The 180,000-nt window shown below is 68.9% G+C and carries 169 protein-coding genes, 2 tRNA genes, 2 pseudogenes and 1 riboswitch (2 of these 174 only partly in view); of the genes and pseudogenes, 102 read left to right on the top strand and 71 right to left on the bottom strand.

Features of this window, described 5'->3' with window-relative positions:
* Together nth and purC are read left to right on the top strand one after the other, a co-directional pair.
* On the top strand, positions 1-349 hold the 3' portion of the coding sequence (gene nth / locus MSPGM_RS02480) for an endonuclease III (RefSeq protein WP_003605939.1). Its footprint begins 353 nt before the window's first position; only the last 349 of its 702 coding nucleotides appear in the window; its start codon lies off the left edge, out of view; the stop codon is at positions 347-349.
* 193 nt (positions 350-542) lie between these two features.
* Positions 543-1,337 (top strand): phosphoribosylaminoimidazolesuccinocarboxamide synthase, encoded by a 795-nt coding sequence (gene purC, locus MSPGM_RS02485; protein WP_003605938.1) that lies wholly within the window; start codon positions 543-545, stop codon positions 1,335-1,337.
* A gap of 6 nt (positions 1,338-1,343) precedes the next feature.
* Here purC and MSPGM_RS02490 read toward each other — a convergent pair whose 3' ends face one another.
* The 4 genes from MSPGM_RS02490 to MSPGM_RS02505 are packed head-to-tail and all read right to left on the bottom strand — an operon-like array spanning position 1,344 to position 6,330.
* A complete protein-coding gene (locus MSPGM_RS02490) occupies positions 1,344-2,999 on the bottom strand; it encodes a glycosyltransferase (RefSeq protein WP_003605937.1) in 1,656 nt (551 codons plus the stop codon).
* Positions 2,996-5,050 carry a glycosyltransferase family 2 protein gene (locus MSPGM_RS02495; protein WP_043708101.1) on the bottom strand — a complete coding sequence of 685 codons (2,055 nt, stop codon included), beginning with the start codon at positions 5,048-5,050 and terminating at the stop codon, positions 2,996-2,998. The genes MSPGM_RS02490 and MSPGM_RS02495 overlap by 4 nt, the downstream gene beginning before the upstream one ends.
* Positions 5,051-5,095: 45 nt before the next feature.
* A complete protein-coding gene (locus MSPGM_RS02500) occupies positions 5,096-5,728 on the bottom strand; it encodes a hypothetical protein (RefSeq protein WP_209687983.1) in 633 nt (210 codons plus the stop codon).
* 59 nt (positions 5,729-5,787) lie between these two features.
* A complete protein-coding gene (locus tag MSPGM_RS02505) occupies positions 5,788-6,330 on the bottom strand; it encodes an invasion associated locus B family protein (protein ID WP_003604513.1) in 543 nt (180 codons plus the stop codon).
* A 236-nt stretch (positions 6,331-6,566) separates the two neighbouring features.
* Between MSPGM_RS02505 and MSPGM_RS02510 the strand changes: the two genes are divergently transcribed.
* Complete coding sequence (locus MSPGM_RS02510) at positions 6,567-6,986, top strand: hypothetical protein (RefSeq protein ID WP_003604514.1); 420 nt, start codon at positions 6,567-6,569, stop codon at positions 6,984-6,986.
* An 86-nt stretch (positions 6,987-7,072) separates the two neighbouring features.
* Here the strand turns inward: MSPGM_RS02510 and MSPGM_RS02515 are convergent, their stop codons facing one another.
* Positions 7,073-7,798, bottom strand: a complete 726-nt coding sequence (locus tag MSPGM_RS02515) for a M48 family metallopeptidase (RefSeq protein WP_003604516.1) — start codon at positions 7,796-7,798, stop codon at positions 7,073-7,075.
* 95 nt (positions 7,799-7,893) lie between these two features.
* On the bottom strand, positions 7,894-9,138 hold the full coding sequence (locus MSPGM_RS02520; RefSeq protein ID WP_003604518.1) for a polyhydroxyalkanoate depolymerase: 1,245 nt from the start codon (positions 9,136-9,138) through the stop codon (positions 7,894-7,896).
* Positions 9,139-9,283: 145 nt separating this feature from the next.
* Between MSPGM_RS02520 and MSPGM_RS02525 the strand changes: the two genes are divergently transcribed.
* From MSPGM_RS02525 to purQ, 5 genes are all read left to right on the top strand, one after another.
* A complete protein-coding gene (locus MSPGM_RS02525) occupies positions 9,284-10,678 on the top strand; it encodes an ActS/PrrB/RegB family redox-sensitive histidine kinase (protein ID WP_003604520.1) in 1,395 nt (464 codons plus the stop codon).
* 36 nt (positions 10,679-10,714) lie between these two features.
* The gene (locus MSPGM_RS02530; protein ID WP_003604522.1) at positions 10,715-11,317 is read left to right on the top strand and encodes an ActR/PrrA/RegA family redox response regulator transcription factor; all 603 of its coding nucleotides are present in this window, start codon (positions 10,715-10,717) and stop codon (positions 11,315-11,317) included.
* A 182-nt stretch (positions 11,318-11,499) separates the two neighbouring features.
* Complete coding sequence (locus tag MSPGM_RS02535; RefSeq protein WP_003604524.1) at positions 11,500-11,724, top strand: hypothetical protein; 225 nt, start codon at positions 11,500-11,502, stop codon at positions 11,722-11,724.
* Positions 11,725-11,915: 191 nt separating this feature from the next.
* A complete protein-coding gene (gene purS, locus MSPGM_RS02540; protein ID WP_003604525.1) occupies positions 11,916-12,155 on the top strand; it encodes a phosphoribosylformylglycinamidine synthase subunit PurS in 240 nt (79 codons plus the stop codon).
* On the top strand, positions 12,155-12,835 hold the full coding sequence (gene purQ / locus MSPGM_RS02545; RefSeq protein WP_261926146.1) for a phosphoribosylformylglycinamidine synthase subunit PurQ: 681 nt from the start codon (positions 12,155-12,157) through the stop codon (positions 12,833-12,835). The genes purS and purQ overlap by 1 nt, the downstream gene beginning before the upstream one ends.
* A gap of 125 nt (positions 12,836-12,960) precedes the next feature.
* On the opposite strand, the gene MSPGM_RS02550 is transcribed toward purQ, so the two are convergent.
* The 7 genes from MSPGM_RS02550 to MSPGM_RS02580 form a co-directional block, all read right to left on the bottom strand.
* Positions 12,961-13,506, bottom strand: coding sequence for an adenine phosphoribosyltransferase (locus MSPGM_RS02550; RefSeq protein WP_003604529.1), 546 nt, complete (start codon positions 13,504-13,506; stop codon positions 12,961-12,963).
* An 82-nt stretch (positions 13,507-13,588) separates the two neighbouring features.
* Positions 13,589-14,383, bottom strand: coding sequence for an inositol monophosphatase family protein (locus MSPGM_RS02555; RefSeq protein WP_003604530.1), 795 nt, complete (start codon positions 14,381-14,383; stop codon positions 13,589-13,591).
* Positions 14,384-14,666: 283 nt separating this feature from the next.
* Positions 14,667-15,284 (bottom strand): thiamine phosphate synthase, encoded by a 618-nt coding sequence (locus MSPGM_RS02560; RefSeq protein ID WP_003604532.1) that lies wholly within the window; start codon positions 15,282-15,284, stop codon positions 14,667-14,669.
* Positions 15,285-15,290: 6 nt separating this feature from the next.
* Positions 15,291-16,112: a thiazole synthase gene (locus MSPGM_RS02565; RefSeq protein WP_012752102.1), complete on the bottom strand. Its 822-nt coding sequence runs from the start codon at positions 16,110-16,112 to the stop codon at positions 15,291-15,293.
* 2 nt (positions 16,113-16,114) lie between these two features.
* Positions 16,115-16,327, bottom strand: coding sequence for a sulfur carrier protein ThiS (gene thiS, locus MSPGM_RS02570; protein ID WP_003604492.1), 213 nt, complete (start codon positions 16,325-16,327; stop codon positions 16,115-16,117).
* Complete coding sequence (gene thiO / locus MSPGM_RS02575) at positions 16,324-17,559, bottom strand: glycine oxidase ThiO (protein WP_012752103.1); 1,236 nt, start codon at positions 17,557-17,559, stop codon at positions 16,324-16,326. The genes thiS and thiO overlap by 4 nt, the downstream gene beginning before the upstream one ends.
* Positions 17,560-17,637: 78 nt before the next feature.
* Positions 17,638-17,760, bottom strand: a riboswitch (TPP riboswitch).
* Between the two features lie 123 nt (positions 17,761-17,883).
* Complete coding sequence (locus MSPGM_RS02580) at positions 17,884-19,158, bottom strand: adenylate/guanylate cyclase domain-containing protein (protein WP_003604495.1); 1,275 nt, start codon at positions 19,156-19,158, stop codon at positions 17,884-17,886.
* Positions 19,159-19,454: 296 nt separating this feature from the next.
* Between MSPGM_RS02580 and MSPGM_RS02585 the strand changes: the two genes are divergently transcribed.
* The 3 genes from MSPGM_RS02585 to MSPGM_RS02595 all read left to right on the top strand — a co-directional run bounded on the left by MSPGM_RS02585 (position 19,455) and on the right by MSPGM_RS02595 (position 22,468).
* Positions 19,455-19,823, top strand: a complete 369-nt coding sequence (locus tag MSPGM_RS02585) for a hypothetical protein (RefSeq protein ID WP_003604497.1) — start codon at positions 19,455-19,457, stop codon at positions 19,821-19,823.
* A 291-nt stretch (positions 19,824-20,114) separates the two neighbouring features.
* Positions 20,115-21,119 carry a helix-turn-helix domain-containing protein gene (locus MSPGM_RS02590; protein ID WP_003604499.1) on the top strand — a complete coding sequence of 335 codons (1,005 nt, stop codon included), beginning with the start codon at positions 20,115-20,117 and terminating at the stop codon, positions 21,117-21,119.
* 8 nt (positions 21,120-21,127) lie between these two features.
* Positions 21,128-22,468: an MFS transporter gene (locus MSPGM_RS02595; RefSeq protein ID WP_003604501.1), complete on the top strand. Its 1,341-nt coding sequence runs from the start codon at positions 21,128-21,130 to the stop codon at positions 22,466-22,468.
* 44 nt (positions 22,469-22,512) lie between these two features.
* Here MSPGM_RS02595 and rpoD read toward each other — a convergent pair whose 3' ends face one another.
* Together rpoD and dnaG are read right to left on the bottom strand one after the other, a co-directional pair.
* The gene (gene rpoD, locus MSPGM_RS02600; protein WP_003604502.1) at positions 22,513-24,513 is read right to left on the bottom strand and encodes an RNA polymerase sigma factor RpoD; all 2,001 of its coding nucleotides are present in this window, start codon (positions 24,511-24,513) and stop codon (positions 22,513-22,515) included.
* Between the two features lie 201 nt (positions 24,514-24,714).
* Complete coding sequence (gene dnaG / locus MSPGM_RS02605; RefSeq protein WP_012752105.1) at positions 24,715-26,640, bottom strand: DNA primase; 1,926 nt, start codon at positions 26,638-26,640, stop codon at positions 24,715-24,717.
* 134 nt (positions 26,641-26,774) lie between these two features.
* Between dnaG and MSPGM_RS02610 the strand changes: the two genes are divergently transcribed.
* Entirely contained in the window at positions 26,775-27,761 is a 987-nt protein-coding gene (locus tag MSPGM_RS02610) for an SMP-30/gluconolactonase/LRE family protein (protein WP_003602033.1), read from the top strand.
* A complete protein-coding gene (locus tag MSPGM_RS02615; protein WP_003602032.1) occupies positions 27,758-28,924 on the top strand; it encodes an L-dopachrome tautomerase-related protein in 1,167 nt (388 codons plus the stop codon). The genes MSPGM_RS02610 and MSPGM_RS02615 overlap by 4 nt, the downstream gene beginning before the upstream one ends.
* A gap of 188 nt (positions 28,925-29,112) precedes the next feature.
* Here MSPGM_RS02615 and MSPGM_RS02620 read toward each other — a convergent pair whose 3' ends face one another.
* Positions 29,113-29,571: a GatB/YqeY domain-containing protein gene (locus MSPGM_RS02620; protein ID WP_003602030.1), complete on the bottom strand. Its 459-nt coding sequence runs from the start codon at positions 29,569-29,571 to the stop codon at positions 29,113-29,115.
* A 189-nt stretch (positions 29,572-29,760) separates the two neighbouring features.
* Here MSPGM_RS02620 and carA point away from each other — a divergent pair, with 189 nt between their 5' ends.
* Both carA and MSPGM_RS02630 read left to right on the top strand, forming a co-directional pair.
* The gene (carA, locus tag MSPGM_RS02625) at positions 29,761-31,011 is read left to right on the top strand and encodes a glutamine-hydrolyzing carbamoyl-phosphate synthase small subunit (protein WP_003602028.1); all 1,251 of its coding nucleotides are present in this window, start codon (positions 29,761-29,763) and stop codon (positions 31,009-31,011) included.
* 139 nt (positions 31,012-31,150) lie between these two features.
* Positions 31,151-31,525 carry a hypothetical protein gene (locus tag MSPGM_RS02630; RefSeq protein WP_003602026.1) on the top strand — a complete coding sequence of 125 codons (375 nt, stop codon included), beginning with the start codon at positions 31,151-31,153 and terminating at the stop codon, positions 31,523-31,525.
* A 40-nt stretch (positions 31,526-31,565) separates the two neighbouring features.
* On the opposite strand, the gene MSPGM_RS02635 is transcribed toward MSPGM_RS02630, so the two are convergent.
* Positions 31,566-34,241, bottom strand: a complete 2,676-nt coding sequence (locus MSPGM_RS02635) for a heparinase II/III family protein (protein ID WP_003602024.1) — start codon at positions 34,239-34,241, stop codon at positions 31,566-31,568.
* Positions 34,242-34,398: 157 nt separating this feature from the next.
* Here MSPGM_RS02635 and flgB point away from each other — a divergent pair, with 157 nt between their 5' ends.
* From flgB to fliP, 10 genes are all read left to right on the top strand, one after another.
* Positions 34,399-34,788 (top strand): flagellar basal body rod protein FlgB, encoded by a 390-nt coding sequence (gene flgB, locus MSPGM_RS02640; protein ID WP_012252379.1) that lies wholly within the window; start codon positions 34,399-34,401, stop codon positions 34,786-34,788.
* On the top strand, positions 34,788-35,201 hold the full coding sequence (gene flgC / locus MSPGM_RS02645) for a flagellar basal body rod protein FlgC (RefSeq protein ID WP_173390174.1): 414 nt from the start codon (positions 34,788-34,790) through the stop codon (positions 35,199-35,201). The genes flgB and flgC overlap by 1 nt, the downstream gene beginning before the upstream one ends.
* Before the next feature lie 13 nt (positions 35,202-35,214).
* Entirely contained in the window at positions 35,215-35,568 is a 354-nt protein-coding gene (locus MSPGM_RS02650; protein ID WP_003602017.1) for a flagellar hook-basal body complex protein FliE, read from the top strand.
* A 93-nt stretch (positions 35,569-35,661) separates the two neighbouring features.
* The gene (flgG, locus tag MSPGM_RS02655) at positions 35,662-36,450 is read left to right on the top strand and encodes a flagellar basal-body rod protein FlgG (RefSeq protein WP_003602015.1); all 789 of its coding nucleotides are present in this window, start codon (positions 35,662-35,664) and stop codon (positions 36,448-36,450) included.
* A gap of 65 nt (positions 36,451-36,515) precedes the next feature.
* Positions 36,516-37,010, top strand: coding sequence for a flagellar basal body P-ring formation chaperone FlgA (gene flgA, locus MSPGM_RS02660; RefSeq protein ID WP_003602013.1), 495 nt, complete (start codon positions 36,516-36,518; stop codon positions 37,008-37,010).
* Entirely contained in the window at positions 37,007-38,134 is a 1,128-nt protein-coding gene (gene flgI, locus MSPGM_RS02665; protein ID WP_003602012.1) for a flagellar basal body P-ring protein FlgI, read from the top strand. The genes flgA and flgI overlap by 4 nt, the downstream gene beginning before the upstream one ends.
* Complete coding sequence (locus tag MSPGM_RS02670) at positions 38,134-38,718, top strand: MotE family protein (protein ID WP_003602010.1); 585 nt, start codon at positions 38,134-38,136, stop codon at positions 38,716-38,718. The genes flgI and MSPGM_RS02670 overlap by 1 nt, the downstream gene beginning before the upstream one ends.
* A complete protein-coding gene (flgH, locus tag MSPGM_RS02675; protein ID WP_003602007.1) occupies positions 38,718-39,425 on the top strand; it encodes a flagellar basal body L-ring protein FlgH in 708 nt (235 codons plus the stop codon). Before MSPGM_RS02670 ends, flgH begins: the two co-directional genes overlap by 1 nt.
* Before the next feature lie 82 nt (positions 39,426-39,507).
* Entirely contained in the window at positions 39,508-39,990 is a 483-nt protein-coding gene (locus tag MSPGM_RS02680) for a flagellar basal body-associated FliL family protein (RefSeq protein ID WP_003602005.1), read from the top strand.
* The gene (gene fliP, locus MSPGM_RS02685) at positions 39,987-40,769 is read left to right on the top strand and encodes a flagellar type III secretion system pore protein FliP (RefSeq protein ID WP_003602002.1); all 783 of its coding nucleotides are present in this window, start codon (positions 39,987-39,989) and stop codon (positions 40,767-40,769) included. The genes MSPGM_RS02680 and fliP overlap by 4 nt, the downstream gene beginning before the upstream one ends.
* A gap of 168 nt (positions 40,770-40,937) precedes the next feature.
* Here fliP and MSPGM_RS02690 read toward each other — a convergent pair whose 3' ends face one another.
* Positions 40,938-41,168, bottom strand: coding sequence for a hypothetical protein (locus MSPGM_RS02690; protein ID WP_003602000.1), 231 nt, complete (start codon positions 41,166-41,168; stop codon positions 40,938-40,940).
* A 113-nt stretch (positions 41,169-41,281) separates the two neighbouring features.
* On the opposite strand from MSPGM_RS02690, the gene fliF reads away from it, so the two are divergent.
* The 6 genes from fliF (at position 41,282) to MSPGM_RS02720 (ending at position 48,987) form a co-directional block, all read left to right on the top strand.
* Positions 41,282-42,961 (top strand): flagellar basal-body MS-ring/collar protein FliF, encoded by a 1,680-nt coding sequence (gene fliF, locus MSPGM_RS02695; protein WP_012752106.1) that lies wholly within the window; start codon positions 41,282-41,284, stop codon positions 42,959-42,961.
* Complete coding sequence (locus tag MSPGM_RS02700) at positions 42,961-43,602, top strand: hypothetical protein (protein WP_261926147.1); 642 nt, start codon at positions 42,961-42,963, stop codon at positions 43,600-43,602. The genes fliF and MSPGM_RS02700 overlap by 1 nt, the downstream gene beginning before the upstream one ends.
* Positions 43,603-43,686: 84 nt before the next feature.
* Complete coding sequence (locus MSPGM_RS02705; RefSeq protein WP_012752108.1) at positions 43,687-45,093, top strand: MotB family protein; 1,407 nt, start codon at positions 43,687-43,689, stop codon at positions 45,091-45,093.
* Positions 45,090-46,472: a chemotaxis protein gene (locus MSPGM_RS02710; RefSeq protein ID WP_003607095.1), complete on the top strand. Its 1,383-nt coding sequence runs from the start codon at positions 45,090-45,092 to the stop codon at positions 46,470-46,472. The genes MSPGM_RS02705 and MSPGM_RS02710 overlap by 4 nt, the downstream gene beginning before the upstream one ends.
* Positions 46,473-46,511: 39 nt before the next feature.
* Positions 46,512-48,365 (top strand): flagellar hook-length control protein FliK, encoded by a 1,854-nt coding sequence (locus tag MSPGM_RS02715; RefSeq protein ID WP_209687978.1) that lies wholly within the window; start codon positions 46,512-46,514, stop codon positions 48,363-48,365.
* The gene (locus MSPGM_RS02720) at positions 48,319-48,987 is read left to right on the top strand and encodes a transglycosylase SLT domain-containing protein (protein WP_003601575.1); all 669 of its coding nucleotides are present in this window, start codon (positions 48,319-48,321) and stop codon (positions 48,985-48,987) included. The genes MSPGM_RS02715 and MSPGM_RS02720 overlap by 47 nt, the downstream gene beginning before the upstream one ends.
* Positions 48,988-48,994: 7 nt before the next feature.
* On the opposite strand, the gene MSPGM_RS02725 is transcribed toward MSPGM_RS02720, so the two are convergent.
* From MSPGM_RS02725 to fliN, 5 genes are all read right to left on the bottom strand, one after another.
* Entirely contained in the window at positions 48,995-49,696 is a 702-nt protein-coding gene (locus MSPGM_RS02725; RefSeq protein ID WP_003601574.1) for a response regulator transcription factor, read from the bottom strand.
* A gap of 221 nt (positions 49,697-49,917) precedes the next feature.
* Entirely contained in the window at positions 49,918-50,364 is a 447-nt protein-coding gene (locus MSPGM_RS02730) for a hypothetical protein (protein WP_003601573.1), read from the bottom strand.
* Positions 50,361-51,422 (bottom strand): flagellar biosynthesis protein FlhB, encoded by a 1,062-nt coding sequence (gene flhB / locus MSPGM_RS02735; RefSeq protein WP_003601572.1) that lies wholly within the window; start codon positions 51,420-51,422, stop codon positions 50,361-50,363. Before flhB ends, MSPGM_RS02730 begins: the two co-directional genes overlap by 4 nt.
* A gap of 43 nt (positions 51,423-51,465) precedes the next feature.
* Complete coding sequence (locus tag MSPGM_RS02740; RefSeq protein WP_003601571.1) at positions 51,466-52,545, bottom strand: flagellar motor switch protein FliG; 1,080 nt, start codon at positions 52,543-52,545, stop codon at positions 51,466-51,468.
* Between the two features lie 22 nt (positions 52,546-52,567).
* Complete coding sequence (gene fliN, locus MSPGM_RS02745) at positions 52,568-52,894, bottom strand: flagellar motor switch protein FliN (RefSeq protein ID WP_003601570.1); 327 nt, start codon at positions 52,892-52,894, stop codon at positions 52,568-52,570.
* Between the two features lie 200 nt (positions 52,895-53,094).
* Between fliN and MSPGM_RS02750 the strand changes: the two genes are divergently transcribed.
* Positions 53,095-53,367: a PepSY domain-containing protein gene (locus MSPGM_RS02750; protein WP_003601569.1), complete on the top strand. Its 273-nt coding sequence runs from the start codon at positions 53,095-53,097 to the stop codon at positions 53,365-53,367.
* A 13-nt stretch (positions 53,368-53,380) separates the two neighbouring features.
* Here MSPGM_RS02750 and MSPGM_RS02755 read toward each other — a convergent pair whose 3' ends face one another.
* Genes MSPGM_RS02755 through motA form a run of 3 tightly spaced genes read right to left on the bottom strand, consistent with a single transcriptional unit; the run spans position 53,381 to position 55,585 of the window.
* Positions 53,381-53,677 carry a hypothetical protein gene (locus tag MSPGM_RS02755; RefSeq protein WP_003601568.1) on the bottom strand — a complete coding sequence of 99 codons (297 nt, stop codon included), beginning with the start codon at positions 53,675-53,677 and terminating at the stop codon, positions 53,381-53,383.
* Positions 53,661-54,695, bottom strand: a complete 1,035-nt coding sequence (locus MSPGM_RS02760; protein ID WP_003601567.1) for a flagellar motor switch protein FliM — start codon at positions 54,693-54,695, stop codon at positions 53,661-53,663. The genes MSPGM_RS02755 and MSPGM_RS02760 overlap by 17 nt, the downstream gene beginning before the upstream one ends.
* Before the next feature lie 14 nt (positions 54,696-54,709).
* On the bottom strand, positions 54,710-55,585 hold the full coding sequence (gene motA, locus MSPGM_RS02765) for a flagellar motor stator protein MotA (RefSeq protein WP_003601565.1): 876 nt from the start codon (positions 55,583-55,585) through the stop codon (positions 54,710-54,712).
* 197 nt (positions 55,586-55,782) lie between these two features.
* Between motA and hslV the strand changes: the two genes are divergently transcribed.
* The 3 genes from hslV (at position 55,783) to MSPGM_RS02780 (ending at position 58,662) form a co-directional block, all read left to right on the top strand.
* The gene (gene hslV / locus MSPGM_RS02770) at positions 55,783-56,343 is read left to right on the top strand and encodes an ATP-dependent protease subunit HslV (RefSeq protein ID WP_003601563.1); all 561 of its coding nucleotides are present in this window, start codon (positions 55,783-55,785) and stop codon (positions 56,341-56,343) included.
* A gap of 112 nt (positions 56,344-56,455) precedes the next feature.
* Complete coding sequence (gene hslU, locus MSPGM_RS02775; protein ID WP_003601561.1) at positions 56,456-57,769, top strand: ATP-dependent protease ATPase subunit HslU; 1,314 nt, start codon at positions 56,456-56,458, stop codon at positions 57,767-57,769.
* Between the two features lie 2 nt (positions 57,770-57,771).
* On the top strand, positions 57,772-58,662 hold the full coding sequence (locus MSPGM_RS02780; RefSeq protein ID WP_003601560.1) for an EamA family transporter: 891 nt from the start codon (positions 57,772-57,774) through the stop codon (positions 58,660-58,662).
* 33 nt (positions 58,663-58,695) lie between these two features.
* Here the strand turns inward: MSPGM_RS02780 and MSPGM_RS02785 are convergent, their stop codons facing one another.
* The 3 genes from MSPGM_RS02785 to MSPGM_RS02795 form a co-directional block, all read right to left on the bottom strand.
* The gene (locus tag MSPGM_RS02785) at positions 58,696-59,757 is read right to left on the bottom strand and encodes an MBL fold metallo-hydrolase (protein WP_209687976.1); all 1,062 of its coding nucleotides are present in this window, start codon (positions 59,755-59,757) and stop codon (positions 58,696-58,698) included.
* A gap of 49 nt (positions 59,758-59,806) precedes the next feature.
* Entirely contained in the window at positions 59,807-60,892 is a 1,086-nt protein-coding gene (locus MSPGM_RS02790; RefSeq protein WP_003601556.1) for an aromatic ring-hydroxylating oxygenase subunit alpha, read from the bottom strand.
* A 546-nt stretch (positions 60,893-61,438) separates the two neighbouring features.
* Positions 61,439-61,945 (bottom strand): hypothetical protein, encoded by a 507-nt coding sequence (locus tag MSPGM_RS02795; RefSeq protein ID WP_003601555.1) that lies wholly within the window; start codon positions 61,943-61,945, stop codon positions 61,439-61,441.
* A 298-nt stretch (positions 61,946-62,243) separates the two neighbouring features.
* On the opposite strand from MSPGM_RS02795, the gene MSPGM_RS02800 reads away from it, so the two are divergent.
* The 5 genes from MSPGM_RS02800 (at position 62,244) to rimM (ending at position 65,548) form a co-directional block, all read left to right on the top strand.
* Positions 62,244-62,465, top strand: a complete 222-nt coding sequence (locus MSPGM_RS02800) for a hypothetical protein (protein WP_003601553.1) — start codon at positions 62,244-62,246, stop codon at positions 62,463-62,465.
* An 18-nt stretch (positions 62,466-62,483) separates the two neighbouring features.
* On the top strand, positions 62,484-64,046 hold the full coding sequence (gene ffh / locus MSPGM_RS02805; RefSeq protein WP_003601551.1) for a signal recognition particle protein: 1,563 nt from the start codon (positions 62,484-62,486) through the stop codon (positions 64,044-64,046).
* Positions 64,043-64,390, top strand: coding sequence for a chorismate mutase (locus MSPGM_RS02810; RefSeq protein WP_003601548.1), 348 nt, complete (start codon positions 64,043-64,045; stop codon positions 64,388-64,390). Before ffh ends, MSPGM_RS02810 begins: the two co-directional genes overlap by 4 nt.
* On the top strand, positions 64,390-64,752 hold the full coding sequence (gene rpsP / locus MSPGM_RS02815; RefSeq protein WP_003601547.1) for a 30S ribosomal protein S16: 363 nt from the start codon (positions 64,390-64,392) through the stop codon (positions 64,750-64,752). Before MSPGM_RS02810 ends, rpsP begins: the two co-directional genes overlap by 1 nt.
* A 124-nt stretch (positions 64,753-64,876) precedes the next feature.
* The gene (gene rimM / locus MSPGM_RS02820) at positions 64,877-65,548 is read left to right on the top strand and encodes a ribosome maturation factor RimM (RefSeq protein WP_003601545.1); all 672 of its coding nucleotides are present in this window, start codon (positions 64,877-64,879) and stop codon (positions 65,546-65,548) included.
* A 7-nt stretch (positions 65,549-65,555) separates the two neighbouring features.
* Here the strand turns inward: rimM and MSPGM_RS02825 are convergent, their stop codons facing one another.
* A complete protein-coding gene (locus MSPGM_RS02825; protein ID WP_003601543.1) occupies positions 65,556-66,350 on the bottom strand; it encodes a DUF4239 domain-containing protein in 795 nt (264 codons plus the stop codon).
* Between the two features lie 68 nt (positions 66,351-66,418).
* On the bottom strand, positions 66,419-67,150 hold the full coding sequence (locus MSPGM_RS02830; RefSeq protein ID WP_003601542.1) for a class I SAM-dependent methyltransferase: 732 nt from the start codon (positions 67,148-67,150) through the stop codon (positions 66,419-66,421).
* A gap of 109 nt (positions 67,151-67,259) precedes the next feature.
* Between MSPGM_RS02830 and MSPGM_RS02835 the strand changes: the two genes are divergently transcribed.
* The 6 genes from MSPGM_RS02835 to mtnA all read left to right on the top strand — a co-directional run bounded on the left by MSPGM_RS02835 (position 67,260) and on the right by mtnA (position 73,091).
* Entirely contained in the window at positions 67,260-67,577 is a 318-nt protein-coding gene (locus MSPGM_RS02835) for a hypothetical protein (RefSeq protein WP_003601540.1), read from the top strand.
* A 109-nt stretch (positions 67,578-67,686) separates the two neighbouring features.
* Complete coding sequence (gene trmD / locus MSPGM_RS02840) at positions 67,687-68,409, top strand: tRNA (guanosine(37)-N1)-methyltransferase TrmD (protein ID WP_012752111.1); 723 nt, start codon at positions 67,687-67,689, stop codon at positions 68,407-68,409.
* Between the two features lie 173 nt (positions 68,410-68,582).
* A complete protein-coding gene (locus tag MSPGM_RS02845; protein ID WP_003600471.1) occupies positions 68,583-69,758 on the top strand; it encodes a phosphoserine transaminase in 1,176 nt (391 codons plus the stop codon).
* A gap of 157 nt (positions 69,759-69,915) precedes the next feature.
* On the top strand, positions 69,916-71,523 hold the full coding sequence (gene serA / locus MSPGM_RS02850; protein WP_003600475.1) for a phosphoglycerate dehydrogenase: 1,608 nt from the start codon (positions 69,916-69,918) through the stop codon (positions 71,521-71,523).
* Positions 71,524-71,647: 124 nt separating this feature from the next.
* Complete coding sequence (locus tag MSPGM_RS02855; RefSeq protein ID WP_003600476.1) at positions 71,648-71,851, top strand: DUF1902 domain-containing protein; 204 nt, start codon at positions 71,648-71,650, stop codon at positions 71,849-71,851.
* 142 nt (positions 71,852-71,993) lie between these two features.
* Complete coding sequence (mtnA, locus tag MSPGM_RS02860) at positions 71,994-73,091, top strand: S-methyl-5-thioribose-1-phosphate isomerase (protein WP_261926148.1); 1,098 nt, start codon at positions 71,994-71,996, stop codon at positions 73,089-73,091.
* An 11-nt stretch (positions 73,092-73,102) separates the two neighbouring features.
* Here the strand turns inward: mtnA and MSPGM_RS02865 are convergent, their stop codons facing one another.
* The 3 genes from MSPGM_RS02865 to MSPGM_RS02875 form a co-directional block, all read right to left on the bottom strand.
* Positions 73,103-73,450, bottom strand: a complete 348-nt coding sequence (locus MSPGM_RS02865) for a DUF3140 domain-containing protein (protein WP_003600478.1) — start codon at positions 73,448-73,450, stop codon at positions 73,103-73,105.
* Between the two features lie 65 nt (positions 73,451-73,515).
* Positions 73,516-74,934 carry an MATE family efflux transporter gene (locus MSPGM_RS02870; protein ID WP_003600479.1) on the bottom strand — a complete coding sequence of 473 codons (1,419 nt, stop codon included), beginning with the start codon at positions 74,932-74,934 and terminating at the stop codon, positions 73,516-73,518.
* A gap of 24 nt (positions 74,935-74,958) precedes the next feature.
* Positions 74,959-76,815 carry an ABC transporter ATP-binding protein gene (locus tag MSPGM_RS02875; RefSeq protein ID WP_012752114.1) on the bottom strand — a complete coding sequence of 619 codons (1,857 nt, stop codon included), beginning with the start codon at positions 76,813-76,815 and terminating at the stop codon, positions 74,959-74,961.
* 140 nt (positions 76,816-76,955) lie between these two features.
* Between MSPGM_RS02875 and MSPGM_RS02880 the strand changes: the two genes are divergently transcribed.
* The 8 genes from MSPGM_RS02880 to MSPGM_RS02915 all read left to right on the top strand — a co-directional run bounded on the left by MSPGM_RS02880 (position 76,956) and on the right by MSPGM_RS02915 (position 87,655).
* On the top strand, positions 76,956-77,405 hold the full coding sequence (locus MSPGM_RS02880; protein ID WP_003600481.1) for a tRNA (cytidine(34)-2'-O)-methyltransferase: 450 nt from the start codon (positions 76,956-76,958) through the stop codon (positions 77,403-77,405).
* Positions 77,406-77,636: 231 nt separating this feature from the next.
* Positions 77,637-79,334, top strand: coding sequence for a methyl-accepting chemotaxis protein (locus MSPGM_RS02885; RefSeq protein WP_003600482.1), 1,698 nt, complete (start codon positions 77,637-77,639; stop codon positions 79,332-79,334).
* Between the two features lie 262 nt (positions 79,335-79,596).
* Entirely contained in the window at positions 79,597-80,736 is a 1,140-nt protein-coding gene (locus tag MSPGM_RS02890; protein ID WP_012752116.1) for a PspA/IM30 family protein, read from the top strand.
* Positions 80,733-81,401 (top strand): OB-fold-containig protein, encoded by a 669-nt coding sequence (locus MSPGM_RS02895; protein ID WP_003600484.1) that lies wholly within the window; start codon positions 80,733-80,735, stop codon positions 81,399-81,401. Before MSPGM_RS02890 ends, MSPGM_RS02895 begins: the two co-directional genes overlap by 4 nt.
* A 36-nt stretch (positions 81,402-81,437) precedes the next feature.
* Positions 81,438-83,141 carry a flotillin family protein gene (locus MSPGM_RS02900; RefSeq protein WP_003600485.1) on the top strand — a complete coding sequence of 568 codons (1,704 nt, stop codon included), beginning with the start codon at positions 81,438-81,440 and terminating at the stop codon, positions 83,139-83,141.
* A 191-nt stretch (positions 83,142-83,332) separates the two neighbouring features.
* Positions 83,333-85,519, top strand: a complete 2,187-nt coding sequence (locus MSPGM_RS02905; RefSeq protein WP_003600486.1) for a TonB-dependent siderophore receptor — start codon at positions 83,333-83,335, stop codon at positions 85,517-85,519.
* 43 nt (positions 85,520-85,562) lie between these two features.
* Entirely contained in the window at positions 85,563-86,486 is a 924-nt protein-coding gene (gene hemF / locus MSPGM_RS02910) for an oxygen-dependent coproporphyrinogen oxidase (RefSeq protein WP_003600487.1), read from the top strand.
* A gap of 47 nt (positions 86,487-86,533) precedes the next feature.
* Positions 86,534-87,655: an ATP-dependent RecD-like DNA helicase gene (locus MSPGM_RS02915; RefSeq protein WP_003600490.1), complete on the top strand. Its 1,122-nt coding sequence runs from the start codon at positions 86,534-86,536 to the stop codon at positions 87,653-87,655.
* Between the two features lie 150 nt (positions 87,656-87,805).
* On the opposite strand, the gene MSPGM_RS02920 is transcribed toward MSPGM_RS02915, so the two are convergent.
* Entirely contained in the window at positions 87,806-89,083 is a 1,278-nt protein-coding gene (locus tag MSPGM_RS02920) for an aminotransferase class I/II-fold pyridoxal phosphate-dependent enzyme (RefSeq protein ID WP_003600492.1), read from the bottom strand.
* 384 nt (positions 89,084-89,467) lie between these two features.
* Between MSPGM_RS02920 and MSPGM_RS02925 the strand changes: the two genes are divergently transcribed.
* Complete coding sequence (locus MSPGM_RS02925; RefSeq protein WP_003600493.1) at positions 89,468-90,148, top strand: response regulator transcription factor; 681 nt, start codon at positions 89,468-89,470, stop codon at positions 90,146-90,148.
* Positions 90,149-90,267: 119 nt separating this feature from the next.
* Here MSPGM_RS02925 and MSPGM_RS25340 read toward each other — a convergent pair whose 3' ends face one another.
* Both MSPGM_RS25340 and MSPGM_RS02940 read right to left on the bottom strand, forming a co-directional pair.
* On the bottom strand, positions 90,268-91,656 hold the full coding sequence (locus MSPGM_RS25340) for a flagellin (RefSeq protein ID WP_003600494.1): 1,389 nt from the start codon (positions 91,654-91,656) through the stop codon (positions 90,268-90,270).
* Positions 91,657-92,178: 522 nt separating this feature from the next.
* Entirely contained in the window at positions 92,179-92,478 is a 300-nt protein-coding gene (locus tag MSPGM_RS02940) for a PilZ domain-containing protein (RefSeq protein WP_003600495.1), read from the bottom strand.
* A gap of 202 nt (positions 92,479-92,680) precedes the next feature.
* Here MSPGM_RS02940 and MSPGM_RS02945 point away from each other — a divergent pair, with 202 nt between their 5' ends.
* From MSPGM_RS02945 to MSPGM_RS03035, 19 genes are all read left to right on the top strand, one after another.
* Positions 92,681-93,250 carry a hypothetical protein gene (locus MSPGM_RS02945; protein WP_012752120.1) on the top strand — a complete coding sequence of 190 codons (570 nt, stop codon included), beginning with the start codon at positions 92,681-92,683 and terminating at the stop codon, positions 93,248-93,250.
* A 172-nt stretch (positions 93,251-93,422) separates the two neighbouring features.
* Positions 93,423-94,676: a DUF1217 domain-containing protein gene (locus tag MSPGM_RS02950; RefSeq protein WP_003606029.1), complete on the top strand. Its 1,254-nt coding sequence runs from the start codon at positions 93,423-93,425 to the stop codon at positions 94,674-94,676.
* A 5-nt stretch (positions 94,677-94,681) separates the two neighbouring features.
* Complete coding sequence (flgF, locus tag MSPGM_RS02955) at positions 94,682-95,410, top strand: flagellar basal-body rod protein FlgF (protein ID WP_003606031.1); 729 nt, start codon at positions 94,682-94,684, stop codon at positions 95,408-95,410.
* A 4-nt stretch (positions 95,411-95,414) separates the two neighbouring features.
* A complete protein-coding gene (gene fliI, locus MSPGM_RS02960; RefSeq protein WP_261926149.1) occupies positions 95,415-96,743 on the top strand; it encodes a flagellar protein export ATPase FliI in 1,329 nt (442 codons plus the stop codon).
* A gap of 82 nt (positions 96,744-96,825) precedes the next feature.
* Positions 96,826-98,037: a flagellar hook protein FlgE gene (locus MSPGM_RS02965; protein ID WP_003606034.1), complete on the top strand. Its 1,212-nt coding sequence runs from the start codon at positions 96,826-96,828 to the stop codon at positions 98,035-98,037.
* Positions 98,038-98,115: 78 nt separating this feature from the next.
* On the top strand, positions 98,116-99,579 hold the full coding sequence (flgK, locus tag MSPGM_RS02970) for a flagellar hook-associated protein FlgK (RefSeq protein ID WP_012752122.1): 1,464 nt from the start codon (positions 98,116-98,118) through the stop codon (positions 99,577-99,579).
* Between the two features lie 10 nt (positions 99,580-99,589).
* Positions 99,590-100,639, top strand: coding sequence for a flagellar hook-associated family protein (locus MSPGM_RS02975; protein ID WP_261926150.1), 1,050 nt, complete (start codon positions 99,590-99,592; stop codon positions 100,637-100,639).
* Between the two features lie 40 nt (positions 100,640-100,679).
* Positions 100,680-101,030 carry a flagellar biosynthesis regulator FlaF gene (gene flaF, locus MSPGM_RS02980; protein ID WP_003604052.1) on the top strand — a complete coding sequence of 117 codons (351 nt, stop codon included), beginning with the start codon at positions 100,680-100,682 and terminating at the stop codon, positions 101,028-101,030.
* A 46-nt stretch (positions 101,031-101,076) separates the two neighbouring features.
* Positions 101,077-101,562 (top strand): flagellar biosynthesis repressor FlbT, encoded by a 486-nt coding sequence (flbT, locus tag MSPGM_RS02985; RefSeq protein WP_410007710.1) that lies wholly within the window; start codon positions 101,077-101,079, stop codon positions 101,560-101,562.
* Between the two features lie 6 nt (positions 101,563-101,568).
* On the top strand, positions 101,569-101,976 hold the full coding sequence (gene flgD, locus MSPGM_RS02990; RefSeq protein WP_003604056.1) for a flagellar hook assembly protein FlgD: 408 nt from the start codon (positions 101,569-101,571) through the stop codon (positions 101,974-101,976).
* Positions 101,977-102,106: 130 nt separating this feature from the next.
* The gene (locus MSPGM_RS02995) at positions 102,107-102,373 is read left to right on the top strand and encodes a flagellar biosynthetic protein FliQ (protein ID WP_003604057.1); all 267 of its coding nucleotides are present in this window, start codon (positions 102,107-102,109) and stop codon (positions 102,371-102,373) included.
* Between the two features lie 330 nt (positions 102,374-102,703).
* On the top strand, positions 102,704-104,785 hold the full coding sequence (flhA, locus tag MSPGM_RS03000; protein WP_012252434.1) for a flagellar biosynthesis protein FlhA: 2,082 nt from the start codon (positions 102,704-102,706) through the stop codon (positions 104,783-104,785).
* Entirely contained in the window at positions 104,782-105,552 is a 771-nt protein-coding gene (fliR, locus tag MSPGM_RS03005) for a flagellar biosynthesis protein FliR (RefSeq protein ID WP_003604059.1), read from the top strand. Before flhA ends, fliR begins: the two co-directional genes overlap by 4 nt.
* A 5-nt stretch (positions 105,553-105,557) precedes the next feature.
* Positions 105,558-105,968 (top strand): hypothetical protein, encoded by a 411-nt coding sequence (locus MSPGM_RS03010; protein ID WP_003604060.1) that lies wholly within the window; start codon positions 105,558-105,560, stop codon positions 105,966-105,968.
* Positions 105,969-106,043: 75 nt separating this feature from the next.
* On the top strand, positions 106,044-106,514 hold the full coding sequence (locus MSPGM_RS03015) for a rod-binding protein (protein ID WP_003604061.1): 471 nt from the start codon (positions 106,044-106,046) through the stop codon (positions 106,512-106,514).
* Between the two features lie 5 nt (positions 106,515-106,519).
* A complete protein-coding gene (locus tag MSPGM_RS03020; RefSeq protein WP_003604062.1) occupies positions 106,520-106,852 on the top strand; it encodes a hypothetical protein in 333 nt (110 codons plus the stop codon).
* A gap of 3 nt (positions 106,853-106,855) precedes the next feature.
* Positions 106,856-107,302: a hypothetical protein gene (locus MSPGM_RS03025; RefSeq protein ID WP_003604063.1), complete on the top strand. Its 447-nt coding sequence runs from the start codon at positions 106,856-106,858 to the stop codon at positions 107,300-107,302.
* A gap of 95 nt (positions 107,303-107,397) precedes the next feature.
* Entirely contained in the window at positions 107,398-108,291 is an 894-nt protein-coding gene (locus tag MSPGM_RS03030; protein WP_003604064.1) for a dihydrodipicolinate synthase family protein, read from the top strand.
* A 101-nt stretch (positions 108,292-108,392) separates the two neighbouring features.
* Positions 108,393-109,379: a DUF2336 domain-containing protein gene (locus MSPGM_RS03035; RefSeq protein ID WP_003604065.1), complete on the top strand. Its 987-nt coding sequence runs from the start codon at positions 108,393-108,395 to the stop codon at positions 109,377-109,379.
* A gap of 15 nt (positions 109,380-109,394) precedes the next feature.
* Here the strand turns inward: MSPGM_RS03035 and MSPGM_RS03040 are convergent, their stop codons facing one another.
* The 3 genes from MSPGM_RS03040 to MSPGM_RS03050 form a co-directional block, all read right to left on the bottom strand.
* Complete coding sequence (locus MSPGM_RS03040; protein ID WP_043707766.1) at positions 109,395-109,736, bottom strand: DUF1491 family protein; 342 nt, start codon at positions 109,734-109,736, stop codon at positions 109,395-109,397.
* A gap of 95 nt (positions 109,737-109,831) precedes the next feature.
* Positions 109,832-110,584, bottom strand: a complete 753-nt coding sequence (locus MSPGM_RS03045) for a peptidoglycan-binding domain-containing protein (protein ID WP_012752123.1) — start codon at positions 110,582-110,584, stop codon at positions 109,832-109,834.
* A 43-nt stretch (positions 110,585-110,627) separates the two neighbouring features.
* Positions 110,628-112,568 (bottom strand): PAS domain-containing sensor histidine kinase, encoded by a 1,941-nt coding sequence (locus tag MSPGM_RS03050; RefSeq protein ID WP_003606513.1) that lies wholly within the window; start codon positions 112,566-112,568, stop codon positions 110,628-110,630.
* A gap of 378 nt (positions 112,569-112,946) precedes the next feature.
* On the opposite strand from MSPGM_RS03050, the gene MSPGM_RS03055 reads away from it, so the two are divergent.
* Both MSPGM_RS03055 and cydB read left to right on the top strand, forming a co-directional pair.
* Positions 112,947-113,279 (top strand): hypothetical protein, encoded by a 333-nt coding sequence (locus MSPGM_RS03055; RefSeq protein WP_003606514.1) that lies wholly within the window; start codon positions 112,947-112,949, stop codon positions 113,277-113,279.
* 150 nt (positions 113,280-113,429) lie between these two features.
* A complete protein-coding gene (cydB, locus tag MSPGM_RS03060) occupies positions 113,430-114,473 on the top strand; it encodes a cytochrome d ubiquinol oxidase subunit II (protein WP_003606515.1) in 1,044 nt (347 codons plus the stop codon).
* A gap of 108 nt (positions 114,474-114,581) precedes the next feature.
* Here cydB and MSPGM_RS03065 read toward each other — a convergent pair whose 3' ends face one another.
* From MSPGM_RS03065 to MSPGM_RS03075, 3 genes are read right to left on the bottom strand one after another with little or no spacing between them, the layout of a single operon-like run.
* The gene (locus MSPGM_RS03065) at positions 114,582-114,707 is read right to left on the bottom strand and encodes a hypothetical protein (protein ID WP_003606516.1); all 126 of its coding nucleotides are present in this window, start codon (positions 114,705-114,707) and stop codon (positions 114,582-114,584) included.
* Positions 114,704-115,933, bottom strand: a complete 1,230-nt coding sequence (locus MSPGM_RS03070) for an MFS transporter (protein ID WP_012752124.1) — start codon at positions 115,931-115,933, stop codon at positions 114,704-114,706. The genes MSPGM_RS03065 and MSPGM_RS03070 overlap by 4 nt, the downstream gene beginning before the upstream one ends.
* Positions 115,934-115,992: 59 nt before the next feature.
* Positions 115,993-117,210, bottom strand: a complete 1,218-nt coding sequence (locus tag MSPGM_RS03075) for an MFS transporter (protein ID WP_261926152.1) — start codon at positions 117,208-117,210, stop codon at positions 115,993-115,995.
* A 106-nt stretch (positions 117,211-117,316) separates the two neighbouring features.
* Between MSPGM_RS03075 and MSPGM_RS03080 the strand changes: the two genes are divergently transcribed.
* From MSPGM_RS03080 to MSPGM_RS03090, 3 genes are all read left to right on the top strand, one after another.
* Positions 117,317-117,769: a winged helix-turn-helix transcriptional regulator gene (locus MSPGM_RS03080; protein WP_003607136.1), complete on the top strand. Its 453-nt coding sequence runs from the start codon at positions 117,317-117,319 to the stop codon at positions 117,767-117,769.
* A gap of 299 nt (positions 117,770-118,068) precedes the next feature.
* Positions 118,069-120,561 (top strand): PBP1A family penicillin-binding protein, encoded by a 2,493-nt coding sequence (locus MSPGM_RS03085; RefSeq protein ID WP_012752126.1) that lies wholly within the window; start codon positions 118,069-118,071, stop codon positions 120,559-120,561.
* Between the two features lie 206 nt (positions 120,562-120,767).
* Entirely contained in the window at positions 120,768-122,465 is a 1,698-nt protein-coding gene (locus MSPGM_RS03090; RefSeq protein WP_003605236.1) for a methyl-accepting chemotaxis protein, read from the top strand.
* Between the two features lie 77 nt (positions 122,466-122,542).
* Here MSPGM_RS03090 and MSPGM_RS03095 read toward each other — a convergent pair whose 3' ends face one another.
* Entirely contained in the window at positions 122,543-124,030 is a 1,488-nt protein-coding gene (locus tag MSPGM_RS03095) for an AMP nucleosidase (protein ID WP_003605238.1), read from the bottom strand.
* A gap of 164 nt (positions 124,031-124,194) precedes the next feature.
* On the opposite strand from MSPGM_RS03095, the gene tsaA reads away from it, so the two are divergent.
* The gene (gene tsaA / locus MSPGM_RS03100; RefSeq protein WP_003605240.1) at positions 124,195-124,701 is read left to right on the top strand and encodes a tRNA (N6-threonylcarbamoyladenosine(37)-N6)-methyltransferase TrmO; all 507 of its coding nucleotides are present in this window, start codon (positions 124,195-124,197) and stop codon (positions 124,699-124,701) included.
* Positions 124,702-124,720: 19 nt separating this feature from the next.
* Here the strand turns inward: tsaA and MSPGM_RS03105 are convergent, their stop codons facing one another.
* From MSPGM_RS03105 to MSPGM_RS03120, 4 genes are all read right to left on the bottom strand, one after another.
* A complete protein-coding gene (locus MSPGM_RS03105; protein ID WP_003605242.1) occupies positions 124,721-126,031 on the bottom strand; it encodes a GNAT family N-acetyltransferase in 1,311 nt (436 codons plus the stop codon).
* Positions 126,032-126,239: 208 nt separating this feature from the next.
* Positions 126,240-127,310, bottom strand: a complete 1,071-nt coding sequence (locus MSPGM_RS03110; RefSeq protein ID WP_003605243.1) for an ATP-grasp domain-containing protein — start codon at positions 127,308-127,310, stop codon at positions 126,240-126,242.
* Positions 127,311-127,552: 242 nt separating this feature from the next.
* Entirely contained in the window at positions 127,553-127,984 is a 432-nt protein-coding gene (locus MSPGM_RS03115) for a DUF1810 domain-containing protein (protein ID WP_012752128.1), read from the bottom strand.
* Between the two features lie 61 nt (positions 127,985-128,045).
* Entirely contained in the window at positions 128,046-128,939 is an 894-nt protein-coding gene (locus MSPGM_RS03120) for a histone deacetylase (RefSeq protein WP_012752129.1), read from the bottom strand.
* 115 nt (positions 128,940-129,054) lie between these two features.
* Here MSPGM_RS03120 and MSPGM_RS03125 point away from each other — a divergent pair, with 115 nt between their 5' ends.
* The 6 genes from MSPGM_RS03125 (at position 129,055) to MSPGM_RS03150 (ending at position 135,660) form a co-directional block, all read left to right on the top strand.
* Complete coding sequence (locus MSPGM_RS03125; RefSeq protein WP_003602692.1) at positions 129,055-130,239, top strand: ceramide glucosyltransferase; 1,185 nt, start codon at positions 129,055-129,057, stop codon at positions 130,237-130,239.
* Between the two features lie 429 nt (positions 130,240-130,668).
* A complete protein-coding gene (locus tag MSPGM_RS03130; protein WP_261926153.1) occupies positions 130,669-132,288 on the top strand; it encodes a chromosome partitioning protein ParA in 1,620 nt (539 codons plus the stop codon).
* Between the two features lie 56 nt (positions 132,289-132,344).
* On the top strand, positions 132,345-132,836 hold the full coding sequence (locus MSPGM_RS03135; RefSeq protein WP_003602695.1) for a hypothetical protein: 492 nt from the start codon (positions 132,345-132,347) through the stop codon (positions 132,834-132,836).
* A gap of 17 nt (positions 132,837-132,853) precedes the next feature.
* Complete coding sequence (locus MSPGM_RS03140) at positions 132,854-133,342, top strand: hypothetical protein (RefSeq protein ID WP_003602697.1); 489 nt, start codon at positions 132,854-132,856, stop codon at positions 133,340-133,342.
* A gap of 238 nt (positions 133,343-133,580) precedes the next feature.
* Positions 133,581-134,957, top strand: a complete 1,377-nt coding sequence (eat, locus tag MSPGM_RS03145; protein WP_003602699.1) for an ethanolamine permease — start codon at positions 133,581-133,583, stop codon at positions 134,955-134,957.
* A 10-nt stretch (positions 134,958-134,967) separates the two neighbouring features.
* Positions 134,968-135,660 carry a GMP synthase gene (locus MSPGM_RS03150; RefSeq protein WP_003602700.1) on the top strand — a complete coding sequence of 231 codons (693 nt, stop codon included), beginning with the start codon at positions 134,968-134,970 and terminating at the stop codon, positions 135,658-135,660.
* A 1-nt stretch (position 135,661) separates the two neighbouring features.
* Here MSPGM_RS03150 and MSPGM_RS03155 read toward each other — a convergent pair whose 3' ends face one another.
* The gene (locus tag MSPGM_RS03155; RefSeq protein ID WP_003602702.1) at positions 135,662-136,678 is read right to left on the bottom strand and encodes an aldo/keto reductase; all 1,017 of its coding nucleotides are present in this window, start codon (positions 136,676-136,678) and stop codon (positions 135,662-135,664) included.
* 148 nt (positions 136,679-136,826) lie between these two features.
* Between MSPGM_RS03155 and MSPGM_RS03160 the strand changes: the two genes are divergently transcribed.
* Entirely contained in the window at positions 136,827-137,738 is a 912-nt protein-coding gene (locus MSPGM_RS03160; RefSeq protein WP_003602705.1) for an AraC family transcriptional regulator, read from the top strand.
* 20 nt (positions 137,739-137,758) lie between these two features.
* Here the strand turns inward: MSPGM_RS03160 and MSPGM_RS03165 are convergent.
* A tRNA-Leu gene (locus MSPGM_RS03165) sits at positions 137,759-137,843 on the bottom strand.
* A gap of 147 nt (positions 137,844-137,990) precedes the next feature.
* Complete coding sequence (locus MSPGM_RS03170; protein ID WP_003602706.1) at positions 137,991-139,217, bottom strand: FAD-dependent monooxygenase; 1,227 nt, start codon at positions 139,215-139,217, stop codon at positions 137,991-137,993.
* A 210-nt stretch (positions 139,218-139,427) separates the two neighbouring features.
* Between MSPGM_RS03170 and MSPGM_RS03175 the strand changes: the two genes are divergently transcribed.
* Together MSPGM_RS03175 and MSPGM_RS03180 are read left to right on the top strand one after the other, a co-directional pair.
* Positions 139,428-140,009, top strand: a complete 582-nt coding sequence (locus MSPGM_RS03175) for a YqaA family protein (protein ID WP_003602707.1) — start codon at positions 139,428-139,430, stop codon at positions 140,007-140,009.
* Positions 140,006-140,530: a disulfide bond formation protein B gene (locus MSPGM_RS03180; RefSeq protein ID WP_003602708.1), complete on the top strand. Its 525-nt coding sequence runs from the start codon at positions 140,006-140,008 to the stop codon at positions 140,528-140,530. The genes MSPGM_RS03175 and MSPGM_RS03180 overlap by 4 nt, the downstream gene beginning before the upstream one ends.
* Here the strand turns inward: MSPGM_RS03180 and MSPGM_RS03185 are convergent.
* The gene (locus MSPGM_RS03185; protein WP_003602709.1) at positions 140,494-141,111 is read right to left on the bottom strand and encodes a ParB-like protein; all 618 of its coding nucleotides are present in this window, start codon (positions 141,109-141,111) and stop codon (positions 140,494-140,496) included. The two genes, MSPGM_RS03180 and MSPGM_RS03185, sit on opposite strands and share 37 nt — an antisense overlap.
* 382 nt (positions 141,112-141,493) lie before the next feature.
* Here MSPGM_RS03185 and MSPGM_RS03190 point away from each other — a divergent pair, with 382 nt between their 5' ends.
* The gene (locus MSPGM_RS03190) at positions 141,494-142,684 is read left to right on the top strand and encodes an acyltransferase family protein (protein WP_003602710.1); all 1,191 of its coding nucleotides are present in this window, start codon (positions 141,494-141,496) and stop codon (positions 142,682-142,684) included.
* 15 nt (positions 142,685-142,699) lie between these two features.
* Here the strand turns inward: MSPGM_RS03190 and MSPGM_RS03195 are convergent, their stop codons facing one another.
* Together MSPGM_RS03195 and MSPGM_RS03200 are read right to left on the bottom strand one after the other, a co-directional pair.
* Positions 142,700-143,122: an EVE domain-containing protein gene (locus MSPGM_RS03195; RefSeq protein ID WP_003602711.1), complete on the bottom strand. Its 423-nt coding sequence runs from the start codon at positions 143,120-143,122 to the stop codon at positions 142,700-142,702.
* Between the two features lie 101 nt (positions 143,123-143,223).
* A complete protein-coding gene (locus MSPGM_RS03200; RefSeq protein ID WP_012752131.1) occupies positions 143,224-144,249 on the bottom strand; it encodes an NAD(P)H-dependent glycerol-3-phosphate dehydrogenase in 1,026 nt (341 codons plus the stop codon).
* A gap of 545 nt (positions 144,250-144,794) precedes the next feature.
* Here MSPGM_RS03200 and MSPGM_RS03205 point away from each other — a divergent pair.
* Positions 144,795-146,270, top strand: coding sequence for a PAS domain-containing protein (locus MSPGM_RS03205; protein WP_003606904.1), 1,476 nt, complete (start codon positions 144,795-144,797; stop codon positions 146,268-146,270).
* Positions 146,271-146,286: 16 nt separating this feature from the next.
* On the opposite strand, the gene tsaD is transcribed toward MSPGM_RS03205, so the two are convergent.
* On the bottom strand, positions 146,287-147,330 hold the full coding sequence (gene tsaD / locus MSPGM_RS03210) for a tRNA (adenosine(37)-N6)-threonylcarbamoyltransferase complex transferase subunit TsaD (protein WP_012252470.1): 1,044 nt from the start codon (positions 147,328-147,330) through the stop codon (positions 146,287-146,289).
* Positions 147,331-147,507: 177 nt separating this feature from the next.
* Between tsaD and MSPGM_RS03215 the strand changes: the two genes are divergently transcribed.
* The 4 genes from MSPGM_RS03215 (at position 147,508) to MSPGM_RS03230 (ending at position 152,563) form a co-directional block, all read left to right on the top strand.
* Positions 147,508-148,218 (top strand): uroporphyrinogen-III synthase, encoded by a 711-nt coding sequence (locus tag MSPGM_RS03215; RefSeq protein ID WP_012752133.1) that lies wholly within the window; start codon positions 147,508-147,510, stop codon positions 148,216-148,218.
* Between the two features lie 155 nt (positions 148,219-148,373).
* Positions 148,374-150,662: a hypothetical protein gene (locus MSPGM_RS03220; RefSeq protein WP_003606890.1), complete on the top strand. Its 2,289-nt coding sequence runs from the start codon at positions 148,374-148,376 to the stop codon at positions 150,660-150,662.
* Between the two features lie 117 nt (positions 150,663-150,779).
* Positions 150,780-152,315 (top strand): heme biosynthesis protein HemY, encoded by a 1,536-nt coding sequence (locus MSPGM_RS03225; RefSeq protein WP_012752135.1) that lies wholly within the window; start codon positions 150,780-150,782, stop codon positions 152,313-152,315.
* A 158-nt stretch (positions 152,316-152,473) separates the two neighbouring features.
* A tRNA-Ser gene (locus MSPGM_RS03230) sits at positions 152,474-152,563 on the top strand.
* 358 nt (positions 152,564-152,921) lie between these two features.
* Here the strand turns inward: MSPGM_RS03230 and MSPGM_RS03235 are convergent.
* From MSPGM_RS03235 to MSPGM_RS03255, 5 genes are all read right to left on the bottom strand, one after another.
* Positions 152,922-154,781 (bottom strand): recombinase family protein, encoded by a 1,860-nt coding sequence (locus MSPGM_RS03235; protein WP_261926155.1) that lies wholly within the window; start codon positions 154,779-154,781, stop codon positions 152,922-152,924.
* The gene (locus MSPGM_RS03240; protein ID WP_085985460.1) at positions 154,774-155,268 is read right to left on the bottom strand and encodes a DUF2924 domain-containing protein; all 495 of its coding nucleotides are present in this window, start codon (positions 155,266-155,268) and stop codon (positions 154,774-154,776) included. Before MSPGM_RS03240 ends, MSPGM_RS03235 begins: the two co-directional genes overlap by 8 nt.
* Before the next feature lie 53 nt (positions 155,269-155,321).
* A complete protein-coding gene (locus MSPGM_RS03245) occupies positions 155,322-155,867 on the bottom strand; it encodes a DUF3489 domain-containing protein (RefSeq protein ID WP_261926156.1) in 546 nt (181 codons plus the stop codon).
* Between the two features lie 561 nt (positions 155,868-156,428).
* Positions 156,429-157,442: an IS110 family transposase gene (locus MSPGM_RS03250; protein ID WP_261926138.1), complete on the bottom strand. Its 1,014-nt coding sequence runs from the start codon at positions 157,440-157,442 to the stop codon at positions 156,429-156,431.
* A gap of 153 nt (positions 157,443-157,595) precedes the next feature.
* A complete protein-coding gene (locus MSPGM_RS03255; protein ID WP_261926157.1) occupies positions 157,596-158,948 on the bottom strand; it encodes a transposase in 1,353 nt (450 codons plus the stop codon).
* 146 nt (positions 158,949-159,094) lie between these two features.
* On the opposite strand from MSPGM_RS03255, the gene MSPGM_RS03260 reads away from it, so the two are divergent.
* Positions 159,095-160,108, top strand: a complete 1,014-nt coding sequence (locus tag MSPGM_RS03260; RefSeq protein WP_261926138.1) for an IS110 family transposase — start codon at positions 159,095-159,097, stop codon at positions 160,106-160,108.
* 776 nt (positions 160,109-160,884) lie between these two features.
* Here the strand turns inward: MSPGM_RS03260 and MSPGM_RS03265 are convergent.
* The 4 genes and pseudogenes from MSPGM_RS03265 to MSPGM_RS03280 form a co-directional block, all read right to left on the bottom strand.
* A pseudogene (locus MSPGM_RS03265) lies at positions 160,885-161,595 on the bottom strand (IS110 family transposase); the annotation flags it as partial.
* A gap of 423 nt (positions 161,596-162,018) precedes the next feature.
* On the bottom strand, positions 162,019-163,527 hold the full coding sequence (locus MSPGM_RS03270) for a LuxR C-terminal-related transcriptional regulator (RefSeq protein WP_261926158.1): 1,509 nt from the start codon (positions 163,525-163,527) through the stop codon (positions 162,019-162,021).
* A 422-nt stretch (positions 163,528-163,949) separates the two neighbouring features.
* Positions 163,950-165,317 (bottom strand): TadE/TadG family type IV pilus assembly protein, encoded by a 1,368-nt coding sequence (locus MSPGM_RS03275; RefSeq protein WP_261926159.1) that lies wholly within the window; start codon positions 165,315-165,317, stop codon positions 163,950-163,952.
* A gap of 190 nt (positions 165,318-165,507) precedes the next feature.
* On the bottom strand, positions 165,508-165,909 hold the full coding sequence (locus tag MSPGM_RS03280; protein WP_261926160.1) for a response regulator: 402 nt from the start codon (positions 165,907-165,909) through the stop codon (positions 165,508-165,510).
* A gap of 519 nt (positions 165,910-166,428) precedes the next feature.
* Between MSPGM_RS03280 and MSPGM_RS03285 the strand changes: the two genes are divergently transcribed.
* A protein-coding gene (locus MSPGM_RS03285; RefSeq protein ID WP_209688052.1) for an IS3-like element ISMex5 family transposase occupies positions 166,429-167,612 on the top strand; the annotation gives its coding sequence in 2 pieces (ribosomal slippage) (positions 166,429-166,693 and positions 166,693-167,612; 1,185 coding nt in all).
* 36 nt (positions 167,613-167,648) lie between these two features.
* On the opposite strand, the pseudogene MSPGM_RS03290 reads toward MSPGM_RS03285, so the two are convergent.
* The 3 genes and pseudogenes from MSPGM_RS03290 to MSPGM_RS03300 form a co-directional block, all read right to left on the bottom strand.
* Positions 167,649-167,828: pseudogene (locus MSPGM_RS03290) on the bottom strand (transglutaminase N-terminal domain-containing protein); the annotation flags it as partial.
* A gap of 18 nt (positions 167,829-167,846) precedes the next feature.
* Positions 167,847-168,755 (bottom strand): alpha/beta hydrolase family esterase, encoded by a 909-nt coding sequence (locus MSPGM_RS03295; protein ID WP_261926161.1) that lies wholly within the window; start codon positions 168,753-168,755, stop codon positions 167,847-167,849.
* Between the two features lie 45 nt (positions 168,756-168,800).
* Positions 168,801-169,154: a hypothetical protein gene (locus MSPGM_RS03300; RefSeq protein WP_261926162.1), complete on the bottom strand. Its 354-nt coding sequence runs from the start codon at positions 169,152-169,154 to the stop codon at positions 168,801-168,803.
* A 608-nt stretch (positions 169,155-169,762) separates the two neighbouring features.
* Here MSPGM_RS03300 and MSPGM_RS03305 point away from each other — a divergent pair.
* A complete protein-coding gene (locus tag MSPGM_RS03305; RefSeq protein ID WP_261926163.1) occupies positions 169,763-170,122 on the top strand; it encodes a DUF1476 domain-containing protein in 360 nt (119 codons plus the stop codon).
* A gap of 135 nt (positions 170,123-170,257) precedes the next feature.
* Here the strand turns inward: MSPGM_RS03305 and terL are convergent, their stop codons facing one another.
* Genes terL through MSPGM_RS03320 form a run of 3 tightly spaced genes read right to left on the bottom strand, consistent with a single transcriptional unit; the run spans position 170,258 to position 173,740 of the window.
* Positions 170,258-171,715, bottom strand: coding sequence for a phage terminase large subunit (gene terL, locus MSPGM_RS03310; RefSeq protein WP_261926164.1), 1,458 nt, complete (start codon positions 171,713-171,715; stop codon positions 170,258-170,260).
* 11 nt (positions 171,716-171,726) lie between these two features.
* Positions 171,727-172,281 carry a DUF5681 domain-containing protein gene (locus MSPGM_RS03315; RefSeq protein WP_261926165.1) on the bottom strand — a complete coding sequence of 185 codons (555 nt, stop codon included), beginning with the start codon at positions 172,279-172,281 and terminating at the stop codon, positions 171,727-171,729.
* The gene (locus tag MSPGM_RS03320; protein WP_261926166.1) at positions 172,274-173,740 is read right to left on the bottom strand and encodes a site-specific DNA-methyltransferase; all 1,467 of its coding nucleotides are present in this window, start codon (positions 173,738-173,740) and stop codon (positions 172,274-172,276) included. Before MSPGM_RS03320 ends, MSPGM_RS03315 begins: the two co-directional genes overlap by 8 nt.
* 911 nt (positions 173,741-174,651) lie before the next feature.
* Here MSPGM_RS03320 and MSPGM_RS03325 point away from each other — a divergent pair.
* On the top strand, positions 174,652-174,819 hold the full coding sequence (locus MSPGM_RS03325) for a hypothetical protein (RefSeq protein ID WP_261926167.1): 168 nt from the start codon (positions 174,652-174,654) through the stop codon (positions 174,817-174,819).
* 144 nt (positions 174,820-174,963) lie between these two features.
* Here MSPGM_RS03325 and MSPGM_RS03330 read toward each other — a convergent pair whose 3' ends face one another.
* The gene (locus MSPGM_RS03330) at positions 174,964-175,194 is read right to left on the bottom strand and encodes a hypothetical protein (protein WP_003603224.1); all 231 of its coding nucleotides are present in this window, start codon (positions 175,192-175,194) and stop codon (positions 174,964-174,966) included.
* A gap of 473 nt (positions 175,195-175,667) precedes the next feature.
* On the opposite strand from MSPGM_RS03330, the gene MSPGM_RS03335 reads away from it, so the two are divergent.
* The 3 genes from MSPGM_RS03335 to MSPGM_RS03345 form a co-directional block, all read left to right on the top strand.
* On the top strand, positions 175,668-177,821 hold the full coding sequence (locus MSPGM_RS03335) for a methyl-accepting chemotaxis protein (RefSeq protein WP_043707596.1): 2,154 nt from the start codon (positions 175,668-175,670) through the stop codon (positions 177,819-177,821).
* 123 nt (positions 177,822-177,944) lie between these two features.
* A complete protein-coding gene (locus MSPGM_RS03340; RefSeq protein ID WP_261926168.1) occupies positions 177,945-178,595 on the top strand; it encodes a hypothetical protein in 651 nt (216 codons plus the stop codon).
* A gap of 1,073 nt (positions 178,596-179,668) precedes the next feature.
* Positions 179,669-180,000 carry the beginning of a helicase-related protein gene (locus tag MSPGM_RS03345; protein WP_003603229.1) on the top strand. Its footprint extends 1,813 nt past the window's final position, so 332 of the gene's 2,145 nt are visible here — the first part of the coding sequence; its start codon is at positions 179,669-179,671; its stop codon lies off the right edge, out of view.

Consider the following 180,000-nt stretch of genomic DNA (forward strand, 5'->3'; position numbering starts at 1 on the left):
GCCGTGCGAGGCCGAGGCCCTGGAAGTGCTGCCGGGCGTCGGGACGAAGACGGCGAGCGTCGTGCTCAACGTAGCCTTCGGCGTGCCGCGGATCGCGGTCGATACCCACATCTTCCGCGTCTCGAACCGCATTCCCCTGTTTTCCGCAGCGACGACCGACAGGGTGCAGGCGGGGCTGGAGGCGCGGGTGCCGGAGCCGTTCCGGCTCAACGCACATCACTGGCTGATCCTGCACGGGCGCTACATCTGCAAGGCCCGCCGGCCGGAATGTCCGCGTTGCAGCATCGCTGATCTGTGCCGCTACCCCTCGAAGACGACGGCACTTACCCCCATATCGGCCGGGGATTAGGCGGGTCTGCGTCCACGGCGGCAATGCGTTGCCCGGCCAACGCGTTGTGCTGCAAACCTCGTTCCGGTAGATTGATGCTAAGGCGGCCGGACATGTCTCTCTCGGGAAGCATAATCCGGTCGTCTGCCCGCCAGACGGGCCGCCGCGCCGCGGATTTCGCCTCAAGTGCCAGTTCCGAAGGAGCCTCGGCCCCATGGACTTCCTCAAACCACGGTACACGCCTATGAACCGCCGCCGTCGCATTTACGAGGGCAAGGCGAAGGTCCTCTACGAGGGACCGGAGCCGGGGACGCTCATCCAGCACTTCAAGGACGACGCGACCGCCTTTAACGCGAAGAAGCACGAGGTGATCGACGGCAAGGGTGTGCTGAACAACCGGATCTCCGAGTTCGTCTTTCAGCACCTCAACGACATCGGCGTGCCGACGCACTTCATCCGCCGGCTCAACATGCGCGAGCAGCTGATCCGCGAGGTCGAGATCATTCCGCTCGAGGTGGTGGTGCGCAACGTCGCCGCCGGTTCGCTGGCGACGCGGCTCGGGCTCGAGGAAGGCACGCAGTTGCCGCGCTCGATCATCGAGTTCTACTACAAGAACGATCAGCTCAACGACCCGATGGTGTCGGAAGAGCACATCACCGCGTTCGGCTGGGCGACGCCCCAGGAGATCGACGACATCATGGCGCTCGCCATCCGCGTCAACGATTTCCTGTCGGGCCTCTTCCTCGGTGTCGGCATCCGTCTCGTCGACTTCAAGATGGAGACCGGCCGCCTGTGGGAGGGCGACCTGATGCGCATCGTCGTCGCCGACGAGATCTCCCCCGATTCGTGCCGGCTGTGGGACATCAAGTCCTCGGACAAGCTCGACAAGGATCGCTTCCGCAAGGATCTCGGCGGCCTGATCGAGGCCTATACGGAGGTCGCCAAGCGTCTCGGCATCATGTCCGAGAACGAGAAGGTTCAGGCCGGCGGCCCGCGCCTAGTGCAGTAAGCGTCTTCAGCGGGGCTCGGCCGGCTCCAGGCCGGTCCAGCCTCGGCGAAGGCGGAGATGAGTCGAGAGATCCGGGTCGAAGCCCGGATGATAATGGGGGTCCTGCGCAAGCAGCGGCCCCCATCGCTTTTTCAGCGCCTCGACCTCGGCACGGTGTCGGGCGGCCGCCGCCGGCGAAGGCCGGCGGCTCGCCGATTCCCGGTGATGGAGCCGGGCGCCGCCGACATAGAGGGTCCGCAGACCCACGGCGTTCAGCCGTAGGCAGAGATCGACGTCGTTGAAATCGATGGCGAAGGTCAATGAATCGAAGCCACCGACGCGAGAGAACTTGACCGCCTCGATGACGAGGCAGGCGGCGGTCACGGCCGAGACGCTTCGGGTGGCGCGCAGGGCGCCGAGATAGCCCGCTGCATCCCCGGCGAAATGGCGATGGCCATGGGTGACGAGACCGCCGGTGCCGAGCACGATCCCGCCATGCTGGATCCGGCCCTCCCCATCGACCAACCGGGCCCCGACCGCGCCGATCTCCGGGCGCAAGGCTTCGCGGACCATGCGCTCCAGCCAGTCCGGCGCTTCGGCCTCGACGTCGTTGTTGATGAAGGCGAGGAGGCGTCCGCGGGCCTGCGCCGCCACGCGGTTGTTGATCGCGGCGAAGTCGAAAGGTCCCGGACAGGCGACGACCCGCGCCGCGCCTTCCGCCTCGAGGGTGCGAAAATAGGCGAGCGTCTCGGGATCGCGACTGTCATTGTCGCAGATCAGGATCTCCTTGGCCGGCCAGTCGGTGCGGTGACGCAGGCTCTCGATACAGGGCTGGAGCAGGTCGAGCCGGTCGCGGGTCGGGACGATCAAGCTGACGAGGGGGCGCGGCTCCGGCAGGGGCCGGTCGAGGCGGATCACGCCGTCTTGCCCGACCAGGACGGGCGTGCCCCCCTCCCCCGCCCGATCGAGATCGCGCCGGACCGCCTCCCGCCGTGCGGCTCGCCCCTCCCCTCCTTCGTCGAAGCGGCCGAAGGAGAGAACGCGCGGGAGGTGGCACACGGCGCCGGTGCCGAAGCAGTGCGCGATTGCCAGTGTCAGGTCGAGCGCGGCAGCGCCGGGAACGGCGTCGAGGCCGATCACGCTGGCGCGGCGAAGGGCGATGACGGGGCCGAGATAATCGACCGTGCGCAGGTAGTCCCGATCGAAGGCCGGACGCAGCAGGGGAAGCCAGGGGCCGTGGGCGACGTGGCTGAATAACGCGTCGCCGTAAATCGCGTGACGATCCGGATCGGCGAAGGCGGCGGCGATGGCGGCCGCCGCGCCGGCCGCGATGTGCTGGCCGTCGGACGTGAGCAGGACGATCGGAGGCCCGTCCGCGGTGATGCGGATCGCGCCCGTCGCATCCGTCACAACGCGCTCGATCCCGGCTGCCGCGAGGGCGGCATGCGGTTCGCTCGGCGGTGGGATGATACGGGGCCGGTCCAGATGATGATGGGCGCCGACCAGCGCGACGAAAGCCTGCGCTGCCCGCAATCGCCGGCCGGAGAGCCGCGCCGACAGGATCGGCAGAGCCCGCTTCGGATGGCGGAGCGCCCGGGCAAGCCGCGCGAGGCGTCCCAGGACGGGCTCGGCGGCGAAGAGCAGGGCGTCGGGCCATGCGGGGGGCAAGCCGTCGGCGCTCATTCCAGCTCCTCGCCGAAGGTCGTGAGCGAGAGGGCCGGATGGTAGAACGGATCGTGCCGGATCACGTCGCGCCAGCGCTCGGTGAAGGCGGCGGCCTCGCGCTCGAAGCGCGCGCGGGCTGCACCGACCGGCCGGCCGCGGCTCACCGATTCGAGGTGAGACAGCACCGCATGCGGTGTCCACACCGTCTTCCAGCCCCGCGCGCCGAGGCGCAGGCAGAAGTCGATGTCGTTGAAGTCGACGGCAAAGGTCTCTTCGTCGAAACCGCCGACGGCCTGATACTTCTCGCGCGTGACGGCGAGGCAGGCCGCAGTGACGCCCGAGACCTCGTGCGCCACGCTCAAGCGATCGAGATGGCCGGGCGTGTCGGCGGGGCGGCGGCGCAGGATATGGCCGGCCTCGCCGCCGAGTCCGACGACGGCGCCAACGTGCTGAAGGCGCCCATCCTCGTAGAGGAGTTTCGCGCCGACCGCGCCGACCTCCGGCCGGACCGCCTGGGTAACGAGGACGTCGAGCCAGTCGGGTCGCAGCACCGCCACGTCGTTGTTGAGCAGGACGAGGACGTCGCCGCGCGCCACTCGCGCACCGGCATTGACCAGCGCCGAGAAATTGAAGGGGTGCGGATAGGGCTCGATCCGCACCCGTGGATCGAGGCGCAACCGCTCATACAGATCGAGCACGGCCGGCTCCTTCGAGCCGTTGTCCACGATCACCAGTTCGAGGGCGGGATAGGGCGTCTTTTCGAGGACATCCTCGGTGACCCGCGCGATCAGGTCGAGCCGGTCGCGAGAGGGAATGATGATGCTGACGAGCGGTGCCGGGTCCGGCAGCGGCCATTGAAGATCGAGGCGGCCGTCGCGGAGCGCCGCACGCGCCGACGATCCCGTGCTGCGCAGGTGCCGGTCGAGGTGCGGCGCGCGGGCGGCCGGATCGGCCGTGACGGGCTCGCGACGGCACAAGATGCGGGGGATGTGGACGACACGGGTCGCGGACCCGACCGCGAGATCGAGGGTGACAGCCAAAGCGTCGGGCGTGTCCACCGGCTCCGCGGGCAGGCCGGCGAGGAAGTCCCCGGCGATCAGCGCGGGCGCGCCGACATAGCCCGTGGCAAGCGCGAGATCGGGGCTCCAGTCCGGCTTGAGGCGCGGCCTCAGCGTCCGGCCGGCGGTCTCCTCGTCGGCATAAACCATCTCGGCCGCCTCGGCCTCCCGGCTCTTGGCAAGCAGGTGCAATGCCTCAGGCGCCAGGACGTCGCCGGAGCGGAGCAGGCCGAACAGGTCGGCCCCTCCGGCAAGCTCGTGCAGCGTCGCGGCCGGATTCCATGAGGTGGAGAGCACGCGCCCGTCGATAGCCGGGCTCGTCGGCGGGGCGCCGTCCGTCCAGGCGATGTGAAGGGACCAGTCTTGATGGGTCTGGGTGCGCAGGCTCGCGACGCTGCGCGCCACCGCATCGGCCTGCGCGAAGGGAGCGGGAAGAACCAGACGGATCTGCGCGCCGGATCTCGGTTCGGTCGATGCGGCGCGAAACAGCCGCGACGCCTTCCAGGCCGGATAGCGGGCAAGGGGTGACACCGCGCAGGCCCCGCGAAGGCTGTCGCGCCAGCGCCGCTCGTCGCGCGCGAGACCCGCGCGCAGGGCTGCTGCGGCGCGTCCCGGCCGCTTCAGCAGCGCCTCCGCAAAGACGCTCGCGCTGCTCCGCAGGCCGACGCGCTCCAGCACGAAGCCCGGCTCGGCCGCGATTTCGATGCCCTGGCAATCGCCCGGCAGGTAGCCGAGCCAGCGCGCGGCGCCGAGGGCCACACCCGGCAGCACGAAGCTGTCGCGTCGACCGGCGCTGCGGAGCAGGCGCAGCAGCGGCCTCTGCGGCCGCGCTCGTACGGGCAGCGTGTAGGTCAGGACGATCCAACGGTCCTGCCACGGTCTCCGATCAGGGGGCGACAGCAGGAGGCGGCAGTCGAACAGGGGGTCGTCGGTGGATACCAGGGAGAACGACGTCTCCCGACCCCGCCACAGGTCCCGCCCATCGCCCCGCCTTGCATCAGGCTTGGCGATGCCGTCCTCCGGCGCGTTTCCAGCCGTGCTGCGCGGACAATTCCGTCATTGTGCGACCGGGGCCTCACCCTGTTCCGCCGCTGCGGCGGGTGCGGGCTTGCGGCGGCGCACGGCCGGCTTCGGGCGCGCTGAGGCGCCGGCCAGGGTCACTTCGATGTCGTAGCCCATCGCCTTGTCGGCGGGCACGGTGAGATCGTTCTCGATGACCGTCGCCTCGCCCTGCGCGGCGCCTGCTGGAACCGCCACCGCGACACGGTGGCTGCGCATCATCACGGGTTGCTCATTGAACTTCACGCCGATGCTCACCGGCACCTCGAAACGCCCGGATGCACCGGCCGGACCGAGCAGGGCACGCAGCTCCACGCCGACACGCACCGCGACCGAGCCGTCGGGCCGCGCCTTGCACTCGCGGCTGAGCCGGCCGAGCACGATCTGATGGCGCAGGCGCCGGTTGTCGCCCGCGGCGCCGGCGAACGCCTGGACGGCGGCGCCGCCGTCCGGAACGAAGACCGGCGGGCAATAGACGTCGTCGGGGTCCTGCGCCCGCGGCGCGGTGACCGCCGGCGCGTCGCCCTCGCGGCCACCGAACATGTTCTTGAAGAAGCTGCCCGGTTCGGCTCGCGCGGTGCCGGGCACGGCCAGCACCAATCCACCGAGGATGATCAACGCCCTGCGCATCGTCTGACCGTTCCCTGCCCTTTCCCGGCGATCCCTGAACGCTCCGGAGCCGAACGATCCTACTTGAGCGCGTCGAAACCGGGGCCGAAGCCCTTCATCGAGACCGGGATGCCGACGCCCTCCTCCGGCGTCTGGAAGACGATGAAGGTCGATTGCGATCCGTTGCGCATCGATTTGATCAAGCCGTCATCCATCACCACCTCGGCGACGCAGCCCATGGTCAGGCAGCGCACGAAGCTGGCGCGGCCGATGTCGGTCTGATCGATCTTGAGGCCGAGGCCGGAGGTCAGAAGGATGCCGAGCGGGGCCTGCACCCGCAGCAGGTAGCCGCGGTTGTCGGCGATCTTCAGCACGATGACGACGAGGTTGAGGTTCGGCCGGTCTTCCGCCGCCACGTACTGCACGAGGGCGCATTGCTCGGCCTTGGCACCGGCCGGCGTCTCGCAGCGCAACTGCCAATCGTCGAAGGTCTTGCGCACGGTCCCCTGGGCCTGTGCGGCGCCGCCCCCGGCCAGCACCGTCGCAGCGGTCGCGGCCACCAGCGCAAGGCGGCGGCCGGTCCCAGGACGCAAAGCCCGAACCACGCCCGCAAACAGACTCATACGAACTCCGATCGATCGCTTCTCGAGACGGCGGCCGGCTCCGGCGGATGCCCCTCGCGCTGACGCAGTGGAGGCGTTCGGAGGTGCCGCGCGGCCTCGGGCGTTGGGACCATGCAGGTTTCCCGGTGTCAAGCAATCGCGGCGAGGGTGTGTCGGGAATGGGGCAAAGCGGCTACCCCTCGCGGCCCGCCTGCCCTAAGGTAAGGTCAAGCTCTCGATCATCCGAGGAAACCGCCATGCGCCGCCTCGCCTCCCCCCTCGCCCTCGCGACCCTCTTGGTCGCAGTGGGTTCCGGGGGTGCCTCCGCCCTTTCCCTGCCGTTCGAGGAATCGGATTACCTCCCGCCCGAGGCGACGACGACCTATGTCGAGCGCTCCCTCAACCATCAGGCGCCGCTCACCATCGAGCATCCGCCGGTGGAGCGGAATCCGCGCGGGCGCCGTCGTGGCGATGCGGCGGCGATCGCCGGCTTCTGCCGGGATGGTGGCACCGTGATGCGCCGCGATGCGATGGGCCGCCCCACCTACCTGCGCCAGCGCGAGGTTTGCGACAACGTCGCGCCCCGCACCCTGTGGCCGGGCCACGTCAATCCGCGCCCGACTTGGCCTGCCGAGGCCGCGCCGGCCCGCAGCCGAGCGGTCGTGACGAAGTACTGAGCCGGTTCCTCCAGTCGATCAGACCGGAGGCGACGCCTGAGGATCGCCCGAATCCGCCGTCCCGCAGGGATCGGCCGGATTGGGGATCAGCCGTAGCGGTGCAGCTCCGAGCCGTGCCGCTTCAGCCACCGCTCCGCCTCATCCACATGCGGACAAAGTTCGTTGGTGAGCGCCCAGAAGCGGGGGGAATGGTTCATCTCGCGCAGATGCGCCATCTCGTGGGCGACGAGGTAATCGAGCACCACCGGTGGCGCGAGGATCAGCCGCCAGGAGAAATTCAGCTCGCCGCGAGCGGTGCAGGACCCCCAGCGGCTGCGGGTGTCGCGCAACGTCACCCGCGCCGGCCGCTGGCCGAGGCGCGTCGCGTAGACCGCCACCGACTGCGACAGGTCGCGCCGGGCTTCGCGCATCAGGAATTCGCGGACGCGGCGCGGCATGTGCGCCGGATCGCCCGGGACGGCGAGCGTCGCGCTCGCGGGGTCCGCCTCGGCCATGCCGCGGCCCTCACGCGCCACGATCCGGTGCGGCAAACCGCGGAGCGGGATGACCGAGTCTTCCGCGAACGGCACCCGCTCGGGCAGCTTGGCGAGGCGGGTGGCGATCCAGCCGCCGTGGCTCTGCGCGAACTTCTGAGCCGTGGCGAGCGACGACCGGGTCGGCAGCGTGAGCACCACCGTGCCGGTCGCGCTCGAAACCCGCAGGGTCAACCGGCGCGCGGTCGGCCGCCGCAGAATGGCGATGCGGAAGGTCTGCCCGTCATGAGCGATCTCGATGTGATCCGGATCCGGCCGTCGCAGCAGGGCGCGCGTCATGCCCGCGAGCCTAGCCGCAGCCGGCCGCCTCAGCCATCCCAGCAATCCCTCTCTCACCGGAAATCCACCTGATCGGATGCTTGCCCGTCTCGCGGTCAGGCACTTCCCTCCATCTCACGCACGAAGCGGGCGATGCGCGGGGCGATGACGGACCGGAAGCGCGAGCCGTTGAACACGCCGTAATGCCCCACCTTCTCCTGCATGTGGTAGGCCTTGCGGGCATCGGGCAGGTTCGGCGTGAGATCGAGGGCGGCCTTGGTCTGGCCGACGCCGGAAATGTCGTCGTTCTCGCCCTCGACGGCGAGGATGGCGCAGCGGCGGATCGCCGAGAGATCGACCAGCCGTCCGTCATGACGCATCCGCCCGCGCGGCAGGGCGTGATCGACGAAGACGGTCTGTACGGTCTGGAGGTAGAATTCCGCCGTCAGGTCCATCACCGCGAGATACTCGTCGTAGAAGTCGCGGTGCTTCTCCGCCGAATCGCCGTCGCCGGTCACGAGGTGATGGAACATGTCGGTATGGGCGGTGACGTGGCGATCGAGGTTCATCGCCATGAAGCCCGAGAGCTGCAGGAAGCCGGGATAGACCCGGCGCATCGCCCCCGGATAGAGCGGCGGCACCACCGTGATGCAGTTCTTCTCGAACCAGGCCATGCCGCGCTCCTGCGCGAGGCAGTTCACGGCGGTCGGCGAGCGGCGGGTGTCGATCGGCCCGCCCATCAGGGTCATCGAGACCGGCACGTGGGCCGAATCCGCCGCCTCCATCAGCGCAACCGCGGCGAAGACCGGTACGGCGGGCTGGCAGACGGCCATCACGTGCAGGTCCGGCCCGAGGTCACGGAACATCGCCTGCAGGTAATCGATATACGTGCCGAGGTCGAAGCGCCCGTCCAACAACGGGACCATGCGCGCGTCGGACCAATCCGTGATGAAGACCCGGTGGTTGGGCAGCATCGCCTCGACGGTGCCGCGCAGGAGCGTCGCGTAATGGCCCGACATGGGCGCCACGATCAGGAGCTTGGGCTGCGGCTCCGAATGCCCGGCGGGCAGCGCCCGATCGAAGGCGATCACCCGGCCGAACGGCCGTTCCCAGACGACGCGTTCGGAGACCGGGACGACTTGGCCGTCGATCACGGTCGTCGGCAGGCCGAAGGCCGGCTTGCCGTAGCGGCGGGTTACGCGCTCGAACATCTCCAGCGCGGCGGCCGCCGAGCGGGCATAGGGGCCGTAGGCGAACGGATTGCCGGGATTCGCCAGGCTGTGCCGAGCGGCATCCGCCGCGAGCCGGGCCGGCGTCAACATCGCGCGGGCCGTCTCGTACCAGATATATGCCAGGTCCATTTCGGCACTCCCCGGCGCGGCCTCCGAGTCGGCCGTGCTCACATCGATCTTATCGAATGTTGCAGGTGGAGAAATCCTTCAAAGTTACACGGCCGGGTCACGCGTCCGTGGACGTTCCCCCTGCGAGCCCTATCGTAGCCGCACCATGATGGAAGCGGCTCACAAGACCCTGACCCCAACGGGCCGCCACCTGCGGCTCGACACCTTCGTTCGCCTGCGCTGGCTCGCGCTCACTGGCCAGAGTGCGGCCGTCGTCGGCGCGCAGTTCGGGCTCGGGCTCAACCTGCCCTTCGGCTGGTGCTTCCTCGTCATCGCCACCTCGTGCTGGCTGAATCTCGCGCTGCGAATCCGCTTTCCCGCGAGCTACCGGTTGAGCGACGATTCGGCGGCTTTGCTTCTCGCCTTCGACATCGTGCAGCTCGCGGGCCTGCTGTTCCTCACCGGCGGCCTGCAGAATCCGTTCTCGCTCCTGTTCCTCGCCCCCGTCCTGATCTCGGCCACCGCCCTGCCGCCGGAGCGGACCCTGGCGCTCGGTCTGCTGGCGGTCGGGCTCGCCACCCTGCTCGCCCTCGTCCACCGCCCCCTGCCCTGGTTCGCCGATGGGCGGATCGAGCTGCCCTTCCTCTACGTCTCGGGGGTCTGGACCGCGATCCTGCTCGGCACCGCCTTCACCGGCGTCTACGCGTGGCGGGTGGCGGAGGAGACGCGCCAGCTCGCACGGGCTTTGGCCGCGACCGAACTGGTGCTCGCCCGCGAGCAGCACCTGTCGCAGCTCGACGGGCTGGCCGCGGCCGCGGCGCACGAACTCGGGACGCCGCTCGGCACCATTATGCTTGTCGCCAAGGAGCTCGACCGGCAGCTCGGTCCGACCGCCTCGCCCGCCATCGCCGAGGATCTGAGCCTGCTGCGCGATCAGGTGGACCGCTGCCGCGGCATTCTCTCGAAGCTCACTTCCATGGGCGAGGAGAACGAGGAGGGTGAGACCTTCCTCCAGACCGTCACCTTCGGCCATCTCGTGGAGGAACTGGTAGCGCCTCAGCGGGCGCTCGGCGTCGCCGTCGAGGTCGTGCGGCAGGGCGACGGGCCGGAGCCGGTCTGCCGCCGCAATCCCGGGGTGATGTTCGGGCTTGCCAACATCCTCGACAACGCCGTGGACTTCGCCGAATCGCGCGTAGTGCTCGAAGCCGGGTGGGACGCCGAGCGCGTCACGCTGACAGTCCGCGACGACGGCCCCGGTTTCCCCAGCGAAGTGCTGTTGAGGGCTGGGGAGCCCTACGTCACCACCCGGAATCGCGACCGTTCGCAGAATCCCGACGAGGTCGGCGGAGGGCTCGGACTCGGCCTGTTCATCGCCAAGACGTTGATCGAGCGCTCTGGCGCGCAGCTCCTCCTGTCCAACATCACGGAGGTGGGACAGCACGGTGCGCTGGTGCGGGTGACGTGGGCCCGTCACATTTTCGAGAGGGAGGTGATTGTGCCCCATCGCGTTGCGCACAATTCTCTGCGACCCCTAACGGAACGGGATGCCGCACCCATATAATGCAGAGAGATGACACGAACCGACGAGGAGCACCGCATGCTGACGCAGAGCGGGACGACGGTGCCGGGCTCCGACACCGCTTTTCTTTCCGATGCCGATCCCCTTTCCGCCTTCAGCGATCGCAGCCTGCTGATCGTTGACGACGACAAGCCTTTCTCGACCCGCCTCGCCCGCGCGATGGAAGCGCGCGGATATGAGGTCCATGTGGCCGAGAGCGTCAGCGAGGGCGTCGCGGCCGTCGAGACCAAGGCGCCCGCTTTCGCCGTGATCGACATGCGGCTCGGCGACGGCAACGGGCTCGACGTGATCGCCCGCCTCAAGGAGCGCCGCCCCGAGGCAAGGGGCGTGATCCTAACCGGCTACGGCAACATTGCCACGGCGGTGACGGCGGTCAAGCTCGGCGCCTTCGACTATCTTGCCAAGCCGGCTGATGCCGACGAGATCCACGGCACGCTGATGGCGCAGCCGGGCGAGCGGGCCGACCCGCCGGAGAACCCGATGTCGGCCGACCGGGTGCGCTGGGAGCATATCCAGCGCGTCTACGAGCTGTGCAGCCGCAACGTCTCCGAGACGGCACGGCGCCTGAACATGCACCGGCGTACGCTCCAGCGTATCCTCGCCAAGCGCGCGCCGCGCTAAATCTACAAAGGGCCGGCGGATCGAAACCGCCGGCCCTTTTCGTTGCCAAAATACGGCTGCGCACGCGCAGGCCCGACGCATTCATACCCTATCTGTGTCTGCTCGTTCGTTCCGGGCGGTTGCGCCGGGCCCCGGCCTCGGGCTAGTTCGCCGCTTGAAGAGCGGAACAGGCTTACGCGGGTATGCGGAACCTCATCACGATACTCGGCCTCATGGTGCTGGTCGGCACGGAAGTGTTCGCCGCAGCCATTGCCGCCGGCTGGGCGCTGGCCGGATTACTCGATCTCGGCGACCAAGTCGGCCACGTGCTCATGGCGCTGTTCAGCCTCGTCGCCGCCTGGATCATGGTCCAGCTCTGGCGCCGCGCCACTGAAGCCGAGCCGATCGGCTCGACTCTACGCCGCTGATCTTTTTCGTGCGGTGACCCCTTCACAAAACCGCGATAGATTTCTGGGATCCCGCAAGCTGCGCCTCGCCTGCTCCCGGTTCGCCTTGAAAAGTCCGGCTCACTCGCACGCGATCGAGCGCAGCTTCCTCCATCCCCGGCATCGCCGCCCTACGCGGCGCGGCCCGCCGATTTTCTAAACGAGTGCCCGCCATGAAAGCCCGCATCGTCGTCACCTTGAAGACAGGCGTTCTCGATCCGCAGGGGAAGGCGATCGAAGCGGCCCTGAAGTCGTTCGGGATCAATGAGGTCTCCGGCGTACGCCAGGGCAAGGTGTTCGACCTCGAGGTCGCCTCCGAGAACCGCGAACAGGCCGAGGCGACGCTGAAGGCCGCCTGCGAGAAGCTGCTCGCGAACACCGTCGTCGAGAACTACACCGTCGAGATCGCCTGATGCGCGCCGCCGTCGTCGTCTTTCCGGGCTCGAATCGCGACGGCGACGTGGCCCGCGCACTCCGCCGCTCCGGTGCGGAGGTCGTCAGCGTGTGGCACGCCGACACCGAACTGCCGGCCGGCACCGACCTCGCGGTGGTACCCGGCGGCTTCTCCTACGGCGACTATCTGCGCTGCGGCGCGATTGCCGGCCGGGCGGCGGCCATGGATGCGGTGCGCGCGCACGCCGCCCGCGGCGGCCTCGTGCTTGGCATCTGCAACGGCTTCCAGATCCTGTGCGAATCGGGCCTGCTGCCCGGCGTGCTGATGCGCAACGTCAATCGCCGCTTCATCTGCCACCGGCAGTTCCTTCGGGTCGAGCGCGCCGACACGCGGTTCACCTCGGCCTATACCGAGGGTCAGGTGATCGACGTCTGCGTGGCGCATGGCGAGGGCAACTACTTCGCCGATTCGGAGACGATCGGCCGGCTCGAAGGCGAGGGCCGCATCGCCTTCCGCTACTGCGAAGCCGGCGGTGCGCTGACGGAGGATGCGAACCGCAACGGCTCGCTCAACTCCATCGCCGGGATCTATTCCGAGCAGCGCAACGTGCTTGGCATGATGCCCCACCCCGAGAACTTCGTGGATGGGCTCGTCGGCGGCACTGACGGCAAGGGCCTGTTCGACAGCTTGGCGGCCTGAGGGCCGATCGCCCGAATAGGGGACGTCGCGCGGCCGGATCGCTGCGCTGACGCTCGCGATGACGGCCGAGGAGTTGCCTCCCCGTCATCGCGAGGCGAAGCAGAAACCCTGGCGCCGTGAGGGGCTCAGTGCCCCTCGAATTCCATCAGCGTGCGCACGGTAACACCGAGATCCCGCAGGCGCTGGGCGCCGCCGATCTCCGGCAGATCAATCACGAAGCAGGCGGCTACCACCTCGGCACCGAGCTGGCGCAGAAGGTTCACCGCCGCCGTCGCCGTGCCGCCGGTGGCGATGAGGTCGTCGACGAGGATCACCCGATCCCCCGGCTTGATCGCATCGACGTGGATCTCGATCTCGTCGGTGCCGTATTCCAGTGCATAGGCCGTCGAGACGGTCTTGTGGGGCAGCTTGCCCTTCTTGCGGATCGGCACGAAGCCCGAGGAGAGCTGGTGCGCCACGGCGCCGCCGAGGATGAAGCCGCGCGCCTCGATGCCCGCGACCTGATCGATCCGCCCGCCCGCATAGGGGTGCACCAGCGAATCGACCGCCCGGCGGAACGAGCGCGGATCGCTGAGCAGAGTGGTGATGTCGCGAAAAATGATTCCCGGCTTCGGATAGTCGGGAATCGAGCGGACCGAGTCCTTCAGGGCGGAGTGGCGGCGGGCTTCCATGCGGGGTGCTCGGTTGACGGCGATGCGGGACGTTCGATGGGAACGGTGGCGAGGAGCGAGGGGCGCGAGGGAGCCCCGCCCGTTACGCGGCGGCCTTACGCAGCAGGCCGATCAACTCACGGTGCAACACCTCGTTACCGCAGGCCACGGAGCGGGCCGCGAGCGGCTCGGCGCCGCCATCCGCGCTGGAGACGAAGCCGCCGGCCTCGCGCACGAGGATGATGCCGGCCGCGATATCCCAGGTCTGGAGGTCGCGCTCCCAGTACAGGTCGGTCCGGCCGCAGGCGACATAGGCGAGGTCGAGCGCTGCCGAGCCGAGGCGGCGGGTGCCGCCGGAGACCGCCATCACCGCGGCGACCTCCTTGAGCAGCCGGCCATGGCTGCCGCGGCCGAGATAGGGCGTGCCGTAGGCGACCAGCGCGTCGGCGAAATCCTGTCGGCCGGAGACGCGCAGGCGGCGGTTGTTGAGGAAGGCGCCCTTGCCGCGCTCGGCGATGAACAGCTCGTCCTTGGCCGGATCGTAGATCACGCCGGCGACGATCTGGCCGTCGCGCTCGAGCCCGACCGAGATCGCGAAATGCGGGATGCCGTGCAGGAAGTTCGTCGTTCCGTCGAGGGGATCGACGTGCCAGGTGTGGCTCCGGTCGGTGCCCTCGATGGTCCCGCTCTCCTCCATGATGAGGCCGTAACCGGGCCGCGCCTTCATCAGCGCGTCGCGCAGGACCTCCTCCGCCTTCCGGTCGGCGGCCGAGACGAAGTTGCCGGGGCCCTTGCGGGAGACCTGGAGGTTCTCGATCTCGCCGAAGTCGCGCTTGAGACCACGGGCGGCCTTGCGCACGGCATCGACCATGACGGTCATGAGGGGAGAGTTGATCATGCGGTTCGGCTCGCAGCCCTGGCCGGGCGCCTTCGTTGGAAAAGAAATCTGTCAGGGCTTCTATACGCCTTACGCCGCAGCGCCAGGGGTGATCGGCGCAGGGGCGATATCCCACAGGGTCCGGCGCTGGACCCGGAGAGGCACGCAGGGAGCGTGAAAACCTCGCGCAGAGTCGACGGCCGCGCCTGCCGGATTCCGGTTGGAAGTCGAAGGCCGGATCATCGGCTGCTCCGGCGGCACGGGCGATCCGGACACGGTGGTCGGCCAACCGGCATCGCCGCCCTCAGGTAAGCGCGGCGACGAACCGACCGGTAGCGGCGCGCGGATCGGACCCGCGCATCACGCCACCCATCACGGCGACACCCGCCGCCCCGGCCTCGCGGCAGGCGCGGGCGTTGCCCCCGTCGATCCCGCCGAGCGCGAAAACCGGAACGCCATGGGCTGCCGCGGCACGCAAGGAGGCGAGGCCGAGGGCGGGGCCGTAGCCGGGCTTGCTCGCAGTCGGGAAGATCGGGCTGAGGGTGGCGTAGTCGGCGCCTGCCGCCCCAGCCGCCGCGATCTCGGCAACGGAATGAGCGGAGAACCCGATCAGCGCCGCGGCGCCGAGTGCCATCCGCGCCGCGCGGATGCCGTCGATCCCGGCAGAGCTCGACAGGTGCACGCCCTGCGCTCCGATTTCGGCCGCAAGATCCGTGTCACCGCCGACAACGAGCCGCCCGCCGACCGGCTGAAGGAGACCGATCAAGTCGCGGGCGAGATCCCGTCGCGCGTCGCGGTCGAGATCGCGATCGCGCAGCCAGACGAAGCGTGCGCCGCCCGCCACCGCCGCGCGGACGGTTTCAGTCAGCGGCCGTGCCGCGCCGTGGCGGTCGGTGACGACGAGGAGCGGCGGGAGCGTCACCCGCCCTCACGAACCGACGAGGCCGAGTTGCGGGCTCGACGGCTCGGCCCGGCCGCGGCGCGGAATGCGCCCGGCCAGATGGGCGAGCCGGCCCGCCTCGACGGCGTGGCGCATGGCGCCGGCCATCCGCACCGGGTCGTCGGCCTTCGCCACGGCGGTGTTGACGAGGCAGGCTGCGGCGCCCAGCTCCATCGCGATCACCGCGTCCGAGGCGGTGCCGATACCGGCATCGACGATCACCGGCACCTTGGCCCGGCGGCAGATCAGCTCGATATTGGCCGGATTGGCGATGCCCATCCCGGAGCCGATCAGGGAGCCCATCGGCATCACCGCGGCACAGCCGAGATCGGCCAGCCGCTCGCAGATCACGGGGTCGTCGTTGCAGTAGGGTAGCACCGTGAAGCCGTCGTCCACGAGGTGGCGGCAGGCTTCGAGCAGCTCGGTGACATCCGGATAGAGCGTCTCGCGGTCGCCGATCACCTCGACCTTGATCCAGGACGTGCCGAGCGCCTCGCGGGCGAGTTCGGCGGTCATGATCGCGTCGCGGGCCGTTTCGCAGCCGGCGGTGTTGGGCAGGAAGCGCGCGCCCTTGAGCTTCTGGAAGGTGTCCGAGCCGTGCCCCTGGAGCGAGACGCGGCGGATCGAGGCGGTGACGACCTCCGCGCCCGAGGCGCGCACCGACTGCGCCATGATCTCCTGGCTGGGATAGCCGGCCGTGCCGATGAACAGCCGCGAGGCAAGCCGGATGCCGGCGATCTCCAGCGCATCGTCCCCGGTTGCGTCCTCTGCGGCGTTGGTCTGGGCGAGGGTGGTGTCGTGATGGTTCATGGTCAGCCTCCCTGCATGGCGCGGACGATCTCGATCCGGTCGCCCTCGTTGAGTGACGTTTCGGCCCAGGCGCTTTTGCGCACGACGCGGCCGTTGACGGCGATGGCGATGCCTTGGGCACTCTCGATGCCCCGCTCCTCGGCCTCCGTCGCGAACAGGGCGGCGAGGTCGGCCGCCTCGCGCTCGCAGGTCTCTCCGTTGACGGTCAGCCTCATGCCACGGCCCTCCCCCCGGTTTGATACGATGACGCGAAGCGCGCCCGTCCGAAGCCGCGGGCGAAGTCCGGCAGCGCGCCCTCGGTGAGGAGCGTCGCCACGGCGTCGGCGGTGGCGGGGGCGAGCAGGTAGCCGTTGCGGTGATGGCCGGTGGCGAGGACGAGGCCGGGTGCAGCCTCCTCGATGATCGGTGCGTCGTCGTCCGAGGTCGGGCGGAAGCCGCTCCAGACCGCGTCGATCTCCATTTCTTCGATACCGGGCAGAACCCGCCGCGCGCCCTCCAGCAAGGCGAACATTCCACCCGCGGTGACACCGCTGGTGAAGCCGCAATCCTCCACCGTGGCGCCGACGATGAGGTGCCCGTCGCCCTTCGGCGCCATGTGCACCGCGTCGGTCCAGACCATGCGGGAGAGAGTGCCGGTGCGCTTGGTCGTGCGCAGGGCCAGCGACTGCCCCTTGAGCGGCCGGACCGGCACGGACAGGTCGGGCACGTCCAAGTCGCTGGGAAGCAGGCTCGCATCGCCGCTCCAGGCGCCGGCGGCCAGGATCACCGTGTCGGCAGCGAGCGTGCGGCCGGCGGCGTGCAGGCCGGTGACGCGCCCGCCCCGGCGCTCCAGCCCCTCGACCGCGACGCCCTCGCTGATGACGACGCCGGCCGCCTCGCAGGCGCGCAGCAGCGCTTCCATCACGAGCCGCGGATCGACCTGCGCGTCGAGGGGGCAGAGGATGCCGGCGGTGACGTTGGGGCGCAGCAGCGGCTCACGCGCGCGCACCTCCGGGCCGGACAGCCATTCGGCCGCGACGCCCGACCGGCGCTGCAGGTCGTGGCGGAAGCGCAGGCGCTCCACCTCGTCGCGGCCGATGGCGATCACGAGGGTGCCGTCGGTGCGGTAATCGATCTCGCGGCCCGAGGCCGCCTGGAGCGCGTCGCGAAAAGCCGGCCAGCGGCGCAGGGATTCGAGCGCCAGCGGCAACAGCAGATCGGAGCCCGGCTCGTGCTCGGCGGCCGGCGCCAGCATGCCGGTCGCGGCGAGGCTCGCACCGCTTCCGACGTTCCCGCGCTCCACCACGGCCACCGAGCGGCCGGCCTGCGCCAGCTGCCACGCGATCGACAGGCCGATCAGCCCCGCGCCGACCACGGCGACGTCGGCACGCTGCGGCAACTCCGCGGCGCGCGGCCGTATCGTGAGACTGCGGCGCTGGCCGATCGGGGAGGTCAGCAGGTCTGACATCGAAAAACGTGCCTTCCACGGGTCTGCCCGCAGGAACTGGCACCATGTGCTTCGATAGAAGCGGGTCCGCTCGAACGAGCGCCCCATCAGGTCCAATCCCTACGCCGGTATGAGCCGGATCAGGTTCGAAGGATTTCCGCGCTGCCGGCGACGGCGATAGCGGTTTCTCAGCCCCTTGTCGGGGATCTCCCTGGAACAGCTTGGATGTGGGCCCCGGCCGGCGCGCGGTCAATCCCTCCCGGAGCCGGGAAGCAGGCAAATCCGTCTACGCTGTAAACCGGATGGCGGAGTCGCCCGAACGCAGGGGCCGCGTTCGTGGACGATTCATTCCGCTGCGGCGGCCTCCGCGGCCCGCCTCCGGCCTGGGCGGTACACCGCCATCGGCTCGTCGAACCCGTCGAGGACATGGCTTCCCAGCGGATCGGGGTCACCCCACAGGAAGTCCACGAACGGCTTCGACATCAGGAGAGGCTCCTGAAGCGTGCGGTTGAGCCGCGCCAGCCGGCTCGCGAGGTTCACGTCGCGGCCGATCACGGTGAAGTCGAGCCGGGTACCGGAGCCGACATTGCCGTAGGCTGCCTCCCCGTGATGCAGGGCGATGCCGGCATCGACCACCCGCTCGCCCTGGCCGAAGCGCCCGACCGCGTTCGCCTCGGCCAGGGCCGCCAACGCCGCCTCCGCCGCCGTGAGCGCGCTCTTGGCCGCGCCGCCGAGATCGTCGCCCGACTCACGGAAGATCGCGAGAAGCCCGTCGCCGAGATATTTCAGCACCTCGCCGCCCTCCCGCTCGATCGGCGGCACGAGGCAGTCGAAGAACGCGTTCAGGAGATCGACCGCGCCCTCCGGCGTCCGGTTGGCGGAGAGGCGCGTGTAGTCGCGCATATCCGCGAACAGGATCGCCGAGCGGATGCGGCGCACCTGCCCGCGCCGGATGTCGCCCGAGAGGATCGCGCGGTGCGGCTCGTCGCCGACATAGATGCGCAGCACCGTATCGAGCTGCTTGTTGAGGATGCGCATCTCCATCACCGCGGCGAGCGCGGGCATGACGAAGCGCAGGATCGCGATGTCCTCGTCGCGAAAACCGTCTTTCGCGCGGGTGGCGAAGGTGATGCCGTTCTTGTTGCCGTTGGTGAAGATCAGCGGCGCGACGAGGTAGTGCGTGTAGCCGTCGGCCTTCAGCTCGGGGATGATCGCGTAGGCATCCTCAGCGGTCTCCGCGAGGTCGAGGCTCAGCCACTCGCCAGTTTCGTGCACGGTGGAGAACGGGCTCACCTGATAGGCCTTCGCGGAAACCTCGCCGTGAGGGAACAGGCGCACCGTCGAGCCGGCGCCGCGGGTCCAGACCCGGCCGACACCGGAATACTCGGAATGAAGCGTGTCGATGGCCGTGGAGGCCCGGTCGATCGGCACGCCGATCGCGTTGAGGCGCTCGGCCAGCCCTGCGAGCAGGTCGTCGGCCCTGGGCAACCGGGCGCCCTCCCCGAGCAGCCAGTCGCGGATGCCAACGCAGCGTTGCAGCGCCCCGAACGGGACGTCCTCGGCTTCCGATCCGTCGGCGAGCGCCGTCGGCGTTGGTTTCGGGGCGTCGGCGTCGCGCATCGCTGGAAGGTGGGTTCTCGGGTGCTCAAAGCAAGGCTTCGCGCGGGACGCGGCCGGCGCTTTGAGCCCATGGTGGACGACGAACGCCCGGCACGCTCCGGCTTTAACGAACGAGCTTGGCCGCATCGTGACGCTGGATGCCGGGCATGGCGACCAGCATGGCCGCAATTGGGACGCTGGATCAAGCGATCGAAGCAAGCCGGCAATGCGAAGCGCACGCCCCTGCGCTAAGGCGGAAGCGTGGCAGGAGGACGCCTGCCGGACCCGCCGATCGATCGGCGCCAGGACGACCCGACATGTTGAGAACCGCTTTCAGCCTCACCCTTCTGGCCACCGCGGCGCTCGCACCGAGCCTCACCCTGGCTCAGGGCAAGCAGGATTTCACGCTAATCAACCGCACCGGCTACCAGATCGACGAGGTCTATGTCGGGCCCGTCAACCAGTCGCACTGGGGCCAGGACGTGATGGGCAAGGACGCGATCGCCAACGGCGACACGGCCGACATCACGTTCAACGGCGGCTCGAACGCCTGCAAGTGGGACATCAAGGTCGTCTACAACGACGGCGACGAGTCCGAATTTCGCGGTGTGAACCTGTGCAATGTCAGCAAGGTGACTTTGTTCTGGAACCGCAACGCCGGCGAGACGCGCTTCGTCGTCGAGTAGGCCCGACCCGAGGGGCCTTGCAGCGTGAAAAGGGCCGGAGAACACGTCCGTAGAGCCGTCTCCGACCCGTTTGCATCAGGTCGGCGTCTCTCGGACTTCGTTTCAACGCGCTTTCTCGCGCCGAACCGCTAATCACTTCGTCGGAAAGCGCTCTGGCCGCCAATCGATGGATGCCTCTCAACAGATCGCGAGCTTGGTCTTTTCTGCATAATATCGCGCTTGCGATTGTTGGATGCGGTACCGATAACAGCTCGGGCTCACGCTTTCAGAGTCTTACGCGCTCCCTGGCCCGTGTCGAACCAATCCTTCACCTTCACATCCGAGGCGGACGGCTTCGAGGGGTACCATGCGCTCTACTCGGTCGGGACCGACGTCGCGGCGACCGATGGGCCGTTCCGCGCTCGCGTAGAGGCGCATCGGTTCGGCCCGATCAACGTCTTCGAGCGGACTTTGAGCGGCGTCCGGCATTGGCGTGACGGGGCCCGCGTGCGCCGCGACGACTTCGATCACTTCGTGATCCAGTACCTGCGCAGCGGCACCTATTACGGCGGTTCCATCGACGCGGAACGCCGCCTCGCACCCGGCGACGTCATCCTGTTCGACATGAGCCGCCCGCAGCGCTCGCGGGTCGAGACGGCATCGACCGTCACCGTGAGCCTGAGCCGGAAACTGGTCGAGGCGGCGGCACCCGAAGCGAGCCGCTATCACGGGCACATCTTGCCGGAGGCGGTGTCGGGCCTGCTCGGCGACCTGATGGGATCTCTCGCGCGGCGGGCCGCCGCCACCGAGCCGAGCACCGCGGAGAGCACCGCCCGTGCGCTGACCGAGTTGCTGGCCGGCGCTCTCGGGCAGGTCAGGCCCGACGACGAGGCTTCGAGCGCCCTCATTGCCGATCTGCGGCGGCGGCGCGCAGAGGCGTTCATCGAAGCGCGGCTGAACGACCCCTCACTCGACGTATCGATGGTCGCAAGGGGGGCGGGCTTGTCGCGCAGCGCGCTCTATCGCCTGTTCGAGCCGACGGGCGGCGTCGCCTACCACATCCTGACCCGTCGCCTCGAACGGTTGAGCGCGGCGCTCCGCAATCCGGTCGAGGCCCGCTCGATCACCACCCTCACCTTCGATCACGGCTTTGCCAGCGAAAGCCATTGCAGCCGCGCGTTCCGCGGCACGTTCGGCTTGCCACCGGGCCGCTATCGCGCCGAGATGCGCCACCCGCGCGCGGGCACCCTCGGCCAGCCTCTGCCCGGCGAAAGTGCCGCCAACCTGATGTCCGCCTGGTCGCGCGCCCTCGCCTGAACCCACGAATGTCATCCCCTTCCGCGAACCCGCAGCCGGGCACCGCCGTCGCCCGCGCCGGCCTCGCGGGCTGGCCGCTCGTCGCCTTGCTGGCGATGATCCAGTTCGCGGCCTTCAGCGACCGGTTTCTCCTGACGCTGGTCGCGACCCCGCTCAAGCAGGCACTGGCCCTGAGCGATACCCAACTCGGCCTGCTCCAAGGCTCGGCCTTCGCCCTCCCCTACGCGCTCACCCTTCCGCTGCTCGGCATCGTGGCCGATCGCGGTCGCCAGCGCGGCCTTCTCCTGGCGGGGCTCTCGTTATGGAGCGCGGCGACCTTCGCCAGCGGCGTCGCGAGCGGGTTCGTGGCACTTCTCGCGGCGCGCGTCGCGCTGGGCGTGGGGCAGGCAGGGTTCGGCCCGGCCGCCCTCTCGCTGATGACCCGGCATCTGCGCCGGGATCGCCTCGGCCGGGGCATCTCGGCGCTCACCGCCGGAGCCACGCTCGGCCGGAGCTTCGCCCTGCTCGCGGGCGGGGCCGTGCTGGCATGGCTGACGGCACGGGGCGGGCTCACCCTTCCCGGCCTCAAGCCGCTCGCCCCTTGGCAGGCCCTGCTCGTCCTCGCGGCGCTGCCGAACCTTGTCCTCGTGATCCTCGTCCTGCGCATCCGGCCGCCCCCGCGGGCCGCCGCTTCGGCACAGGCGTCGCGCGGGCTGCCCGGAGTGTCGCTTCGCAGCGCCCTGGCCTGGATCGGACGGCGGAAGGCCTACCTGCCGCACGTCGCCGCTGCGACGGCCGCGGTCCTCATGACGCAGACCCTCACCGCCTGGGCGCCGACCTTCTATGTCCGCGCCTTCGGCCTTACGCCGGCGGAGAGCGGCCTGCGCCTCGGCCTCCTCGTGCTGATCGCCGCACCGCTCGGCCATTTCGCGGGCGGGCTGGTGCTGGACCGGCTGCGCGGCGCCGGGCGCGCGGATGCCGCGCCGCTGCTTCTGGCACTGGGGCTGATCCTGGCCGTGCCGATCACGGCGTTCGCGAGTTTGAGCCCCGACCTGTCCCTCTCGCTTCTCGGGTTCGCCGGACTCGTCGCGCTGCTCGGCTTTACCGGTCCACCGGGATTGGCCGGCATCCAGATTCTGACCCCGCAGCGGCTGCGCGGCCGGGTCAACGCCCTGTTCCTCGCAACGGTCAATTTGGCGGGGTTCGGCCTCGGGCCGCTTCTGGTCGGCCTTCTCAGCGACCACCTGTTCGGGGAGGCCGGCCTTGGGCTCGCGCTCCTCGCCGTCTACGCCCCCGTCGGCGCAGTCGGGACCGTGGCCGCTCTGCTCGCCCGCCGTGCGTGGCGCCCGGCGCGTCGACGCCGAGCCTGAAACGAGAACGGCCGCCCCGAAGGGCGGCCGGTTCGAGGTTCGGATCAGTTGTCGAGAAAGCTTCGCAGCTTCCGCGACCGGCTCGGATGCTTGAGCTTGCGCAGCGCCTTCGCCTCGATCTGGCGGATGCGCTCGCGGGTCACCGAGAACTGCTGACCCACCTCTTCGAGGGTGTGGTCGGTGTTCATGCCGATGCCGAAGCGCATGCGCAGCACGCGCTCCTCGCGCGGCGTCAGCGAGGCGAGCACACGGGTCGTGGTCTCGCGCAGGTTCGACTGGATCGCCGCGTCGATCGGCAGAACGACGTTCTTGTCCTCGATGAAGTCGCCGAGATGCGAATCCTCCTCGTCGCCGATCGGCGTTTCGAGGGAGATCGGCTCCTTGGCGATCTTCAGGACCTTGCGCACCTTCTCCAGCGGCATGGCCAATTTCTCGGCCAGCTCCTCCGGAGTCGGCTCGCGGCCGATCTCGTGCAGCATCTGGCGCGACGTGCGAACGATCTTGTTGATCGTCTCGATCATGTGCACCGGAATGCGGATCGTGCGCGCCTGGTCGGCGATCGAGCGGGTGATCGCCTGCCGGATCCACCACGTAGCGTAGGTCGAGAACTTGTAGCCGCGGCGGTACTCGAACTTATCGACCGCCTTCATCAGGCCGATATTGCCCTCCTGGATCAGGTCCAGGAACTGCAGGCCGCGGTTGGTGTACTTCTTGGCGATCGAGATCACGAGGCGCAGGTTGGCCTCGATCATCTCCTTCTTCGCCTGGCGGGCCTCGCGCTCGCCCTTCTGCACCATGGCGACGATCTTGCGGTACTCGCCGATCTGCAGGCCGGTCTCGGAGGCGAGCGTCAGGATCTGCTCGCGCAGGTCCGCGACCTGACGGCCGCCACGCTCCACGAAGTTCTTCCAGCCCTTGCCGCCCAGCGTGGCGACGCGGTCCATCCAGTTCGGGTCGAGCTCGTAGCCCTGGTAGTGGCGCAGGAACTCGTCGCGGGCGACGCCGTGGTGCTCGGCGGCGCGCATCAGGCGGCCCTCATGCGAGATGAGGCGCTTGTTGATGTCGTAGAGCTGCTCGACCAGGGCCTCGATGCGGTTGGCGTTGAGCGAGAGCGACTTCACGTCGGTGACGACGATGTCCTTCAGCTCAGCCTGCTTCTTGGTCTGCGCGGAGGTGACGGTGCCACCGCCCGTCTTCAGCTCCGTCTCCTCGTTCTGGAGCTTGCGCAGCTTGCGGTAGTTCGAGGCGATGTTGTCGAAGGTTTCGAGAACCCGCGGCTTGATCTCGGCCTCCATGGCCGCAAGCGACACGTTGTTCTCCATGTCGTCTTCGTCGTCGGCGCCTTCCGGCGGGACGGCGCCTTCGGCCTCCTCCGACTCTTCACCCTCGGCTTCCGCCTCCTGCGGCGCGCCGCGGGCATCGGGGCCGGCATAGGTGGCTTCGAGATCGATGATGTCGCGCAGCAGCACCTTGCCGTCGACGAGCTCGTCGCGCCAGATAATGATGGCCTGGAAGGTCAGCGGGCTCTCGCAGAGACCCGCGATCATCGCCTCGCGGCCGGCCTCGATGCGCTTGGCGATCGCGATCTCGCCCTCACGCGAGAGCAGCTCCACCGAGCCCATCTCGCGCAGATACATCCGCACGGGATCGTCCGTGCGGTCGGTCGGCTCGCGGGTGGTGGGGGTCGCTACCGCGACGGCGCGGGTGCCGGAGGTCTCGGCGACCTCTCCGCCCTCCGTGCTCTCCTCCTCCTCAGAGGCTTCGCCGTTGGCCTTGGCCTCGGGGGCAGCCTCCTCGGATTCCTCCGCCTCGACCACGCGGATGCCCATGTCGTCGAGCTGCGCGAGCACATCCTCGATCTGGTCGCCGTCGACCTGACCGTCCGGGAGGACCTCGTTGATCTCTTCGTAGGTGACGTAGCCGCGCTTCTTCGCGAGCTTGACCATCCGCTTGACGGCGGCATCCGTCAGGTCAAGGAGCGGGCCGTCCGTCGGTTGATCCTGGGCGGCGTCCGCATCGTCCCGCTCGGTTGCCTTCGTTGCCATGCTCAGCCTATTGTTCTCGTGGCGGCGCCGCAGGCTGAGCCCGCGCTCCGCGAAAGACCCGTCGCAATGTCGTGGAATGGCGCGCTTGTCGAGTGCCCGCGCCGATTCTCGTTGCATCCGCTCTAACTTGCCGTGCGTTGACCGACCGTTAACCAAGTCGGCCCCCCGCCGCCGTCACCCTAGGGTCACGCCGGCGCGAATTCATTCCTCATGAGAGACCTCCGCTTCCGCCTCGGCCGCAGCGATCACTGCCAATTGCTGCTGCACGTCACACAGCCACGCGAAATTGGCCTCGGATCCGTCCTCGGCAAGAGCTCTCTCAGCTTGGTGAAGTTCGCTATGTAGCGCGCCCGTCTGCCGGTGCAAGATCACGGCCTGATGCAGAGTCTGTTCGAGGCGCTGCGGATCGGCGTTCGGATCGAGCGTCCAGCGGTCGCCGGAACTGACCAGGGCGAGCAGCCGGGCATGGGCCTCTTCGAGCCCCGCGCGGCGCAGCCGCGCCTCCATCAATTCAGCCTCCGGGGTGCCGGCCTCCGCCGCCCGGTCGAGCAGGAGGGTGCGCAGCGCGCGGGCATCTGGGTTGACCAATTCGAGAGCCGCCAGCGCCTCCTCCTCGATTCCGAGCAGTTCCGGATGCGCGAGCAGGCTCATGACGATCATCGCCTCGCGCTTGGCCGCCCGCCCGCCCGCCGCCGGCACGGGGGCGGCCGTCTTCAGCAGCGGGTTGAAGCCGGTGGTGATGCGGGGCGATGGCGGCGGATCGCCGGGGCGGGGCCGGCGCTGGAATGGGGCGCCGCGCGGGCTGGCCGGACGTCCGCCGGCGGCGCGCTCGGAGCGTCCGCCGGAAAATGAGGCAGGCCCGCCGGACAGCCCCCGCAACCGCCCCTCGATGTCGTCGCGGTAGAAGCGGCGCACGGTCTCGTCGCGAATGCCGGCCACCGCTTCTCGCAGGGTCCGTGCGAGCCCGGCCCGGCGCTCCGGGGTCTCGAGGGTCGCCGCCTCGGCCTCGCGCGCCCACAGCATCTCGACGAGGGGCCGTGCGGCCGAGAGCACCGCCTCGATCGCCGAGGGACCGCCGGAACGCATCAGGTCGTCCGGATCCTGACCCTGGGGCAGCATCGCGATGCGCAGGGATTTGCCGGGCTCTAGCATCGGCAGGGCTACGTCGAGCGCGCGGAAGGCGGCGCGCTGACCCGCCCCGTCGCCGTCGAAGCAGAGGATCGGCTCGTCGGCGTGGCGCCAGAGCAGGGCGAGCTGATCCTCGGTCAGCGCGGTGCCGAGCGGCGCCACGGTCTCGGGGTATCCGGCCAGCGTCATGGCGATGACGTCGACATAGCCCTCCACCGCGACGATCCGGCTGCGATCGTGCGCGGCCTTGCGGGCAGCGTGGAGGTTGTAGAGCATCCGCCCCTTGTGGAAGAGCGGCGTCTCCGGCGAGTTCATGTACTTCGCCTTGGCCTCCGCCTGCATCGCTCGGCCGCCGAAGGCGACGACCCGGCCGCGGATGTCGAGGATCGGAAACATGATCCGGTCGCGGAACTTGTCGTATGGGACGTTCACCCCCTCAGGCGCCGTGAGCAGCCCGAGTTCCAGCATCAGGTCGCGATCGACCCCTTTGCTCGCGAGGAAATCGCGCAGGGCGTAGCGACCGGGCAGGGAATAGCCGAGCCGGAACGTCTTGCGCGTCGCCTCGCCCAGGGCGCGCCGGTCGAGATAGGCCCGCGCCTCCCCGCCGGCCTGGCCGCGCAACTGCTCCTCGAAGTAGACGGCGGCCAGTTCCATGACTTCGAGCGCGCCCTTGCGCCGCTCCTCGGCCTGCTCGTTCTCGACCGTCATCTTCGGCAGGGTGACGCCGGCCTCGCCGGCCAGCCGCTCGACCGCCTCAGGGAAGCTCAGGCCTTCCGTTTCCATGACGAACTTGAAGATGTCGCCGTGCTTACCGGAGGAGAAGCAGTGGTAGAACTGCTTCTGGTCGTTCACGTAAAACGAGGGCGTCTTCTCCGAATTGAACGGCGACAGGCCGCGCCACTCGCGGCCGGCCTTCTTCAGCCGCACACGCCGGCCGACCACCTCGGAGGTGGGCACGCGGGCGCGGATCTCTTCGAGAATGTGGGGCGGGTAGCGCACGGGGACTCTGCTGGAAGCGGATCGCGTGGACGTTGAGGACCGGCCTTGCGGCAGGCAGTCTAGCGCGGCGGGCCTGCCGGAGTCTTAAAGCCAATCGCGCGGAGCTTTCGCCGGGGCGATGCGTTGCCGGCCCGATGACGGAATTGCCCTCGCCCCCCCGCTGCGGCATCGCCCGCCGCCCGCTCCTCGGCCTTGCCCTGCTCGGCGCGCTCACCCCCAGAGCGCGGGCCGCCGACGATCTCTCGGCGGTGCTCGATCCCTCTTCCAAGGCGGAAACGCTGTATGACGAGGGCGCGTGGTGCGAGGGGCCGGTCTGGGCGCCGTCCCTCGGCGGCCTGATCTTCAGCGACGTGCGCCGCAACCGGATGATGCTGATCCGCGAGGGAGGCCGCGCGGAGGTGTTTCGCGAGCCCTCCAACAATTCGAACGGCAACACCGTCGATACCCAAGGCCGCCTCGTCACCTGCGAGCATCGAACATCGCGCGTGGTGCGGCGGGAGACCGACGGCGCCATCTCCGTGCTGGCCGACCGTTACGATGGCGGGCGGCTCAACGCGCCCAACGACATCGTGGTGGCCCGCGACGGCGCGATCTGGTTCAGCGATCCCACCTACGGCATCGATCAGGCCGAGGAGGGCCTGCCGCGCCCGTCCGAGCAGAAGGGCCGCTTCGTCTTTCGCCTCGCCCCCGACGGATCGCTCGCCGTCGCCACGGATCGGTTCGTGCAGCCCAACGGGCTCGCCTTCTCGCCGGACGAGCGCGTTCTCTACATCTGCGAATCGGGCACCCGCGAAGGAGCGACGGGTGAGATCCGCGCCTTCGACGTCGCGGACGGGCAGCTGTCGAACGAGCGCGTCTTCGCCACGGTCCCGAAGGGTGTGCCGGACGGCGTGAAGGTCGATACCGACGGACGGGTCTATGCCGGCACGGGTGACGGCGTGCGCATCTGGTCGACCGACGGCCGCCCGGTCGGACACATCCCGACCGAGGGCCCCTGCGCCAACCTCGCCTTCGGCGGGCCGGACGGGCGGCGGCTGTTCCTTTGCGCCGGGAAGCGTGTGCTCGCCGTCGAGACCAAGGTGCGCGGCGCCGCGATCGGTTCAGCGGGGAGCCGCCCATGACGATCCGCCTCGCACGTCGCACGCTGCTTGCCGGCACCGCGGCCTTGGCCGCCGCACGGACGATGGCGACGCGGCCAGCCCAGGCTGAAGCGGCCACCGCGCCGGTCGGCGCCCTCGAACGCGTCGCTGCCGTGCAGGCGCCGACGACGCCGACCGGGCTGACGCTGTCCGCCGACGGCCGGATGTTCCTGTTCATGCCCCGCTTCGACGAGACGACGGTGTTCACCGCCGGCGAGGTGTTTCCGGACGGGCGGGTCGTGCCCTATCCCAGCGAGGCGATGAACCGGCCCGATCCGGCGCGTCCGGCCGAGACGCTGTTCCACGTCCCCAACGGCGTATTCGATGCATCGAGCCGCCTCTGGCTGCTCGATGCCGGGCTGATGGCCTCGTCGGGCGAGCCGGTGCCGGGCGCGGCCAAGCTCGTCTGCATCGATCCGGCGACGAACGCGATCCTGCGCACGATCCCGCTGCAATCAGTCGTGACCAAGACCTCCTCGCTCAACGACCTGCGGGTCGATGTGAGGCCGGGGCGCGAGGCGGCCTACATCACCGACCAGGGCCAGACCGGCGCGGGCGCGCTGATCGCCGTCGATCTCGCGAGCGGCCGCGCGGTGCGGCGGCTCGCCGACCATGCCAGTACGCAATCGGTGCCTGGCATCCTCAAGGTCGTCGAGGGCCGGGTGCTGCTAAAGCGCGAGGCCGACGGTACGACGAGCCCGATCAAGGGCGGCGCCAACGGCATCGCGCTGAGCCCGGATGGCGCACGGCTGTACTACACGCCGCTGATGAGCCGGCGCCTCTACGCGGTCGAGACCGCGGCCTTGCTCGATGCGGGAAAGGACGACGCGGCGGTCGCGGAAACGGTGACGGATCTCGGCGAGAAGGGCCTGACCGGCGGGCTCGCCGCCGATTCGCGCGACCGGATTTATCTCAGCCTGCAGGAATTCAACGGCATCGGCCGGCGCGATCCGGACGGGCGGATCGAGGTCATCGCCACCGATCCGCGCCTGATCTGGCCGGACACGTTCTGGATCACGGCGGACGGCTGGCTCTACCTGTCGTCCGCCCAGGCCAACCGCCGCCCCGAACACAACGGCGGCATCGACCGGCAGGAGCCGCCCTACGCGATCTTTCGCATGCGGATCGATGCCGGGCCGGCGTGATGTGTCGGGAGAGACAGGTCTCCCATCCACGACCTCACCCTGAGGTGCTGCGAAGCAGCCTCGAAGGGTCCTCCAGATCCCGCACGCCGTCTGGAAGACCCTTCGAGGCCCGCTGACGCGGTCGCCTCAGGGTGAGGAAGCGCGTGGGATAATACCGCCTTGATGAGCTGCGCTCGTCCGGGAAAAAATTACTTCCCCGCCAGCGCGTCCTTCACCAGCGCGCTCGCGCGGCCGAAATCCATGCGGCCGGTATACTTGCCCTTCAGCGCGCCGATCACCTTGCCCATGTCCTTCGGGCTCTCGGCGCCGGTCTCGGCGATCGCGTCGGCGATGGCCGTGCGCATCTCGGCCTCGTCCAGTTGCTGCGGCAGGAAAGTCTGGATGATCTCGGCTTCGGCGCGCTCGCTCTCAGCGAGTTCGGGCCGGCCACCCTGCTCGTAGACGCCCGCGGCCTCCTGGCGCTGCTTGATCATCTTCTGGAGGAGCGCGAGGATTTCGTCCTCGCCGGTCTCACCCTTGCCCTCGCCGCGCGCGGCGATGTCGCGGTCCTTCAGCGCCGCCTGAATCATGCGCACGGTCGAGAGCTTCTGCTTCTCGCCGGCCTTCATGGCCGCTTTCATTTCGGCGGTGATGCGCTCGCGCAGCATGATGCTATGACTCCCGTCGGGTGTTTCGATGCGGACGTTCGATCCGTCCAGGGCATTGCGCACGGCTGATTCCGCGCCCAGATTGACCCAGGCGCGGCCGGCTCGCTATGAGCCCCGCGAGATATCGCCTTGCCCCGCGGCCCGAATGAGCGGCCGCGCGAGGCGGCGGACATAAGCCGGATCGGACCCATGCTGCAAGACGAACCCGCGACCCTGCGCGCCGATCCCGCGCGCACGAACCCGGAACCCAAGGCACCCGAGCCCTGGAGCGAGCCGCTGGTGACGGCCCTGCTCGTCCTGGCCGACGGCACCGTGCTCGAAGGCTTCGGCATCGGCCAGACCGGCGCCGCCGACGGCGAGGTCTGCTTCAACACGGCGATGACGGGCTATCAGGAGATCCTGACCGACCCGTCCTATGCCGGGCAGATCGTCACCTTCACCTTCCCGCATATCGGCAATGTCGGCACCAACGACGAGGATCTGGAGAGCCTGGACCAGGCGCCGGCTTCCGGCGTGCGCGGCGCGGTGATCGCCTCGGCGGTCACGAAGCCTTCGAACTGGCGCTCGTCCTCGCATCTCGACGGCTGGCTCAAGGCCCGCGGCATCGTCGGCATCACCGGGATCGACACGCGGGCGCTGACCGCGCTGATCCGCGACCGCGGCATGCCCAACGCCGTGATCGCCAACGACCCGGAAGGCAAGTTCGACCGCGAGGCGCTGAAGGCCCGCGCGGCGGCGCTCGCGCCGATGGAAGGTCTCGACCTCGTGCCGCCGGTGACCTCGCGCGAGACCACGGCCTGGACCGAGACCGTCTGGGCGGTGAAGGGCGGCTACGGCTCGCGTGCGCCGGGCCAGGGCCTCAAGGTCGTGGCTATCGATTACGGCGTGAAGCGCAACATCCTGCGCCTGCTTGCGGAAGCCGGCTGCGACGTCACCGTGGTGCCGGCCACGACCACGGCCGAAGACATCATGGCCTTAAAGCCGGACGGCGTGTTCCTCTCCAACGGCCCCGGCGACCCGGCCGCGACCGGCGAATACGCCGTGCCGGTGATCCGCAAGCTGCTCGACGAGCGGGTGCCGACCTTCGGCATCTGCCTCGGCCACCAGCTGATGGGCCTCGCGCTCGGCGGGCGCACGGTGAAGATGGGCCAGGGCCATCACGGCGCGAACCACCCGGTGAAGGACCACACCACCGGCAAGGTCGAGATCGTCTCGATGAACCACGGCTTCGCGGTCGATCCCACGAGCCTGCCCGAGACCGCGGTCGAGACCCACGTCTCTCTGTTCGACGGCTCGAATTGCGGTCTCTCCCTCACCGACCGCCCGGCCTTCTCGGTGCAGCACCACCCGGAAGCCTCTCCGGGCCCGCGTGACAGCCACTATCTGTTCGAGCGTTTCGTGAAGCTGATGCGCGAGAATCGGCCCGAGACGGCCGCCTGAGGCTGAAGAGGCCCCCTGGGACGGCGGCCCAAACGCCGCCGTCCCCGCGTCACAAAAAACTCCACCTTGCCCCCCATCTCCCTGGCCCATGGCCGGATCGCAAAAGAATCAGCGGCCGGATCGTTTGGGGGCTTGCCGCATGACGCTCGACGACGCGCGCGACGACTTCTCGCGCCTGCATCGCCTGTTCACCTTCCACCTCGGCGTGGCGGTCGGGCTGGCCTGGCTGACGACACTCTACGCAGCGGTTTCCGCCCCGTGGGTGCGCAACATCCGCGCGCTGATCGACCCGACCGATCCGATGCGGATCGAGAGCACGCTGTCCTACCTATTCGTGATGCCGGCCGTCCTGACGCTCGCCTGGGCCTCCGCCTATTTCGGCCGCGAGACCATGCGCCGGTTCCAGACCCTGCCGAACCAGACCCTCGAATTCGCCGCCGCGGCGATGGTGGCCTTCGGCGTGTTCTACCTGTCGATCGACCGCGCCGTCGCCGTCATCGGCGCCGGGTTCTGAATCTCAGCGATTCCCGAGTGCCGGCGCATCCAGCCGGCACTTACTCCTCCACCCAAAGCCGCACCGCGCCGTCGGCGAGCAGCCGCACCAGCCGCTGCTCCGCCCCCGCATCCGCGGCGATGACGACACCCCCGCAGACCGTGTCGCGGCCGGTGAAGGCGTAACGCAGCACCGGCGCCGGTCTCAGCCCGCCCGATCCCGTCGCGCAAAATCCCTGCATCGCGTGCGGCCGGTCGCTGCGGCCGATGGCGACCTCCAACCCGGCCGCCTGCCCCTTCAGCGGAATCGCGAAGAATTCGAGCCGCCGTCCCTCCTGCTGGGCGAGCGCCCGGCGGGGGCTGGAGAGCGCGACGAGGGTATCGGGGGGCAGGTGCAGCAGCCCCTCGAACGACAGCGACGGCCCCACCCGCACGAATCGGTCGATCACCGCCATTCCGCTCAGGTCGTCGAGCACCAGGAAGAGGCGCGCATGGGCGTAGTCGGGCCCGTGCACGGTGGTGGAGAGCATCAGGGCCTGGGCACCATCGAGCGTGAGCCGCGCGCTCAGCGTCCCCGAACCGGCGACCGGCTCGCAGCCATCGGGGATGGCGACGTTGTGGGCGCGGGGCGAGAGCAAGTAATGGCGCGCGGGACCGACCTCAACGCCCTCGGCACCGCCCCCCTCCACGATCCAGCGCCGCGAGGCGGTGGCGAAGGTGAAGGAGGTGCAGTCGCGATGCCCGTGCGGTGATTGCGCGGCATGGGTGAGGGCGAAATGACCCCAGCCCTGCTCCATCCCATCGTAGCGGATCGCAAGCATGCCGGCGGTGCGGCCCTCGGCAACGGGCGCCGCGTCGCGCTCCGCGACGAGGTCGTGACCCTGAGAATGGCCCCGCGAGGAGAGCCGGGCGATCCAGGCGGCATGGTCGAGGCCGGCGGGGGCATCGCCGAAGGGCGGGAGCCGTCCGCCGCGATCGATCAGCCCGGCAAGACCCGGCAACGCCGCCTCGACGCGGCGGCGGATCGTCGGGCCGGGCTCGGTTTCACCCAGCGCCTCGGCGATCGCCTGCCCATGGCTCAGGAGATCGAGGCGCCGCACCGGGGCGGCATCGGTGAACGCGCCCGCTTCCGACAACAGCGCATCGAAGCCGTGAGTGAGGCTGTCGCGCGCCAGGGAATCCCAGTACGGGGCGAACGCGAAGCCGGGCAGCGCCCGCGCGACGGCAAGCAGCGCCGCCGCCGCCTGGATGCCGTGCAGAGCCCGCGCCAGGGTGTTCTGCCCGACGATCTCGGCGAGCGCGAAGCCCTGCCGTGCGGCCTCCGCGGCGATTACGGCGCGGGTGGGCTCATCTCGGGTGGGATCGTCGCCGCCTGTAAGCAGGCTCGCCAGCACGTCGCCGCGCGGGGCCAGAGCCGCCGGGTGCAGACTCAGGCCGTCCGCCGGCTGGCTCCACGGATTGGCCCGCGACCACGCCGCGGCGATGGTCCGGGCGCGGGCCGCTCCGTCCGGAAGGGCTGCGAGCGGCAGCAGCCAGGCCAGCGACTGATAGGCGAGGCGCCACGCCACCGAGCGGAACGGATCCTCGCGCCAGTCCGGCGCTTGCGGCAACGTCCAATCGGGCAGGCCGGCCAGAGCCAGGACCACACTCTCCCCCTCGATCCGCGCACTCCGATCCGGCCCGGTGCGCAAGTCGCGGGCCCGCGCGAGGATCGGCGCGGCACCCGTCTCGGACCCCGCCCGCCACGACGCGGGCACGCCTTCGGGCAGGCCGAGCCGGTCGGCGAGGCGGGCGAGGAAGGCCGGCGCATCGAGGACGTCGTCGTCGCAAAGGCTTTCGAGGCGGAAATCGTCTTCGAGCGCGAGTTCGGGCTGGCCGATCAGCTCGCTCTCCGAGGCGATCTGCGCATCCTCCCACGCGCCGAAATCGAGCGCGACCGCGGCGGCACCGGGCGGCGGACGCAGGGTCAGGGTGAAGCGGCGCGCCTGCGGCTGGGCCGAGAGGTTGATGACCGCACCGAGGCCCGGCACGGAGACGGCGTTGGCGTAGGGTGGCGCGATCTCCGCTCCCGCCGCATCACGGTAGACGAGCCGCACCCGCGCGGCGTGCTCGTCGGCCCGCGCGGCGTAGATCTGGCCGCGCAGCACTAGGGCGACGTCCTCGGCCAGCGCGTAGTCGAATCGCAGCCCCTCGCCGGACAGCGGGCGCCGACGCGGCGCCGGCGCCGGATCGGGCGCGCCGAGACGAAGGACAGGGTCGGCCAAGGCGACGTCGCTGGTGTTGCGCCACGAGCGCAGGGTGACGCTGACGCCGCTCGCCTGATCGGGTACGCGGAAGGCGATGCGGAACGGCTCCGCACCGAGGAGCGCCGGCCCTGGAATCCAGGCGACGTGCGGATCGAGCAGGCTGCGGGCCAGCCCTGGCACGTGGTCGAGATCGAGGCTTGAGCCATCCGCCGTTAGAAAGTCGAAGCCGGCCGCGACGGCATCGACGGCCAGAGCCGCCGCCTCGTCCGCGTCGAAGGCGAGACCGAATCGCAGGCAGGCCCAGGTTCCGGGCGTCAGGTCGGAAAAGCTCAAGCCCACCCGCGCGAAGCGGTTGTTGGGTGCGATGCGGTGCAGCCCCTCGCGTCCGCCCGGCCCGGCGCCTCCGGCATAGCGTGAAGCGGCCGGCAGCAGGGGCGCTGCGCCCTCGCCGTCGGAGACGGCCGCAGCGGCCTGCTCATCGATCTGGTCCATGACCCGCAGGCGCTACCTCGGGGATCGGCCGTGTCAAGGCGCGAGCCAGCCTCGTGCAAGATTGCCTACCTAAACCTCCTCCCTGACGCGGGTTTCACCGTCCGGGTGCGCCCGCGTCCCGCGCTTCTTGAGAAGCCCTTGGGATGGGGGCGTTGCCATGACGACGGGCGTCTACCTGTTCGACCTCGCCTCGCAGCACGCGCGTTTTCTCGCGACGCGGCAGGCCACCATCGCCGGAAACGTCGCGAACGCGAACACCCCCGGCTACAAGGCGCGGGACGTGATGCCCTTCGCCCAGGTCCTGGCGCGTACCGGGCTCGACATGGCCTCGACCGCCACGAGCCATCTGGGAACGCAAGGCACTGGCATCCCGGTGCGCGAGGCCAAGCCCACTGAGACCTGGGAAGTGCTCCAATCGTCGAGCGCGGTCAGCCTGGAGCAGGAGATGCTCAAGGCCGGCGACGTCTCCCGCCAGCACAACCTCGATACGGCGGTGGTGAAGTCGTTCCATCGCATGCTGATGGCCGCGGTGAAGGGCGGCGCATGATCGATCCCCTGCTCTCCGCCTCGCGGCTCGCGAGCGCCGGCCTCGAAGCGCAATCGCTGCGCATGCGGGTCGTCTCCGAGAACCTCGCCAACGCGCAATCGACCGGCGCGACCCCGGGGGCCGATCCCTATGCCCGCAAGACGGTGACGTTCCGGGCCGAGCTCGACCGGGCGGCGGGCGTCGCCTCGGTGCGCCTGCGCGAGATCGGCACCGACAACGCCCCGTTCCGCACCGAGCACGACCCCGCCAACGCGGCCGCCGACGCGAACGGCAACGTCAAGCTGCCCAATGTGAACATGCTCGTCGAGATGGCCGACATGCGCGAGGCCAACCGCTCCTACGAGGCGAACCTCCAGGTCATCAAACAGGCCCGGGCCATGGTCGCCAGCGTCATCGATCTCCTGAAGTCCTGAAGAGCCGCCCGCGATGATCGAAGCCCTCAACTCGCTCGCCGCCTTCGACAAGGTCGCCGGCACCTCCTTCGCCGGGGCCGCGCCGACCCAGAAGGCCATGTTCAGCCCGGCCGCCCTCTCGGGCATCGCCGGGACCGCCCCGACCGCGCCCACCGATTTCGGTGAGGTGATGGCCCAGGTCGCGTCCAGCGCCCGCGACGCGCTGCGCACCGGCGAGGCCACGGCGATCTCCGGCATCCAGGGCAAGGCCACCGCGCAGCAGGTGGTCGAGGCGGTGATGTCCGCCGAGCAGAGCCTCCAGACCGTGGTGGCGATCCGCGACAAGGTGGTCGCCGCCTACCTCGAACTCAGCCGCATGCCGATCTGATCGGCCGCGCCGCTTCCGTTTCAACGCGCACTCTTACCGCCGAACCGGCATCCCGTTCGGCGGTAAGAGTGCTAGCCCGAAGGATCCCTCGCCATGCGCGCGCTCGCCATCGCCGCCACGGGCATGTCCGCCCAGCAGCTCAACCTCGAAGTCATCGCCAACAACATCGCCAACCTGAACACCACCGGGTTCAAGGGCGCGCGGGCCGAGTTCACCGATCTGCTCTATCAGGCCGAGCGGCAGCAGGGCGTGCCGAACCAAGCGGGCCAGGAGGCGGTGCCGGAGGGCGCGATGCTCGGCCTCGGCGTCCGCGCCGCCGCGATCCGCAACCTGCACCGGCAGGGCTCGCTGGCCAACACCGGCAATCAGCTCGATCTGGCGGTGAACGGGCGCGGCTACTTCCAGATCACCAGCCCGGCGGGCGAGATCCAGTACACCCGCGCCGGCTCGTTCAACAAGAACAACGCCGGCCAGCTCGTGACCATGGAAGGTTACGCGGTCGATCCTGCGATCCTGATCCCTCAGAACACCACGCAGGTGACGATCAACGAGTCCGGTCAGGTCTTCGCCAAGATCGACGGGCAGGTCGCGTTGCAGAATGTCGGCCAGTTGACGCTCGCCAATTTCGCCAACGATTCCGGCCTCGAACCGCTCGGCAACGGCCTCTATCGCGAGACCCCGGCCTCCGGCGCGCCCGTGGTCGGCAATCCCGGCGACGTGAGCTACGGCAAGCTGCAGCAGGGCTATCTCGAAGGCTCGAACGTCGATCCGGTGAAAGAGATCACCAGCCTCATCACGGCCCAGCGCGCCTTCGAGATGAACTCGAAGGTGATCCAGGCCGCCGACGAGATGGCCGGAACGGTCTCCAAGGGCATCCGCTGACGCGCGCGGCCTCCACGCCCGCATCCATTTACGCGTCTTCCCCTCCTCCTTCGGCGCGAGCCTCCATGCCCCGCAAGACCTTCGTCCGCGGCCTCGTGCTCGCCGCCCTCGCGGCCGGCTCGGCGCAGCCCATCGCCCCGGCGCAGGCCGTCGAGGGCATGGCGAATGCCGAACTCATGCTGCCGGTGCCGACCGTCACGATCTATCCCGGCGACACGATCAAGGAATCGATGCTGCGGATGCAGGCCTATCCCGCGACCTATCGGGCGCGCACGGCGGTCATCGATGCCTCCGCCGCGATCGCCGGCCGGGTCGCCCGGCGGATGCTGCTGCCGGGTGAGCCGGTGCCGGTCAACGCCGTGGACGATCCCCGCCTCGTGAGCCGTGGCGCGCCGACGCAGATGATCTTCGAGGAGAACGGCCTCGTCATCACCGCGGTCGGAGCGCCGCTCCAGAACGGCGGCCTCGGCGAGACGATCCGCGTGCGCAACACCGACACCAACCGCATCATCCTCGGCACGGTGATGGCCGACGGCCGCATCCGGATCGGCGCGCAATGATCCGTCGCCTGCTCCTCGCGGTGCTGCTCGGCCTGCTCACCGGCCTGGGCTTTGCCGTCATGACTGGCCCGGTCTTCGCCGCCGGCACCCGCATCAAGGACATCGCCACGCTCAAGGGCGTGCGCGACAACCAGCTGTTCGGCTACGGCCTCGTCACCGGTCTCCAGGGCACCGGCGACACCCTGCGCAACGCGCAGTTCACCGAGCAGTCGCTGCAATCGCTGCTCGACCGGCTCGGCATCAACGTGCGCGACGCCCGCCTGCGCACCCGCAACATCGCGGCCGTGATGGTGACCGCCGACCTGCCGCCCTATACCGGCACCGGCTCGCGCATCGACGTCACCGTGACCTCCATGGGCGACGCCACGTCGCTGCGCGGCGGCACCCTGCTGATGACCTCGCTCACCGGTGGCGACGGCCTCGTCTACGCGGCGGCGCAGGGGCCGCTCGCGGTCTCCGGCTTCTCGGTGCAGGGGCAGGCCGAGCAGTTGACGCAAGGCGTGCCGACGGCGGGCCGCATCCCGAACGGCGCGATGATCGAGCGCGAGGTGCCCGGCACCTTCCGCGATCTGCCCGAACTCGTGTTCGAGCTGAAGAACCCCGACTTCAAGACCGCGACCCAGATCGCCGACGCGATCAACGCGTGGTCGCTCGGTGCCTTCGGCCGTCGCATCGCCAGCGCGCGGGACCAGCGCGCCGTGGTGGTGATGCGCGGGCGCCAGATGGCCCAGACCCGGCTCGTGGCACAGATCGGCGATCTGACGATCCAGCCCGACACGCCGGCACGCGTCGTCGTGGACCAGCGCACCGGCACCGTCGTGATCGGGCGCAACGTGACGATCTCCACCGTCGCGGTCACCCACGGCAACCTCACGGTGCGGGTCACCGAGGCACCGGAGGTGTCGCAGCCGGAGCCTTTCTCCAACGGCCAGACCGTCGTGGTGCCGCGCACGGAAGTGTCGGCGCGGGAGGAGCGCGGCAAGCTCGCCATTCTCGGCGGCTCCGACCTTCAGACGCTGGTGCGCGGGCTCAATCAGGTCGGGCTCAAGCCCACCGACATCATCGCGATCCTGCAGGCGGTGAAGACCGCCGGTGCCCTCCAGGCGGAGCTTGTGGTGCAGTGATGAACGTGACGCTGCGCATTGCCCTGTGCTGGCTCGCGCTCGGCGGGACCGCGCTCGCGGCCGGCGGCGACCATGCCGACCCGGCCAAGGACGCCGCGATGCGGGCGCTCGCCACCCGCGACGCGCCGAAGGAGATCTCGGCGCAGGATTTCGTCGCCAAGGAGCCGGCCAAGACCGGCTACTGCGCCAACATCGCGGATGCCGCCGCCGATGCCCGCTTCGCGTGGCAAAAGGAGCAGCTCGCGGTGATGGAGCGGCAGGTCGAGGAGCGCATCAAGCTCCTCGAAGAGAAGCGGGCCGAGTACGAGGCCTGGCTCAAGCGCCGCAACGAATTCCTGGCCAAGGCCGACGAGAGCGTGGTCGCGGTCTACGCCAAGATGCGGCCCGATGCGGCGGCGCTCCAGCTCGCCAACATGCCCGACGAGGCGGCCGCCGCCCTGCTGACCAAGCTCAACGCCCGCACCGCGAGCGCCATCCTCTCCGAGATGGAGGCGGCCCGTGCCGCCGGTCTCGCCCGTGCGATGTCGGAGTCGGGCCGCAAGGACGCGACCGCTCCGGCCGTCAAGAAGAACCAGAGGTCGTGATGCGCCCCTCCTCCGCCGCCGTGGCCGTGCTGGCCCTCTCGCTCGGCGCCTGCCAGAGCGATCTCGACCGCCTCGGCCGCCCGCCGCTGCTGACGCCGATCGGCACCGGGCTCAACGCGCCGCGTGAGCCGCTGCCGACCTCCTTCGGCGCCCTCGGCCCGCGCCACAGCTACCACTCGACCTGGAGCCCGGCGAGCGCCGCGCTCTACCAGGATCCGCGCGCCCGCGACGTCGGCGACGTCATCACGGTCAGCATCGCCATCAACGACAAGGCGCAGTTCGACAACGCGAGCGAGCGCGGCCGCAGCCAGAAGAGCAGCCTCGGCTTCGATTTCGGCTACGGCATCTCGGGGCTCAAGGACACGGCCACCGCCGATACCGGCATCCGCTCCGGCACCGAGACCAAGGGCCAGGGCTCGATCGACCGCAAGGAATCGCTCAGCCTCTCGGTCGCGGCGGTGGTCACCGAGGTGCTGCCCAACGGCAACGTGCTGATTTCGGGCTCGCAGGAGGTGCGGGTCAACAACGAGGTCCGCGTGCTCGAAGTCGCCGGCATCGTTCGCCCGCGGGATATCTCGCGCAAGAACACCATCGATTACGACAAGATCGCCGAGGCGCGCATCTCCTACGGCGGGCGCGGCCGCATCACCGATGTGCAGGGCCCAAGCCTGGGCCAGCGGGTCTTCGAGACCGTCGCACCGTTCTGACGCCGCGCCCCGAGCGCGCTTGCGCTGAAGCGGCGAACCGCTCGCACCGCGAAGCGATGTGAGCGAACCCAGGAGAATCGAGATGGCGGACGCCAAGGACTCCAAGAAGAGCGGCAAGGGCTGGATCGGGGCGCTCGCCCTCGTCACGCTGATCGCCGTCGGCACCGGGGGCGGGCTCGGCGTCTATCTGCTCGGCACCGTCGAGAAATCGGTCGACCTCAAGCAGCGCGAGGAGGCCGGCAAGGCGGTCAAGGTGCTCAACTACACCGGCGACCTGTCCCTGCGCAGCGTCGGCTCGGTGGTGGCCAACCTCGCCGAGCCGACCGATTCCTGGGTGCGGATCGAATCCTCCGTCGTCTTCAATACGGGCGCGCTGCCGAACCCCGACGTCACGCTCGCCGAGATCCGCGCCGACGCGCTGGCCTACCTGCGCACGCTCTCCATGGCGCAGATCGAGGGTGCGAACGGCCTCCAGCACCTGCGCGAGGACCTCAACGAGCGCGTCGCGACCCGCACCAAGGGGGCGGTGCGCGAACTCATCGTCGAATCGCTGGTGGTCCAGTGAAGAGAGCGCGCGCGATCCTCGTCCCCGCCGGCCTTGCCCTGGCGGCCGGCCTCACCGCCTCCGCCGCTCTGGCGCAGGGTGCCGCGCCCGGCGGCGTGACCGGCGTGCCCGGTCTCGACGCGCTGCTGCCGCCCGGTAACGGGGCGGCCTCCGGGCGCATCATCCAGCTCGTCGCGCTGCTCACCGTGCTGTCGCTGGCGCCGGGCCTGCTCGTGATGGTGACGAGCTTCACGCGCTTTGCCGTTGCGTTCTCGTTCCTGCGCTCGGGGCTGGGCCTTCAGAGCACGCCGGCCAACCTGTTCCTCGTCTCGCTCGCCCTGTTCATGACCTTCTACGTCATGGCGCCGACCTTCGACCGCGCCTGGAACGAGGGCGTGAAGCCGCTGCAGGAGAACCGCATCAGCGAGGAGGAGGCGTTCGGCAAGATCGTCGATCCGTTCCGCGAGTTCATGACCCAGCACGTGCGCCCGAAGGACCTTCAGACCTTCACGGATCTGGCGAGCCGCACCTTCCCCAAGGCCGAGGCCGGCGAGAAGATCGACCTGCGCATCCTCATCCCGGCCTTCATGATCTCCGAGCTGCGCCGGGGCTTCGAGATCGGCTTCCTGATCGTGCTGCCCTTCCTCGTCATCGACATCATCGTCTCCACCATCGTGATGTCGATGGGCATGATGATGCTGCCGCCGACCGTGATCTCGCTGCCGTTCAAGGTGCTGTTCTTCATCCTGATCGACGGATGGAACCTGCTGGTCAGCGGCTTGGTGCGGTCGTTCTTCTGATCCTGGTTTTTGCGAATATCCCGGCCATCACCCTCATCCTGACGAGCCCGCATCAGCGGGCCTCGAAGGATCGTCCAGATCCAGCGCCATCCCTGGAACACCCTTCGAGGCCTCCGCTCCGCGAAGGCAACTCAGGATGAGGATGAGGGTTGGATCGATACGCGTCGCTCACAATGCCCGGCACTTCGAAAAGACCGCGCTCACCTCGTCATCGCTTGCGAAATCGCCCCGCTCCATCTCGGCTTGGGCCTCGAGCAAATCGTCGGCCGGGGCGATGTCGTTCTCGGGGCCGATGTAGAGGCTCTCGGCGATGCGGAAGGCGGCCTCGCACAGGAACGGGCCGAGCGGCCGGGCCCGCGCCCCCACCCTTCTGGCCTCATCCGAACCATCCGCGATCATCAAGGGCTCCCGGCACCGCACGCGAGACCTGTCGCGTCGCAATCCCCGCGCAAGGGTGAGCCCTCATTCAGTCTGGCGACACGTGTCAGGTCGCCAACGGGATCGGTCCGGGGATGTTCGGTCGCGAGCAAGCCGAAAGATTGTGGAGCAACATCGTCGATCTCGGCGCGAGGCGGCTGATCGCCCTCGGGCTGGTCGGCCTCTTGGTGTTTCTCGGCGTCGGTGTCGGCGCCTACTACCTCAGCCGTCCGGCGCAGGAGATGCTCTATACGGGCCTCTCGCGTGAGGACGTGTCGCGCATCGGCGGCGTGCTCAAGGACAACGGCATCCCCTTCGACGTGTCGTCCGACGGCACGGCGGTGCTCGTTTCCTTCGGGCACACCGCGCAGGCGCGGATGCTGCTGGCCGAGAAGGGCCTGCCGCAGAGCTCCAAGTCCGGCTACGAGCTGTTCAACGATCTCGGCTCGCTCGGCATGACCTCCTTCATGCAGGAGGTGACCCGCGTGCGGGCGCTCGAAGGCGAGATCGCCCGCACGATTCAGGGCATGAAGGGCGTGCGCGCCGCCCGCGTCCACTTGGTGCTTCCCGACCGCGGCTCGTTCCGCCGCGACCAGCAGCCGGCCTCCGCCTCCGTGGTGGTGCGCACCGAGCCGGCCGACGACACGTCCGGCGCGCAGGCGATCCGCCAGCTCGTCGCCTCGGCGATCCCCGGCATGAAGCCCGACCGCGTCACCGTGATCGGCTCGGAGGGCACGGTGCTGCTCGCGGGCGACGACGCCGGCACGGCGCCCACCGGCAAGATGGCGACGCTGGAAAAGTCGGTGAGCCGCGAGATGCAGGACAACATCCGCCGCACGCTCGCGCCCTATCTCGGCGTCGGCAATTTCGAGATCAGCGTCGCGACCCAGCTCAACACCGACAAGACGAGCACGAACGAGACGATCTTCAACCCCGACCAGCGGGTGGAACGCTCGGTGCGCTCGGTGCGCGAGAGCGAGAACGCGCAGAACCGCAACAGCCAGCGCCCGACCAGCGCGCAGGAGAACCTGCCCGACCAGCGCACCCGCTCGGACGGCAACGACCAGTCGAGCAACGAAAGCTCGAAGAAGGAAGACCTCACCAATTACGAGATCTCCCAGAAGACGGTCCAGACGGTGAGCGACGGCTACGCCATCCGCCGCCTCTCGGTCGCGGTGCTGGTCAACCGCTCGCGGCTGACCGCGCTCGCCGGGCCCGACGACAAGGCCAGCCTCGACAAGCAGATTGCCGAGATCGAGGAACTGGTGGGCTCGGCCGCGGGCTTCAGCAAGGAGCGCGGCGATACGATCAAGGTCGCGGCGGTCGGCTTCGTCAACGACGGACAGCCGATGGAGCCGGTGCCGCCGCTCTCGCTCACCGACGTGATGATGAAACAGTCCGGCACGCTCATCAACGCGGCGACGATCCTCGTCGTGGCGGGCCTGCTGATCTGGTTCGGCCTGCGCCCAGCCCTGCGCGCGATCCTGGCGACACCCGAGACCGCCCAGAGCGAGGTCGCGGCACTCGCCGGCCCCGAGGGCGCACCCGCGCTCGCCGCCGACGGCACGATGGCGCTGGCCGCACCGGGTGCAGCACTTCCCGGCTCCGGCGAGGCGGCCAAGCTCCCCTCGCCCGGCGTCGCCGGCCTGCTGGAGGAACTGGAGGACAAGATGGCCCGCTCGCCGCAGAAGCGGCTGGAGCAGCTCATCGACATCGACGAGGAGCAGGTCGCGGCCGTACTCAAGCGCTGGCTCATGCGTGAGGAGGCGGCGTGATGGACCCGGTGCTCGCCCGCTACCTGCCGGACTTCTCCGCCCCTCCCCCGCCGCCTGCGGCGCTCTCGGGCGAGCCGGATTTTTCGGGGGCGTGGTTCCGCGCGCCCGCCGCGGAGCCGACCGCACCGGCTCAGATCGAAATCCAGGCCGAGCTCGAACCCTTCCTGCCCCGCGCCGCCGCGGCCACCCTGCGGCCGGCCGAGGATCGCGAGGCGCTGATCGCCGCCGCCGAAGCGCGCGGGCGCGAACAGGGCCGGGCCGAGGCGATGGAAGAGTGGTCGGCGCAGGCGGCGCTCGAGCGCGCGGCACAGCAGGCCCTGTTCGAGGAAGGCGTGGCGCAGGCCCGCCGCGACTGGACCGAGGCGCAGGGCGAGATCCTGGCGCAAGGCTTCGTCGCAGCCATGCAGGCGCTCGACGCCACGCTCTCGGACCGGGTCGCGCGGCTGATCGCGCCGGTGCTGGGCCAAGCGCTGCAACGGCAGGCGCTGGATGAACTCGGCGCCGCCCTCAAGCGCATCCTGGCCGAGCCGCAGAGGGCGGCGGTGCAGGTGCGCGGGCCTGACGATCTGATCGCGGCGCTCGCCGCAAGGCTCGGCGGCTCGACCGGGATCGCTTTTGAGGCGGCCGAGGGCCGGAGGTAACGGTGCGGGCGGGCGAGACCGTGATCGAGACCGAACTCGCGGCCTGGAGCCGCCTGATCACCGCCGCGATCGCGGAGGCGTAAGATGTCGGACCGCGCCCACGAAATCATTATCATCAAGCGCCACGGCGACCACGAGGAAGGCCATCACGGCGGCGCTTGGAAGATCGCGCTTGCCGACTTCATGACGGCGATGATGGCGCTGTTCCTGGTCATGTGGCTGATCAACTCTACGAGCAAAGAGCAGAAGCAGACCATCGCCGAGTACTTCAACCCGGTGAAGCTCGCCGAGGTCACCCACGACCGCAAGGGCGTCAACGACCCGCAGGACACGCCCAACGATCCCGCCCCGTCCGGCAAGGGCAAAGGCGACGGCGGCAATGCCGAGGGCAAGGGCGACGCGGCGGGCGCGCCGGGCAGCCGCGCCCGCGAATCCGCCCTGTTCCAGGACCCCTACGCGGTGCTCGCCAAACTCGCCGCGGAGGCCGAGGCCGCCGGGCCCGAAGCCGCGAGTGCGGATGCCTCCGCCCTCGAAGCCGGACAGCCGGGCGTGGCCGGCGGCGAGACCGGACGCGACCCGTTCGACCCGCTCTACTGGCAGGTCGCCGCCCTGCCGCGTCGGCGCACGGACAATCCCGGCGCCCTCGACTCCGCCGCCGCCGCGCCGGCCGAGGCCCGCCTCGACGCGCGGGCCCAGACCGCCGGCTCCAAGCCCAGGGAGCCGCAGAAGGAATCGGCCAAGGACATCGCCCGCCAGAGCTTGAGCGATGCCATGCGGCAGGCCGGCGTCAAGCTCGCCTCGGCCGAGCCGATGCCGCTGACGGTTCCGAGCGCCGAGCCCGCCAAGCCCTCGCCCGAGGCGGCACCGCTCGCCTCCCCGGCCGAAGCCAAGCCGGCTCCGCCCGAACCGACGCTTCTGGCGAAAGCCGAGGCACCTCCTGCCAAGGACTTTACTCCTGCGAAGGACTTGGCTCCTGCGAAGGAATTGGCGGCGCCGGCCGATCAGGCTGCGAAGGCGGCCGAGACGGCGGCACTCTCCGCGCTGAAGGCGGAGATCGCGCGGGCCGTGCCGTCGCTGCCCAACGGCGCGCCTGCGCCGCAGGTCGAGGTGCGGCGCACCGGCGAGGGCGTGCTCATCAGCATCACCGACGAGATCAATTACAGCATGTTCGGGATCGGCTCGGCCGAGCCGACGCCGAAGGTGGTCAAGGCGCTGGAGCGCATCGCCAAGATCCTCAACAGCCGCCCCGGCCGCGTCGTGGTGCGCGGCCATACCGACGGTCGCCCGTTCCGCTCGGAGACCTACGACAACTGGCGCCTGTCGTCGGCGCGGGCGCAGATGGCCTCCTACATGCTCGTGCGCGGCGGCCTCGACGAGGCCCGCATCGACCGCATCGAGGGCTATGCCGACCGCCAGCCCCGCATCGCCAACAATCCCAAGGCCGCTGAGAACCGCCGCATCGAAATCCTGCTGCGGGGGCTGCCGGAATGATGCTCCGGACGCTTCCGAGGCGCCCTCTCGCCCGGTTCAGCCGCTCCGCCGTCATCGCGAGCCGGCCGGCGAAGCCATCCCGCTGCGGGGCGGCCATGGAAGGGGTATCCCGCAACGCCCTCACGGCTCTCGCGCTCGCCCTCTGTCTCGTGATCGCTCCGGCGAAGGCCGCCGAGCACGGCGACACCCACGCGCCCCCAGCGGAAGCCCATGCCGCCGACGACCATGGCGGACACGGCGCCCCGGCAAAGCCGATCGAACCGCTGCCGGTGAAGGCGCACGGCCTGCCCGTTGAACTGACGCGCACGCTCCAACTCCTGCAGGACCGCATCGCCCGCGGCTCAACCCAGGCGCATCTCGCACAGCGTCAGCTCCTCGGCCATATCGAGCAGCGGCTGATCGCCCTCGATCCCGAAAGCTGGGCCGAGGCGGAGAACGTGCGCGCCGCCGTCACCTTCGCATTGGCGGGCGGCGGACCAGGGGCCCTGCGGGTGATCCTCAGATCCGGTAAAGTGCCGGAGGCGGAACAGCCCCTGGCGCTCGGGGCGCTGGCCTATCTGGAAGGGCGCGAGCGGGAGGCGCGGGCCAAGCTCGCTGGCATCGACCCGCGCACGATGCCCGCCGGCCTCGCCGGACAGCTCGCGCTGACGCAATCGGCGCTGATGGTGCGCGACGCGCCGGTCAAGTCGCTCGAACTCCTGGACCTTGCACGGCTTCTGGCGCCCGGCACGCTGGTCGAGGAAGGGGCGCTGCGCCGCCAGATCTTCGTCGTGGCGCAGGGCGGCGATGCGCGGCGCTTCGAGGCGCTGGCGATCCAGTACCTGCGCCGGTTCCGCCGCTCGGTCTATGCCGGCAACTTCCGCCAGCGCTTCGCCGGAGCGCTCACCCGCCTCGACTTCGACAGCGACCGCACCCGCATCGCCAGCCTGGAGCGGATGCTCGACGAGATCGAGCCCGAGGGCCGGCGCGACCTTTACCTGCTGGTGGCGCGCGCCGGGCTGGAACAGGGCCGCCGCGAGACCGCGCTGTTTTCCGCCGAGCGGGCGATGGGGCTCGCCGCACCGGATTCCCAGCCGGCCGCGCAGGCGCGGCTCTATCGCGGCGCGGCGCTGATCGTGGCCGACGGGCGCTTCGAGGAGGGCTACGAGGCCCTGCGCGGTCTCGACCGGACCGATTTCATACCGACCGACGCCGAACTGCTCGACGCCGCGCTCTCGACCGCCCGGCAGATCCGCACGCCCTCCGCCGTCGCCGAGGCCGCCGCGACCCCGCCACCCTCTTCAAGCCGGCCGATCCCGGAATCCGGTTCGCTCCTGCGGGCGCAGGAAGCCCTGGCCCGGGCCGAGCGCGCCATGGATGCCCCCACCCGCACCCCTTGAGTCTTCCCCGCACTCCAACCATCGGACGATCGACCCGTGATGCGGTCCCTCGACACCCTCCCCCTTCTGCGGCCGAAGTCCGAGGCCGGTCGTGCGCCCGCGGGCGAGGATGCGCGCGCGGGCGTCCCGCCTGACTTCGAGGCGATGCTCGGCGCCTTCGAGAACGGGGCGGCGGAACGCGGGACGGCCGATATCGGCACGGCACGGACTGGAGAGGCCACGGCGGAACAGGCTGAGGCCGGGACGGACATGTCGCCCCCCCTCCCCGCCGAGGCCTTGCCCGCAACCACTCTCGACGTCGGCGGCTCGGCCTTGCAGGCGCTGATGGCGCTCACCGGTCCCGCGGCGCCGGCCATCGCGGTTCCCCCGGACGCCAGCCTGGAGGCCATGGTGCAGCGGGCCGCCGCACGCGCCGGATCAGGGCCCGGACCGGCCCCGGCGGAGCCGGCCTTGCAGATGTCGATGGTCGGCCTGGAAACGCATTTCGCGCCGGTCCGGCCGCATGGCGTCGCGGCCCCGGCGGAAACGGCCATCGAGCCGGGCCCGATCGAGCCATCCGCGCCGCAGACGCTCGCGACACCCGGAAGCATCGGCGCCGCGCCAATCGCTCCGGTGAGCGCAGGAAAGGCTCCTCTTCCCGGTACCCCGCCGGTCGCGCCGGCGCCCGATGCGACCGTGCCATCGGCATTGCCGGCCGGCCGGACGGACGGACCGCTCCCGGCGGGATCGGCCGCGATGCAGCCCCCGGCAGCCCGCAGCGACGCCAGCGACCCGGCAGTGTCGTCCGATCGTCAGGCACCGGAGGCGCCCGCGAACGGGTTGACGGCACCGGCCGCCACGACATCCGCGCGGCCGGCCTCGCCCGTTCCAGGCCCCGACCGCCCCGCCGAAGCGACCCCGGCGAGCCCTGCACCGGCACCAGGCGAGGCCGTTCGGCAAGCGGCGGGCGCTCCCCCGGCGCAAGCGGCCGGCGCCGAAGCTCCGCGAAGCCCCGCTTCCCGCGGACGCGCGGCGCCCCGGAGCGATCAGGCCGAGCCGGTCGGTGCGGCGGACAATGCCGCGCTCCCCGATCAACCGGAGGGCACGAGCCTGCCTGAGCCGACCACGATCACCCAATCCGGCACGCCGGGGCAGACCCGACGCGACCCGGAATCGCGGCAGGATCGCCCGGCCGCCATCGCACGCCCCGATACGATGCCGGAGCATGCCGCCGTGGCCGTGCCGCGACCGCAGGCCGAAGGTGGCGCGCGCGCCGAAAGTGCCGGAAGCGACGCGGTGACGATCGAAGCGCCGCGCCCGGACATGCCGTTGGCGCCATCCGGTCCGCAGGAGACGGCCGGCCTGCCGACGCCGGCGCCAGCCTCGCCGCTGCGCCAGATCGTCGACGCGGTCGCCGCCCAGTTGCCGGCGGCACCCGCGGCGATGGCGACCCCATCGGCCCGTCCCATTCCGGCTTCGACCGAGGCCGGGCCGCTGAAAATCCTCACCCTCCAGCTCCATCCGGCCGATCTCGGCTCGGTGCTGGTGCGGATGCGCCTGCAGGACGGGCGGCTGGAAATGAGCCTGCGCACCAGCCGCGAGGAGACCGCCGAGCGCCTGCGCAAGGAGGGCGACCTGCTCGCCGGCCTGCTGCGCGAGGCCGGCTACGAGCCCGAGGCCGTGACGATTCAATCGGGCGGCCCCGGCCCGGGCGAATCCGGGCCGCGCGGTCAGGGATTCGCGTCCTTCGCCGGATCGCAGGGCGGCCAGCACGACAGACAGCCGGGCGCAGCGACGCCCGATCAATCGGGCCGGCGCCCGTCCCCGCGCGCGGACGCCGCCGCCACGCCCACCGAGGAGCAGGACCATGAGACGGATTCTCGCGGGCGCGATCGCGGCAGCCTGTATCTCTAGCGCCGCTGGCCCGAATGCGGCGGCCGCGCATTCCACCGCAGCCGAGGGCGCCGCGGAGGCCGCCTCTGCGCAGACGGGCGCGCTGGGCGGCGACACGCGAGGCGGCTCCAAACGTCCCTTGATGGCCGGCGCTTCCCGTGTCTGCGAGCGCCAGATGGCGCAGGCGGCGGCCAAGCACGGCGTGCCGCTCGGCATGCTCTACGCGGTCGGGCTGACGGAGAGCGGCAACCGCGGCTCGCTCCAGCCCTACGCCATGAACATCGGAGGCAAGGCCTATTTCGGCAGCGGCGCCGCCGACGTGATGCAGCGCCTCGCCCAGGCGCAGCAGGAGGGCGTGCGCTTGGTCGATCTCGGCTGCATGCAGATCAACCACCACTATCACCGGGCGAAATTCGCCTCGCTGGAGGCGATGATCGACCCGGCTCAGAACGTCGAATACGCGACGCGCTTCCTGAAGGAGCTGAAGGAGCGCGAGGGGAGCTGGACGCTCGCCGTGGCGCGCTACCATGCCGGGCCGAACAACAACCCGGCGCAGAAGGTCTATGTCTGCCGGGTCATCACCAACATGGTCGCGACCGGCTTCGGCAACTGGACGCCGGGTGCGAAGTCGTTCTGCCAGTAAATCCGGCTCACCCGACGTAGGTGTAGCCCATGTAGCGCTTGGCCTCGATCGGATCGTAGCCGAGCCGCTCGGCGAGCTTCTTGCGCAGCTTGCTCACATGGCCCTCGATCACGCTCTCCTCGACGCCGTTGCTGTAGACGCCGTAGACCACGTTGAAGACCTGGGTCTTGGTGAGCCGGCGCCCGCGGTTGCGCACGAGATATTCGAGAATGTGCCGCTCCCGCCGCGGCAGGGACAGCGGCACGCCGTCGATCTCCGGGTCGCGCCCGTCGTGGAAGACCTTGAGCCGGTCCGGCCCCCGCGCCTCGCCCTCGGTCTCGCCTTCCGCCTCGCTCGGTTGAACGGCCCCGTTGACGCGGCGCCAGATCGCTTCCGAGCGGGCCAGGATCTCGCGGACATGGACGGGCTTGGGCAGCACGTCGTCGATGCCGGCTTCCAGCAGTTCGACGGTCTGCTCGAGCGAGCGCAGATCGGCGAGCGCGATGATCGGTGCGCGGGACTGCTTGCGGATGACGCCCGCGCATTTCGCCCGCTCCGCGAAATCGCCGAGAAGGAAGCCCTGGATCGCTTCGAGGTCGGCGGGAGAGGCTGCCCGGAGCCAACTCAGGAACTCGTCGGGCATGAGCGCGAACGAGGAAATGCCCTCACGCTCGAAGCTGGCCTTGTAACCCGCGTTCACGGTATCGCGCGGATCGACCAGGAAATACATCGACGACCATCCCCCTGATCCCGCCGGATCGCCCTGCCACTGCGCCGCGATCTGGGCAGGTTTCGGGCGCCACCGGAAGACCGTCTCCGCCGCCTTCCGCAACGCATCGAGACGCTGCCGCACCCGATTCATGGAGCGCGGCCGCAAGGGGGTCAATCTACTGATTGTACATTTTCAGACAGTGACGGTGTTCGTGTGATGCGCGTGGCATTCGCGCCGCTTCACGCGTGCCCGACCCGGGCCTGACGGAGGGCGTGGGCGAAGTTTTCCAGGGAGAGCGCTGCCGTCTCCTCCGCAACGATTCGCTGGATCGCGACGCCCGCGAACACCTCGTCGAGCACGAGCTTGAAGAAGACCGTCACCGACTCGGCGGCGAATTCGAGATCGAGGACCACCTGCATGGAGCGGCCCCAATCGAGGCACACATCGGCCGCGTCGGCGTAGGTCAGCACCGATTCCTTGAAGAACAATTCGGCCGAGGAGGAGACGATGTCGGCGATGTTGCCGTGCCGCTCGCCACGGATCCAGCCGATCAGCACGCCACCGTCGAGCAGGCACAGCTCGGCGATGAAGTCGCGCAGCGCCTCGGCGAAGATCTGTTCGGCCGCCGCATGGCTGTGCGGGACGGCCGACGGTCCTGGCGCGAAACGTTGGACCTGAGGGGTCATCGGGCTCTCGCGAAAAGGAAGAAAAGGATCTGCGCCACGGCGCGGTAAAATTCTGCAGGAATCGTCTGATCGACCTGCACAGCATCGTACAGGGATCTTGCGAGAGGCTTGTCCTCGATCACGGCGATGCCTTTTTCCTCGGCGATCGCGCGGATACGCAGCGCGATGAGGTCCTGCCCCTTGGCGATTACGAGGGGGGCCGGGTTTTCGCTGGGCTCGTAGCGCAAGGCCACCGCGAAATGGGTCGGGTTGGCAATCACTACGGTCGCCCGGTCGACATTGGCGAGCATCCGGTTGCGGGCGCGGTCCTGGGCGAGCGAGCGCAGCCGCGCCTTGACCGACGGATCGCCCTCGGTCTGCTTGTGCTCGTCCTTGATATCCTGGTGCGACATCCGCAGCGAGCGCTGCCAGCGCAGCCGCGCCCAGACGAGATCGCCCGCGACGATGACGATGGTGGCGATGGCCACAGCCGAGACCAGACGGATCGCGACCGTCAGGATCAGTTCGGGCAGTTGGCTCGGATCGACGAACATGGCGTTCACGGCTCTTGTCCGCTCCGAGCGCAGGAGCAGAAGGGCAACGACACTGACCGACAGGAATTTAACGAGGGATTTCAGGAACTCGACTTGACCCGAGGTTCCGAAGATTCGCGCGAAACCCGCCATCGGCGACACCCGCGACCATTTCGGCGTGATCCGGTCGAGAACGAAGCGCGGCAGGTTCTGCAGAAGCGAGGCGCTGAGGCTGCAGACCGCCAGGATCAGCAGGATCGGCAGCAGGAAGCGGCCGGCTGCCAGCGCCACGCGGCTGAGGAGCAGCATCGCGTCGCCGCCGGACTCCAGGGAGAAGCCGCGCGGATCGTCGAGGAGCGGCGCGAAGTCGCCCGCGAGCTGCGCCGCCTGCCCCCGCGCGAACAGAGCCAGCGCGATCAGCAGGCCGAGCGTCGAGGCGAAGACCGGCGCCTCGCGCGAGAACGGGATGTCGCCCTTCTCGATCGCGTCGCGCACCCGCCGCTCGGTGGCGGCTTCGGTCTTGCTCTCCTTGTCGTCGTCCGCCACGCATCAGCCCCGCCGATGCCGAAGCTGACGCCGGGGGCGCGGATCAGCGGATGAGCGCTTCATCCTCGCCTCCCGGATTGATCTCGATCTCGCCGCGCCCGGCCATCTCCATCGCCAGATCGGTGATGGTGCGGCGCGCCTCCAGCACGTCGCGCTGTGCCGCCGGCTCGCCGCCGTTCAGCTCGTGCTCGACCATGCGGCGCACCCGCGCCGAGAGGGCGCTGAGCACCGTGGTGCGGAAGTCGGCCTCCGTCCCCTTCAGCGCCAGCACCAGCCGGTCGTTGGGCACGGCGTCGAACAGGGTGGTGCGCGCGCGCGGCGCCAGCTTGACGATGTCGTCGAAGGTGAAGAGCAGACCCTTGAGGATCTCGACCGATTTCGGACGCGACTCGCCGAGGCTGGAGAGCACGTCGTCCATCTGCTGGCGCTCCATCTTGTTGATGATGTCGGCCATCTTGGCGTGCGTGTCGGCGCCGGAATTGCGCGCGCCGTTGATCATGAAGTCCTCGTGCAGGGTCTTCTCGATCGCGTGCAGCACGTCGTCGACGATCGGCTTGAAGCTCAGCATCCGCCGCATCACCGTGTTGCGCACCGGCGCGGGCAGGTGGCCCATCACCTTGGCGGCGGTGGCGGGCTTCACCTTCGACAGGATCAGCGCGGCGGTCTGCGGGTGCTCTTTGACGAGGTAGCTCGCCAGCACGCTCTCCTGCACGGTGCCGAGCCGATCCCACACCGAGCGGGTGGCGCTGCCGCGCACGTCGGCGAGGATGTCGGCGATCTGATCGGCCGGCAGCAGGCCGCTGAGCAGCTTCTCGACCTCGCTGGCGGTGCCGATCAGGCTGTTACCGGCGGAGAACTCGGCGGAGAAATGCTCCACCACCGTGTCGAGCTGCTCGGGGCTGACCGCGCCGAGATTCGAGGCCGAGCGGGTGATGCGCTTGAGCTCATCCGGCTCGAAATACTTGATGAGCCGCCCGGCCGCGGGCTTGCCCATGGCGAGCAGCAGCGCGGCGACCTGATCGACGGGCTCGAGCCGCCGGGTCGCCACCGCACGGGGGGCGACGGCGCCCGAGGAGACGGCGTCCGAAGGGACGGGGCTCGATGCCAGAGGGCTCGAAGACATGGCGGCCCGTTCTCGCCCGGGCTCAGGTGTTCTGGTCGGTGGCGGAGGGGCCGACCACCTCGGTCAGCGACACGCCGAACCGGGAATTGTCCTCCTCGACGATCACGATCTCGCCCCGCGCGATGACCCGGCCGTTGACCATCACGTCCACCGGCTCGCCGACCCGGTGGTCGAGGGGGACGACGGCGCCGCGCCCGAGCTTCATCAGATCCGCCACCGGCATGGTCGCCGAACCGAGCACGACCTGCATCAGCACCGGGATGCGCAGGATCGAATCGAGGTTGCGCCCGTCGCCGACGCGGGGCTCGGTGCCGGCCAGATCGGTATCGGGGAAGGGGCTGCTGCTCATCGCTCGGGCTCTTCGGGTCCGCTTCGTGCGTGAGGACGGTCTAGCCGGCTTGGCTGACGCGAGGCTGTCGCCGCATGTCGTCAGGTTGACGCTTCGCGCGGGCCGCCGCGGCTGACATTTCGCTGACGGCGATCGTCAGGTTCGCGGGGGTATCCGGTGACAGAAGGAGGCATCACGACACCCGACAGGAGCCGAACCCCATGAACACCCTCAAGACCCTCGCCGCCGCCACGCTGGCCACCGGCCTCCTCGCGGCGTCGGCGCATGCCGACACGCCCGGAAAGGATTGGATGCCGATCGACCAAGTGCTGACCAAGCTCGCGGAAGCCGGTTACGGCACGGTGCGCAGCATCGAGGCCGATGACGGGGTGTGGAAGGCCAAGGCGGTCCGGGACGGCCGGAGCGTCAAGGTTCAGCTCGATCCGCAGACCGGAGCGATCGTCGAGAAAACCAAGAAGCAGAGCGACGACTGAGACAGGCTCCGCCTCACGGCTTCTCCGAGCGGGCCGCGACGAGGGCCGCCCGCGACGCCTCCAGCGTGTCGAGCACCGCACGCGCCTCCTCGATCTTGAGGCTCAGCGCGTCCAGAACCTCGCGGCCCTCCTCCTTGAAGGAGCGCACCGCCTCGCCGGCCTGCGTCAGCGCCACGCCGGAGGCAGCCACCGCCGCGCCGTACTCGGCCTGGGTCCGGTCGAGGCGCTTGAGCTTCAGGTACATCGGCAGCACGCAGGCGCTCGTCGCCACGAGCGCGAGGAGCAGCACGCCGTCAACCAAGGAGCCCATGGCCGCCCTCCTTCTCCGGATTGATCGATTCCTCCACCCGCAGGACGTAGCTGCCCTGCGACTGGCCGGCCCGGCACCAGAACAGCGGCCGGTCGTTGCCCTCGAGCTTGATCCGCGTCGCGGGCGTCGCGTCGAGGGTGAGCACCTGCCCGACTTTCAGTCCGGCGATCTCGCCGAGCGTCAGGTGACGCTCCTCAAGGACGGCACGCAGGCGCACGGTCGTCTTCTGCACCTCCGCCGCGATCTGTTCGGCCCAGCGCGGGTCGCGGGCGGCGGATTCGCCGGTCAGCACCTTGCCGAGCGCCGGGCGCAGCGGGTTCAGCACCGTCTGCGGGATGATGAGGAACATCTCACCGCCGCGGTTGAGCGCCTGGAGCAGGAACTTGGCCTGCACCGCCTTGTTGGAGCGCCGGCCGATCACCGCGAACTCCATTCGGGTCTCCATCCGCTCCAGGCGGAAGGCCGTCTGCGAGACGAGGCCGAAGGAGGATTCGAGCGCCTTGCCGACCTGCTCGAACACCATCTGCGCGATGCGCAGCTCGATTGCCGAGAAAGTGCGCTCATCCTCCACCGGCGGCTCGGCGCCGTCGGAGCCGAACAGCACCTCGACCATGGTGTAGAGGAAGTCGCGGTCGAGCCCGACCAGAACGTGGCCGTCCCATTCCGGTGCCTGGAAGATGCCGACCACCGCGTTGGCGTCGTAGGCGTCGAGGAACTCGCCGAAACGCCCACTCTCGACGCCGCTCAGGGAGTAGAAGGTCGTGGAGGCGGCCAGGTGCTTGGCCGCATCGCTGCAGGCGGTGGCGAGGCGGTCGAACACCACGCTGAGCATCGGCAGCCGGTCGAGCGACAGGCCGCCGGCCTCCTGGATGCGGGTGCGGATGTCGGTCGCGGGCTTGGTCGCCGTTACGAACGGGGGCAATTCGGGCTGGCGCTCGGGTGCCACCTCGGGGGCTCCCGCGGGCGCCGCCTCGGGGGCCGCGTCGAGCGCCACGCCGGGGGTTTCGGTCTCGTCCATCTGCGATCGACCCCTTACGCCGCGGCCGGTTCGGCGCGGGCGCCGGGTACGGTGGCGCTCTCGACCTCGTCGATGGTCGGGCGGTCGGCGCCGGCGATGCCCTTGCGGCCGTGCTCGATTGCGACCTGGGGCAGCGCGCCGTTCATGTAGGCGATCAGGCTCTGCTTCACGATGGTGTAGACGCTGCACTGCTTCTCGCGCACGCCTTTGATCTTCACGGCGAGCGGGGCAAGCATCCCGTAGGACGCGAACACGCCGATGAAAGTGCCGACGAGCGCCGCGCCGATCAGGCCGCCGAGGATCTGCGGCGATTGGTCGAGCGCGCCCATCGCCTTCACGATGCCGAGCACCGCCGCGACGATGCCGAGTGCCGGCAGCGCCTCCGCCACGGTGTTGATCGCGGCATAGGGCTTGAGCTTGTACTTCTTGTGCGTGCCGATCTCCTCCTCCATCAGCGCCTCGATCTCGTGCGAGCGGGCGTTACCGATGAGGATCAGGCGGCAATAGTCGCAGATGAACAGCACCAGATCCTGGTCCTTGGTCACCTCGGGATAGTTCTTGAAGATCTCGGAATTCGCCGGATCGTCGAAATGCGTCTCGACCTCGTTGCGCGGCTTCGTCTTCAAGTCGCGCATCAGGGCGTGCAGAAGCCCCAGCAGCGAGAGGAAATCCTGGCGCTTCGGCCCCTTGTTGGTGAAGGCCTCCATCGTCGCCTTGCCGGAATCGACCACCGTCTTCATCGGGTTGGCGATGACGAAGGTGCCCGCCGCCATGCCGAAGATGATGACGAACTCCCAGGGCTGCCAGATCACGATCAGGTGCCCGCCCATGGCGACGAAGCCGCCGAGCATGCAGCCGATCGCGATGACGAGGCCGACGAGGATTCCCATGAGAAGACTCCGGGGGACACCGCTGCGGGACGGGTGCCGACGCGCGGCGGCCCTTTGTCCGAGCCAATAGGCATAGTGGCTTGCGCGGAGCTTTTTCGCGCAGCGGCCGAGCCTGCCGATGCCGGGGCCGACCTTGGAGCCGGGCGTTCGAGCGCCTAACTGAGGCTCGGCCTTTTCCCTCGAACCGGAGCGCTTCCTTGGCCCAAACCGACGATCGCCTGCCGCAGATGCACGCCACCACGATCCTGATGGTCCGCAAGGGCGGCCGGGTGGTGATCGGCGGCGACGGTCAGGTCAGCCTCGGCCAGACCATCGTGAAGGGCAATGCCCGCAAGGTCCGGCGCCTCGCCAAGGGCACCGTGATCGGCGGCTTCGCCGGTGCCACCGCCGACGCCTTCACTCTGTTCGAGCGGCTGGAAGCCAAGCTGGAGCAGTATCCCGGCCAGCTCACCCGCGCCTGCGTCGAACTCACCAAGGATTGGCGCACCGACCGCTATCTGCGCCGGCTGGAGGCGATGATGCTGGTCGCCGACAAGGAGGTCAGCCTGCTGCTGTCCGGCGCCGGCGACGTGCTAGAGCCCGAGACCGGGGTGATGGCGATCGGGTCGGGCGGCAACTACGCCCTCTCCGCCGCCCGGGCGCTGGAGGATGGCGAGCTCGACGCCGAGGCGATCGTGCGCCGGTCGATGAAGATCGCCGCCGAGATCTGCGTCTACACCAACGGCAACCTCGTGATCGAAACCCTCGACGTGGCCTGAGCGCCGCGCTCCCTGGAAAGCCGGGCCTCGCCCGCTTAGATCGTTCGTGGGGAAGGCCCCGCGCCCGACGCGCCGCCCCACACGTCCCAAAAAAAACGGCCGCAGGAGCCCGATGACCACCTTCTCTCCCCGCGAGATCGTCTCCGAGCTCGACCGCTTCATCGTCGGCCAGAAGGACGCTAAGCGCGCGGTCGCGATCGCCTTGCGCAACCGTTGGCGGCGCCAGCAACTGAAAGGCCCGCTGCGGGATGAGGTGGCGCCCAAGAACATCCTGATGATCGGCCCGACGGGCTGCGGCAAGACCGAGATCGCCCGGCGTCTCGCCCGGCTCGCGGGCGCGCCCTTCCTCAAGATCGAGGCCACCAAGTTCACCGAGGTGGGCTATGTCGGCCGCGACGTGGAGCAGATCGTGCGCGACCTCGTCGAGGTCGGCATCGGCCTCACGCGGGAAGAGAAGCGCAAGGCGGTGAAGGCCAAGGCGGAAGCGGCCGCCGAATCCCGCATCCTCGACGCCCTGGTGGGGCCGACCGCGAGCCAGGCGACGCGCGAAAGCTTCCGCAAGAAGCTGCGGGCGAGCGAACTCGACGACAAGGAAGTCGAGATCGAATTGGCCCCGTCCGGCTCGCAGGGTATGCCGATGTTCGAGATCCCCGGCATGCCCGGCGCCTCGATGGGGGCGATCAACATCTCCGACATGCTCGGCAAGGCGCTCGGCGGCCAGCGCGGCAAGCCGCGCCGCATCACGGTGGCGGAGGCCTACGCGCCGCTGATCGCCGAGGAGAGCGACAAGCTCGTGGACGACGACGCGCTGACCCGCGAGGCGATCCGCGAGGTCGAGGACAACGGCATCGTCTTCCTCGACGAGATCGACAAGATCTGCGCCCGCGAGGGCCGCTCGGGTGCCGACGTCTCCCGGGAGGGCGTGCAGCGCGACCTGCTGCCCCTGATCGAGGGCACCACCGTGGCGACCAAGCACGGGCCGGTGAAGACCGACCACATCCTGTTCATCGCGTCCGGCGCCTTCCACGTCTCGAAGCCGTCCGACCTACTGCCCGAGTTGCAGGGCCGCCTACCGATCCGCGTCGAGTTGCAGCCGCTCACCGTCGAGGATTTCAAGCAGATCCTCACCGCCACCGAAGCCAGCCTCATCAAGCAGACGGTGGCGCTGATGGAGACGGAAGGCGTCACCCTCGACTTCACCGAGGACGCCATCGACGCACTCGCCCGCGTCGCCGTCGAGGTGAACGGTTCGGTGGAGAATATCGGCGCCCGCCGCCTGCAGACCGTGCTGGAGCGGGTGATCGACGAGATCTCCTTCACGGCCACTGACCGCTCCGGCGAGACGGTGCCGATCGACGCGGCCTATGTGCGCGACCGGGTCGAGGATCTGGCCGCCAACGCCGATCTGAGCCGCTTCATTCTCTGACCGTGCGCGGACGCAACGCCGCGCCCGACATCGCCCTGCCGATCCTCGCCCTCCTGGCGGGGATGGTCTCGATCCAGAGCGGCGCCGCGCTCGCCAAGGGGCTGTTTCCGGTCGTCGGCGCGGCGGGCGTCACGACACTCCGCGTCGGCTTCTCGGCGCTGATCCTGCTCGCGGTCTGGCGGCCATGGCGGCGCAGTCCGGAGCGGGGCGAGATCGGCGCCATTGCGCTCTACGGCGCGGCGCTCGGGCTCATGAACCTGCTGTTCTACCTGTCGCTCCGCACGATCCCGCTCGGCATCGCGGTGGCCATCGAGTTCACCGGTCCGCTAGCGGTGGCGCTGGTGGGTTCGCGCCGGGCACGCGACTTCGCCTGGATCGGCCTCGCGGTGCTCGGGCTCGGCCTGCTGCTGCCGCTGGGCGAGACCAGCACCCTCGATCCGACGGGCGCGGCGCTGGCGCTGGGCGCGGGCCTGTGCTGGGCCGCCTACATCGTGTTCGGCCAGCGCGCCGGCCGGGCCGGCGGCGGTCGGGCGGTGTCAATCGGCATGGCGATCGCTGCCCTAGTCGTCGCACCGGTGGGCCTGGTGGAGGCCGGCGCCGACCTGTTCACCCCGGCGACGCTCGCGACGGGTCTCGTCATCGCCGTCCTGTCGAGTGCCCTGCCCTACTCGCTCGAAATGTTCGCCCTCACCCGCCTGCCCCGCCCCGCCTTCGGCGTGCTGATGAGCCTGGAACCGGCCGTCGCGTCGGTGGCCGCCCTCGCTTTGCTCGGCGAGCGGCTGGCCCCAGTGCAGGGTGGGGCCATCGCCTGCATCGTGGCGGCCTCGGCGGGGATCACGCTGGCGAACCGTAGGTCCGGCGGCCGACGACAGGAGCCGAGAGACGTCGGGTGAACGGCGTGCTCCCGATCAAACGATCTGCCGCCCCTACCCCTCCCAAACCTGCCCCGGCCGCAGTGCCAGGAAGCGCTCCGGCGGAAGCGCGACCGCCTTCAGCGCTTCGCCCAGGGCCTCGACGGGGCGCTCGATGCCCTCGTCGGTGAGCTTGAACGTGCCCCAATGGTGCCCGAGCGCCTGATCGGCGCCGAGCAGGCCCAGGGCCTCCACCGCGTCGGCGGGGTTCATGTGTTGGGGCTGCATGAACCAGCGCGGTTCGTAGGCGCCGATGGGCAGGGTGGCGAGCCGGGGCGGGCCGAACCGGGCGCGGATCTCGCGGAAGAGCGCGCCGTCGCCGAGGCCGGTATCGCCGACATGGTAGTGCACGCCGCGCGGCGTCGTGAGCACGAAGGCGCACCACAGGGCCATGCGCCGGTCGTTGAAGCCGCGCGCCGACCAGTGGTTGGCCGGCGTCAGATGCACGGTGATGCCGGCGCCGAGATCGACCGACTCGCCCCAGTCGTGGGTCTCGACATGCATAGTCTCGTCGTAGCCGCGCAGGATCGCGTCGTTGCCGAGCGGGGCGACGATCAGCGGCTGGTGGTCCTGCCACAGGCGGGCGATCGTCGGCCCGTCGAGATGGTCGTAGTGGTTGTGCGTGATCAGCACCGCATCGATCGGCGGCAGGTCGGCATAGGCGATGCCCGGCGCGTTGACCCGTTTCGGCCCGGCGAAGCGGACCGGGCTCGCGCGCTTGGCATAGACCGGATCGACCAGGATGTTGCGGCCCGCCACCTGGAACAGGTAGCTCGCATGTCCGATCAGGACGACGCGAAGCCCCTCGAACCGCTCCGGCGGCCTGTCCGCCGGAAACGGGCTCGGGAAGCTCGCGGGCCACGCCTCGGGCTTGCCGGTCCGGCGCCAGCGGGCGAGGTCGGAGAGCGACTTGTCGGGCGGCTGGTTCGGGGCGTGGAAGCGCAGCCCGTCGAAATGCGCGCTCTGGGGGCCGCGGTAATAGGGGTTTTTATTCCGGCGATGCGCGGCGTAGCCGACACCCCCGAGGGTCATCACCGTGGCCGCGCTGGCGACCGTGAGCAGGCCACGCTTCTTCATACGGCCAAGATGGCCTGTCCGGTCCGCGGTTCAAGCGCGGCGCAGGGCCTCACGAGCGCCAGCGCAGCTCCTGGCGGGTCAGGGGGTTGGCGAAGGGGCGGCTCTCGCGCGCCGCCTCCAGGGCCTCGCGCTTGAGGCGGAAATACCATTGCGAGGGCAGATCGCCCTGGCCGAGAAGCACCATGGTCGGCTTGCGGTCGAGGCCCGCCTGCGCGTGCTGGAGCACCTGCTGATCCTGGGTCAGGAACTGGCGCATCAGCGGCCGGGCAATCGGCTTCAGGAGGTTGAGCGCCGGCATGCTCCAAGAGAGCGCGTTGGTCAGCATCGTCCGGTTGGGGCCCATCGGCGTGGCGAAGGTGTAGTTGGCCACGCGCTTCGCGCCCGCCTTGATCCGCTCCAGCCGCACGCCGGGCAGACGGAACTCGATCTCGACCTCCGGCGCCCCGCCGAGCAGGCGGTAGACCGGCGAACTCGTCGTCGTCGCGTGGCTCGTCATGACGAAGCCGTGCGGCACGGGCTGGAAGGTCTTCACCTTCTCCCGCAGCTCCTTCGAGGGCCGGAACCACCACGTGTCGTGGACGAAGGCGACGTGGCCCGGATCGACGAGGCTCAGCGTCGTCAGGTCGAACGAAGCCTCGACCTCCAGTTCGAGAACGAGACAGCCGGCCGGCTCGAAATCGAGGGAGGGCACCGCCGGCACGGCGCCGGGGTCGGAGGGGCCGAGATGCGGGTTGACCCAGAGGAAGCCCGCGCTCTCGACGATGGGGAAGCGCTGGACCGCAATGCGCGAAAAGTCTGAGGCGTCGTGCGCGGAGAGCGTCGGCACGTCGCGGCAGCGCCCGTCGGTCCCGAAGCGCCAGCCGTGGAACGGGCAAATCAGCGTGTCGCCGTCGAACTTGCCCTTGGAAAGCGCCATGCCGCGATGGGGACAGCGATCGCGCAGCGCGAACAGGCTGCCGTCCTTGGCCCGGCCGAGCACGACCTGCTCGCCGTTGAGCGCGACGGCCCGCATCTTTCCGCCCACGACCGCTGAGGCGCGGCCGGCGCAGTACCAGGCGTTCGACAACGGCTCGCGCATGGCGCGCGGATCGAGGGCGTCGTCGGCGGAGATGCGCGGGGCGGTGGCGGAGGACATGGCGTCTGAAGGGCCCGATGCTGACGGGCGCCCTCTTTAGGCTCCTCGCCGCCCTGCGGCCAGCGGCACGAATATGAGACCTTCAAGGCCATCGCTCGAAGCCGCTTGGGCGGCTTCGCCGCGCGAAGCGGGTTTTCAGGATCTTGGTCCTGAAAAATATCGAGAGGAGCGAAAGCCTAAGGTCGCGCAGGCGACCGCCGGCGCTTGAGGCCGGAAGAGAAGCCGGGGGAATCGCTGTCAGCGATTGCCACGGCGGGACCGCATGCTGCACCGCGGCGAGACAACGCACCGGATCGGCCGCCAAGGCTCTTTCGCACGGCGAAAATCACCCCTACCTTGGGCTCATCCGCAACGAACGAAAGGAGGTGATCCAGTGTCTCATTGTCATCAGCCGTCGCCGACGACCAAGACCTGGACTGTTGCCTCCGGCGTGTGCGCCTAACGCACCCGCGGGATCTCAGCAGGTTTCGTCGGACTGACCGGTTCGACAATGGAAGGGCCGCCCCTCGGGGCGGCCCTTCGCATTTCTAGTGTCTTGAGGACAGCTCAGCGGTGCTGAACCTGGAACAGCGGGGCAGCCAGGGCCTCGCAGCGGGCGCGCCAGAGATCGCGCTCGGTCCGCAGGTCGTCCATCTTGCCGACCTCTTCGGCGATGTGGGCGCGCAGCTCACGGATTTCCTGGGCCAGGATGACCTGAAGCTCGTCGCGGCGCTCGGATTCCAGCCGGAGCCGAGCCTTCAGCATCATGTTCTCGGCCATGATCTCGGCGACGTCCTCGTCGGCGGCTTCGGTCGACTTCGCGGCGACGGAGACGAGGCGGGGCGACCAGCCGCTGTTGCGGGCCTCGGCGTCCGGCTCGGCGGGAGCGGGCTCCGCGCTACGCGTCTCGACGGCAGGCGTGTCGGACATGGCGGTGCGCATGGTGGCGAGCCAATCCCGCAGCGGCGCGGTGGCAGCGGGAGACCGGAGACCGGGCTCGGGAGACGGGGCCTGTCGCGCGGGTTCCGACATCGGGAAGTCCTCGGGCACCTCCAGCGGTGCGTTGACGAGCATCAGACCCCAACATGCTTAACGAAGAGTAAAGCTTAACCATCCGCTTACGTCCGTTTCGGGTACAGGCCCGCATCGGTCAGCGGGCAACCCCTCCGTCGGGATCGCCCCGGGAAACGGGCTTGGGATTGACTTGGAGCGGGCCAGGGCCTATCCGCCCGGCTCCATTTCGACGTTCGAACGTCACGATGAGCCGCCGACCGGCCCGAGGGGCCGGAGGTCAACGTCCGACAGCGCGTGTGCGCCCTCGGGCGCCCTTGTCGTTGCCGGGCGTACGCCGAAGCGTCAAACGAGCCCTGCCATGGCGCCCGCGAGCGACACCACCCTTCGCATCGAGGATGCGGTCAACGACCTCTGCCCGTGGTCGGGCAAGCCGATCGTGCCCGAGGCGCTGACCCTCTACAATGGTGCGGTGGTCGGTTTCTGCGATGCGGCGTGCCGGGACAAGTTCGCCCGTGCGGTGGCCTCGTTCGAGGATGCGCTCCGCGCGCGCCGCGTGGCCAATGCCGGCCTTCACCAGTAGCCCAGGCTGACGCGACACATGTTCGAAGGCCTTTCCGACCGCCTTTCCGGTATCCTCTCCGGCCTGACACGCCGCGGCGCCCTGACGGAAGCCGACGTCACCGCCGCCATGCGCGAGGTGCGCCGCGCGCTCCTCGAAGCCGACGTGGCGCTGGAGGTGGTGCGCTCGTTCACCGACAAGGTGCGCGAGAAGGCGGTGGGCGCCGTCGTGCTCAAGTCGGTGACGCCCGGCCAGATGGTCGTGAAGATCGTCAACGACGAGCTCATCGCGATGCTCGGCACCGATGCCAGCGTCGTCGATCTCAACGCACCCGCTCCCGTCGCCATCCTCATGGTCGGCCTCCAGGGCTCGGGTAAGACGACCACCACGGCCAAGATCGCCCGGCGGCTGAATCAGCGTGACAAGCGCCGGGTGCTGCTCGCCTCCCTCGACACGCGGCGTCCCGCGGCGATGGAGCAGTTGGCGGTGCTCGCCAAGCAGGTCGAGGTCGAGAGCCTGCCGATCGTCGCCGGCCAGTCGGCGGTGCAGATCGCCAAGCGGGCCATGGAAGCCGCCCGCCTCGGCGGGTTCGATGTGGTCATGCTCGACACTGCCGGCCGCACCACGGTCGACGAGGGCCTGATGAACGAGGCCGCCGAGGTCAAGGCGGCGACGAAACCCCACGAAGTCCTGCTGGTGGCCGATGCGCTCACCGGCCAGGACGCGGTCAACACCGCGCGCGCCTTCGATGAGCGCCTCGGCGTCACCGGGATCGTGCTGACCCGCATGGACGGCGATTCCCGCGGCGGCGCGGCGCTCTCCATGCGCGCCGTCACCGGCAAGCCGATCAAGCTCGTCGGCGTCGGCGAGAAGGTCGATGCGCTGGAGGAATTCCACCCGCAGCGGGTGGCCAACCGCATCCTCGGCATGGGCGACATCGTCTCGCTCGTCGAGAAGGCGGCCGAGACCATCGACCACGAGCAGGCCCTGCGCACCGCTGAGAAGATGCGGAAGGGCAAGTTCGACCTCGAAGACCTGTCGATGCAGCTCGCCCAGATGGAGAAGATGGGCGGCATCGGCGGCCTGATGGGGATGCTGCCCGGCATGGGGCAGATGAAGAAGCAGGTCGAGGGCGCCAACCTCGATGAGAAGATGTTCAAGCGCCAGCGCGCCATCATCTCCTCGATGACGCCGGGCGAGCGCAAGAACCCCGATCTGCTCAAGAACAGCCGCAAGAAGCGCATCGCGGCGGGTTCCGGCGTCAAGGTCGAGGAGATCAACAAGCTCCTCAAGATGCACCGGACCATGGCCGACATGATGAAGGCGATGGGCTCGGGCAAGCGCGGCGGCATCGGCCAGGCGCTCGGCAACATGTTCGGTCTGGGCGGTGGCATGCCGGGCGGGTTGCCGGGCGGCATGAAGCTGCCGCCGGGCATGCCGGAGCCGACGCCGGAGCAGATCGCCGAGATCGAGAAGCAGTTCGGCGGCAAGCTGCCGCCGATGCCAGCGGGGCTCGGGGGTGGAAAGATGCCGGGCCTGCCGGGTCTAGGCGGACCGAAGATGCCGGGGCTGGGCGGCTTCCTGCCGGGTAAGAAGAAATGACAATCTTGTCCGCGCAAGGAATCGATCCCGAGCTGGCAAGCCTGCGCGAGAGCATCGACAACTTCGATGCCGCGCTCATCCATCTGCTCGCCGAACGCTTCCGCTGCACCCAGCGGGTCGGCGAGTTGAAGGCCCGCAAGGGTCTGCCTCCCTCCGATCCGGATCGGGAGGCCCGTCAGGTCAAGCGCCTGAGAAATCTCGCGGTCGAAGCCAAGCTCGACCCCGATTTCGCCGAGAAATTCCTCGCCTTCGTGGTCAAGGAAGTCATTCGGCACCACCGGACGATCGCCGAAAGCGTCGATCAGAACACTACCGCGAAACCCGACACCGAAAGGAACGACTGATGTCCCTCAAGATCCGTCTCACCCGTGGCGGCGCCAAGAAGCGCCCGTACTACCGCATTGTCATCGCCGACGCCCGCGCCCCGCGCGACGGCCGCTTCATCGACAAGGTCGGCGCCTACGACCCGATGAAGGCCAAGGACGATCCGGCCCGGATCGTGCTCGACAACGAGAAGATCCAGTCCTGGCTCGCTAAGGGCGCGCAGCCGACCGACCGCGTCCTGCGCTTCCTGGACGCCGCCGGCCTCGCCAAGCGCCCGACCCGCAACAACCCGCAGAAGGCCGAGCCGGGCGAGAAGGCCAAGGAGCGCGCCGCCAAGCGTGCCGAGAAGGCTGCCGCCCCGGCCGAAGACGCCGCGGCGTAAGCCAGGCCGTCCCTCCCCACGACGGATCCCGGGCTTGCCCGGGATCCGCTCCGGTCCGCTCAAGCCGGGCGGACCCGGCTTGGTCCGGGGCGGGACATCTGACCGATCGAGACAGGCAGACTGCATGGCCCGCCGCCCCGGATCCTCATCGCGCGGACCTGCGCGGTCCGAACGCCTCCCTACGGAGGCCATCACCTCAGCCCGTAAGCCGCACGCCGCCGCTCCCACCCCGTCCGCCTCCCCCGATCCGGGGCTTGTCCTGCTCGGCGAGTTCGGCCGGCCGCACGGGCTGCACGGCGAAGTCCGGCTGAAATCCCATACCAGCGAGCCCCTGGCGATCGCGGGCTACGGTCCGTTGCACTCTTCCGACGGGCGCACCCTCGAACTCGCCAATGTCCGGCCCGCCGCCGGTAGCTCCCCCGACCTGCTGATCGTGCGGGTGAAGGGCGTGGACGACCGCAGCGGCGCCGAAGCCCTCAACCGCGTCACCCTCGCCATCGCCCGCGAGCGTCTGGGCGAGGTGGAGGACGAGGACGAGTTCTTCCTCACCGACCTGATCGGCCTCACCGTCGAGGACGGCGCCGGGACGGTGATCGGCACCATCGTGGCGGTGCCGAATTTTGGCGGCGGCGATCTGCTCGAGATCCGCCCGGCGGCCGGCGGCCCGACCGCGCTCCTGCCCTTCACCAAGGCGTTCGTGCCGAGCCTCGACATCGCCGGCGGAAAGGTCGTCGCCGACCCGCCCGACGATCTGTTCGCCCCGCCGGGGCCGAAACCCGCCGACGATCCGGGCTGATCACCGATCAGCGTGTGCCCGCCTCCATCGCGACGCGGGCGAGGCGGATCGGTTCGGACGACAGCGCCAGGGGCCCATCAAAGGGCCGCTCGTGCATCGCGATCACGCTGAGCGTCGTCACCATCGCGGCGGAGAACAGCGCAAGTGTCGTCGCTTGCGCGAACGGGCGCTCGCAATGGACGAGGGCGATCGATGTCAGCGTCAGGACGGCGAGTACGAGCAGCGTCAGCCACTTGCTCTCGTCGCTGCGCGCGGCGCTGAGGGCCAGACGCTCGCTGCGGGCCGAGCGGAGTTGCATCACCGCTTCGAGAAGGGCCGCATAGGTCGCCTCGCCCGCCTCCGCAGCCGTGCGCGGGTCGGCCGCCGTCTGGAGCAGGCGGCCGAGCGCTTGGCCGACGGCCGGGGCCGAGGCGCCATCCGCGGCCATGGAGGGCCACTCCTCCTTCACGACGGCATCGAGATAGGCGAACAGCGAGGTGCGCAGGCCGCTCATGTCCGGCGCGGAGGCGATGCTGAGATCGTAGACCGCGAGCGCGTGCGACCGCTCGGCCTGGACCACGCGGCTGGCCTGCCGTTGGCGCTCCCAGGCATCGTTGGCGACGAAGCCCGTCAGCAGCGAGAGCAGCACCGCGATCACGCCGATATAGGGAGGCACGATTCCGGTCGCGAGCAGGCGCATCCCCGACCGCGTCCACGGCAGGTTCGAGAGCAGGCTCAACAGCAGACAGAGCGCGAGGAAGACGCCCGAGAGGAGGGTGAACATCAACCAGACGGGTTGGTCGAGCCAGAGGTCGAGGATCATTGCCGAGCGGATTACGAGGACGGGCCGGCAGCGTGGCCGGCCAACCCCTCCGATTCGGTAAAGACGCCTCAGCGCCTTTCGCGCGTGGCCTCGTCCCGGCAGGGGCGGATCGTCTCCGGTCCCGGCCGCCGATCCGGTGATGGCGCCTCGAAGACGGCGAGATAGCCGACCCCGCCCTTCAGCCGCGTCATCGACAGCTCGCGGTAGCCGACGGAAGCGAGTTCGCAGCGCAGGAGTTTCGGCGGCGTGCCGTGGCGCGAGGGGATCGCGTCGGCATCGACGATCCCGACCCGGCCGCCGGGCTTCATCGCAGCGGCGAGATTCCAGAGCAGGCCGAAGGGATGGGCGATCTCGTGGTACATGTGGACCAGCACCGCCGCATCGACCGAGCCGGGTGGCAGGCGCGGGTCGTACGCCTCGCCGCGCACCACGGTGACGTTGGACAACCCCGATTCCGCGAGCCGGCGCTCCAGATCGGCGAGGTAATCCGGCGTGATGTCCTGCGCGAGGATGCGTCCCTGCGGGCCGACGCGGGGGCTCAGACGGAACACGTAGTAGCCGCTGCCCGCGCCGATATCGGCCACCGTCTCGCCGGGGGCGATCCGCATCAGGCGGGCGACCTGCCCTACCTCATCGGCCTTGTCCCGCTCCCGCTCGTGCGCCCATTGCGGCGCGACGATCTCGGCGACCGGGCGATCCGGCCTCGGGAATCGCTCGGCCGGCGCGCCGGGGGGCGCGAGCGGCTCGGCCGCGAGGGCCGGAAGAGACAGGAGGATGAGGGCGGCAACAAAGCGGATCATGCCGGCTTCCAACGCACAAATGCGCGGAACGCACCGGCCGGGGCGAACCTTCGTGAACCGTCCCCGTTCTGTGGATGCAGGTCCGAACCCAGGCGCGAACGAGAACCCTATGCACAACCCGCTGATTCGCTCTCGCATCCTTCGCCACGCGATCCTCGCGGCCTCCGTCACCCTGGCGCTGACGCTCCTCCCAGCGAACCTCGCCCAGGCCCAGGGCATGCCCGGCGCGACGGTCGGGCTTCCCATGGGTTCGCCCGATCCGTTCGGCCTTTCCACGGTGAACCGGCCGTCCGGATATTCCCCGGAGCCCTACGCCGAGCCCGGCATGGACCCGGCCGAGCGCCGCATCCGCCCGCGCCCGCAACGGCGGCTCAAGAGTCATCGCAATCCCGCACCGAAGCGTCGGGCACCGATGGCCGGGCGCTGACCGTCGCGTCGGTACCGTCGTCTTTTGAACGCCCACGCCCACCGCTCATGACGATGGTTCGGCGGGCGGCCTCCGTTGACCGGCCCGCCCGCCGCCGCCATCAAGCGGCATGAGCGAGACCATCCTCCCCGGCACGGCGGCCCCCTGGCGTGCCACCGTCCTGACTCTCTACCCGGAGATGTTCCCCGGTCCGCTCGGTCATTCGCTGTCGGGGGATGCGCTCGGCCGGGGGACGTGGAGCCTGGAGCCGCGTCAGATCCGCGAGCACGGGCTCGGCCGCCACCGCAACGTGGACGACACGCCGGCCGGCGGCGGGGCCGGGATGGTGCTGCGCTGCGACGTGCTCGGCGCCGCCATCGACGCCGCGGCGCCGGCGGACGATCCCCGCCCCCGCCTCCTCATGTCCCCGCGCGGAAGGCCGCTGACGCAGGACCGCGTGCGGGCGCTGGCCGAGGGTCCCGGCGCCATCATCGTCTGCGGCCGCTTCGAGGGTGTGGACGAGCGGGTGATCGAGGCGCGCGCGTTGGAGGAGGTCTCGATCGGCGACTACGTCCTGTCGGGCGGGGAGATCGCGGCCGTGGTGCTCATCGACGCCTGCGTGCGCCTGCTGCCCGGCGTGATGGGCAAGCATGCCTCGGGCGTCGAGGAGAGCTTCGAGGGCGGGCTGCTCGAATACCCGCACTACACCCGACCGAGGGAGTGGGAGGGCCGGACGATTCCCGATGTGCTGATGGGCGGCAACCACGCCGCCATCGTCCGCTGGCGGGCGGAGCAGAGCCGTGCGCTGACGCGGGCGCGCCGCCCCGACCTGCTGAAGCGGGACGAACCTTAGATGGAACTTCACCACATCTATTCTTCCGGCAACTGAACGATCGTTCTGTCACCGGCAGCACACACGGCACTGAATGCAGGAATGGCCGCTTGCATTGTGGCGCGTGATCCGTCATCTCCAGCGGCGGGACACCTCCCCCCAACGGGAGGCAACCATCTGGAAGGATGGATGACATGACGGCTCAAATGCCCGCCGCGCGTCCGCGCGTGCCTTATTTCTCGTCCGGCCCCACGACCAAGCGTCCCGGCTGGAGCCTCGATGCCCTCTCCGGTGCCGCGCTCGGCCGCTCGCACCGCTCGGCCGTCGGCAAGGCCAAGCTCGCCGAAGCCATCGAGCTGACCCGCAAGGTTCTGCGCATCCCCGCCGATTACCGTATCGGCATCGTCCCCGGCTCCGATACCGGTGCCGTCGAGATGGCGATGTGGTCGATGCTCGGGCCGAAGCCCGTCGAGGTGATGGCCTGGGATTCGTTCGGTGCCGAGTGGGTCACCGACGCGCTCAAGGAACTCCGGATCGACCCGAAGGTGCATGTCGGCGAGCACGGCATCCTGCCCAAGCTCGATGCGATCGATACCAAGAACAACGACGTCGTCTTCACCTGGAACGGCACCACCGCCGGCGTGAAGGTTCCGCACGCCGACTGGATCGCCGACGACCGCGAGGGCGTCACGATCTGCGACGCGACCTCGGCCGCCTTCGCGATGCCGCTGCCGTGGGACAAGCTCGATGTCGTCACCTATTCCTGGCAGAAGGTGATGGGCGGCGAGGCCGCGCACGGCATGCTGATCCTCTCGCCCCGCGCCGTCGCGCGCCTCGAGAGCCACACGCCGGCTTGGCCGATCCCGAAGGTGTTCCGCCTGACCAAGGGCGGCAAGCTGCTCGAGGGCATCTTCAAGGGCGAGACCATCAACACGCCCTCCATGCTCGCGGTCGAGGATTACCTCGACACCCTGAATTGGGCGCAGAGCATCGGCGGCCTCGACGCGCTCCATGCGCGGGCGGACGCCAATGCGCGGGTGATCCACGACTGGGTGGCGCGCACCCCCTGGATCGGCCATCTCGCGGTGGATCCGGCGACCTACTCGAACACCGGCGTCTGCCTCGTGATCACCGACTCGGACGTGCTCGCCAAGGGCGATGCCGCGGTGAAGGCGTTCGCTGCCGCCCTCGTCACGCGGCTGGAAAAAGAAGGCGTCGCCTTCGACTTCGGGGCCTACCGCGACGCGCCGGCCGGCCTGCGCATCTGGTGCGGGGCCACCGTCGAGGCGTCCGACCTCGCGGCGCTCACCCCCTGGCTCGACTGGGCCTTCGCCCAGGAAAAGGCGGCGCTCGCCGCCGCGGCGGCCTGAGGGTCTGAGACGTCATGATGGCCGGTCGCGAGACCGGCCATTTGCTTATTGACGCGCTCCAGCGATCCGCCGGTGATGTCCCGCGCGACGCGGCGACCGGCCATGCCTCCGTGCGAGGCAGCGATCCTGCGCGCCCGCATGATGCGAGGTGCTTCCCGTGCCTAAGCTCACCCAGACCAAGCCCAAGGTCCTCATCACCGACGCCCTGTCCGACGCCGCCGTCCAGATCTTCCGCGATCGCGGCATCGAGGTCGATTTCCAGCCCGGCCTCGGCAAGGACAAGGAGGCGCTAGCCGCCATCATCGGCCAATATGACGGCCTCGCCATCCGCTCCGCCACCAAGGTGACGGACAAGCTGCTGGCGCAAGCCACCCGGCTGAAGGTGATCGGCCGCGCCGGCATCGGCGTCGACACGATTGATGTGCCGGCCGCGACCGCCAGGGGCGTGATCGTGATGAACACGCCGTTCGGCAATTCGATCACCACCGCCGAGCACGCCATCGCCCTGATCTTCGCGCTCGCCCGCCAGATCCCGGCGGCGGACGCCTCCACCCAGGCCGGCAAGTGGGAGAAGAACCGCTTCATGGGCGTCGAGCTGACGGCCAAGACGCTCGGCGTCGTCGGCTGCGGCAATATCGGCGCCGTGGTCGCCGACCGGGCGATCGGGCTCAAGCTGAAGGTGATCGCCTACGACCCCTTCCTGACGCCGGAGCGCGCCTTCGAGATCGGCGTCGAGAAGGTCGAACTCGACGAATTGCTGGCGCGGGCCGACATCATCACCCTGCACGTGCCGCTGACTGACAAGACCCGCAACCTCCTCTCGGAAGAAAACCTCGCCAAGACCAAGCGCGGCGTGCGCATCGTCAACTGCGCCCGCGGCGGCCTCGTGGACGAGATTGCGCTGCGTGCCGCCCTCGATTCCGGCCATGTCGCGGGCGCAGCCCTCGATGTGTTCGTGACCGAGCCGGCGATCGAGAACCCGCTCTTCGGCCACCCGAACGTGATCTGCACGCCGCATCTCGGCGCTGCGACCTCCGAGGCGCAGGAGAACGTGGCGCTCCAGATCGCCGAGCAGATGGCGGACTACCTCCTCAGCGGCGCCATCACCAACGCGATCAACTTCCCCTCGATCTCGGCCGAGGAGGCGCCGCGCCTCAAGCCGTTCGTCGCCCTGTGCGAAAAACTCGGCTCGTTCCTGGGCCAGCTCACGGAAGCGCCGATCAAGGGCATCCGCATCACCTACGAGGGCACGGTGGCCGGAATGAACACCCGGGCGCTGACCTCGGCAGCGGTAACCGGCGCGCTGCGCCCGATCCTGCAAGAGGTGAACATGGTCTCGGCCCCCGTGATCGCGCGGGATCGTGGGATCGTCATCGACGAGATCAAGCGCGAGGGCGGGGCCAGCGACTACGAATCGGTGGTGCGCATCACCGTGGATGCCGAGGACATGCCGCGCGACGCCGCCGGCACCGTGTTCAACGACGGCAAGCCGCGCGTCATCGAGATCCGCGGCATCAACATCGACGCGCCCTTCGCGCCGCTGATGCTCTACGTGCGCAACCACGACAGGCCGGGCTTCGTCGGCAGCTTCGGCACCGTGCTCGGCGAGGCGGGCGTCAACCTCGCGACCTTCGCGATGGGCCGCGAGGCCGAGGGCGGCAACGCCATCGCTTTCGTGGCGGTCGATGCCGAAGTCTCTCCCGAGGTTCTGAAGGCGATCGAAGCGATCCCACAGGTGAAACGTGTCCGCCCCGTACGCTTCTGAGGCCGGCAAGCCCTCGGCTGAGGCCGGCAAGCCCCCGGCGGACGATCCCGACCGCCCCCTCGACCGTGACGGCACGGCGCTTCCCGCGCCGTCCCCCCTTCCCCCTGACCAAGAGGACCGCGCGATGGCCCGCAAATTCACCGTTCGCTGCGCCTGGGACGAGGCGGCTGGCGTCTTCTTCGTGCACGACTCGCCGGTGCCGGGCCTCGCCACCGAGGCGCCGACCATGCCGGCCCTGCTGTGCAAGCTGCCCGGCATGATCCGCGACCTGCTCGGCCTCGACGACGGCGCCTATCTCGACATCTACGTCGAACGGGTGAAGCGCTGAAAACGCCGTCGAAAGACGGCCTCGGACGGCTTGACCGCCCGGGGCCATCCTGGCGACACACTCGCGCGATGAGACATCGTCAGGCATCGCTCCGGACGGCCCTGGCCGCGGCCGAGCCGATGCTCTCACGCGCGAGCACACCATGAAGATCGACGGCCGCCCCTACCGCACCATCTTCCCCGAGGCCGACGGCGATGCCGTCATGGTCATCGACCAGACCCGGCTGCCCTTCGCCTTCGAACTCAAGAGGCTGGCAAGCCTCGACGATGCCGCGGTGGCGATCCGCACCATGGTGGTGCGCGGCGCGCCGTTGATCGGCGTCACCGCCGCCTACGGCATAGCGCTGGCCATGCGGCAGGATGCGAGCGAGGCGGGGATCGAGCGGGCGTCCGCGACGCTCGCCGCAACCCGGCCGACCGCGATCAACCTGCGCTGGGCGCTCGACCGGATGGCCGCCGTGCTGCGCCGCGCCCCGCAATCGGCGCGCGAGGCGCTGGCCTTCACGGAGGCCGCTTCCATCGCCGACGAGGACGTCGCGAGCTGCCGCGCCATCGGCGAGCACGGTGCCAAGATCCTGTCCGAGATCGCCGCGAAGAAGGATGGGCCGGTCAACGTGCTGACCCATTGCAACGCCGGCTGGCTCGCCACGGTTGATTGGGGCACGGCGCTGGCGCCGATCTACGTCGCGCACGATGCCGGCGTGCCGATCCACGTCTTCGTGGACGAGACCCGGCCGCGCAACCAGGGCGCGGCGCTCACCGCCTTCGAGCTCAACGCCCACGGCGTGCCGCACACCGTGATCGCCGACAATGCCGGCGGCCACCTGATGCAGCACGGGCAGGTCGATGTCTGCATCGTCGGCTCGGACCGCACCACGGCGTCGGGCGACGTCTGCAACAAGATCGGCACCTATCTGAAGGCGCTGGCCGCCACCGACAACCGCATCCCGTTCTACGCGGCGCTGCCGTTCTCGACGATCGACTGGACCTTGTCCGACGGGGTGCGCGACATCCCGATCGAGGAGCGCGACGCCCGCGAGGTCACTCATCTCACCGGACGCACCGACGACGGCGCTTTCGCCACCGTCGCCGTGGTCTCACCGGGAAGCCCGGTGGCCAACCCGGCCTTCGACGTGACGCCCGCCCGCCTCGTCACCGGCATCATCACCGAGCGCGGCGTCTGCGACGCCTCCGAGGACGGCTTGGCCGGGCTCTATCCGGAGCGACGCCGGGCCGCCTGACGAACGGACCGTCAGTCCTTCAGCGGATCATGGCCCCAGTTCATCAGCGACAGCCGCCAGGGTGAGTCCTCGGTTTTGGACTTGTCCTCGGGTCCGCCCTGTTTGAGGTGGCGGTTCACGTAGCCCACCACCTTCTTCATGTGAGCGTAGTCATCGTCGCTGAGGTCGGCCTTCTTCTTGTGAAGGATCTCGACGATGCGCCGGCCCTCCTTGTGGCCGGTGGCCTCGCCGCCGTCCTTCTTCTGGCCGACCGACTGGCTCTCGTCGGTCTCCAGAAACTTTTCGAGGGCCGAGGCGGTCATGTTCACCGCACCCTTGAAGTCCTTCCAGATCGTCTCGTGATCGTCTTTCTCGACCATGGCGCCCCTCGTCCTCCCGGTATCGTCGGGGCGAGAACGGGGGCGTTTCGGACGCGGTTCCGGCCTCACGCCGGCTGCGCGCTTGGGACGCGCGGCCGGCCGGCGCTCAGTCGCCGCCAGCGGATCACCAGTGCCACCGAGACCACGAGAAGGCCGGCGCAGAAGCCCGCCCAGATCCCGCGTCCGCCCATACCAGCGCCCCAGGCGAGCGCCGCCCCGAGCGGCACGCCGATGCCCCAGTAGCCGAACAGCGCGATCAGCATCGGCACCTTGGTGTCCTGCAAGCCGCGCAAGGCGCCCAGCGCCACCGACTGCACGCCGTCCGAAATCGCGAACAGCGCCGAGAAGATCAGGAAGCCGGCGGCGACGGGATAGACCTGCGCCGCGCCCGGCGCCTCGGCGTCGAGGAACAGGTTGATCAGCGTGTGCGGAGCGAAGAGCTGCGCCAGCGCGCAGGCCACCATGAAGCCGAAGCCGAGCCAGAGCGCGACGGCGCCCGCGCGGCGCAGACCCGCCCGGTCCGCGGCACCATAGGCGCGGCCGACCCGCACCGTCGCCGCCTGCCCGATGCCGTTGGGCACCATGAAGCAGGTCGCCGCGATCTGCAGCGTGATCGCGTGGGCGGCGAGCGGCAGCGTGCCGAAGGTGCCCATCGCCACCGTGGCTGCCTCGAACAACCCAGCCTCGGCGATGCCCGCCACGCCCATCGGCAGGCCGACCCGCACGACGCGGGCGACGCGCTCGGCATCGAAGCGCCAGAGGCGGGCGAACATGCGGTGGCGGCGCAGGCCCCCATCGAGCCGGATCACCGCGACCAGGGCAGCGATCGCCAGGAACTCGGTGATCACGGTGCCGAGCGCGACGCCGACGATGCCGAGGTCCGGCGGGCCGAAGGCGAAGAAGGCCCCGAGCGCGATGTTGAGCGGAAGCGCGGCAAGGCTCACAGCAAGCGGCGGCCCCGGGCGCTGGAGCGCGGCGAGCGCGCCCTTCAGCACCATGAAGGCGAGGGCCGGGAACATCCACCATTGCAGCACCCGCATGTAGGCGCCGGCCTCGCGGGCGACGGCCGGCTCCTGGTGGAGCGCGAGCAGCAGCCCTTCCGTGAACCAGAGCCCCGGCATCAGCGCGAGCGTCACGAGGAACCCGACCCACAGGCCCGCCCGGACCGTGCGCCGCACCTCGTCCGCCCCCGCGCCCGCCGCCCGCCCGACGGCCTCCGCGACGAGGGGTGCCACCGAGGAGGTGAGGCCGATGCCGCCGATGAACAGCAGCAGGTAGAGGCTGGTGGCCAGCGCGCCCGCGGCGATGGGCTCGGCGCCGAGCCGACCGAGTAGCACCGCGTTCGAGGCGACCAGACCGTGCTGGGCGAGATTGATGAGGACGAGCGGCGCCGACAGCTTCAGCGTCGCGCGCAGCTCGTCGAGCCAGGGCGAAGCCGGCGGCCGCCCGAGGGCGCCGGCCGCGAGGCTCGGTGAAGACGTCACGTTTTCGCAGCTCCGTTGGTTTGCTCAGGAGGCCGGAGCCGGCGCCCGATCCCCCAGGAAGCCGCCGGACTGGCGCCGCCACAGGTCGGCGTAGAGCCCGCCCCGGCGGATCAGTTCGGCGTGGGTGCCCTCCTCGACGATCCGGCCGCTGTCGATCACGATCAGCCGGTCGAGCGCGGCGATGGTCGAGAGCCGGTGGGCGATGGCCAGCACAGTCTTGTCGCTCATCAGCGTGTCGAGCGCCTCCTGGATCGCCGCCTCGACCTGGCTGTCGAGGGCACTCGTCGCCTCGTCGAGGATCAGGATCGGCGCGTCCTTCAGAATGACGCGGGCAATCGCGATGCGCTGACGCTGCCCGCCCGAAAGCTTCACCCCGCGCTCGCCGACATGGGCGTCGTAGCCGCGCCGACCCTTGTGGTCCACGAGGTCGAGGATGAAGTCGTGGGCATGCGCCAGCCGCGCCGCCTGCTCGATCTCGGCGTCGGTGGCATCCGGGCGACCGTAGCCGATGTTGTCGCGGATCGAGCGGTGCAGCAGCGAGGTGTCCTGGCTGACCATGGCGATGGCTTGGCGCAGGGAATCCTGCGTCACCCCGGCGATGTCCTGCCCATCGATCAGGATGCGACCGCCCTCGACGTCGTGCAGGCGCAGCAGCAGCGCGGTGATGGTGCTCTTGCCTGCGCCGCTGACGCCGACGAGCCCGACCTTCTCGCCGGGGCGGATCTGGAAGGACAGGTCCTCGATGATGCTGGCATCGCCCCGCCCGTAGTGGAAATCGACGTTCTCGAAGCGGATCTCGCCGCCGGTGACCTGCAACGTCTTCGCATCGGGCGCATCGGTGAGGCCGTGCGGACGGGCGATGGTCTGCATGCTCTCCTGGATCACGCCAACATTCTCGAACACGCCGCGCACGGTCTGCATCACCCAGCCCGACATCGCCATCAGCCGCAGGATCAGCGCGAGACCGGCCGAGGCTTCGCCGGTCGTCAGCGCACCGCGCTGCCACAGCGCGAAACAGACGGCGGCGGTAGCGAACAGGAGCAGGCTGTTGAGCCCCGCTAGCAGGCTCGTCGTCAGCGTGGTGAGCCGGAACTGGTGGAGATAGGCCCGCGTGTGGGTATCGACCGCATCGCGCACGGTGGCGCGCTCCTCGCGGTCGCGGGCAAACAGCTTGACGGTGAGGATGTTGGTGTAGCTGTCGACCACCCGGCCGATCAGGGTCGAGCGGGTCTCGGCGGTGAGGTGCGAGCGCTTGCGGGCGCGCGGCACGAACCACGCCGTCAGCCCGGCATAGGCCACCACCCAGAGCACGACGGGAAGCGCCAGCCAGCCGGATATCGAGGAGAACAGCCCAATTGCGGTGACCGCGTAGATCGCCACGTAGAGCAGCGTGTCGATGAACACGACGGCGAGTTCGCGCACCGCCGGCCCGACCTGCACCGTGCGGTTGGCGAGCCGCCCGGCGAAATCCGCCTGGAAGTACGAGAGCGAGTGCCCCAGCGTGTAGAGGTGGGTGCGCCAGCGGATCTGGTTGGTCGATTGCGGCACGATGAGCTGGTTCGAGGCCAGTTCGTGCAGGAAGGCCGCCAGCGGGCGCACCACGAGGAGCAGCAGCGCGGCGAGCGTCAGCGGCACGGCGTTGTCGCTCAGCACGGTGGTGCGGTCGGCCGCGTTCATCAGGTCGATGAACCAGCGCATGAGCAGGTAGAGCGACGCCTCGATGCCGCCTGCGACCACGGCAATGACGAACAGGGCCAGCAGCGCGAAGCGGATCGGCCGCAGATAGAACCCTGCGAAACCGAGCACCGTCTTCGGCGGCACGCGCCGGTCGTCGAAGGGCGCGAACGGATCGATGCGGCGCTCGAGCCAATCGAGGAACATGTTTTTGTGAGACCAAGTGAGGAATGAGAGGCTGAGGTAAGCCTCCTTGACGCCGGGCCAACCCTGCGCCCATGCCGCAGGCAAAACCCTGCCCTGCCTTGCCCTAACTCGCCTCGCCCCTTCGCAATCCCTCCCCGCCGATGCTGCGCCTCGCCCTCTACCAGCCCGACATCCCGCAGAACACGGGCACGATGCTGCGCATGGCTGCCTGCCTCGGGATCGCCGTGGAGATCATCGAGCCCGCGGGTTTCGACGTGTCCGACCGGCACCTGCGCCGCTCGGGGCTCGACTATCTCGACCACGTCGCGATCACCCGGCACCGTTCCTGGGAGGCCTTCGAGGCGTGGCGGCGCGAGACCGGGATCCGCCTCGTGCTCGCCACCACCACCGGCTCGGTACCCTACACGCAGCACGCGTTCCGCGACGGCGACTGCCTGCTGATGGGCCGCGAATCCGCCGGCGTGCCGGAAGCGGTTCACGCGGCGGCCGATGCCCGCGTGGTGGTGCCGATCCGGCCGGGCCTGCGCTCGCTCAACGTCGCGGTCTGCGCCGCGATGATGCTGGGCGAGGCGATCCGGCAAGTGGGATGAAGGGCAGGTGATCAGGTGGGGTCGAGCGCGTCCGCGGCACCCACTGATGGCCGCTGACGCCAAGGGGCCCGGCTGCGTTCGGAGCGGATGGGCAGAGCCTTCCTCGGAGCCGCACGGCTTCGTTGAACCCCCTGCGACAAGGGCTCATCCTATTGCAAATGTTAACTCAGATTTCACGAGGCACGTTGCTGAATAAGTTTTAGGCGTTCTGCCGAATTTTAGGATAGTTCAATGAACATTTTCAGCAACGCGAAGTTATTAGTTAAAATTGCGTTACCATTCGCATTGACTGTAATGATCAGCGCCGGCCTGATCGCCTACGCCCGCGACGTGATGCGCGGCCTTTCGGAACAGACCGCCCGGATCGTCGACGTCCAGGCCGTGCGCCTCGATGCGCTGTTGCATATGCGGGGCGGCATCACCGAGGCCGCGGTGATGGACCGCAACATGTTGCTCGAGAGCGATCCGCAGAACAAGGCTCGCTTCCGGACGCGCCAGCAGGCCGGCATGACCGAGGCACGGGAGGGCGCCGACCGGCTTCTCGCCTTGGCCGACACGCCCGAACGGCGGGTCGCCAACGAGGCCGTGCGGCGCGATATCGAGAGCTTCTTCGCGACGCTCGATCGCGTCTACGACCTCGGCCTGCGTCAGCAGGGGGACGAGGCGTTCCGGATCGCGCGGGATGTCGGCATCCCGGCGCGGCTCAAGCTGAACGAATGGATGCAGAGCCGCTCCACGCTGCTGGCCAGCGAGCTTGCCGCGGCGAAGGTGAAGGCGACGGAGGACGCCGATCGCGGCACCTCCATGCTCATCAGCTTCGCGGTCGTGGGCCTGCTGGGAGCGATGGCGCTGGCCGGTTCGATCGTCGTGCTGTCGGTCACCCGCCCGCTCGGAAGCCTGGTGGGCGTCCTCCAGCAGATGGCGCGCGGCGAGATCGAGGCCGAGATCAAGGAGGCCGCCCGCGGCGACGAGATCGGTGCGGTCGGCCGGGCCGTCGAGGGCATCAAGGCCATGGTGGCCCGCAAGGCGGCCGAGGAGGCCGAGGTGCGTCGGCGCGCGGACGAAGCCGCAGCGGCCGAGCGCAAGCGCACGATGGTCGAACTGGCCGACGGCTTCGAGGCGGCGGTCGGCGGCATCGTCGGCATGGTGTCCGCCTCGGCGACCGAGCTGCAGGCCACCGCGCAGCAGATGACCGCAACCGCCACCGAGACGGCCTCGCAGTCCACGACCGTCGCCGCGGCGGCCGAGGAAGCCGCCTCCAATGTCGGCACGGTCGCGGCCGCCGCCGAGGAGCTGGGGGTTTCCGTCCAGGAAATCGGTCGTCAGGTGCAGGGCTCGTCCGGGTTGGCCCAGGCCGCCGTGGGCGAGGCCGACCAGACCACCCACTTGGTTCAGGCGCTGCGGACGACCTCGGCCCGGATCGGCGACATGGTCGGGCTGATCTCCAACATCGCCTCCCAGACCAACCTGCTCGCGCTGAACGCCACGATCGAGGCGGCGCGGGCGGGTGAAGCCGGTCGCGGCTTCGCGGTCGTGGCCACGGAGGTCAAGGAACTCGCCAGCCAGACCGCGCGCGCCACCGAGGAGATCTCGGGTCAGATCGGCGAGATCCAGGGCGTCACGGATCAGGCCGTCGCGGCAATCGGTGTGATTACGAGCCGGATCCGCGAAATCAACAACGTCGCGGCCGGGATCGCCGCAGCGGTCGAGCAGCAAGGCGCCGCCACGCAGGAGATCGTGCGCAACGTGGCGCAGGCCTCCAGCGGCACCGCCGAGGTGACGCGCAACATCTCCGGGGTCGCCCAGGCTTCGGAGGAGACCGGCATCGCCGCGAGCCAGGTGCTCACCTCGTCCGCCGAGCTGTCGCGACAATCCGAACACCTGTCGGCGGAGGTGCAGCGCTTCCTCGCGACCGTCCGGGCCGCCTGACCCACGCACCACGGCGCGACCGAGAGACCTCGCCCCAGCGGGCGGGGTCTTTTTTATTGCCGTCCGATCCGCCGACCGGCGAATCGCAGAGGCACGTCGCACGGCCGTCGCGTGACGGCTCAATGACCGCAGCGCGACGCCAACCCGCCGGGTTGGGATCGATGTGCCTCAGCACACTCATCACGGGAAATAACGCTCGAATGTTACATCCTAAGCGTGTGCGACGCTTGAAGACACCAAAACGGTGTTTTAGCTTCGATTCGTGACCCGTTCAGGAACTCTTCCCTCTCGCCTCACCTACCGGCTCCTTCCCGAGCCGGACGATCTTGCGGCGGTGTTCGCCCTGCTCGCGGCCTATCGGCGGATGCTCGTTCTGCTCGAAGAGATCCGCCGCGAGCAGGGCCTGCGCGCCAACGTCGTCGCCCTGATCGAGCACGGCTACCAGCGGGTGCGCGACGAGACCGGATTGCCCGCGCGGCTCGTTACGCTCGGCATCCGCGACTTCGCCCAGCGCGCCGCCGGGTTCGACCCCGAGACGGTCACGTCGATGCCGCTCGACGACAAGCTGTTCAGCGTGAAGGGCGCCTCGGAGATCGCGCTGACCACGATGAACGGCCGGCGCACGATGCCCTACCGCGTCGAGGGCTACGACGGCCCCTGGCGCGAACTCTCCAGCGCCCGCCTCACCATCGCGGGCGACGCGCTCACCATCCAGGTGGGCGTCTCCGTCACCGCACCGCAGGAGGAGACCCGCATGACTGAGAACATCCTGACCCGTGTCGGCCGGATCATCGGCGGCCTTTCCAACGCCGCTCTCGAAGCGGTGGAGGATCGCAACGGCCTCGCGGTGGCCGAGCAAGCGCTGCGCGAGATCGACGCCGTCATCCACGAGGCGCGGCTCGACCTCGGCAAAATCAAGGCCGAGGAGCACCGTCTCTCCGCCCGCCGCGGCCAGCTCGACGGCGAGTTGCGGGCGCTGCCCGAGAAACTGTCGCTGGCGCTCTCGAACGGGCGCGAGGACTTGGCGCGGGCCGGCATCGCGCGGCAGCTCGACTTGGAGAGCCAGATCGAGGCGATCGATTCGAGCCTTGCCGACGTCGCCGAGCGGCACGGGGCGGCGACAAAAGCGATGCAGGCGGCCACCGCCGCCCGGCGCGACGCCGAGCACCGTATCGCGCTCCTGCGCAAGCCCCCGGCCAAGGCGGCCGATCCGCTCGACGGCTACGGAAGCGAGGAGGCGACGCGCACCCGCCAGCTCGAACAGTCGCTGCGGGCGATCGACCGGGTGACCGGCACCGCCTCTTCGGTCGCCGACCCCTCGGTCGAGGAACTCGACCGGCTGCACCGCGACGATACCATCGAGCGCCGGCTCGCGGCGCTCAAGCAGGGCCGGCCCTCATGACTTCGCTGGTGGGCCCCCTCGCCGGCCCCGCCCTGTTCCCCTTCACCCTGGCGGCGGTGGTGATGGCCGGCCTCGTCGCGGTGGAGGCTCTGTCCCTCCTCCTCGGGCAGTCCCTCTCGGGGCTGGTGGACGGTGCTCTCGGTCACGAGGCGGGAAGCGGCGGCGACCTGACGAGCGCGGCGGATGCAGACGCCGCCTTCTCGCCCGCCGCGGTGATGTCGTGGATCAATCTCGGCCGGGTGCCCTTCCTGATCCTGCTGATCCTGGCACTCGCCGTCTTCGCCCTCGTGGGCTTCGTGGTGCAGGGCCTCGCCGCAGCCGTCATCGCGCCCCTGCCCGCCCTCCTGGCGGTTCCGGTCGCCGGGGCGGCGACGCTGCCGGCCCTGCGGGTCTCGACCAAGGCCATCGCCCGGCTGATCCCGCGGGACGAGAGCTACGTCGTGAGCGCCGATGACCTGATCGGCGCGACGGCGGAGGTCACCCTCGGACCGCTCGACCAAGGCCTTCCGGGCCAAGTCCGGGCACTGGACCGCCACGGCAACACCCACTTCCTGCGCACCCGCGCCGCGCCCGGAGCCCCGGCCATGGAAGCCGGCGCCCGCGTCCTGATCGTGGACCGGGCCGACGCCGTCTACGTCGCGGTGCCCGCCGCGCCGGATCTCTGATCGCTTCTTCTCTCCCCACCGAAAGGGTCGCTCACGATGGATTTGATCAGCCCCGGCATCGTCAACCTGCTGGTGATCGCCGGCATCATCGTCGTCGCGTTGCTCGGCATCGGCTTCGTGTTCAGCCGGCTCTACCGGCGCACGACGCGGGACACCGCCTTCGTCCGCACGGGTCTCGGCGGGCGCAAGGTCGTTGTCGATGGCGGCGCGGTGCTGCTGCCGGTGTTCCACTCCATCGCCATGGTGAACCTCAACACTCTGCGGCTCGAAGTGAAGCGCTCCGGCAACGAGTCCCTGATCACCAAGGACCGTCTGCGGGCCGACATCACCGTCGAGTTCTACGTCCGCGTCGAGCCCAAGGAGGAGTCGATCGCGCTCGCCGCCCAGACGCTGGGTGACCGAACCAACGACGCGATGCTGCTGCGCGAGCTGATCGAGGCGAAGTTCGTCGATGCCCTGCGCTCGGTCGCCGCCGGAATGACCCTGCCCGACCTGCAGGAGAAGCGCGCCGCTTTCGTGAAGGGGGTGCAGGAGGCGGTCTCGGGCGATCTGCGCCATAACGGCCTCGAACTCGAATCCGCCTCGCTGACCCGCCTCGATCAGACCTCGATCGAGCATTTCAACCCCGACAACTCGTTCGACGCGGAAGGCCTCGCGCGGTTGAAGGAGATCACCGAGCAGCGCCGCAAGGAGCGCAACGCCACCGAGCGCGACGCCGAGGTCGCGGTGGCCGAGAAGGACCGCGAGACCGCGCTCAAGCAGCTCGAGATCAAGCGCACCACCCGCGAGGCGGAACTCGCCCAGGAGCGCGACATCGCCAACAAGACCGCCGAGACCCGGGCCGAGACCGCCCAGGCCGAGCAGCGCGCTCAGCAGAGCGAGGAGACCGCGCGGATCGAGCGCGAGCAGGTGGTGCGGCTGCGCGAGGCCGAGGCGCGCAAGAACTCGGAGGGCGCGCGGATCGAGGCGGATCTGGCCATCGCCCAGCGCAACGCGGAGGCCGAGCGCGAGCGTCAGCTCATCCTTCAGGACAACGCCATCAAGATCGCCGAGCGCTCCGAGAAGGAGTCGCAGGCCCGTGCCGCCGCCAAGGCGGCGGAGGCGCTCGCCGTCGCCGCGGAGGAGCGGGTCGCCACGGCCAAAGCCAAGGAGATCGCCGAGCGGGAGCGCGAGGTCACCGTCATCGCCGCCAAGCAGGAGGCCGAGCGGGAGGCGACCGGCGTCACCGTGACGGCGGAGGCCGAGCGGCGCGCCGCCGAGGACCGGGCCAACGCCATCATCACCCTGGCCGAGGCCGAGGCGACCGCCGCCTCGCGAGCGGAGGCCATCGCCAAGCTCGGACAGGCCGAGGCGGAGCGCGAGCGGGTGATGAACGAGGCCCGCAACGCGCTGTCGGCGGAGGCCCGCGCCTTCGAGACCGGCCTCAAGCGCCTCGGCATCATCCCGGATGCCCTGCGCGAGAGCATGCGGGCGGTGGAGAAAATCGACTCGATCCGCATCTTCGATGCGGGCGGGATGATGGGCGGCGGCAACGGCGCCGGCGGAGTCTCGGCCAATTTCGGCGACAGCCTCTCGGGCCACCTGCTGCGCTACCAGTACAACAGCCCGATCCTCGGCGCGATTTTGAACGAGGCGGGCTTCGCCGAGGGCAAGGGCAGCCTCGATACCTTGGTCGGCGGGCTGCGGAACGGCACGGCCGTCGAGCCGGCCGCCAACGGGCATGCCGCCGCAGCCGAGTGACCGAAAAGAAACAGCGAAGCAGGAATGTGCACAGGCATGATCTCCCCGAAGCTCACGCCTGATGCTTGAAGCTAAACCCGGATCACCTTGAAGACTTGAATCGTTCTATTTCCAGAAACGTAACCTGTGTTGCGAAGCTCAGCGCCTCGTTCTAGCTGCCTCATCAGCGAATAACGAAACTGGGCTCCTGGATGTCGTCTGCGTTGCGTGATCGACTGCGTTACGGACTTGCCGCTTTTCTCGCCGGCACGGCCGCCCTCGGTTCCTCCGGCGCGGCGTGGGCGCAGGAGGCGGTGACGCTGGAAACGCTGAGCGTCGAGGGTTCGGGCCGGGGCGGCAGCGGCCCCGGCGGAGCCGGCACCGAGAGCGCCTTCGGTCCGGTCCCCGGCTACGTCGCGCAGCGCAGCGCCACCGGCACCAAGACGGACACCGCGTTGAAGGAGACGCCGCAATCGATCTCGGTCGTCGGCGAGCAGCAGGTCCGTGAGCAGGCGGCCACCAGCGTGCAGGAAGCCCTGCGCTACACCGCGGGCGTCGCCGCGGAAGCCTATGGCCCCAGCACCCGCGGCGACTATCCGCGCATCCGCGGCTCGGACGCGGCGATCTTCCTCGACGGTCTGCGCCTGAAGGACCCCGACGTCTTCAACGAGCCCCGGCCCGATCCCTACACCCTGTCGCGCTTCGAAGTGCTGCGCGGCCCGGCCTCAACCCTCTACGGGTCGAGCCCCGTCGGCGGGTTGATCAACCTCGTCTCGAAGCGCCCGCTCGACGTGCCCTACACCGAGGCCGGGGTGCGGTTCGGCAATTACGGCTGGAAGGAAGCCTTCACGGATTCGACCGGGCGCCTGACCGAGGACGGTCAGTTCCTCTACCGCTTCGTCGGCGTCGGGCGGCTCGCCGACGCGCAGACCGATTTCGTCGCCAACGACCGCTACGTCATCAACCCCTCGGTGACGTGGCGCCCCTCCGCCGACACGACCTGGACCCTGATCGGCCTGCACCAGAAGGACGCGTTCGGCGCCTCCGACGCCTTCCTGCCGCGCGAGGGCTCGCTCTATGCCGGCCCCAACGGCCTCATCCCGCTGAACCGCTTCACCGGCGACCCGAACTTCAACCGCTACGAGACCGAGACGAGTTCGATCACCAGCCTGTTCGAGCACCGCTTCGACGACAGCCTGATCCTGCGGCAGAACCTGCGCTACAGCCACATCGACGGCACGTATCAATCGGCCTACGGCAACGTCTACACGCTGACGCCAAGCGCGGATCTGCCGAACGCGCCCTTCCTCGACCCGGCCCGCCGGACGGTCGATCGGTTCACCTACCGGGTCAGCTCGATCAAGGACCGGATCACCACGGATACCAACCTTCAGGGGCGCTTCGACACCGGGCCGATCTCGCATACGGTTCTCGGCGGCGTCGATTTCCGCCAGCAATGGGACAGCACCCGCACCGGCTTCGGTACCGATGCCCGCCCGTTCGACCTCTACGCGCCGGTCTATGTCGGCGTGACCCCGCCGGATCTCGGCGTGCCGACCGCGCTCTCGCAGAGCCAGACCGGCCTCTACCTGCAGGATCAGATCAAGTTCGGTCAGTGGATCGTGCTCGCCACGATGCGGCACGATTGGGTGAACAGCGCCACACGCGGCGCCGAGAGCGTCGCCGGCGAGGCCACCACCGGCCGCATCGGCCTGATGTACGCCTTCGAGAACGGGCTGACCCCTTACGTCTCCTACGCGACCTCGTTCACCCCGATCTTCGGCGCTAATGTCTGCGCGGGCGGGGCCTGCCGGCCGATCGAGGGCGAGCAGATCGAGGGCGGCTTCAAGTACAACCCGACCCCGTGGTTCGCGGTCAACGCAGCGATCTACGACACGGTGGAGCGCAACCGGCTCACCCCCGATCCGAGCGGGCTGCCGATCTCGATCCAGACCGGGAAGGTCAAGATCCAGGGCGGCGACATCGAGGCGATCGCGACGATCAACAACGACACCAACATCATCGCGAGCTACGCCTATACCGATGCCCGCTACGCGGCCGGCGACAATGCCGGGGCGCGGGTCGAGACGCAGCCGCTGCACCTCGCCTCGCTCTGGGTGACGCACCGCTTCACCCTGGCCGAGGTGCCCGGCTCCTTCCTCGTCGGCGGCGGCGTGCGCCATATCGGCGAATCCTTCGATGGCTCGCTCAACAGCTTCAACACCCCGGCCGTGACGCTCGCCGACGCGCTGGTCGGTTGGGAGGACGCGCATTGGCGCGCGCAGCTCAACGTCTCCAACATCGCCGACACGCGGTATCTCTCGACCTGCCTCGCCCGTGGCGATTGCTTCGTCGGCACGCGGCGCACGATCCTCGGCAGCCTGACCTACAAGTTCTGAGCCCGAATTGACGGATCGCGCCCCGGGTGGGAAAGCCTCTCGCATGAGCGACGCGACGGCTTCTCCCCTCCCCTCACCCGACGACCTCGCCGCGCTGAAGAGCGAGGCGGGGGCGTGGTTTTCCACCCTGCGCGACCGGATCGTCGCCGCGCTGGAGACGCTGGAGGCGGAGGCGACGGGCCCCTTCCATCCCGATGCCCCGAAAGAGGCGGGGACATTCGAGAAGACCCCGTGGCAGCGTACCGACCATAGCGGCGCGCCGGGTGGCGGCGGCGTCATGGCGATGCTGAAGGGCCGCGTGTTCGAGAAGGCCGGCGTCCACATCTCGACCGTCCACGGCGAGTTCGCGCCGGAATTCCGGGCGCAGATGCCGGGCGCGGCCGAAGATCCGCGCTTCTTCGCCACCGGCATCTCGCTGATCGTCCACCCCTGGAACCCGAACGTTCCGACGGTGCACATGAACACCCGCTTCGTCGTGACGACGAAGACGTGGTTCGGCGGCGGGGCCGACCTCACCCCCGTGCTCGACCGGCGCCGCACGCAGGAAGACCCGGACACGCAGTTCTTCCACGCCTGCCTGCGCGAAGCCTGCGAGAAACACGCGCCGGCCGCCGACTACGAGAAGTACAAGGCTTGGTGCGACGAGTATTTCCACCTCAAGCACCGCAACGAACCCCGCGGCATCGGCGGCATCTTCTACGACTATCACTGGACCGGCGATCCGCAGGCGGATCTGGCCTATACCCGCGATGTCGGCGGGGCCTTCCTGAAGGCCTATCCGGAGATCGTCCGGCGCAACCTCGCGCAGGCCTGGACCGAGGCCGACCGGGAGGAGCAGCAGGTGCGGCGCGGGCGCTACGTGGAGTTCAACCTGCTCTACGACCGCGGCACGATCTTCGGCCTGAAGACCGGCGGCAACGTCGCCTCGATCCTGTCCTCGCTGCCGCCGACCGTGCGCTGGCCCTGACCGGAAGACGGTCCACAATTCGGCCGACTCCTTTATGACGTGACGCCATGGCCGAGTCCTCACTTCCCACCCGCTTCGCCCCGCAACAGGACGAGGCGCTCAAAGCCATCGCCCGCTGGCGCAAGGAGGGCGGCTCGCAGGTCTTCCGCCTGTTCGGCTATGCCGGCACCGGCAAGACCACGCTCGCCCGCCGCATCGCCGACGACATCGACGGCCCGGTCGTCTACGGCGCCTTCACCGGCAAGGCGGCCTCGGTCATGCGCCAGAAGGGCTGCGACGACGCGGCGACGATTCACTCGCTGATCTACCGCACCAAGGAGGGCGACGAGGGTGGCCCGACCTTCAGCCTCAACCGCTCCGGCCCGGCGGCCAAAGCCGACCTCATCGTCATCGACGAGTGCTCGATGGTCGATTCCGATCTCGGCCACGACCTCCTGTCCTTCGACAAGCCGGTGCTGGTGCTGGGCGATCCCGCCCAGTTACCGCCCGTGCGCGGTGGCGGCTTCTTCACCGAGGCCGAGCCCGACGTGATGCTCACAGACGTCCACCGGCAGGCCGCCGACGACCCGATCGTGCGCATGGCGATGACGATCCGCGAGGGCGGGCGGCTCGAAGTCGGCGAGTACGGCCAGAGCCGGGTGGTGCGCCGCCGCGACATCGATCCGGCCCAGGTGCTGGATTGCGATCAGGTCTTGGTCGGCCTCAACCGGACGCGGCGCCTCTACAACAACCGCCTGCGGGAACTCGCCGGGCACACCGACCCGATGCCGTCGGTGGGTGAGAAACTGGTCTGCCTGCGCAACGACCGCACCAAGGGCCTGCTCAACGGCTCGACCTGGACGGTGCAGGCTCTGCGCGCGCCGCCCCGCCCCGACACGGTCCGCCTCGACGTGGTGCCCGAGGACGACCCGGCGGCGCGCCGCCGCGCCGTGGACATCAAGGTGCTGCGGCAGGTGATCGAGGGCTCGGAGGAGGAGATCCCGCTTTTCCTGCGCCGCGAGACCGACGAGTTCACCTACGGCTACGCGCTCACGGTCCACAAGGCGCAGGGCTCGCAATGGGACAAGGTGGTCCTGTTCGACGAATCCTACGCGTTTCGCGAGCACCGCGCCCGCTGGCTCTACACCGGCCTGACCCGCGCGGCGCAGGCGATCACCGTGGTGGTGTAGCGCCGATCCCAAGCGCTCTCCCGGCCTGAGTGCATCCCCTCGCCCTGCTTGCGGGGAGAGGGGACGAAGTCAGCTCCGATTTATCCGATGCACCACGTGCGGAGATGAGGAGCGCCATTCTCCGCATGACCTGCGGAGAACGGCTCGCCCTTACCCAGCTGCCCGCGCTTCCACCGTCGCCAGCAGCGTGCAAAGCGCCACCGCCTCGGCCGCCTTGCGCACGGCGTCGAGATCCGGAAAGGTCGGCGCGATGCGCAGCGTCCGGTCGTGCGGGTCCTTGCCGTAGGGGTGGGTCGCACCGGCGGGGGTGAGCGCGATGCCCGCCTCACCCGCGAGTTGAACGACCCGCGAGGCGGTGCCGTCGGCGACATCGAGCGTGATGAAGTAGCCGCCGAGCGGCCGGCTCCACTGCGCGACCTCCCAACCGTCGAGGCGGGCGGCGAACGCGGCTTCCACGGCGGCGAATTTCGGGGCGATCAAGGCGCGGTGCCGCTCCATATGGGCGGCGATCCCGGCGGCGTCGCGCAGGAAGCGGACATGGCGCAGCTGGTTGAGCTTGTCCGGTCCGATGCTGCGGCGCCCGGCCTGGGCCAGATACCATTTCACGTTCGCGGGCGAGGCGGCCAGCATCGCGAGGCCCGCACCGGCCAGCGTCACCTTCGAGGTCGAGGCGAACACGATCGGCCGGTCCGGGTTTCCGGCCTCGGCACAGGCCTCCAGGATGTTGACCAGCGCGGGCCGCGCCTCGGTGAGGTGATGCACCGCGTAGGCGTTGTCCCACAGGATGCGGAAATCGGGCGCCGCCGCTTTCAGCGAGGCGAGCCGCCGGACGGTCTCCTCGGAATAGGTCTCGCCGCTCGGGTTCGAGTATTGCGGCACGCACCAGATGCCCTTCACCGAAGGGTCGGCGGCCTCGCGTTCGACCGCCGCCATGTCCGGCCCCTTCCCCGTCATCGGGATCGGGATCATGCGGATGCCGAAGCCCTCGCACAGGGCGAAGTGGCGGTCATAGCCCGGGACGGGGCAGAGGATCGTGATCGGCTCCTGCTTCGACCACGGCCCCGTGCCGCCTGGCACGCCCTTCAGCAGCGCGTAGACGAGCACGTCGTGCATCAGCGCGAGGCTCGAATTGTTGGCGATCACGATCTGCTCCGGCGCCGCGCCAAGCACCGGCGCGAACAGCGCGCGGGTCTCGGGCAGACCCTGGAGGTTGCCGTAATTGCGGGCGTCGGTGCCGTCCTCGGCGGTGGTGTCCCGGTTGCCGGGCAGCGCCAGCATCTCGGCGGCGAGGTCGAGCTGATCGGAGGCAGGCTTGCCGCGGGTCATATCGAGCTTGAGGCCTTGCGCTTTCAGGGCTTCGTACTCGCCGCGCAGGCTGGAGCGCAGCTCCGACAGGGCTTCAGGCGACAGGGTGGACAGCGACGGCATGGGATTCCTCGTGGCGGTGCCGAGGCCGCGTTCGAACCCGCGGCGGAGCCGGGGTCAAGGCCATCCCGCCGGAAAGGCGTGGGCGAGCGCCGGGTCGCCCATTCCCACTGTGGCGCATCTGTCACGTTTGCAGGTGCGAAATGAGCAAACTCCTAACGCGGGATGAACCGCGAGCTTGGCCTTAACGCACTGTTAACCATTCCAACCAAAAAGCTAAATCCGTCAAATGATGGAGGAAGCGGCAACCAGGAGCGTCCCGCAAAAGCGCTCCCGAACCGCGGTCCAAAAGCATTCGACAGCCCTCAACAATTCAATCGGCCATGGCGGCGCGCGAGTGACACTCGTGTCTGACGCAATGACCGTGCACATCTTCGAGCACAGACGATGTACATCGTTGTCGACGAGCGGCAGAGCGTGACCGACCACTACGTCGCCGGGTTCGGCGCGGAGGGCGTGGAGGCGCAAGGGTTGGCCATCGGGTCCATGAGGGATTGGCTCGACGCCGCGCCGCGGATCGACGTCGAGGCGATCGACGGCTTCCTGATCGGGGATTGCGCCGACCGCGCCTCCTGCACCGTGGCGATCCGTTCGCTCAGCCGGGCGCCGATCATCGCCCTCAACGAGACCCGCTCCCTGGAGCAGACCCTGGCGCTGTTCACCGTCGGCATCGACGACGTGGTGCGCAAGCCCGTCCATGTCCGCGAGATCATCGCCCGCGCCACCGCGATCCGTCGCCGGACCGGCCGCGGCGTCGAGCCGGTGCCGGCCCCCGACCGGGCGGGCCGCCTCAAGGTCTATACCGACGGCCGCGACCCGGAGACCGACGGCGCTTGCCTGGTCCTGCCCCGGCGCGAGCGCCACATCCTCGAATATCTCTCGAAGAACCGCGGCCGGCAGGTGACCAAGGGCCAGATCTTCACGGCGGTCTACGGCGACCTCGACACCAGCGTCGAGGAGAGCGTGGTGGAGGGCCATATCAGCAAGCTGCGCAAGAAGCTGCGGATGCGCCTCGGCTACGACCCGATCGAGGCCAAGCGGATGGCGGGCTACACCTTCGTCGGCTGAAGAATCCGCATACGATCCCTCCACCATCCCTCAATAAAAAAGGCCGCGCTCGGTGAGAGCGCGGCCTTTTCGTATTCCGGCAAGTGCCCCAGCCGCGCGAGCGGCTGGGGTGTCTTGGCTTAGCGGAACAGCGACAGCACGTTCTGGCTGCCCGAGTTGGCGATCGAGAGCGCCTGCACAGCGAGCTGCTGCTGCGTCTGGAGCGCCTTCAGCTTGGTCGACTCTTCCTCGATGTCGGCGTCGACCAGGGTACCGATGGTGCGGTTGTTGGCCTTCATCAGAGTGTCGACGAAGCTCGACTGGCCGTCGATCTGGGTTTTGCTCGCACCGAGCTTGGTGCCGGCATCGGTGACCTTGGCGATCGCCTTGTCCACGGCCGTGATGATCGCGGAGAGGTCAGCGTCGCCGTTGGTCCCGACGAGGGTGGAGATATCGAAGTCGGCGATCGAGTAGGCGCCGCCGGCGGTGTAGGAGCCCGCCTGGCTGTCGAGGATGCCCCGGCCGGACGTCGTCGTCGCATCCGCGCCCTTGGCCACCACACCGGCCTTGACGCCTGAACCGAAGCCGATGTCCACCGTGTTGGTGGTCACGCTGTCGACCGCGACGGTGTTGCCTGCGCCGGTATCGACACGCGTGAAGGTCAGCCGGCCCGTCGAGTCGAGCGAGGCCGTCACCTCGCCCTTGAGCGCCGTGCTTGCGATCTGGTTGTTGAGGGCATCGATCAGCTCGCTCGTGGTCACCTTCGCGGTGTCCTTCACGGCGGCGGTCAAGGCCGCCTTGTTGAGCGTGATCGCGACGCCGGCCGTCGCGGTCTCGGTCTTGATCAGGAGATCGATAGTCTGAGCGCCCGAGAAGTCCGCCGTGCCCTTGACGGCGGCGGCGCCGGCGGGCCGGAAGGCCGCCATCGAGGTCAGCGACTGGGTCGCGAACACCTGCGCGGATGTCGCCGGGACGTCGACGCTGGTGCTGCTGTTGGCGTCATAGAGCTTGATGTTCGAAACATTGACGGTCACGTAGGAGAAATTGACCGTGCCGCTGGAGTCGCGGGAGAAGCCGGCGACGACGTTGCGGTCCTTGAGGTAGCTCGCATCCGCCGAGTTCACCGAGAGCCAGTTCTGGCCGCTCGACACGGACGAGGCGGCGGTGGACGACATCTTGTTCTGGATCGCATCGATCTCGGTCTGCACCTTGGCGCGGTCAACGCCGGGCTGCATCGCAGTCTGCAGCTTGGCGCGCATGTTCTGGAGATCGGTCAGGATTGAGTTGAGGCCATTATAGGCCGTGTCGACCGCCGAGGAACCGAGCCCAAGCGAGTCCTTTACGGCTGAGAGTGAGGCGTTGTCGGTCCGCACCGCCGTGGCGATGGACCAGTAGGCGGCGTTGTCGGAGGCACTGGAGACGCGCTGGCCGGTCGAGACCCGGTTGCTGGTCATATCGAGTTGCTGATTAATGCCCTTGAGCGTCGTCAGCGCCGTCATGGCGGCAGTGTTGGTAAGCAGGCTGGTCACGGATCAGACTTCCGGCAAAAGAGGGGGGACGGTTCTTAGGACCGGACTCGCACCGGTGCGGCCGCACGGCCCTATCGAGAGGGCCGCGGCAAGCCCCTGAGGGCTCGTTTCGCCGCGCATCACACCTCCGGACTCGCACCGGATCAACGGACCGACATCATGTCCATGAACCCGTTGGAGGGTTCACCCGCTGGCCTCTTCTCGAAGGCCGCTCCGCATCGTTGCGGAAGGCGCCTTTCGATGGACCGACAATGGCGGTCGCGCGTTACGAAGCGATTAAGCGAGCCTGCCCCGCATCGTCCCGACCCCTCCTCTCCACAGGCCGGCCGCGCTTCTGTGGAGAAGCCGCTCAGACATCGTCCTGCTGATCGGATCCGGGACGATGCGGGGCAAGCTCTTGCCGTTGCATCGTCTTTTTCCAAGAGCTGCACCCGACCCGGCGACATCGGGCCCGCGTCTCCCGGTCTTCGTTTTTCCGCGCATTCGTTGGACGAACCGGTGACCACTTCGCCGGGCGGCGCTCTAAACGACCGGCTCGCCCTCGAAGACAACACCCGCGAAGTCTCCGCGGCGCCAGCACAGCCGGGCGGTCATCGTGCGCAGGTCATGCGCGGCGATCACGAGGGAAAACGTCTCCGGCAGGACATGCTCGGGGGCGACGCGGATCTTGGCGCCCCGCAGCGAGAGGTCACGCACGGTGCAGGCGATCAGGCGTTCGGGGCCGAGGACGATGCGGCCCTGCTGGACGACGCGGTGACGCTTGCCCGCCCGTTCGACGGGCGCTGCGGATTCCGGCGAAACACTTTCCCGCGGATCGGCCATGCTCGCTCCCCGGCGCCCTCCCCGTCGGCTTAACGGCCGCCCGCGGCGCTGTCGATGAGATGGGACGCCCCTTCGCGCGGCATCGTTAACCGGATGTCAAGCATATTTGTAGACGGATCATGAAGGATGACGCTTTCGCCCCCGGAGCACGCGCTGCGAAGACGGTTCGCGCGGCGCGCCGGGATCACCTGTCGAGACCTCCATGACGTCCGATTCCGCACGGCGATCGTCCCTCGGCACCGCCTCACGCGCCGCGAACCTGCCGGCGCGGCCGGTAGCGGGCAGCATCGCCGCCCGCCGTGCCCGCGAGGCGGCCGGCGAACGCACGGTGCTGGCCGGCCTCGTCCTGCTTGCCCTCACCGCCAGCGGGTTCGCCGGCTACGCCATCGCGACCGGAACGCATGAATATGCGGTGCAGGCTGTGCTGCCCGCCGGCACCGCGCCCTTCACCTGGAAGAAGACCGTGGCGCAGGGGCGCCTGGCCGACCCCGATTTCGATCCCGTCACCACCGGCTCGCTGCCCGACCGGCCCGTGGCAGCCGCCGCCGGCCTTCAAGGCCCGGCGGAGTCGCCGGTCCTGCCGCCCGCGGGCGCCTACGCCCTGCGCGGGGTCACTGACGGCATCGCGACCTTGGAGAATCAGGAGGGACAGCGCACCGCCGCGCTCGGCAGCGTTCTGCCCGGTGCGGGCCGGGTCCTGTCGATCCGCCGGACCGGCGCGGGCTGGGTCGTGATCACCACCGAGACGATCATCGGCCCGGTGGCGCCGTGACGCGACCGGCCGGAGGCGGGCAAGCCTGGGACAAGGGAGCCGCCCTAAGCATCGGCCCGAAAGGTCGTCACCGGCTTTCGGACAAAGACGATGCAAACAAAGCATCGGATCCTGCTCGCGCCGCCGAGCCGTCGGTTGCCTCCCTCCCGCGCTCACACTCAGGCGCCCGCCCGTGACCGACACCCTCACCAGCTACCGGCTGATCGCCAAGGATCTCCCCGCCTCCCTCTCTCGGAAGGCGGCCGAGCCGACGGTGGCCCGAGAGATCGCCTATTACGAGGCCCATATCGGCCAGGTGAAATCGGTCGACGACCTGCTCGGCGACCAGCGCCTCTACGCCTATGCCATGAAGGCCTACGGCCTGGAGGATATGACCTACGCCAAGGCGTTCATGCGCAAGGTGCTGGAGGAAGGCGCTGCCAGCGCGGCGAGCTTCGCCAACCGCCTTGCGGACGACCGCTACACCGCCTTTGCCAAGGCGTTCAGCTTCGGCCAGGGCGTCACCGCTACGGGCGCCGACCCCGCGCGCTTCGGTGAGCAGGCCCGCGCCGCCTCGCTCAGCGCGCCGAAGCTCCTGGCCGACTCCTACGATTTCAGCGGCCGGGCCGAGGCGAGCTTCCTGGTGGAGTCCCGGCTCGACGCCACGACGACGCAATCGGTCACGATCCGGCTCAACGCGCAAACCCTGGCCGGTCAGGTGGCAAATCCCGCGAAGGTGACGCCCGCGGAGATCGCCGCAGCGGTGGCGGCACAGATCGAGGCATCCGCCCTCAAGGGCAAGGTCCAGGCGGGTCTTGCCGCCGACGGGAGCCTGTTCTTCGAGACCACCGCACTGACCGATCTCGGCGCCGACGGCGCCTACGGCGGCACGGGCCGGGACGCCGACACGCTGGTGAACGCGGGCGGGCCGAACCGCACCCTGACGATCCGGAATGCCCCGCTCTCCGCCAATCGGACCGCCGTCGATGTCGGCTTCGGCACGGATCTGGGTCCCGACTCGATGGCGCAGGCCGTCACCCAAGCCTATCTGCGCCAGTCGCTGGAGAGCGAGGCGGGCGACGCCGATACGGGCGTGCGCCTCGCGCTCTACTTCGCCCGCAAGGCATCATCGATCGCGAGCGCCTACGACATCCTCGGCGATGCCGCACTGAGCCAAGTGGCCAACACCGTGATCGGCCTGCCGGCGACGAGCGGCGCGGCCACGAGCGAGGCCCTGGCCAAGCGGGCCCAATTGATCGACAGAAAGATCGACATCGCGAGCTTCCGCGACCCAGCCAAGCTCGACGCCTTCGTGCGGCGCTTCGCGGCGATCTGGGACGCGCAGAACAACACCGCTAGCGCACCCATCCTCGCTCTGTTCACCGGCACGGGCAGCCTCGACGCCGAGACGCTCCAGAGCGTGCAGTCGGCGCGGATCGGAGCTTAAGGGCCATGCAGAGCAGCCTCTACGTCGCCCTGTCGAGCCAGATCGCTCTCGAAAAGCGCCTGACCACGACCGCCAACAACGTCGCCAACATGGCGACGGTGGGCTTCCGGGCGGAGGAAGTCAGCTTCTCGGAACTGCTCGCCCGCTCGAACCGCGGCGAGGTCGCCTTCGTCGGTCCGGGCAAGACCACCATCTCGCGCGCCGCCGGCCCGACGACGAAGACCGATTCCGCCCTCGATGTCGCCGTCCAGGGCGACGCGTGGCTCGGCGTGAAGGGACCGAAGGGCGACACGCTCTATACCCGCGACGGGCGCCTGACGATGGACGCCAACGGGCAGCTGCGCACGGTGGGCGGGATGCCGGTGGTCGATCCCGGCGGCGGCCCGCTGCTGCTCGATCCCCAGGCCGGTCCGCCGGTCATCGGGCGGGATGGCAGCATCCACCAGGGCGTGAACCAAGTCGGCGCGCTCGGCGTGTTCAGCATCGACCCGAAGGCGACGCTGACGCGCTCGGGCGAGAATGCCGTCGCCGCGAGCCTGCCCGGCCGGCCGGTGCAGGACTTCACCCGCATCGGCCTCGTGCAAGGCTATGTCGAGGGCGCCAACGTCAACCCGATCATGGAGATGACCCGGCTCATCGCGATCCAGCGCGCCTTCGAGAGCGCGGCGACGATGACCTCGGAGGCCGACACCACCCTCACCGGCGCCGTCAAGACGCTGGGACCGCAGGGCTGATGCGATGACCCTCAACGCGATCGAGCGCCTGGAACGGGCGATGGAGGCCGGGCGCCGCGACCTGCCGCTGGTGCGGTTCGCCGGCCCCGTGCGCGAGGTGACCGCCAGCGCGGCACGGGTTGCGGGCGTGTCCGCCTTCGTGCGGCTCGGCGACCGCATGGGTTTTTCCGCCGACGGCCGCACGCAGGTCGGCGAGGTCGTCCGCATCGATGCGGCCGGCGCAACGGTGAAGCCGTTCGAGAGCCGGATCGAGGCCGGCATCGGCAGCCTCGCCCACCGCATCGGCCCGGCGCAGCTGCGCCCGGACCCGCGCTGGAAGGGCCGGGTGATCGACGCGCTCGGCCGCCCCGTCGATGGGCTCGGCCCCCTGGCCGAGGGGCCCGCCAGCGTTCCGCTGGATGCCGACCCGCCCGCCGCGATGACCCGCGCCCGGGTGAAGACGCCGCTGCCCACGGGGGTGCGGGCGATCGACCTGTTCACGCCGCTCTGCGCCGGACAGCGCATCGGCATCTTCGCCGGCTCCGGCGTCGGCAAATCGACCCTGCTGGCGATGCTGGCCGGTGCCCAGGGCTTCGACAGCGTCGTGGTCGCGCTGGTGGGCGAGCGCGGACGCGAGGTGCGCGAGTTCCTCGAAGGCCCCATCGCCGCCGCCCGCGACCGCGCCGTGATCGTGGTCTCCACCGGCGACGAAAGCCCGATGATGCGCCGCCAAGCGCCGAAGGTGGCGCTGGCCGTGGCCGAGTCCTTCCGCGACCGCGGCGAGTCGGTGCTGCTCATCGTCGATTCCGTGACCCGCTACGCCCACGCCGCCCGCGACGTGGCGCTCGCCGCAGGCGAGCCGGCGGTGGCGCGCGGCTATCCGCCGAGCGTCTTTTCGGACTTGCCGCGACTCCTGGAGCGCGCCGGCCCCGGCGCGGAGGGCACCGGCACGATCACCGGCATCTTCTCGGTGCTGGTCGATGGCGACGACCATAACGACCCGGTCGCCGATTCGATCCGCGGCACCCTGGACGGCCACGTGGTGCTCGACCGCGCCATCGCCGAGCAGGGCCGCTACCCGGCGATCGAGCTGCTCGGCTCGATCTCGCGCCTGGCGGGCGAGGTCTGGACCGGCGACCAGCGCGAGTTGGTGCGCAAGCTCAAGAGCATGATGGCCCGCTTCGAGGAGACACGGGATCTGCGGCTGATGGGCGGCTACCGCGCCGGCAGCGATCCCGACCTCGACCAGGCCGTCAGCCTCGTGCCGCGGATCTACGAGGCCCTGCGCCAGGAGCCGGGCCAGCCGCCGAGCCGCGACGCCTTCCTCGAACTCGCCCAATCCCTGCGGGGATGATTGTGCCCCGCAAAACCTTCAGCCCCGCGCAAGCGACACCGTGTCCAGTGCGCCAGAATTCGAAAGTCAACGAGGTGTCCGCATGAGTCTCATCGGCGTGCTCCGCACGGGCGTCTCCGGAATGAACGCTCAGTCCAACCGCATCTCGACGGTGGCCGAGAACATTCAGAACGCCAGTACCACCGGCTACAAGCGCACTTCGGCCGAGTTCTCGTCGCTGTTGCTCGATTCGGGCGATGTCGGAAACTACAACTCGGGTGCGGTCGAGACCACGCTGCGCCGTTCGGTGAGCGAGGGCGGTCCCATCGCCTCGACCAATTCCGACAAGGATCTCGCGATCCAGGGCAACGGCTTCTTCGTGGTGAGCGATGCCGCCGGCGCGCCCTTCATGACGCGGGCCGGCAACTTCGTGGTCGACGGCAAGACCGGCAACCTCGTCAATGCCGGCGGCTTCACCCTGATGGGCTACAGCCTCGCGAACGGCACCCCGAACCCGGTCCTCAACGGCGTGGCCGACCTCAAGCCGGTCAATGTCAGCGTGATGGGCCAGGAGGCACGGCCCTCCACCGCCGCCACGGTCAGCGGCAACCTCTCCTTCGAGACGCCGGTCTACGATCCGACGGCGACGGGTGCCATCGGCTACTCGAAGAAGAACTCGCTCAAGGTCTACGACAATGTCGGCCGGCCGGTGACGCTCGACGTCCAGATGACCAAGACCGCCGCCAATACGTGGTCTGTCGAATTCTTCGACCCGGCGGCCCCGACCACGCCGGTCGGCACCACCAGCGTGACCTTCGACGGCAACGGTAAGGTCAACGGCGGCGGCTCGGCTCTCGTGGCCGTGCCGAACGGCCGTAGCATCACCGTCGATCTGGGCGGCCTGACCCAGCTCTCCGGCGACCACAACCTCTCCGGCACCGCCAACGGCTCGTCGCCCACCTCCGTGAGCGGAACCGCCTTCGGCGAGGACGGCACCGTCTACGCGGTCTATACCGACGGCACCCGCAAGGCCGCGTTCAAGGTGCCGCTGGCGGATGTGGCGAGCCCCGACAACCTCGCGCCGCGGGCCGGCAACGTCTTCACCACGAGCGCCGAATCCGGCGACATCCAGGTCGGCTTCGCCGGCCAGGGCGGGCGCGGCATCCTGAAGGCCGGCGCGCTCGAACAGTCCAACGTCGATGTCAGCACCGAACTGACCACGATGATCGAGTCGCAGACGGTCTACACTGCAAATTCCAAGGTGTTCATGACCGGCAACGAGCTGCTCGAAACCCTGATGAACCTGAAGCGCTAACGCGAACCGTCCTCGCATCCGGGGGCGCCGGCCCGACACCGGCGTCCCCGTCTCGTATCGCGTCCCAGGAAACGACCGATGGGTCTCACCCTCGCGCTCAACACCGCGCGCGCCTCGCTGCTCGCGAACTCGAACCAGATCGCCGTCTCCGCGCGCAACGTCGCGGGCGCGAACGATCCCGGCTATTCGCGCAAGATCGCGACGCTGGTCGCCGGCAGCACGGGCGGCGCCACGGTGACGATCACCCGTGCGGGCGACCCGGCGCTCTATGCCCGCACGCTGAACGCCTCGTCGGACGCCGCCCGCGGCGACGCCCTCCTCACCGGGCTGACGAAGCTTGCGCAGACAGTCGGCGACACCGACGACCCGACCGCGCCGGCCGCGCGCCTCACGACCTTTCAAGCCGCGCTCCAGGCCGCCGCCAACCAGCCCGACAATGCGCAGCTCGCCCGTGACGCGGTCGAGTCGGCCAAGGCTCTGGCAGGAAGCCTGAGCCAAGCGGCGGACGCAATCCACGCCGCACGGGCGGAGGCCGATGCCGGAATCGCCGCGTCGGTGAGCCGCATCAACGACCTTCTCGTTCGGTTCGACGCCGCCAATCGCGCCGTGACCAAGACCACGGCCCTCGGCGGCGACGCCACCGACGCCCTGGACGACCGCGACCGCATCCTGACCGCGCTGTCGCAGGAGATCGGCGTCCACGCGGTGGCCCGCGAGGGCGGCGACATGGCGCTCTATACCGATGGCGGCGTAACCCTGTTCGAGCGCGGCCCCCGCGCGGTCACGTTCTCGGCCACATCCGTCTTTGCCGCGGGCACCGTCGGCGGCGGCGTGCGGATCGACGGCGTGCCGGTGACCGGGGCCACCTCGCCGATGCCGCTCAATTCCGGGCGGATCGCCGGGCTCGTGGCCCTGCGCGACGGTGCGGCGGTCCAGTACGAGGCGCAGCTCGACGCCCTCGCCGGCGGGTTGATCGATGCCTTCGCCGAGAGCGATGCCGTGGGCCTCGACAGCGGTCCGCGGGCCGGCCTGTTCACCGCGGGCGGCAGCGGGATCCTGCCCCCGGCCGCCGGACGCACCGGCCTCGCGGCCTCGATTTCGGTCAACGCGGCGGTCGACCCGGCCCGGGGCGGCTCCGTCGCCCTGCTGCGCAGCGGCGGCATGAACGGTAGCGACTATGCCGATCCCGCGGCGGGCGGCGACGCGGCCTATGCGGGCCGCCTTCGCGGCCTTCTCACGGCGCTGACGGCGGCCCGGCCCGTCGATCCGGCCCTCGGCCTCGGCACCTCCGCCGGCCTGCCCGACCTCGCCACTTCCTCCGCGGGATGGCTCGAAGCGCAGCGCAAGGACGCCTCGACCGAAGCGTCCTACCAGAAGACCCTGCTGACGCGCGCCAACGAGGCGCTCTCGAACGTCGCGGGCGTGAACGGCGACGACGAGACCGCCCTCGCCCTGCAGTTGGAGCGCTCCTACAGCGCCTCGGCCAAGCTGATCTCGGTCGTCAACGACCTCCTCAAGACCCTCCTCGACGCGGTGCGGTGATACGGCCATGATGACGACCGGCTTCATCTCAAGCCTCAACCTCTGGAATTCGCCGCGCACCGGCGTCTCACGGCTCCAGAGCGAACTCGCGAACGCAACCAGGGAGATCGCCACCGGCCGCTTCGCCGATGTCGGCGCGACCCTCGGCGGCGATGTCGCCGGGGCCTTCAGCCTGCGGCGGCAGAGCGCCGTGCTCGCCTCGCTGACTCAGAGCAACGCCGCGGCCACGTCCCGGCTCGCGGCGACGCAGGGTGCGCTCACCGAGATTCGCTCGTCCGCCGACACGACGCTCAACGAACTCACCGCGCTTCCCGCCGATCAACGGGCGAAGACGCTCGTAGACTCCGCGCGCGGCCGCCTCGCGGCGCTGGCGGGCACGCTCAACACCAGCACGAACGGTCAGTTCGTGTTCGCCGGCACGAACAGTGGGGCGGCGCCGCTGACCTCCTACGAGGGCAGCCCGACCTCCGCCGCCAAGACGGCGGTCGATAAGCTCTTCACGGACTTCTTCGGCTTCGCGCCCGGCTCTGCGGCGGCATCCACCATCACCCCGAACCAACTCGAGGGCTTCATCGACGGGCCGCTCGCCGGCCTGTTCACCGAGGTGAACTGGAACCGGACATGGTCGGGCGCGTCGAGCCGCACCCTCGACAGCCAGATCTCCCTCACCGAGACCGTCACCACCTCGGTGAGTGCCAACGCCGAACCGTTCCGCAAGCTCGGCATGGCCTACGTCATCGCCTCGGGGCTCGGTCTGTCCGGCCTTTCGCAGGAGGCGCAGAACGTGGCCACCGGTAAGGTCATGGACATCCTGGGCCAAGTCAGCGGCAGCCTCACGACGATGCAGGCCGATCTCGGCCGCGCCCAGAGCCAAATCACGGAAGCGAACGCGCGCATGTCCAAGCAGACCGCGCTGCTGACCGGACAGATCCGCGATCTGGAGAATGTCGATCCGGCCGAAGCCAAGAGCCGGGTCGATGCCATCACGACCCAGATGCAGATGTCCTACGGGCTGACCGCGCAGTTGCGCAGCCTCAGCCTGATCAACTTCATCTCCTGAACGCCCGCCTGTTGAAACCGAGTACGGAGCGTCGGCCCCGATGTACCGCCTGTCTTATGCCGAGATCATGGAAGACGCGCCCGACCTCGGTCGCGAGCGCGAGCGCGACGCCTTCGACCGGGCGCTCAGCCAGCTCCGCACGGCCGAAGCGCAGGGCGCCGCGGCGGGCCCGGCGCGGAGCGCTGCGGTCGGCTCGATCCAGGATCTCTGGAACGTGCTGATCGCCGACCTGCTCGACCCCGAGAACGCGCTGCCCGAAAGCCTGCGCGCGGACCTCGTCGCCATCGGCCTGTGGAACATGCGCGAGGCCGGCGAAGTGCTGAGCGCACCCGACCGCAGCCTCGCGGCCTTGATCGAGGTGAACACCTCGATCCGCGACGGATTGCAGTAGGGGGCGGGCCATGACGCGCGAAACCGGCCGGGCCGCTGCCCGCACCATGCACCTGAGCCTGAAAGCGGGCGAGCGCGTCTACATCAACGGCGCGGTGGTGCGCGTCGACCGCAAGGTCGCGCTCGAACTGATGAACGACGCGACCTTCCTGCTGGAGGGCCACGTCCTCCAGGCGGAGGAGGCGACGACGCCCCTGCGCCAGCTCTACTTCGCGGCGCAGACCATGCTGATCACCCCGGCCCAGGCCGGCCCGGCCCGGTCGCTCTATGCCCGGATCGAGGAGGGCATCCTCGCCGTGACGACCGAGCCAGCGATCCGGGACGGGCTCGCGGCGGCGCACGCCCTCGTCGAGGCGGGCCGGGCCTTCGAGGCGCTGAAGCTCATCCGCGGCCTCTACGCGACGGAGGCCACCTTGCTCGGCCCGTTGGCTCCTCTCCCCGAGGTGCCGCCCACCGCCCTCGTGCCATCCGCCCGCTCCGGCCAACGCCGCCGGCCGCGGACCCGGCCGGCCCTCTCCTCCGACAAGGCCTGAACTTCCATGGACGTCAGCAGCACCGGCACGACTACCGGCACCACCACCGCCGCGGCGGCGAAGGCGGCGACCTCGGTCGCCTCCAAGATGAACGCCGACACCTTCCTGACGCTGCTGATGGCCCAGCTACAGAATCAGGATCCGACAAAGCCGATGGACTCGACGGAATATGTCGGCCAGCTCGCGACCTTCTCGCAGGTCGAGCAGGCCACTAAGACCAACCAGAAGCTCGATTCGCTGCTCACGTCGAGCTTCCTGAATCAGGCCGATGCGATCATCGGGCGCAGCCTCACCTCGGCGGACGGCCTGACCTCCGGCACGGTGCAGTCGGTGCGGGTCACCGGCGACGGCGTGATGGCCAAGCTCACCGACGGCCGCGAGATGCTGCTCGCCTCCGGCATCTCGATCAGCTAGCGCATCGTCCCGAAAGGGTGACCGCCGGCTTTCGGAACAAGATGATGCAAGGACAGGAGCCGAGCGCATCGTCCCGAAAGCTGGGTCCCGGCTTTCGGACGACAACGATGCGCCATCCAAAGCCCAACTCATGAACGAGGTCGACGCCCTCGAACTCGTCCGCTCCGCGATCTGGACGGTGATCGTCGCCGCCGGGCCCTCCGTCGGCGCGGCGATGCTGGTCGGCATCGCGGTCGCCCTGCTTCAGGCGCTGACGCAGATCCAGGAGGTGACGCTCACCTTCGTCCCGAAGATCGTCGCGATCCTGCTGGTGATGCTGGTGACCGGCACCTTCGTCGGCGCGCAGATCTACGCGTTTGCCGAGATGACCTACGGCCGGATCGCGACCGGGTTCTGAAGCCCCGCCTCCGGCGCGACGGCGGGAGAACGGTTGGGACCGGGCGGAGGAAGCTGTCGAGACTTGACCGCCCGGTCCCGCGCGAAGGCCTCGACCTTGGGAAGGACAAAAGCTTCGACGGAGAAGACCTTAACACCAAGCGCGGGCCACGGCAGCACCCGATTCGACGCCCAGCCATGCGACGGGTGACGGCAGGCTTCGAGAGTCACGGTTAAGAGCCTCTGCCGACGCCTCTTCCGCCCCCTCTCGTGCCCTTGCCCGCGGGCACCCATCCCCGCGCAAGCTTGCCGCGCCACAACCGCCTCGACCTTGAGGGAATCGGTTCACGTCATGGCGGTGAGCGAAGCGCTCGTCCTGGAAAAGCGGTCGCGGCGCGACTTCGGCTTCGCGGCCGGCATCGTCGCGATCCTCGCAGTGCTGTTCCTGCCGGTTCCGGCGGTGCTGATCGATGTCGGCCTCGCCTTCTCGATCGCGCTCTCGGTGCTGATCCTGATGGTGGCGCTCTGGATTCAGAAGCCGCTCGAATTCTCGGCCTTCCCCACCGTGCTGCTGATCGCGACGCTGCTGCGGCTGGCGCTCGGCATCGCCACGACGCGGCTGATCCTGGCCAACGGCCAGAAGGGCGTGGACGCCGCCGGCCACGTCATCCAGGGCTTCTCGCAATTCGTGATGAGCGGCGATTTCGTCATCGGAATCGTCGTCTTCATGATCCTCATCACGGTCAACTTCCTCGTCATCACCAAGGGTGCGACCCGTATCGCCGAGGTGGGCGCCCGCTTCACCCTCGACGCCATCCCCGGCAAGCAGATGGCGATCGACGCCGATCTCAATGCGGGGCTGATCGACGACAAGGAGGCGCAGCGCCGCCGCCGGGAGCTGGAAGAGGAATCGGCCTTCTTCGGCTCGATGGACGGCGCCTCGAAATTCGTGCGCGGCGAGGCGGTGGCCTCGCTCATCGTCATCGCCGTCAACGTGTTCGGCGGCGTCATCATCGGCACCACCCGCCACGGCATGCCGCTCGGCCAAGCTGCCGACGTCTTCGTCAAGCTGTCGGTCGGCGACGGCCTCGTCTCGCAGATCCCGGCGCTGATCGTCTCGCTCGCCGCCGGCCTTCTCGTCTCCAAGGGTGGCACCCGCGGCGCGACCGAGGAAGCCGTGCTCGGCCAGCTCAGCGCCTATCCGCGCGCGCTGATCGTCGCCGCCGCGCTGATGCTGATGTTCGCCATCGTCCCCGGCCTGCCGTTCCTGCCCTTCGTCACGCTCGCGGGCCTGATGGGCTTCGTGGCGATCACCATCCCGAGGCGCCGGGCGTCCCGGGCCGCCGCCGCGGCAGCCCAGGTGAAGCGCGAGGAGGAGAGCAAGCAGGCCGAGACCAAGGAATCGGTCAAGGAGCAGCTGCGCACCCCGGAGATCGAGCTGTGCCTCGGCCGTCAGGTCGCGGCCCAGATCCAGGGCAACCACGCCGAGCTGCACCACCGCGTCGCCAAGATGCGCCGCAAGTTCGCGCGCCAGTACGGCTTCGTCGTGCCCGACATCAAGCTCACCGACAGCCTCAACCTGCCGCCCAAGACCTACCAGATTCGCATTCACGGCACGGTGGCCGCGACCCAGGAGATGCGGCCGGGCGAGCTGCTCGTCGTCGTCGGCGACGGGCCGCGCCCCGACGTGCCGTCCGAGGAAGTCCGCGAGCCCGCCTTCGGCATGAAGGCCCTGTGGGTCGTCGACGCCTATGCCGGCGAGATCCGCCGCTCCGGCTTCGAGGCGATCGACGGCGCCTCCGTCCTGCTCACCCACCTCTCCGAGGTGATCCGCAACAACCTGCCCCAGTTCCTGTCCTACAAGGACATGCGGGCGCTGCTCGACCGGCTCGACCCGGAATACAAGCGGCTGATCGACGAGATCTGCCCCTCGCAGATCTCGCATTCCGGCCTGCAGGCGGTGCTGAAGCTGCTGCTCTCCGAGCGCGTCTCGATCCGCAACCTGCACCTGATCCTGGAGGCGGTGGCCGAGATCAGCCCGCATGCCCGCCGCGCCGAGCAGATCGCCGAGCACGTCCGGATGCGCGTCGCGCAGCAAATCTGCGGCGATCTCGCCGAGGACGGGGTGCTGCACGTCCTGCGGCTCGGCGCCAACTGGGATCTCACCTTCCACCAGAGCCTGAAGCGCGACGCCAAGGGCGAGGTCATCGAGTTCGACATCGACCCGCGCCTCGTAGAGCAGTTCGGCACCGAGGCCGGCGAGGCGATCCGCGAGCGGATGCGGCAGGTCCACGGCTTCGCCCTCGTCACCGCCCCCGACGCCCGGCCCTATGTGCGGATGATCATCGAGCGCATCTTCCCGACCCTGCCCGTGCTCTCGCATCTGGAAATCGCCCGCGGCGTCGAGCTGAAATCGCTGGGCACCATCTCGTGAGTCCGGGCTTCGGCAGCCTGTTCGGCGGAGAGGCCTTCCTCGGCGTCTTCCTGATCTTCTGCCGGATCGGCGGCTGCCTCCTGATCGTGCCCGGCTTCTCCAGCCCGCGCGTGCCGGCGCAGGTGCGGCTTCTCATCGCCGGCGGCGTGTCGCTCGCCGTCACGCCGCTCCTGCTGCCGCTGTTCCAGACCAAGCTCTTGGGTCAGGCGCCGACCGAAACGCTGACCTGGATCGCCAGCGAGACGGTGACGGGGCTGCTCATCGGCCTGCTCGGACGCATCTTCGTCTTCGTGCTGGAAACCGTGATGAACGCGGTCTCGACCATGGTCGGCTTCGGCTCGATGCCGGGCACGCCGGTCGAGGGGACCGACGCGATCCCCGCGGTCGAATCGCTGATCGTCTTCACCGCGGTCGCGCTGATGTTCGCGGCCGACCTGCATTGGGAGCTGTTCCGCGGCCTCGTGGATTCCTACGGCCGCATCCCGCCCGGCGAGGGCTTCGGGACGCAGACCGCGCTGGTGCGCATCGCCGACCAGATCGCCGAGGCCTTCACCCTCGCCCTGCGGATTGCGGCCCCCTTCATCATCTACGCGGTGGCGGTGAACCTCGCGGCGGGCTTCGTGAACAAGCTCACGCCGACGATCCCGGTCTACTTCGTCGCCACGCCCTTCGTGATGTTCGGTGCACTGCTGCTGCTCTACACGCTCTCCAGCGAGTTCATGACGCAGTTCCTGTCCGGCTACGTCGCCTGGCTGCGCAAAGGCTGAGTGCCATGTCCGCCGCCGACATCGCCAAGCGCCTGAAGCGCGCCGAGCGGCTCACCGCCGTGCAGGAGCAGATGCGCCGCGCCGCCGAGTGGCAGCTCGCCGAGACCCGGCGCAATGCCGAGGCGGTCGAGGCGGACCGGGCGGCTTTGCTCGCCGCGGTCGGGTCCTCGGCCCACGGCCACCTGTTCCTGGAGGCCGCCAACCGCCGTCTGCGCGGGCTCGCCGCGCGGGCGACCGAACTCGAACGCATCGCCGCGTCCCAGGCGGACGAGGTGCGCGAGCAGGGCCTTGCGCAGAAACGTGCGGAGCTGAGCGCCGAGCGGATCGAGACGTTGCTCGACCGGGAGCGCGACCGGCTCGATGCGATGGAGCGGCTCGACGGCCTCGCCCAGCGCCGCGACGCAAGCCTCCCGTAAGCCAGCGGATCTACACTCCGCTCCATCCTCAGCGGCGCGCGCCCGGTTCGCGCCGCATCAAGGTTTGACGGCACGATGAGCATCACCCCCCCTTCCGACATCGTGATGGACGTGGCGCGCGCCGCCGACCCGGCCCGCTATCAGGAGGCCGCGGCCAAGCTGTCGCAGCCCGGCGACCCGGCCGCCTTCGCCAGCGCCGCCGACGACGCGGCGCGCGAGGTCGGCCTGACCACGCATATGCCGCTCGACGTCCACGGGGCGCTGACGGGCCTGAAGAACGAAACCGCCCGGACCGGTTCCGCCGACCCCTACCGGAAGTTCGAGGGGCAGGTGATCCAGCAATTCGTCGAGGCGATGCTGCCCAAGGCGGAGACCGTCTTCGGCAAGGGCAATGCCGGCGGCATCTGGAAATCGATGCTCGCCGAGCAGCTCGGCCAGCAGATCGCGCAGACCGGCGGCATCGGCATCGCCCGCATGCTGAACGCCGCCCGCCCCGCCGGCACCACGGTCACGCCCACCGGCACCGGCGTCGCGGGCAAGGTCTGAGCGCCATGCTGATCGACTCCCTGAAGCGGTTGGAGGCCACCGTCGAGGCCGAGACCGAGGCGCTCAGTGCCAATGCGGCCCTCGATCTCGACGCGGTCAACCGGGCCAAGAGCCGGAGCCTCCTGGAACTCACCCGCCTCGCCCGCGGCCTCGACGTCGCGACCCTCGACGCCGAGACCGGGATCGTGCTGGCGCGCCTGCGCGACAAGCTGATCCGCAATCAGGAGGCCGTCGCCTTGCATCTGCGGGCGGTGGAGGAGGTCGGCGAGACGTTGCAGGCCAGCCTTCAGGCCGCCGAGTCCGACGGCACCTATTCGGCGCGCCTGGGACGCGACTGATCCATGCGCATCCTCGTCTCGGGTCTGTGGATCTGCGCTGTCACCATCGCCTCCTGCTACGCGGCGGTGACCTTCGGCGGCGGGTTCTTCTCGAAATCGACCGAGCCCTATCTCGAAGGGCTGCAATATCAGAAGCTTGCGCCCATCAACATTCCGATGGTCGCCGAGGGCAAGGTGCAGGGCTACGTCATCGCCGTACTGGTCTTCACGGCCGACGCCAAGCTGATGCACACGCTCCCCGTCGCCCCCAACGCCTTCGTGGTCGATGAGGCCTTCCGCCAGATCTACGGCGACACCACGATCGATTTCCGCAAACTCGCCCGCTACGACATCAACGGCCGGCTGGCCCAGATCCGCGCCAAGGTAAACGAGCGCCTCGGCTCCGACGTGGTGAAGGACGTGCTGGTGGACGAGCTGAATTTTGTGGCCAAGCGCGAGGTGCGCTCCTGATCGCCCCGCTCGCCGTGACCGGTTGAACTGACCGTCGCGTCGAACATGCGGTCGGCGTTGACCGCGTTCCGGCGCCCGCTCATCCTACCGCCGTCATGACCTGCTTCACCGGCCTCTCCGCCTTTCCCATCACCCCGGCCTCCCCCGACGGACGCGTGGATCCGGTGGCGTTGCGCGCCCTCATCGCGCCGCTCGCCGCCGCGGGGGTGGATTCGATCGGGCTGCTCGGCAGCACCGGCACCTACGCCTATCTCTCCCGCACGGAGCGGCGCCGCGCGCTCGATGCGGCTCTTGAGGAAGCCGGCGGCCGGGTGCCGGTCATCGTCGGAATCGGGGCTTTGCGCACCGACGAGGCCGTGGCCCTGGCGCAGGACGCGCGGGCGGCGGGCGCCGCCGCCGGGCTCCTGGCCGCAATCTCCTACACGCCGCTGACCGACGAGGAGGTGTTCGAGCATTTCTCGGCGATCGCCACGGGCAGCGGCCTGCCGATCTGCATCTACGACAATCCCGGCACCACACATTTCCGGTTCACGCCCTCGCTGGTCGGGCGGCTGGCGCAGGTGCCCGGAATCCGCGCGCTCAAGAGCCCGGCGCCGGATTCCGACGCGGTGGCCGGCCAGCTCGACGCCCTGCGCCGGGCGGTGCCGGCCGAGTTTCGGCTCGGCTTCAGCGGCGACTGGAACGCGGCGGAGGCGGTGCTGGCCGGCGGCGAGGCTTGGTACAGCGTCGCGGCCGGGCTGTTTCCGGAACCCTGCCTCGCGATCCTGCGGGCGGCGCGCGCCGGGGAGGCCGCGCGGGCGCGGGCCCTGAACGCGCGGATGCAGCCGCTCTGGGACCTGTTCAAGGAATTCTCCAGCCTGCGGGTCACCTACGCGGCGGCCCATAACCTCGGCCTGTGCCGGACTGATCCGCCCCGGCCGATCCTGCCGCTGTCCGAACCCATCCGGAATCGGGTGGCGGAGGTCGTGGACCGGCTCGCGCTCGCCTGATCCGGCCGCTGCGGGACACTCGCGCTCCCCCGTTCTTAAAGGTCGATTCACGCAGAACTGTTTGACTCACCTTCAGAGTAAGTTCTGCGTAATCGAGTGCCATGCCCCCATCGGTCGCCGGCGCGCCGGACCTGTCCGGCCTCATCGAGCTCTCGCGCGATCCCGCGCTGGACCTGAAACCCGTGATTCTGCGGGTGCAGACCGACTTGTTCCTGGCCGCTCCGGTCCATGACCGGGCGATCCTCAGGGAGTTCGAGTCCCTCGCCGCGGGTCTGATCCCGACGGTGGACGAGGAAACGGCGCGCGTCGTCGCCGAGAAGCTCAAGGGATGCCCCGACGTCCCGGCCGGCGTGCGCGCCGCGCTCGAAGCCCGCGGCTTTCCCGTCGCGCTGCCTCCGGAGCCCGAGACGGAAGCGGAAGCCGACCGGGCGCTCGCCGAGAATCCCGGCGCGCTGATCGGCACCCGCGTGCTGGACCGCCTGCTCGCGCGCGCCCGGACCGACGCGGATCTCGCCCAGATCCTGCTCGGCCGGCCCGACATTCCGCCCGCCGACCTCGCGCCGCTCTGGCTCTATGCCAGTCCGGAGCAGCGCAGCGCGATCACCCAGGCCGTGGAGGCCACCGCCGCCCTGCGCCCCTGCCCGCCGGCCCCCCGCGCGCTCGCGACGAGCCTCGTCGAGCATTCCCATGCCCGCGACGTGCAGGCCTTCATCACCGCGCTTGGTCGCGGGCTCGGCCTGCCGCCGAACTATCTCGGCGCCGCCGTCGATCCGGTCGCCCGCTACGATCTGCTGACGCTTGCACTCCGCGCCGCGGATCTGCGCGAGGGCGAAGCGGTCTTCGTCTTCCTCACCCTCAACGACAGCGTCGCGCGCTCGGTCGATCGGGTGTTCTCCCTGGTCACACTGTTTCGCGAGACCAGCCGGGCCACCGCCCGCGACCTGCTCTGCGCGATCTTCGGCGTGCCCGTGATGGAGCGCGCCGCGGGCGAGCACCAGCCGCTGCACGGCCCCGAAGCCAAGCGCGGCAGCACCGCGGCCGAGCGCCTGCGCACCGTGCTCCCGATGCGCCTGCGCCGGACGAGCTGACGTCGCCTTTGGTAGCTACTCCGCGAGCAGGAGGCCGTGCCGGCCCTCGCGGTCGTCGATCTCGACGATCCAGAGATCGGAATCGAAGCGGATCTCCCGCGCGAGGCGTTCCTCGACATCCGGCGCCGGGACGGCGGTGAGAATCGGCGTGAAACGGCGATCACCCGCGTCATCCGCCTCGATCAGCGCCTGGGGCGCCGGTCCGTAGAGGTCGGCGGTGCCGTCGAGCCGGTCGATCTTGACGAAAATCGCCCCCGCCTCCGCCGAACCGCGGCGGCGCTGCACCGCGGGGATGTTCTCGCCGTTGAGGCGGCGCAGATGCGCGGAGACCCAGAAATCCGAGCGAAGGCGTGGCATGCCCGGTTCATAGGCGCCGATGGCCGCCGCGTCGATGGCGCCGCGTCCCGGCGCCCACCGCGTCATCGACGACGCGGCGTCAGCACCGGCGCGCTTTACCCGCCCGCCTTGGCGGTCATCTCGCGGGTCAGCGCGCGCAGGGTCGGCCCGGCCACCTCGCCCTTCACCGGCATCTTGCGGTCGCGCTCGAACTTCTCGATCGCCGCCTTAGTGCCCGGACCCATCAGGCCGTCATCCTTGAGCGGACCGTAGCCGAGCTTGGTCAGGGCGCGCTGCGCCCGGATCACGGTCGGGTCCGGCTTTGGCCCTTCGGACTTGCCCGCATCCGCCTTCGTCTCAGCCTTTGGCTCATTCGCGGCGGGCTTGGGCGCGGGCTTGCGCTCGGCCCTGGGGGTGACGGAGGCGGTCGTCTCGCCGGAGCGGATCATGTCGGCGATGCTGTCGCGGGCGGGCACCGGCACCTCGCGCACGGGGGCGGGCTTCGGCGCCTCCACCGCGCGCACCTCCCGAACCGGTGCGGCTGCGGGCCGCGCGGCTACGGGCTTCGGCTCGACGGTCGGCAGGATCGGGGCCGGGTGCGGCCCGGCCTGGAGGCCCATGGCGTTGACGCAGACATAGACCGCCGCGCCGACCCCGAGGAACGTCCCGAACACGCCGCCGGGATAGCGCCGGCAGACCTGCCCGGCCCCCGTCGCGGCGGAGAGGAGAGCGGCCTTCCAGCCGGACGCGACGGGCCTGCGCGGGGCCGGCTTGCGGCGCGGCGCGGATTTGGCCGGACCTCGGGCGACGCGCATGTCACCGGGGACGACGATCTCGCGCTGGTCCCGTCTGGCGGGCGGCTCGCGCATCAATTCGCTCCTTTACGTGGGAATGGCGCTTCGTTCGGTCGGATCATCCGGCGCGGCGCATCGGCGGGTTGGTAGAGAGCGGGGCGGGATCGAACAGGCCGGCCGGCCGCCGGATCGGCTCGGGCGCCGGCTCCGGCATCGCCGCGACCCGCACCGAGGTCCGGATCGGCGCCGGCTGGGCCTGCGCGGCGGCAGCCTTCGCACCGTTGCCGGAATTGTCCCGCGCACCGGCCGTAGCGGTTTTGGCGCGGCTGCAATCGAGCGGAAGGGTCACGGTGACGGCGGTGCCCTTGCCGGGGGCGCTCTCGACCGAGACGGCGCCGCCATGCAGCCCCGCGAGGCCGCGCACCACCGAGAGGCCGAGCCCGGTGCCCTCGTGGCTCCGGCCGTAGCCGCCGCCGACCTGGAAGAAGGGGTCGCCGAGCCGCGGCAGGTCGGCCTCGGTGATGCCGATGCCGTCGTCGCTCACCACGATGTCGAGATAGGCCCCGCCCCGGCGCACCATCACCTCCACCCGCCCGCCGCGCGGCGTGAACTTCACGGCGTTGGAGATCAGGTTGATGAGCATCTGGCGGCAGGCGCGGGCATCGGCCACGAGGGCGCAGCCGGCGGGCACGGGCGCGCTGGTCAGGGTGATGCCGGAGGCATCGGCCTTGAGCCGCATCAGGTCGCAGCAGCCACGGATCAGCGCCTCAACATCCACCGGCTCCGGCTGGAAGTCGAAATGCCCGCCGCGGATGCGCGAGATGTCGAGCAGCGTGTTCACCACGTCGAGCAGGTGGCGCCCGGACTGGGCGATGATGCCGGCATATTCGCGCGACCGCTCCGGCGAGAGACTCACCGCGCCCTCGCCGCCCAGTACGTCCGAGAAACCGATGATGGCGTTGAGCGGCGTGCGCAGCTCGTGGCTGACGGTCGCGAGGAAGTGGGTCTTCACCTCGTCGGCGCGTTCGGCCTCGGCGCGGGCGCGGTCGAGTTCCTGCGCGTGGCGGCGATGCTCGGACACGTCGCGGGTCACGGCGACGACGGTCGAGCCGTTGGCGCCGGCAAGCCCCGCCTCGATCCGGTGGGCGCGCATCTCGGCGAAGATCGTGCGGCTGCCGTCGCCGCGGGCTGCGTCGAGATGCAGGCGGAACGGCACCGTGGCCGGCGCGCCGTGGGCGGCGACGTCGCTGATCGCCTGGAGCAGGGCCGGACGATCGCCGATATGCACCCGATCGAGCAGGCCGTGGCCGCGCAGGCGGCTCGCCTCGGCGCCGACGAAGCGGGCGGCCGAGCCGCTCGCCTCCAGCACGCGGCCGTTGGCGTCGTGCCAGGTCACGAGGTCGTCGATGGCCGAGAGCAGCAGGCGGTCGCGGGCCTCGTTGTCCTGCATCCGGGCGCGCCACTCGCCCTCGCGGCGCATGTGCTCCATCGCCTGCGCCGCGATGTGGCCGATGGCGGTCACGGCAAAGACCGGCATGACGATCGCGTTGGGCCAATCGAGCGCGAGGGCGCCCACCGGCAGGTAACCGCTCAGTGCGATCGCGAAGGCGCCGACGACGGCGATGACGGATGCGGCGATCGTCGCCCGGCGCGAGCCGGAGACCATCGCCTCCAGCGGCACCGCCACGAGCCAGATGGCGGCGGCCGAACTCGCGCCGCCGGTCAGTGCGGCGAGGCAGACGACGATGCCGGTCAGGCCGAGCGAGGACAGGGCATGCGCGACCCAGAGCGAGCCGGTGCGCGACAGGACCACGGCGGCCAGCAGCGGCAGGAACAGGCTCGCGATGGCGATCGCCTCAAGGCCGCTCGGGACACCGCGCCAGACGAGGTAGGGCGGCAGGCCCGCCATCATCACGGCGCCGGTGGCAAGCCGCGAGATCAGGAACCGCTCATGGCGGAAGCGCACGCTCGGCTCGGCCAGCGCGGAGGCATGGACCAGCCCGGCCAGGCGGGAATCGAACAGAGAGGCAAGGGTACCGTCTTTACGCAACACCACCACGCACAACGCAAGCCTTGACCCGGAACACGGGTGTCTTGCGCCCCTCGACTGCTCGTTACGATCTCAGGCAAACCGTCGCAGAGGCGGTTTAAGCGAGGATGAAAAGGGTCGCTCACTTGCCGCCGAGTGCGGCGACGACCGGGCTCATCGGCGGCGCCGATCCCCGCTTTTCACAAGGCCCGGGCGGGGTCGGATCGCCGCTCCACAGAGGGTAAACAGGGGGCCGGGAGGGCGCGGGCTCGCGGAAAAACACTTCGTTCACCACGTCGGCGCTTTCGCCTCTTCCGGTTCATCCGGCGGTGGCGCGAGGATGGCAGGATCAGGCGATCGACCTGCGTCGGCCGCGCCGGCGATGCAGTACCCTCTGGAACCGGAACGATGTCGTTTCTTCTGCGCGCCGCCCTGGTGATCGGCGCCCTCTCCTATCTCGCGCTTCAGCGCCAGGGCGGCGCCGATCCGGCCCGGCCGCACGCCGCCGGGACGGGGATCGCTTCGGGCGATGTCATGGATCGCCTGACCACGGGCGGCATCGGCGCGCTGGTGGAGGCCGTGAACGCCCTGCCGCCCGAGGCGCGCGAGGACATGGCGCGGGCCGGGGCGAACGCCCTCGTCCGCCATGTCGGCGGACGAGAGCATCCAACCCAACCGTCCGCCGACACCTTGTCCGCCAGCGATCGACAACCGCCCTGGCGGGGAGCAACTTCGCCCTAAGCGCGGTTCTGGCTTGATGTGAGGGCCTTGCGAAACGCCTGCCCGCCGCTCCGCTCCTCTCTGAGCACGGCGGCGCAGCGGCGTTTTGCAACCGTCACTCGAGCGGTGCTCGTGTCACGCACCGGTGCCATGAGCCGGGAGGGAACAAGGATGTTCGGCTTCGGAAGCGAATACGAAGGCTTGGCCTTCTGGCTGCCGCTGGTCTGGGCCGGCCTGCTGGCGCTGGCGGTAGCGATGTACGTCGTCATCGACGGGTTCGACCTCGGCGTCGGCATCCTCTTCACCGCCGCGCGGCCCGGCAATTGGCGCGATCGGATGATGCTCTCGGTGGCGCCGATCTGGGACGGTAACGAGACCTGGCTCGTGCTCGGCGGCGGCGGTTTGTTCGCTGTCTTCTCGGTCGCCTACGCGATCCTGCTGCCGGCGCTCTACCTGCCGATTATCCTGATGCTGATTGCGCTGATCTTCCGCGGCGTCGCCTTCGAGTTCCGCTTCAAGGCCGAGCGCTCGCAGGTGGTGTGGGACAATGCGTTCCACTACGGCTCACTGATCGCCACCTTCGCGCAGGGCATGGTGCTCGGCGCCTTCGTTCAGGGCTTCCAGACCGAAGGACGGGGCTTCTCCGGCGGGACGCTCGACTGGCTCACGCCCTTCAGCGTCATGACCGGCATCGGACTCGTCTGCGGCTACGGCCTGCTCGGCGCGACGTGGTGCGTGATGAAGACCTCGGGCGAGCTGGAGATCTGGTCGCGGATCAAGGCCAAGCAGTTCCTGATCGGTACCGTCGTCTCGATGGCGGTCGTCAGCGCCTGGGTGCCGTTCCTCGGCCTGCATATCCAGTGGCGCTGGTTCTCCTGGCCGAACGTGCTGTTCGTGGCACCCGTGCCGCTGCTGACGGCCTTCGTTTGCTGGCGCATCTGGAAGGCGATCGAGGACGGTCGCGATGTCGCGCCGTTCCTTCTCTCGATCGCCCTGTTCCTGCTCGGCTTCCTCGGGCTCGCGATCAGCCTGTTCCCCTACATCGTGCCGCCCAAGCTCACGATCTGGCAGGCGGCCAACGCGACCTCGGCACTGCAATTCGCCCTCGTCGGCTACGCGGTGGTGATGCCGCTGACGCTCGCCTACACGGCCTATGCCTATTGGGTCTTCCGGGGGAAGATCGAGGAGAACCCGAACGCGGCGAGCTACCATTGAGCGCCCGCCGCATCCTCTGGTTCGCGGCCCTCTACGGCCTGAGCCTCCTCGCCTTCACGGCGCTCGTCTATTTCATCCGCGCCATCGCGCGGTGAGACGGGCGCCGGCTCAGAAGCAGAGGGGAATGGCAGCGCGCAGCCAGAGCCCCACCCCCTCGCGGGCCCACAGGAGCGCGCCGGCCAGGGTCAGCGCGCCGAGAAGGGCGAGGACGATGAGTTCGTCCCGAACGCTCATGCCGGCCTCGCCCGCTGGGCCAGGGGCACGTCGCGGATCGGCAGGTTGAGGAGACCGGCCAGGAGCGCGATGCCGATGGAGAGGGTCCAGGCCGCGTCGTAGGAACCGGTCTGGGCGAAGATGAAGCCCGCCCCCCACGCGCCGAAGAAGGCGCCGACCTGATGGCTCATGAAGACGATGCCGAACAGGGTCGAGAGATAGCGCACGCCGAAGATCTGTCCGACGAGGCCGCTCGTCAGCGGGACGGTGCCGAGCCAGAGGAAGCCGATGGCGCAGGCAAACAACGTCGCGGTCAGCGGGGTGAAGGGCAGGACAACGAACAACGCCATCACCGCCGCGCGGGCGAAGTAGATCCACGACAGCACGTATTTCTTGCGCAGCCGGTCCGCGGCGACGCCGAAGGCGTAGGAGCCGAGGATGTTGAACAGGCCGATCAGGGCCAGCGCGCGGGCGCCGATCCCCGGATCGAGGCCGGCATCGCTCAACACAGCCGGCAGGTGGGTCGAAACGAAGGCGATGTGGAAGCCGCAGACGAAGAAGCCGGCATTGAGAAGCCAGTAGCCGCGATGGCCGGCCGCCTGCCGCAGGGCGGCGCCAAGCGGGATCGCGTCGGCGGAGGCGGCCGTCCGCACCGCGCCGGAGGCGGCTTTCCGGGCGATGCCGAGGGCGAGCGGCACCATCAGGGCGGCCAGCCCCGCGCCGGCCAGCAGCGCCCCGCGCCAGCCGAGGCCGTCCACCGCGATCTGGGTTGCCGGCACGAGCAGGAATTGCCCGACCGAGCCGCCCGCCGTGACGATGCCTGCGGCCGCGCCCCGGCGTCCGGCCGGCATCATGGGCACGACCGCGCCGAGCACGACGACGAAGGTGACGCCGGTCATGGCCAGCCCGAGCAGGAAGCCGAGCGTGACGGTGAGGCCGAGTGAAGAGGACACGAAGGCCGCCAGCGCGAGGCCGAGAGCGTAGAGGAGGCCGCCGCCTGCGGCGACGCGGCCGGGCCCGTACCGGTCCGCCAGCGCCCCGACGAAGGGCTGGGCGAGCCCGAAGATCAGGTTCTGCACGGCCATGGCGAGGCCGAAGCTCTCGCGGCCGACGCCGAGATCCAACTCGACCGGCCGCATGAACAGGCCGAACCCCTGGCGGAGTCCCAGCGCGATGGTCACGATGACCGCGCCGCAGGCGAGCGCGATCCAGGGAGAGGGCCGGCGGAGAAGCAGAGGGGAGGTCACGATCGTCGATCCGGGAAAGCGGGCCGGGATAATAGTCACAGACGCATGGAGGTGCCGAGCTAGCCCTGGATCGATCGATGCAGGCTGGAACTCGAGGCCCATACGCCCAACGCGATGATGCTGAACGCCGCCCCCAAGCCCGAGACCCCAAGCCAGCCGGCATGAGCGTAGGCCGTCGTCGCGCCGATCGCACCGATGGCGCTGCCGACGGCGTAGAACACCATGTAGCCGCCCACGAGACGGCTGCGGGCCTCGGGGTGCCGGGCGAAGAGAATGCTTTGATTGGTGACGTGCACAGCCTGTACCGCAAGGTCGAGCAAGACGACACCGACGAGAAGGAGGGGGATCGACTGCGCCAGCAGCGCGATCGGTCCCCATGAGCCCAGCAGGACGACCAGGCCCAAGCCCGTCGTCCACTGGCCGAGGCCGCGATCCGCGAGCCGGCCGGCAGCGGTGGCGGCGAACGCGCCCGCCATACCGAGGAGGCCGAACAGACCAATCTGCGTGTGGGAGTAGGCGAAGGGTGCAGCGCTGAGGGGCAGCACCATCGCCGTCCAGAAGGCGCTGAAGGCCGCGAAGACGAGGAGCGCCAGGATGCCCCGCACGAGCAGGATCGGGTCGTGCAGGAACAGGGCGGGAATGGAGCGGAGCGCGGCGGCATAGCTGTCCGCGCGGTCCAGAGCCGGATGCCGCGGCAGGGTGAGAGCGAGAAGACCGAGCATCATGAGCGTCAGCCCGGCGGAGGTCAGGTAGACGGCCCGCCACCCGCCGAGGTCCGCGACCGTCCCCGCCACGAAGCGGGCGGCGAGGATGCCGGCGACGACGCCGCTCGTCACCGTCCCGATCGCCCGGCCCTGCTCGGCCGGCCTCGCCAGCGTCGCGGCGAAAGCCACCAGCACCTGGACCACGACCGCCAGCAGGCCCACCGCCGCCATACCGGCAAAGAGCATGGCCTCCATCTCGGCCGTGGCCACAACGATCAGCGCTATCACTGATAGTGCACCCTGTATGAGCACGAGACGGCGGCGATCGACGCGGTCACCGAGCGGTACGATCAGGATCAGGCCCAGCCCGTAGCCGACCTGGGTCAGCGTCACCACGAGACCGATGGCACTGGGTGAGATCCTGAAATCGCGCGCCATCGCGTCGAGGAGGGGCTGGGCGTAGTAGACGTTCGCGACGCTGAGGCCGGCGGCCACGGCCAGGATCAGTGTCGTGACCCGTTCCAAGCCGGCGTTCATCCGGTTTGATGGTCGGCAATCGCCCGTCTGCGGCATCGGTCCTGTCCTGCATGAGCCCTTTTGGTTCCATGTTGAGACCACTTGCGTGCGACATGATCCAGTTCTAAGTTAGAACTAGATTGCTCGGGCAGGAGCAGGGTGGATGGTGAAGCGGGTCGGCTTCGGCAAAGCGGCATGCCCGGTGGCGCGGGCCCTCGACGTCATCGGCGACTGGTGGTCGCTCCTCATCATCCGCGACGCCTTCGAGGGTGTGCGGCGCTTCAGCGAGTTCCAGGCAGGCCTCGGCATCGCGAAGGGCATGCTGGCGACCCGGCTCCGCGACCTCACGGAGCGCGGCGTCCTGGAGACCGCGCCGGCTTCGGACGGGAGCGCCTACCGCGAATACGTTCTGACGGAGAAGGGCCGCGGCCTCTTCCTCGTCATCGTCGCGCTTCGGCAGTGGGGCGAGGATTACCTCTATCGTCCCGACGAGAACCGATCCGCCCTTGTGGACACGGCAACGGGCATCCCGGTCGCACGGATGGCGTTGCACTCGGCCGAGGGATGCTCCCTGACCTGGACCGAGACGCGCGTGAGGAAAGCGGGCGGCGATTGAGTGGGCGCCGGAAAGGCGTGGGGAGCCGGGATATCCGCTTCCAGGTAAAAGGGGCAGGGTTCGGTTTCCACCCTCACCAGCCCTGAGCAGGGTCAAGCCGATCGGCCTTCGATCCGAGCCCCGGCCCCATGTCGGATCATGTGACGGCCGCGAGAGGGGCGGTGACCGAGCGTGTCGCCGGGGCCACCCATCGGCGCCCTTCTTCGCGCCCCCCTTCGGGTGCGTAGCCTTGCCGGCCCCCGCTCCGCTAAGGTCCGCCCCATGATGCGTGATTTCCGGCGGGCGGCGAACGGTTCGCAATGACGGCGCAGGGACCGGATAGGCCGGGCGAGGACGGGACCGAGACGCGGGCCGCAGCGCGCGAAGCCGCGCGGGCGGCTGCCTTGCTGGCGCGCCAGCTCGGCCGCCTGGCCGGGAGCGCGGGACGCAGCGCTTGGCGCAGCGGAACCGCCGCCGCCAGGGATGCGGCCAAGGGAGCAGCCAACGGGGCCAGGCCGGTCCTCGCTCGCACCGCGGACCGCCTCCGCTCCACCGGGCCGCGCACCGCACCGGCAGCGCCCGTCGCGGCCCCGGTCGATCAGCCGGACACACAGAGCGATCCCGTCGACGATCCCTCCGCTCGCCCTCCCCACCGCCGTCGGCCCTGGGTGATCGGATTGGCCGTCGTGATCGGCCTGCCGCTGGTGATCCTGGCCGGATACGTCTTTGTCGCCTTCGCCTCCCTGCCGCCGCTCGGCGGGGTGGCGCCGGAGGCAAACCAGCGCGCCCTCGTGGTCGAGGCCGAGAGCGGGCGTGCCTTCGCCACCCGCGGCGCGTTCCAGGGCGAGCGGCTGACCGAGAAGACCCTGCCGCCCCGCCTCGCCCAGGCGATCGTCGCGATTGAGGACCGGCGCTTCTACAGCCACTGGGGCATCGACCTGCGCGGCATGGCCCGCGCCGTCTGGCGCAACGCGACCGGCGGCGGCGTGCGCGAGGGCGGCTCGACCATCACCCAGCAATATGCCCGGCTCACCTCGCTCACCCAGGAGAAGACGCTCAAGCGCAAGATCCAGGAGGCCTTCCTGGCGCTGCGCCTCGAGAGCACGCTGACAAAGCCCGAGATCCTCGTCGGCTATCTCAACACCGCCTATTTCGGCGCCGGCGCCTACGGGGCGGATGCGGCGGCGCGGCGCTATTTCGGGCACGGGGCGGCGGGTCTGACCCTGCCGGAGGCGGCGATGCTCGCCGGCCTCGTACGCGCGCCCTCGCAGCTCGCTCCGACCCGCAATTTCGGCGGCGCCAAGGAGCGGGCCGACCTCGTGCTCCAGGCCATGGTCGAGACCGGCGCGATCAGCCAACCCGAGGCCGACAAGGCGCGAGCGGAGAAGCTCACCCTGCACACGCCGCCCGAGACGCCGCCGGGCACCAACTACTTCCTCGACGCGGTGTCGGGCGACGTGAAGCGGCTGACCGAGGCGGCCGGCGACGTCACCGTGCGCTCGACCCTCAACCTCGACCTCCAGAGCCTCGCCGAAGGTGTGCTCGCCCGCCGCCTCGACGGCGAGGGCGGAAAGAAGAAGGTCGGCCAGGGCGCGCTCGTGGCGATGGCGCCCGACGGGGCGATCCTCGCCATGGTGGGGGGTCGCGACTACGAGGACAGCCAGTTCAACCGCGCGACCCAGGCCAAGCGGCAGGCCGGCTCGCTGTTCAAGCTGTTCGTGTATCTGGCCGCCTATGGGAAGGGATTCTTCCCTGACAGCGTGCTCGTGGACCGCCCGACCCAGATCGGCGAGTGGGAGCCGCAGAACTCCAACAACCGCTTCCGCGGCGCCCTGCCGCTGCGCTCGGCCTTCGCGCTCTCGGTCAACACCATCGCGGCGCAGCTTGGCGACGAGGTCGGCCTGCCCGCGATCGTCGCCGAGGCGCGCCGCCTCGGGGTGCAGTCGGACCTGCCGGAGGTGCCGAGTCTCGCCCTCGGCTCGGCCGACGTCTCGCTCCTCGAAATGACCCGCGCCTATGCCGGCGTGCTCGGTCCCGGCGTGCCGGTGGAGCCCTATCTCGTCCGCACGATCCGGGGAAACACGCCACAGCCGCTCTACCAGCGCCCGGCGCCGAAGCCCGGTGCGGCGATGGACGCGCAGGTCCAAACGATGATGCTCGACTCGCTTCAGGCGGTGGTGGAATCCGGAACCGGCAAGGCCGCACGGGTCAACGGCCTCGCGGTCGGCGGCAAGACCGGCACCAGCCAGGACTACCGCGACGCGTGGTTCGTCGGGCTGACCCCGGACATGATCGTCGGCGTCTGGGTCGGCAACGACGACAACACGCCGATGAACAAGGTGACCGGCGGCGACATCCCAGCTCGCGTCTTCCACGACTTCGTGGAACGGGCTCAGAAGGTGCTGAAGGGCCGAAAGCGCCCAGCTCCCTCCGCCGCACGGGCGGAGCCGACGCCGGCCAACGCCGTGGCCCCAGCCCCGGCGCCAACCCCGACCACGGGCGAAGTGCGCGGCGTGCCCGAGGTGGTCGATACCGGCACGCTGACAATCCGCGGGCGCAAGGTGCGGCTGCTCGGCGTCGTCGGCGAGGGCGGCGCGCTCGCCCGCCAGCTCGCGCGCTATCTGCGCCGCCGGGAGATCATCTGTTCCGGCGATCCGGCCTCCTCGCGCTGCCGCCTGGACGGCGACGACCTCGCCTCGCTGATCGTGACGGCGGGCGGGGCGCGGGCTGCCGAGGACGCGCCGAGCGATCTCATCGAGGCCGAGGATCAGGCGCGCGCCGAGCGTGCCGGGCTGTGGCAGCGCGAGCGCTGAGTCTCTCTCACAAAACGCCCGCTGCGCCGTCATGGCCAGAGAGAACGATCAGAGATCCAGAGTTTTATGCGGCGCTCTGAATCACCTCTGCACTGTCAAGCCCCGCCGAATTTGCTGCGAGGGCAGATGAGGCGCACCATTTGCAATCGAAAATTAATGCAGATCAAATAATAGCATGGTGGAGTTCCGATTCAGAGGCCGCCACCGTGAACATCATCGACAACACGCGGATCGCCCTCAAGCTCTCGATACCGCTCGCCTTGCTGACCGCAACGTCGGTCGGTTCGATCGTCTATGCCAAGTATTCACTCGACAGCATTGCCAATCAGACGCAGCGCGTCACCGACGTGCAGGCCGTGCGGCAGGAGCATATCCTCAAGGCACAGATCAACATCACCGAAGCGACGATTCAGAACCGCAACATCATCATCGAAACGGCCAGCGAGAAGGTGGCAGGCTACAAGAGCCGCCAGGATGCGGCGATTGCGGCGAGCCATGCGTCCCTCGACAAGTTGGCCGAACTCGCGGGAGAGCCGGAGCATCGCGCCGCCAGCGAAGCGCTTCGCGAATCGGCGAAGACATATTTCAACATCCTGGGGCGCTCGACCGAACTGGGTTTGAAGAACGAGAGCGTCGCCGCGATGAAGGTCGCGCAGGAGGAGGCGGCTCCCGTGCGCGCCAAGCTTCGGGGACAGGTGCAGGCCCGCATCGATCGCATCGGCCAGGAAATGCAGGCCGAGAAACAGGCGGTCTTCGAGAATGCCCGCCTCGCGACGAACATCCTGATCGCAGGGTCCGCCCTGGCTCTGCTTGTCGCGCTCGGGCTGGCTGGCCTGATCGTCGTCTCCGGCATCGTTCGCCCGCTCAGCCGTCTGGTGTCGGTGCTGCGGCGGATGGCGCAGGGCGACATCGACGCCAGCATCGCCGAGGCGAAGCGGGGCGACGAGATCGGCGCGGTCGGCCGCGCCGTCGAGGGCATTCGCGAGATGGTCGCGCAGAAGGCCACCGAGCAGGCCGAGATGCGCCGCATCGCCGACGAGGCGGCGGCCGCCGAGCGCAAGCGCACGATGATCGAGCTGGCCGACCGCTTCGAGACGGCCGTGGGCGGCATCGTCGGCATGGTCTCGTCCTCGGCGACCGAGCTTCAGGCCACCGCCTCGACCATGACCGCGACGGCAGCCGAGACCGCCACCCAGGCGACCACCGTCGCCGCGGCCGCGGAAGAGGCCGCGACCAACGTCAACACCGTGGCCTCCGCCGCCGAGGAACTCGGCAGCTCGGTCGCCGAGATCGGCCGGCAGGTGGCGGGCTCCACCGATCTGGCGCAGGCCGCCGTCACGCAGTCGGACCGGACCGCGCATCTCGTCCAGGAACTGAACGCTGCCATGGGTCGCATCGGCGACGTGGTCGGGCTGATCTCCTCCATCGCCGGACAGACCAACCTTCTGGCGCTGAACGCCACCATCGAGGCGGCCCGCGCCGGGGAGGCCGGCCGCGGCTTCGCGGTCGTCGCGGCGGAGGTCAAGGAACTCGCCAACCAGACCGCCCGAGCGACCGGGGAGATCTCCGGCCAGATCGGGCAGATCCAGGGCGTAACCGGTCAGGCGGTCGCGGCGATCGGCGACATCGCCGGCCGCATCCGCGACATCGACACGACGGCAACCGCCATCGCCGCGGCGGTGGAGCAGCAGGGCGCGGCGACGCAGGAGATCGTCCGCAACGTCACCCAGGCCTCGTCCGGTACGTCGCAGGTGACGGGCAACATCGTGGGCGTGGCCAACGCCGCCGAGGAGACGGGCGCGGCGGCCAGCCAAGTGCTCGGCGCCGCGGGCGAGCTGTCACGACAGTCCGAGGCCCTGCGCGCCCAGGTCTCGCAATTCCTCGCCACGGTGCGGGCGGCGTAGGCTCCCACTGGGATCTCAATTGCCAGGGCGCCGCCCTGGACCCGCGAAAGGGCTCGCCCTTTTGAAACCCCGGACCTTTACCGGAACGGCGGCTCGTCGAAGCTGCGGAGCTTGCGCGAATGCAGGCCGGCCCGGTCGGCGCGCAGGGTGTCGAGCGTGGCGAGCCCGATCTTGAGATGCTCGGCCACCGCCCGCTCGTAGAAGGCATTGGCCGCGCCCGGCAGCTTGATCTCGCCGTGCAGCGGCTTGTCGGAGACGCAGAGCAGCGTGCCGTAGGGCACCCGCAGGCGATAGCCCTGCGCGGCGATGGTGCCGCTCTCCATGTCCACCGCGATCGCCCGCGAGAGGTTGATGCGCCGCCGCTCCTGGCTGAAACGAAGCTCCCAGTTGCGATCGTCGTAGGTCACGACCGTCCCGGTGCGCAGGCGCTGCTTCAGCGCGTCCGCCCGCTCGCCGGTGACGGCCGCCGCCGCCGCTTGCAGGGCGATCTGCACCTCGGCCAAAGCTGGCACCGGAATCTCCGGCGGCACGAGGTCGTCGAGGATGCGGTCGCGGCGCAGATATCCGTGGGCGAGCACGTAGTCGCCGATGGTCTGGGACTGACGCAATCCGCCGCAATGCCCGACCATCAGCCAGCAATGCGGGCGCAGCACCGCGAGATGGTCGGTGATGGTCTTCGCGTTGGAGGGGCCGACGCCGATATTGACCAGCGTCGTGCCCTGCGGCGCCCCATCGGGCCCGCGGCCGACGAGGTGGTAGGCCGGCATCTGGTACTTGTGCCAGGGCGAAGCGGCGATCAGCGCCGCCGGATCGGCCGAGGCGGCCTCCGCCTGCTCCACGACGATCCCGCCGGGCAGCACCAGCCGCTCCCCCTCCCCCGCCGCCAGACGCTCCAGCCCGTGGCGGACGAAGCCGTCGACGTAACGGTGATAATTGGTCAGCAGGATCCAGGGCTGGATCTCGCGCCAGTCCGAGCCGGTGTAGTGCACCAGCCGGCGTAGGGAGTAATCGGTGCGCACCCCGTCGAACAAAGCGAGCGGGCGCGGATCGCCCGCATTCTCCAGCCACAGGCCGTCGGCGACCTCGTCCCCCACCACCGAGAGGAGCGGCGTCGGGAACAGGGTGGCGAGATCGCTGGTGCTGACGCCGCTGCCGCCGAGATCGGTGCCGGGCTCGACGATGTAGGGATAGGGAATCTCCTGGGCCGACAGCCCGACCTCAATGCTGGCGCCGTAATCGCGCACGAGCGGCCGCAACTGCTCCAGGAGATAGGCGCGGAAATAGCCGGGCTGCGTCACCGTGGTGGCGTAGAGGCCGGGCGCCTGGAACTTGGCGGTGGCCCGGTTGAGCCGCGGCAGCGGCCCCGCGGGCTGGTAGGTCAGGCGCAGCTCGGGGTAGCGGAACTGAAGCCGTTCGGTCGCGTCCGGGGCAATGCGGTGTTCGAGGTAGCGCGCCAGGGCCGCCTGAAGCGCCTGGGTCGCGCCCGCATGCAGCGCCTCGAGCCGATCCACGGCCGTCTCCGCATCGGCAACGGCCTCCATCGGCCGCAACTCGTCGATGACCATGTGTTCTCCCCGCTGACCCCAAGACGTCTACACCGCTGCTGGCAGCGAGACGAGTTGGCAGCGAGACGAGCAAGAGGCTTGCCTTACAAAGGACCTGCCCGCCTTGCGGCAGCCGCACACCGGGGCGACAAGGCCTGCGTCGCCAAACGGGGAAGCGAGAGCGGATGAACGAGGATGTCGAGCGGCGCCCCGGCGAGGAGGCGATCCCGCTGCCCGCCGACTACGATGCCGGCCTCTACTTCATCGGCCGGGTGCGCACGCCGTGGCAGAACCGGGGCGAGTGCCCGAAGAACGGCACGCAGACGGACGCGGTCTGCACTCTCGAAGTCGATGCCGCCTACCGGCCCGCGCTCCAGAACCTGGAGGGCGCCACGCACCTGATCGTGCTCTACTGGATGGACCGGGCCGCCCGCGACCTCGTGCGCCAGCAGCCGCGCCACGCGCCGGGCAGCCGCGGCACCTTCTCGCTCCGCTCGCCGGCGCGGCCCAACCCCATCGCCCTGTCCGTGGTCGAGCGGCTCGACATCGCCGACGGCACCGTCCGCGTGCGCGGGCTCGACTGCATCGACGGCACGCCGCTGCTCGACATCAAGCCCTATTTCGCCTCGACCGACAGCCGGCCGGAGGCGCGGGTCGATCGCGCCGGCACGGAGAAGCCGGCCACGCCCTGATCCGGCAGGATCGGACCTCCTACCCGTCGGTCTTCCCCTGCTTGCCCGCTCCGGATCGCGGCTCCGCGGTCAGCCGGGCCAGGGCCCGCAAGTAGACCGGCTTGACGTGGGTCTTGTAGGTCCGGCGGGCGACGCCGCGTCCGCGCCGGAACAGCGTCTCCGACAGGGCCGTCAACCGGCCGCGCAGGGAGCCGCCGGGGGAGACGTCGATCAGGAGATCCGCGATCTCGCGGCGCTCCGGCCAGATCTGCGCAAGGGCCGCCGAGGTGTCGCGGTTGCAGGAATCGATGGTGTCGATGGTCCCATCCGCGAACGCCGTCTCGGTCGTCGCCTCCATCAGCAGCGAGCCGGGCCCCCATTTCGCGTAAGCCTCGTCATACGCCATCTTCCAGCCGAAGGCCGTGCGGCCGGAGCGCAGCCAGATGTTCATCGCGATGGCCCGGCCGTCGAGGCGCAGGGTCTCGATGCCGGCGCAGCCGTCCCGCGCCAACCCCACGATCATCGTCTGGGCGAAGGCGCAGAGCGGCGGCGCGTTGCGGATCGCCCGTCCGCGCCGGCTTTTGCGGCCCTTCCATCCCGCCGCCTCCAGATCGAGGAATTCCTGGAACGCCGCGCTGACCTCTTCCGGCTTGCGAGAGCTGATCTGGCGCAGTTCGCCCTGCTCCGCGAGCCGCTTGCGATGGCGCCGCAACTCGGCCCGCCGCTTCGAGGAGACGGGAGAGGCCGGCGCAGCCTGTCCCGCAACCGGCGCATCGAGCCGGGCGCGCTGCCGGCGCTCGATCTCGACGATTCGGAAGCCCCGACGGCCGGCCGCGCCGACGAGGGCGGCGTAGACCGCCCCGTCCATCGCGATCTGGTTGGCACAGATCAGCTTCGGCAGGGTGGGATTCCCGGCGACGGCCTCGAGCATCGCCGATAGGGCCTCGACCGCATGGTCGCGATCGAGCACCGGCGAGCCGAGGAAGGTCAGCGAATTGCACGGGGCTTCGAGCGTCCGGATCGGCAGGCGCGACGAGGGCCGTCCGACCACGAGGAGCCAGACACCGACCAGCTCGGCCTCTTCCCCGCCGCGGCGGGACCAGGCGAGGAGGACGTGCAGCGGCGTCTCGGTCGCGGTGTACATCGCACCCGCGACGGCGGGCTCCATGAACACGTTCGGCTCGGCGCAGCGCCGGACCAGCCGGCGCCATTCCGCGGCAAGCGAGCGAAAGCGTGGGGCGGTCGCGACCTCGACGGAAAAGACCGGCCGGTGCGAGACCGCATCGGGCACCAATGACGGGGGCGCCGGCTCGGCTAAAGGCAGGCTCGCGAAGTCGCCGCTCGAATCCATGGACGGCCCCTCTCCCTCAGTCGCGTCGCTCCGCCGGCCCTGCATCCGCGGGCCGGCTCACAACGTCGTGACATCTCTGCCGGTCGAGAACGACGACAAAGCCGCGCTTAAAGCACGCGCTCTTGAGGGGGATATCCCGATGCGCAGACCGGCCCGGCGTGAACCGGCCGGAAGCGGCGCCGCTCTCCCGCGCATCGACACGCGTGCCTCACAGGAGCTGTCCGCCGGCGAGACGGTAGCGGCCGATCGCGCTCTGGAAGGCAGCCCAGCCGGAGATCGCCGGATCGCGGACGATGTAGCGGAGATAGGCCCGCTCGGCGCGGTTCAGGCGCCAGGGCGTGAGCAGGTTTCCGCACAGGCGTCGCGGCGAGCGGATCTTGAGCGTGTCGGAATCCGGAGGGCCGCTCTCCCCCTCACGCAGGCGGCAGCCGAGGGTGACGAAGTTCAGGCCCGCCAGCATCGCCACTTCCATGTGGTACCAGAAGCGCGGGTTGCACTCGATGAAGGCGATCTCGCCATCGGGCCGGCGCCGGACGTCGAACCCGATCACCCCGTCGTAGCGGAAATGCGCGACGAGCCGGCTCGCATGCGCATCGATGGCCGGAACGCGGATCTCCTCCAGCTTCGTCAGGGTCCGGCGATAGGAGAACGAGGCGAAGATCTTTCCGGCTTCACACAGATAGAACGCACTCAACTCCTCGCCCGGCACGTAAGCCTGACAGATGATCGGTGTGTAACTGAGATGCTCGGGAAGCGCGTCGGCGGAATCGATCCGCCGCACGCCGTAGCCGCCCGACATGGCCGCCGGCTTCAGGATCAGCGGGAATTCGAGGTGGGCGTAGTCCGGGTCGCGGCGCAGATCCGCCATCGTCTCGAACCGCCGCGTCAGCGGGACGGGAAGACCGAGGTCGGCGCAGACGCCGGCGAAGCGCCACTTGTCGTCGAGCGCGTCGAAGGTTTCCTGATCCGGCACGGGATAGTACGGCGCCCCGATCTCGGCCCCATGGGCTGCCAGGAGACGCGTCGTCCGGCTGCAACTCGGGAGCACCATATCGATCTTGTTGACGGCGCAGAGCCGGCGAATATCGGCAAGATCCGATTGCCGAATATTGGCAAAATCTCCGGTAAAATCGATGTATCTTTCGCAAAAGCGCGAACGCTTCAGGAGATATGCATCGTTTGCACCCAGGACGTAGACTTCATCGAAGCATTCGCCTGCACATCGCAAAACTCGGTATTGGATGCGCGGGCCATTGGCTAAGACAAGCGCGCGCTTCATCGTAGAGCCTCATGTCCGACCAATCCCCGAACCCTCAGAGAACGGACTAATATTTGATCTTAGATCGGCGGTCTTAAACTTTTATGTTTCCGCGCAATGTAACGTCAACAACCAATCATCAGCACTCTCAACTTTTTATAATACTTCTATACTGATGCGCGACCCGGAAAAATCGGGTTAGAACTCAATTGCGGCTTTGGAGTCTGCTCGAAGCCGAAGGGCAGCGGGGCGACGCTCCCGGTTCAGCGCTGTTCCAGCCTCTCCAAGGTCAGCGGGTCGGGCCGTCCCTCGAAGAACAACGCGAGCGCACGGGCGAAATCCGGGTCGCCCGGATCGGCCTGCGCGAACAGCGTCATGGAGGAACGGAACTTCACGTCGTCGGGCGCGCCGAACAGGGCGCGGGCCGAGCGGTCCTCCCAGGCGTTGGCGGCCCGCGTACAGGTCCGCAGCCGTTCGCCGAGCAGCGGGTGGGCGAGATAGGCCTGCGCCTCGGCCAGCGAGCGGATCGCGTAGCGCCGGGCCATCGCGCTGGAGCCGAGCCCGGCGATCTGGGGGAAGATGAACCACATCCAGTGGCTCTGCTTGCGCCCGCTCCGCAGTTCCGCGAGCGCGTCCTCGTAGAGGCCGTCCTGTGCCTCTACGAACCGGTTCAGGTCGAACGCGTCGTCCGGCATCGTCTCTTCCTGTCGCGCTGTCGCCTTGCCTGGGCAAACCGGGCGCGCGGACCGGCGTTCCTCAGGCTGCCGCCATCGCCTCGAAGACGAGGGCATGGCGCGCGGCCAGGGCATCGACGTCGCTGCCATAGCCGCCGCCGATCACGGCGCAGAGCGGAATCCGCTGCGACTGCGCGAGGCCGACCACGTATCGATCGCGGGCGAGCAGCCCCGCATCGGTGAGGCAGAGGCGGCCGAGCCGGTCGTCGCGATGGGGATCGACGCCGGCATTGTAGAAGATCAGGTCCGGCGCGAAATTCTGGACCAGCGCGGGCAGGCGCGCCTCCAGCACCGCGAAGTATTCCGCATCGTCGAGCCCGTCGGGCAGGCCGATATCGAGATCGCCCGGCACCTTGTCGTGCGGATAGTTGCGCTCGCAGTGGATCGAGAGCGTGAACAGGTCGGGCTCGCGGGCGAGACAGTCGGCGGTGCCGTCGCCCTGATGCACGTCGAGATCGACGATCAGCGCCCGGGTGATCGCGCCCTCGCGTCTCAGGGCGAGGGCGGCCACCGCCACGTCGTTGAACACGCAGAACCCTGCGCCACCGGCCCGCCGCGCGTGGTGGCTGCCGCCGGCCGTGCTGCCGGCGAGCCCGTGGCTGAGTGCGAGGCGCGCGGCGCGCAGCGTTCCGCCGGCCGAGGCGCAGGCGCGGGCGGCGACCGCCTCCGTCACGGGCAGGCCGATCGCCCGCTCGATCACCCGCGGCACCTGCGCGGCGAGCACCGCAGCGACATAGGCCGGATCATGCGCGCCCGAGAGCAGCGCCGCGTCGGCGGGCTCCGGCGTGACGAAGCCGTCCGGCACGAGGCCGCGGGCGCGCAGAATTTCGGCGAGCCGGCCGTATTTGCGCATCGGAAAGCGGTGGCCCTCCGGCAGTTCGGCCTCGTAGGCCGGATGGAACACGATCGGGATCAAGGGAACGGCCTGGGACGGCGTTTGAAGTGTCACACGCCTGATAAGGCGGCGCTGCTAGGGGCGTGATGAGACGCGCCGTCGCGTCCGAAGAAACCCTCGACGGGAGACGCCGCGCATGATCGCCCTGCCGGAGAGCGGCGCGCTCGCCGCCCTTGCGCTCTGCGCGGTTCTCGTCGCCGTCAACCTCGCGAGCCTCGCGGTGGCGGCCCTGCGCATCGGGCGCAAAAGTCGCGACAAAGGCGGCGACCTCGGGAAGGCGTCCGCCTTCCCCGCAGGCGTCCCGGTCTCGGTGGTGCGGCCCCTGTGCGGCCTGGAAGCGTTCAGCGAGGAGACGCTGCTCGCGAGCTTCCGGCTCGATTATCCGGCCTACGAGCTGATCTTCTGCGTGGCGGAGGCCGGCGACCCGATCCTGCCGCTGCTGGAGCGGATGCGAGTGGCGCACCCGCAGATCCCGTCACGGCTGATCCTCGGCGACGAGCGCATCGGCGGCAATCCGAAGCTCAACAATTGCGTGCGCGGCTGGGATGCCGCCCGGCACAACTGGGTGATCCTCGCCGATTCCAACGTCCTGATGCCGCCCGACTACATCCAGCAGATGCAGGCGGCGTGGCGGACGAGCAGCGGCCTCGTCTGCTCGACGCCGATCGGCGCACGTCCTGCGAACTTCTTCGCCGAAGTCGAATGCGCCTTCCTCAACACCCTGCAGGCCCGGTGGCAGTATGCGGGCGAGGCGCTGGGCCTTGGCTTCGCCCAGGGCAAGAGCATGCTCTGGAGCAAGCCCTTCCTTGAGGCGCAAGGCGGCATCCGCGCCTTGAACGCCGAAATCGCCGAGGACGCCGCCGCGACCAAGCTCGTGCGCGCGGCGGGCAAGCGGGTGCATCTCGTCGCCTTGCCCTTCCAGCAGCCGCTCGGGCACCGTGCCCTTTCCGAGGTCTGGTCGCGGCAGGTGCGCTGGGCGCGGCTGCGACGGGTCACCTTCCCGCTGTTCTTCGCCCCCGAGATCGGGATCGGTGCCCTGCTGCCGCTGGTGCTGACGGGGTTCGTGGCGGGAAGCGTCGAGGCCACGCTCTGGCTCGTCGGCGCCGGCGCCCTCTGGTACGGGGCGGAGATCGCACTGGCCGCGCGCGCCGGCTGGCACCGCTCACCGCGGATGCTTGCCGCCCTCCTCGTCCGCGACGCCCTTCTTCCGGCGATCTGGGCGAGCGCCTGGGCGCGCACCGCCATCGTCTGGCGCGGAAACGCCATGGACATCCGCACCCGCGACGGGACCGCGTTGGAAACGGGGCCGAGCGCCGCCTGACCGCCGCGGCCCTCATGAGCGTAGGCCCCGGAGCAGCCTCCGCGCCGACGTGACGCGGTTTCCGTTGGCGAGCGGAGGCGCCCGAAGCTGATGCGTCCTCAGGTTGTACTTGCAGGGCATTATCCGCCCAGAGCGAATTCCGCGCGTATCGCAACAACCCACGCCGAAGCGTTCTTTGCAGAGGCGTTCTTTGCCGGAGCATCCCCGGCAACAGAAATCCGCACAACCTGACGGCCATCACGATCACTGGCACCAGCAATCCGACGCCACGAAAGGCAATTCTTATCAAATCATCACATTGTTGACATAAACGCAGCAATAAAATCTGGATATACTAAGCAATATTCCGTAATCACGATTTAGTTATCAAAAGACCGATACGCATCCGATCGGGAAGAAGCCTGTTGCCAACGGGTCCGGCGACTCGCGTTGCGTGACAAATCTGTTAAAAAAGCAGTAAGCACGCGAATTCGCCGTGTCGTTATGGGAAAACACACCGCGATGGCTTGGATGCCGTTCCGAAACGTGCTGCCGACGTCATCCGCCTCACGCGACCGGGACGCGGAGCAACGGCCGCGCAACCCGGAGCCGCCCCCCTCGCCGCGGCTTCCGAAGGCGGTTCTCCCCGACCTGATGGAGGGCGGGAGACGCTCCCGTTCGGCCCCCGAGCCGGCTCCGACGAACCTCGACGCCATCGGTCAACGGGACGAGGTCGTCCGGCAGCGCATCGACGCGATGGTCGGCCGCCTGGACGATCTGCGAAGCCTCCAAGACGATTTCGTGCTGATCCTGCAACCGCTGGCGAGCATCAGCAGCGAGCTGTCCAAGGCCAGCGTGCGGATCGCCGAGCTTGAGAATACGCTGACGCAGGAGGTCAGCGCCAACGGCAGCCTGCGCGACGAGGTGGCCGATCTCTCCACGAAGCTGTCGCGGATGAACAGCGAGCTGGCGGATTCCCAGGTTCACGCGAAGCGAACCCTGGAAAGCCTGCGCGAGCGCGATGCAGCGGTCGAGGCGCATCAGATCGATCTGCGCGACAAGGTGTCGGCCATCGAGAACCTGGAGCGCCAGCTCTTTTCCGAGGTCGAGCAGAACAAGGCGCTGACGAGCGAGAGCCGGGCGCTGCGGCAGGAAGCGCAGGCCGCCGACAGCGCCCTGGCGCGGTCCGAGCACGAGCTGAACAATGTCCGCGAGCGGAACAGCCTGCTGGAGGTCGAGGGACGCCGTCTGCAACTTCTGAGCGAGGAGCAGGCGACCCAGCTCGCGGATCTGGATGCCCGCCATCGCGACCTGACGACCACCGCCGAGGCCGACCGGCAGCGCCTGCGCATCGTCGAGACCCAACTCGCGACGGAAATCTCCGTCAGGGAGCGGAACGAAGCGCAGCACGAAACGGAGCTGTCCGCGCTCCGAAACGACCGCGCCAGCCTCGCGATGAAACTCGAAGCCGCGCTGAACCGGGCGACCTCGACGGAACAGTTGCTGGTGCAGGCTCGCAACCAGTTGCGGGACAAGGACGAGGAATTCCGTTCGGTCGATCGCAATTTCAAGGAAGCGACCATCGCGCGCAGCACGCTGGAACGCCGCCTCGAAGCCCTGCAAGCCGACCTTTCGCGCCAGACCGAGCGGTTCCTGGAAATCCAGCGCATTCGCGGCGAACTCGACAGCCGTTGCGACATGCTCAACAAGGCTCTGGCCGCCAAGGATGCGGCGATCGAGCAGACGACGAACCGCAACGCGGTGCTGAACGATCGCATCGAGCACCTGACCCACCGGCACGAAGCCGCCCGTGCCGATCTCGAAGCCTCCAATCGCAGATTGATGGAAGAGCTGCAGAACGAGCGCTCGGAGCGCGCGTTGCTGCAAGGTGCCCTCGACATCGCGCGCGAAAGCCGGGTCACGCTGCAGAAGCAGCACGATGCCCTGAAACGCTCGGGCCGCCCGTGGCGGGAGCAGGTGAACGACGAGTTCGACGAAGAGACCGCGCATGCCTCGGCCGACGAGGTGAGCAACGTTCGGCCGTTCAGCTCCACGGGCAAGTCGGCCTAATTCGCCGTTCCTCGGCAAAGAAGATCTGGCAAAAAAAGACTCGGAAGGATGTTTGAATGTCAGAACAGGCCGTGAAAGACGCCGCCCCTTCCTCCGGCAATTCCATTCTCATGCGGGCTTGGCAGGCCAACGTGACGCGACCGGGAGACAAGATCATCAATTTCTCGCCCGCCACCTCCGACACCGCATCCGCCTCCGACGGGGGCACGGCCTCGCCGCCGCAGCGCGACTGGGTCTCCGCGATCGACCTCGTGCAGGAGGCTGCCGAAGCGATCCGGATCAGCGAAGAGCGCGCCGTCGATCTCGAAAACCAGCTCCGAAGCGTCATCAGCCAAGCTGAGGACGAGGTGCGGCAGCTCCAGAAGACGCTCGCCTCGAACCAGGTCCTGCTGAGCCAAGCGGAGGACCGCGCCCGCCGCGCCGAAGCGCGTGCCAAGGAGGCGGAAACCTGGCTGGTCCGCATCTATGACGCCGTGTTCACGGCCTTCGGCTCGAAGAACAAGCCCGTCCCCGCGGAGACCGGCGACATCGGACAGGACGCGCCGTAAGGCGTGAACGCGCTCCGATGGACCTCGACAGCCCATGCCCGATCACCAGCGAGAGCGGCCTTCCGGTCCAGCCCTCCGAATGGGCCATGTTCGGCGTCGAAGTCAGGCTCGACGACGCATTGGGTTTGGTGAAGCAAGCCGCGGACACGATCCACGACTTGCAGCGCTGGAAAGAGATGATCGAACCGCAGGCGCTGAACCTGATTCAAAGCGTCCAGCAAGAGCGCGTCCGTTGGCAATCGGAACGATCGGCGCTGATGAACGAAATCAGTGAGTGCCGGCTGACGATTACCGCGACGAAGATGGCGCTGCGAACGGCGCTTTCGGAAAAAGAGATCCTGTCGCGTCGCTATCATGAGGCGAAAGCGGCGGCGGCCTCGTCCGAGACGCGCGCCTGCGCGGCGGAGGAGCTGCTCGCCTTCATCTACAAGACCTTCAATGTCGAGCTGAGCGAACATCCGGCAACAGGACGCATCGCTCAAATCCCGTTCGATCCTGCCGGCTAACGGCCGTCCCCGAGTGACCGCCGTCGGCTCCCGGCTCGCCCCGCCGCCGGCCCAGAGGGGTTGAGCGGCGCCAGCATGCGGCGCCCCTCCCGTGAAGGCCTCGCAGCCCCGCGCGCCTGACGAGCACCGCGACCACGGAAAGCGGCAACGCTCTTGCTTGGCCTTTCCGCCCCATGGCCCCGTTCGGACGCCGCCTCTTGTGCCGAAGCCGGTTGGGCCGGGACTGCGGAGTTGCACGATGCCGACGCCTTCGACCACGCTCGACAAGAGCCTCAACGCCTTCCATCTCTGGGGCATTGCCGTCGGGCTCGTGATCTCGGGCGAGTATTTCGGCTGGAGCTACGGCTGGGCGAAAGGAGGCACCCTCGGCTTCCTCGTCACCACCCTGTGCGTGGCCGCGATGTATGTGGCCTTCATCTTCAGCTTCACCGAACTCACCACCGCGATCCCGCAGGCGGGCGGCCCCTTCGCCTATGCGCTCCGGGCCTTCGGGCCCACGGGAGCGGCGGTGGCGGGCTACGCCACGCTGATCGAATTCGTGTTCGCGCCGCCCGCGATCTCGCTCGCCATCGGCGCCTATCTCAACGTCCAGTATCCGGGGCTCGACCCGAAACACGCGGCGCTCGGCGCCTACCTGCTGTTCATGGGCCTCAACATCGTCGGCGTGCGCATCGCCGCCACCTTCGAGCTGTTCGTCACCGTGCTGGCGGTGGCCGAGCTTCTGGTCTTCATGGGCGTCGTCGCCCCGGCCTTCCGTCTCGACAACTTCACGGCCGGCGGCTGGGCCGGAGGGGACCGCTTCGGTCCGGCGGCGATCGGCGGCATCTTTGCCGCGATCCCCTTCGCGATCTGGTTCTTCCTCGCCATCGAGGGTGTGGCCATGGCCGCGGAGGAAGCGAAAGACCCCAAGCGCACCATCCCCATCGCCTACATCACCGGCGTGCTGACGCTGACCGCGCTCGCCTTCGGGGTGATGCTGTTCGCCGGCGGCGCCGGGGATTGGAAGAGCCTGTCCGACCTCAACGATCCCCTGCCTCAGGCGATGAAGCGGGTGGTGGGCGAGTCGAGCGGCTGGCTGCACATGCTGGTCTGGCTCGGCCTGTTCGGCCTCGTCGCCTCGTTCCACGGCATCATCATGGGCTATGCCCGCCAGATCTTCGCGCTCGCCCGCGCCGGCTTCCTGCCCACACTGTTCGCGCGGGTGCATCCGCGTTTCCAGACGCCGCACGTGGCGACGCTGGCGGGCGGGATCGTCGGTATCGCCGCGATCTACAGCGACAACCTGATCAGCGTCGCCGGGCAGTCGCTCACCGCCAGCATCGTGACGATGGCGGTGTTCGGTGCGCTCACCATGTACGTGATGAGCATGGCCGCGCTGTTCCGCCTGCGCGCCAGCGAGCCGGACCTCGCCCGCCCCTACCGGGCGCCGCTCTACCCCTACGCGCCGGCCTTCGCGCTCGTCATGGCCGTGGTCTGTCTCATAGCGCTCATCGTCTACAACCCGCTGATCTTCGCGATCTTCGCCGCGGTGATGAGTGCGGCCGTTCTGCTGGTGCGGCTCAAGGCCAAGCCTGCGGCTCCGGCGACGGTTTCCGCCTTCGATCCGGCGATCTAAGCCAGGCTCCATGAACATCGCCATCCTCGAGACCGGCCACCCGCCCGAGCGGCTCGGCGGGCGCTTTCCCTCTTACGGCGCGATGGTCGAGGCGCTGATCGGCGACTGCCACGCCTTCACCGGCTTCGACGTGACGGCCGGCCACTGGCCCGAGGCGCCGGAGGCGTTCGACGCCTTCGTCATCACCGGCTCGCCCGCCTCGGTCTATGACGCGACCCCTTGGGTCGAGGATCTGCTCGCCTTCCTGCGCGGCCTCGATCGCTCGAAGAAGCTCGTCGGCCTCTGCTTCGGACATCAGGCCCTGGCGCAGGCCTTCGGCGGGCGGGTGGAGCGGTCGCAACGCGGATGGGGCCTCGGGCTGCACGCCTACGCGGTAGCGGAGCGCGCGCCTTTCATGGACGACGCGGAGACGATCGCCATCCCCGTGAGCCATCAGGATCAGGTGGTGGCCCTGCCGCCCGGCGCGCGGGTGCTCGCGGGCAGCGCCTTCACGCCCTACGGCGTGCTGGCCTGGAGCGACCGCCCCGCCCTCTCGTTCCAGTGCCACCCGGAATTCGCGCCGGACTATGCCCGCGCGCTCACCGACGGACACCGGGCCGGGGCGAGCGACCCAGCTCTGGTTTCCGCGGCTCTTGCCTCGCTGGAAGCGCCGCATGACAGCGCGCGTGTGGGCGGCTGGATCCGCCGCTTCCTGCGGGACTAGATCAGGCCCGGTAGGCGCCCTGGCGCTCCAGCATCCAGCCGGGATATTCCGGCGGCAGCCGGGTGGCCGCGTCGAGCCGGGCGAGGTCGTCGGCGTCGAGCCGCACCCGCGTCGCGGCGATATTGTCCTCGAGTTGCCCGACGCGCTTGGCGCCGACGATGACGCTGGTGACCACGTCCCGGTGCAGAAGCCACGCGAGCGCCACCTGCGCCACGCTGCACCCTCTCGCCTCGGCGATTCCGCGCATGGCATCGAGCGCGACGGCGCCGCGCGTCCGATCGACCGGCGGGAAATCGAAGGTGGTGCGCCGCCCATCCGCGGCCGCGCCCTCGCCGTTATACTTGCCCGAGAGGTAGCCGCCGGCGAGCGGGCTCCACACCATCAGCCCCACGCCCTCGGCGGTCAGCATCGGTGCAATCTCGCGCTCCAGGTCACGCCCGACCAGGGTGTAGTAGGCCTGAAGCGAGACGATGGGCGCGAGCCGGCGCATCTCGGCGATGCCGATCGCCTTCATCACCTGCCATGCCGCCCAGTTCGACAGGCCGAGGTAGCGGACATGGCCGTGGCGCACGAGGGTGTCGAGCGCCTCCAGCGTCTCCGCGATCGGGGTCGCCGGATCGAAGCCGTGGATCTGGTAGAGGTCGATATGGTCGAGGCCGAGCCGGGCCAGACTCGCCTTGCACTGACTGAGGATGTGCCCGCGCGAGGCGCCGCGGGCATTCGGACCCTCGCCCATCGGACCCAACACCTTGGTGGCGACCACCACGTCGTCGCGGGGAATGCCGAGATTCTTGAGCGACTGGCCGAGGATGCGCTCGCTCATCCCGCCCGCGTAGACGTTGGCGGTGTCGATGAAGTTGATGCCGGCGTCCAACGCGGTCTTCACGAGGGTGTCGGCCTCGTCCTGGCCGAGCCGGCCGATCTGGCCCCAGAAACCCTCGCTTCCGCCGAAGGTCATGGTGCCGAGGCAGAGTTCGGACACGAACAGGCCGCTCCGGCCGAGGGGGCGCATGCGCATGGAGAGATCTCCGTCTGGAAGGGACGGCCCCTGTTACGGCGTCCGCGGCGTCGCGTGCACGGCCGATCCTCTCAAGCCCTTGCCCGATCCTCTCAACGGCGCTCTCCCGTGATGCGCGGACAAGGAATGCTCTCTAGGATCCTCACCCATGACGACCGACCTTTCCGGCCTTGCGGCGCTGATCGAACGGCAATGGCATCGCTTCGGCCGGGAGACACCGGCTGACGGGCTGCTCCTCAACCGCGCCGAGACGCCGAGCGGGCCGATCCGCTCGGTCTACCGCCCCTCCTTCTGCGTCGTGGCGCAGGGCGCCAAGACGACGCTGCTCGGGGAAACCGGCTTCCGCTACGCCGCGGGCCAAGCGCTGTTCGCCTCGCTCGATCTCGCCGTCACGGCCCGGATCACCGAGGCAAACCCGGCGCGGCCCTATCTCGCACTCAGCCTCGCGATCGATCTCGACGCCCTGGCCGACCTGCTCAGCGCCCAGGCGGAGACCCTCGCGGAGGGAGCCGCCCCCGCCCCGGCTTTCGCGCCGCTGCGCACCGTCACGCTCGACCCCGACCTGTGCGATCCTCTCGCGCGCCTCCTGACCCTGCTCGATCACCCGCGCGACCTGCCGGTACTGGCACCGCTGATCGGGCGGGAAATCGTCTGGCGCCTGCTCGGCGGTCCGCTCGGCCCGGCCCTTCGGCAGGTCGGCCTGCCCGAGAGCCATGCCGCGCGGATCGGCCGGGCGACGGCCTGGATCCGCGAGCACTATGCCGAAACCCTGCGCGTGGCCGATCTGGCAGCGCTGGCGCGTATGAGCCCCGCGAGCTTCCACCGTCATTTCAAGGCGGTGACGACGATGACGCCGGTCCAGTTCCAGAAGCAGGTCCGGCTGCATGAGGCGCGACGCCTGCTGCTCGGCGCCGGAGACGTGGCGGGCGTGGGCTACGCCATCGGCTACGAGAGCCCGTCGCAGTTCAGCCGTGACTATCGCCGCCTGTTCGGGGCTCCGCCGGGCCGGGACGGCGCCGCGATCCGCGCGCGTCTCACCGCCGAGCCGACGCTGCCGTGATCGCTTCCGTTGGGGAGGGCTGGTGCGGGTAGAGGGAATCGAACCCCCACGCCTTTCGGCTGGCGATTTTGAGTCGCCCGCGTCTACCAATTCCGCCATACCCGCGACGCACGCGCCTCTTGGCACAAGCCGGGGCGACGGGCCAGAGCGAATTTTTGCCGGACGATCCGGTTGCACCAGGACCGGGATGCTTCGGGGCCATGCATGCGCCCGGACCCTCCGCGTGAGGAGCCATGGCTCCGTCGGCGTAACTCAATGCGACAGGCTCGGAGATTCGAGGCGGACGGTCTCCATCGCCCGGTAGGGTGACAGATCCGGCACCACGGGCGGCCGGGCGAACGCCCGAGCGGCAAGGTTGCGCAGGCTCGGATTGCTCGCGACATGCAGGGCGGTGTGCAGAAGGCGGATACCGAGGCGGCTGTGCGGGTTCATCAACCGCGGCGCGATCTTCGGGACACCCTGGGCCTTGCTCACCATCGGGCGCATGGCCCGCTCATAGGCTGCGAAAGCGCCGACGACATCGCCATTGCGGGCCATCTCGCCGGCCAAAACGTAGGGCCCGGTGAGCGCCAGAGTGGTGCCGATGCCGGCCAGCGGCGTGACGCACCACGCGGCATCGCCCGTCAGGACGACACGTCCCTTCGACCAGGTTTTCATTCGCACCTGTCGCAGAACGTCGAAGTAGAAATCGTCGGTTTCGTCCAGAGCGGCGAGCACGCGCGGCGCCTCCCAACCGGCATCCGCGAACCGCGTGCGCAGGAAGGCCTTCTGCCGGTCGGGCGGCCAATCCTGTTCGCCGCCCGGCGGTTGCTGGATCATCAGCATCGCCCGCGTCGTGCCGTGGCGATCCGGGCGCAGAGATACGCCCCGGCCCTCCGTGGCATTGTACCAGCGCCACATCCGGTCGTCGTCCGCAGTTCTGGGTATCGTGAGATAGGCGATCGTCAGGTCCATCCAGCGCGGATCGTTCTCCCCGGGGAAGACACTTTCGCGGGTCGACGATCCGACGCCCTCGGCGACGATCACGCCGTCGTAGCGCTCGGTCCGTCCACCGGCAAAGCCGACCGTGGCGCCCTCCGCGTCCTGCTCGATGCGCCTCACGCGGTCGCCGAAGCGGAAAGCGGCGTGCGTGCGGGCCGCCTCGTAGAGCAGGTGGGCCAGATCGCCGCGCAAGATCTCCATCTCGGCGGTGGGGCCGTCCCCGTCGATGTCTGCCGTGGCGAAGCGGGCGACGACCTGCCCCCGTCCGTCGATCCAAGCGGTCCCCTCCTCGCCGGTGCCGCATTCCAGAGCTGCCCGCTCCAGGCCCATCCGCCGCATCACCTCGCGCCCGACACCGCGCACATCGACGTTCTGGCCGCCGCCGCGGAATTCGGCGGCGCGCTCGACGACGGTGACGTCGAAGCCCGCACGTCCCAGCCAGAACGCGGCGGCGTTGCCGGCCACGCTGGCCCCTGTGATCAAGACGCGGCGCGACATCGGCAGAACCCGTTTCCCATCGATCCGCAGCGCTCGCCGCCCCGGCCTCGGAGATATGGGCGGCCGCGGACAGAGGCCCAGCGGGAACCCGCCCTAAGCGCTCACGACATCGCGCGCGGTGCGGTTGCCTGCGGTCAAGCGCCTCCGCCCTCGCCTCCGTGGCGCATCTGTGCTGAAAGGGCACCGCTTCCCGCACCCAAACGAGGCACCATGATCCGCCGGCTCTACGAGTGGATACTCGCGCTCGCCGCCAAGCCGTCCGCGCCCTGGGCGCTCGGAGCGGTGGCCTTCGCCGAGAGTTCGTTCTTTCCCGTACCGCCGGACGCGATGATGGTGCCGATGGCGGTGAGCCGGCCGGACCGGGTCTGGCTCTACGCGACCATCGCCACTGTCGCCTCGGTGCTCGGGGGGCTGCTCGGCTACGCCATCGGCGCGCTGCTGTTCGATTCGGTCGGGCTGTGGCTGTTCAACCTCTACGGGCTCGCCGACAAGGCCGAGACCTTCCAGGCCTCCTACGCGACCTACGGACACTGGGTGATCCTGCTGAAGGGCCTCACCCCGATCCCCTACAAGCTCGTCACCATCACCTCGGGCTTCGCCCATTACTCGCTGTTCTGGTTCATGCTGCTCTCGGTCATCACCCGCGGGGCGCGCTTCTTCCTGCTGGCATGGCTGCTCGGGCGCTACGGCATCGGCATCCGCGCGGTGCTCGACCGGCACCTCAACGTGGTGGCGGGACTGTTTGCGGCCGTGGTGATCCTGGGCTTCGTCGCCTTCAAGGTGATGCTGTGAGCCGGTTCACCCTGCGCGCCGCCGCGCTCGCCGTGGCGCTTGGCGCCGCACTCACCGTCGGCGGCGCCCTCGTGTTCGAGCACGGCCTCGGTTACGTGCCGTGCAAGCTCTGCCTGACGGAGCGGGTGCCCTACTACCTCGCCGTGCCGCTGGCGCTGATCGCCGCCCTGTTTCCGCCGCGGCCGGCGCGCTTCGTCCTCGGGCTCGTCGCGCTGGTGCTGATCTACGGCGCCGGTCTCGGCGTGTATCACGCGGGCGCGGAGTGGGGGTTCTGGCCGGGCCCCAGCGATTGCGGCGGCGGCTCCGGCGCCGGACCGGCCGACGTGACCGACTTCCTGAAGAACCTCGAGAGCGTGCGGCCGGTGGATTGCACGGCCGCCGCGTGGCGCTTCCTCGGGCTCTCACTCGCCGGCTGGAACGCGCTGATCGCCGCCGGTCTCGGCCTCTTCGCCGCGGCGGCCGCGCTCGTTGCTCGGGTCTCGGCTCAGCCGTCGAGGGGGCCGCACCAGCCGGGCAGGTAGCCGGCATCCGGCCCCTTCGCGAGGCGCAGCGCCTGCTCGAGCGCCTGGGTGAAATCCTTCTCGATCAGCTTTCGCTTCAGGTTGCGCCGGAGGTAGTCGGCCCACAGGAACTCGCTGAACGGCGTCGTGTCCTTGGCAAACCCGCCGGCCCGGCGCAGCTCGCCCGCAAGGCTGCGGAACGGGTCGTCGGCAAGATCTGCGATCACCTTCGGGATGTCGTCGAAGCCGACCCGCAGACCGGCGGCGTCGTAGGGATGGACCCAGGCCTTGTGGTCGGCCACCGTCCAGAAGGCGTCCTTGTCGAGCTTGTGCAGGTCGGCGACCACGGTCACCAGCACGTTCTCCTCGCCCTCTTCCTGCAGGGCGCGGGCGAGGTGGTGGTGGTCGATCACGTAGTGCTTCTTCTTGGGCCCCAGCAGCACCGGGATCATGTGCGAGCCGAGGAACTCCGCCTTCTTCTCGGGATCGTGTGCCCGCCAGCGGCGGCGCTTCTCCTCGACCTCACGGTAGCCCACCGTAATCTGCGTCGGGCGCAGTTCCGCGATCGGCACGGAGATGAGCAGGGGTTCGCGCGGTGCCATGAAGTCTCCCGTTCGTTTCGATTGCGCCCGGAATGGCGCCGGATCAGGCATGCCGTCCGATCCACCCTCCGAAACGCGGAAGCCGGCTTCGAGGAACGTTGCAGACGGTCGGCGACCGGGCCGGCATCTCACGGAACGTCAATCGATGCGAAGCGGAACCGATTTCGCCGGGTGCCGGACACAAGGTCGAGCCTCACAGATCCGTGAGACTGAATTTCGGGTTTCTTAGCCCACTTGGAAAATGTCACGGAAAAAGGGGCGGCATCAGTATTTTCATGCCGTTGTCCCGCGCGCATGTTTGCCCGAAGACACAACAGACAAGCATCGCGTTGCCGGATGATTGTCCGACAGACGGCATCGTCCCGGCATCAGGACCACAGGCATGTCAATCGTCCAGACCGCCAGCGAGACCTCGGCCGCGCCGCGCCCGCACGCATCCCGGCCCCTGATCGGCCTCGACCTGCTCCGCTTCGGCGCGGCCTGCCTCGTCGTGCTGTATCACCTCGCCTGCACCGCCTGGATGGTCCCGTCGAGCGAGGCCGCCACCCTCGTCGGGCAGCCGATCCCGTTTCCGATCCTGCTGCCCGTCAGTTCACAGGGCTGGGTCGGCGTGCCGATGTTCTTCGTGATCTCGGGCTACGTCATCGCCTATTCCGCCTCACAGGCGAGCGCGTCGCGCTTTCTCACCGGGCGGATCCTGCGCCTCGTGCCGGGCATCTGGTTCTGCGCCACCGTCTCCTTCGGGCTCGCGCTGCTCTTCGACCCGGAAGCCACCCGAGTCCTGTTCGAACGCTACGTCCGCACCCTCGTCCTGTTCCCGGTCCCCCGCTGGATCGACGGCGTCTACTGGACGCTCGGGATCGAGATCATGTTCTACGGTCTGGTCTATGCCCTGCTGTTTCTGAACCGGTTCGAGCGGCTGGAGCCGGTGATCCTGGCGGTCGGCGTCATCAGCGCGCTCGCGTGGTGCCTCGCGGCGACGCCGTTCTGGCCTGACCTCGACCGGATCATCAGCACGCGGATCGCCAAGCTCGCCCTGCTCACCCATGGCTGCCACTTCGCCATCGGCGTGCTGCTGTGGAGCGCAGTGCGGAACGGTCTGACGGCGCTGCGGCTGGCCGGCCTCGCCATCTGCCTGACGGGGGGCTTCCTGCAGATCCGCTACGATGCCGGCTTCGTCGGCGTCCTGCTCGGCCTCGACCGGAGCCCGGCGATGGCATGGTTCCTCTACGCCGTCTTCATGGCCCTGTTCTGCCTGTCGATCCGCGCGAACACGGCGCTGACCGACGCCTTTCCCGGACTCGGGCGGCGCTTCCGTGATCTCGGGCTCGCGACCTACCCGCTCTACCTGCTGCACACCTTCGTCGGCGCCCTGGCGATGCGGTTCCTGGCCGTCTACGGGCTCCCGCCGGCCGCGAGCCTGACGGGCGGCATTCTGACGGCCGTCGCCGCATCCCTGCTGGTGTCGCAGCGGATCGAGCCGCCCTTGCGCGCGGGTCTCGGACGCGCCCTCCATAGCGTCGGCACCCGGCTGCGCAGCCGCGGCCCGGCGCCCGGTGCGCTCATCCGCTGAGCGGTCGGCCGCCGCTCAGCGCTCGCCGTAGCCGCCCATGGCGCAGACCGTGGCCCATTCCGCCTCGGTCACCGGCTGCACCGAGAGGCGGGAATTAGTGACGAGGGCCATGTCCTTGAGCGCCGTCGCCGCCTTGATCGCGTCGAGAGTGACCGGGCGCGGCATCGGCGCCACCGCCCGCACATCGACCATGCCGAAACGGCCGCTCTCGTCGGTGTGGTCGGGATAATAGGGTTTGATGACCTCGACGATGCCGACGACGGCCTTGCCCTCGTTGGAATGGTAGAAGAAGCCGCGCTCGCCGACCTGCATCGCCTGCATCTGCTTCTTGGCGAGGTGGTTGCGCACCCCGTTCCAGAAGGTGCCGCCCTCCCCGGCTTCGACCTGCTGGTCCCACGACCAGGTCGAGGGCTCGGACTTGAACAGCCAGTAGGCCATGGCGCGGGACGGCTCCGTCGGGAAAGGCGCCCTCGCTTATCGAAAATCCGGCCGCGCTTGAAGGGCGCGCACCGCTCCGCTTTCGACCCGTCGACGGGTGCTCACGCCGTCTCCGCCTTGAGCGGCCGCGACAGCAGGCCGGTCATCGCCGCATCGACCGTCAGCGCTCCGGCCACCACCGCGGCGACGGCCTCGGCCACCGGCATCTCGACCTCCCGTGCCCTGGCGAGATCGACCAGCGCCTGCGCGGTGAAGGCGCCTTCTACGAGCTTGCCGCCCGCGGCCTCCTCGGGCGAGGCGCCCTTCCCCAAACGCTCGCCGAACGCGAAGTTGCGCGATTGCGGCGAGGAGGCGGTGAGCACGAGGTCCCCTAAGCCCGACAGCCCCATCAGCGTCTCCGCCCGGCCGCCACAGGCGCGGGCAAAGCGCATCAGCTCGGCGAAGGCGCGGGCGATCAGCGCGGCGCGGGCGCTCTCGCCGAGGCCGCGGCCCGCGACGATGCCGGCGGCGATCGCGAGCACGTTCTTGCCGGCACCGCCGACCTCGACGCCGCGCACGTCGTCGGTGTGATAGAGCCGGAAGGCCGGGCCCGAGAGTAGGCCGGCGAGCCGCGCCGCCAGCGCCCCGTCCGCCGCGGCGAGGGTCACGGCCGTGGGCAGGCCGCGGGCGACGTCGGAGGCGAAGCTCGGACCCGACAGCACCGCCACCGGGGAGCCGGACGGCAGCACCTCCGCCGCCACCGCGCTCATGAAGGCGTCGCTGCCCCGCTCGATCCCCTTGGCGCAGAGCACCACCGCGGCGCCGGGCGCCAGCGAGGGCGCCAGCGCCGCCAGCACGGAGCGCAGAGTCTGGGCCGGTACGACGAGCAGCACCGTGCCCGCCGACGCCAGCGCGGCGGCCTCGGCCGTGGCGCGCACGCCGGGATGTAGGGCGACACCGGGGAGATAGCGCTCGTTGGCCCGCGCCTGCTCCATCCGCGCGGCCGCCTCGGGATCGCGCATCCAGAGCGTGACCGGGCGCCCCGCCGCGGCGGCGGCGTTGGCCAAAGCCGTGCCCCAGGATCCGCCGCCGACGACGGCCACGACCTCGTCCCGCCGCTGCGTGCCTGACTTCATGTCCGCCTCCATCGGGAACCTCGTGCAGCCCGGCTCATTACGGCCAAGGTGCGGACCCGGAGCCACATCGTCAGGTTCGCGATAACGACCTACCGGCGGAAGAGCGAGTACCGATCCGCAATCCTGTGACGAAGAGGCCCGAACCCGGCCAACGGCGTGTGCTCACCTGTCATATTTGCAATATTTTGCGAGACCGGACCAAGGTGATGTCGACCTGTCGAAGCATTTCCGACCACGACCGACACAAAAAACCGCTTCGTGCCACAAATTCGGGCAAAACCGGAAACATCTTCTCGCCGGTTGCGCGAATTCAACTTTCGCATTCCTGCGCCATACCCTCTCAGGTTTGCCTTGCAATTTTTCTTGTTTTCGTTTTGTTTGAAATTTCAAAAAATAATCCTCGATAGCTGCATTACTTTTTAATCCTGACGAAATGTCGTTCGTTCGGTGCGCCAATACGGTCCATACTAGTCATTTGGTATGAGATTAACGGTTGATTAAATATATTGCAGGAAACCAACTTTCATCGAAATTCATGATGCCTGGAGCCTTCAGCCGTGGCGATCTTCCATTCCGAACAAGATTCCATCCTTGCGGCCGTCGATCGTGCTCAAGGCCGTATCGAGTTCGCAATGGACGGCACCATCACGAACGCGAACGCCAACTTCCTCGACCTCGTCGGCTACACCCTCGATGAGCTGCGTGGTCGTTCACACGCGATGCTGATGCCCCCCGAACAGCGCGAGAGCCCGGAATACAAGGCATTCTGGGAGGCTCTGCGCCGTGGCGAGTTCCAGGCCCGCGAGTTCCGGCGCATCGCCAAGGATGGCCGCTCGATCTGGATCCAGGCCTCCTACAACCCGATTCTCGACCGGCGCGGGCAGCCATACAAGGTGGTGAAATTCGCCACCGACATCACGGCCGAGACCCAGCGCAACGCGAGCTACGAGGGCCAGATCGCCGCGATCAACCGATCTCAGGCGGTGATCCATTTCGGCCTCGACGGCACGATCACCGATGCCAACGCAAACTTCCTCGATGCGGTGGGCTACCAGCTCGAGGAAATCCGCGGCCGGCATCACAGCCTGTTCGTCGATCCCGGGGAGGTGAAGAGCGCCGCCTATGCCGAGTTCTGGCGGTCGCTCGCGAACGGCACCTATCAGGCCGGCGAGTTCCGGCGGCTCGCCAAGGGCGGACGGGAGATCTGGATCTACGGCTCCTACAATCCGGTTCTCGACAGCGAAGGGCGTCCCTGCGCCATCGTGAAGTTCGCCAGCGACGTCACGCAGGCCGTGGCCGACCGGCTCCGGCGTGCGAACGGGCAGCGCGCCATCGAGTCCGATCTCGGCACCATCACCGGCGCGATGTCGCATGTCAGCCGTCGGGCGAGCGAGACGGCGGCCGCGGTGGCCGTCACCTCCGACAACGTCCAGTCGGTTGCCGCGGGCGCCGAGGAATTCGCCGCCTCGATCCTGGAACTGAGCCGCCACGCCTCGCAGGCCAAGACCGCCGCCGACGCGGCCGTGAGCCGGGCCGAGGAGGCGGGCGGAATCGTGAGCGGACTGACCGCCACCGCCGAGCGTATCGGCGAGGTGGTCTCCGTGATCCGCTCGATCGCCGACCAGACCAACCTGCTCGCGCTCAACGCCACCATCGAGGCGGCCCGCGCGGGCGCGGCCGGCCGCGGCTTCGCCGTGGTTGCCACCGAGGTGAAGGCGCTGGCGAGTCAGTCGTCGCGCGCCACCGAGGATATCGGCCAGCAGATTGCCGCCGTCCAGGATTCCTCGGCCCGGGCCGTCGAGGCGATCCGCGCCATCGTCTCGACCATCACGGATCTCAGCGAAATCTCGATGAGCGTCTCCTCCGCCGTCACCGAGCAGGCCGCGGTCACGCAGGAGATCGCGAGCAACATGCAGACCGCCGCGCGCAGCGTCGACGCCGTACGCGGCAACGCCAACGGGATCGCGCAGGCGGCGAACGAGGTCGATCTCTCCGTGCAGAAGGTGACCGCCTCCGCCCGCGCGCTCGCCTGATCCTGGGCCACCGGCCTCACGCGGCCGGCGCGACCTCGGCAAAGGGCCAGCGGGCGCGGGCCGGCACGGTGAGATCGTCGACGAGGCCGAGGCGCAGGCGCTCCAGCCCCGCCCAGGCGATCATCGCGCCATTATCGCCGCAGAGCGGCAGCGGCGGCGCGACGAAGCTCAGGCCCACCTCCCCGGCCTGCGCCGCGAGCGCCCGGCGGATCGCTCCGTTGGCGGCCACGCCGCCTGCCGCGACCAGAGCCGTCGGATGCCCGGCGACGCCCGCGAAGGCGCGCAGGGCGACGCGCACGCGGTCCACCACCACATCCACCACTGCCGCCTGGAAGCTCGCGCAGAGATCGGCCACATCCTGCGAGGCGAGGGGTTCGAGCCGCTCGGCCTCGATGCGCAGGGCCGTCTTGAGGCCCGACAGCGAGAAATCCGCCTGCCGCCGCCCGATCATCGGCCGCGGCAGCGCGAACCGCTCCGGATTGCCGCTCTCCGCCTGCCGCTCCACCTCGGGACCGCCGGGATAGCCGAGCCCGAGAAGCTTGGCGACCTTGTCGAAGGCCTCGCCGATGGCGTCGTCGATGGTGGTGCCGAGCCGGACATAATCGCCCACCCCCTTCACCGCGACGAGCTGCGTATGCCCGCCGGAGGCGAGCAGCAGAAGATAGGGGAAGGCGAGCCCGTCAGTGAGCCGCGGCGTCAGCGCGTGCGCCTCGAGATGGTTAACCGCGAGGAGCGGCTTGCGCGCGACGAGGGCGAGTGTCTTGGCCGTGACGAGGCCGATCAGCACACCGCCGATCAGGCCGGGCCCGGCGGCAACCGCGATCCCGTCGATCTCCTTCAGAGTCGTCCCCGCCCGCTGGAGTGCCCGGGCGATCAGCCGGTCGAGCACTTCGACATGGGCGCGGGCGGCGATCTCGGGCACGACACCGCCATAGGCCGCGTGCTCGGCGATCTGGCTCAGCACCTCGTTGGCGAGGATCTGTCCGCGCTCGTCCTCACCGAGCGTCACGACGGCGGCGGCAGTCTCGTCGCAGGTGGTCTCGATGCCGAGGATCTTCATGAGTGTCACGCTGACGTCCACGCACCGTTGCGTGCCGGGGGCCGGCCCGCCTACTCCATGTCTCGCGAAAGCTCGGTCAGACCGGTCGCGACACCACGTCTACGACGAAACCGCCGACGGATACAGGTGAGGCTCACCGCCGAGGGACGCTGTGGATGGCGTGAGGGAGAGGGGCGTATGCGGATCTGGGTGTCGCGGCCCGAGCCGGGCGCGAGCCGCACGGCACGGCGGCTGGCCGAGCTCGGCCATGCCGCGTTGGTGGCGCCTGTGCTGCGGATCGCGCCGAGCGACGGGCCGCCGCCCACCGGCCGGTTCGACGGGCTGATCCTGACGAGCGCCAACGCCGCCGCGCCGCTCGCCGCAGCCGGTCTTCCCGAGGCACCGGTCTTCGCCGTCGGCACCCGCACCGCCGAGCGGGCGAACCGGGCGGGCCTGCGCTCCGTGCACTGCGCCGACGGAGACGCCGTCAGCCTGGCCCGGCTCGTCGCAGCCCATGTGCGGCCGGGCGGCACTCTCCTCCACGCGGCCGGCGAGGACCGCAAGGCCGAGCCCGCCGCGAGCCTCACGGCTGCGGGCTACCGCGTCACGACCTGGACCGCCTACGCGGCTCTGGCCGAGACGACCCTGCCGGCGCCGGTGGTGCAGGGGCTGTTGGGCCGGGACGACGCGCCGCTCGCCGCGGCCCTGCATTTTTCGCGACGAAGCGCCGAAATCGCGGTGCATTTGTCCGGCAAAGCCGGTCTGAGCGGAGCGTTTCGGGCGCTGGCGCATTACTGCCTGTCTCCGGACGTGGCCTTGGGACTGGTCGAGCTCGGCGTCGCGGCCCATTTTGTAGCGGCGCGCCCGAGCGAGGAAGCTCTCCTTGCCGGTCTCGCGGCTTCGGACTGAACGGCCTCGTCGCCCCTGCGGGCCGATGGGGACGCGAGAGCGTGTCGGAGCGTCGGAGATGGAACCCGGAAGCGGTTCCGATGGATGACGGCGCCGGTTCGCTCTTCTATGGGAGCACACTGCGCCGGTGCGGCGGCTGAATGGAGCGAACGCCCGTGACTTCACCCAAGGACGGCGCCAGGGATGGCGCCAAGTCGCCGGAGCAAGGCAAGTTTTCGGAGCAGGCCAAGTCTTCGGAACAAGGCAAGTCGCCGGAGCAGGCCCGGGAAGCGGCCAGGGACGTGACGAAGGATTCGTCCCGGCCCGCCGACAAGGCGATGGGCAAACCTGCCGAGCCGTCCGCAGCGGCCTCCACCCCGAAGGTCGAGCCGGCCAAGTCGGGACCAGCGGCGTCGGAGCCGGTCAAGTCCGAGCCCGCAAAGGCGGGTCCGACCGGCAGCAGCGCCCTGCCCGGTAGCAATGCGCCTGGGTCTTCCGGGCGCCCGCAGGACGTTCGAGCGGACGCGCCGTTGAAGCCGGGCGCCACCGGCAGCAGCGCGGTCCCTCCGTCGGCCGCTTCGACCGGCGCAGGAACGATGTCCAACAAACCCACGGAGCCCGGAAAGCCGTCCGGCGCGCCGGCCACTGCCTCCGGCACGCCGGGCGGCAATGCACCGTCGAAGCCGGGCGCCACCGGCAGCAGCGCGATTCCGCCGAATCCGGCCGGCGCCAAGGCGACCGATGCCAAACCGGACACGTCCGCCAAGGCCGGCACCACCGGCGGCAGCACGGTGAAGCCGGAGACACCGGCCTCCGGGAGCGCCACCGGGAGCGCCAGCTCCGGCGGTACCAAGCCGGATGCGACCTCGGGAGCCAAGCCGGGAGCGGCGCCGGGCGCCACGCGGGTGACGGAGGCGGCCTCGCTGACAGACGGCCCGATCCTCGATCTCAAGGCCAAGCGCCTCTCCGATGCGGCGGATGCCGCCAAGCCGGGCGCGAAACCCGATGCCGGCAAGGAGAGCGCGGGCGCTCCCGCTTCGGCCAAGGAAGCGCCCAAGGAAGCCGCAAAGGCGACACCGGCTCGCGGCGGCGCGGGCTTCGGCTCCGTGGCCGCCTCGGGCCTGATCGGCGGCCTGATCGGCGCCGGCCTCCTCTACGGCGTCACCACCTACCAGCGGGGCGCCGATCCGCGCCTTGCAAATCTCGACAAGTCCCTGGCGGGCCTTGCCACGAAGGATGCCGTAGCCGGGCTCGACAAGCGCCTCGCCGCCAATGAGCAGGCGCTCAAGCCCCTGCCCGACGCCGTCGCCCGAGCGGAAACTGCGGCCAAGGCCGCCGCCGACCGTGCCAACGAAGCGCTCCAGAAGGCGGGCGTCGCCCCCGCCACGGCCCCCTCCGCCGACGGTTCCGCCCCGGGGCCGACCGTCCCCGCCGACATCGCGGCCCGTCTCGATGCCCTCGATCAGCGCGTCTCGGCGCTGCAGGAGGAGCCCGGCCGCGACGGCACGGCCGAGGTGAAGACCGCGCAGTCGATGGATCCGGCCGCCCTCGCCGCCCTCGATGACCGGCTCAAGGCGCTCGAAACGAACGGCGGCAAGAGTGCTGCGTCCGATCTCTCCGACAAGATCGCGGCGCTGCAGGCGGATGTCGCGTCCCGTGCCAAGGCGGACGAAGCGGCCGAGGCCGCCCTCGGCAAGCGCGTAGACGAGGTGCAGAAGGCGCTGGACGGGCGCATCGCCGCCGCGACCCAGACCGTGCAGGAGGCGACGCAGGCGAGCAAGCAGGCCGCCGACGCCGCCCAGACCCGCGCCGACGAAGCCGTGAAGGGCCTGGAGCGGAAGCTTCAGGAACAGTCGGAGCGGATTGCCGGCCTCGACAAGGCAGTCGATCAGAGCGCCAAGCAATCGACCGTGCAGTCGGCCCTGCGCATCGTCGCGGCCGACCGGATCGCCTCGGCGCTGGAGGCGGGCCAACCCTACCCGGATGCGCTCGCCAGCCTGCGTAACCTCGAACCGGCGGATTCCAAGCGCCTCGACGCGCTCGGCCCCTTCGCCGACAAGGGCGCGCCGACCGCTTCAGGCCTCGCCGCGGAGTTCCGTCGGATCTCGGAGAAAATCGCCGAGGCCAAGCGCGCGGCCCAGGCCAAATCCGTCGCCGAGACCGGCAGCGTGGGCGACCGTCTGATGAACATGGCGAGTTCCCTGGTGCAGGTGAAGCGCGCCGACGGACCCACCGCGGGCGGAACCCAGGCCGCCGCCGGCAGCGCGGCTTCGACCGCGCAGGTTCAGGCGGCGCTCGACCGTGGGGACCTCGCCGAGGCGGCCAAGGCCTACGCCGCCCTTCCGGAGGAGGCGCGGGCGCAAGGCGGCGATTTCGGAACGCGGCTCTCGGCGCGTGCCGAGGCGGGTCGCACGGCTCAGGCGCTGCTGGCCGACGCCTTCACCGGCCTGCCACCGGCACGCTGACGGCCAGGACCGGCACCGATGACGACGAACCAGCCGCGCCCTGCGCGGCGTTCCCCCCTTCCACTCTGCCCGGGCCGCGTGCGCCCGCTCCCCGTGCTCCCAAGGAGGCCCTGACCCATGTGGCGCGCCCTCGTCTTCCTGGCCCTCCTGGCCGTCGCCGCCTACGGCGCGGTGTGGATCGCCGACCATCCGGGCACCGTGACCGTCGTCTGGAACGGCTACGAGATCGGCATGAGCCTCGCCATCGCCCTCACCGGCGTGCTGGTGGCGGCGATTGTCCTCGGCCTGATCTGGGCGGTCGTGACCGGCGTGATCGGCCTGCCCGCCAGCATCAGCCGCTCGACCCGTGAGCGCCGCCGCAACAAGGGCCTCGCCTCGCTCTCGCGCGGCATGATTGCCGTCGGTTCCGGTGACCCGCTCGCGGCCCGCCGCCATGCGGGCGACGCCGAGCGCCTGCTCGGCAGCCAGCCGCTGACGCTCCTCCTCAAGGCCCAGGCGGCGCAGATTTCCGGAGACCGGGACGCGGCCGAACAGGCGTTCAAGCGCATGGCCGACGATCCCGAGACCCGTGTGCTGGGTCTGCGCGGCCTGTTCGTCGAGGCCCGTCGCCGTGAGGACGAGGGTGCCGCCCGCGCCTACGCTTCCGAGGCCGCCCGTCTCGCGCCGAGCGTCACTTGGGCGAACGAAGCGGTGCTGGAGGCGCAATGCGCCGACGGCGAGTGGTCCGCCGCGACCGAGACCGTGGAGCGCCGCGCGGCGCTGGGGCTGATGGACAAGCACGCCGCCCGCCGCCAGCGCGCGGTGCTGCTCACCGCTGCCGCCCAACGCCACGAGGCCGGCGAGCCCGATTCCGCGACCGAGCAGGCGCTCAAGGCCGTCAAGCTCGCCCCCGACCTCGTGCCGGCGGCCGTCATTGCCGGCCGGCTGCTCGCCCGGCGCAACGATCTGCGCAAGGCCGCCAAGATCATCGAAGCTGCGTGGAAGGCGACCCCGCATCCGGAACTCGCCAAGGTCTACCTCAACCTGCGCACGGGCGACTCCGCCCGCGACCGGCTCGCCCGCGCCGAGAATCTGGCCAAGCTCTCGTCCTGGGAGCCGGAATCGCGTCTGGTGATCGCTCAGGCCGCGACCGAGGCCAAGGATTTCGGCCGCGCCCGCGAGGCGCTGGCGCCGCTCACCGACGACCGGCCGACGGCGCGCGTCTGCCGGATGATGGCGCGGATCGAGGCCGCCGAGCACGGCGCCGAGAGCGGACGCTCCCGCGAGTGGCTCGCTCGTGCGGCCCGCGCCCCGCGCGACCCGGCCTGGGTCGCCGACGGCATCATCTCCGAGCGCTGGGCGCCGGTCTCGCCGGTCTCCGGCCGCCTCGACGCCTTCGTGTGGAAGACCCCGCCCGAGATCCTGGCTGGCCCCGAGGACGACGACGCCCCGGTCCCGGCTTCGGCCGAGCCCGCTGCTCCGGTCGCGATCCCGACCACGCCCGTACCGGCTCCGGTCACCACCGACAGCCCGGCCCCGTCCACGCCCGGATTCCTCCAGACCGGTGCAGGCACCCCCTCGGTCCCGCCGACGCCCGCTCCGGTCAACGGCCCCACCGGCCCGTCATCAGCCACGCAAGCCGCCCCAGCGGACCGTCCGCGCCGCATCGCCTGAACCCCCACGCCGCCCGGACCGGAGCCGGGCGGCGCACAACGCGTGCGTCTGTGGCATTCTTCGCCTTGCCAGACGCCCACGCCCCGGCTACAGACCCGCACCTGCCGCAAGAGACCACCGCCCGCGCCCAGCGCCCGCGTCGGTCCCCGGTCGGTTCTGGAGGGGTGGCCGAGTGGTTGAAGGCGCACGCCTGGAAAGTGTGTATACCGGAAACGGTATCGCGGGTTCGAATCCCGCTCCCTCCGCCAGCAACTCGCGAAATTAGAGCAGTTCATCCGGGCTTCGGCGGGTGTGGCATTTTCTTCATGCCTGCCGGGACTTTGCAGGGCAGGCAACAGCAACCTGCCCCGCAGAGACACCGATGCAGCGCGGCTTCGGCCTCTCCGGCCTCATCGTCTCGCCAGCACCATTCGCCAGTCCCACCTTCTCGGCCTGCCTCCTACCCACCCGACTTGCAGCGCCACCAGAGACAGGCGCGATCCAGGCCGCCGCTGACGCGCGGAAGACATCTCGGAAGGTCGCTCGACGAACGAGAACGAGGCCCGTCGGACCCAGCTCCTCCAGATGCTGTTGCGATGGTTCAGGCTCGTCGTTCGTCGGGTCGGCTTAGCCGAGGCTGAGGAGCTTGCGCTGCTCACTCCAGTCCATCGGCAGTCGCGTGTCCGCCATCAGGCGGGTCGCTGTCAGCTCCGGCGGATGCTCGCCCGAGAGCAGCCGCGCCACGATGTCCGGTGCCAAGAAGCTCAGACGCAGAAGACGCGTGACGTAGGAGCGCGACAGCCCTTCCTCCCTCGCCACGTCATCAATCGAGAGCTGCGCCTCGCCGAAGATGCGCTCGCGCAGCTGCTGTGCTCGGGCGAGCAGACCGGTCAGGCTCGCGTCGGGTGCCGACCCTGTGCTCTTACCCGGGATTACCAGCCGCAGCTCCTGCCCCACCCGCTGCAGCACAGCCGGCACACGCAGCACCAGCACCGCGCCTCGATCCAGCTCGCCATCGTCCCCGTCTGAAGCGTTGGCTTGGCTGAGTGCCTGCGCATCAGCATGAGCCTCAGCGGCAGCATCGGGTACGCACCAGGATCCAGTGAAGCCCTGAAGCAGGCGCGCAGTGTCGACCTGCAGGTCGATGCCGTCCGCCCGCACAACGATGCGGCGCAGACACACGCGCAGACGCTGCCGCTGCTCGCCTGCAGGTGCCTCGTGCCAGCTGGCCGCCAGAGCGGCACCTTCAGCAAGCAAGCGCTGCTGTTCGGCAGCCGAGTGCTCGCGCATCAGCTCGTGCAACGCGCTGGCACTGCCGAGCAGCTCACGCAGTCGCCCCGTTACCAGAGCTTCCAGCGCCAGAGCCGGCAGCCGCTGACCGCCGGTCCGCGGCGCATCAGCCACGCCTACATCGCTCTGATCCGCATCTCCGAACGTCCTGGATCCGCTGGAGCGGGCGGGGTGCCTCTTCCCCGTGACGAGGCTGTGCGAGACGTAGTAGCGGTAGCGCAGGCCGCGCTTGAGCGTATGGCTTGGCGTCAGTCGCTGACCCTGTGCATCGTAGACTAGGCCAGCCAGCAGGCTCGGTGCATCCGCCGCCGCTCCGCTGTCGCGCTCAACCCGGTTCTGCGCCAGGATTGCCTGTGCCGCGGCAAACAGCGCAGCATCAACAATCGCAGCGTGCTCACCGGCATAGCTCTGCCCCTTGTGCACGACCTCACCAAGGTAGAGCCGGTTGGCGAGCATCGCGTATAGGGCACCGCGAGCCAAAGGCTGGCCGCCGAAGTGACCGCCATCGGCGGCACGACGCTGCTTGCTCAGGATGCCTGCCTGCGCCAGCTCGAGCTGCAGCAGACGGACCGAACGCACGGCGCAGTAGCGCCGGAAGATGTGGCGCACCGTCTCGGCCTCGGTCTCATTCACCACCAGCCTGCGCTCGCCCACGTCGTAGCCGAGCGGCGGGAGGCCACCCATCCACATGCCCTTGCGCTTGCTTGCCGCGATCTTGTCCCGGATGCGCTCGCCCGTGACCTCGCGCTCGAACTGGGCGAAGGAGAGCAGCACGTTGAGCGTCAGCCGGCCCATGCTGCTGGTGGTGTTGAAGGCCTGCGTCACCGATACGAACGAGACCTGCCGCGCGTCGAACACGGCCACGATGCGGGCGAAATCGGCCAGAGCCCGCGTGAGGCGATCGACCTTGTAGACGACCACCACGTCGACGCGGCCGGCTGCCACGTCGGCGAGAAGCCGCTGCAGGGCGGGCCGCTCCATGCTGCCGCCCGAGTAGCCGCCATCATCGTAGAGGGTAGGCAGCAGCCCCCAGCCCTCGTGCCGCTGGCTGGCGATGTAGGCGGCGCAGGCCTCGCGCTGGGCATCGAGCGAGTTGAAGGCCTGCTGCAGACCCTCCTCGCTCGACTTGCGGGTATAGACGGCGCAGCGCAGCCGTGCCGGCTTGGCTGAGGACGGCGCCGGCTTCGACCTAGCCATGGCTCGTCTCGCGCTCTTCCCTGCGCCCGGTCAGGCCGAAGAACCGGGGACCGGACCAGTGGCTGCCGGTGATGCGCTTGGCGATCTGGCTGAGGGAGCGGTAGCGCTGATCCTCGTGCTCGAAGCCACCCTCCGTGACGGTGACGACATGGCTGCGACCGTGCCACTCGCGCACGAGGCGCGTGCCGGGCCGCAGCAGAAGCGCCGACGGCACCGACGGTGTGTCAGGCACAGTGCTTCCTCCCCTACCCCGCTGAGCCTGAGCGCGCAGGTGACGCTGGGTTGCTTTGGAGAGGCCGCCCTGCGCCACCTCCTGAAGGCGGTAGGCGAGAGCACGCACGATCAGGTCGCGGCTGAGCGGCGGTGGAGGCTGCTGGAAAACCCTGCGCCAGGATTGGCGCAGTTCCAACGTGCTCATCTGCGCCAACTCAGAGAGCTGCAGCGGCGACCGGCCTGCTTGCGATCCTTCGGCTTGCCGCTCCTGCACCTTGAGGGAAGGAGTCGGAACGGTCGAGCCGCTCATGCTGCTGGACCGCTGCATCAGGCGCTCGCCTCAATTGAGGCGCGCGAGTTTTGCTCGGCGAGCTTGTAATGTGTGCTGACCCCGGCAGCACGCACGGTGAGAATGGCGAGGCCTCGCTGACGCAGCCGGGTGAGTGCAGCGCGGGTGGTATGTGGCAGCCAGTGGGTTGCGGTAGCCAGCGCTTCGAGCGTTGCTCCCTCAGGTTGGCTCAGCAGCGATATGAGAAGCGCCTGCTTGGTTCGCTGAGGCTTGTCGCTCGCAAAGCTGGCAGAGCCGCTGCCCGCTGGTTCCTCAGAAGCGGACAGCGACGGCGTCGGCACAGTGATACCGATAGCGGCCCAGCCCTCTGCGGTGACGATGAGGCACCTCTGCCTTCCTCGGCTGCCCTCAGCGTGAGGCATGTCAGCGATCAGTCCGCGCGTTCGGAGGGCGGACAGGATGGCGCGGAAGGTTGGCGGCTTGATCGTGTCAGGACAGAGTACACGCTGTTCGGGGTGATGCGCGGCCTGGGTCAGGATCAGGCGTTGGCTCTGGCTGAGTTTCTCGGCGATCTTGCGGGGCATGTTTGTGTCGTCCGTCTCTTAGCGACAGCTCTGGCGCTGTCACTGAGCGGACCCCGCGAGTGGCTCGTGAGCCAGCGGGGTGACATGCGTGCCAGTGAGCAGTCAGTCACCCGGCGCAGCCACAGCAATGCTCAGGTGTCTGGCGAAGTCCAGTCGGCCCGCAGGGACGCCTTGTTACTCCCGTGAACTTGTTTGCATGGACTGCCATTCCCTGCCCGGGGACCAACCGAACCGAAGTCAGTCCGCGTCGTAGTCTGTGATGATGGCAATCGCTAATTTAGTCGCGGAGAAATCAACTGCCGCCGCTTCTGACCGATTTCGTTCTCTAATGGGTCAATGGGCGGCAGCTCGATCCAGAGCGTTCGACGCTTTCGGGTGCCTGCGTTCTCTACGTGCTCGTGCGGCACTTGATGGGGTCAGCTGGGTGCAAAGCGGCTCGGTTGAAAGCGCAGTCGGCGCAAGGCCGCATGCTACAGAATCGGCGCCATCTTCTGCTCCCTCCCTCGGGCGTCGCTCCCGCTCGGGAGCTCGGTTCGGCCTCCTGTCCGGTGATGTCAGCCGCTACGCAGGTCGGAACTCGGTGCCCTGCCGCAGCATCGCGTGCATGATGATCGCTAGCCGGCGCGCGAGCGCGATGCGAGCCTTGCGCATCGTCGAGCGCTTCGCGATGGCCAGAGCCCAAGCCTTCAGCTTCAGGGGCTGCCTGCAGCGCGTCAGCATCACGTTGGCGGCTTCGTACAACAACGTTCTGACCCGCCGGTCGCCGCACTTCGAGATGCTGCCGGTGTAGTCGACCTCGCCCGACTGGTAACGCCGTGGGACGAGCCCGAGATACGGCCCGACGTCGCGAGAGCGTTTGAAGCGTTCCGGATTATCGATGGCTGCCGTGAAGGCGAGCGCGGTGAGCTGACCGACGCCCGGGATCGTCATCAACCGCCGGCAGGCATCTGAGGCTCGGACCATCCGCTTGATATCTGCGTCGATGGCGGCGACAGCCGCCAGCACAGCAGTTCGCGCTCCGATCAGGCCGCGCATGGCGGCGGACAGTCCGGCGATCCCCTCGCTCGAACGCAGAGCCTGCTCGATGAAGACAGGGCTGAGCGCCCGCGGCAGCCGCACACCGAACACGACGGCAAGACCGCGGATCTGGTTCTCCAGCGTGACCCGCTGGCCGACCAGCTTCTTGCGTGCGATGATCAACGACCTCACAGCGTGTGCCGGCAGCGACTTCACGTGGACCGGCTTGAAGAAGCCGGTTCGTGCCAGGTGAGCGAGGCCGCGCGCATCGTTGCGGTCGGTCTTGTGCGTCGTAAGCGACTTCAAGGCTTGGTAAGCCTGCCGGCTCTCAACGCAGACGACCGGCACACCATGGTCGGCCAAGCCGTGGAACAGCATCGGAGCCATCCGGCCTGTCTCGAACACAACCCGACGACAGGCGGGCGCCTTCGCGAGTTCCTGCGCGATGTCGGCAGGCGCAGAGGCCACCTTCGCCTGATGGGTAACTACTCCCTCGCGGTCGACCACGCAGACGTGCGTCTCCTCCATCGAGACATCCAGGCCAGCGAAATACTCCATGATCAGCCTCCTCTTCCGGCAGCGGAGCCGATCCTAGCGACTTCCGCAGAAGAGCTGCCGCCCATTACCCGATGTTGAAAAACTCGGTGGCGGCCGAGATCGGCGATGGAGAGGGGCGGTCTGTTTCCCTCGGCCCTGAGGCCTCCTTCCCGATCAAGCCGGGCTCGGCTGCGGGACCGGGATGATCTTGGCCAACTTTCTCAGGTTCTGAGCGGCTGCGGCGAGGTGGAACTCGTCTCTCGCTCCGTTTGGGCCGCGCAACCGGAGGCGATCCAGCTTCAGGATGCGCTTGAGGTGGGCAAACAGCATCTCGACCTTTTTCCGCTCGCGGCGTGAGGTTTTGCCTTCCTCAGATCGTGCGATGTCGCGGGCCATGTCTCGCGCCCCCTCGTGGATCGAGCGCGGGACTTTGCGCACCGGATCGTTCGGGCAGCACCGCGCCTTCAGCGGGCATGGCGTGCAGTCGAACTTGCTCGCGCGATACATCAGCGTCGCCCCGTCGTTGATCAAGGTGCCGGTCGTCGTCAGCATCCGGCTCGCTGGGCAGCGATAGACGTCATTGGGCTGGTCGTAGGTGAAGTCGGCGCGTGAGAAGGTGCCATCAGTGCGGGTCGACTTATCGAAGACGCTGATATGCGGTTCGATGCCCTGCTCGTAGACGAGCCAGCCCAGCATCTCGGCCGAGCCGTAGCCGCTGTCGCCCGCCAGCCGGGCCGGATAGAGATCGAAGCACTTGCGTGAGCGCTCGATCATGCGTTTGGCCGCCGTGACCTCGGCCTGCCGGATGGCGGTAGTCGCCTCGACATCGACGATGACCGCGTGGTCGAGGTCGATCAGGTAGTTGGCCGTGTAGGCGAAGAACGCTTGCCCGCCGTGGGCTCCGGTCCAGCGTGCGGCCGGATCTGCGGGCGAGATGAACTTGGGTGGGACGGGCGTGGCGGCTCCGAAGGCGACCTCGTCGAGGACGGCTAAATACTCCTGAGCAGCCCGGCTCACGGCCTCGGGCGGGAGGCCGGCAGAGCCTTCGACCCCTTTCTGTCGGTTGGCGTCGGCCTTGATCAGGCTGCCGTCGACGGCAAAGCCCTCGCCACCGACCAGCCCTTCGGCGATGCAGCGGGCGAGCACACGCTCGAACAAGCGGCGTAGCAGATCGCTGTCGCGGAAGCGGCCGTGACGGTTCTTCGAGAAGGTCGAGTGGTCCGGTACGCGGCCCTCCAGGCCCAGGCGGCAGAACCAGCGGTAGGCGAGATTGAGGTGGACTTCGTCGCAGAGCCGGCGCTCAGAGCGGATGCCGAGGCAGTAGCCGATGATCAGCATACGGATCATCAGTTCGGGATCGACCGAGGGGCGGCCCGTGGAGGCGTAGAACGGGGCCAACTCCTGGCGCAGGCCGGTGAGATCGACGAAGCGGTCGATAGAGCGCAGTAGATGGTCGGCGGGAACGTGGTTATCGAGCGAGAACTCATAGAACAGAGCACCCTGCTCGACTTGCCGAGGTCCCATCATCTGCGTCGATCCCCGCCTCACAACGGCAGTGAATCACCTCGCAAATGCCGCTGCAACAGCCGAGTTTTTCAACATCGGGTAATGGGCGGCAGCTCTTCTGCGGAAGTCGCTAGGATCGGCTCCGCTGCCGGAAGAGGAGGCTGATCATGGAGTATTTCGCTGGCCTGGATGTCTCGATGGAGGAGACGCACGTCTGCGTGGTCGACCGCGAGGGAGTAGTTACCCATCAGGCGAAGGTGGCCTCTGCGCCTGCCGACATCGCGCAGGAACTCGCGAAGGCGCCCGCCTGTCGTCGGGTTGTGTTCGAGACAGGCCGGATGGCTCCGATGCTGTTCCACGGCTTGGCCGACCATGGTGTGCCGGTCGTCTGCGTTGAGAGCCGGCAGGCTTACCAAGCCTTGAAGTCGCTTACGACGCACAAGACCGACCGCAACGATGCGCGCGGCCTCGCTCACCTGGCACGAACCGGCTTCTTCAAGCCGGTCCACGTGAAGTCGCTGCCGGCACACGCTGTGAGGTCGTTGATCATCGCACGCAAGAAGCTGGTCGGCCAGCGGGTCACGCTGGAGAACCAGATCCGCGGTCTTGCCGTCGTGTTCGGTGTGCGGCTGCCGCGGGCGCTCAGCCCTGTCTTCATCGAGCAGGCTCTGCGTTCGAGCGAGGGGATCGCCGGACTGTCCGCCGCCATGCGCGGCCTGATCGGAGCGCGAACTGCTGTGCTGGCGGCTGTCGCCGCCATCGACGCAGATATCAAGCGGATGGTCCGAGCCTCAGATGCCTGCCGGCGGTTGATGACGATCCCGGGCGTCGGTCAGCTCACCGCGCTCGCCTTCACGGCAGCCATCGATAATCCGGAACGCTTCAAACGCTCTCGCGACGTCGGGCCGTATCTCGGGCTCGTCCCACGGCGTTACCAGTCGGGCGAGGTCGACTACACCGGCAGCATCTCGAAGTGCGGCGACCGGCGGGTCAGAACGTTGTTGTACGAAGCCGCCAACGTGATGCTGACGCGCTGCAGGCAGCCCCTGAAGCTGAAGGCTTGGGCTCTGGCCATCGCGAAGCGCTCGACGATGCGCAAGGCTCGCATCGCGCTCGCGCGCCGGCTAGCGATCATCATGCACGCGATGCTGCGGCAGGGCACCGAGTTCCGACCTGCGTAGCGGCTGACATCACCGGACAGGAGGCCGAACCGAGCTCCCGAGCGGGAGCGACGCCCGAGGGAGGGAGCAGAAGATGGCGCCGATTCTGTAGCATGCGGCCTTGCGCCGACTGCGCTTTCAACCGAGCCGCTTTGCACCCAGCTGACCCCATCAAGTGCCGCACGAGCACGTAGAGAACGCAGGCACCCGAAAGCGTCGAACGCTCTGGATTGAGCTGCCGCCCATTGACCCATTAGAGAACAAAATCGGTCGTGAGCGGGCTCGGCGGCTATACCCGCTTCGATTCATGCGCCGTCCGTAAGCGGACGGGCCGAAAACCACCCTGCTCAGCCATTCAGAGCTGTCCGCAGCCGGCCAAATCTGACCGAAGCCAGTCGGCCTGCTTCAGTGCAACTACGATGGCGAACCGGACACAACAGCTACGACTTTGAGAAGCGTCATGCCGGCGGAGACCTGCTACCTTCTTTCGATCTTCAACACATTCATCGAGAGGGCATGTACGGGTCCGGCGTCCCTGGATTGATGGGTGGGTCCGCTATCAGGCTGCGCTTGAGCTCCGACACGATGCGCATGGCGGGGCCCGCGCTACAGGTGCTGCGAAGCCCCGTCGCCGGGTATTCCTCCTTCGGGTCGGTGACGAGGTCGAACGCCTTGGGGGAACCGAGCTTGGCGGGCGATGTCCACCAATCCCGCTGCTCGTCGTAAAAGACGAACTTCCAGTTCCTCTGACCTGACCGGTATTTTGGACCGAGCTGAGTGAACGACTGTCTTGCTAGTCAAGCGGGTTGCCATGGCGTTCTGTCTCTCAGGGTGGCGTTGAGGATGGTGATCAGCTGCCGAGCGGTGGCAATCAGGGCGACGAGCTTGGGCTTACCGGCTGCGATGAGCCGGTCACGGAAGGTTTTCAGCGAGGCGTTGTGACGGCGGGCCACCATGGCCCCCATGAACAGCGCCGTGCGAACAGGTGCGCGGCCGCCTGCGATGAAGCTCCTCCCTCGCCACTGACCGGATTGCCGCGTCCAAGGGGCCAAGCCGACCAGCGCGGCGACTTGCTTTCAGTTGAGGCTTCCAAGCTCGGGCAGCTCCGCGATCAGGGTTCGTGCGATCGTCGGTCCAACACCAGGAACGGAGGTCAGGAGGGTCTCCTTCCTGCGCCATTCAAGCGACCGGTCTACCTCTGCATCGATCGTGCGGTCGATCACACTCTGCTCCTGCTCCAACGCCTCTATGACGCGCCGGACGCTGTCTCGAATGCACGATGGAGCTTGGCTCGCTCGCTGCCGCTCGGACGCGATCAGTCCTACGATCTGACGGCGTCTTGTGACGAGATCAGCCAAGGCCTGAGTCTCGGCATCGGCCCGAGCGCCAACGGGTGGGTTGGTGGCCGCCGCGAACCGGGCGATCACGGTGGCGTCGATGCGGTCGGTCTTGGCGCGTTGGCCCAAGGCGTGAGAGAAAGCACGGACCTGTGCTGGGTTCACGATCACCCTCGATCTGGCGCAGCTTCAGCACGACCTGCTCCGCGCTCGTCATCTGTCCTCGTCGCATGTCCAACTCCTCCGGTCCTGGCTGATCCTCTGAATCAGCCCTGTCCAAAGCCAGTCGGTCAGGTCACCGCATGGTGCTGCGCTAACTAGTGCCAGTCCTATAAGGGAAGATTGCGGCTTGTAAGATCATGGTAGCCAACTGTTTGACGTTAGCACCGCTTCGCTTTCCGGCTTCGGCCACGATGTCGAACGCGCACGTCAGCCGCGTGCTGCAAGCAATACGATGCGGCGGGCTGATCTCGCTTCGGGGCGCAGCTTGCAAATCCCCGCGCCGCGGCGGCTGTGCCAGCTCGCGGAGTTCGAGGCCGGGTACCTCTCAGGCCCATGGCGGTCTGCTTATCCACGCGGGCGCCGGGCTGCAACCTAGTCGCCATCCTGAACGACAGGGCGCACGCCGGCTGTGGTCGCTATCAGAACAGCCTCGGGTAGAGAGTGGGCGCCGAGCGCCTCCATGATCCGTGCCCGGTGGATCTCCACCGTGCGCGGGCTCAGCCCCAACGTGCGGGCAATGGTCTTGTTGGTGCCGCCCGCGAGCAAGCCCTCCAGTACGGCGCGCTCGCGGGCTGTCAGAGCTGCGATCCGGGCACGGGCCTCGTCGACCCCGCGAGCCCGATCAGCTTCGGCGTGGATCTCGGCGAGTGCGGTCTTGACGGCGAACAGCAGCGCCTCCAATGCCCAGGGGGCTTCGAGGAAATCGACCGCTCCTGCCTTCATGACGCGGACCCCGAAGCCGACATCACCTCCGCTCGCGCCGACCGCCACCACGGGCAGGTGTGCACGTGCCGCCTTAAGCTGGCTGACAACAACTAGGTCGCCGGCTTCCTCTAGGTTGAGCACGACACAGCCGGGTATCAGCGAGCCCGCCATTTCGAGGAGGGCCTGAGCGCGCGCAAAGTCTCGCACCTCGTAACCGGCGGCCTGTAGGGCCCCGCCGAGGCGGTGCCGGGCGTCATCGTCGACCGCAACTACGTAGGCGCACAGGCTGGTGTCGGTGGTGATGTCCTGCGCGATCCCGCCCGCTGACCGGCTCCGTCCGTCGATGCCTGGGATCGGGAAGAAGGTGTCGCGGATGCGGCGCACCGCGTGGTCTGAGGCGCGTTGAATGCGGTACTCCAGAACCAGCGTCTCACCACCGCCGGCCCGCTCCAGCGCTCGTGCCGCGGCGTCGCGGTCTTCCGGGTGAACGCTGGCGAGCCAGTTCGTAATGTCCGGCATGTCCTCGACGGGCCTGCCCCAAACCTGTGCGAAGGCCTGGCTGAGATAGTCGAGCTGCCCGCTTTCCAGATCGGCCAGCCAGAGCACGTTCGCCGAATGCTCGGCAAAGCGCCGGAAGCGTTCCTCGGTCAATCGCAAGGCACTCACCGTCTGCAGGCGGTCGATCACCGGCCCCAGGATGATGGCGTAGGTGCGCAGGAACTCGGTGTCCTCGTTGCTGAAGTCGCACGGTTCGGTCGCGTCCACCTGCAGCAGGCCGTAAGCCTTTCCGCCGGGCACGAAGATCGGTACGTTGGCCAGCGCCACCACGCCAGCCTCCCTCATGAACTCGGGGACCTCGAAGCGCTCCTCCTTGTGGATGTCCCGCGTGATGATTGGCGTGCCTTCCTTGATCGCGAAGGTCTCGGACGAGGGCTCTCTCATGGATAGGCGCAGCCGACCAACGATGCCCGGATCCCAGCCGACGCCCGCCCGCACGAGCAGGCTTTGCCCGCCCTCTTGGATCTCTAGGATTTTGGCGCGCGTGGTACCGAGAGCCTTGGCGACGAGACGGCAGGCTTCGGCCAGCACCTCATCGACGCTCTGGCTACGTAGGGCGAACTCGCCGAAGTCGGCCAGCACCTGCTGGCGCTTCATCATCTGCTTTTGGCTGGGCATCGAAGTTCCCCGGCACTGAGCGATCGGGCGCTCGTCAGCGAAGAATATGGCTCAGAACGCTCGCAGAAGCCCACTAATCCAGTGAACGCAGTACCAGGGCCGCGGCTATGCCATCCGCCGGGACGACCCTGCCGAGCATTTGGGCGGCCTCTCCGCTTGTTCCGCAAAAACGGTTTGGCACGCCGGAACGCTTTGTCTTGCGATGACGATCCGTCGCTGGAAGGTCCGCTGTACCCATAAAAATAGTCTTTCGTTGATTACTCAACGAATGCCTTCCAAGGGTGGATCGCGGTCATACGTTGGTCGCTAGCTCAACGTCGGGATTGCTGGTCGAAGCAGACGATACGGCATTTCGCCCTGCCTCCCACAATCAGAGAAGCCTGAGAGAGCACTGCCGAGATGGTGGCGCTCTACGGTCCATGTCACTGGCTGAGCAGAAGTCGCCCCGAGACAGGGCCAACCCCCTTCGGCACCGGCACGCTGGAGTTGCCGTAGTTGGCGTTGAGAACGAGGTTCGGCCCCTCGTAGAGATTGATCTGCTGGGCTACCACGACGGTGTAGGCCGACATATCAGCCACCGGGCGGCTGGCATCGATCACCAAGCGCCCGCTCGGCAAATAGATGGTGCCAAGCACGTTGCGGGCATTGTCGCTGATGATGCGGTAGATGCGCATCGGCTTGGTCGCGGCCAAGGGCGGAGGGGTCGGCGTAATCACGTCACCGAGCAGAGTATCGACTAGGTCGGCCGGGTCGGTCGGAGCGGTTACCGTTCGCTCCTCACTCATCAGCAGCCCAGCCATGACACCAGTGGTCGGCGCCGACAGGCTGATGGTGGTCCTCTTGTCGAACAGGAGCCCCGCGTTGTCGCCGGTGAAGTAGAACGCCACGCCGGTGCCAGTCAGCGTGGCCTTCTTGTCCACGATCAGCGGACCGTCCTTCATCACGTAGATGCCCGGCCGCAGGGTCACCACGGAGTCCTTGGTGATCTTGAGGCCGCCGCAGTAGGTGCCGGGGCTGAGCGTGTAGTTCGTCGGGACCGGGTTCTTCCCCTTGCTCTTGCCGGTCATGGCATCGAGGGTCTGCATAAGGTTAGGAAAGTTCACACAACTGCCGACAGGCGGCGCGGGACGATCGGCCAGCGGATCGGTGATGACGGGGCAGTTGGTTTGCGGATTGGGCGTGAAGTTGGCCCGGTCGTCCTTAAAGCCACCGGCCGAGCAGATGGTCTGCGCCCGCGCCATCGAGTTGTTGCGCCCGACCATCCCACCCGAGTTGCTAGAGTTGGAGTAGAGCGCACAATCGTAGGCCGTGACCTGCGCACTCTTTTCGAGGTTGAACGCACCGGCCGCAGCCGCGTCGAGCGCGAGCATGCAAAGGCGCATCTTGCCAACGACGCTGGCCTTCGCTTTGGCCGAAACCTTGGACTCCGACATGCCGACGAACGGCCCGAAGGAGAGGTGGACGGTTTGTTCGACTACGGCCGTCACGCTGGTTTTGTCGCTGGCGACCTCAACCTGGATCGTGACGGGATTTTTGGCGCTGTCCTTGATCTCGTCCTGGATGGTCTGAGTGGTCAGGCCGACGACCGAGGCGGTGTTGGAGACGACGAGCTTGAGGGCGTTGCCACCGGCCATCACACCGGCGTCGGTGGCCTGCTGAATGTGGCTCTGAGCCGAGACCAGCCGGGCATAGTCGATCGCCCCACCCACGAGTCCCATCAGGGTCGTTGCGGCGAGCGCGACGATGACGGTGACTGTGCCGCCGCTATCCCGATGGAAGGTGCTGGCCATGCGGTAGGTCGGCGCCAGCCTGCTCCACAAACGCCCGAAACCGTGAACCAAGATGACCTTCCGAGTGTCTTTTCTTCAGCTTCGCTCTAGCATCAGCAACTTAACAGGGTACCTACGGCTCTTGTGCTGCCCGGACACCCATAATTTAAGCGTTGGCAAGTAACCCAAATTAGGCATGTCGGAGCTGCCGCTATTCGGTGCACAATTTGCTTTCGGCGCAGCGAAGTCTGGGAGACACATGCGCGCGGCTTCGCCCCCATCCTGAACTATCGTTAACGGACGGTTTCGCAGATCGAAACGAGCATCCTCCCTCGCGGCGCAGGCTCCGCTGGTCGTGACTCGTCACCATGACCGTGGGGACGTTGGTGAGGCCGGGAATGCGCCGCACCGCCCGGATGAACGCGACGCCGTTCATGCCCGGCATCTCATAATCGGTGATGACGACCCCGATCTCGGACGCCCGCGCCTCCGCAAAGGCGAGCGCCTCGGCCGGCACGGTGAAGGCCTGCGGCGTGCAGCCGGCGAGCGGCCGCAACGAGGCGACCATCACCAGGTTGTTCATCTCGGCATCGTCGCGGACGAGAGCGAGCATCGAGTTTTGTCCCAGGCCTGTTCGGCCCCCATCGCCCGTCCGGCTGATATGATGGCGACCCGGTGACGAACTGGTTCAGCAAAGCCTCGGTATTTTGCCGAAGAATGAAGCCGGCGCGCCTTTCTCCAAGTCGCGGCGGCGCATCATGCTCAAGGGTTAGCCGCGCATTGTCACAATGCTTGAAACCAGCTTCGGAAGCGACGTAGTGGGGCGGAATGCTTGATGCTGGGAGGCTTCGACGCCGCCCGTCGCGGCTAGCCGCAGCCCGCGCAAGAGGGGGCTCGGCCGTGTACTGCTCAGCTCTTTCGACAATCTGATGAAGACTTCGTTAGCTCGCATTCAGCATAGGCCTGCCAGAAGCTCCCTCGCCAGGTGCCAATCCGTCCCGGACCAAGCTGCATATCAGGGGAAGCGAAAGGGACAGGAATGGCTGAAGGAACTTCCCGGACAGCTCTGATCCGCCCCCACTGAAGTGGTCCGCCCTGAGGTATGGCTTTTGAGCCAGATGAGGACGGACAGATGGGAACGAAGCGGCACAAGCCGGAAGACGTGGTCGCCAAGCTGCGGCAGGTGGATGTTCTGGTCTCGCAGGGCCAGAGCGTGGCGGAGGCGATCCGGGCCATCGGCGTGACGGAAGTGACCTACTACCGCTGGCGCAAGGAGTACGGCGGCCTGAAGAGCGATCAGGTTCGACGGATGAAGGACCTGGAGGTTGAGAACCAGCGGCTGCGCAAGGCGATTGCGGATCTCACCCTCGACAAGCTGATCCTGCAGGAGGCCGCTCGGGGAAACTGACCAGCCCCGCGCGCCGACGCGCCTGCATCGCGCATGTCATGAACGTCCTAGACGTCTCCGAGCGCCGCGCCTGTCGGGCGCTCGGGCAGCATCGCTCGACGCAGCGCAAGGTGCCGCGGGGAAGAGAGGATGAGGCCGCGCTGACAGCCGACCTCGTGGAACTGGCTCGCCAGTACGGGCGCTACGGCTACCGGAAGATCGGTGCATTGCTGAAGGCGGCGGGCTGGTTCGTCAACGACAAGCGGGTCGAACGGATCTGGCGGCGCGAGGGGCTGAAGGTCCCGTCTCGGCAGCCCAAGCGCGGCCGCATCTGGGACGGGGATGGTTCCTGCCTGCGATTGCGGGCGGAGCGTCGCGATCACGTCTGGTCCTACGACTTTGTCGAAGCCCGCACGCACGAGGGCCGCAAGTTCCGGATGCTGAACGTGGTCGATGAGTTCACGCGGGAGTGCCTAGCGATCCGCGTCGCACGCAAGCTGAAGGCGGCGGACGTGATCGACGTGCTGTCCGACCTGTTCATCCTGCGCGGCGTGCCCAGCCATATCCGCTCGGACAACGGTCCGGAGTTCATCGCCAAGTCCGTGCAGGCCTGGATCACCGGTGTCGGCGCCAGAACAGCCTACATCGCACCCGGCTCGCCATGGGAGAACGGTTACGTCGAGAGCTTCAACGCACGACTACGGGACGAGCTTTTGAACGGTGAGATCTTCTACACGCTCAAGGAGGCGCAGATCGTGATCGAGAGTTGGCGTCTACACTACAACAGCGTGCGCCCGCACGCCTCGCTCGGCTACCGACCACCGGCCCCGGAGGTGTTCGTGCCGGCCTTCACCGCTTGGCCGGCTGCGCTCACTCGGTCGGCTCCGCCGGCCAAGCGACCCGTGGAGCAAAGGCCGACCCTGCACTAACTTAGAACTTGGACCACCGCGTGGGGGCCGATCAGCTGCATCCGGCGTTACCGTGATGTCGCTCGAACGCAGCCTGAGGTCCCGGGCCTCTCGCGGGCGCAACATCAGCCGATGCGGTCCAAGTTCGACAGGCTGCCTGTAACGGTAGGTCGTCCGATGGTGGATGCGTAGATCAACCAAGGGACGCTCCTCAGGAACCGCTTCGGGCTGTTTCATCCGGACGGGCAGTCAGTGTCAGTACGCTCCGTCGTCCTTCGCGTGTGTCATGAAGAACCGCAGCATCTCGCGGCTGGCATCAGGACCGGTCGGATCAGTGTGAGAGCCGGACGGGTGGCCGCCGGCCCAGGCATGACCACCGCCGTGCAGGACCCACTGTTCCGACGACCACTTGCCATCCGGTTCAGTCAGGATCGTTCGCGTGTACGCCATTCCGCCATCGGAACGCCCATCGACGGTGGTGATGTTCAGGTCTCCATCGGGCTGCGCCTGGGCGATGGCCTGATCGCCGTTGACCGGTGAGACGGTCGTGTCGCGGTCTCCGTGGAAGACGATAGTCGGTAGCGGATGCGTTGCTTGATGCGGACGGAGCAAGGCGCCTCGGCGCATCGTGGAGAAGGCCACGGACATCGAGCCTGCCGAACCACCCGCCAACCCAGAGTGTATGCCCACGGCAGCATAGATGTCCGGGTAGGCCAGCGCCATGACCGCGGCAGCCGCCCCACCTGAGGACAGGCCGGCAACGTAGACCCTCGCCGGGTCGACATTGAACGCGGCCATGATCTCGCGCGTCAGGCCGGCGAGGATGGACGGCTCGCCCTCGTCGCGCTTCTGGTCCTCGTCCCTGAACCAGTTCCAACTCTTAGCGATGTTGGCCGACCTCGGTTGGTCGGGATAGGCGACGAGGAAGCCCTGCTCCTCCGCCACCCGGTCCATCCCAGTGCCGATGTCAAAGTCTCGCGATGACTGCGAGCACCCATGCAGCATCACCACCAGGGGAAGGAGAGCTCCCTCATACCCGGACGGAACGAGCAAGTCGTAGGCTCGGCTCCCGGCAGCGTTGCCGAACCGCCGTGTCAACGCGCGCGGCCGGTCAATGGATTGTCCCAGCGAACGTGTCGGGGCAATCCGCAGATGTCCGGTCATCAGGGTGCTTTCGTGGAGGGCTCTGCCTGCTGCGACAGGGTCAGGCTACGGCAACGCGCCGATCATGCCCTTGGCCTCGGTCATGGTGTTCTCGCACGCGCGCTTATCGCCCCGATGGTCCTCGTCCGCCGCGCGGATGATAAGGGCTCTGGCCGCTGCCACACCGTCCGCCGTCGAAACCATATTAGGGTCGCTCGGTGCGTTGAGCCGAGCACCCTGTACGCTTCGGGGCGAGCCGGTCTGAAGCGAATGACCTGGCTGTAGGCCCGTGATCTCCACGGCGCCCGCGCTGTCGAGGCGGCGCTCGATGGTCCCGATCTGCTCGGCGCAGGACGAGGCCAGCGCCGGCAGTGGCGCAAATGCGAGTGTGAGGATCGTGAATGTGGCTGCGAAGCGCATCGGGATAAGACTTTCAATGAGGTTGCAGCATCCCGGCTTCACTCGGCGAGCGAAGGCCCCGATGCTGTCCCTCACCGGCCGATGCGAGGGTAGCCTCTATACAACTGCCCTCGCTCCCATCTGTTGCACCGCAACATGAAACGCAGGTCAGGTGCGCGCCAGCGCGCCAGCCACGACATCCTAGGTCTCGGCCGAGGCTCGGTTCGGACTCGCTCCAAGAGCGGAACTTCAACCGCACAAAGGCGAAGGTCCGTTTGTGGCGCACTCCGGCCCTCGGATTTCAGCTCGTTTGCCTTTCACACTCAGCCGCCGGAAGCTCACGCTGGGACCTGAAGCCTATTTATGTTTTATCCTGAGCGACAGCTGATGCTCTCGCGAGTACGCGCTCCTGCCAGATCGACGATGGTCACGCTCAGCAGCCGTACGCGATCTACGTCAAGACTAATCTCACAAAAATAGTCATCTAAGCAGAGGCCAATCCTTATACTTCGCCAGCGCCTCTTGGCTATCAAAGACGAAAAAAGCAATCTCCCTTGCTTTTTCTACAATCGGTCGCATGATGAGCTCTCAATACTCATGCATCCGCCGGCCCGCCATGGAGGGAGAAAATGCTCAGATCATTCGAGGAGCGAGAATGCGCCGAGGAGCTGTTGTTCGCGATCGGCGAAAAGCGACGCTTCCTGAGCAGACGCGCCAGCGCTCAAACCCTAGCCGATTTCGCCATCCGAAGACTTGGCTGTGATGACCAGACAAATCGCGCCTACGCCGAAGTGTTGATCGATGCGATCGTCCATGGTGCCGGCGATGAAAGCCTGCTCGAGAGCGTGCGGACCGATCTCTCGGCCAACTCGGCAGACTTCAGCCTTGAAGAACTCAGAGCTGTCATGATGGGCGGAGGCGATCTGAGTCGCAGATTGGCGCCGGTTGGCTCTTCACACTCGCCGGTCCACCGCTCTGCGCGATTGTAGCCCAACAACGGCAGTGATGGCGGTCACTGCCGAGCACGCCGAAACTGCACTGTGCCGGCCTCGACAGCGTAGGCTCGGGTCTGCAGATGGCGACAAACGTCGGACATCGAGTGAGCAGCGCGGTGGAAGGTACCTCTATCCGAAGCGGTTCCGTGATCGACGGCGCGGGCGCCCTGTAACAGGGTCGCGCCGGGGAAAATCCAGCGCACGCGGACACGACGACCACTCCAGGAACAGCACGAGGCTGTCGACCTGATCGTCATACCGGCCGTTCGGGAATGCCAATAGCTCACGCCGGAACGCCTCTAGCCACGGTGCCTCGCGCGGCAGCTTGTAGCGGCCACTCTCAAGCCGCGGGGTCTGAGCCTCGAGCCGCGTGCGCTTGTCCAGTCTGACGGGCCAATCCACAAAGAGCCGTGCGCGGTTGCGCTCCTCCTGCCTCAGTTGCTGCAGCAGGGAGATGCCCGAGCCGGCATGCTCCACAACCACGACATCAGCGTTCCAGCGGGCGGCAAGCCCCTGAACCCGCCGCTTCAGGTCCGGGAAGTCCAGCCGCTGCCGCTCCAAGTCAAGCAGGTGCCAACAGCCATCGTGGAAGCCGAAGGTCTGGCCGACCGAAAAGTCGCTTGTTGGCTCCGCCGTCAGCGCCGTATCCCAGCTCTGAACCACGCACTGGTAGGACTCCCGCGGCAGCGGTGTGTCGTAGCTGCCAAACCAATCCCAGCGGATCCGGTTGCCGCCGGGTGGCGTCGGATCCTGCTGGTACTGCGCGGAGAAGGCAGCGCCGCCCATGCTGACACGCAGCTCTTCCAGAACCTGTCGCGGCTCGCGCTCCGGGCACAGCACCGCATCCTTGCTGCGGTGATGAACCTCGCCGAAGCCAATTGGCACCGCTTCCTCTTGGAGGGCGATCGCCGGCAGGTTGAGGTGCTCGAACTGGCCGGAGTTGATCAGGTAGCCGGCAAGGTCGTCCTCGTGCAGCCGCTGCTGGATGGCCACGATGCGCCCGCTCGCCTTGTCGTTCAGGCGTGAGAGCAGCGTCTGCTCGTAGTAGGCCCTCACCTCCTCACGCTTGGCCGGTGACGAGGCGTCGCTTGCCTTCATCAGGTCATCGATGATGATGAGGTCGGCGCCAAAGCCTGTGCCAGCACCGCCGAGTGAGAGCGCCTTGCGGCCGCCCTTTGCGGTGGTGATCTGCTCATCCTCGCGGTTGCCGCCCACCGCCAGCCTCGTGCGGGGGAACAGCGCTCTGTACCAGTCCTGTCCCAGCAGCAGGCGGAAGTCACGGGCGTGCTTGGCAGCCAGTTCGCCCCCGTAGCTCGCGACCATGATCTTGAAGCTGGGATCTCGGCCGAGCAGCCAAGCTGGGAAGGCGACGGCGGTGCAGATCGATTTGAGATGCCGAGGCGGCACGGTGATGAGCAGGCGACGGCACTCGCCGCGCGCGACCCGCTCGAGCGCGTGCGTCATCGCGCGCACGTGCCAGGCCGGAGTGAAGCTGTCGCCGGGATGCAGGCCGGCGAACGCCTTCCACGTGAAGAAGTAGAGGTACTCGCGCAGGAGGGCGTCGCGCAGCTGGGTATCGTGGTACACGGCGCCTCTCCTCAGTGGCAGGTCGGTGAAGGCGGTGACGCACCGAGCCCCTGCTGTTGCAGGCCGGGTTCATCCGAGGCGTCCGCCTCATGGTCAGCAGACGGGCTGACTCCAGCCGCTTCACCAATCGGGGCTCCAGCCCGGATCATCGCGGCAAAGCTTGCGATGATCTGTCGGTCCGTCGCGTCGATCGGGTGCGCCGAGGCCGACATCAGATTGGAGGACAAGGCAGCCTCAGCTGCGGCGGTGCTGCTCATCTCGCGCAACAGAAGGCGCGTCGCGCCAAGCTGGCCGCGGCAGGAGGCGTCGACCAGCTGCCGGCTCATGACCTCACGCTTGGTGAGGCGCTTCTCGCGCCCACCTTCCCGCACGACGACGATGCGGTCGAGCTCACGTTCGACCGCATCGTTGAGGTTCTTCGGCTTCCTGGGCCGGCCCTTCGGGTTGCCGCACTGGCCCGGCTTGAACCGGCTCGCATGCGGAGGCCGACCGTAGCCAACCTCGTAATCCGCCGATCCGGGCTCGTCGGCGCTGAGAGGCGCTCTCGGTCGCTGCCGCTTAGACATGGCTCTCCTCCCGCATCACCATGCTAAGCTGCGTCTTTGCGGAAGGCTGGCTTGCCGCGGTGCTGACGGCGGCTGAGCGTCCCTCGTCCCGGTCAAGGCTGGCCGCCTGCTCCGCGAAGGTGGCTCCGGTGATCGCGTGCACCGCCGCTCGTCCTGTCAGCGACTGCCACCGTCGCACCGCGACATCGACGTAGAGCGGGTCGAGTTCAATGCCGTAGCCGACTCGCCCCGCCCTCTCGGCCGCGATCAGCGTCGTGCCCGAACCGCAGAAAGCATCGAGCACGCGCTCACCGCGACGGGTGCAGTCCTTGATCGCATCGATGACCAGAGCCACTGGCTTGACTGTCGGGTGCGAGGACAGCTCCTGCATGCGGTGGCGGCCGAAGGTGTTCACACCGGCATAGTCCCAGACGTTGGTGCGGTAGCGGCCGTGCCGGCCAAGCTCGACCGTATTGAGGTGCGGAGCGCCGGGCTTGCGCAGCACGAAGATGAGCTCGTGCTTGGAGCGGTAGAACGAGCCCATGCCGGCGTTGGTCTTGTTCCAGACGCAGATGTTGAGCTGCTCCAAGCCGGTCTGCCGTGCCGCCGTGCTCAGCTCGAATACGTGCCGATGATCCATGGCCAGATACATCAGGCCGCCGGGCACCAGCCGCTCGCGCAGATGTGCTATGGCCTGATCGAGGAAGGCGACGAACTCAGCTTCGCTCATCTCGCCTGAGGCCATCGCGAACTCACGATGCTGCACCTTGCCCGAACCGCAGACATGCCCGGAGACAGGAACGTTGTAGGGCGGATCGGAGAACACCATCCGCACACTCTCGCCTTGCAACAGCGTGGCGTAGCTGTCCGCCTCCAGAGCCGAGCCGCAGAGCAGACGATGCGGACCCAACTGCCAGAGGTCGCCCAGCTGCGTGACGGCAGGGCCGGCCGCCAGCAGCGGACAGGCATCGGCAGGGTCGGTGGCTGCCTTGGCGGTGGGCGGATCGAGGATGAGGTCGATCTCGGCGGTCTCGAAGCCGGTCAGCTCGAGTTCGAAGTCGAGCTCGAGCCCGGTGAGTTCGGACAGCTCCATGGCGAGCGCCTCTCGGTTCCAGCCGGCATTCTCAGCCAGCCGGTTGTCAGCGAGACGGAAGGCGCGCAGGCGCTCCGGGGAGAGGTGCCCGGCTCGGATGACGGGCAGACGAGGCAGGCCGAGATGTTTGGCGGCCAGCCAGCGGCCATGGCCTGCCACGATGGTGTTGTCGGCGGCGGCGATGAGGGGCACGAGGAAGCCGAACGCGCGCAGACTGGCTGCGATCTGCGCGACCTGCTTGTCGGAGTGCTGTCGCAAGTCGCGCGCGTAGGCGGTCAGGCTGTCACTGGGAACGAGCTCGATCGTCTCGGCGAGGAAGGTGTTGGGGACCGTCGGATTGGCAGCCGCACTGGTTGAGCTGCGGCGGGAGCGGGGTTGTTTAGGCACGAGTGCCTCCAAGAACATGCACGCACGGTGCGTGCGAGGTTTAGTCGGAGGATCTCAGTGCGAGGTGATCTGGAGAGCGCGCGCGCAGCTTAGGAGCAAGCATGGACGTCCCCAGCTCTCCTTCACGGAGATCCGGATGGATCGTCTGCTCACTTCCTTCAACCCATTAGGCGGAAGCTGGCGACTAAGTACGACGCACCCCGACGCCTCTCTCCAGACAGGGGCTTGAATTTTGCCTGACGTCGTACCTGCCGAGCTTGTTAGCTGCACCCGAGTTCACAGTCAAGAACGAAAGGCGAACGAGGCGCTGTGCGGCTTCCCTGTTGCGTCGCGGAACGTTCCCTGTTTTGACGCGCAGGGAATTTGCCGCCAAGTAATTGTGGCAACGAGCGAACAAGCGCCCTTGAGGAAGCCTCAGCCCTGTTTTGAGGACCGACTTCCCTGTTTCAGCAGAGAGAACAGGGAAAGCACGCGTCTGCGGCAAACAGAGACGGGTTCGCAGCCGACTGCCAGCACCGCCAGAAATTCCAAAAAACCATGAAAGCTGCTGTCGTTTCTTGGAGCGGCGCGCTGCCTGCCGGAGCGACCGCTCCGCCAGCTTCTCAGATCGGCTGGATGCCATCGTCCGTCGGTGGGAATTCCCTAACGTTCCGGACCGCGATCACGACCTCTGAGACCGAAGCGTAGGGAGCGTCCACCGCTTCCGCGTTCCCTCATGCGCTATTCGAGGATGGCGCGGTGTTGGGGTCCGAGCCGTCATCCCCACGCGCCAGCCTCAGATACGGCGCGACGAGCGCCCCTTCGGCGTGGGACAGCCGACCAGTGCACAACGGGCCGTCGGTCCACGTCGATTGGGGAACGACGACCCGACTTGCGCGTCTCATCTTGGAACACCCAGTGAGGACGCGACAATGTCGGTTTTCCAAATTCGCCAGGGCGGAACGGGCGCGATCCTCTGGACCGGCGCGGCCGCCAACGAAATCCAGGCCATGGATGCGATGGCCCATGACGCGGGCTACTACGACCACTCCGATCTTCCGGAGAACATGCGCCGGGGTCTGAAGGTCGAAGCGCTGTAGTTCGGCGCCGCCCGAGGACAGGCATCGGCGGGCAGAACGCAGGGCGGCCGAACCGGGCAGGTCGTGATGGGCACCGCGATCAACGATCGCAACCTCGGCCGGGCAGCAAGCTAGCGCCCGTCGCCTATCGAAGGGAGGGACCGCCTACTGGGAGGCCGTCCCTGTCATGCGCGGCATCGGCATTTGTCGCGTGAATCCGCGCGAAGCCGCCCGTTCGGCGGCCTCCAGCTTCTGCCGGCACTCGACCGCGTCCTGCAGCGCGTCCGAGAGCGCCTGTCGAAGGGCGGCCACGGCATTGCCGCTCGACGTTTCGAGATACTGCTCGACGAGTACGTCCACCGCATCCGCTCGCGCTGCGGCCACCGCGCACACCATGCTCGACCTCTCACTCTGACGAGGGGCGGCGTTTGTTGCAGCAGTGTGGCCCTGTCGAGGCCCCGCCTGCATCTCGGCCCGTTGCAGATGCCGGATAGCGCCGAGCCAAGTGGACCTGACCCAGCTCGAACAACCTCGACGCCTGCCGAGACGCCGGCAGCGTCGGATGGATCAGCGACATCCTGCAGCGAGGCAGTACCAGGAAACACGCCGCCGTGGCGTTGCGGCAGGCGCTTCGAACCCAACAGTTTGGAGGTCGTGCGGCAGGGATACCGTATTGCCTTCCGGGGACGTACGTTTCTAAGTTTCCAACAAGGATGCCCGAACCCTGAGTTGCAGGCATCGCGCGGAACTCACAGAAATCTTGGCGCCCCACTTCTCCGTTAATGGGCAGATCGTCCTTCCGTTATAAAAATTTAAGTCTTGGCACGGCACTGCTTTGCGCTGAAAACTGCAACTTGGTCTGCCGAATTATGATCGCTGCGTCCCGTCTTGGGGTCCGTCTGCCCGCAATGACCATTGGTCTCGCGCTTCTCAGCGCTGCGGCAATGGGGGGTTTGAGCTGGTCATCGGCCAAGTCAGGCCTCATCGAAGCGGCCGGGGCTCGGCTTGAGCTTGCTGCGGCCGCTCGACGCGACGGTATCGAGCTTGTGGCAGACAGAATGCAGGCCGATTTTCTGGCTGCCGCCGGTCACCCGCAGATCGTCTCGAACTTCCCCGATCTCGTCGAGACCCTCGACCCTTCGAAGCCCGATTTTGCCGGCATCGTCGAGGCTTTCCAGAGCCCCCCGACGGTCGAGGCGCGCGTTGCTTTGGACAGCACGCCTGCGACCGCGATGTACGGTCGACGGCACGTCAAGGTGCAGGAAGTGGCCCGCCGCATCGTCGCCGAGCCGGGATATGCCGATCTGATCTTTCTCGATGAAAGCGGACGCGTCGTTTACACGACGACCAAAGGCAACGACTTCGCCAAGTCGCTCGACGATCCGAGCCTCAAGGAAACCGGGCTCGCGCGCCTCGTCGAGCGCTTGAAGAGCCAGGATCCGGGGGCGACGGCGTTCGAAGATTTCGCGGCCTATCCGGTCGGCGGCGGGCCCTCGGCCTTCATCGGCCGGGCCATGACCAAGCGAGCCAACGTCGCCATGGGCACCGCCCAGGCGGTGGAGCGGATCGGCTTCGTCGTCCTTCGCGTGACCCCGGCCCTGTTCGACCGGACGCTCGCCAAAAGGGCAGGTCTGGGCGAGACCGGGCAAATTCTGGCAGCGGGCGCCGATGGCCGTCTCCGCTCGAATCCTCCCCTCAACCCGGCTGTGAAGGCCGGTGCGCCGATCTCGGACCTCGGCTTCTCCGCATCGCAACTCTCGGGCGGAAGCTTCGCCTATCCGGCCGCGGACGGACGCCACATGGCGGCGAGCGCCACGGTTTCGGTCTTGGGCGCGCCGTGGACGGTGGTGGCGGAGCAGACGGAGGCGGAAGCCGTCGGTGCGGTGCAGACCCTTTCGCGCACCCTCGCCCTCACCGCGCTCGTTGTGCTCCTGGGAACGGCCATCCTCGGGCTGCTCCTCGCCCGCTCGATCGTACGGCCGCTCAGCGCGCTCACCCGAGCCCTCACCGCACTCGCCGCTCGCGAGACGCTGGCTGAGGTGCCGGGCAGCCAACGCCGGGACGAGATCGGCGACATCGCCCGCGCCGTGGTGACGATCCGCGACATGTCTCTGGAAGAGGCCGCTCAGCAGCTTCAGACGACGGAAGCCGAACGGCTGCGCGAAGAGCAGGCGCGCCGCACCCTTCTGCGCGACCTCGCCGACCGCTTCGAGCAGTCCGTCGGTGGCATCGTCGCCGGTGTGGCACACGCCGTCGCGGGTCTGCAGGGCTCGGCCGCGACGATGCAAAACGCGGTGTCGGGGACCGCGCAACGCTCGACCAGCGTCGCCGGCGCCGCCCAGCAGACGGCCAGCAACGTCAATGCCGTGGCGGCCGCGGCGGAAGAACTCGGCGCGACCGTCCAGGAAATCGGTCGGCAAGTGGAGCAGGCCACCGGCATGTCCGCCGCGGCCGTGCAGGCGGCCTCCCGCACCGAGGAGACGATGGCCGCGCTCGCCCAGGCCGCGACCCGCATCGGGGATGTCGTCGGTTTGGTTTCGACCATCGCCAGCCAGACCAACCTTCTGGCGCTCAACGCCACGATCGAGGCGGCCCGTGCGGGCGAAGCCGGGCGCGGATTTGCGGTCGTGGCGTCCGAAGTGAAGGAACTCGCCAGCCAGACGGCGCGGGCCACCGACGAGATCGGCCAGCAGATCACCGCGATCCAGGGCGCAACCGAGGGTGCTTCGCAGGCGATCCAAGACATCGCACAGCAGATTCAGGCGATGCGCAGCGTGACGACGAACATCGCGACCGCGATCGAGGAGCAGGGTGCGACGACTCAGGAGATCGTGCGCAGCATGTCTCAGGCCTCGACGGGAACCGTCGAGGTGACGACCAACATCGCCGAGGTCGCACAGGAGGCCGAAGGCGCTGGTCAGGCCGCTCGCGCGGTCGCAACCGCCGCCGATGGCCTTGCGGACCAGTCAGCTGTCCTTCGATCCGAGGTCGAGAAATTCCTGGCCAACGTGCGGGCTGCATAAGGCGACAAACGAACGCGTCCAAGGGCGACAAAGGGCAACGGGTAACAGCCTCGGGCGGAGCGCATCGCCACAGACATCGACGAGTGGTCGCTGTAGGAGCGGGTGAAACGATCCGGCCAAGGCATGAGAACGCTCCAGCCCACGCTCTTCGACGAGGTCTCCGCCCATCTGCCGCTCTTTGACGGCCTGTCAGAGGAAGCCGCCGAACGCCTCGCGGCCGGCGGCTACGGGCGCGGGTTGCTGACGGCCTCGCTCCGGGCACGACTGCGCAAGGCCGGTTTCGCCGACATGGCCGCGCTGGCGCTCGCGTCGCCGGTCGAACTGATGGCAGTACGCAAGATCGGCCCGGTGCGGGTCTCCGCAATCCGGGTCCATCTGCTCCGAGAACTCGCGCGGCTGGTCCCTGGCGCGAGAGTCGACCACGACAGCAGCGCAACAGACCGGCGGCGGCTGAAGCGGCTGCGCGCCATGCCGGGCGAACGATTCGGCTGGGCCGGCGAGACATGCGCCGATCTGGCCGTGAAGCGGTGCGCCGATATCAGGGCTGAACTCGATATCCCCGCGGCCGACCTCGACCGGATCGCGGCGGCACTCACCCGAGCGCTGCTGCCGGAACGGCCGCGTGTGCCCTCCGTTGCGGCTGCGCCCGACGGTGACGCGACGCCGGAGACAACGCGTGCGCGCGAGCGTGCCGAGCTGCTGCGGGAGCAAGACCGCCTATGGGACGCGGCCGCTCCTGAGGCCGACATTCGGCCGGGGCGCGCGGTCCGGTAGGGTGGTGCCGCTGACCGCGTCGCAGCGGGCGTTGATCGCCGGACTCAATACGGCTCGTGGGGGCGATGGACCGGTTGGTCGGCGGCGGCATGCTTCCGGAGGGATGCGAGCGCCGTGCGTTGAGCGCGGGGCAGAGCCGCCGGACTGAACGCCGCTGACCGCCCGTCTACCTCATGCCCGCCTCCAGCGGGTTTCGTAAATCCCACCTTGCTCCGCCCGGCCCAGCCGCGGCGGGGCTTTTTCGTGTGTGCGTCCTGGTGGCTAGGTTTCACGACGCGGGCGATGCGTACGTGCTGCGCTCATGGGCATCACTGTCTCCGACAACACCGAGACAGTCCGCCGCCTCAAGCCAACGCTCAGCCCTGTGATACGCCTGGCAGTCTCGGGAAATACGGGCTGTTGCTGCGGTTCAGAGCAGGAGCGGTCGGGTTCCCCTGTGAGCCGGCCGGCGCCTTCCGGGGCGTGAAGTACGGGTCGTAATCGCTCCAAGACGCAGACTTCGCAGCGTCGGATTTGCGGGCGACCGGCTTCGGAGCGGTTCTCGTCATGAAGGCTTGTCCATCGGTGTGAATAGGCCTTTTAGGCGAAAAGGGTTAACTGCACTGTTACCAAAAGGGCACGGGCGCGCCGGTTGAAATAGACCGATCAAAGCAAGTCATCGGCAGGAGCACCGCAACAATGTCAGCTGTTCACAGCAGCCGAACAACGCTCATAAGACGCGATGAATGCCTCCGCCTCGTGTCGACGCAAGCCCGTGACGACAAGCCCCGCGGTCGAAACCGTCCAGAGACCATCTGAATTCTGCGAAAGGACGAGCTTCGTCACCGGTACCCCCTTTTGGCGGCCAATCGAGCACCTGTTCCAGGCTGCGGTTCCGCACGCGGGTGGCAGCTTACGAATACGGCTCCGGTCGAGCAGCTGACCTTTCCGAGAATCACTCTTTTGAGGCGCCTGCTATCCGCGGCACCTTCTTCCGTCACTCCGGAGAACACCCCGGCCGAAACGGGTTATGAACGGAGCAAGGTGAGGCTGGGAGATCCGGCTTCGGGACAGACGTCGTCGAGAGTGAGTGCATGGCCCGCAAGCGTCTCCGCCCCACAGCCGAAAGCCTGATCGAGGCTGTCGGCCGTCTCGGCCTGTCCCCGGCACAGATCGATGTCGAGGCTCTGCGCATCCACCTCGAGCTGCCGGAATTCGGTGCGGCGGTCGAAGACGAGCGTGTCGCGCTCGCTCTGCGCGAGATGAAGACGGCGCGAGCCTTCGTCGAGACCGGCATTCCGGCCCTGAAGCGAGCGGTCCCTGCCCTCAGGGCGGTGGTGGCCAAGGACCAAAGCATCCGGTGGACCATCCGGGTCGGCATCCCGCTGCTCGATGCCGGTCGCATGGACCTGCGTATCGATGCCGC

Source organism: Methylorubrum sp. GM97, from assembly GCF_024347855.1.
GTDB lineage: Bacteria > Pseudomonadota > Alphaproteobacteria > Rhizobiales > Beijerinckiaceae > Methylobacterium > Methylobacterium extorquens.

What these genes read in the sequence shown, in the direction of transcription:
- MSPGM_RS02705 (WP_012752108.1), top strand. Translation starts at nt 43,687, where the DNA reads ATGTCGGACCGCGCCCACGAAATCATTATCATCAAGCGCCACGGCGAC.
- MSPGM_RS03095 (WP_003605238.1), bottom strand. Translation starts at nt 124,030, where the DNA reads ATGGTCATCGACGAGTTGCGGCCGATGGAGGCCGTTGCCGATGCGGAG.
- MSPGM_RS03125 (WP_003602692.1), top strand. Translation starts at nt 129,055, where the DNA reads ATGATCGCCCTGCCGGAGAGCGGCGCGCTCGCCGCCCTTGCGCTCTGC.
- MSPGM_RS02750 (WP_003601569.1), top strand. Translation starts at nt 53,095, where the DNA reads ATGAACACCCTCAAGACCCTCGCCGCCGCCACGCTGGCCACCGGCCTC.
- MSPGM_RS02610 (WP_003602033.1), top strand. Translation starts at nt 26,775, where the DNA reads ATGACGGAATTGCCCTCGCCCCCCCGCTGCGGCATCGCCCGCCGCCCG.
- MSPGM_RS03195 (WP_003602711.1), bottom strand. Translation starts at nt 143,122, where the DNA reads ATGGCCTACTGGCTGTTCAAGTCCGAGCCCTCGACCTGGTCGTGGGAC.
- MSPGM_RS02855 (WP_003600476.1), top strand. Translation starts at nt 71,648, where the DNA reads ATGGCCCGCAAATTCACCGTTCGCTGCGCCTGGGACGAGGCGGCTGGC.
- rpoD (WP_003604502.1), bottom strand. Translation starts at nt 24,513, where the DNA reads ATGGCAACGAAGGCAACCGAGCGGGACGATGCGGACGCCGCCCAGGAT.
- MSPGM_RS02650 (WP_003602017.1), top strand. Translation starts at nt 35,215, where the DNA reads ATGATCGAAGCCCTCAACTCGCTCGCCGCCTTCGACAAGGTCGCCGGC.
- MSPGM_RS02585 (WP_003604497.1), top strand. Translation starts at nt 19,455, where the DNA reads ATGTTGAGAACCGCTTTCAGCCTCACCCTTCTGGCCACCGCGGCGCTC.
- MSPGM_RS03330 (WP_003603224.1), bottom strand. Translation starts at nt 175,194, where the DNA reads ATGGTGTGCGCGGTGGCCGCAGCGCGAGCGGATGCGGTGGACGTACTC.
- purQ (WP_261926146.1), top strand. Translation starts at nt 12,155, where the DNA reads ATGCGCGCCGCCGTCGTCGTCTTTCCGGGCTCGAATCGCGACGGCGAC.
- fliF (WP_012752106.1), top strand. Translation starts at nt 41,282, where the DNA reads ATGTTCGGTCGCGAGCAAGCCGAAAGATTGTGGAGCAACATCGTCGAT.
- MSPGM_RS02490 (WP_003605937.1), bottom strand. Translation starts at nt 2,999, where the DNA reads ATGAGCGCCGACGGCTTGCCCCCCGCATGGCCCGACGCCCTGCTCTTC.
- MSPGM_RS02670 (WP_003602010.1), top strand. Translation starts at nt 38,134, where the DNA reads ATGAACGTGACGCTGCGCATTGCCCTGTGCTGGCTCGCGCTCGGCGGG.
- MSPGM_RS02880 (WP_003600481.1), top strand. Translation starts at nt 76,956, where the DNA reads ATGCTGCGCCTCGCCCTCTACCAGCCCGACATCCCGCAGAACACGGGC.
- MSPGM_RS02520 (WP_003604518.1), bottom strand. Translation starts at nt 9,138, where the DNA reads ATGGACCTGGCATATATCTGGTACGAGACGGCCCGCGCGATGTTGACG.
- MSPGM_RS02810 (WP_003601548.1), top strand. Translation starts at nt 64,043, where the DNA reads ATGACAATCTTGTCCGCGCAAGGAATCGATCCCGAGCTGGCAAGCCTG.
- MSPGM_RS02965 (WP_003606034.1), top strand. Translation starts at nt 96,826, where the DNA reads ATGAGTCTCATCGGCGTGCTCCGCACGGGCGTCTCCGGAATGAACGCT.
- flbT (WP_410007710.1), top strand. Translation starts at nt 101,077, where the DNA reads ATGCACCTGAGCCTGAAAGCGGGCGAGCGCGTCTACATCAACGGCGCG.
- MSPGM_RS03150 (WP_003602700.1), top strand. Translation starts at nt 134,968, where the DNA reads ATGAACATCGCCATCCTCGAGACCGGCCACCCGCCCGAGCGGCTCGGC.
- MSPGM_RS02915 (WP_003600490.1), top strand. Translation starts at nt 86,534, where the DNA reads ATGGCCGAGTCCTCACTTCCCACCCGCTTCGCCCCGCAACAGGACGAG.
- MSPGM_RS03245 (WP_261926156.1), bottom strand. Translation starts at nt 155,867, where the DNA reads ATGCCCCGCAAGATCGCCGAGAAACTCAGCCAGAGCCAACGCCTGATC.
- MSPGM_RS03295 (WP_261926161.1), bottom strand. Translation starts at nt 168,755, where the DNA reads ATGACCGGACATCTGCGGATTGCCCCGACACGTTCGCTGGGACAATCC.
- MSPGM_RS03300 (WP_261926162.1), bottom strand. Translation starts at nt 169,154, where the DNA reads ATGCGCTTCGCAGCCACATTCACGATCCTCACACTCGCATTTGCGCCA.
- MSPGM_RS03080 (WP_003607136.1), top strand. Translation starts at nt 117,317, where the DNA reads ATGGTGAAGCGGGTCGGCTTCGGCAAAGCGGCATGCCCGGTGGCGCGG.
- MSPGM_RS03085 (WP_012752126.1), top strand. Translation starts at nt 118,069, where the DNA reads ATGACGGCGCAGGGACCGGATAGGCCGGGCGAGGACGGGACCGAGACG.
- MSPGM_RS03105 (WP_003605242.1), bottom strand. Translation starts at nt 126,031, where the DNA reads ATGGATTCGAGCGGCGACTTCGCGAGCCTGCCTTTAGCCGAGCCGGCG.
- MSPGM_RS02995 (WP_003604057.1), top strand. Translation starts at nt 102,107, where the DNA reads ATGAACGAGGTCGACGCCCTCGAACTCGTCCGCTCCGCGATCTGGACG.
- MSPGM_RS02700 (WP_261926147.1), top strand. Translation starts at nt 42,961, where the DNA reads ATGGACCCGGTGCTCGCCCGCTACCTGCCGGACTTCTCCGCCCCTCCC.
- MSPGM_RS02635 (WP_003602024.1), bottom strand. Translation starts at nt 34,241, where the DNA reads ATGGACCAGATCGATGAGCAGGCCGCTGCGGCCGTCTCCGACGGCGAG.
- MSPGM_RS03270 (WP_261926158.1), bottom strand. Translation starts at nt 163,527, where the DNA reads ATGCCCAGCCAAAAGCAGATGATGAAGCGCCAGCAGGTGCTGGCCGAC.
- MSPGM_RS02515 (WP_003604516.1), bottom strand. Translation starts at nt 7,798, where the DNA reads ATGACGCGCGCCCTGCTGCGACGGCCGGATCCGGATCACATCGAGATC.
- MSPGM_RS02710 (WP_003607095.1), top strand. Translation starts at nt 45,090, where the DNA reads ATGATGCTCCGGACGCTTCCGAGGCGCCCTCTCGCCCGGTTCAGCCGC.
- MSPGM_RS02845 (WP_003600471.1), top strand. Translation starts at nt 68,583, where the DNA reads ATGACGGCTCAAATGCCCGCCGCGCGTCCGCGCGTGCCTTATTTCTCG.
- MSPGM_RS02505 (WP_003604513.1), bottom strand. Translation starts at nt 6,330, where the DNA reads ATGAGTCTGTTTGCGGGCGTGGTTCGGGCTTTGCGTCCTGGGACCGGC.
- hslU (WP_003601561.1), top strand. Translation starts at nt 56,456, where the DNA reads ATGACCACCTTCTCTCCCCGCGAGATCGTCTCCGAGCTCGACCGCTTC.
- flgB (WP_012252379.1), top strand. Translation starts at nt 34,399, where the DNA reads ATGACGACGGGCGTCTACCTGTTCGACCTCGCCTCGCAGCACGCGCGT.
- MSPGM_RS03115 (WP_012752128.1), bottom strand. Translation starts at nt 127,984, where the DNA reads ATGCCGGACGACGCGTTCGACCTGAACCGGTTCGTAGAGGCACAGGAC.
- flhA (WP_012252434.1), top strand. Translation starts at nt 102,704, where the DNA reads ATGGCGGTGAGCGAAGCGCTCGTCCTGGAAAAGCGGTCGCGGCGCGAC.
- MSPGM_RS02795 (WP_003601555.1), bottom strand. Translation starts at nt 61,945, where the DNA reads ATGCTCGTCAACGCACCGCTGGAGGTGCCCGAGGACTTCCCGATGTCG.
- fliN (WP_003601570.1), bottom strand. Translation starts at nt 52,894, where the DNA reads ATGAGCAGCAGCCCCTTCCCCGATACCGATCTGGCCGGCACCGAGCCC.
- MSPGM_RS03185 (WP_003602709.1), bottom strand. Translation starts at nt 141,111, where the DNA reads ATGGCACCGCGCGAACCCCTGCTCATCTCCGTGCCGATCGCGGAACTG.
- MSPGM_RS02940 (WP_003600495.1), bottom strand. Translation starts at nt 92,478, where the DNA reads ATGGCCGATCCGCGGGAAAGTGTTTCGCCGGAATCCGCAGCGCCCGTC.
- MSPGM_RS02875 (WP_012752114.1), bottom strand. Translation starts at nt 76,815, where the DNA reads ATGTTCCTCGATTGGCTCGAGCGCCGCATCGATCCGTTCGCGCCCTTC.
- MSPGM_RS02800 (WP_003601553.1), top strand. Translation starts at nt 62,244, where the DNA reads ATGGCGCCCGCGAGCGACACCACCCTTCGCATCGAGGATGCGGTCAAC.
- MSPGM_RS02535 (WP_003604524.1), top strand. Translation starts at nt 11,500, where the DNA reads ATGCGGAACCTCATCACGATACTCGGCCTCATGGTGCTGGTCGGCACG.
- MSPGM_RS02945 (WP_012752120.1), top strand. Translation starts at nt 92,681, where the DNA reads ATGACGTCCGATTCCGCACGGCGATCGTCCCTCGGCACCGCCTCACGC.
- MSPGM_RS03190 (WP_003602710.1), top strand. Translation starts at nt 141,494, where the DNA reads ATGTCAATCGTCCAGACCGCCAGCGAGACCTCGGCCGCGCCGCGCCCG.
- MSPGM_RS03280 (WP_261926160.1), bottom strand. Translation starts at nt 165,909, where the DNA reads ATGCTCGCTCTCGTCCGCGACGATGCCGAGATGAACAACCTGGTGATG.
- MSPGM_RS02975 (WP_261926150.1), top strand. Translation starts at nt 99,590, where the DNA reads ATGACGACCGGCTTCATCTCAAGCCTCAACCTCTGGAATTCGCCGCGC.
- MSPGM_RS03015 (WP_003604061.1), top strand. Translation starts at nt 106,044, where the DNA reads ATGAGCATCACCCCCCCTTCCGACATCGTGATGGACGTGGCGCGCGCC.
- MSPGM_RS02500 (WP_209687983.1), bottom strand. Translation starts at nt 5,728, where the DNA reads ATGCGCAGGGCGTTGATCATCCTCGGTGGATTGGTGCTGGCCGTGCCC.
- MSPGM_RS03335 (WP_043707596.1), top strand. Translation starts at nt 175,668, where the DNA reads ATGATCGCTGCGTCCCGTCTTGGGGTCCGTCTGCCCGCAATGACCATT.
- flgD (WP_003604056.1), top strand. Translation starts at nt 101,569, where the DNA reads ATGGACGTCAGCAGCACCGGCACGACTACCGGCACCACCACCGCCGCG.
- MSPGM_RS02530 (WP_003604522.1), top strand. Translation starts at nt 10,715, where the DNA reads ATGCTGACGCAGAGCGGGACGACGGTGCCGGGCTCCGACACCGCTTTT.
- MSPGM_RS02740 (WP_003601571.1), bottom strand. Translation starts at nt 52,545, where the DNA reads ATGTCTTCGAGCCCTCTGGCATCGAGCCCCGTCCCTTCGGACGCCGTC.
- cydB (WP_003606515.1), top strand. Translation starts at nt 113,430, where the DNA reads ATGTTCGGCTTCGGAAGCGAATACGAAGGCTTGGCCTTCTGGCTGCCG.
- MSPGM_RS02630 (WP_003602026.1), top strand. Translation starts at nt 31,151, where the DNA reads ATGACGCTCGACGACGCGCGCGACGACTTCTCGCGCCTGCATCGCCTG.
- MSPGM_RS03135 (WP_003602695.1), top strand. Translation starts at nt 132,345, where the DNA reads ATGTCAGAACAGGCCGTGAAAGACGCCGCCCCTTCCTCCGGCAATTCC.
- purC (WP_003605938.1), top strand. Translation starts at nt 543, where the DNA reads ATGGACTTCCTCAAACCACGGTACACGCCTATGAACCGCCGCCGTCGC.
- MSPGM_RS02620 (WP_003602030.1), bottom strand. Translation starts at nt 29,571, where the DNA reads ATGCTGCGCGAGCGCATCACCGCCGAAATGAAAGCGGCCATGAAGGCC.
- purS (WP_003604525.1), top strand. Translation starts at nt 11,916, where the DNA reads ATGAAAGCCCGCATCGTCGTCACCTTGAAGACAGGCGTTCTCGATCCG.
- thiO (WP_012752103.1), bottom strand. Translation starts at nt 17,559, where the DNA reads ATGTCAGACCTGCTGACCTCCCCGATCGGCCAGCGCCGCAGTCTCACG.
- MSPGM_RS02730 (WP_003601573.1), bottom strand. Translation starts at nt 50,364, where the DNA reads ATGACCCCTCAGGTCCAACGTTTCGCGCCAGGACCGTCGGCCGTCCCG.
- MSPGM_RS02680 (WP_003602005.1), top strand. Translation starts at nt 39,508, where the DNA reads ATGGCGGACGCCAAGGACTCCAAGAAGAGCGGCAAGGGCTGGATCGGG.
- motA (WP_003601565.1), bottom strand. Translation starts at nt 55,585, where the DNA reads ATGGGAATCCTCGTCGGCCTCGTCATCGCGATCGGCTGCATGCTCGGC.
- MSPGM_RS02885 (WP_003600482.1), top strand. Translation starts at nt 77,637, where the DNA reads ATGAACATTTTCAGCAACGCGAAGTTATTAGTTAAAATTGCGTTACCA.
- tsaD (WP_012252470.1), bottom strand. Translation starts at nt 147,330, where the DNA reads ATGAAGATCCTCGGCATCGAGACCACCTGCGACGAGACTGCCGCCGCC.
- MSPGM_RS02550 (WP_003604529.1), bottom strand. Translation starts at nt 13,506, where the DNA reads ATGGAAGCCCGCCGCCACTCCGCCCTGAAGGACTCGGTCCGCTCGATT.
- MSPGM_RS03170 (WP_003602706.1), bottom strand. Translation starts at nt 139,217, where the DNA reads ATGTCGCGCCGCGTCTTGATCACAGGGGCCAGCGTGGCCGGCAACGCC.
- hemF (WP_003600487.1), top strand. Translation starts at nt 85,563, where the DNA reads ATGAGCGACGCGACGGCTTCTCCCCTCCCCTCACCCGACGACCTCGCC.
- MSPGM_RS02895 (WP_003600484.1), top strand. Translation starts at nt 80,733, where the DNA reads ATGACTTCGCTGGTGGGCCCCCTCGCCGGCCCCGCCCTGTTCCCCTTC.
- MSPGM_RS03155 (WP_003602702.1), bottom strand. Translation starts at nt 136,678, where the DNA reads ATGCGCATGCGCCCCCTCGGCCGGAGCGGCCTGTTCGTGTCCGAACTC.
- MSPGM_RS02565 (WP_012752102.1), bottom strand. Translation starts at nt 16,112, where the DNA reads ATGAACCATCACGACACCACCCTCGCCCAGACCAACGCCGCAGAGGAC.
- MSPGM_RS03055 (WP_003606514.1), top strand. Translation starts at nt 112,947, where the DNA reads ATGTCGTTTCTTCTGCGCGCCGCCCTGGTGATCGGCGCCCTCTCCTAT.
- MSPGM_RS02905 (WP_003600486.1), top strand. Translation starts at nt 83,333, where the DNA reads ATGTCGTCTGCGTTGCGTGATCGACTGCGTTACGGACTTGCCGCTTTT.
- MSPGM_RS03075 (WP_261926152.1), bottom strand. Translation starts at nt 117,210, where the DNA reads ATGCCGCAGACGGGCGATTGCCGACCATCAAACCGGATGAACGCCGGC.
- MSPGM_RS03235 (WP_261926155.1), bottom strand. Translation starts at nt 154,781, where the DNA reads ATGGCTAGGTCGAAGCCGGCGCCGTCCTCAGCCAAGCCGGCACGGCTG.
- trmD (WP_012752111.1), top strand. Translation starts at nt 67,687, where the DNA reads ATGAGCGAGACCATCCTCCCCGGCACGGCGGCCCCCTGGCGTGCCACC.
- MSPGM_RS03045 (WP_012752123.1), bottom strand. Translation starts at nt 110,584, where the DNA reads ATGCGCGAGCCGCCCGCCAGACGGGACCAGCGCGAGATCGTCGTCCCC.
- MSPGM_RS03305 (WP_261926163.1), top strand. Translation starts at nt 169,763, where the DNA reads ATGCTCAGATCATTCGAGGAGCGAGAATGCGCCGAGGAGCTGTTGTTC.
- MSPGM_RS02925 (WP_003600493.1), top strand. Translation starts at nt 89,468, where the DNA reads ATGTACATCGTTGTCGACGAGCGGCAGAGCGTGACCGACCACTACGTC.
- MSPGM_RS03260 (WP_261926138.1), top strand. Translation starts at nt 159,095, where the DNA reads ATGGAGTATTTCGCTGGCCTGGATGTCTCGATGGAGGAGACGCACGTC.
- MSPGM_RS02690 (WP_003602000.1), bottom strand. Translation starts at nt 41,168, where the DNA reads ATGATCGCGGATGGTTCGGATGAGGCCAGAAGGGTGGGGGCGCGGGCC.
- rimM (WP_003601545.1), top strand. Translation starts at nt 64,877, where the DNA reads ATGGCCCGCCGCCCCGGATCCTCATCGCGCGGACCTGCGCGGTCCGAA.
- MSPGM_RS02595 (WP_003604501.1), top strand. Translation starts at nt 21,128, where the DNA reads ATGTCATCCCCTTCCGCGAACCCGCAGCCGGGCACCGCCGTCGCCCGC.
- MSPGM_RS03325 (WP_261926167.1), top strand. Translation starts at nt 174,652, where the DNA reads ATGTCGGTTTTCCAAATTCGCCAGGGCGGAACGGGCGCGATCCTCTGG.
- flgF (WP_003606031.1), top strand. Translation starts at nt 94,682, where the DNA reads ATGCAGAGCAGCCTCTACGTCGCCCTGTCGAGCCAGATCGCTCTCGAA.
- flaF (WP_003604052.1), top strand. Translation starts at nt 100,680, where the DNA reads ATGTACCGCCTGTCTTATGCCGAGATCATGGAAGACGCGCCCGACCTC.
- MSPGM_RS02555 (WP_003604530.1), bottom strand. Translation starts at nt 14,383, where the DNA reads ATGATCAACTCTCCCCTCATGACCGTCATGGTCGATGCCGTGCGCAAG.
- MSPGM_RS03250 (WP_261926138.1), bottom strand. Translation starts at nt 157,442, where the DNA reads ATGGAGTATTTCGCTGGCCTGGATGTCTCGATGGAGGAGACGCACGTC.
- ffh (WP_003601551.1), top strand. Translation starts at nt 62,484, where the DNA reads ATGTTCGAAGGCCTTTCCGACCGCCTTTCCGGTATCCTCTCCGGCCTG.
- MSPGM_RS02760 (WP_003601567.1), bottom strand. Translation starts at nt 54,695, where the DNA reads ATGGACGAGACCGAAACCCCCGGCGTGGCGCTCGACGCGGCCCCCGAG.
- MSPGM_RS03200 (WP_012752131.1), bottom strand. Translation starts at nt 144,249, where the DNA reads ATGGAGGCGGACATGAAGTCAGGCACGCAGCGGCGGGACGAGGTCGTG.
- MSPGM_RS02920 (WP_003600492.1), bottom strand. Translation starts at nt 89,083, where the DNA reads ATGCCGTCGCTGTCCACCCTGTCGCCTGAAGCCCTGTCGGAGCTGCGC.
- MSPGM_RS02580 (WP_003604495.1), bottom strand. Translation starts at nt 19,158, where the DNA reads ATGCGCGACGCCGACGCCCCGAAACCAACGCCGACGGCGCTCGCCGAC.
- MSPGM_RS03340 (WP_261926168.1), top strand. Translation starts at nt 177,945, where the DNA reads ATGAGAACGCTCCAGCCCACGCTCTTCGACGAGGTCTCCGCCCATCTG.
- MSPGM_RS02725 (WP_003601574.1), bottom strand. Translation starts at nt 49,696, where the DNA reads ATGTATTTCCTGGTCGATCCGCGCGATACCGTGAACGCGGGTTACAAG.
- MSPGM_RS02830 (WP_003601542.1), bottom strand. Translation starts at nt 67,150, where the DNA reads ATGATCCGCTTTGTTGCCGCCCTCATCCTCCTGTCTCTTCCGGCCCTC.
- tsaA (WP_003605240.1), top strand. Translation starts at nt 124,195, where the DNA reads ATGAACGAGGATGTCGAGCGGCGCCCCGGCGAGGAGGCGATCCCGCTG.
- MSPGM_RS02615 (WP_003602032.1), top strand. Translation starts at nt 27,758, where the DNA reads ATGACGATCCGCCTCGCACGTCGCACGCTGCTTGCCGGCACCGCGGCC.
- flgH (WP_003602007.1), top strand. Translation starts at nt 38,718, where the DNA reads ATGCGCCCCTCCTCCGCCGCCGTGGCCGTGCTGGCCCTCTCGCTCGGC.
- flgK (WP_012752122.1), top strand. Translation starts at nt 98,116, where the DNA reads ATGGGTCTCACCCTCGCGCTCAACACCGCGCGCGCCTCGCTGCTCGCG.
- MSPGM_RS03110 (WP_003605243.1), bottom strand. Translation starts at nt 127,310, where the DNA reads ATGAAGCGCGCGCTTGTCTTAGCCAATGGCCCGCGCATCCAATACCGA.
- MSPGM_RS02835 (WP_003601540.1), top strand. Translation starts at nt 67,260, where the DNA reads ATGCACAACCCGCTGATTCGCTCTCGCATCCTTCGCCACGCGATCCTC.
- MSPGM_RS03175 (WP_003602707.1), top strand. Translation starts at nt 139,428, where the DNA reads ATGATCCGCCGGCTCTACGAGTGGATACTCGCGCTCGCCGCCAAGCCG.
- mtnA (WP_261926148.1), top strand. Translation starts at nt 71,994, where the DNA reads ATGAAGATCGACGGCCGCCCCTACCGCACCATCTTCCCCGAGGCCGAC.
- flgG (WP_003602015.1), top strand. Translation starts at nt 35,662, where the DNA reads ATGCGCGCGCTCGCCATCGCCGCCACGGGCATGTCCGCCCAGCAGCTC.
- fliI (WP_261926149.1), top strand. Translation starts at nt 95,415, where the DNA reads ATGACCCTCAACGCGATCGAGCGCCTGGAACGGGCGATGGAGGCCGGG.
- MSPGM_RS03275 (WP_261926159.1), bottom strand. Translation starts at nt 165,317, where the DNA reads ATGGCCAGCACCTTCCATCGGGATAGCGGCGGCACAGTCACCGTCATC.
- MSPGM_RS02510 (WP_003604514.1), top strand. Translation starts at nt 6,567, where the DNA reads ATGCGCCGCCTCGCCTCCCCCCTCGCCCTCGCGACCCTCTTGGTCGCA.
- MSPGM_RS02715 (WP_209687978.1), top strand. Translation starts at nt 46,512, where the DNA reads ATGCGGTCCCTCGACACCCTCCCCCTTCTGCGGCCGAAGTCCGAGGCC.
- MSPGM_RS03315 (WP_261926165.1), bottom strand. Translation starts at nt 172,281, where the DNA reads ATGTCTAAGCGGCAGCGACCGAGAGCGCCTCTCAGCGCCGACGAGCCC.
- MSPGM_RS03140 (WP_003602697.1), top strand. Translation starts at nt 132,854, where the DNA reads ATGGACCTCGACAGCCCATGCCCGATCACCAGCGAGAGCGGCCTTCCG.
- carA (WP_003602028.1), top strand. Translation starts at nt 29,761, where the DNA reads ATGCTGCAAGACGAACCCGCGACCCTGCGCGCCGATCCCGCGCGCACG.
- flgA (WP_003602013.1), top strand. Translation starts at nt 36,516, where the DNA reads ATGCCCCGCAAGACCTTCGTCCGCGGCCTCGTGCTCGCCGCCCTCGCG.
- MSPGM_RS02790 (WP_003601556.1), bottom strand. Translation starts at nt 60,892, where the DNA reads ATGTCCTCCGCCACCGCCCCGCGCATCTCCGCCGACGACGCCCTCGAT.
- MSPGM_RS03160 (WP_003602705.1), top strand. Translation starts at nt 136,827, where the DNA reads ATGACGACCGACCTTTCCGGCCTTGCGGCGCTGATCGAACGGCAATGG.
- MSPGM_RS03215 (WP_012752133.1), top strand. Translation starts at nt 147,508, where the DNA reads ATGCGGATCTGGGTGTCGCGGCCCGAGCCGGGCGCGAGCCGCACGGCA.
- MSPGM_RS03020 (WP_003604062.1), top strand. Translation starts at nt 106,520, where the DNA reads ATGCTGATCGACTCCCTGAAGCGGTTGGAGGCCACCGTCGAGGCCGAG.
- MSPGM_RS03040 (WP_043707766.1), bottom strand. Translation starts at nt 109,736, where the DNA reads ATGCCACGCCTTCGCTCGGATTTCTGGGTCTCCGCGCATCTGCGCCGC.
- MSPGM_RS03065 (WP_003606516.1), bottom strand. Translation starts at nt 114,707, where the DNA reads ATGAGCGTTCGGGACGAACTCATCGTCCTCGCCCTTCTCGGCGCGCTG.
- MSPGM_RS02825 (WP_003601543.1), bottom strand. Translation starts at nt 66,350, where the DNA reads ATGATCCTCGACCTCTGGCTCGACCAACCCGTCTGGTTGATGTTCACC.
- MSPGM_RS03255 (WP_261926157.1), bottom strand. Translation starts at nt 158,948, where the DNA reads ATGATGGGACCTCGGCAAGTCGAGCAGGGTGCTCTGTTCTATGAGTTC.
- rpsP (WP_003601547.1), top strand. Translation starts at nt 64,390, where the DNA reads ATGTCCCTCAAGATCCGTCTCACCCGTGGCGGCGCCAAGAAGCGCCCG.
- eat (WP_003602699.1), top strand. Translation starts at nt 133,581, where the DNA reads ATGCCGACGCCTTCGACCACGCTCGACAAGAGCCTCAACGCCTTCCAT.
- MSPGM_RS03035 (WP_003604065.1), top strand. Translation starts at nt 108,393, where the DNA reads ATGCCCCCATCGGTCGCCGGCGCGCCGGACCTGTCCGGCCTCATCGAG.
- MSPGM_RS03225 (WP_012752135.1), top strand. Translation starts at nt 150,780, where the DNA reads ATGTGGCGCGCCCTCGTCTTCCTGGCCCTCCTGGCCGTCGCCGCCTAC.
- MSPGM_RS03030 (WP_003604064.1), top strand. Translation starts at nt 107,398, where the DNA reads ATGACCTGCTTCACCGGCCTCTCCGCCTTTCCCATCACCCCGGCCTCC.
- MSPGM_RS02525 (WP_003604520.1), top strand. Translation starts at nt 9,284, where the DNA reads ATGATGGAAGCGGCTCACAAGACCCTGACCCCAACGGGCCGCCACCTG.
- MSPGM_RS03010 (WP_003604060.1), top strand. Translation starts at nt 105,558, where the DNA reads ATGTCCGCCGCCGACATCGCCAAGCGCCTGAAGCGCGCCGAGCGGCTC.
- MSPGM_RS02755 (WP_003601568.1), bottom strand. Translation starts at nt 53,677, where the DNA reads ATGGGCTCCTTGGTTGACGGCGTGCTGCTCCTCGCGCTCGTGGCGACG.
- MSPGM_RS02720 (WP_003601575.1), top strand. Translation starts at nt 48,319, where the DNA reads ATGAGACGGATTCTCGCGGGCGCGATCGCGGCAGCCTGTATCTCTAGC.
- MSPGM_RS02785 (WP_209687976.1), bottom strand. Translation starts at nt 59,757, where the DNA reads ATGAAGAAGCGTGGCCTGCTCACGGTCGCCAGCGCGGCCACGGTGATG.
- MSPGM_RS02865 (WP_003600478.1), bottom strand. Translation starts at nt 73,450, where the DNA reads ATGGTCGAGAAAGACGATCACGAGACGATCTGGAAGGACTTCAAGGGT.
- thiS (WP_003604492.1), bottom strand. Translation starts at nt 16,327, where the DNA reads ATGAGGCTGACCGTCAACGGAGAGACCTGCGAGCGCGAGGCGGCCGAC.
- flgI (WP_003602012.1), top strand. Translation starts at nt 37,007, where the DNA reads ATGATCCGTCGCCTGCTCCTCGCGGTGCTGCTCGGCCTGCTCACCGGC.
- MSPGM_RS03025 (WP_003604063.1), top strand. Translation starts at nt 106,856, where the DNA reads ATGCGCATCCTCGTCTCGGGTCTGTGGATCTGCGCTGTCACCATCGCC.
- MSPGM_RS02900 (WP_003600485.1), top strand. Translation starts at nt 81,438, where the DNA reads ATGGATTTGATCAGCCCCGGCATCGTCAACCTGCTGGTGATCGCCGGC.